The 230,686-nt window shown below is 59.9% G+C and carries 193 protein-coding genes and 11 pseudogenes; 113 read left to right on the plus strand and 91 right to left on the minus strand.

Annotation, left to right across the window (positions count from 1 at the left end):
• Positions 1 to 589 precede the first annotated feature (589 nt).
• The 5 genes from V1288_RS20215 to V1288_RS20235 all read left to right on the plus strand — a co-directional run bounded on the left by V1288_RS20215 (position 590) and on the right by V1288_RS20235 (position 3,305).
• Positions 590 to 1,219 carry a hypothetical protein gene (locus V1288_RS20215; protein WP_334358709.1) on the plus strand — a complete coding sequence of 210 codons (630 nt, stop codon included), beginning with the start codon at positions 590 to 592 and terminating at the stop codon, positions 1,217 to 1,219.
• Complete coding sequence (locus V1288_RS20220; RefSeq protein ID WP_334358710.1) at positions 1,182 to 1,472, plus strand: PilN domain-containing protein; 291 nt, start codon at positions 1,182 to 1,184, stop codon at positions 1,470 to 1,472. Before V1288_RS20215 ends, V1288_RS20220 begins: the two co-directional genes overlap by 38 nt.
• Complete coding sequence (gspM, locus tag V1288_RS20225; RefSeq protein WP_334358711.1) at positions 1,469 to 2,080, plus strand: type II secretion system protein GspM; 612 nt, start codon at positions 1,469 to 1,471, stop codon at positions 2,078 to 2,080. Before V1288_RS20220 ends, gspM begins: the two co-directional genes overlap by 4 nt.
• Positions 2,081 to 2,163: 83 nt before the next feature.
• Positions 2,164 to 2,688 (plus strand): hypothetical protein, encoded by a 525-nt coding sequence (locus V1288_RS20230; protein WP_334358712.1) that lies wholly within the window; start codon positions 2,164 to 2,166, stop codon positions 2,686 to 2,688.
• The gene (locus tag V1288_RS20235; protein ID WP_334358713.1) at positions 2,685 to 3,305 is read left to right on the plus strand and encodes an A24 family peptidase; all 621 of its coding nucleotides are present in this window, start codon (positions 2,685 to 2,687) and stop codon (positions 3,303 to 3,305) included. The genes V1288_RS20230 and V1288_RS20235 overlap by 4 nt, the downstream gene beginning before the upstream one ends.
• 58 nt (positions 3,306 to 3,363) lie before the next feature.
• Here the strand turns inward: V1288_RS20235 and V1288_RS34080 are convergent.
• Both V1288_RS34080 and V1288_RS20245 read right to left on the minus strand, forming a co-directional pair.
• Positions 3,364 to 3,468: pseudogene (locus V1288_RS34080) on the minus strand (PEPxxWA-CTERM sorting domain-containing protein); the annotation flags it as partial.
• A 738-nt stretch (positions 3,469 to 4,206) separates the two neighbouring features.
• Positions 4,207 to 4,608: a VanZ family protein gene (locus V1288_RS20245; RefSeq protein WP_334358715.1), complete on the minus strand. Its 402-nt coding sequence runs from the start codon at positions 4,606 to 4,608 to the stop codon at positions 4,207 to 4,209.
• 224 nt (positions 4,609 to 4,832) lie between these two features.
• Here V1288_RS20245 and V1288_RS20250 point away from each other — a divergent pair.
• Positions 4,833 to 5,075 (plus strand): annotated as a pseudogene (locus tag V1288_RS20250) (PilZ domain-containing protein); the annotation flags it as partial.
• 61 nt (positions 5,076 to 5,136) lie between these two features.
• Entirely contained in the window at positions 5,137 to 5,442 is a 306-nt protein-coding gene (locus V1288_RS20255) for a hypothetical protein (RefSeq protein WP_334358716.1), read from the plus strand.
• A 157-nt stretch (positions 5,443 to 5,599) separates the two neighbouring features.
• On the opposite strand, the gene V1288_RS20260 is transcribed toward V1288_RS20255, so the two are convergent.
• The 6 genes from V1288_RS20260 to V1288_RS20285 form a co-directional block, all read right to left on the minus strand.
• Positions 5,600 to 5,764, minus strand: a complete 165-nt coding sequence (locus V1288_RS20260) for a hypothetical protein (RefSeq protein WP_334358717.1) — start codon at positions 5,762 to 5,764, stop codon at positions 5,600 to 5,602.
• Positions 5,765 to 6,034: 270 nt separating this feature from the next.
• On the minus strand, positions 6,035 to 7,561 hold the full coding sequence (locus V1288_RS20265) for a hypothetical protein (protein WP_334358718.1): 1,527 nt from the start codon (positions 7,559 to 7,561) through the stop codon (positions 6,035 to 6,037).
• 46 nt (positions 7,562 to 7,607) lie between these two features.
• Positions 7,608 to 8,090 carry a hypothetical protein gene (locus V1288_RS20270; protein ID WP_334358719.1) on the minus strand — a complete coding sequence of 161 codons (483 nt, stop codon included), beginning with the start codon at positions 8,088 to 8,090 and terminating at the stop codon, positions 7,608 to 7,610.
• Positions 8,091 to 8,116: 26 nt separating this feature from the next.
• Positions 8,117 to 9,100 (minus strand): glycosyltransferase family 2 protein, encoded by a 984-nt coding sequence (locus V1288_RS20275; protein ID WP_334358720.1) that lies wholly within the window; start codon positions 9,098 to 9,100, stop codon positions 8,117 to 8,119.
• 112 nt (positions 9,101 to 9,212) lie between these two features.
• The gene (locus tag V1288_RS20280; protein ID WP_334358721.1) at positions 9,213 to 9,866 is read right to left on the minus strand and encodes a PEPxxWA-CTERM sorting domain-containing protein; all 654 of its coding nucleotides are present in this window, start codon (positions 9,864 to 9,866) and stop codon (positions 9,213 to 9,215) included.
• Positions 9,867 to 9,968: 102 nt separating this feature from the next.
• Positions 9,969 to 13,061, minus strand: a complete 3,093-nt coding sequence (locus V1288_RS20285) for an efflux RND transporter permease subunit (RefSeq protein WP_334358722.1) — start codon at positions 13,059 to 13,061, stop codon at positions 9,969 to 9,971.
• Between the two features lie 282 nt (positions 13,062 to 13,343).
• Between V1288_RS20285 and gspG the strand changes: the two genes are divergently transcribed.
• Both gspG and V1288_RS20295 read left to right on the plus strand, forming a co-directional pair.
• The gene (gspG, locus tag V1288_RS20290) at positions 13,344 to 13,862 is read left to right on the plus strand and encodes a type II secretion system major pseudopilin GspG (RefSeq protein ID WP_334358723.1); all 519 of its coding nucleotides are present in this window, start codon (positions 13,344 to 13,346) and stop codon (positions 13,860 to 13,862) included.
• Positions 13,863 to 14,002: 140 nt separating this feature from the next.
• On the plus strand, positions 14,003 to 16,039 hold the full coding sequence (locus tag V1288_RS20295; protein ID WP_334358724.1) for a hypothetical protein: 2,037 nt from the start codon (positions 14,003 to 14,005) through the stop codon (positions 16,037 to 16,039).
• An 88-nt stretch (positions 16,040 to 16,127) separates the two neighbouring features.
• Here V1288_RS20295 and V1288_RS20300 read toward each other — a convergent pair whose 3' ends face one another.
• The gene (locus tag V1288_RS20300; RefSeq protein WP_334358725.1) at positions 16,128 to 17,270 is read right to left on the minus strand and encodes an acyltransferase family protein; all 1,143 of its coding nucleotides are present in this window, start codon (positions 17,268 to 17,270) and stop codon (positions 16,128 to 16,130) included.
• Between the two features lie 108 nt (positions 17,271 to 17,378).
• Between V1288_RS20300 and V1288_RS20305 the strand changes: the two genes are divergently transcribed.
• The 4 genes from V1288_RS20305 (at position 17,379) to V1288_RS20320 (ending at position 22,626) form a co-directional block, all read left to right on the plus strand.
• The gene (locus tag V1288_RS20305) at positions 17,379 to 18,848 is read left to right on the plus strand and encodes a hypothetical protein (RefSeq protein ID WP_334358726.1); all 1,470 of its coding nucleotides are present in this window, start codon (positions 17,379 to 17,381) and stop codon (positions 18,846 to 18,848) included.
• Positions 18,849 to 18,901: 53 nt separating this feature from the next.
• Positions 18,902 to 20,269: an oligosaccharide flippase family protein gene (locus V1288_RS20310; protein WP_334358727.1), complete on the plus strand. Its 1,368-nt coding sequence runs from the start codon at positions 18,902 to 18,904 to the stop codon at positions 20,267 to 20,269.
• Positions 20,270 to 20,271: 2 nt separating this feature from the next.
• Positions 20,272 to 21,201, plus strand: a complete 930-nt coding sequence (locus V1288_RS20315; protein WP_334358728.1) for an FkbM family methyltransferase — start codon at positions 20,272 to 20,274, stop codon at positions 21,199 to 21,201.
• Between the two features lie 339 nt (positions 21,202 to 21,540).
• Entirely contained in the window at positions 21,541 to 22,626 is a 1,086-nt protein-coding gene (locus tag V1288_RS20320) for a glycosyltransferase family 4 protein (protein ID WP_334358729.1), read from the plus strand.
• Between the two features lie 169 nt (positions 22,627 to 22,795).
• Here V1288_RS20320 and V1288_RS20325 read toward each other — a convergent pair whose 3' ends face one another.
• The 4 genes from V1288_RS20325 to V1288_RS20340 form a co-directional block, all read right to left on the minus strand.
• The gene (locus V1288_RS20325; protein ID WP_334358730.1) at positions 22,796 to 23,788 is read right to left on the minus strand and encodes a hypothetical protein; all 993 of its coding nucleotides are present in this window, start codon (positions 23,786 to 23,788) and stop codon (positions 22,796 to 22,798) included.
• Positions 23,789 to 23,807: 19 nt separating this feature from the next.
• On the minus strand, positions 23,808 to 25,028 hold the full coding sequence (locus V1288_RS20330) for a glycosyltransferase family 4 protein (RefSeq protein ID WP_334358731.1): 1,221 nt from the start codon (positions 25,026 to 25,028) through the stop codon (positions 23,808 to 23,810).
• A 72-nt stretch (positions 25,029 to 25,100) separates the two neighbouring features.
• Positions 25,101 to 26,090: a glycosyltransferase gene (locus V1288_RS20335; protein ID WP_334358732.1), complete on the minus strand. Its 990-nt coding sequence runs from the start codon at positions 26,088 to 26,090 to the stop codon at positions 25,101 to 25,103.
• Entirely contained in the window at positions 26,077 to 26,613 is a 537-nt protein-coding gene (locus tag V1288_RS20340) for a serine O-acetyltransferase (RefSeq protein WP_334358733.1), read from the minus strand. Before V1288_RS20340 ends, V1288_RS20335 begins: the two co-directional genes overlap by 14 nt.
• Positions 26,614 to 27,007: 394 nt before the next feature.
• On the opposite strand from V1288_RS20340, the gene V1288_RS20345 reads away from it, so the two are divergent.
• Together V1288_RS20345 and V1288_RS20350 are read left to right on the plus strand one after the other, a co-directional pair.
• Entirely contained in the window at positions 27,008 to 28,171 is a 1,164-nt protein-coding gene (locus V1288_RS20345; RefSeq protein WP_334358734.1) for a WecB/TagA/CpsF family glycosyltransferase, read from the plus strand.
• A 184-nt stretch (positions 28,172 to 28,355) separates the two neighbouring features.
• Positions 28,356 to 30,626, plus strand: a complete 2,271-nt coding sequence (locus V1288_RS20350; RefSeq protein ID WP_334358735.1) for a tetratricopeptide repeat protein — start codon at positions 28,356 to 28,358, stop codon at positions 30,624 to 30,626.
• A 136-nt stretch (positions 30,627 to 30,762) separates the two neighbouring features.
• On the opposite strand, the gene V1288_RS20355 is transcribed toward V1288_RS20350, so the two are convergent.
• The 3 genes from V1288_RS20355 to V1288_RS20365 all read right to left on the minus strand — a co-directional run bounded on the left by V1288_RS20355 (position 30,763) and on the right by V1288_RS20365 (position 33,585).
• Positions 30,763 to 31,965, minus strand: coding sequence for a hypothetical protein (locus V1288_RS20355; protein WP_334358736.1), 1,203 nt, complete (start codon positions 31,963 to 31,965; stop codon positions 30,763 to 30,765).
• Between the two features lie 70 nt (positions 31,966 to 32,035).
• Positions 32,036 to 32,623 carry a polysaccharide biosynthesis/export family protein gene (locus tag V1288_RS20360; RefSeq protein ID WP_334358737.1) on the minus strand — a complete coding sequence of 196 codons (588 nt, stop codon included), beginning with the start codon at positions 32,621 to 32,623 and terminating at the stop codon, positions 32,036 to 32,038.
• Between the two features lie 125 nt (positions 32,624 to 32,748).
• The gene (locus tag V1288_RS20365) at positions 32,749 to 33,585 is read right to left on the minus strand and encodes an ExeA family protein (RefSeq protein ID WP_334358738.1); all 837 of its coding nucleotides are present in this window, start codon (positions 33,583 to 33,585) and stop codon (positions 32,749 to 32,751) included.
• Between the two features lie 278 nt (positions 33,586 to 33,863).
• Between V1288_RS20365 and V1288_RS20370 the strand changes: the two genes are divergently transcribed.
• Positions 33,864 to 35,216, plus strand: a complete 1,353-nt coding sequence (locus V1288_RS20370) for a GumC family protein (RefSeq protein WP_334358739.1) — start codon at positions 33,864 to 33,866, stop codon at positions 35,214 to 35,216.
• A 148-nt stretch (positions 35,217 to 35,364) separates the two neighbouring features.
• The gene (locus V1288_RS20375) at positions 35,365 to 36,048 is read left to right on the plus strand and encodes a CpsD/CapB family tyrosine-protein kinase (RefSeq protein WP_334358740.1); all 684 of its coding nucleotides are present in this window, start codon (positions 35,365 to 35,367) and stop codon (positions 36,046 to 36,048) included.
• Positions 36,049 to 36,054: 6 nt separating this feature from the next.
• Here V1288_RS20375 and V1288_RS20380 read toward each other — a convergent pair whose 3' ends face one another.
• The gene (locus V1288_RS20380) at positions 36,055 to 36,780 is read right to left on the minus strand and encodes a trypsin-like peptidase domain-containing protein (RefSeq protein ID WP_334358741.1); all 726 of its coding nucleotides are present in this window, start codon (positions 36,778 to 36,780) and stop codon (positions 36,055 to 36,057) included.
• Positions 36,781 to 36,799: 19 nt separating this feature from the next.
• A complete protein-coding gene (epsI, locus tag V1288_RS20385; protein WP_334358742.1) occupies positions 36,800 to 37,501 on the minus strand; it encodes an exosortase-associated protein EpsI, V-type in 702 nt (233 codons plus the stop codon).
• A 264-nt stretch (positions 37,502 to 37,765) separates the two neighbouring features.
• Between epsI and V1288_RS20390 the strand changes: the two genes are divergently transcribed.
• The 6 genes and pseudogenes from V1288_RS20390 to V1288_RS34085 form a co-directional block, all read left to right on the plus strand.
• Positions 37,766 to 38,626 carry a hypothetical protein gene (locus tag V1288_RS20390; protein WP_334358743.1) on the plus strand — a complete coding sequence of 287 codons (861 nt, stop codon included), beginning with the start codon at positions 37,766 to 37,768 and terminating at the stop codon, positions 38,624 to 38,626.
• A 54-nt stretch (positions 38,627 to 38,680) separates the two neighbouring features.
• Positions 38,681 to 38,902, plus strand: a complete 222-nt coding sequence (locus V1288_RS20395) for an XrtV sorting system accessory protein (RefSeq protein WP_334358744.1) — start codon at positions 38,681 to 38,683, stop codon at positions 38,900 to 38,902.
• A gap of 62 nt (positions 38,903 to 38,964) precedes the next feature.
• Complete coding sequence (gene xrtV / locus V1288_RS20400) at positions 38,965 to 39,876, plus strand: exosortase V (protein ID WP_334358745.1); 912 nt, start codon at positions 38,965 to 38,967, stop codon at positions 39,874 to 39,876.
• Positions 39,877 to 39,946: 70 nt separating this feature from the next.
• Positions 39,947 to 40,642 carry a metallophosphoesterase gene (locus V1288_RS20405; RefSeq protein WP_334358746.1) on the plus strand — a complete coding sequence of 232 codons (696 nt, stop codon included), beginning with the start codon at positions 39,947 to 39,949 and terminating at the stop codon, positions 40,640 to 40,642.
• Between the two features lie 238 nt (positions 40,643 to 40,880).
• On the plus strand, positions 40,881 to 41,609 hold the full coding sequence (locus tag V1288_RS20410) for a PEP-CTERM sorting domain-containing protein (RefSeq protein ID WP_334358747.1): 729 nt from the start codon (positions 40,881 to 40,883) through the stop codon (positions 41,607 to 41,609).
• Positions 41,610 to 42,241: 632 nt separating this feature from the next.
• Positions 42,242 to 42,352: pseudogene (locus V1288_RS34085) on the plus strand (PEPxxWA-CTERM sorting domain-containing protein); the annotation flags it as partial.
• Between the two features lie 84 nt (positions 42,353 to 42,436).
• Here the strand turns inward: V1288_RS34085 and V1288_RS20420 are convergent.
• Together V1288_RS20420 and V1288_RS20425 are read right to left on the minus strand one after the other, a co-directional pair.
• A complete protein-coding gene (locus V1288_RS20420) occupies positions 42,437 to 42,757 on the minus strand; it encodes a hypothetical protein (RefSeq protein ID WP_334358749.1) in 321 nt (106 codons plus the stop codon).
• A 70-nt stretch (positions 42,758 to 42,827) separates the two neighbouring features.
• Complete coding sequence (locus V1288_RS20425) at positions 42,828 to 44,027, minus strand: glycosyltransferase (protein ID WP_334358750.1); 1,200 nt, start codon at positions 44,025 to 44,027, stop codon at positions 42,828 to 42,830.
• 193 nt (positions 44,028 to 44,220) lie between these two features.
• On the opposite strand from V1288_RS20425, the gene V1288_RS20430 reads away from it, so the two are divergent.
• Positions 44,221 to 45,408, plus strand: coding sequence for a glycosyltransferase family 2 protein (locus V1288_RS20430; protein WP_334358751.1), 1,188 nt, complete (start codon positions 44,221 to 44,223; stop codon positions 45,406 to 45,408).
• Between the two features lie 863 nt (positions 45,409 to 46,271).
• Here the strand turns inward: V1288_RS20430 and V1288_RS34090 are convergent.
• A pseudogene (locus V1288_RS34090) lies at positions 46,272 to 46,385 on the minus strand (PEPxxWA-CTERM sorting domain-containing protein); the annotation flags it as partial.
• Between the two features lie 870 nt (positions 46,386 to 47,255).
• Between V1288_RS34090 and V1288_RS20440 the strand changes: the two are divergent.
• Together V1288_RS20440 and V1288_RS20445 are read left to right on the plus strand one after the other, a co-directional pair.
• Entirely contained in the window at positions 47,256 to 47,918 is a 663-nt protein-coding gene (locus V1288_RS20440; protein WP_334358753.1) for an Npun_F0296 family exosortase-dependent surface protein, read from the plus strand.
• A 114-nt stretch (positions 47,919 to 48,032) separates the two neighbouring features.
• Positions 48,033 to 48,223, plus strand: a pseudogene (locus tag V1288_RS20445) (IS5/IS1182 family transposase); the annotation flags it as partial.
• Between the two features lie 52 nt (positions 48,224 to 48,275).
• Here V1288_RS20445 and V1288_RS20450 read toward each other — a convergent pair.
• Positions 48,276 to 48,446: a hypothetical protein gene (locus V1288_RS20450; RefSeq protein WP_334358754.1), complete on the minus strand. Its 171-nt coding sequence runs from the start codon at positions 48,444 to 48,446 to the stop codon at positions 48,276 to 48,278.
• A 766-nt stretch (positions 48,447 to 49,212) separates the two neighbouring features.
• On the opposite strand from V1288_RS20450, the pseudogene V1288_RS34095 reads away from it, so the two are divergent.
• Both V1288_RS34095 and V1288_RS20465 read left to right on the plus strand, forming a co-directional pair.
• Positions 49,213 to 49,320, plus strand: a pseudogene (locus V1288_RS34095) (PEP-CTERM sorting domain-containing protein); the annotation flags it as partial.
• A gap of 1,454 nt (positions 49,321 to 50,774) precedes the next feature.
• The gene (locus tag V1288_RS20465; RefSeq protein WP_334358757.1) at positions 50,775 to 51,047 is read left to right on the plus strand and encodes a hypothetical protein; all 273 of its coding nucleotides are present in this window, start codon (positions 50,775 to 50,777) and stop codon (positions 51,045 to 51,047) included.
• 590 nt (positions 51,048 to 51,637) lie between these two features.
• Here V1288_RS20465 and V1288_RS20470 read toward each other — a convergent pair.
• Positions 51,638 to 52,015 (minus strand): hypothetical protein, encoded by a 378-nt coding sequence (locus V1288_RS20470; RefSeq protein ID WP_334358758.1) that lies wholly within the window; start codon positions 52,013 to 52,015, stop codon positions 51,638 to 51,640.
• Positions 52,016 to 52,175: 160 nt separating this feature from the next.
• On the opposite strand from V1288_RS20470, the gene V1288_RS20475 reads away from it, so the two are divergent.
• Both V1288_RS20475 and V1288_RS20480 read left to right on the plus strand, forming a co-directional pair.
• Entirely contained in the window at positions 52,176 to 52,334 is a 159-nt protein-coding gene (locus tag V1288_RS20475; protein WP_334358759.1) for a hypothetical protein, read from the plus strand.
• 258 nt (positions 52,335 to 52,592) lie between these two features.
• Positions 52,593 to 53,738, plus strand: a complete 1,146-nt coding sequence (locus V1288_RS20480; protein WP_334358760.1) for an epoxide hydrolase family protein — start codon at positions 52,593 to 52,595, stop codon at positions 53,736 to 53,738.
• Between the two features lie 55 nt (positions 53,739 to 53,793).
• Here the strand turns inward: V1288_RS20480 and V1288_RS20485 are convergent, their stop codons facing one another.
• The 7 genes from V1288_RS20485 to V1288_RS20515 all read right to left on the minus strand — a co-directional run bounded on the left by V1288_RS20485 (position 53,794) and on the right by V1288_RS20515 (position 61,930).
• Positions 53,794 to 54,735, minus strand: coding sequence for a GAF domain-containing protein (locus V1288_RS20485; RefSeq protein ID WP_334358761.1), 942 nt, complete (start codon positions 54,733 to 54,735; stop codon positions 53,794 to 53,796).
• Between the two features lie 121 nt (positions 54,736 to 54,856).
• On the minus strand, positions 54,857 to 55,651 hold the full coding sequence (locus V1288_RS20490; protein WP_334358762.1) for a class II aldolase/adducin family protein: 795 nt from the start codon (positions 55,649 to 55,651) through the stop codon (positions 54,857 to 54,859).
• A gap of 262 nt (positions 55,652 to 55,913) precedes the next feature.
• Positions 55,914 to 56,543, minus strand: coding sequence for a 2-hydroxychromene-2-carboxylate isomerase (locus tag V1288_RS20495; protein WP_334358763.1), 630 nt, complete (start codon positions 56,541 to 56,543; stop codon positions 55,914 to 55,916).
• Between the two features lie 549 nt (positions 56,544 to 57,092).
• Positions 57,093 to 59,003 carry a flavin-containing monooxygenase gene (locus V1288_RS20500; RefSeq protein WP_334358764.1) on the minus strand — a complete coding sequence of 637 codons (1,911 nt, stop codon included), beginning with the start codon at positions 59,001 to 59,003 and terminating at the stop codon, positions 57,093 to 57,095.
• Positions 59,004 to 59,017: 14 nt separating this feature from the next.
• Positions 59,018 to 59,791: an SDR family NAD(P)-dependent oxidoreductase gene (locus tag V1288_RS20505; protein ID WP_334358765.1), complete on the minus strand. Its 774-nt coding sequence runs from the start codon at positions 59,789 to 59,791 to the stop codon at positions 59,018 to 59,020.
• A complete protein-coding gene (locus V1288_RS20510; RefSeq protein ID WP_334358766.1) occupies positions 59,781 to 60,437 on the minus strand; it encodes a TetR/AcrR family transcriptional regulator in 657 nt (218 codons plus the stop codon). The genes V1288_RS20505 and V1288_RS20510 overlap by 11 nt, the downstream gene beginning before the upstream one ends.
• Positions 60,434 to 61,930 carry an AMP-binding protein gene (locus V1288_RS20515; RefSeq protein ID WP_334358767.1) on the minus strand — a complete coding sequence of 499 codons (1,497 nt, stop codon included), beginning with the start codon at positions 61,928 to 61,930 and terminating at the stop codon, positions 60,434 to 60,436. The genes V1288_RS20510 and V1288_RS20515 overlap by 4 nt, the downstream gene beginning before the upstream one ends.
• A 169-nt stretch (positions 61,931 to 62,099) precedes the next feature.
• Here V1288_RS20515 and V1288_RS20520 point away from each other — a divergent pair, with 169 nt between their 5' ends.
• From V1288_RS20520 to V1288_RS20560, 10 genes and pseudogenes are all read left to right on the plus strand, one after another.
• Positions 62,100 to 63,359, plus strand: a complete 1,260-nt coding sequence (locus V1288_RS20520) for an ABC transporter substrate-binding protein (protein WP_334358768.1) — start codon at positions 62,100 to 62,102, stop codon at positions 63,357 to 63,359.
• Between the two features lie 96 nt (positions 63,360 to 63,455).
• A complete protein-coding gene (locus V1288_RS20525) occupies positions 63,456 to 64,358 on the plus strand; it encodes a branched-chain amino acid ABC transporter permease (RefSeq protein ID WP_334358769.1) in 903 nt (300 codons plus the stop codon).
• The gene (locus V1288_RS20530) at positions 64,355 to 65,374 is read left to right on the plus strand and encodes a branched-chain amino acid ABC transporter permease (RefSeq protein ID WP_334358770.1); all 1,020 of its coding nucleotides are present in this window, start codon (positions 64,355 to 64,357) and stop codon (positions 65,372 to 65,374) included. Before V1288_RS20525 ends, V1288_RS20530 begins: the two co-directional genes overlap by 4 nt.
• 2 nt (positions 65,375 to 65,376) lie before the next feature.
• On the plus strand, positions 65,377 to 66,135 hold the full coding sequence (locus V1288_RS20535; protein WP_334358771.1) for an ABC transporter ATP-binding protein: 759 nt from the start codon (positions 65,377 to 65,379) through the stop codon (positions 66,133 to 66,135).
• Entirely contained in the window at positions 66,132 to 66,848 is a 717-nt protein-coding gene (locus tag V1288_RS20540; RefSeq protein WP_334358772.1) for an ABC transporter ATP-binding protein, read from the plus strand. Before V1288_RS20535 ends, V1288_RS20540 begins: the two co-directional genes overlap by 4 nt.
• Positions 66,849 to 67,005: 157 nt before the next feature.
• Positions 67,006 to 67,782 (plus strand): enoyl-CoA hydratase/isomerase family protein, encoded by a 777-nt coding sequence (locus V1288_RS20545; protein ID WP_334358773.1) that lies wholly within the window; start codon positions 67,006 to 67,008, stop codon positions 67,780 to 67,782.
• Positions 67,782 to 68,237: a MaoC family dehydratase gene (locus V1288_RS20550; protein WP_334358774.1), complete on the plus strand. Its 456-nt coding sequence runs from the start codon at positions 67,782 to 67,784 to the stop codon at positions 68,235 to 68,237. Before V1288_RS20545 ends, V1288_RS20550 begins: the two co-directional genes overlap by 1 nt.
• A gap of 4 nt (positions 68,238 to 68,241) precedes the next feature.
• On the plus strand, positions 68,242 to 69,099 hold the full coding sequence (locus tag V1288_RS20555) for an HpcH/HpaI aldolase/citrate lyase family protein (RefSeq protein WP_334358775.1): 858 nt from the start codon (positions 68,242 to 68,244) through the stop codon (positions 69,097 to 69,099).
• A 1,070-nt stretch (positions 69,100 to 70,169) separates the two neighbouring features.
• A pseudogene (locus V1288_RS34100) lies at positions 70,170 to 70,529 on the plus strand (FecR domain-containing protein); the annotation flags it as partial.
• Between the two features lie 546 nt (positions 70,530 to 71,075).
• Positions 71,076 to 83,108, plus strand: a complete 12,033-nt coding sequence (locus V1288_RS20560) for an Ig-like domain-containing protein (RefSeq protein WP_334358776.1) — start codon at positions 71,076 to 71,078, stop codon at positions 83,106 to 83,108.
• 588 nt (positions 83,109 to 83,696) lie between these two features.
• On the opposite strand, the gene V1288_RS20565 is transcribed toward V1288_RS20560, so the two are convergent.
• The 3 genes from V1288_RS20565 to V1288_RS20575 are packed head-to-tail and all read right to left on the minus strand — an operon-like array spanning position 83,697 to position 87,512.
• Positions 83,697 to 85,286: an ATP-binding protein gene (locus V1288_RS20565; protein WP_334361357.1), complete on the minus strand. Its 1,590-nt coding sequence runs from the start codon at positions 85,284 to 85,286 to the stop codon at positions 83,697 to 83,699.
• Positions 85,286 to 85,990 carry a response regulator transcription factor gene (locus tag V1288_RS20570; protein WP_334358777.1) on the minus strand — a complete coding sequence of 235 codons (705 nt, stop codon included), beginning with the start codon at positions 85,988 to 85,990 and terminating at the stop codon, positions 85,286 to 85,288. The genes V1288_RS20565 and V1288_RS20570 overlap by 1 nt, the downstream gene beginning before the upstream one ends.
• 31 nt (positions 85,991 to 86,021) lie before the next feature.
• The gene (locus V1288_RS20575) at positions 86,022 to 87,512 is read right to left on the minus strand and encodes a DUF4153 domain-containing protein (protein WP_334358778.1); all 1,491 of its coding nucleotides are present in this window, start codon (positions 87,510 to 87,512) and stop codon (positions 86,022 to 86,024) included.
• Positions 87,513 to 87,800: 288 nt separating this feature from the next.
• On the opposite strand from V1288_RS20575, the gene V1288_RS20580 reads away from it, so the two are divergent.
• Entirely contained in the window at positions 87,801 to 89,102 is a 1,302-nt protein-coding gene (locus tag V1288_RS20580) for a glycoside hydrolase family 3 N-terminal domain-containing protein (protein ID WP_334361358.1), read from the plus strand.
• Here V1288_RS20580 and V1288_RS20585 read toward each other — a convergent pair.
• The 3 genes from V1288_RS20585 to V1288_RS20595 all read right to left on the minus strand — a co-directional run bounded on the left by V1288_RS20585 (position 88,994) and on the right by V1288_RS20595 (position 91,532).
• A complete protein-coding gene (locus V1288_RS20585; protein WP_334358779.1) occupies positions 88,994 to 90,277 on the minus strand; it encodes an OpgC domain-containing protein in 1,284 nt (427 codons plus the stop codon). The two genes, V1288_RS20580 and V1288_RS20585, sit on opposite strands and share 109 nt — an antisense overlap.
• Positions 90,278 to 90,448: 171 nt before the next feature.
• Entirely contained in the window at positions 90,449 to 90,724 is a 276-nt protein-coding gene (locus V1288_RS20590; RefSeq protein ID WP_334358780.1) for a hypothetical protein, read from the minus strand.
• Positions 90,725 to 90,893: 169 nt separating this feature from the next.
• The gene (locus V1288_RS20595) at positions 90,894 to 91,532 is read right to left on the minus strand and encodes a S24 family peptidase (protein WP_334358781.1); all 639 of its coding nucleotides are present in this window, start codon (positions 91,530 to 91,532) and stop codon (positions 90,894 to 90,896) included.
• 130 nt (positions 91,533 to 91,662) lie between these two features.
• On the opposite strand from V1288_RS20595, the gene V1288_RS20600 reads away from it, so the two are divergent.
• Together V1288_RS20600 and V1288_RS20605 are read left to right on the plus strand one after the other, a co-directional pair.
• Complete coding sequence (locus V1288_RS20600; protein WP_334358782.1) at positions 91,663 to 92,355, plus strand: GcrA family cell cycle regulator; 693 nt, start codon at positions 91,663 to 91,665, stop codon at positions 92,353 to 92,355.
• 46 nt (positions 92,356 to 92,401) lie between these two features.
• Positions 92,402 to 92,977: a DUF6456 domain-containing protein gene (locus V1288_RS20605; protein WP_334358783.1), complete on the plus strand. Its 576-nt coding sequence runs from the start codon at positions 92,402 to 92,404 to the stop codon at positions 92,975 to 92,977.
• Here V1288_RS20605 and bamA read toward each other — a convergent pair.
• A complete protein-coding gene (gene bamA, locus V1288_RS20610) occupies positions 92,958 to 95,222 on the minus strand; it encodes an outer membrane protein assembly factor BamA (RefSeq protein WP_334358784.1) in 2,265 nt (754 codons plus the stop codon). The two genes, V1288_RS20605 and bamA, sit on opposite strands and share 20 nt — an antisense overlap.
• A 309-nt stretch (positions 95,223 to 95,531) precedes the next feature.
• On the opposite strand from bamA, the gene V1288_RS20615 reads away from it, so the two are divergent.
• Entirely contained in the window at positions 95,532 to 96,584 is a 1,053-nt protein-coding gene (locus V1288_RS20615) for a hypothetical protein (protein ID WP_334358785.1), read from the plus strand.
• A 21-nt stretch (positions 96,585 to 96,605) separates the two neighbouring features.
• Here V1288_RS20615 and V1288_RS20620 read toward each other — a convergent pair whose 3' ends face one another.
• The gene (locus tag V1288_RS20620; RefSeq protein WP_334358786.1) at positions 96,606 to 98,162 is read right to left on the minus strand and encodes a winged helix-turn-helix domain-containing tetratricopeptide repeat protein; all 1,557 of its coding nucleotides are present in this window, start codon (positions 98,160 to 98,162) and stop codon (positions 96,606 to 96,608) included.
• Between the two features lie 142 nt (positions 98,163 to 98,304).
• Here V1288_RS20620 and mddA point away from each other — a divergent pair.
• The 6 genes and pseudogenes from mddA to V1288_RS20650 all read left to right on the plus strand — a co-directional run bounded on the left by mddA (position 98,305) and on the right by V1288_RS20650 (position 103,652).
• Positions 98,305 to 99,079, plus strand: a pseudogene (mddA, locus tag V1288_RS20625) (methanethiol S-methyltransferase).
• A 28-nt stretch (positions 99,080 to 99,107) separates the two neighbouring features.
• On the plus strand, positions 99,108 to 99,530 hold the full coding sequence (locus tag V1288_RS20630; protein WP_334361359.1) for a GFA family protein: 423 nt from the start codon (positions 99,108 to 99,110) through the stop codon (positions 99,528 to 99,530).
• Between the two features lie 327 nt (positions 99,531 to 99,857).
• Positions 99,858 to 101,141: a CaiB/BaiF CoA transferase family protein gene (locus V1288_RS20635; RefSeq protein ID WP_334358787.1), complete on the plus strand. Its 1,284-nt coding sequence runs from the start codon at positions 99,858 to 99,860 to the stop codon at positions 101,139 to 101,141.
• Positions 101,142 to 101,316: 175 nt separating this feature from the next.
• Positions 101,317 to 102,450, plus strand: a complete 1,134-nt coding sequence (locus V1288_RS20640) for an alpha-hydroxy acid oxidase (RefSeq protein WP_334358788.1) — start codon at positions 101,317 to 101,319, stop codon at positions 102,448 to 102,450.
• A 164-nt stretch (positions 102,451 to 102,614) separates the two neighbouring features.
• Complete coding sequence (locus V1288_RS20645; protein ID WP_247780067.1) at positions 102,615 to 102,821, plus strand: hypothetical protein; 207 nt, start codon at positions 102,615 to 102,617, stop codon at positions 102,819 to 102,821.
• Between the two features lie 477 nt (positions 102,822 to 103,298).
• Positions 103,299 to 103,652: a phasin gene (locus tag V1288_RS20650; RefSeq protein WP_334358789.1), complete on the plus strand. Its 354-nt coding sequence runs from the start codon at positions 103,299 to 103,301 to the stop codon at positions 103,650 to 103,652.
• Between the two features lie 9 nt (positions 103,653 to 103,661).
• On the opposite strand, the gene V1288_RS20655 is transcribed toward V1288_RS20650, so the two are convergent.
• Positions 103,662 to 103,883 (minus strand): hypothetical protein, encoded by a 222-nt coding sequence (locus V1288_RS20655; RefSeq protein WP_442894036.1) that lies wholly within the window; start codon positions 103,881 to 103,883, stop codon positions 103,662 to 103,664.
• 240 nt (positions 103,884 to 104,123) lie between these two features.
• Between V1288_RS20655 and V1288_RS20660 the strand changes: the two genes are divergently transcribed.
• A complete protein-coding gene (locus V1288_RS20660; RefSeq protein WP_334358791.1) occupies positions 104,124 to 104,381 on the plus strand; it encodes a hypothetical protein in 258 nt (85 codons plus the stop codon).
• A 78-nt stretch (positions 104,382 to 104,459) separates the two neighbouring features.
• Here V1288_RS20660 and V1288_RS20665 read toward each other — a convergent pair whose 3' ends face one another.
• Positions 104,460 to 104,645: a hypothetical protein gene (locus V1288_RS20665; protein ID WP_334358792.1), complete on the minus strand. Its 186-nt coding sequence runs from the start codon at positions 104,643 to 104,645 to the stop codon at positions 104,460 to 104,462.
• Between the two features lie 715 nt (positions 104,646 to 105,360).
• Here V1288_RS20665 and V1288_RS20670 point away from each other — a divergent pair.
• From V1288_RS20670 to V1288_RS20680, 3 genes are all read left to right on the plus strand, one after another.
• Positions 105,361 to 105,663: a hypothetical protein gene (locus V1288_RS20670; RefSeq protein ID WP_442893970.1), complete on the plus strand. Its 303-nt coding sequence runs from the start codon at positions 105,361 to 105,363 to the stop codon at positions 105,661 to 105,663.
• Positions 105,664 to 106,110: 447 nt separating this feature from the next.
• Positions 106,111 to 107,337: an acyl-CoA dehydrogenase family protein gene (locus tag V1288_RS20675; protein WP_334358793.1), complete on the plus strand. Its 1,227-nt coding sequence runs from the start codon at positions 106,111 to 106,113 to the stop codon at positions 107,335 to 107,337.
• Positions 107,338 to 107,347: 10 nt separating this feature from the next.
• Positions 107,348 to 107,902, plus strand: a complete 555-nt coding sequence (locus tag V1288_RS20680; protein WP_334358794.1) for a flavin reductase family protein — start codon at positions 107,348 to 107,350, stop codon at positions 107,900 to 107,902.
• Positions 107,903 to 107,938: 36 nt separating this feature from the next.
• Here V1288_RS20680 and V1288_RS20685 read toward each other — a convergent pair whose 3' ends face one another.
• Together V1288_RS20685 and V1288_RS20690 are read right to left on the minus strand one after the other, a co-directional pair.
• A complete protein-coding gene (locus V1288_RS20685) occupies positions 107,939 to 108,814 on the minus strand; it encodes a polysaccharide deacetylase family protein (RefSeq protein WP_334358795.1) in 876 nt (291 codons plus the stop codon).
• A gap of 25 nt (positions 108,815 to 108,839) precedes the next feature.
• The gene (locus V1288_RS20690) at positions 108,840 to 109,946 is read right to left on the minus strand and encodes an LLM class flavin-dependent oxidoreductase (RefSeq protein WP_334358796.1); all 1,107 of its coding nucleotides are present in this window, start codon (positions 109,944 to 109,946) and stop codon (positions 108,840 to 108,842) included.
• 179 nt (positions 109,947 to 110,125) lie between these two features.
• Here V1288_RS20690 and V1288_RS20695 point away from each other — a divergent pair, with 179 nt between their 5' ends.
• Genes V1288_RS20695 through V1288_RS20705 form a run of 3 tightly spaced genes read left to right on the plus strand, consistent with a single transcriptional unit; the run spans position 110,126 to position 113,879 of the window.
• A complete protein-coding gene (locus V1288_RS20695) occupies positions 110,126 to 111,007 on the plus strand; it encodes an FAD binding domain-containing protein (RefSeq protein ID WP_334358797.1) in 882 nt (293 codons plus the stop codon).
• A complete protein-coding gene (locus V1288_RS20700) occupies positions 111,004 to 111,489 on the plus strand; it encodes a (2Fe-2S)-binding protein (protein ID WP_334358798.1) in 486 nt (161 codons plus the stop codon). The genes V1288_RS20695 and V1288_RS20700 overlap by 4 nt, the downstream gene beginning before the upstream one ends.
• Entirely contained in the window at positions 111,486 to 113,879 is a 2,394-nt protein-coding gene (locus tag V1288_RS20705; protein WP_334358799.1) for a xanthine dehydrogenase family protein molybdopterin-binding subunit, read from the plus strand. Before V1288_RS20700 ends, V1288_RS20705 begins: the two co-directional genes overlap by 4 nt.
• 37 nt (positions 113,880 to 113,916) lie before the next feature.
• Here V1288_RS20705 and V1288_RS20710 read toward each other — a convergent pair whose 3' ends face one another.
• Positions 113,917 to 115,071, minus strand: coding sequence for a zinc-dependent alcohol dehydrogenase (locus V1288_RS20710; protein WP_334358800.1), 1,155 nt, complete (start codon positions 115,069 to 115,071; stop codon positions 113,917 to 113,919).
• A 185-nt stretch (positions 115,072 to 115,256) separates the two neighbouring features.
• On the opposite strand from V1288_RS20710, the gene V1288_RS20715 reads away from it, so the two are divergent.
• The 7 genes from V1288_RS20715 to V1288_RS20745 all read left to right on the plus strand — a co-directional run bounded on the left by V1288_RS20715 (position 115,257) and on the right by V1288_RS20745 (position 121,971).
• Positions 115,257 to 116,264: an ABC transporter substrate-binding protein gene (locus V1288_RS20715; protein ID WP_334358801.1), complete on the plus strand. Its 1,008-nt coding sequence runs from the start codon at positions 115,257 to 115,259 to the stop codon at positions 116,262 to 116,264.
• Positions 116,265 to 116,301: 37 nt separating this feature from the next.
• Positions 116,302 to 117,117 carry an ABC transporter permease gene (locus tag V1288_RS20720; RefSeq protein ID WP_334358802.1) on the plus strand — a complete coding sequence of 272 codons (816 nt, stop codon included), beginning with the start codon at positions 116,302 to 116,304 and terminating at the stop codon, positions 117,115 to 117,117.
• A 4-nt stretch (positions 117,118 to 117,121) separates the two neighbouring features.
• Positions 117,122 to 117,907 carry an ABC transporter permease gene (locus tag V1288_RS20725; protein WP_334358803.1) on the plus strand — a complete coding sequence of 262 codons (786 nt, stop codon included), beginning with the start codon at positions 117,122 to 117,124 and terminating at the stop codon, positions 117,905 to 117,907.
• Positions 117,904 to 118,965, plus strand: coding sequence for an ABC transporter ATP-binding protein (locus V1288_RS20730; protein ID WP_334358804.1), 1,062 nt, complete (start codon positions 117,904 to 117,906; stop codon positions 118,963 to 118,965). Before V1288_RS20725 ends, V1288_RS20730 begins: the two co-directional genes overlap by 4 nt.
• 8 nt (positions 118,966 to 118,973) lie before the next feature.
• Positions 118,974 to 119,813: a phosphodiesterase gene (locus V1288_RS20735; protein WP_334358805.1), complete on the plus strand. Its 840-nt coding sequence runs from the start codon at positions 118,974 to 118,976 to the stop codon at positions 119,811 to 119,813.
• 159 nt (positions 119,814 to 119,972) lie between these two features.
• Entirely contained in the window at positions 119,973 to 120,941 is a 969-nt protein-coding gene (locus tag V1288_RS20740; protein WP_334358806.1) for a Bug family tripartite tricarboxylate transporter substrate binding protein, read from the plus strand.
• 295 nt (positions 120,942 to 121,236) lie between these two features.
• Complete coding sequence (locus tag V1288_RS20745) at positions 121,237 to 121,971, plus strand: Crp/Fnr family transcriptional regulator (protein ID WP_334361361.1); 735 nt, start codon at positions 121,237 to 121,239, stop codon at positions 121,969 to 121,971.
• A 102-nt stretch (positions 121,972 to 122,073) separates the two neighbouring features.
• On the opposite strand, the gene V1288_RS20750 is transcribed toward V1288_RS20745, so the two are convergent.
• From V1288_RS20750 to V1288_RS20790, 9 genes are all read right to left on the minus strand, one after another.
• Positions 122,074 to 122,760: a cyclase family protein gene (locus V1288_RS20750; protein WP_334358807.1), complete on the minus strand. Its 687-nt coding sequence runs from the start codon at positions 122,758 to 122,760 to the stop codon at positions 122,074 to 122,076.
• A gap of 35 nt (positions 122,761 to 122,795) precedes the next feature.
• Positions 122,796 to 124,085, minus strand: coding sequence for a TRAP transporter large permease (locus V1288_RS20755; protein ID WP_334358808.1), 1,290 nt, complete (start codon positions 124,083 to 124,085; stop codon positions 122,796 to 122,798).
• A 5-nt stretch (positions 124,086 to 124,090) separates the two neighbouring features.
• Positions 124,091 to 124,612 carry a TRAP transporter small permease gene (locus V1288_RS20760; RefSeq protein ID WP_334358809.1) on the minus strand — a complete coding sequence of 174 codons (522 nt, stop codon included), beginning with the start codon at positions 124,610 to 124,612 and terminating at the stop codon, positions 124,091 to 124,093.
• A 99-nt stretch (positions 124,613 to 124,711) separates the two neighbouring features.
• Positions 124,712 to 125,713, minus strand: coding sequence for a TRAP transporter substrate-binding protein (locus V1288_RS20765; RefSeq protein WP_334358810.1), 1,002 nt, complete (start codon positions 125,711 to 125,713; stop codon positions 124,712 to 124,714).
• Positions 125,714 to 125,758: 45 nt separating this feature from the next.
• The gene (locus V1288_RS20770) at positions 125,759 to 126,457 is read right to left on the minus strand and encodes a GntR family transcriptional regulator (protein ID WP_334358811.1); all 699 of its coding nucleotides are present in this window, start codon (positions 126,455 to 126,457) and stop codon (positions 125,759 to 125,761) included.
• A gap of 171 nt (positions 126,458 to 126,628) precedes the next feature.
• Positions 126,629 to 127,336: a molybdate ABC transporter substrate-binding protein gene (locus V1288_RS20775; protein ID WP_334358812.1), complete on the minus strand. Its 708-nt coding sequence runs from the start codon at positions 127,334 to 127,336 to the stop codon at positions 126,629 to 126,631.
• Complete coding sequence (locus V1288_RS20780) at positions 127,333 to 129,474, minus strand: xanthine dehydrogenase family protein molybdopterin-binding subunit (RefSeq protein ID WP_334358813.1); 2,142 nt, start codon at positions 129,472 to 129,474, stop codon at positions 127,333 to 127,335. Before V1288_RS20780 ends, V1288_RS20775 begins: the two co-directional genes overlap by 4 nt.
• Positions 129,471 to 129,941, minus strand: a complete 471-nt coding sequence (locus V1288_RS20785; RefSeq protein ID WP_334358814.1) for a (2Fe-2S)-binding protein — start codon at positions 129,939 to 129,941, stop codon at positions 129,471 to 129,473. The genes V1288_RS20780 and V1288_RS20785 overlap by 4 nt, the downstream gene beginning before the upstream one ends.
• Before the next feature lie 27 nt (positions 129,942 to 129,968).
• A complete protein-coding gene (locus V1288_RS20790; RefSeq protein WP_334358815.1) occupies positions 129,969 to 130,940 on the minus strand; it encodes a Bug family tripartite tricarboxylate transporter substrate binding protein in 972 nt (323 codons plus the stop codon).
• Positions 130,941 to 131,114: 174 nt separating this feature from the next.
• Between V1288_RS20790 and V1288_RS20795 the strand changes: the two genes are divergently transcribed.
• The 7 genes from V1288_RS20795 (at position 131,115) to V1288_RS20825 (ending at position 139,724) form a co-directional block, all read left to right on the plus strand.
• Positions 131,115 to 132,179 (plus strand): ABC transporter substrate-binding protein, encoded by a 1,065-nt coding sequence (locus V1288_RS20795; protein WP_334358816.1) that lies wholly within the window; start codon positions 131,115 to 131,117, stop codon positions 132,177 to 132,179.
• Between the two features lie 5 nt (positions 132,180 to 132,184).
• A complete protein-coding gene (locus V1288_RS20800; RefSeq protein WP_334358817.1) occupies positions 132,185 to 133,558 on the plus strand; it encodes an MmgE/PrpD family protein in 1,374 nt (457 codons plus the stop codon).
• Positions 133,559 to 133,564: 6 nt separating this feature from the next.
• A complete protein-coding gene (locus V1288_RS20805) occupies positions 133,565 to 134,317 on the plus strand; it encodes a 3-oxoacyl-ACP reductase family protein (protein ID WP_334358818.1) in 753 nt (250 codons plus the stop codon).
• A gap of 84 nt (positions 134,318 to 134,401) precedes the next feature.
• Positions 134,402 to 136,498 (plus strand): molybdopterin-dependent oxidoreductase, encoded by a 2,097-nt coding sequence (locus tag V1288_RS20810; RefSeq protein ID WP_334358819.1) that lies wholly within the window; start codon positions 134,402 to 134,404, stop codon positions 136,496 to 136,498.
• A gap of 71 nt (positions 136,499 to 136,569) precedes the next feature.
• The gene (locus V1288_RS20815; protein WP_334358820.1) at positions 136,570 to 137,352 is read left to right on the plus strand and encodes an enoyl-CoA hydratase/isomerase family protein; all 783 of its coding nucleotides are present in this window, start codon (positions 136,570 to 136,572) and stop codon (positions 137,350 to 137,352) included.
• Between the two features lie 766 nt (positions 137,353 to 138,118).
• Positions 138,119 to 138,454, plus strand: a complete 336-nt coding sequence (locus V1288_RS20820; RefSeq protein WP_334358821.1) for a helix-turn-helix transcriptional regulator — start codon at positions 138,119 to 138,121, stop codon at positions 138,452 to 138,454.
• Positions 138,444 to 139,724 carry a type II toxin-antitoxin system HipA family toxin gene (locus V1288_RS20825; protein WP_334358822.1) on the plus strand — a complete coding sequence of 427 codons (1,281 nt, stop codon included), beginning with the start codon at positions 138,444 to 138,446 and terminating at the stop codon, positions 139,722 to 139,724. The genes V1288_RS20820 and V1288_RS20825 overlap by 11 nt, the downstream gene beginning before the upstream one ends.
• Positions 139,725 to 140,029: 305 nt before the next feature.
• Here V1288_RS20825 and V1288_RS20830 read toward each other — a convergent pair whose 3' ends face one another.
• Together V1288_RS20830 and V1288_RS20835 are read right to left on the minus strand one after the other, a co-directional pair.
• Positions 140,030 to 140,752, minus strand: coding sequence for a metallophosphoesterase family protein (locus V1288_RS20830; protein WP_334358823.1), 723 nt, complete (start codon positions 140,750 to 140,752; stop codon positions 140,030 to 140,032).
• Positions 140,753 to 140,756: 4 nt separating this feature from the next.
• Positions 140,757 to 141,548, minus strand: coding sequence for a nucleotidyltransferase family protein (locus tag V1288_RS20835; RefSeq protein ID WP_334358824.1), 792 nt, complete (start codon positions 141,546 to 141,548; stop codon positions 140,757 to 140,759).
• A gap of 114 nt (positions 141,549 to 141,662) precedes the next feature.
• On the opposite strand from V1288_RS20835, the pseudogene V1288_RS20840 reads away from it, so the two are divergent.
• Positions 141,663 to 141,725, plus strand: a pseudogene (locus V1288_RS20840) (hypothetical protein); the annotation flags it as partial.
• A gap of 49 nt (positions 141,726 to 141,774) precedes the next feature.
• Here the strand turns inward: V1288_RS20840 and V1288_RS20845 are convergent.
• From V1288_RS20845 to V1288_RS20855, 3 genes and pseudogenes are all read right to left on the minus strand, one after another.
• Positions 141,775 to 141,915, minus strand: a pseudogene (locus V1288_RS20845) (IS630 family transposase); the annotation flags it as partial.
• Between the two features lie 401 nt (positions 141,916 to 142,316).
• Positions 142,317 to 143,339, minus strand: a complete 1,023-nt coding sequence (locus V1288_RS20850; protein WP_334358825.1) for a hypothetical protein — start codon at positions 143,337 to 143,339, stop codon at positions 142,317 to 142,319.
• On the minus strand, positions 143,336 to 146,179 hold the full coding sequence (locus tag V1288_RS20855) for a penicillin-binding protein 1A (protein WP_334358826.1): 2,844 nt from the start codon (positions 146,177 to 146,179) through the stop codon (positions 143,336 to 143,338). Before V1288_RS20855 ends, V1288_RS20850 begins: the two co-directional genes overlap by 4 nt.
• A gap of 728 nt (positions 146,180 to 146,907) precedes the next feature.
• Between V1288_RS20855 and V1288_RS20860 the strand changes: the two genes are divergently transcribed.
• Positions 146,908 to 147,474 carry a hypothetical protein gene (locus V1288_RS20860; protein ID WP_334358827.1) on the plus strand — a complete coding sequence of 189 codons (567 nt, stop codon included), beginning with the start codon at positions 146,908 to 146,910 and terminating at the stop codon, positions 147,472 to 147,474.
• A gap of 159 nt (positions 147,475 to 147,633) precedes the next feature.
• Here V1288_RS20860 and V1288_RS20865 read toward each other — a convergent pair whose 3' ends face one another.
• The 3 genes from V1288_RS20865 to V1288_RS20875 form a co-directional block, all read right to left on the minus strand.
• Complete coding sequence (locus V1288_RS20865; RefSeq protein ID WP_334358828.1) at positions 147,634 to 148,062, minus strand: GlcG/HbpS family heme-binding protein; 429 nt, start codon at positions 148,060 to 148,062, stop codon at positions 147,634 to 147,636.
• A gap of 28 nt (positions 148,063 to 148,090) precedes the next feature.
• Positions 148,091 to 151,033, minus strand: a complete 2,943-nt coding sequence (locus V1288_RS20870; RefSeq protein ID WP_334358829.1) for an FAD-binding and (Fe-S)-binding domain-containing protein — start codon at positions 151,031 to 151,033, stop codon at positions 148,091 to 148,093.
• Positions 151,034 to 151,131: 98 nt separating this feature from the next.
• Positions 151,132 to 151,863, minus strand: coding sequence for a GntR family transcriptional regulator (locus V1288_RS20875; RefSeq protein WP_334358830.1), 732 nt, complete (start codon positions 151,861 to 151,863; stop codon positions 151,132 to 151,134).
• A gap of 121 nt (positions 151,864 to 151,984) precedes the next feature.
• Between V1288_RS20875 and V1288_RS20880 the strand changes: the two genes are divergently transcribed.
• The 3 genes from V1288_RS20880 to V1288_RS20890 all read left to right on the plus strand — a co-directional run bounded on the left by V1288_RS20880 (position 151,985) and on the right by V1288_RS20890 (position 155,363).
• The gene (locus V1288_RS20880; protein WP_442893971.1) at positions 151,985 to 153,187 is read left to right on the plus strand and encodes a pyridoxal-phosphate-dependent aminotransferase family protein; all 1,203 of its coding nucleotides are present in this window, start codon (positions 151,985 to 151,987) and stop codon (positions 153,185 to 153,187) included.
• A gap of 142 nt (positions 153,188 to 153,329) precedes the next feature.
• Positions 153,330 to 154,529, plus strand: a complete 1,200-nt coding sequence (locus tag V1288_RS20885) for a pyridoxal-phosphate-dependent aminotransferase family protein (RefSeq protein WP_334358831.1) — start codon at positions 153,330 to 153,332, stop codon at positions 154,527 to 154,529.
• A 36-nt stretch (positions 154,530 to 154,565) separates the two neighbouring features.
• Positions 154,566 to 155,363, plus strand: a complete 798-nt coding sequence (locus tag V1288_RS20890) for an enoyl-CoA hydratase/isomerase family protein (RefSeq protein ID WP_334358832.1) — start codon at positions 154,566 to 154,568, stop codon at positions 155,361 to 155,363.
• A gap of 50 nt (positions 155,364 to 155,413) precedes the next feature.
• On the opposite strand, the gene V1288_RS20895 is transcribed toward V1288_RS20890, so the two are convergent.
• Positions 155,414 to 155,743 carry a hypothetical protein gene (locus tag V1288_RS20895; RefSeq protein WP_334358833.1) on the minus strand — a complete coding sequence of 110 codons (330 nt, stop codon included), beginning with the start codon at positions 155,741 to 155,743 and terminating at the stop codon, positions 155,414 to 155,416.
• A gap of 684 nt (positions 155,744 to 156,427) precedes the next feature.
• Here V1288_RS20895 and V1288_RS20900 point away from each other — a divergent pair.
• On the plus strand, positions 156,428 to 157,405 hold the full coding sequence (locus V1288_RS20900; RefSeq protein ID WP_442894037.1) for a Bug family tripartite tricarboxylate transporter substrate binding protein: 978 nt from the start codon (positions 156,428 to 156,430) through the stop codon (positions 157,403 to 157,405).
• 8 nt (positions 157,406 to 157,413) lie between these two features.
• On the opposite strand, the gene V1288_RS20905 is transcribed toward V1288_RS20900, so the two are convergent.
• Positions 157,414 to 158,064 (minus strand): class II aldolase/adducin family protein, encoded by a 651-nt coding sequence (locus V1288_RS20905; protein WP_334358835.1) that lies wholly within the window; start codon positions 158,062 to 158,064, stop codon positions 157,414 to 157,416.
• 91 nt (positions 158,065 to 158,155) lie between these two features.
• On the opposite strand from V1288_RS20905, the gene V1288_RS20910 reads away from it, so the two are divergent.
• From V1288_RS20910 to V1288_RS20925, 4 genes are read left to right on the plus strand one after another with little or no spacing between them, the layout of a single operon-like run.
• A complete protein-coding gene (locus V1288_RS20910; protein WP_334358836.1) occupies positions 158,156 to 159,031 on the plus strand; it encodes an S-methyl-5'-thioadenosine phosphorylase in 876 nt (291 codons plus the stop codon).
• On the plus strand, positions 159,028 to 160,131 hold the full coding sequence (gene mtnA, locus V1288_RS20915; protein WP_334358837.1) for an S-methyl-5-thioribose-1-phosphate isomerase: 1,104 nt from the start codon (positions 159,028 to 159,030) through the stop codon (positions 160,129 to 160,131). The genes V1288_RS20910 and mtnA overlap by 4 nt, the downstream gene beginning before the upstream one ends.
• A 60-nt stretch (positions 160,132 to 160,191) precedes the next feature.
• Entirely contained in the window at positions 160,192 to 160,734 is a 543-nt protein-coding gene (locus V1288_RS20920) for a tripartite tricarboxylate transporter TctB family protein (RefSeq protein WP_334358838.1), read from the plus strand.
• 21 nt (positions 160,735 to 160,755) lie between these two features.
• Entirely contained in the window at positions 160,756 to 162,267 is a 1,512-nt protein-coding gene (locus tag V1288_RS20925) for a tripartite tricarboxylate transporter permease (RefSeq protein ID WP_334358839.1), read from the plus strand.
• Positions 162,268 to 162,890: 623 nt separating this feature from the next.
• On the opposite strand, the gene V1288_RS20930 is transcribed toward V1288_RS20925, so the two are convergent.
• From V1288_RS20930 to V1288_RS20950, 5 genes are read right to left on the minus strand one after another with little or no spacing between them, the layout of a single operon-like run.
• Entirely contained in the window at positions 162,891 to 163,550 is a 660-nt protein-coding gene (locus V1288_RS20930; RefSeq protein ID WP_334358840.1) for a hypothetical protein, read from the minus strand.
• 15 nt (positions 163,551 to 163,565) lie between these two features.
• The gene (locus V1288_RS20935) at positions 163,566 to 164,042 is read right to left on the minus strand and encodes a type II 3-dehydroquinate dehydratase (RefSeq protein ID WP_334358841.1); all 477 of its coding nucleotides are present in this window, start codon (positions 164,040 to 164,042) and stop codon (positions 163,566 to 163,568) included.
• Positions 164,043 to 164,096: 54 nt separating this feature from the next.
• On the minus strand, positions 164,097 to 165,377 hold the full coding sequence (locus V1288_RS20940; RefSeq protein WP_334358842.1) for a TRAP transporter large permease subunit: 1,281 nt from the start codon (positions 165,375 to 165,377) through the stop codon (positions 164,097 to 164,099).
• A 27-nt stretch (positions 165,378 to 165,404) separates the two neighbouring features.
• The gene (locus V1288_RS20945; RefSeq protein WP_442894038.1) at positions 165,405 to 165,920 is read right to left on the minus strand and encodes a TRAP transporter small permease; all 516 of its coding nucleotides are present in this window, start codon (positions 165,918 to 165,920) and stop codon (positions 165,405 to 165,407) included.
• Between the two features lie 27 nt (positions 165,921 to 165,947).
• Positions 165,948 to 166,955, minus strand: coding sequence for a TRAP transporter substrate-binding protein (locus tag V1288_RS20950; RefSeq protein WP_334358844.1), 1,008 nt, complete (start codon positions 166,953 to 166,955; stop codon positions 165,948 to 165,950).
• A 192-nt stretch (positions 166,956 to 167,147) separates the two neighbouring features.
• Between V1288_RS20950 and V1288_RS20955 the strand changes: the two genes are divergently transcribed.
• Positions 167,148 to 167,822, plus strand: a complete 675-nt coding sequence (locus V1288_RS20955) for a GntR family transcriptional regulator (RefSeq protein WP_334358845.1) — start codon at positions 167,148 to 167,150, stop codon at positions 167,820 to 167,822.
• Between the two features lie 72 nt (positions 167,823 to 167,894).
• Here the strand turns inward: V1288_RS20955 and V1288_RS20960 are convergent, their stop codons facing one another.
• Complete coding sequence (locus tag V1288_RS20960; protein WP_334358846.1) at positions 167,895 to 169,088, minus strand: CaiB/BaiF CoA transferase family protein; 1,194 nt, start codon at positions 169,086 to 169,088, stop codon at positions 167,895 to 167,897.
• Positions 169,089 to 169,429: 341 nt separating this feature from the next.
• Between V1288_RS20960 and V1288_RS20965 the strand changes: the two genes are divergently transcribed.
• The 10 genes from V1288_RS20965 (at position 169,430) to V1288_RS21010 (ending at position 182,036) form a co-directional block, all read left to right on the plus strand.
• Positions 169,430 to 172,930 carry a M10 family metallopeptidase C-terminal domain-containing protein gene (locus V1288_RS20965; RefSeq protein WP_334358847.1) on the plus strand — a complete coding sequence of 1,167 codons (3,501 nt, stop codon included), beginning with the start codon at positions 169,430 to 169,432 and terminating at the stop codon, positions 172,928 to 172,930.
• A 222-nt stretch (positions 172,931 to 173,152) separates the two neighbouring features.
• Positions 173,153 to 174,706 (plus strand): lipopolysaccharide biosynthesis protein, encoded by a 1,554-nt coding sequence (locus V1288_RS20970; RefSeq protein WP_334358848.1) that lies wholly within the window; start codon positions 173,153 to 173,155, stop codon positions 174,704 to 174,706.
• Positions 174,707 to 174,709: 3 nt separating this feature from the next.
• A complete protein-coding gene (asnB, locus tag V1288_RS20975) occupies positions 174,710 to 176,173 on the plus strand; it encodes an asparagine synthase (glutamine-hydrolyzing) (protein ID WP_334358849.1) in 1,464 nt (487 codons plus the stop codon).
• 16 nt (positions 176,174 to 176,189) lie between these two features.
• Positions 176,190 to 176,549: an asparagine synthase-related protein gene (locus tag V1288_RS20980; protein ID WP_334358850.1), complete on the plus strand. Its 360-nt coding sequence runs from the start codon at positions 176,190 to 176,192 to the stop codon at positions 176,547 to 176,549.
• Positions 176,550 to 176,552: 3 nt separating this feature from the next.
• Entirely contained in the window at positions 176,553 to 177,641 is a 1,089-nt protein-coding gene (locus V1288_RS20985) for a glycosyltransferase (protein WP_334358851.1), read from the plus strand.
• A complete protein-coding gene (locus V1288_RS20990) occupies positions 177,605 to 178,528 on the plus strand; it encodes a hypothetical protein (protein WP_334358852.1) in 924 nt (307 codons plus the stop codon). The genes V1288_RS20985 and V1288_RS20990 overlap by 37 nt, the downstream gene beginning before the upstream one ends.
• The gene (locus tag V1288_RS20995; RefSeq protein ID WP_334358853.1) at positions 178,525 to 179,094 is read left to right on the plus strand and encodes an acyltransferase; all 570 of its coding nucleotides are present in this window, start codon (positions 178,525 to 178,527) and stop codon (positions 179,092 to 179,094) included. Before V1288_RS20990 ends, V1288_RS20995 begins: the two co-directional genes overlap by 4 nt.
• The gene (locus tag V1288_RS21000; protein ID WP_334358854.1) at positions 179,084 to 179,941 is read left to right on the plus strand and encodes a class I SAM-dependent methyltransferase; all 858 of its coding nucleotides are present in this window, start codon (positions 179,084 to 179,086) and stop codon (positions 179,939 to 179,941) included. Before V1288_RS20995 ends, V1288_RS21000 begins: the two co-directional genes overlap by 11 nt.
• Positions 179,938 to 180,867, plus strand: coding sequence for an NAD-dependent epimerase/dehydratase family protein (locus V1288_RS21005; RefSeq protein ID WP_334358855.1), 930 nt, complete (start codon positions 179,938 to 179,940; stop codon positions 180,865 to 180,867). Before V1288_RS21000 ends, V1288_RS21005 begins: the two co-directional genes overlap by 4 nt.
• A complete protein-coding gene (locus V1288_RS21010) occupies positions 180,864 to 182,036 on the plus strand; it encodes a glycosyltransferase family 4 protein (protein ID WP_334358856.1) in 1,173 nt (390 codons plus the stop codon). Before V1288_RS21005 ends, V1288_RS21010 begins: the two co-directional genes overlap by 4 nt.
• A gap of 28 nt (positions 182,037 to 182,064) precedes the next feature.
• Here the strand turns inward: V1288_RS21010 and V1288_RS21015 are convergent, their stop codons facing one another.
• Positions 182,065 to 182,931, minus strand: a complete 867-nt coding sequence (locus V1288_RS21015; RefSeq protein ID WP_334358857.1) for an NAD-dependent epimerase/dehydratase family protein — start codon at positions 182,929 to 182,931, stop codon at positions 182,065 to 182,067.
• Positions 182,932 to 183,284: 353 nt separating this feature from the next.
• Here V1288_RS21015 and V1288_RS21020 point away from each other — a divergent pair, with 353 nt between their 5' ends.
• From V1288_RS21020 to V1288_RS21035, 4 genes are all read left to right on the plus strand, one after another.
• Complete coding sequence (locus V1288_RS21020) at positions 183,285 to 184,346, plus strand: Gfo/Idh/MocA family protein (RefSeq protein WP_334358858.1); 1,062 nt, start codon at positions 183,285 to 183,287, stop codon at positions 184,344 to 184,346.
• Positions 184,343 to 184,810 (plus strand): acyltransferase, encoded by a 468-nt coding sequence (locus tag V1288_RS21025; protein ID WP_334358859.1) that lies wholly within the window; start codon positions 184,343 to 184,345, stop codon positions 184,808 to 184,810. Before V1288_RS21020 ends, V1288_RS21025 begins: the two co-directional genes overlap by 4 nt.
• Positions 184,811 to 184,848: 38 nt before the next feature.
• The gene (locus V1288_RS21030) at positions 184,849 to 185,949 is read left to right on the plus strand and encodes a DegT/DnrJ/EryC1/StrS family aminotransferase (protein WP_334358860.1); all 1,101 of its coding nucleotides are present in this window, start codon (positions 184,849 to 184,851) and stop codon (positions 185,947 to 185,949) included.
• Between the two features lie 112 nt (positions 185,950 to 186,061).
• On the plus strand, positions 186,062 to 187,453 hold the full coding sequence (locus V1288_RS21035; protein WP_334358861.1) for a hypothetical protein: 1,392 nt from the start codon (positions 186,062 to 186,064) through the stop codon (positions 187,451 to 187,453).
• Between the two features lie 137 nt (positions 187,454 to 187,590).
• On the opposite strand, the gene V1288_RS34105 is transcribed toward V1288_RS21035, so the two are convergent.
• From V1288_RS34105 to V1288_RS21060, 6 genes and pseudogenes are all read right to left on the minus strand, one after another.
• Complete coding sequence (locus V1288_RS34105) at positions 187,591 to 188,745, minus strand: glycosyltransferase family 4 protein (RefSeq protein ID WP_442894039.1); 1,155 nt, start codon at positions 188,743 to 188,745, stop codon at positions 187,591 to 187,593.
• 138 nt (positions 188,746 to 188,883) lie between these two features.
• A pseudogene (locus V1288_RS34110) lies at positions 188,884 to 190,011 on the minus strand (glycosyltransferase family 4 protein); the annotation flags it as partial.
• A 212-nt stretch (positions 190,012 to 190,223) separates the two neighbouring features.
• Positions 190,224 to 191,537 (minus strand): O-antigen ligase family protein, encoded by a 1,314-nt coding sequence (locus V1288_RS21045; RefSeq protein ID WP_334358863.1) that lies wholly within the window; start codon positions 191,535 to 191,537, stop codon positions 190,224 to 190,226.
• 207 nt (positions 191,538 to 191,744) lie between these two features.
• The gene (locus V1288_RS21050; protein WP_334358864.1) at positions 191,745 to 192,647 is read right to left on the minus strand and encodes a class I SAM-dependent methyltransferase; all 903 of its coding nucleotides are present in this window, start codon (positions 192,645 to 192,647) and stop codon (positions 191,745 to 191,747) included.
• Positions 192,648 to 192,827: 180 nt separating this feature from the next.
• Positions 192,828 to 193,613, minus strand: a complete 786-nt coding sequence (locus V1288_RS21055; RefSeq protein ID WP_334358865.1) for a methyltransferase, TIGR04325 family — start codon at positions 193,611 to 193,613, stop codon at positions 192,828 to 192,830.
• Between the two features lie 242 nt (positions 193,614 to 193,855).
• A complete protein-coding gene (locus tag V1288_RS21060) occupies positions 193,856 to 194,644 on the minus strand; it encodes a class I SAM-dependent methyltransferase (protein ID WP_334358866.1) in 789 nt (262 codons plus the stop codon).
• 693 nt (positions 194,645 to 195,337) lie between these two features.
• Between V1288_RS21060 and V1288_RS21065 the strand changes: the two genes are divergently transcribed.
• The 12 genes from V1288_RS21065 to asnB (V1288_RS21115) all read left to right on the plus strand — a co-directional run bounded on the left by V1288_RS21065 (position 195,338) and on the right by asnB (V1288_RS21115) (position 206,545).
• Positions 195,338 to 195,979, plus strand: a complete 642-nt coding sequence (locus V1288_RS21065; protein ID WP_334358867.1) for a winged helix-turn-helix transcriptional regulator — start codon at positions 195,338 to 195,340, stop codon at positions 195,977 to 195,979.
• Entirely contained in the window at positions 195,976 to 196,506 is a 531-nt protein-coding gene (gene nusG / locus V1288_RS21070) for a transcription termination/antitermination protein NusG (RefSeq protein ID WP_334358868.1), read from the plus strand. The genes V1288_RS21065 and nusG overlap by 4 nt, the downstream gene beginning before the upstream one ends.
• A gap of 142 nt (positions 196,507 to 196,648) precedes the next feature.
• On the plus strand, positions 196,649 to 197,380 hold the full coding sequence (locus tag V1288_RS21075) for a cephalosporin hydroxylase family protein (protein ID WP_334358869.1): 732 nt from the start codon (positions 196,649 to 196,651) through the stop codon (positions 197,378 to 197,380).
• A 26-nt stretch (positions 197,381 to 197,406) separates the two neighbouring features.
• Positions 197,407 to 198,126 (plus strand): NeuD/PglB/VioB family sugar acetyltransferase, encoded by a 720-nt coding sequence (locus V1288_RS21080; protein ID WP_334358870.1) that lies wholly within the window; start codon positions 197,407 to 197,409, stop codon positions 198,124 to 198,126.
• A 45-nt stretch (positions 198,127 to 198,171) separates the two neighbouring features.
• Positions 198,172 to 199,290, plus strand: a complete 1,119-nt coding sequence (locus tag V1288_RS21085; protein ID WP_334358871.1) for a DegT/DnrJ/EryC1/StrS family aminotransferase — start codon at positions 198,172 to 198,174, stop codon at positions 199,288 to 199,290.
• A gap of 10 nt (positions 199,291 to 199,300) precedes the next feature.
• Entirely contained in the window at positions 199,301 to 199,738 is a 438-nt protein-coding gene (locus V1288_RS34115) for a sugar 3,4-ketoisomerase (protein WP_334425587.1), read from the plus strand.
• Positions 199,735 to 200,691, plus strand: coding sequence for an NAD-dependent epimerase/dehydratase family protein (locus V1288_RS21090; RefSeq protein WP_334358872.1), 957 nt, complete (start codon positions 199,735 to 199,737; stop codon positions 200,689 to 200,691). The genes V1288_RS34115 and V1288_RS21090 overlap by 4 nt, the downstream gene beginning before the upstream one ends.
• Positions 200,688 to 201,776 (plus strand): dTDP-glucose 4,6-dehydratase, encoded by a 1,089-nt coding sequence (gene rfbB / locus V1288_RS21095; RefSeq protein ID WP_334358873.1) that lies wholly within the window; start codon positions 200,688 to 200,690, stop codon positions 201,774 to 201,776. The genes V1288_RS21090 and rfbB overlap by 4 nt, the downstream gene beginning before the upstream one ends.
• 34 nt (positions 201,777 to 201,810) lie before the next feature.
• Positions 201,811 to 202,695, plus strand: a complete 885-nt coding sequence (gene rfbA / locus V1288_RS21100; protein ID WP_334358874.1) for a glucose-1-phosphate thymidylyltransferase RfbA — start codon at positions 201,811 to 201,813, stop codon at positions 202,693 to 202,695.
• Complete coding sequence (gene rfbC, locus V1288_RS21105; protein WP_334358875.1) at positions 202,695 to 203,249, plus strand: dTDP-4-dehydrorhamnose 3,5-epimerase; 555 nt, start codon at positions 202,695 to 202,697, stop codon at positions 203,247 to 203,249. Before rfbA ends, rfbC begins: the two co-directional genes overlap by 1 nt.
• Before the next feature lie 42 nt (positions 203,250 to 203,291).
• Positions 203,292 to 204,509, plus strand: coding sequence for a class I SAM-dependent methyltransferase (locus tag V1288_RS21110; protein ID WP_334358876.1), 1,218 nt, complete (start codon positions 203,292 to 203,294; stop codon positions 204,507 to 204,509).
• Between the two features lie 104 nt (positions 204,510 to 204,613).
• Positions 204,614 to 206,545, plus strand: a complete 1,932-nt coding sequence (asnB, locus tag V1288_RS21115; protein ID WP_334358877.1) for an asparagine synthase (glutamine-hydrolyzing) — start codon at positions 204,614 to 204,616, stop codon at positions 206,543 to 206,545.
• Positions 206,546 to 206,641: 96 nt separating this feature from the next.
• Here asnB (V1288_RS21115) and V1288_RS21120 read toward each other — a convergent pair whose 3' ends face one another.
• The 7 genes from V1288_RS21120 to V1288_RS21150 all read right to left on the minus strand — a co-directional run bounded on the left by V1288_RS21120 (position 206,642) and on the right by V1288_RS21150 (position 214,951).
• A complete protein-coding gene (locus tag V1288_RS21120) occupies positions 206,642 to 207,829 on the minus strand; it encodes a glycosyltransferase (RefSeq protein WP_334358878.1) in 1,188 nt (395 codons plus the stop codon).
• A 152-nt stretch (positions 207,830 to 207,981) separates the two neighbouring features.
• Positions 207,982 to 209,808 (minus strand): ABC transporter ATP-binding protein, encoded by a 1,827-nt coding sequence (locus V1288_RS21125; RefSeq protein WP_334358879.1) that lies wholly within the window; start codon positions 209,806 to 209,808, stop codon positions 207,982 to 207,984.
• Between the two features lie 10 nt (positions 209,809 to 209,818).
• On the minus strand, positions 209,819 to 210,985 hold the full coding sequence (locus V1288_RS21130; protein ID WP_334358880.1) for a TIGR00180 family glycosyltransferase: 1,167 nt from the start codon (positions 210,983 to 210,985) through the stop codon (positions 209,819 to 209,821).
• A gap of 14 nt (positions 210,986 to 210,999) precedes the next feature.
• Positions 211,000 to 211,746 (minus strand): class I SAM-dependent methyltransferase, encoded by a 747-nt coding sequence (locus tag V1288_RS21135; protein ID WP_334358881.1) that lies wholly within the window; start codon positions 211,744 to 211,746, stop codon positions 211,000 to 211,002.
• Positions 211,743 to 212,900 (minus strand): glycosyltransferase, encoded by a 1,158-nt coding sequence (locus V1288_RS21140; protein WP_334358882.1) that lies wholly within the window; start codon positions 212,898 to 212,900, stop codon positions 211,743 to 211,745. Before V1288_RS21140 ends, V1288_RS21135 begins: the two co-directional genes overlap by 4 nt.
• 9 nt (positions 212,901 to 212,909) lie before the next feature.
• Positions 212,910 to 213,728 carry a class I SAM-dependent methyltransferase gene (locus tag V1288_RS21145; RefSeq protein WP_334358883.1) on the minus strand — a complete coding sequence of 273 codons (819 nt, stop codon included), beginning with the start codon at positions 213,726 to 213,728 and terminating at the stop codon, positions 212,910 to 212,912.
• A gap of 119 nt (positions 213,729 to 213,847) precedes the next feature.
• On the minus strand, positions 213,848 to 214,951 hold the full coding sequence (locus V1288_RS21150) for a DegT/DnrJ/EryC1/StrS family aminotransferase (RefSeq protein ID WP_334358884.1): 1,104 nt from the start codon (positions 214,949 to 214,951) through the stop codon (positions 213,848 to 213,850).
• Between the two features lie 480 nt (positions 214,952 to 215,431).
• Between V1288_RS21150 and V1288_RS21155 the strand changes: the two genes are divergently transcribed.
• Together V1288_RS21155 and V1288_RS21160 are read left to right on the plus strand one after the other, a co-directional pair.
• Positions 215,432 to 216,715, plus strand: a complete 1,284-nt coding sequence (locus V1288_RS21155) for a nucleotide sugar dehydrogenase (protein WP_334358885.1) — start codon at positions 215,432 to 215,434, stop codon at positions 216,713 to 216,715.
• Positions 216,716 to 216,735: 20 nt separating this feature from the next.
• Complete coding sequence (locus tag V1288_RS21160; RefSeq protein WP_334358886.1) at positions 216,736 to 217,752, plus strand: NAD-dependent epimerase; 1,017 nt, start codon at positions 216,736 to 216,738, stop codon at positions 217,750 to 217,752.
• A 224-nt stretch (positions 217,753 to 217,976) separates the two neighbouring features.
• Here V1288_RS21160 and V1288_RS21165 read toward each other — a convergent pair whose 3' ends face one another.
• Positions 217,977 to 218,639, minus strand: coding sequence for a D-glycero-alpha-D-manno-heptose-1,7-bisphosphate 7-phosphatase (locus V1288_RS21165; RefSeq protein ID WP_334361363.1), 663 nt, complete (start codon positions 218,637 to 218,639; stop codon positions 217,977 to 217,979).
• The gene (locus V1288_RS21170; RefSeq protein WP_334358887.1) at positions 218,624 to 219,847 is read right to left on the minus strand and encodes a phenylacetate--CoA ligase family protein; all 1,224 of its coding nucleotides are present in this window, start codon (positions 219,845 to 219,847) and stop codon (positions 218,624 to 218,626) included. The genes V1288_RS21165 and V1288_RS21170 overlap by 16 nt, the downstream gene beginning before the upstream one ends.
• A gap of 92 nt (positions 219,848 to 219,939) precedes the next feature.
• Between V1288_RS21170 and V1288_RS21175 the strand changes: the two genes are divergently transcribed.
• Positions 219,940 to 221,100 (plus strand): AGE family epimerase/isomerase, encoded by a 1,161-nt coding sequence (locus V1288_RS21175; protein WP_334358888.1) that lies wholly within the window; start codon positions 219,940 to 219,942, stop codon positions 221,098 to 221,100.
• A 14-nt stretch (positions 221,101 to 221,114) separates the two neighbouring features.
• Here V1288_RS21175 and V1288_RS21180 read toward each other — a convergent pair whose 3' ends face one another.
• The 7 genes from V1288_RS21180 to V1288_RS21210 all read right to left on the minus strand — a co-directional run bounded on the left by V1288_RS21180 (position 221,115) and on the right by V1288_RS21210 (position 228,354).
• On the minus strand, positions 221,115 to 221,954 hold the full coding sequence (locus V1288_RS21180; protein WP_334358889.1) for an ABC transporter ATP-binding protein: 840 nt from the start codon (positions 221,952 to 221,954) through the stop codon (positions 221,115 to 221,117).
• A 191-nt stretch (positions 221,955 to 222,145) separates the two neighbouring features.
• A complete protein-coding gene (locus tag V1288_RS21185; protein ID WP_334358890.1) occupies positions 222,146 to 223,426 on the minus strand; it encodes an ABC transporter substrate-binding protein in 1,281 nt (426 codons plus the stop codon).
• A gap of 56 nt (positions 223,427 to 223,482) precedes the next feature.
• Complete coding sequence (locus V1288_RS21190; protein ID WP_334358891.1) at positions 223,483 to 224,556, minus strand: branched-chain amino acid ABC transporter permease; 1,074 nt, start codon at positions 224,554 to 224,556, stop codon at positions 223,483 to 223,485.
• Positions 224,557 to 224,562: 6 nt separating this feature from the next.
• Entirely contained in the window at positions 224,563 to 225,456 is an 894-nt protein-coding gene (locus tag V1288_RS21195; protein WP_057847915.1) for a branched-chain amino acid ABC transporter permease, read from the minus strand.
• On the minus strand, positions 225,453 to 225,608 hold the full coding sequence (locus tag V1288_RS21200; protein ID WP_334358892.1) for a hypothetical protein: 156 nt from the start codon (positions 225,606 to 225,608) through the stop codon (positions 225,453 to 225,455). The genes V1288_RS21195 and V1288_RS21200 overlap by 4 nt, the downstream gene beginning before the upstream one ends.
• On the minus strand, positions 225,605 to 227,536 hold the full coding sequence (locus V1288_RS21205) for a long-chain fatty acid--CoA ligase (RefSeq protein WP_334358893.1): 1,932 nt from the start codon (positions 227,534 to 227,536) through the stop codon (positions 225,605 to 225,607). Before V1288_RS21205 ends, V1288_RS21200 begins: the two co-directional genes overlap by 4 nt.
• Positions 227,533 to 228,354, minus strand: coding sequence for an ABC transporter ATP-binding protein (locus tag V1288_RS21210; RefSeq protein ID WP_334358894.1), 822 nt, complete (start codon positions 228,352 to 228,354; stop codon positions 227,533 to 227,535). The genes V1288_RS21205 and V1288_RS21210 overlap by 4 nt, the downstream gene beginning before the upstream one ends.
• Positions 228,355 to 228,666: 312 nt before the next feature.
• On the opposite strand from V1288_RS21210, the gene V1288_RS21215 reads away from it, so the two are divergent.
• Both V1288_RS21215 and V1288_RS21220 read left to right on the plus strand, forming a co-directional pair.
• Positions 228,667 to 229,341 (plus strand): Crp/Fnr family transcriptional regulator, encoded by a 675-nt coding sequence (locus tag V1288_RS21215; RefSeq protein WP_334358895.1) that lies wholly within the window; start codon positions 228,667 to 228,669, stop codon positions 229,339 to 229,341.
• 177 nt (positions 229,342 to 229,518) lie between these two features.
• Positions 229,519 to 230,673: an aromatic ring-hydroxylating oxygenase subunit alpha gene (locus V1288_RS21220; RefSeq protein WP_334358896.1), complete on the plus strand. Its 1,155-nt coding sequence runs from the start codon at positions 229,519 to 229,521 to the stop codon at positions 230,671 to 230,673.
• Positions 230,674 to 230,686: the final 13 nt, after the last annotated feature.

Below are 230,686 nucleotides of genomic sequence, written 5' to 3' on the forward strand. Positions count from 1 at the left end.
ATCCAGAGTGGCGGCGGGACTTGGCTGAAGGGTGAGCAACTACATGAAGTTTGGGTGACCCGACCAATTGCCGCGAAGAGGCCGGCTTCCGCGGGCAGAAGTGTCGAGGCTGGCTCGGGCAATATCCAGTCACGAGCGTTAACCAAGGGTTCCTGGCCGTGAATCTTGATCACCTAGAAGCCGCCGTCCTCGCAATTAACTCCTTAGTGCTTGATGCCGGGAAACCATTGCATAGCCTCGATTTAGTCTTGCGCTGGATCCACCCGCCGGGGAAAAGGCCGCTCGTTACTCTTCGTAAAGAATTAGTAAATAAGCTTCGTTCATTCGAATCGAATGCCTCGATCCGCAAGTGACGATCATGCCTGTCGCCGATCTGCCCGTAGTCCGAGCCGGTGGCCTCCGCGTCTTGACGGCGTGGGGCACGGACTTTGCGTACTGGTGGCTGTCGGGCTTGCGCGAGGCAGTTCCGGCGCGCTGGCGCGAATGGGCCGAGGGCGAGGCGAGGCCGCAGGTCACGCTTTGCCGGGATGGCGACAGCGTCACCTGCCGCCTGATGTCTGCCACGGGTCCAGCGGAAATCCGGATTCCATTGCCGCTGTTCAACGCGGCCGCGCTTGAGCAGTGGCTTGCCGAGCAGGGCGTGTCGCGGGAAGCGACAACCGTGGCGCCGGTCATTTCGCGCGAGCTTTTTTTCCTGCGTGAGTTGAGCGTGCCCAAGGCGGCTTTTGGTGCCCTGCCCAAAATCCTTGACCAGGACATATTGCGGCGAACGCCATTCCAGCTTTCGGATATCTGGCATGCCGCAACCGCCGTCGGGCAGGAATCGGACGGCGTCGTGCCGATGTGTCACTGGATTATCAGGCGTGATCGCGCCGAGGCGGCTTTATCGGAGCTCGGTCTGGCATCGCGGGATGTCGACTGTCTGGCGGTGGCAGACGCGGGCGGCGAGGCCGTGCGCGTGATCGCGTTCCGCGCCGTCAGCGATGATGATCCGGCTTGGGCGCTCCGGGCAGTTCGGCTGCTGGCAGTCGCCGCGCTCGGCGCCGTCTTATTCGGACTGGCCGTGTTCGAATGGCGCCAGGCCAGCGTCGCCGCCGTGCTGGAGACGGCAGTTGCTGAGGCCCGGCAGTCCGCTCAAAATCGGTCGGGACGGCCTGGATCCCGCGGCGCGTTTGTTCGCGATGAAGGCCGAGACCGGCATCCTTGCCGTGTGGGATGAGCTGTCGCGAATTCTGCCCGATCATACTTTTCTGACCGAAACCCGCATCGCCGACGGCACGGTGACGGTATCAGGGTTTTCGGCGGATGCGGCGCGTCTGGTTCGCATCATCGACCAGTCACCGCTGTTTTCGGGCGCGACCCTTACTTCGGCGATTACGCCGGATGCGAACGAGCGCAAGGATCGCTTCAGCATCGTCTTCAAGCTGCGTGGCGCGCGCACGGCGACCGCAAGATCCCGGCCCGCGCCATGATCCAGAATCTGAAATTGGCGCGCGGGACGCCGTTCCTGGCCTTCAACGCTGCCGCCATACTCTTTGTCACCATCTTCTTCCTTGCACCGATCCTGGCGCACTTTGCCGCGAGGGGCGAAGACATTTCGGATCACGCAGCGCAGCTTGCGCATTTCCAGAATGTGATGCGCACCGCAAAGAAGTCGGCGGGCAGCGTCGGGCGGTCGGGCGACCCTTTCCTTCCCGGCAGCGAAGAGCGCGTCGCCAGCGCCGATCTGCAGGCCAGCCTGAAGTCGATGGCGGCGAATGCCGGCGTCAATCTGCTCGCGATCCGCGGGTTGCCGAGCGGGCGCTCCCAGCCGTTGCACATGATTGCGGTCAGCGTCGAGCTCGAAGGCCCGCTGAAGACTATCAGAGACATGATCTTCACGATCGAGAATCAGACGCCGCTGTTGTTTGTCTCCACGGCCTCGTTCCGCAGCCTGGCGGACGGGGAGGACGGTCCGATCAGGGCCGAGCTCAGGGTTCAGGGAGCTATCCGCAACGGGTCGCAGCCTTCAGGACGCGAGCAGGCCACGGGCGGCGGGCAAGCCGGCTCCGCATCGGCTACGGCGGAGCGGATGCCGTGACGTCATTGGCGCAAATGGTCCAGCTTCGGCTGTCAGGCATGACCGGCTCTCCGCGGCAATTCGTGGCCTCCAGGCTCGCCGCCATGCTCGGGCGGACCGATTTGCCCAGCCGGAGCGAATTGACGGCGCTGCGGCCTGCAACGCGCGTTCTCATCCTGGGTTTTGCGGCCTGGATCGGACTGGTTGGCGTGACGACGCTAAGCGCGGTGATTTCGCTTGAGCTGTCGACGGTCACGGCCCCGACCTGGTTTGGCAGCCGCAGCCCGGTCGCCAAGGTGTCGGACGCGCGCGCCGCCGCAGGCTTTGAGAATATCGTGCAGCGCCCGCTGTTCTCACGGAATCGGCAGGGTTTTGTCGCGGCCGAACCGGCCGCCGCACCACCGCCGCCGATGGCAACATTGGACTCCGGAATGACCCTGAAAGGGGTGTTCATGAGTGACGGTGTGGCGAAGGCTTTCCTGATCACGACGCAAAGTCCGCTGGGCGTATGGGTCCGGCTCAATGGGCAAATCGACGGCTGGCGCGTCGCCGCGGTGACGCCCGAGCACGTCGTGTTGGAAGGGCAGAGCGAGAAGCTGACGGTGCCCCTTCATACGAGCGGGAGATGATGCGCTCGCTCCGCAAGACCGGCGACCGTACCAGCCGTTTCTTCGGCGAAGCGCTGGCATGGCGCTCGGCAGGGCGGCCACACGTTGTCGTGGCGTGGGCCTTGATAGCCGGCACGGTCTGGTTCGCCATCGGCCTTGCCGGCGATCCCGCCTGGGCACTGCCCGCTATCGCGGGCTGCTACCTCGTCGTCCTGCTGGCCGCTGTTTGCGCTATTGACGGCCGCTACGGGATCATTCCGGACAGCATGGTTCTGGCGCTGGCCGCCGGCGGCGCGCTACAGGCCTATCTGTGGGGCCCGGCGGACTTCTGGTGGCGTGGATTTGAGGCTGTAATGGTTTTTGCTGCCGCGTCCTTGTTCCGCGCCGGCTATCGTTGGCTGCGGGGCCATGACGGTCTGGGCTTCGGCGACGTCAAGTTCGTCGCGGCGGGCACCCTTTGGATCGGCGCGGAAGGAATTCCCGGCCTGCTGCTGATCGCGGTGGCGTCCGCCCTGGTCAGTCTGCTGATCCTGAGAGCGCAAGGACATGACCTCCACGGCAAGCAGGCGATCTCGTTTGGGCCTCACCTTGCGATCGGGCTTTGGTGGATGTGGGTTCTAGGGCCGCAGCCGGTTTAAAGCCGCGCAACAGAAAAGCCGCCCGAAGGCGGCCTTTCGCTCATTGGTGAAGATGGAGTCAGGCAGCCAGCGCGGCTGGCCGAGGTTTGCGCCGATAGGCCATGAAGCCGATGCCGGCGAAGCCAAGGATCAACATCGCCCAGGTCGAGGGCTCCGGAACGGCATTGACCTGAATCGACACGTCGCCCAGTTGCTGGTTGTCCGCGCTGAAGAGCTTGAGGTCGAAGGTGTAGATGCCGGAGGCATTGGGATTGAAATTGATCGGGCCTCCCAGAAAACCGAAGCCCAGATTCTCGCTGTTCTGATAGAGCGGGCCACCGATCGGCGTATTGTCTCCAAATATTGTCTGCGGATTGATCGTCGATATCCCTCCGGGACCGGTAATAGTCAGCAATGAATGGGTGCCCAGCAGCGAACCCGGGTTGACCGAAAACTCGAAATTCCACAATGCCCTGCCAGGCGGGGTGCTGCCCACCGGAGCAATATAAAGATTTCCTGTCGGCGTGATCGGGCCAACAAATCGAATGGAGGCACGCAATCCGAGTTCGACCCCATTATCCTCCGCGTCGACCGTGAAATGGCCGTTGCTGGTACCGCTCCCCTGGGTCCAGCCCGACGCAAGATCCTGATTAAACGTGACGACGGCCGAGGCGCCGCTGACAAAAGAGGTCAGCGCAAGCGCGGTTCCGAGAGCGATCAAACCCAGCGACGAAAACCGCATAATTTCCCCCATTTATTATTGGTTGTATTTTTCTTAAACACGTTCATCTAATTAAAGTCAATCTCCGGTGGGGATAACTCTTCGTTGCACGTGAAATGAGTCGCTGGCAGTTCGCGCGCTGCGAAATCACGCATTTTCAACGTTGAGCCAGCAAGATTAAATCGGGACAGTCCGTTAATCTCACGATGGCTTGTCCTTGGCAGACCATAGCCGCCGGGCGATTCTCGCAAATATGATGCCGGCCGCGCCGCCCGCTATTTTCTCCAGCGCATCGATCAATGTGCCGTGCCGGTCCGGCGTCACGGTCTGCAAAGTCTCCAGCAGCGCCGCGGCGCCGAACACGATGCAGCAAACAAGAATCAGGCGCCGAGGATAGGCGAAGCCGAAGAGGGCGCCGAGGATAGCAAACGCGATAACGTGCTCGAAATGCGCGTAGGTTTGCATCGCAGGCCGCATCAAGAACGGCGAGAGCTTGAAATAGATGGCATAGACAAATCCGACATGCGTCAGCGTGGCATAGGCGATCGCGATGACCGCGATCCATGCCGCTGCCATGGCAAGCCGGGCAATACGTCTCTTCATGTTGGCGTTTTGCACCGGGCCACAACTTCTTTCGAGCTAATAGGATCCTTAACCTTACCTTGGACGGACGGGTCAGGAGGATTTTGCGAGCCTTTCCCGCCAGCGGCAGCAGTAAACTTTCCGATAAGGGAAACGATCGATTGCGAGGCGGCCGCTTAGGCGAAGTCCAACAGATTTTCGATAAGATTGCTGAAAGACAAAATCAACAAATTCGGGTGGGTCGGGTGTTTACGGATCGTCGAAAGAGCGAACGTCGCTCTTGTCAGGGGGCGGCAAAGATTCAATTCGGGGTCGGCTCATTGCCGCGCGATTGCACCATCACTGACATATCTGACGGCGGCGTGCGGATTGTCGCCCAAAATCTCGACGTGCCCGCGGAGTTCACGCTGATCCTTTCAACCGGCCGCCCGCGCCTGTGCCGGCTGGCTTGGCGAATCGGATGCGAATTTGGCGCCCAGTTTATCGACCATCTGGCCACGGCGCCGTCGCAACATTCGGCACCGCGGGGTAGTGCTAGGACACCGGAATATGCGTAAGGCACGTTCAGCGCTGTTTGCGCTTTCCCTGGCGGTTGTGATGCTCCCTGAGATCGCGGCCGCAGGCGGCGCGTTTGTCGTCGTCCCGGGATTTCGCGGGATTGGCTATCCGGGCGGGTACGGCTACGCGCGCCTCTACGGACATCCATTTGACGACGGCTACGACTATCCGTTCGGCTATGGCGAGTATGCCGAGTACGGTCCATGGACCTACCGCGGTGATGGTGCCTGCTATGCGTTGCGTCGGGTATGGACCGTCAGGGGCTGGCGGCAAAGAGCGGTGAGAGTCTGCGATTAGGCGCAAGGTTCGATCCGGCGCGATTCCGCCCGACGGCGCACGCGCCTAGAAGTCAAATGCCCAGGCGAGGCTATGCAGAAGCAGCCACGACCAGCCGATCATGGCTGCGGCGATGGCAGACAGGTAGGCGAACCGGGTAGCGCTTGAACGCATGACGCTACTTCGAGACAACCCTGTTGACATCGACCGGCGCCCGTAGCGCGGCTTCGGTCCGGAACACGGCCTGGCGCAACCTCACCACTTCTGCGTAGCTATCGCTCAGCGACTTCTCGGCCGGCAATTCCCGGATATTTTTTGGTTTGCTCAAACGCTGTCGCTTCACGAAACACTCCGCGAGTTCATACAATCAATTTGGCCGAATACGTCAACTCAAAAGCAACCATAGTTTCCTGCGCGTCGTTCACAACGCAACTCGCGCGTTAAGCTTGATACCCGCGCAAAACATTAAATCGGGAACCTCGCTACGGCGCTTGCGTGACGTTCCGTCGATCCCCGATACTCGAACCATCGCCGCCGTCGCGCAGAAGGCAGTACGATCGCTGAACGGATGCTGAACGATCAACCCTGACAAGTGACACGTACCGAAACCGACCTATCTGGACGCCGCCGGTGCCCCGCCCACTTTCGTGCGCCATGGCCAGGTCGAAAGGATGCGCTCGGCGTCGGCTTCGAGAAGCTTTCGTTTAGCGATGACTTCTTCCTTCACAAGCCGAAGGTCTTCGTCCTGATAGAAGAAATCGGCGCAGCGTGAATTGTAGTCATTTGCAAGCGCGTTATAGGCGCGAATGTCTTCGGGCCCCCGGACCTGTTGCTTGATCACACGCAGCCGTTCTTCCTGAAAATGACAGTAGCGAACATATTCTCGCGAAAGGCGTTGGCCTTTGCCGACCGGGGGAAGCAGCTCGGGCTCCGCCTTCGGTTGAGGCGGGTTCGGTGCCGAGGCGACGGATGCCGCTCCAGGGTCGAAAGTCCAGTACGCAGCCAGAATTCCAAGCACCGCCAGCAGCGCCGCAGCCGCGAGCATGGCTTTCTTGACGTGACGGAAGCCGCGGCCTTCTGCAGGCACCGCCGGATCCCGATCTGGTTCGATACCGTTCAAAGCGGCGCGCTGCATATCGCGCAATATTTCGCCGGCTTCGGCGAGCCGCGCGGCCGTATCCGGAATTGATCCGAAAGCGTCGAGCGCGTGATCCAGAACCTGCTGCGCCCGAAGGTAATGGTGGTGGTTGCAGAGATCGCCAAGCAGGCCGAATATCCGATCGGGGGTGCGGGTCATCTCGGGATCGCTGAACCCCTCATGCGCGTCGAGCAACAGCAGGGGCTCGCAGAGCAAGGCCCAGCAATCCAGCGCGTCGGCCAGCCCCTCCATCGTGGACGCATCGTCCGGTCGTTGTTGCAGCGATTGGCAGGCATCGTCGACCTGTCGATCGGCTTTGGATCGCATCTCCCCAATGGCGCGCCGGTAGGCCGCCAGCAGGAAGGAATGCGTCTGGATCAGCGGCTGGTCACGCGTAGCGAGGATTTGGCGGGTGGCGTGAAGCAACGGCTCCGCGGCGCTTTCAACCGGATCGTAGGCTTCGATCGCGGCCACGCATTGGGCGTCGAGCAAATCGTCCAGGCCGTCCCTTACGCTCTCCAGCGAGGGCGGAGGCCAGCCGGCGCGATGCCGGAGCGCCTGCAGGGCCTGATAAATTTCCATGACGTCGATGGAATTGTGCGCGCCCATCAAGGCAAGGAGCAGTTCGCTCGACGCGCCGCGGCGAGCCGTGTAGCGTGCAATGAAATTGGCCCTCGAGATCGGTGCAAACTGAGCCGACGCTTGCAGTAGATCCTGGTCGGAAGCGTCGGCAGGCAGCTCGGCGTAGAACAGATCGATGCGGTCGGGCGTGCTGTCGAAGGGATACGAGAGTTCGCTCGGCAGGCGCCGGACCGGGTCCAGGAGGGTCGCATAGGCCTCCGTCAGGCGTGTCTCCGGCGCGATATGCGCCTGTCGTGCCCGCGCCAGAGCGGCCTCGATCTCGGAGGCCGTTGCGTCAGGATCGAGTCCCAGGAAGCGGAATGGCTCGGCTGACGGATCAGATCCGGAAGGCGAGATGCTGCTGGCTGATTTGACTGCCATATCCGGAATACCGACCTGGTCGTCACTGTGTCGCGCAATAGAGCGGCTACGTCGAGCCACTGGATGTATTGGCCACGTCGAAGTCATTCCTGAGCTGCACGCCGATGTCGTGCACCCGGGAACGCCAGAGCTCCCGATCGATGCGGGGGTCGGCTTCCGGTCGTATTGTCAGCATGGCGTTCCACGGGTTTGACCCATAGACCGTAACGACAAATCCGCCATGGGGGCAACCGTCGATCGCGCGCAGCGACTTCATGATGAGGCCTGCAAGTTCATCGGCGTTACGCGCCTGCTTGCCGCCCGAGCGGATAGGCGAGGCGGGTTGAATGTCCCGATCGGGCTGCTTGTCGGCGGGAAGCGAGGGAGGCAGGCTCTGGCTGCCGATCTCGAGTGCGGCAGGTAAAACCGCGCGGGCAGCCTCTGCAGAGGGTTCGGCAGAACGGTCCTCGTCAGCAATTCTTTTGGGTATCGCCGCGATCTTCTGCGCAAATTCTACCAGGCTTCGATGCATCTCATCGTCGGTGGACATAAATAATCCTGGGGTCGGCTTTGTAATCAGGAGGTCAAGGCTGGATTCTTGACGTCGGTTACCTTGAAACCTTTGAAAAATACGCTGTGCCGGATTGAATCCGAAAGGTGCTGCGGAGGTGTGGTGTCTTCCGTTCCGGTAAGGAGAACCCGCAATCGCCAGAGCGACAGGCCCGCGATTCTGCAAATGTCGACCATCGCGGCGTAGAGCGCGCCGTAGTTCTTCAGGAAGTGGCGTCTGCGCGCTTCCAGCAGATAGGGCGGCAATCGCTTGGGCTTGCTGTTCACACCGGTCGACTGACCGACGAGGTGGACCACGCGGCTTGCCGGAACGTACCAGGTCGGCCATCCCCGCTTTTTGGCATTGAAGCAATAGTCGATGTCGTCGAAATAGGTGAAAAAGCCTTCGTCGAGCAACCCCGTCGCTTCCATCGTCTCGCGCCGGATGATCATGCTGGCGCCGGAAACCCAATCCGTCTCGAAGGCATGGTCGGCGACGGGCGGGGCCACCACCCAGCGGCCCAAGAGCTTGCTGACCAATCCAAGTTTCAGGCTGCTCTCGAATTCCCCCAGCGGCGACTGAAAGCGGAACGCGGATCGTTGCGGCGTGCCGTCGGGATCTTCGAGCCGGCTGCCGCCGATGCCGACTTCCGGATTATTGTCCATGAAGTCGACGAGCGTCTTGAATGCGTTCGGCCGAACGATCGTATCGGAATTGAGCAACAGAAAATATTCGGGCTTGTTTGCCGATTCCAGAACGGGACGCAGGATCGCATTGTTGCCGCCGGTAAACCCTAGGTTTACGTCGAGTGCCGTCAGCGTGCACCAGCGTGACCAGCCGTTGTCGTCGATTGCACGCTGGATCAGTTCGGCGGATCCATTTCCCGATCCGTTCTCGCAGATCGCGACATGCGTGCCGGGAACGCTGGCAATCTCCTCTGCGATTGAATGCAGGCAGTCAATCGCCAGCTGGGTGACGCGATAGTTGACGATGACGACGAGCAATTTCACGCGGCTGGACCAAGGTTCCTTTGGGGCAATTGGCAAGCTTTATTATTGCCAAGGAGAAAAGGAAAGGCCGCCCGAGGCGGCCTTTCAGTTACGGTTGACTTGGAGCGTTAGCCTAACGAAAGGCGAGCTTCGACCTGCGGCGATAGGCCAACAAACCGATTCCGGCAAAGCCGAGCAACATCATCGCCCAAGTCGTGGGTTCCGGAACCGCGCTGACGTTAAATCTCACGACGAGGTCGTCGTAATCAGCGTCTGCCGGGCGGCCCCCGTCGTCGAAAGCAATTATGCCGGAGCTGCCGCTCAGAGCGCCCAGATTACCGAACTTGTCGTAGAACGAAATGAAGAAGTTTGGCGCGTTGGCCGGTGCGGGTGGATTGAATCCATTGGTCACCGACGGAGTGTTCTGATTGGCGCCGAACGCAAAATTGAGGAGGCCTGCCAGCGAAAGGGTGTCGCTGACTGTATCCCCGTAGGAACTAACTGCGGTAGAGAACTGCAGATTGCCGAGAACAAGGAATGCGTTGGTATCACCAGCTTCCTTGCCGAGGTAAGTGTATTCGACCTTCAACGGACCATTGGCGAACAGTTGCGCGCCGAAATAGCCGAATACGCTTCCGATAACATCGTTCCCGGCGGCGCCTGTAGCCTCAGTGCCAGTGCTGCCGCCAATCGCCGTGACGGTGGACGCGTTGACTTGTCCGATGAGGCCGACCGTCACCATCACGGCGAGGCCAAGCCGTCGAAACAATCTGTATTGACTGACCATGAATGCCGTTCCTGTAGCCCAGCGGGCAATTATTGCTGTTTAACCAAAATATTAAAGCAAATTTAATGCAATGCGTATTCGCCCGTCAAGCACGTAATATGGTTAATTAACGGATCTCAGATTGATGGTTGATGGTGTTTTTTGCATTTGGCGCAGCCGGTCGATCAGGAGGTAAATCACCGGCGTCGTATAGAGCGTCAGGATCTGCGACACGAACAATCCACCGATGATGGTGATGCCAAGTGGTCTCCGCAGCTCGGTGCCGGGGCCGGTGGCAATGACCAGCGGGATGCCGGCAAACAGCGCCGCCATCGTCGTCATCAGGATCGGCCGGAACCGGGCGCGGCACGCCTCGAAGATCGCGTCCGCCGACGACAGGCCGCGGTGGCGCTCGGCGTCGAGCGCGAAATCGACCATCATGATGCCGTTCTTCTTGACGATGCCGATCAACAGGATGATGCCGACAAAGGCGATCACCGTCAGCGGCGTGTTGGTCACCTGCAGCGCCAGCAGCGCGCCGAGGCCGGCGGACGGCAAGGTCGAGATGATCGTGATCGGATGGGCCAGGCTCTCATAGAGCACGCCGAGCACGATATACATCGCCACCAGCGCGCCCAGGATCAATAGCGGCTGTCGGCCGCTGGTCTTGTTGAAATCACCGGCATTGCCGTCGAAACTGCCGCGGATGCCTTCCGGCATGTGCAGTTCCTCGACCGCGCGCTGGATGTTCGAGGTCGCGACCTCCAGCGGCACATTGGAAATGACGTTGAACGACACCGTTGCCGATGGCATCGACTGGGTGTGATTGATCGCCAGCGATGCCAAACCGCGGTCATAGCGAACGACGGCGGACAGCGGCACCTGCGCATCGTTGGCGCCGGCCACGAAGATGCGTTCCAGGTTGGAGGGATCGCTCTGGAATTTCGGGTCGATTTCCAGCACCACCATGTACTGGTTGCGCTGGGTATAGATGATCGAAATCTGCCGCTGCGCAAAGGCGTTGTTCAAAGCGTCGTCGATGTCCTTGACGCGGACGCCGAGCGCGGCGGCGGCGTTGCGGTCGATCGTCAACGTGAGCTGCAGCCCGGCGGCATCGCGGTCGGTGGAAATGTCGGTGATGCCTTCGACCGTTTCCATGCGCTTGGCAATCAGGGGGGCCCATTTCTTGAGCAGGTCGACGTCGACACTTGACACCGTATACTGGTAATTGGAGTTGCTTTGACGCCCGCCGGTACGAACATCCTGAGCGGCAAACATGTAGAGTCGCACGCCCGGCATCGTTTCCAGCTTCTTGCGCAGCCGGTCGATCACGAGTTGGGTGCTCAGGCCGGCTCTTTCCTGCGGCGGCTTGAGGCTGATGAAGAACAGCCCCCGGTTTGCGGTCATGCTGCCGAGGATCGATCCGATCCCGGCGACGGCTTCATCGGATTCGATTGTCTCCTCGAGCTGTTGCTGAAATCTGGTCATCGACTGGAACGAAGTGTCCGAAGAACTTTGCGAGGCACCGACGATGAGGCCGCTGTCATCGATCGGGAAATAGCCTTTCGGGATCTTGATGTAGAGCACCACCGTCAGCGCGATGGTCGCAAAAAACACGATCAGCGTGAGAAACGGGAATCCCAGCACCGCCCGCAGCGTCCAGGTGTAGAAGGCAACGATGCGCGACAGCGTGCCCTCGACCCCGCGGTCGAACCAGGTCGCGCGGTCCGGCGTCGCCTGCTTGATGTAGTGGGCGCAGATCATCGGCGTGACCGTGAGCGAGACCACGGTCGACACCACGATGGCGAAGGTCAGTGTCAGCGAAAATTCGCGCAACAGCCGGCCGGCGATCCCGTCCATGAAGATCAGCGGCGTGAAAGCGGCGACAAGCGACAGGCTGATCGACAGCACGGTAAAGCCGATCTGCCTGGCACCTTCCAGCGCGGCGGGGTAAGGCGCCATACCGTGTTCGAGGTTGCGGTGCATGTTCTCGATCATGACGATGGCGTCGTCGACCACGAAGCCGACCGAGATCGCGAGCGCCATCAGCGACAGATTGTCGATCGAGAAGCCGGCGAGCCACATGCCGGCGCAGGTGCCGGCCAGCGCCAGCGGCACCGAAACGCCCGCCGCAATGGTCGGCGTCAACCGGCGCAGGAAAGCGAACACCACCAGCATGACCAGGAACGCGGTCGCCAGCAGCGTATACTGCATGTCGGCCACGCTGGCGCGGATGGTTCCGGTGCGGTCGACCAGCGTCGAAATCTCGAGGCCGGCGGGTAGCCAGCGCTGGAGCTCCGGCAGCAAGGCCTTCACCCGATCGACGGTGTCGATCACGTTGGCGTCGCCCTGCTTGGTGATCTGGATCAGGACCGCCGGCTGCTTGTTGAACCAGGCGATCGAGCGGCTGTTGCGGACGGAATCCTCGACCTCGGCGACGTCGTCCAGGCGGACGAAACTGCGCCCCGCGCTCTTGATGATGATGTCGCGGAATTCCGCCGCGGTGCGCATCTGCTTGTTGGTCGAAATCGTCTCGCTCTGGCGGCCGCCGTCGAAGATGCCGACCGGCCCCAGCGGATTGGCGTTGATGATGGCGAGCCGCACGTCGTCGGTCGCAATCCCCGCATTCGACAGCGCCACCGGATTGAGCGCGATCCGCACCGCGGGCTGGTCGGCGCCGCTCACGGAAACCTCGCCGACGCCCGGCACCTGCGAGATCCGCTGCGCGATCACGGTGTCGGCGACGTCGTACATCGCGCTGGTGGTCAGCGTCTTCGACGTCAGTGCCAGCACGAACACGGGTGTTGCGGCGGGATTGGCTTTACGGAATCGCGGCAGCGACGGCAGGTCGCTCGGCAGGTCCGCCAGCGAGGCATTGATCGCCGCCTGCACGTCGCGCGCGGCGCGGTCGATGTTGCGGCCGATCGCAAACTGCAGCTGGATGCTGGTCGCGCCCAGCGAACTGGTCGAAGTGATCTGCTCGATGCCCGCGATCTGGCCGAGCCGCCGCTCCAGCGGTGCTGCGACCGTTGCCGCCATCACGGCGGGATCCGCGCCGGGGCGGCCCGCGAACACCCGGATCATCGGGAAGTCGACATTGGGCACGGCGGACACCGGCAGGAAGGCGTAGGCGACCATGCCGGCGAGAAACAGCCCGATCGCCAGCAGCGTGGTGCCGACCGGCCGGCGGATGAACGGCTCGGAAATCGAGGCCATGCGCAATCCCGTCCATGGCGCGGCGTTGGCGCGCGCCGAATACAGTGGTCGTATCCTTTAAAAACCCGTTCGAACCCGCCCCGCGGCCGCGCCGGTTTAAGCCGCCATTTACCAGGCGGCGGCCACCTGCGAATAAATCCTGCCCGAAATATACCTAAGCTTTTCGAAATCCGTTACTGGACGTTGACCGTCTTGCGAGCGCCTTCCAGTCGTAAACCCTTTGGACACCGCTGGACAACAGTATCGTTCCGGTAAATTCACCCGATGAATTCAGGGACCATCATGTCGGCCGCGAACCTGCACAACCCCCTCGACCGCGCGCGGCAGCGCGCCGGAACGCCGGACCCGGGCCGGGCCTTGCGGTCCCCGGGCCGCGCCTCGCGGTCCCGCCACCGCAAAAATGCGGGCTATACGCTGCTCGAGCTGCTGGTGGTGATGGGCATTCTGGCGGTTCTGACCGCGATCGCGACGCCGCAGCTGATGGGATATTTCGGCAAGGCCAAGACCCAGTCGGTGCAGCTGCAGATCGAGAATATCGGCACCGCGCTCGAGCTTTATTACATGGAGAACGGCGCCTATCCGAGCCCCGGCGCCGGGCTGAAGGCCCTGGTGGAAGCGCCCCCCGAGGCGCCGCGCTGGAACGGCCCTTACTTAAAGAAGGCGAAGAACCTGCTCGATCCCTGGGGCCGGCCGTATCAATACGCCATCTCCGAGGGCCAGTACGAGGTCTATTCGCTCGGCCCCACCGGCAAGGCCAAATCCGCCAGCGCCGGCGCAGCGCCGGCATTCCCCGGCGGTTAACGGCGGAATTAAATGGTTTCCCGGAAGTCACGGACTAGCGCGGATGACGCGGCCTGCGGTAAAATGACGGCGGTCGCGTAATCAATCATGTTCAAATTTAAATCCAACCGATGATTGGACCCTGACTGATGACGTCGAGAATGGACCGTAGAACATTCCTGCAAGGCGTGAGCGTCGCTTCCCTGACGTCGATGCTGCCGGCCGCCGCGATGGCCGGGCCGGTGCCGCTGGCGGCGCCGGTGAAGGCGCCTTTATGGTCAGCTCCCAAATTCAATGGCGGCCGCTCGCAAGTGAATTTGAACTTCCTTCAAGGTGGTGGGGACTATCCGTTCCTGAACTGCATGAAGACGGCGCAGGCATGGGGACATATCGACAATAGCGGGCCGCCGGAGCCGAGCATCCTAGATAGCGAAGGCTATCCTACATCCATCGTGCACGGTGGCGTTTACTCGGTGTTCTTTGTGCCGTCGCAAGCCCAGCGTCCGGGAAATTACGTGATTACCTGGAGCGGCAACGGAACCATCTTTTGTGGAATGAGCAATACTGCCGTAAGCGGCAGCAAGACCAGCACAAATGGCAGCGGACGATATGTGTTCTCGACGACCGATACGCGCTTCGTCATCGGCATAAAGGCCATCGGAACGCCTTACATTACCAATTTGCAGGTGTTCCACGTCAATGACGAAGCGGCGCTCAATGCCGGACAGGTCTTTAGCGACAAGTTCAAGCAGCGCCTGGCCGAAGCGAATTTCGGCGTCGTTCGCTTCCTCAATTGGCAGTGTGGCAACAACACCAATGTCACGACATGGGCAACGCGAAAACCCATGAGTTATGTCTTCTATTCGGGACAGGAGTTTCGCAGCAGTCTCTATGCCGGCCTCACGACCAATGTCGGTGCCGACTATTCTGCGTCGCTTCCAGGATTCCAACTGGCCGACAAAGCAACCGTTATTGTGAAGTTCAATGCGAGCAATAACAGCGCCTCAACGCTGAATGTGAACGGAACCGGTGCGTTCAATATTTTGAACGAGTATTCCGGGCCTCTCTCTTCGGGCACCAACTCCTATCCGGTGGGTGGCACCTGGCAAAGTCTGGCGACGCTGGTGTTCGACGCAACCTTGAAATCCTGGATCAAGTTCGGCGGCGATATCGCGATGGGAAGTGCGGGCCTTGTCAATGGCTGCCCTCCCGAGCTGATGCTTCGGCTGTGTTCGGAAATCGGCGCACATCCTCACTTCGTCACGCCGGCGCTGGCGATCGATCCGGCAACCGACTACATGCCCAATCTTGCGAAATATTGCCGCGCCAACGCGCCGTCCTGGATGATCCCGCGTTTTGAGGGGCCCAATGAGCTTTGGAATGCTGGACCGGGATTTTATCAAACGGGCTACGCCAATGCCAAGGCGGTAGCCTATGGATGGGGACCGGATTTTACTAATTGGTACGGCAAGGCAATGTCCGTCCTGGGACAGGCCATAAGCCTTTCCTACTCAGGCGATCGTACCAAGTATCAGGTGTTGTGCGGGGTGCAGACAGCGGTTGGCAGCAGCACCGCCGGCACCACCGGAAGCAACGCAAGGCTCGCGTCTACTAAATATCTCGCGCAGTCGGCTCCAGCTCAGGCGCCCTACACCAAGACCCCAGCCTCGAACTGGGTAACTCATGTTTGTTGCGCTCAATACTATGCTCCGTCTGATTATGGGACCGCCCAGGAGGCAGTCATAGCCGCAAATTACGCCGCTGCAGTCACGGCTGGAGATACGGCGCTGCAGCAGTCGATCGTGGCTGCCTATGCGAGCACGGCAAACAGCGGAGCCGGAAACTATACGATCGCCAAATGCGCCACCTTCTACGCGAACTGGAAGGCGTGGGCCTTGAGCCTCGGCATAACGAAAATGTGCGGGTATGAAGGCGGTTATTCGCCCGATCTCAATGGAACAGCTCAAGTGAAAGCTTTGCGTGCCGCCTCCAAACAGGCTTCCGTGCTGTATAATTTGACGACCATCAACTACAACAATTTCGTTGGTCTATCGGACGGCGGTTTTACGGCTGAGTTTCCATCGTGCTTCCAGCTTTCAGGACCCATGCCAATAAATAACGCATGGTCCGTTCTTGACGACATTTATCAGACGCCTAATCCGCCGCAGTGGAATGCGATCGCTGCATTCAATCGCTAGGCGAGTCTTGTCGCGCAGATTGCTTGAGAGCTGATTCGTGGCTGTGTCACCCAGGATCGCGAGCGTTTGGTCGCGGTCCTGACGAGAGCTATGCCGAGTCCGTCTTGGCTGCGAGGCTGCCTTGTCCGATCGGAGCGACGGCTTCCGATTCCTTTCCCAAATTTCTTAGCGAGAGGATAGGTTTCTCGAGAAGCCTGAAGCTCAGTTCTGAGATGATGAGAACGATTCCGGCATAGGCAATAAAGGTAACGAAGCTATAACTCGCTGCGAAACCGCCGAAAAACTGCTTCAGACCGAATAGCACTGGCACGTGATACACGTATATGCCGTAGGAAATCACGCCGATACGGCAAAGCGCCTTGTTTCGGAGAAGCCTGAGTAAAGGAATTTTTTGGAGGGCGCCGATCATCACTGCAGCCGAAAGCAGATCAAGCAACGAATAAGCCCAGATGAATCCGGCTCCGGCAAGCAGATACATCTGGTACCCGAGGCTACCCTTGAAGGCGGCTTTGTATGCAAAGTGCTGGTGCAAAATCACCGCTGCACCCAGCGCAGCTGTGAGCAGCCCCACCGTCGCGATCAACCTTCCCGCATTCTTGAGATCTTGCAGCTTCCATACTGCGATCGCAGCTCCAAACGCGAATGCATCAAATTGCGAAAACGGCAGGACGTAGATCGTGCGTCCCAGAAGTTCGTCATCATAGCCAAAACCTCGAAGCGTCAGATAGAGCAATGCCCGGACTGCGGGGCCTGATAGAATAACGCCGACAATAATCCGCTTCAGGTTCGTGAGGGAGCAGAAGTAGACCACGAGAGGCCAGAGTAGGTAAAACTGCTCTTCGACGGCGAGAGACCATAGGTGTGTAAAAGGTTCCCCGATGTCGGAGGGCCGCAGACGTCCGATGTTCGTCGTATATGTTAGCAGGTACGGCCAATCCGCCTCGAGCGCCCCCGGCCTTCCGGTAGACGCAGAAAGAACCGCCATGACGATCAGATAAAAGAAATAGAGCGGAAATATCCGCAACGTTCGGCGCCAATAGAAGCGGCCGAGATAAGATGGAAACGGCTTTTCTTTTTCGGATAGAAGGATGTCGGAGATCAGATATCCTGACAGGACGAAAAACAATTGAACGCCAACCCATCCCGCCGGAAACGGGCCGAAGTGAAACAATACGACAAATATTACAGCGGTCCCTCTCAGGCCATCGAGTTCTGCCAGTCGTGAATTCATAAAACTAATGGTTTCCGGGGCTTGAGATTGTCTGGCTTTAGTACAATAACAAAAGCATTATCAATTATGTGCAGCTTCATCCTGCAGGTTTGCTAGGAATATATCAAGATGGAGGAAGGAGCCTCGGCGACAGCAAACTGGCTTGCGAGTATCGCCCTGCTGGCATGGCCAGCGGTAGCCCTGTTTCTCTATCGAACCCGGTCATTTTCCGAGGCCACGGTATGGACCATTTTGGGGGCGCTCCTGCTGTTGCCTTCCCAAGTATCGATCAAATTACAAATGGTACCGGCGATCGACAAGAATTCAGTCGCGAATCTTTCCGCGTTGGCTGCATGTTTGTTGCTAGCTCCTCGTACGAAGCGAGTTGGCGTCAGCGTTGGGTTGGCCGGACTGCTGGCCGTGATCTACATCCTGGCTCCCGTAGCCACTTCCGCCCTCAATAATGACACTGTGATCATCGGTGGCCGGCTGCTGCCCGGCGTTGGATTGTATGACGGCATTTCCGCCTTGCTCAGTCAGTTGATATTGCTGCTTCCCTTTTTCATCGCTCGCCGCTTTCTTCGTGAAGCCAAGGATATTGAGGCAATCTTCTTCGCTCTCGCGCTGGCGGGACTGATCTATTCTCTCCCAATGCTGTTCGAGGTCCGGATGAGCCCGCAGTTGTCAACGTGGATCTACGGCTATTTTCCTTCGTCGTATGCAGGCGAGATGCGATACGGGGGATTTCGACCGGTCGTGTTCATGAGCAACGGTATCAGCGCCGCCTTCTTCTTATCGACATCCTTTTTGGCTGCGGTCGTCTTGTCGCGCGTCAAGAGCCCGATCAACGGTTTGCCCGCGACACCTGTGTCAGTTTACCTGGGCGCAGTTCTTGTTCTGTGTAAATCAGCCGGTGCATTGGTCTATGCGGTAGCGTTAGGCTTTCTGCTTCGTTGGATAAAGCCGATCGTACAGGTTCGCGTCGCAGTTTTGCTTGTGAGTATTGCTGTCCTATATCCAGTCCTTCGGATGGCTGACCTGTTTCCCGACAAGCAATTGGTCGAGCTGTCGGCCACGATTAATCAGGAACGTGCGGATTCTCTTAAGTTTCGATTCGACCAGGAGCGGACATTACTTGCACATGCTTCTGAGCGATTCATGTTTGGCTGGGGCCGCTATGGGCGCAACCGCGTTTACGAAGAATCCGGAACAGATGTCAGCATAACCGATGGATTGTGGATCCTGACGCTGGGCCAATTTGGGTTTGCCGGTTTCATCGCCCAGTTTGGTCTGCTGACGATCCCTGTATTTCGTGCTGCAAGGGTGCTGAAGCAGATTGGATCGGCCCGCGAAAAGATATTCATAGCGGCACTTGCGATCATTGTGGCTATTACCGCCGTTGAGCAATTGCCGAATGCGTCGATTACGGCATGGAGCTGGCTCTTGGTTGGAGCCTTGTTAGGACGCGTAGAGGAGATCAGTTTAACGCGGTCTCGAACCAGAAGCCCGGAACGATTCAAAATGAATTGGCACGTCCGACCCGAACGCCGGCTTGGCGAGAGCGCCCGTTCAAACCTGCTAGCCAACAATGGTCGCTGATTGTGAGTGATGCTTTGAACAGACGCTGCCCGGTACTCGCGGATGTGTCGTAAATGAGCGCGGCTGATCGAGTCACGCTAAGGCAACGGGTAGTTAAGGCGGGGCTGTGGAGCCTAGCCGGTTACGCATTGAGCATGATCATCCGTTTCGGAAGCAATTTGCTCATGACGCGGTTGCTGATGCCAGAAACATTCGGAGTGATGGCGATCGCTTCGACGGTCATGATTGGGCTTGCCATGTTTTCGGACCTCGGGCTCAAGCAGTTTGTCGTTCAAAGCAAACGAGGAAGCGACCCGTCCTATTTGAATACGGCCTGGACGATACAAATTGTCAGAGGTGTATTGTTGTGGGGCGCTGCTATTGCCTTGAGCGGCTTTCTAGCGATTCTCGGACATGCTGGGGTGACGTCCGAGGCAGGTGTCTACGGCTCATCCATACTGCCGTGGATCATTGTCGCGCTTTGTTTTTCGACGGTTATTTCAGGATTTACGTCGACTAGATTGCTGGAAGCAAGCCGCGGGCTTGCACTCGGGTCCCTCACGCGTATTGAAATCGTTGCCCAGATTGTCGGCCTGGTTTGCGTGGTCGGCTGGGCTGCGATTGACCGATCGATCTGGTCTCTCGTCGCGGGAAGCATCACTAGCGCTGCGGTAAGAACCTGGCTGAGCCATGTCTGGCTGCCGGGCCTCAGCAATCGATGGGAGTGGGACAAGTCGGCTGCTCGCGATATTCTTCACTTTGGCAAATGGATTTTTTTGGCTTCCATCCTGGGATTTCTTGTCAACAGCGGAGACCAGCTGTTGTTGGGTGGTTTAGTGAATCCGAACGTCTTGGGTCTGTACGTAATTGCCAACCTTTACGTCAGTACGGTCGACGGCATTCTAACGAGGATCATGAGTGACGTCTCGTTTCCTGCCTTCAGTGAGGTCGTCCGTGAGCGAAGGGCGGACCTGAAGCAAACTTACTATAGATTTCATAGCCTCATAGCCGCAGCGGCATACTCCTTGGCGGGACTCCTTATCACCTTTGGGCAGGCATTGGTCAGTTTGCTCTACGACGATCGCTATGAATATTCCGGATCAATTTTGAAAATCCTCGCATTCACTCTATTTACGGTGCCATTTAGACTCTCCACTCAATCCTTCCTGGCGCTCGGAGTGCCGAAGTTTCAATCGAATATTGTGCTGCTGCGATTAATCTTCCTGGTAATCTTAACCTTAGCCGGCTTCTATTTTTTTGGCCTAGTTGGTTCTGTGTGGGGCATCGTGCTAAGCCATTTTTCGTATCTCCCATTGATTATCTCGTATAATTTGAAGCATGACTTGTTTGATTTTCGAAGAGAGATCTACTTGCTGGCGTTTGTCCCGATCGGGCTGACCGCCGGAACTGCTCTCTCACTCTTGGCAGGGTATGTGAAATGACGTTGACTACGCCGACCCGCGTGCGTCCTAAGAACGAGATACTGGTTTACCGAGCAATCGATAATTTGCTGCGTTACTGCTTGCGCAAGCTGCCTCCCACCAAGCGGATTGAAGCGATCGCTCTTTGGTGGGGGTATCGGTTTCAGCCTGCGCCCCGCTTATCGCGACTTCGATCTGGATCACTCATCGAGACGACTCATGCTGATCATTTGCAGCTGCTGATCTACTACCTTGGAACTTTTGAGCCTTATTGCATGCCCTTTGTGAGAGGATGTGTTTCGCCGGGGGGAACGATCGTCGACGTTGGAGCGAACATCGGTGTTTACACGCTTGAGGGAGCTGCTGCGGTGGGGGCAACCGGTCGCGTCATATCGATTGAGGCCGCCCCGCTCCATGCAAAGGCCTTAAGCCACAATATAGAACTGAACGGATTGACAAATGTTTCCGTCATTGAGACGGCGGTCGGGAGATCGCGTGGAGAAGCTACGCTTGCGCGTTTGAGCAAAGATAATCTCGGAATGTTTAGTCTCGGTGCAAATGGAGACGTGGAAGCTACCGTCGTCACGGTTAGAACCATCGATGAGTTGTTGGAGGAGTATGGAGTTCGTTCGATTGACCTAATAAAGATGGACATTGAGGGGTCCGAGTATAACGCGCTGTTAGGGGCAGAAAGAATCATCCGAACAGCGCGACCTGCGATTTTGATTGAACTCAATGAGCCAGCGTTACGTAGCTGCGGATCGTCGTCGCGCGATGTTCGGCGACTGCTACACGGTATGGATTATCGGGGCTGGAAAATTGGCCGTAGTTGCGTGAAGCCGCTCACCAACGAGAACGATATGATCGAATGCGATGAATGCATTTTCATTCCTCGCGACAACCAAACTCTCATAGCGAAACTCGGATTGGAAGAGCCAATAGTTATCAACTAGACGGCCGCTCTCTTCTGAGGTCGACAGACTATGCGCATCACTTTTGTAATGCCGACTGTGACGATGACAGGTGGCAATGAGGTTATCGTTATCTATGCGCAAATGCTGACAAAACTCGGTCGAGGCACGCGATAACGGCACTCTTAACCGCGTTAATCGATCAAAATCCTAAGGAGAGGATGGTGCAGACAAGCTATAGCTGTATGGGCAGTAAACCAGTAGTTTGTGCGAATGGTTGATGACTAGGACTGTAGCGACGCAGCTGGCAGGGCAGCGATCTCGCCTCCAATTCCGAAGGGTACTTAAGTGCGTGTTACCTTTGTACTACCTGGACTGAATATGAGTGGGGGTACCCGGGTCGTAGCCATCTATGCGGACGAACTATCGCGAAGAGGTCACGAGGTTTTCGTCGTTGCTCCGCCAACTCGACCGGTTCCCGGCTTTCAACGGGTGCGAGACTATTTTGCCGGTAAAGGGTGGACGCGATATTGCAGTCGCGGACCGTCGCATTTCGACGGAAGGTCTACGAACGTCACGCTTCTCGATCGCTGGCGCCCGGTCGAGGAGCAAGACGTTCCTGATGCTGACATAGTAATTGCAACCTGGTGGGAAACCGCCGAATGGATTCGTTTCTTCAGTGCCAGAAAGGGAGCGAAGGTCTATTTCGTGCAGCATCATGAAGTCTTTCCGTATCTTCCGGTGGAGCGGTGCCGCGCGACCTACCAGTTCCCCCTCCATAAGATCGTTGTCGCAAGATGGCTCAAGGATCTGATGGAGCGTGAATATGGAGATGCAAACGTAGACCTAGTGCCGAACAGCGTTGATCGGAGTCAGTTCTTTGCCCAAAGGAGACCCAAGCAACGGCGGCCGACTGTTGGCCTGCTCTATGCAGCTTCCGAGTTCAAGGGGCTGGACATAGCTCTGGCCGCCCTCGAATTGGTTCGGACGAATATCCCAGAGCTCCGGATCATGTCTTTTGGCAGCCGGGATGCGTCGGCTCATCTCGCCCTTCCCGCCGGTACGGAGTATCTGCGTTCACCGCCACAGGATCAAATTCGCGAAATCTATGCCAGCTGTGATGTTTGGCTTACGGCTAGCAGATCCGAGGGATTCAACCTGCCAGCCATGGAAGCCATGGCCTGTCGAACTCCTGTCGTTTCAACCCGCGCCGGATGGCCGGAAGAGGCGATCAGGCCGGGGTGGAACGGGTGGCTCGCCGATGTAGATGACGTGGCCGAACTCGCCCGAGGTGTTGAATGGATCCTTCTGCGGACCGAGGATGAGTGGCGCCGTCTTTCGGATAATGCATTGGCAACGGTGGAAACGTCTTCCTGGGAGGCCAGCACTGATCTCTTTGAGGACGCTCTCGGCCGTGCATGGAGAGAGAGCAGGACAGGTTTTCCGAAGGCTCTTGCTGGTCCGTGACAAGAACGGACTGGCTGTTTCCAGAGCCGGGTGATCGGAGGGGCGCCGATTGGCGTCAGGCTCAAATTCGTTCAAGATTGGGCGCTGGTTATTAGTTAAGCGTCGAAGCGCTGACTTGTGTGGCGAATGATTATGTAGCGAAATACTGGGGCTACCAGACGTAGCATTTTCAGACCGTACTGCAGCTTCTGATATACTTTTGCTCCTTATGATCACAATACAACCTGTGCAGTTTGCGTCGAATGCGGCTTGCAACGGATGAATCATTTCGCATAGGTCCAAGGCTACTTAACCAGACCGCGACGGCAGGATGCGTCGCTTTGAGGAGGTCGACAAAAGTATCCCAAAACCATGGCCACATTGAATCGTGGTAATGGACGACTCGCGCATCTCGAAGCTCTTCTTCGGAATACCACGTTGGATAAGTCCTGCTGCCAATATTGTAGTTGTGCGAATACGGGAGCGCACGCCATCTTAGCCCCATTTCGTGCATAGCCAGGCCGATCGCGCTCATTTCGTTGATTCCAATCGAGAAGCCGCTCGCATTTGTTTTGTTACGTGCATCCATGAGTCGATTGCACATTTCCAAGTAACGTTTACTGAAGCCTGTTGCCCGTCGGTAGACAATCACACCACCATTCCAATAAAGTCGTATTCTGATTCTTTCTCGTTCGGTTGTAATCCAAGGCAAGTGATCGACATCGATGCCAACCGCTCGACAGTTGGTCTGCCAGAGAGCATCGAATTCATCTCCTTCGCCCGAGGTTCCCATTTCTTTTGTAGACGCGCAGGCAGCAAAATCTTCACCGTCCTTGAGGTGAAAAAGACTGGGCTCGTTAACAATCAAAATGTCACTGTCTAACCAGGCGATCGTGTCAGTATTTATGTGTTCTTCAGCGGCGACTAACGCGAGCGGCTTGTTGAGAAATTTGAACCAAAGATATCGTTGGGGCCGGCAGTCGCGAATGTAGGTTACGGCGAGTCTGTCAAAAGCCGCTAGCGTATCTGATGAAAGTTTTGGACCGGCCCGCGGAGTAATTGCAAAGATGGGGGCGCCAGAAAAGACTCCACCCCAACGTCTTAAGCTTTCGGCCAACCGAACTGTTTGAACTTCAAGCGGGCCCGATTCTACAGCGCATACAAAACTGATGGACGGAGTCATCGAAAAATACATCCTCTAATCAAAAGCATTTTGATGCAGTCGAGCCCGAAGGCTCAATTTGGCAATCTTTAATCAGGCGCTTTAGCGCAGCGGCGAATCCATGCTCTCTGTCATAGAATAGCGCTTGGAGATCTCGGCACGATGCGGCTAGCCGACGATAGCGATCTCGATCATCGATCAAAGTGAGGATCCCGTCCACGTAGCTCAGCACGTTGTTGGTTTCGGCCTCAACACATGCAGGTCGCAGAACATCAAGAGCCGGAGTTACCGCACTCGTTATCACCGGTCGTCCAACCAAAATTCCTTCGATCGCGCTTTTACTGATACCCTCAGCGAAGTCGGTCCGGGTGGGAACAATCGACAGATGACTTCTACCGAGAATTTCCCGCAGGTCTTGCGGTGAAGTGTGGCCGTGGATTGAAACGATGTCCTCCAGACCTAGCAATTTTTGTCTGCGTTTGAGCTCGTCTAACTCACCTCCCGATCCGCAGACATCCCATTGCACCTTGCCCGGCGTTTTGTTCTCGATGCTGCGCGCCATCTCAAGCAGATCAAACACCCCCTTATTGGCTTCAATTCGGCCCGCAAATACGATCTTGAACGGACTCACTTCAATTCGTGGTGGAGGAACTCCGTCGTAAACTTCCCGTCGAAACTGTGGATACATGAGATGAAGTCGGCGCGTACTGCCGGATATTTCCGATATTTGTCTCGCGCATTCTGGCGAGATGCTTACGGATGCAGTGCACAGCCATCGAAAGAAAATTGCATCAAGGCGGAGTATCACTCTCTGAACGAAACCTTTCGGAGGCGATCCGGCCGGCCAAAGGGTGTTGTGAAGCACGGGAACGACTTTGATGCCGAACAGGCGAAATAGCGACAGAACGAAGTAGTACGTTGAGCCCGAGGAAATCAGCGCTAAATCAGCCCGAAACAATTTAGCTGTTTTAAGTAGGCTTATTCCATACGCTATTTCTGAGAGATGGTAGGATATTCCAGACTTTCCTACACGTTTCGGTCGGTGTTCCAGAATCGTTCGTCCATCGTGGACGTGCTTTCTCTCTGAATTGTACGAAACGATATAGGCATCGGCGTTCAGTTCTCGGCACAGATCCTCAAACTGTCCAGAGTATGTGAGAGACATCTGACCCGGGTCGTCAGCGTTTGCCTTCCAATGCTCGTGAACCCCAATGACATTTCCGGGTCCGGCTGCATAAAATATTCTCAGAGCTTTGATCATTCTTGAGCTTTAAATTTCTAGACTTTTGTCAGGCCGTTTTTCTATCCTTAAGAGGAAAGCAGATAAAGAAATTTACTTGTATTCGACAATCTGACCACGCCGTTCCAACAGCCTATCCAACAAAAACCTGAGTTGTCCGACGCTCTCAGCAAACCGCCCCATCACCTCGAAGAAAGCGAACTTCACCTGGTCGCTTCCCGGGCCCGGCTGGCGCGGGATACGTCGCAGGAGCTGCATTGGATAGATTAGTAGTGCTGCAAGACCGGGCGGACCCAGCAGCACAGTGCCGGCGAGGATGACCAGGGGAATTCCAATACCCCAGATCAGTGCCCGCCGGCTCTCCCAAACCCACAGCCGTTCGGGTGATGCGCCATGCACGTGGCGGCCCATCGCAAAGGCGTAGCCGCTGCGGACGTTGCGGCGCCACCATTGGTCGAACCGTGTCATGGCGGCGTCATGCAGCGTCATCTCCTCATCGATCCGCCAGATCGACCATCCGTCCGCGCGCAGCCGCACGCAGAGTTCGGGCTCCTCGCCGGCGATGAAGTTCTCGCGGTAGCCGCCGACGCCTTGCAGCGCGGCGGTCCGCATCATCACGTCGCCGCCGCAGTAACGTACCTCTCCGGGCGGTACATTCCATTCCGCATCGCAGATCCGGTTGTAGATCGAGCGCTCGGGATGGCGCTCGCGGCGGCGGCCAAAGACCGCGCAGGCTCCGGGAGTCGTTGACAAGAATGCCAGGGCTTGCTCCGGCCAAGCCTCGCGGAGTTCGCAATCGCCGTCAATGAACTGCACGAACTCCAGATCAGTCCGCAGCTCCATCAGCCGGCGAAAGCCGGCATTGCGCGCCCGCGCGGCGGTGAAGCCTGTCTTCATGTCCAGTTCGATGACTTCGACGCCGCGGCTTTTCGCCCAGGCGACCGAGCCGTCGGTCGAGCCGGAGTCGACGTAAACGATGGCGTCGGCGCCTTGCGCGGACGTCAGGCATTGCTTGAGGCGCTCGCCTTCGTTGCGGCCGATCGCAACGACGCCGTAGCGGGATGACTTTTCAGCCGGCGTCACGGGCGGGGCCTGCTTCCGATTGCTGACGACGCGGCTTGACGATGGCGGGTACGCCGATAGCTATGCTGTTTTCCGGAACATCCTCGATCACGACAGCATTGGCTCCGATAATCGAATTGTCGCCAACCCTGATCGGACCCAGCACTTTGGCTCCGGCACCAATGTCGACATTGTTTCCGATGATGGGCGCAACCGGCTCCTCGACACGTCGCAGGCCGACAACCACGCCGTTGCGGATGCGGCAATTGTCCCCGAAACGCGCATAGCCACTGACAATAATGCCGCCAAAATGATCGATGACGAAGTTGCGGCCCACGGTGGCTTCGCAGGGCAATTCTATCCCGGTCACGATTTGAATGATCTTGTAGAGCACCTTGTAGATGAACGAACACAGCTTGCGCAGCAATGCCGGCCGCACGCCGTATCGCCATCGGCCGAATCGATAGATCACCATGACCCAAAAGCCCTGGGCCCCCGCGTCACGGCCATGGGCGTTAAAATCGGCTCGAATATTTTCAAACATTGCAAAAGTGTGCCGACGGTGGGCTTCCCGGTTCCAAGGATCATATATTCTCGCGACATGCTGTAGCACCGGGGCGGATTGAACAGGAAGCGTTCTGGTTGCGATGAGGCTCCGACGGCTGCCATTTTGGATAGAACTTAAGAGGGTAGTTAAGATTAGCCATGAACTCGGGAGATCGAGGCCGGCAACCGTCGCCAATTTGGCGGCGGTTTCGCACCCGCGGCGTACCCCGTTCTCCCTGGAGTTGGCGTTCCATTCAGGATGCGGTATTAATCACATATATTAAATCGATTTCACCGAGCAACAATTTCGTAGTAGATCGCTTACCATTCGTTAATCATATGGCGGGATCCCGCGGTGCGCCGGGCGGAACTTTGAAGTTCGTGGAGCTTTCATGTTGAAGACATTGCGCGTCCCGCCGGCCTCGTCCGACTTCGCCGAGCCGCGATCGGCATGCGCCTCCCCGGACGACCTTTCCCGCAACGTATACGGCCTCCTCGGCATTCCCGTGGACGCGCTCGATTTCCCCTCGCTGCTGCGGTCGATGGCGCTTGCAACGAATGCTGGCGCGCCATTCCTGATTTCGACCCCCAACGTCAATTTTCTCGTCAAGAGCCAGATCAACGGCGCGTTCCGGGAGTCCATGCTGCTGAGCGATCTGTGTCTTGCCGACGGCATGCCGCTGATCTGGATCGCCAAGCTGCTGCGTATTCCGATCCATGAGAGAATTGCCGGCAGCGACCTGTTCGGCCGGCTCAAATCGGCCGGCGCGACAGGCCGGCGTCTGCGGGTCTTCCTGCTGGGCGGCGCCGAGGGGCTGGCGGCCGCAGTTGGCGCCAGGCTGAACGCTGAACGGAGCGGGCTGGAATGCGTCGGCGTGCTCAACCCAGGTTTTGGTACCATCGAAGAGATGAGCTCGCCGAATATAATCGATGAAATAAATGCCAGCGGCGCGGATTTAATTGCAGTATTTTTCGGCGCCGAAAAGGCCCAGGCCTGGCTGCTGCATAACCACTGGCGGCTGTGCCCGCCGGTTCGCGCCCAGTTCGGGGCCACGATCAATTTCGAAGCCGGAACCGTTCGGCGGGCGCCGCCGATGCTGCGCAGCACCGGCTTTGAGTGGTTGTGGCGCATCAAGGAAGAGCCGTATCTTTGGCGACGATACTGGAACGACGGCAAGGCCTTGCTCGCGATGCTGGTCATCTCCGTGCTGCCGTTGATGCTGAGTGAGCGGCGTCTGCGAAACCTGAACGAACTCTCGATCGTAAGGCGCGAAGATCTCGGTTCCGTGACGATTGCCTTGTCCGGGGCGGCTGTGGCCGCACATGTCGACGGTGCGATCGAACAACTTCGTGAGGCACTCGACAGCGGCAAACGGTTGACCGTCGACGTCTCCAATACGCAGTATGTCGACGCAAGGTTCTTCGGACTGTTCCTGATCGTTCGAAAGCAATTGGCTAGTCGGGGACAGAAGCTGCTGTTTACGGGCGCGTCCGCCGGCCTGCGACGAATATTCCGCCTGAACAGATTCGAATTCCTCCTGTCACAGGAAGTGTGATAGCGGAGGCCACAGACGATTATCCGGCCTATTTCGGCCGCGCGACATTTATTCAGGGCCAAAGATGAAGCAGCCAGCCGGTCAGATTTTTCAAGTTCGCCGCGGACTTGCGCTCCTGCTCGTGATGTTCGTCGCGGGCTGCGGATCGCCCGAAGAACGCGCACAGAGCTATTATGAGAGCGGAATGGCTCTTATCGAAAAGAAGGACGACCTCGAGGCGCGCAAGGAACTTCTGAAGGCCGTCAAGTACAAGAGCGACAAGGTTGAAGTCTGGCGGGCGCTCGCAGGCATTGATGAACGCACAAAGGCGACTTCGCTCTTCCTGGACTTACGCCGTATCGTCGAATTGGATCCGAACGATCTGAATGCGCGATTGAGGCTTGCGCGAATTATGGTGGGCGGCGGGGCCGCCGAAGCCGCGCTGCGGGTCGTCGATGCAGCCAACGAGGGCGACAAGCCTAATGCGGAACTCCATGCGCTGCGGGCAATCATTCTTCTGCGCACCAACGATAATGCCGCTGCGATCCGCGAAGCGCAGCGCGCCTATGAGATCGATCCGGCCAATGTTGACGCGATCTCGTTGCTTGCGTCGAAAAAGGTCGCCGATCGCGATCTGGATGGCGCACTGAAGCTTCTGGATTCGGTTCCAGCCGCCTCCAAGGACGAAACGCGCATCACGCTGCAGAAGATCGATGCGTATGCACGCAAGAAAGATTTGGCGAAGGCGGAAGAGCTGTTGCGCAAGCTGATCGAGCAGAATCCTCAGGAGGGAGCATACCGCGCCCAGCTTCTGCAGCTTCTCCTCGCACAGCGGAAGTTCGTCGAGGCCGAGAAGGAATTTCGGGCGAGGGCCGAAGCCAACCCGACTGACAGCAAGATCGGGCTCGATCTTGTTCGCTTTTTGGCTGCCACCAAGGGCGCGGATGTTGCCAGAGCAGAGCTGGAAGCGCGGATCAAGGCAGGTGGCGACGATTTTGATTACCAGATCGCATTGGCCGAACTGAATCAGGGGCAGAACCGAACGGCCGATGCCGTGCAGGCTATGCAGAAGCTGGCCAACACGGCAGCTACCCCCGACAAGAAGCTCGCCGCCCAGGTCAAGCTTGCGGAGCTTCATATTGCCAAGAACGACAGGGCGGCTGCCGAGCCGTTGATCACAGATATCCTCTCGAAGGATCGCCGAAACAGCGGCGCGCTGCGGCTGCGCGCAGCCCTGAGCATCGACAAGGGCCAGTTCGACAGCGCCATTTCCGATTTGCGCGAGGCGCTCAACGATCAGCCGAAGTCGGTTGAATTGCTGTCGCTGATGGCGGTGGCGTATGAACGCAGCGGGAAGGGCGAATTGGCCGATCGTCAATATGCCGATGCGCTGAAATCATCCAACGCCAATCCCGATGTCCTTCTTCGATACGTCGCGTTCCTGCAGCGCAAGGGCGATGCGGCTCGGGCCGAAGAGATACTGACGGACGCTGCCAATCGCAATTCCGGCAATCTCCAGATCTGGTCGTCGCTCGCGCAGGTCAAATTGGGCCGGCAGAATTGGGCGGGAGCCTTGGCGATTGCGGACACCATCGGGCGCGTCGATCAGGGGCGTGTCGTTGCTGATCAGATCCGCGCGGCAGCGCTCGCGGGCCAGAACAAGATCGACGAAAGCGTCGCAGCGCTGGAGGCGGCGCACAAAGCGGGACCGGACGCACCACAGCCGGCGCTTGCACTTGCCTCGGCTTATGTGAAACAGGGCAAGCCAGACAAGGCTTCAACGCTGCTGCAGGCGATGAGCAACAAGTTCCCGGCCAATGCCCAGCTTCTCGTGTTTCTGGGGCAGGCCAAACTGGCGGAAAAGAAGAACGATGAGGCGCTGCAAAGCTTCACGAAGGCCGTCGAGCAGCAGCCGAAGGAGCCCGCGGGATACGCTGCGCTGAACGAGCTCTACATGCAAAGCAAGGACTACGATGCGGCTGACAAGGTACTCAAGGCTGGACTTGCGGAGTTGCCGGGCAATGTCGCTTTCCGTCTCTCCCTGGCTGGCTTGCAAATCATTCGGGGAAATAATGACGCCGCAATATCCCAGTACGAGGCGATTCTGCAGGACCAGCCGAACTCCCTGGTTGCGATCAACAATCTCGTCAGCCTGCTATTGGATAATCGGAGCGACAAGCCAAACCTGGAACGCGCTTTCCAGCTGGCGGAAAAGCTCAAGAGCTCGAACGTGCCGCAGTTTCAGGATACGTGGGGATGGGCTCAGTTCAAGCGCGGTGACGTCAAGGGCGCCATCGCCACGCTCGAACCGGCTGTTGCGGCAGTGTCTAATCTTGCAGCGCTCCACTACCATCTTGGCATGAGTTACGCGGCTGACGGGCAAACCGAAAAGGCGGCGGAGCGGTTCAAGACCGCATTGTCGCTGGAGCCGGACGGGACACCGCTCAAGGACAGCATCCGCGCCGCGATGAAATGAATGCCGGCTTATGAACGTCGGCTGCAGCACCAGGAAAAGTGGATAACGGCTTTCCTTCAGGCAAGTGCGACGCGTTTATCCGGAGGATTTGCTCAAAGACCGCGAGCGCGATGAAGGAAAGATCGTCGCGCTCTGGCTAATTGCCCGACGGCAGCACGGTCCAGTTATGCGTGACGACGAACATCAAGCTGTGGGAGTCCGCAGGTCCGGTGCCGGAAACGGTTGGCGTGCCGGTAATCGGATCGAAAATGGTGGCGCCGCCGGTGCTGGCGAAGCGATGCAGGTACCGGTAGGTGAGCGACGTCAGCCATTCGCGGGTCAGATTGTAGCTGTAGGTCGCCGACGCCGAAGCGAAATCCGTCGTCGTGGTCGAGATCTGCCGGTTGCCGCTCGCAGAAAACGACAGGGTGGATCGTGAATCGATGCTGTGGCTCAGCGATGCCGTGATCGAATCGCGCTTGAACAGCGAACCGACGACGCTCGGTCCAACCGACTGGCTGGCGATGACGGACAAGGTCGTGCTCTTGAGCATTCGATAGGTGAGGACAGCATCTCCGATCCAGTCGTGCACCGTGCCCGATACGGGTGTGGCCGACGTGGTACCTCCGAATGCAGAACTCGAAACCCCTCGATCCGTCACAAGATAGGCGACGCCGGCATTTGCGCGAAAGGAAAGCACCGCCGATAGAGTGGCGTCGAACCCAGCCTGCTCACGAAAAATCTGGACCTGGGTGTTGAATGCGTTGCCATATTCGAGAAGTTCATATTCGGAGGACAGATTGATCGCCGTGACCGAACTTAGCGAGCGACGCCAACTGCCACGCGCAAGTGTATCCGTAAATGGCGTGCCACCACTGGACGGCTCGTAACTCGTGTGAGAGGACGTGGCGAACAGAGACACTGTGTCAATTGCGGTGATCGAACGGTCGATTCCACCCGTTGCTGTGAGCCGATCGATGAAGCCTGAAGTCGGCGTGGAAACGCCGAGATCGTTCAGGATCGCAAGAGCGGTACTTTGCTGTCTCCAGCTTGTCTCGACGTACTCCCGGTCGAATCTGTTCTTTTCCTTGAGCTCGTAGCGCGCCTTGAATCCGTAGTTCAGGAATTCCGATGCAGTGCCGGCGGCGCCCGGACCCCAGTACTTCTTGTAAGTGCCGTCGCCGGTGAAATTGAACAGGGATGTCGGGGTACGCGCTTGTGCGTCAGCATTGAGCGTGGTGTAGGAACCCAAAGATCCCGCCGGTGAGGTGCGCAAGAACTGGTTGCTGTTCAGCTCGACGGTTTCACTCTCGCTGGCCTTTATCGACCAGTCGAACGCAAATGCCACGGACGGCGCCATGCCAAAGCACATCGAGACTGCTATGGCAGCTCTCTTCACGTTGCTTCTCGCCCCCGCCGATCGTCAGACCTCACTCAAACAAACGTCGTTCTGGAACCATGATGACGTCGCCGGCCCGCAAGGTGATGTTACCTTCCAGGTCGTTACCGGCTTCGTAAGCGCGGTAGTTGAACATGAAAATTGTTTCATCGCCGCCGGGGCCCTTGCGCCTCACCTGAATACGATTCTTTGCGGCGAAGGGGCCGACGCCGCCGGCAAGGGCGATAGCCTGCATCAAGGTCGTTTTCTGTCTGACAACATAGGAGCCCGGCTTTACGATCTCGCCGGTAATGAAAATCTTGGGCTTCAGGTCGTCCTCGGGGATCTCCTTGGGAGCATTAATAACAGCAACCGTAACGTCCAGATTCTCGTCCTTATAGTTATTCTTCAGCTTGTTCTTGAGAACGTTTTCGAGCGCCAATGGCGTCAGCCCGCGCGCCCGGACATGGCCGGCGAGGGGAAATGCTATTTCACCGGAGGGGTCGACGACCACGTTCCGGTCGAGCTTCGGGTCTTGCAGGACCGAAATGCTCAGGCTGTCGCCCGATTTCAGGGTTTGCGCTTTTGCCGCCCCCGGGGTCAGGAAGGCAACGCATAGCAGTGCCAGCAAGATTCGCATGTCAGTTCCCCTAAACATCAGCAAAAAGCCCGCAAACAAAAGACATTTGGGCCGACATGTGGGGATTTTTTCCCAAGCATGCAGCCATTATTTAACCATGGGGGAAGCTAATAGAACACAAAGACTTAGGGAACCCGGGAGAACTTTTTTACCGGAAAAATGCTATACTGTTGCTTATCCGCAATAACGTCCCGAACAATATTCTCCGAAATCACCCGTTGGTCGTTGGCAAAGCCATAAACCAGCGCCGTGTCACACAAGACATTAATCATGCGGGGTATCCCGCCGCTCGCGGAGGCGATCAGCGAGCACGCCTCCTGGGTGAACAGGGGGCGGCGGGCACCCACTGCCTGGAGCCGAAACGCGATATAATTGGCCACCTCCCGGTCATCGAGGGGCCGAAGGTGGAAGTCGGAGGAAATCCGCTGGGCGAACTGATGCAGCTTTGGCGCCAGCAGCAGGTCGCGCAGCTGGGGCTGGCCGACCAGGATTAACTGCAGGATCTGAAACTTGTCCGCATTGATGTTGGAAATCATGCGCAAATGCTCAAGCGCCTCCGGCTCGAGATTCTGCGCCTCGTCGATGATCAATATGGTCCGTCTTCCGTTGGCAAACTGGCCATAAAGAAAATCCTGCAATTTCTTGAAAAGATTTGGATAATCTCCATCGAACGACTGCCCGAGCGACATCAGGATCCACTGCAGCAATTCCTGCCGGCCCTGCGGGGAGTTCGAGATCAGGCCGATCGTGATCGCCGGGCTGACCTTCTTGAGCAAATGCCGGACCAGGGTTGTCTTGCCGGAACCTATTTCACCTGTAATGACGGTGAAGCCGGCGTTGTTCATGACGCCGAACTCCAGCATCGTGAACGCCATTGAATGCATTTTGCCCCAATAAATCAGGTCGGGGTCGGGGAGAATTGAAAAAGGCTTCTCCTGGAGCTGATAAAATGCCTCGTACATTGAACTTCCTTAGGCCGGCCATAGACGCTTATAGCGTACTTCGGTGGATTACCCTGCCTCCCTCAAACCCATTTCGCTGATCTACGTAAATTTGCCAAAGCGGCGGCCGATGGAACCACCATTAAGATTGAAATTTGAAACTCGTGGAACTGAGCAACTATTCATTAAATCTCTGCAAGATCGATGCTAGTATTGCGGCTCGGAGCGACGCACCCACCGACACCATTTCGCGGTACTATTTGCCCTAGCTGCCTCGCAAACAGACGCTCGGACGATATATGCTGCAAAAAGTTGAATTTGAGGACGATTTCCAGCCGCTGCAAGAGGACCGTAGCCATCTGTTGCGGCCCGCGTTCTATTGGGAACTGTTCAAGCGGCGCTGGGCCTATTTCGTACTGCCGTTCGTCACGATCGTGGCCGCGGGTGTCGCGGTAGCTTTGCTGTGGCCGCCGACCTATCTCTCCGAAGGACGGATCCTCGTTCAGTCGCAGCAGATTCCGTCCGAACTGGTCCGGCCCACGGTTACCAGCGCTGCCCAGGAGCGTATTCAGGTCATCCAGCAACGGACGATGACGCGAGATAATCTCATCGCGATCGCCGACAAATTCAAACTGTTCCCGGACAAACGCACGCTGATGTCGCCGACCGAGCTCGTCGCGGAGGTCAAGAAGCACACAAAGATCGCTCCGGTCGACCTTCAGTTGGATTTCAAGCAGCGGACGCGCGCTGCGATGGAAAACCCCACGATCGTTTTCTCGGTCGGGTTCGAATACAGCAATGCTGGGGTGGCTGCGCAGGTCGCCAACGAGTTGATGACGCGCATCCTGAACGAGGATTTGCGGGATCGAACCAGCCGCGCCACGGACACGACAAAATTCCTGGCGCGGGAGGTCCAGAGACTCCAGGCAGAGAACACGGCGCTCGATGCCAGGATCGCTCAGTTGCGGCTCACGCAAGGCAAGCCCGCGTCGTCCAGCAGCGGCTCCGATCAGCCGACGGCGACGCTTATACAGCTCAAGTCCGAACTGATCCAGAAGGGGGCGCTGTACTCGGAGCGGCACCCTGTGATCCAGTCCCTGAAGAAGCAGATCGACGCACTGGAAAAGGTGGCCGCCGCGCCGGCGCCCACCAATGACGCGGCAACGGCTGCCAGTCTCGAGGTGATGGTTGCCCAGCAGGAGAGCCTGCAAAAGAACCTCGATGCCGCCTCGGCAAAACTGTCGGCTGCACGGCTCGGCGAAAACCTCGAAAAGGACCAGCAGTCCGAGAAGCTCGAAATCATCGAGCAACCCACGGTTCCGCAAGAGCCGGTCAAGCCCAACCGGCTGAAAGTCCTGGCCATGGCTTTCGCGGCCGCGCTCTTTGGCGGCGCAGGGCTGACAGTCCTGATGGAAATCCTGGACAAGGGAATCCGCAGAAGCAATGACCTTCTGTCTGTTGTAGATGGCCAGTTGATCGTTTCAATACCCTACATCACCACGGCAGCCGAATTGCGTGCGAGGCGACGACGGACATTTGTTTTTCTGGGGGCGTTCGCGCTGGTTATGATCGGACTGCTGGTCGTTGCCTACCTTTTCCTTCCACCGCTTGACCTGATGATTGCCAAGGCCAGGGTCGGGCTGTTTCGATGATTCGCGGAGTCACGCAGTGGATTCAATAAAGCAGGCCGTCGAACTCGCGCGAGCTGCGGAGGCGGTACACCGTCCGGCGGCGTTGGGCGGATCTCCCCTCGCTGCCGACAGGCCGCAGAAGCGCTCTGGCGAGTCGCCGTTCAAAGAAGTGCGCCTCAGCGCCGATCATCTCGAAGCCCATCGAATAGTGGCTCATGGCACATCTAGTCCGAACGGCCGCTACTACGACATGCTGCGCACGCAGGTGCTGCAGGAGATGGACAAAAAAAGCTGGCAGTTTCTGGCCGTGACGTCGCCTACGGCGGGTTGCGGAAAAACGGTTACAGCCTGCAATCTTGCGCTGAGTATTTCCCGCCTGCCGGAGCGGTCGGTGCTGCTGGTCGATCTTGATTTGCGCCGGCCGGCGGTTGGAAATTATCTGGGTCTCGGCGGCAATGGCGGCGTTCTCAGCGTACTCGAAGGACGCGCGCCGCTTTCGTCGGCGGTCCTGCAGGCAAGCATCGGTCCGAATGGCATGCTGGTGCTGCCCGGATCGGTCTCGTCGAATTCTTCGGAATGGATGGCCTCGCAGACGATGGGGGCGCTGCTCCAGACCATCAAGCGAGACTTCCGGTCGCGCATTGTCATCTTCGATCTTCCGCCGATGCTGCTTGGCGACGATGTGATTTCAATCCTGCCTCGAATGGACGCGACTTTGCTCGTCGCGGGCGTCGGCAGCACATCCCTTTCCGACATCAAGGAATGCCAGAAGCATCTCCAGCGCAGTCCGGTTGTCCGCGTCGTCGTTAACAAGGCGATCGAGACTGTCGGATCCTACTACGGTAATTACTAGCGACTTCTACAGGCGCAGGTCTGCCGGCAGGAACGCAGCAATTTGCTCAGCCGGTACGAAGTACTTGGCGATGTCGCGGGTTTCCGATTTTCCGGTATCGGCGCGCGTTTGCGACTGCGATATTTTCCGGCTCATTATTCCGAGCAGGCATTTGCGCTTGACGTCGAACACCCCTGATCCGGAATTGCCGGTGCGAGCTACGTCGGCGATGACCGTGCTGAACCGGCTGCGGGTACCCACCGGTAGCCGATCGGGCGCGAGGATGTGGGAGCGCACGGCAGATCCCGGTACGATCGTCACGACCTCTTGTCCTGGTTTGGGGGGATCGGTGCAGATCGCGTTTCGCCGAAGTCGCAAGCGCCCCGGAAGAAGCTCCTCCTCGACCGATAGCAGCGTCAGATCCGTTCCCTCGAGGCTGCCTTCCTTGACGACGCGCGTCGGATATTCCGAGCCGGCAATTGCGATCTTGGGCCGCGTCAGCCAGGTCCGGCCTGCGACATGCGCTGCCGTGATGAACACGCCTTTTCCGAGATAGATGCCGGATCCCGGTCCCCAGCTCTGCATCGGCGTTTGATGGATGTTCACCGCATACGGCAGCAGCGTGTCGTCAGCGCCTTGCGCGCAGGCCGGCTGCCACATGACCGCCAGAACAAGTGCGCCTTGCAGAAACGGCGCGCGCAGCAACTTCGCGGTGAATCGAGCGAGCGCCAAAATGACCTGCCAGGTTTGCACGCTCGTTTGTTAGCAATTTTCAGCTTGCGCCGGTAAAGAATTTGAGTTCCTGCGGCGGAATGGCGGCAAGCAGATCGCGGATGAATTGGTCCTGCAGCTTGAATGATACGTCCTTCGGCAGACCGATCGTGGAGACCCTGATCAGGGCGCCGTCGGGAATGATCCCGCGCAGGCCATATTTCAATCGGCTGAGTTGATGATCGACCACGCCATTGGCGATGTCATTACCGATCCGGAGCCAGTAAGTGACCGGCTCGAAGCGCGACTCCCTTGCCGCAATCAATCTGGTCATCTTGATTGGTTGGGCGCCGTTGCGATAGCTGATCGCGGCGTTGGCTTTGTCCGAGATCCGGAAGCCGTTGGCTGTGTAGCAAATCTCCGGGCGGTGGGACTTCAGCCGATAGTTCTGCACCGGACCGTATGCGACCATCAGCATGACGATGTTGCCATGTCCGTCGCTATAGCCTCGACCGACTTCCTGGGTGTAGATCTTTCCCACCAGCGGGTCGGGCTGAACGTACGCGTCCGGATCCGCCGGACGGACCGGGCTGATTTCGGGAACCAGCGTCCAGGTTCCGAACTGGCGGGGGATGACGGTTTCAAGGCTGGGGGAGGCCGATGTGCGGGCCATCAGTTGGCGGGGCGCCAGCACGGTCGCAAGCACGGCGCACCCAACGATTGCGATACATGCCACTATGATCTGAATTCGAGGATATTTCATTGAGGTCACGTGCAATCTTCGAGAGTTAATTGGATCTGCCGTTTCGGAGCAGGATATACGTCAACCGGCCTGTTTGCAGTCAAAAGAAAGAGATAATCGGCGCCTTTAACGAAATTAACATAAACAACGGAAATTGCAGTGAAAAAGCGTTATAGGGTCGACCCGCCACGGCCGGCTGGCTAGTCAAATCAGGATCAGAGCACGGTCAGCCTGTTGTACATGTCTCTCGGCCCATTGGATGCACGGAGTTTCTGGATGAAGGGTATGTCCATCAAGATCGCCCGGCTTGCCGTTTTACTGGCCTGTAGCGCGGTCGCCTTGGCAGGTTGCGGCAAGAAAGATCAGCCGGCGGCTTCCAAAGGACAGGTCGTTGCGCGTGTCGGCGACGAAGTCGTGACGGTCCAGGATCTCGAGAACGAGTTCCGCTGGGCGAACGTGACGCCGGACAAGCAGAAGGAGCCCGAGATCGTCAAGCGCGTGCTGGGTGATCTGGTCGTACGCAAATATCTGCTCCGCCAAGCCATGGCGGCGAAGCTCGATCGTGAGCCGGGCGTGCTGCTGGATCTCCTGAGATCGCGCGAACAGATCCTCGAGAATGCGTATCTGCAGCGAACGGCGGCGGCGAAGGCGCCGGGCAAGGCAGATGTCGACAAGTACATGGCCAATAACCCGGCGAAGTTCGCCGGCAGAAAACTGCTCAGCGTTGAACAAATCGCATTTCCAATAGGGCCAACCACCCAGTCCTTCGTCGAAGCGAACAAGGATGCCAAATCACTCGACGAAATCGACGCGAAGCTTACCGCGGCCGGCATCCCTCACGGCCGACAAATGGGCGCGCTGAACAGCGGCGATCTCCCACCGGAGTTTTACGGTTTGATCGAGGCCAAGAAGTCGGACGACGTGTTCTTTGTTCGCGCCGGCCAGAACGGGATGTTCTTCAAAATCAAGGGCGAGGAGCCTCGCCCGCTCGAAGGAGAGCCCGCAGCCAATCTGGCGCGGCAACTGATGCGCGCGGATGCGGTCAAGGCCGAACTGGGGATTGCGGCCTACTCTGCGAATCTCGAAGCGAAATATGAAGGTGATTACGCAAAAATCATGCAGCCGGGAGATGGAAAGAAGAACTGAGCGCAAGATGTAATCGCGCCGTAAAAATGTTCCTCAAGGCGATATCGACGTGAAATGACAACGTTTTTTGATGTGTTGACCGTTACGTGTTTCGTGGCGCTGGTGATAGCGTTCTTCCAGTTCACCGCGCGGGACAACCGAACCTTGTTGCACTTCATGCTGGCCGGCATCGTATTCGCCGTCGCCAACCAGGTCGGAAATGCCGGTTCATTTTATCTTGCGCTGATTTTGATTCTCGCTGGCGCCGGTTACGCGGTTTTGATAGTCCGGAGATAAGCGGGCTTGTTCCATTTAATGCTATCAGTACACTAAATTTTGCAACCTGTTGGTATAATGGAATGACATATTCGCAAGTAATACCATCGGCAAAGGCAGGTTTTCTCGGCCCTCTTCTGTGGCCGGCGCTGCTTGGCGCCTCGGTGATCGCTGCCTATGCCCAGACCATTCTCGGTTTGATCGATGGGCCTTGGCAGACCGAACAGGAAGGACATGGTCCGCTCATCATTGCGGCCTCGCTCTGGCTGGTCTGGCAATCGCGCGAAAAATTGCGGGCCGTTGAAATTTCTCCGGCTCCCTTCATGGGCTGGATCGCTCTCCTCGGCGGCCTGGTCATCCTCTACCTGGCCAGAATCCAGCAAGGGCTGGTCACTTTCGAAACGTTTTCCGTGATCCCTGTCATCGTCGGGTGCGTCCTGATTTCGGCCGGATGGCCGGCGTTGCGCGTCCTCGCGTTTCCGATCGGCTTCCTGATCTTTGCGGTGCCGATGCCCGACTGGCTGGTCGATGCCGCCACGGTTCCGCTGAAGGTCTTTATTTCGAACGTCGTCACCAACGTGCTTTATGCGACGGGTTTCCCGGTTGCCCAGAACGGCGTGATGATCATGATCGGGACCTATCAGCTCCTGGTAAAAGACGCCTGTTCCGGAATGAATTCGATTTTTGCATTGTCCGCGATCGGCGTTTTCTACGCCTATGCGTTTCGCTGGCAGGAGAAAATTCGCAGCCTGTTCCTTCTCGCGGCGATCATACCCATCACCATCATTGCAAATTTCTTTCGCGTTTTCGCGTTGGTCCTGATCGCTTATTACCTCGGGCCTGACATGCTCGAGGGAATTCTGCACGATCTCACCGGCATCAGCCTTTTCGTCGTGGCGGTTTTTCTGATGTTCCTGTTCGATGCCTTTCTGGGCCTTTGTTTTGCGCTCGTGCGCCGCGTCCGCAACCGCGCCGCGCCGCCGACGCCCGCCTAGAGCATTGTCGGTTCTGATTAATCAGAACCGCAGCTCTAGATTCTTGTTTGACGCGTTTTCAACACCCGTCTTGACGAAGGTTGCCGTGAGCCGAACCTACGCCATCCCCGACCTTCATGGCCGGCTGGACCTGCTGGATCGCGCCATTGGCGCGGTTGTCCGGCATGCACAGGGAGCGGCCTCGACGATCGTAACCCTGGGCGACTATGTCGACCGCGGGCTGCAGAGCAGACAGGTCATCGAGCGCCTCATGAACTGGAGGCCTGATGGATCGAAGGTCGTCAATCTGAAGGGCAACCACGAAGCCATGATGGGCGCGGTCTGTGAGAACAGGGCCGAACTCGACTGGTGGATCAGGAATGGGGGAGGCGAGACGCTGGCATCGTATGACCAGAGTCCAGCGCTCCCCGATTTATGCGCAATCCCGGCCGACCATCTGGACTGGATCGTCAATCTCCCGCTGATGCATGTCGATCGGCACAGGGTATTTGTCCATGCGGCGGTCGATCCGAAAATTCCGCTTGAGCGGCAGAACGAGGAAACGTTGCTGTGGAAGCGTTATCCAGCCGGCGCCGACGTCGGTCATGGGCATCGCCATGTGGTTCACGGTCATCATGCCAATGCGCAGGCGCCGATTGCAGGCAAGCACAAGACCAATCTGGACGGGCTGGCCTGGAAGACGGGGCGGCTGATTATCGGGGTATTTGAGGATGGCCGGCCTGGCGGGGCCTCCGAGTACATGGAAGTGTTCGGTCACGAAATGTAGAACGGGTCCATCGCCGGGCGGGGGCGCTTCGGGCCGATCCGCCAAGCGGCAGGTCGTACATTTCCCGGCTCCGCCAGTCTTGCGGGCGATCGGATCAGGCGGGAAATTAATACCTGCGGCAGCGGCCGCTCTAATCCCAATTAAGGTTTAATTCCTTTTCGGGGATCGCGCGTTTCCGCTAACATCGGGAAGCGAATCAGTGCCGCGTTCGTTTTCACACAAAAATTCGGAAATGTTCATGAAGATGAACTCGGCTGCCTTGGCGGCGGCACTCCTGTTTGCGGGCACAGTGAACGCGGCCGCTACCGCGGTCGGCTATGCTGATTTCGGTTTGTGGAGCGCGGCAATACCCGGCTACACGGCCCTTCCGATTCCAGATCCGGCTCCGGCGGCTGACGACCTGCCCGCAAGTCAATATTTTGGAACGGGGACCGCCTCGGTCAGCTACAGCGGGGTGACATTTTCGACCTCCGGTCTGTTGGGCAATGGTCACTTCTTTAACATCGGGCCAGGCTTTGAAATCGTGCCGGGTAAACCAGCGTTTAACGGCAACTCACCCGTACTATCCTCGCAGCAACAGGATTTTGGTGTTGCAAATATCCTGATTACCTTGGCCGCCCCGGTAAAGGCGTTCGCGTTGAATTTCGATACGTTCTTCGGAGCCGACGTGACGTTCACGCTCTCCAATGGCGAGACGCTGACACTCGGTAGCGAGGGAAATGCGTACGATCTGCAGGGCTTCTTTGGCGTGGTCGACAACAACCCGTTCAACACGATTTTGCTGACATCGTCAGACCCTGTGTTGAATCTCAATGCGCTTAAACTCGGCGCGGCGGTCGCTCCCATCCCAGAGCCCGCGACCTGGGTCATGCTGCTGCTTGGCTTCGTCGGGATCGGTCTTTATGCCGCCCGGCGGCCTGCGCGCCGTGCACCAGCAGCGGTGCTGATCGACAGGGCGCAGTCTTAAAGCGAGCTGGGTCGCTACAAAATCGGGGATTGTGACCGCGGTGAGGTTGACGCCAGCCGGTATCAATCGATCTATTTAATGTGAGTTTCCCGTCTGGACGAACCAGTTCAGGCGCGAAACGGCGGAAGGGCATTTAAATGGTTTCGTTAAGAGCGAACACTTTCGCGGCTTGGGTGCTTGCGGCCGGATTGATGATCGGCCTCGGTTCGTTCAACCCGGCAAAGGCGGTTGTCGTTTCGGCGGCGGATTTTGAAGTTGTCGAGACCGCCGGTCCGGGCAACACGGGCTATTACACCGTCATAAACAATTCGGTTTCCGAATATATCTTCGGATTTTCGGTCACCAACCCGCTTGCCTCGAGCGTCAACAGCTGGACGACGGAGTTAGGCTGGATCGCAGGCAAGACGCCCGTGCTTGGTTATCCCAAGACCGGCTTCGGCTATGCGACCGCCCCGGGATATTGGACATTTTCGTGGAGAGGTCCGGTTTTCCACGTCAGTTCCCTGACCATCGGTCCGGACGAGAGTTCGAGCAATTTCTTTTTCGGAACGTCGGAGCTGGCGAGCCTCGTGACGCTGCTTCTGGTCGACGACAAGGGACATTTCTCGTCGATAAGCTTCGATGCCACGCAAGCCACCCCTGCCGTACCTGAGGCTTCGACCTGGGCGATGATGATTTTGGGCTTTGCCGGCATCGGCGTGCTGGCCTATCGTCGGCGGCGAAATAGCGCTGCGACGGCCTGAACGCGCCTGAAATTGCTGACGCCAGGACCGCCTACGGGCGGTCTTTTGCTATCTGCCAAAGGCGAGGAACGCCGGCACATTGCGCTAGAAGCACCGCCGTCCCTGGCTGTCATGGAGCACATAATCCGTTCCGGGCGACGGATAGTGAAGTTGCCCGCACGCGCCGGAATTGACCGGAGCACCAAGAATACCGAGCTTTCTGTCCAGCGCATTTGGCGAGGCGGTCTGGTCGCTGCTTCCGCGCCCGTAATACTGTCCGCTGTATTGTCCGCTAAATTGCCCGCCATACTGGCCGCCGTACTGTCCGCCATATCGGCCGCTGTACTGCATGTTGACCTGACCAACGGCCGGCTGCATCGCGCCGATGACAGTCACAACCGTCAACAGAGAAATTAAAGTCCTCATCGCACTTCCCGGAAGCATGAGGTGTTGCGCAACCGGCGCCAGCGACAATTTGCCGGTTCAACTGCCTAGTCTAGGCTTTAATCAGTTCAGCCAGCTTAGCCGCTTCCTTGTCCACATCATGGCGTTGCAGGACCCGTTGACGGGCACCTTCCCCCATTCGCGTGATCGCTTCCGGTGCGGTGTCGAGACATTCCTCCATTGCCGCGGCTAGACTCTCGAGGTCGGCGGCAGGAACCAGCCAGCCGTGCTCGCCATGTTTAATCAGTTCGGGGATGCCCGCGACGAATGTCGTAATGACCGGTCTGCGCAACGCCATGGCTTCCATGATGACGACCGGCAGGCCTTCGGCGAAGCTCGGCAACACCAGCGCCCGGGCTGCGAGAATTTCGGAGCGAACCTCGTCGCTGCTGATCCAGCCTGTTATTCGCACGGTATCCGTCAGCCGATATTTTGCGACGAGCGCCTCGATCTCGCCGCGCATCTCGCCATCGCCGGCGAGCACCAGTTCGAACTTCGTCCCGCGCTCCGCCAGCAGCCGCGCCGCCTCGATCAGGAGCAACTGTCCCTTCTGTTCACACAGGCGCCCCACGCAAACCAATCGCCGTTCGCCGCCCGCCGCGGTGGTGGCATCGGTTTGATAGAAGGCCGGTTCAAGTCCGCAATGAACCACTTTTATCTTGGGCCAATAGGAATGGGGGACGTTGCGAAAGAGCTGGCTCCGTCCGAATGAACTGACCGCGACGACAAAGCGAGCCCGCCGGATTTTCTCAGGAAGCGCGATGAACTTCGGCTTGTCGAATTCTTCGGGGCCGTGGGCGGTAAAGCTCCAGGGCGGCCCTCCCAGTTCGCGGACCAGCATCGCGACTTCGGCAGAATTGGTTCCGAAATGAACGTGCAGGTGCTGCGCCTTTTCGCTGCGCAGCCACAGGGCCACCTGACACGCTTCGAACAGATAAATCAGATGAACGGGAAGGGGACGCTCCGCCCGCAGTCCGACCTTCAATGTCAGCACGATCGCGCGAAGCAGGCCGACGGGGTTGGTTACCAGAATGCGCAAGAATGAAACCAGCAGCGGCACGGCGCCGCCGCGCAGCACGTAACGCGTGCGAGCCTGCTCCAGTTGATCCTCGGCGCCGCGTTGCACGTCGGCCCAGCCTCGGATCGATATTCGCAGGACTTTGTGGCCGAGGCGCTCGAGCGCGAGGATTTCGCGCCGAATAAAACTGTGGCTGATGGCCGGATAATGGTTAACCAGATAGGCGATCTTCATAGAGGGTGCTCTGCCTGACTTATCCGAGAGTAGGCTAGATAAAACATGCTCATTCGGCCGGCGTCCTATTTATTTATCTCTTTGGGAAATATAGTAGTAATCAAAGGGGAAACAGGATATTTATACCCGGCTTCCATACTCACTTTTTTGCAAAAAACGTTAAGTCAAACGTTTCGAGATCGGTACTTGTGAAATGTTGATCTTGGCCGCTATGGCTGGATTGCTCAGCGTTCCCGTCGCTGTCCTGCTGGTTGAAGTCATTGCAGCTCTCAAGGTGCCCAAGCTGGAGCCTTTCGAAGTCAACGAATTAAATATTGAAAAGCGCGTTGCTGTAATCGTTCCTGCACACAACGAGAGCTCGGGACTTGTTCCAACACTGCAGGATATCAATGCGCAGCTGGGCGTTGGAGATCGGCTTATCGTCGTCGCCGATAACTGCACCGATGACACCGCAGCAGTCGCGGCCGCAGCGGGTGCCGAGGTGATTGTTCGCAGTGACCCCGACAGAGTTGGCAAGGGATTCGCGATGGGGTGGGGCGTAACCCATCTTAGCTATGCTCCGCCCGATTTTGTTCTCTTTGTCGATGCCGATTGCCGGCTCCAGGCCGACCTGATCGAAGGTCTAAAGCGAACCTGTCAGCAGGTCCAGCGGCCGGTACAGGCGCTGTTCATGATGCGAAGCGCTGAAAGTTCGCCCATCAATCACGGCTTCGCGGAGTTCGGCTGGATTCTCAGAAACTGGATTCGCCCCCTTGGGCTAAGAAACCTTCATGGCCCTGTTCAACTGATGGGAACAGGAATGATGTTTCCGTGGCGTGTGATCAGCTCCGCGCCGCTGGCGAGCGACCATCTGGTGGAGGATTTGAAGCTGGGGCTCGATCTGGCGGAAGCAGGCAAGGCTCCATATTTCTTCCCGTTTGTGAAAGTTACCAGTGTATTTCCGACAAGTGCCAAGGGGACCGACAGTCAGCGTCAGCGTTGGGTGCAGGGTCATCTCGCCGCCATCGGGAAATTCGTCCCGCGACTTCTCGCTGTCGGTCTAATGCGCGGCGACTTAAATGTGCTCGCACTGGCGCTCGATCTTTTGGTGCCGCCGCTCTCTCTCCTTGCACTATTGATCGTCGCGGCGATGGTCCTGACTTCGTCCGTTACGCTGCTGGGAGGGCCGTGGCTGCCCACCGCGATCGCGGGCGGCAATCTCGTTGGATTTATTTTATGTGTTGTTTTGGCTTGGCTTAAATTTGGACGCCAGGTTTTTCCTGCGCATGAGGCATTATCGTTCGGCTCTTTTGCATTAAAAAAAATCCGGCTCTACGGCCGGATGTTGATAGGCGGCACTGCGTCCCAATGGATACGGACCGACCGATCGACTCCCAACTAGCAACACGCCGCGAGTTTTTCCGCGACGTCCCCCAAATGGGTCACGCAACCGTTATCGAACTCCAATAAGAACGCGCCAGACAAAGGTTAGTCTGGTGTTCCGGTCGCATCGCCCTGGTACATCGTTTGCTTGAGTTTTCAGGCAGTAGGAGGGGGCTACCTATGAAAGCGCACAGCCGCACGACAATCGATATGCTGCCGAAGTCAAAGAAGACGAAGAAGGCTTCGAAAAAGCCCACGGCTGTCAGCATTACGGAGCGGTACCTGGAATTGCGACGCCTTCGTGAGCGCTTGTCCGAGGCGGAAGCTTTGCGAACTTCACAGTGAAGAAGTTCCGTAAGGGATTGGCTCAGCGGCTCTATTTGACGGCGACCGGGGTGGCCATGGTTGGGTGGCTGTGGGCGCTATTTGCCGGCGTGGGATGGCTTTTGGGAGCTTAGCCAGCGCTCACGGATGTCCGCTATTGGCGGGGTTCAGCGCCAAGCCTGATCATATTCGGTCTCTTGCGCGGTAGCCTGAGCAAAGCCGGTTCCAGGACTAGCTGCAGCCGGTGCATCTTCTCGGGAGGACGGCTGCTCGGTCCAGGCTGCCTCTTGAGCCGTCAAGGCCCGGCAAGGACCGATCTAAATCTGCGGGCGAGCAATGTTTTCCGCGCTCGGATGGGGGAAACCGATCACTGACGTCGTAAAGCAGAGGTGACCGTCAGAACCGGATTTGTTGAGAGCTGCGGCCCCATGTGGATGTTGGGGAATTTCTGAGAACTGCATTCCCGAATCAAAAAGTCCCCGCCGAAGGCGAGGACTTTGTTGACCCTCTCCGAGATCGCCGTTGCCGGCGACCTCAGGAAGTGATGTCGGAGCGCTATTAGACCAGACGGAGAGCCGGGCTCTGCCTCTTGCGCCGGTAAGCCACGAAGCCAACGCCCGCAAACCCGAGCAGCATCATGGCCCAGGTTGCCGGCTCCGGAACGGGAGCGACCGAGGTGAGGGTGAGGTTGCCGGTAACAGTGTTGGAAGCGCCAACTGCAAACGAGCTCACGTCCTCAATCATCAGCGAAAAGGATCCGCCCGCCCACGTAAAGTTCTGCACTGTGTTATTGAAGTCGATCGAAAGTGCGCCGTTCTGTCCCTGCTTTACCTGCCCATTAACAGTGGCAGTAAAGATTGCGTTCGGTGACACGCCGCCGGGATTGGTGAACAAGATCTTCAGCGAGAACGGGTCTCCAGTGTAATTGTGAGTACCAGTCTGAAGGTTGAACGTTCCCAAGGTAAGTGAGAGCGTGTCATCCGTTGAGTTGCTAAAGTTGGTGCCGGTAAAATACAGGTTTGGTACGTCATTTACCACGGTGGAAAATGAACTGCAGCCGAGGCCGAAACAGCCTTGCGTGCTTCCGGCAAAAAGCACAGCAGCCGAAGCGGGCGCGGACGCAAAGGTCAAAGCCAGCGCTGCGGCTCCTATAGCGGAAACTATTCTCATCAAACTCTCCGATTCCAATGACGAAACATTTAAACGCCGAGTTCCTTTGACCAAGCTGTTAGGGATTCGTCAACCATTGTTCCTTGAAAAAGAGGGGATAAAATTAAATAATTTCGGGTGTGTGCTAAAAGTCATCCACGCTCCTGAGGCGGGTTTCATCGCATGCGGCATTGAACCGGGGGCTGCACTGCGGGCTGGAAGCAAAGCTCCGCCGCTAAAGCTTTGCTCTTCGAGAGAATTAAATGGAATGAGATTAATTCTGAGCAGCAGCTGTAGATTAATCTCGATGAGGTCGTTGACTCTTCGCCCTCGGTCAGTTAAAAAAGCGTTAATTCATTAACGGGCAGCATTGCAGATATTGGGGAGTCGGCTGTGAGCAAATCTAAGATAGCGGTTGCGGCAGTTATTGCGAGCTTCTCGGCTATGTCGGCTGCAAAGGCTGATGTGATCAACGTAACAGTGGCTGGCCCGAGCGTCGGGATTGCCACAGGGCAGAACTTTAACTCTCAGCCTTTGGGACCGATTGGTTCTTCGTTCTCAATCGGGGACTGGAACTTTAACGCTGGGCCGAACTCCCAAATCAATATTTTGTCCAGCGGCACCGGCGCTCAACCGTATCAAACGACCGGCAACTATTTAAGCGTTTTGGGTAGCGGCGTCGAGACGATTACGTTCTCGGCACGCAGCTCCTTCTCGTTCTTCTGGGGCTCGATTGACGATTACAACACCATCACATTGTCTGACGGAACAAGCTACACGGGTACGCAGATCGCTGCGATGTTTGGTGGACAGTCGAATGGTTGCCAGCTGCTAACGAACTGTAACCGTTATGTTACCTTCACCGACGCGACCGGTGCAAACCTCACTGGGTTCACCATCTCTTCGTCGTCAAACTCGTTCGAAATCACGAATATTTCTGCGGTGCCTGAAGCATCTACCTGGGCGATGATGATCCTTGGGTTCTTGGGTCTCGGTTTCCTCGGATATAGAAAGTCGTCGTCCAAGGTTTCCGCCTCTGCGTTCCGCATGGCTTGATCATACGAAGCCAGGCCGGAAAATCGAGCCAAGCTCGAGAAGGACCGCTGACAGGCGGTCTTAGACTGATGACAAAGTCCTCGCCTTTGGCGGGGACTTTTGATTCAGCGGTGCATGCTTCGCAAACCCTCGCCGCAACAGGCCGCGCTGGAGATGGTAAGTCTCGACGGTCTGTTTCCGAAGGATTCTGCTTCGCAAGGTCGGTGCAGTGATCGATTTTTCCTTTATCCATGACCGGGTTGCCGGGCTTTATTGATTACCCGGACAACGGTCGACCGCCGCTCGATCCGACACTGATGTTCAAGGTACCACCGCTCAGGCGATTTTTTTGTTATATTGATAAGGATCGCACGTCTGTCAGAAAGCCATGTGGAAAGCCTTTGCCTTGCCGATCGTCTTGGCGTTGAGCGCTGCGGCGCAGGCACAGGAGAGCGGCCGTATCAGACGGCCGCCGCCCTCGGCCGCCGAAGCCGACCGGATCGCGTCGGAAATGGCCATGAACGACAGCCTGCTCCAGAAAGGGGACATCGTCGTTACCGACCGGGGCTTTTTCGTTTTTCGTGGACCCGCGCCGGACGGGGTGACCAACGAGTTCACGAGGGTACCTAATCCAGGCACCGCCGGCAGACCTGGCCGATAGAGTTCGCGGCCAGGCCGCAGGGCGAAATTATTCTTGCAGCGGTGCAATTGCGGTTTGACTTCCGCAAACGACTCTGAAAACAGTTAATTAAATGAAATTAAATTTGCAGCGGGAAATTCGATGAAAAAAGCTTTGATTGCAGGCGGCGCAGTCACCCTTGGCTTGATTTGGGCGCAGGCCTCGCAAGCGGCGGTGATTTTCTCCGACAATTTCAACGCGACAACAGCTCAGCAGCTCAATCAGACGGTCTTTACGAATTGGACCGTTACGTCGGGCGCGGTTGACGTGATCGGCGATGGTGGATCTTACGCGTTCCTGCCGGTCGGCAATGGCAACTATGTCGATCTGAACGGTTCGACCGGTCAGCCGGGCCAGCTCACGACCAAGATGACGTTTGGCGCAGGCACCTATGTCGTGTCGTTTGACCTCGCCGGCAGCCAGGGTGGTGCCGGCTTCGTCGATCCGATCAGCAAGACGACCCAGGTCGCTTTTTCGATCGGCGGCGCGACGCAATCACTCACGTTGAATCCGCTCTCGCCCCTGATGACCTATTCGTTCACCTTCACCACCTCCGCTCCGGGAAAACTGAGCTTCACGGATCTCTCGGGCGGAAACAACAACGTCGGCAACCTGCTCGACAATGTGAGCGTTTCCGCTGTTCCGGAGCCGTCCACCTGGGCGATGATGATCCTGGGCTTTTTCGGCCTCGGGTTCATCGGCTACCGGCGGAAGCTGTCGGGGCGTGCGTTGCGCATCGTTTGAAGGCCGATCGGTTTCGCAACGGAGAAAAGCCGCCCCCCAAGGCGGCTTTTTGTTATTTGCGTCTTCCGCCAGATCTTATCATGCAAGATCGCCTGTCCGAATCGCCTTCCGAACGGGCAGGAATTTCCATCATTGAGCGAGTATCCGTGTGGCTCCGGCGATCGCGATGACCTTGACATGCGCGCCCGGCTGAGTGGATCGGCGCTCGATGGCATTGCAATGAGAGTTGCACGTAGGGCGGTTTGGACCGGCAGGGCAATTCAAATGCTCCGAAATAAGGGCTTTCCGCCTGCTCGACACCATGCTCGATCTGTCGGAGAACGCCGCGCCGTAATGAGATGTCATGCCAAACTGGACAGGATTTGGAAATTTACTGAGGCGACGAACCCGGCGGATAGTAAACGTCTCGTCGCATGGATGGCCCATTAGGGTTAAATGCGCTCAGCCATTGCAGGACGCGTCGGGAATCGGGATTTTGAGCCGTGAGCGGCGCACGGGCCGGCTCTCGATAGGTTTTCAACTCTGCATTTTTTAACCGTGCAAATCACGGCAGATTGCTGCAGTCCGAATGGATTAATTTGATATGGGTATTGAAACGAGCGTCACCCTGATGGTTGCCCAAACATTCAAGCTGGTCTGCGAACAATGCGGCAGCCTGACGGTTGCACTGCCGATTGAGGCCCGGCCGGATCCATGTTCCATTCTGAAATGTGGGCGGTGCGGCTCCCCGAGAGGAACGCTCCAGTCGCTGCGCGACACGTCTATTCAGGCAGGCATTCGACATCCGGTTTAGCGGAAATGGCCGGCGATGGTTCGACTTGCTCTCGGTTTTAAACAGAGGGATCGGACTGGTAGCTCTGCGCAGTGATTATGACTCTTTTTCGCACATGTTCCGCCGGCCGCCAGCCGAAACCGACATGCAGCGCCACTTCAGCGTCAGCCCACCTTCGGTCCACCAGATGGTCGTCACCCTCGAGCGAAATGGATTGATCCGACGTCGACCCGGTGTCGCCCGAAGCATCGAGCTCCTCGTGCCTCCCGAAGCGCTGCCCATCCTTGAATGGCTCGAAATCAACCCGTCAAAATCACCGTGACGAGGTACTATCCGGAAGCTTGATAGCTCGATGTTATTGCCGGCTATTGACGGCATAGCGGCTGAACTTGCGAACGCAAATTGTTGCGCGCCCCCCGAATAATCGCGGAAAAATACGCGTGGAAGGCCCTAGTCAGCATCCGGTTAAGCGGGGTAGGCTCGATTGGGCAGGCTCTGGTTTGGCCGTCTATGGGCTGGCTACGCTGTTCCCGAGCATTGCGTGGGGGACGCGGGTCCTAAACATGGAGCCGGCGGCAAGCTGGCGAGGTGGAGGTCATCACCGGCGGTCAGCCTTCGGTCTTGAATTTTCGAGTATCTGTATTTTCGAAAACAGCTGGTACATTCGCGCGAGGGAAGAAACATGCGAACGATCTTTGCGTCCGTGCTGGTGGGCGGCCTTTTGATTGCTGCCAATGCCGGTGCGGTGCCGCTTTTGAGCCATAGTCAGCCTACGCCGAATTCGTTGATCACGGCCGCGAAAGTCGTCTGCGACGAGGCGGGAAACTGCTATCGACCGAATGTGCGACGGCCCGTCGCCAGGTGGGTTTATGGCGACAAGAATTTTTATGGACCGTACGCGGGGCCTGGCAACTACGGCAATCCGCGATATCGTTACAGTTGGTGGCCCTGGTGACGGTTCTTGTCTGCCGGGCATCGTTTCTGCCGGAAGAAATTGCTGCTGCGTGGGCCCGTTAGCCTGCCGAAAGCCAATGCAAGAATGTGGCGCAGCCGCAAATGAGCTGCGATGCCAGCAGGAAAACGGCCCATGAAACGAACAGGATAGGAATGACCATCCTTGCGCACCCGACCGACTGCGGCTGGCTGATTGGTCGGACATAGCGCACCAGATTCGAAATCGTTCATCATATTGTAGAGGCGCGCGAATTGTAGAGGCGCGCGGAGCGCTGCCTCGGAACTTCGCGTTGCCCTTACTCCTCGAAGGGGAAGTGAGGTGCGCAATGCCAAGCGATCGCTCGAAACCAGTCTCGGTATTCATATTAATACAGTGGCTTAAATCATCGTCGCGTGCCGAATAGCCGGACCCATCGGATCAGAGAATGCGGAAGGCCGGCGGAAAGTTTTTACTATTGGTTGCAGCTATTATCTCCACAGACGGATTCATGTGGAACCCAAATTAAGTCTGCTTCGATCTATAAACCGTATCAAATCGCTGCTATAGCGTTTGCAGAATGCCGCTGCCCATGTTCACCAAGGCGCACGGTTTTAAAGGTAATCACCTTGTTCAATTATCGTGGCTAATAAAATTATCAAGGCTAATAAAATGAATTTCGATGGCGTCGATTGGTCGGCAGCTGCACCAAGCTGGCGTTCGATGTTTACAGGGATCTTTTTGCCGCTGTTTGCCCTCGCTTTGCTTGTTGTCTCCATCGATATTGCCTTGAGTTGGTCGTTTGAAAGATGGGCCGGCCCTTCGAGCATGTCGCCTTTGCTGCTTGCCACGGTCATGCTTCCGCCGGCGCTGATAAGCGTTCTTTGCTGCTGCAAGCTTTTCCTGCATTTGAATGACAGGCTGCGGTGAGGATCCCGCAAAGCGGTCTCGCACCCCTTCTTGACGCGGACAATTGCGGTGATGGCTAACATTTTCGTTCTCCTGACTCGCGGATGATCGGCGCGTCCGATCCCTTTCAGCCCGCGCACGCGTGAAGCGCTGCTCGAAGTCGTCAGGAGCGACGAACTGGTCTGGCTGTTGCTAAGATGCGGCAAGCATAGACGGGGCGCTTTCGTTGCGGTGATCCAAATAATGCCGAACAAGCCGCTGATATCCCTTGGTGGGCTCATCGTTTCGGGCAAAGTAAGACTCTACTTTGGGGAGAACGGCAGCGATTATCCGATCATTTTCCTCCATGAATTCGAAACCGATTTCCCGTTCTTTGGACGACTGCCCGCTTTACAAATTTGAGATGGGCGCTTATCCGCGCGACCCTTTGGAGCGTGGCCGGTCGGTTGGACACCACCTTGTCGTTCTGAACTATCACGTGTTTGGGGATCACGCTGAAGCGCCATGAAGATCATGAGGTACGCTTCCCCAAACTTTGCGGTAACACGTTGAAATCGTTCGATTCGCTGACCTCCCTTGATATCGGCCCCACGTGCGGCGATGATTTCCGCCAGTGAATCCGTCCCGGCAGCTCCAGCTGGGCTTTGAAAAGGCTCCTTCATGAGCGCTGATATCAAACCCTATCGCATTTCGATCGGCGACGATGTCCTCGACGATCTCAAATCGCGGCTGCGCAACACGCGCTGGCCGGAAGCCGAACTGGTCGAGGACTGGAGCCAGGGCGCGCCGCTGAGATGGATCAAGGACATCTGCCGCTACTGGGCGGAAGGGTACGATTGGCGCGGGCGCGAGGCGCAGCTCAATCGCTTTGCGCAGTTCACCACCGAAATCGACGGGCTCGACATTCATTTCCTGCACGTCCGTTCGCCGCACCCGGAAGCGATGCCGCTGGTCATCACGCATGGCTGGCCGGGTTCGGTGGTCGAGTTTCACAAGGTGATCGAGCCGTTGACCGATCCGACCGCGCATGGCGGCAACGCCGCCGACGCATTTCACGTCGTCTGTCCCTCGCTGCCAGGCTTCGGCTTCTCCGAGAAGCCGAAGACAACCGGCTGGGGCATCGATCGTATTGCATCGAGCTGGGCGGTGCTGATGGATCGCCTTGGATATGGGCGGTACGGCGCGCAAGGCGGCGATTGGGGATCGGCGATCACCACCGCGATCGGTGCACAGGATTCCGCGCATTGTGCCGGCATTCACATCACGCTGGCGATGTCGACGCGGCCCAACGTCCAGGGACAGCCGACGCCGGAGGAAGCGCGGGCGCTGAAGGGAATTGAACATTACGCCGACTGGGATTCCGGCTATTCCAAACAGCAGTCGACCCGGCCACAGACGCTCGGATACGGCCTGACGGATTCGCCGAGCGGGCAGGCGGCGTGGATTCTGGAAAAATTCTGGGCCTGGACCGATTGCGACGGGCATCCCGAAAACATCCTCGGCCGGGACGAACTTCTCGACAACGTAATGCTCTATTGGGTGACAGCGACCGCCGCCTCATCCGCGCGTCTTTATTGGGAGAGTTTCGGTCCGAAGCGCCGGACGGCTCACAAGGTTGCGGTGCCGACCGGTGTCGCCGTCTTCCCCAAGGAGATCGTCACGCCGGTACGAAGATGGATGGAAGCTAACTATACCAATATCCAGCATTGGCGCGAAATGCCGAAGGGTGGCCACTTCGCGGCATTTGAGCAACCTGATCTGTTCGTCCGGGAGGTACGGGATTTCTTCAGGACGTTACGGAAGTAATCTGTTTCCTGGCCCGTCAGGTTCCGGCGCGCGGCGTGATCGGTGCGCCTGCTGTTCAGAGATACCAGGCGAGCACGGCCTTCAGCAGGGCGTTTTCGATCACCGGCAGCACGACGATCTGGTTCATGCCGGCCGCGTGCGCGAGCCGTGCTGCGATCGATTGATCGACCTTCAGATGCTCGTTGATGGCCGGCATGCCCGTCGCCCAGGCGCCGCCGATGCTGCCTTCGCCCTTGCGGATCGTCTTTGTCGCATAAAGCGAGGCCAGATCGGCATTCTTGCTGCAGTCGCCGGATTGAAACACCAGTTCCGTTCGCAACGGGTTCGGCACCCAGATCTCAAAGCGTCTGGCGATCGGCGTTGCCTGCGCTGACAGAAAGGTCATGACCCAGGTGTGATCCGGCGGCGTCGCGTAGGGAATACCGACGCCGCAATTGATCCCGATTTCGCTCGCTTCCTCCCAGCGCAGGAAGCTCTTGGCGTTGTGCAGGTCCTTGATGATGAGCGGCATGCCGGCTTTCCAGGCACGGCCGGGCAGGCCAAAGCCGCGCGGGAATTTTGTGTGCCGGGAATTGAACTCGAACATGTCGGCGGTGCCGTAGTAGCCGTCGACCAATCCCATCTCGTGGGACTTCTCGGGATCGTTGTGCCAGAGTTCGATGGCGCCGACGTGCTTTTCGTCGTCGCCGCAGAACAGCACCATCACCGCCATCAGGAATTCGCCGGCAAAAACCGGCAGCGCCACGCCGCAGGTCAATCCCGCTTCGATCGCCTCATCCGTGCGCTTGAAGTAAGAGTCTGCGAACTCCGTCAGGATGACGGGGTGGCCCACGGCCCAGGCCTTGCCGGGCAGGCCTTCGTCATAGGCGAACAGCGCGTTTTCGCTGACGGCCTTGAACTCCGAATACTCTTGGCTGCAAAGGCAGCCGCCGAACTCCAACCGGGTACGGGTGCGGTCGGGCACCCATAATTCAACCACGCGTATGAATGTCTTCATCGGGACGCACCTGTCGCTACGCCGATATCAGCATCGGCGATTTAGCGGCGGTATGTGCGAACAAATTACAGGCAGGCTCCGCCCAAAGATCGTGCGGAGTTCCAGCGCCCTCGGCAGCGGCTCAGTTCCGATAAGACGGATCGGTGCGGTCGAGCTTGCGCAGCAGGGCGGGCCAAGCAAGGTTGCCGTTGCGGGTGCTGCGGCCGGGTTTCGGCTGCATCCGCTCATAGGTGTCTTCGAGTATAGCTTTCGGCGGATAGATCAGCTTGGTGTTGCAGGACAGCGCCATGATCTGGACCTGGCAGGCACGTTCGAGACGGAACAGCACATTGAAGGCTGCCGGCACGGTCCGGCCGACGACGAGCAGGCCGTGATTGCGCAGGATCATGGCTTCATGGTCGCCGAGGTCTCTCACCAGCCGCTCGCGCTCGTCGACATTATCGGCGATGCCTTCGAAATCGTGATAGGCGATGTGGAGAAACCGCATTGAAGTCTGCGCCAGCGGCAGCAATCCGCATTCCATGGCCGAGACGGCCATGCCGGCCGGCGTGTGCGTATGCGCCACGCAATCCATATCGTGCTTGGCCATGTGGATGGCGCTGTGAATCACGAAGCCGGCGACGTTGACGTCATAGTCGGAGGCGTTGAACAGCGTGTTGCCCTCGACATCGATCTTGATCAGGCTGGAAGCGTCGATCTCTTCGTAGAGCATCCCGTAAGGGTTAATCAGGAACTGGTCGGTCGTGCCCGGCACGCGGCAGGAGATGTGGTTGGCGATCATCTCGGTCATGCCGTACATCGCGGTGAGACGGTAGCAGGCCGCGAGATCGACCCGCGCCTGCCATTCCTCCGCGCTCACCTGTTCGCGGACGGATTTCACGACCTTGACGGCGGGCGAGCTGACGGGAGGATTCATGGCGTTTCACCGCGGTTGAATTATTTGGCCGGGCCGGCCGGATCATTGGCGATCAGGATAGCGATAAATTTCGGCAGGCTGCAAGGCAAGCACCGCAGGCGTTATTGCATGCCTCATACGCTCGCGCCGTTCAAATATCAGGTGAAGTGATTGCTGCAGCTTCACGACAAGTTTCCGCCCTCGATGCGAACAGCCGGTCTGCGCTGCGGCCGGCACTGGGACGCACCGGATGCTGGCCATGTTTGTCTCCTTCGTAAAATCCTTACTTCCGGTGGCGGCTGCCCAGCGCCGTTGCGATTGTTTCCGGATTCCTGATGCGCTCGATCAACATGTCGATGCGATCGCCGCCCCAGAACAATTCGCCGTTGAAGACCATGGTGGGCACGCCGAACACACCGAGTGCCTCCGCTTCATCGATGATGCGGTCATGCTCTGCCCGCGCCGGGCCGTGGGCGTACGTTTCGAATTCTGCTGCTGAACCGCCGATCGAGGTGATCACGCCTGAGATTGCCGACAGCTCGTCGATTTCGAGATCGTGACTCCAGAAGCGACGGAATACCATATCGTGATAGGGACGGAATAATCCTTGGCGCTGTGCGAACAGCATGCCCGCGCTCGCATAGAAAGCGTCGTAGATGCGCCGCGGACCTTTCATGGTGAGGCCTTGTGCATTGGCAAAGCGGCGCGCGTCCATATACGCGTAGCGCACCTTGCGCCAGAAATGCGGCGTGCGCTCCTCCACCGTTCCCATGAATTCAGGAATGCGCAGCGTGTAAGGCAGCCATTCCAATTCGACGCCATAGGTTTCTTCGAGCTCAAACAGCCGCTTGTTGGCGACCAAGGCGTAGGGGCTCTTGTAATCCGTGTAGATTCGTACGCGCGGTCTATCCATGGCTGCCCCCGTTTGTCGGGATCAGTATCTGCGATCCGAGCAGAGCATGGAACCATGTCACGCGGTTTGCCACTCCAGAAACGAACGAATAAGCCCGCTCCAAAAACGAATGGGCCCCGGTGCATGAGAGCATCGCGGGGCCCGACATCTTCGTTTTAGGCGAAGGATTTCTGGTAGACACCAGTGTAATCTCAGGATCCGGCAGCGCGTGGCCTTGGCACTCCAGTCCCGCGGATATGTTCGATTTGTTGAAGGCGCAACGAGGCTAGCAGCTGCTTATGACCTCGACCGCACCTGGACCTTGCGATGAGCAAGGTCACCAGACTGATCCGGTGGCGTCATGCTCCTCCTCAAGAGTTGGCCGACGGACTTTCGTCCGCTTCCGCTGCGTGTCGTCTCGATCATCTCACCGGGGCGCCAATGCCTGTGAAGTGGGGAGCCACCCGCTCCGTGACTCCAACAGGTGCAGCACCGAAATGCTGCGGCAGATGCCGGCCGGTGTCAAGCCGTCCTAAAGTCACGTTGCGAGTGCGGTTCCCGGGAACAAGATCAGAGCTTTGTCTGGCGGTAGTTCTGTAGGTCAGGGTCGTGGGTCATCGCCCAGTAATCCACAAACCGCCACGGCATCGCCGAAAACACCCGACCCTGGCTGTTGCGGTAATACGTAGTCATGCCTGGGTGGGTCCAGATCAACTGCTCATGCTCGGCATCAACCTGCCTGATGTATCGATCGTGCGCCTCAGGGCGAACGTCGATCGCAGCGATGCCTTGCTCGATCATCTCAACGAGGCAGGCGGAGATGTACCTACTCTGGCATTCCGACTGGAAAATCACGCTGCCGCCGTGCGCAGGGCCTGAATTCGGACCGAGCATCACAAAGAGATTCGGAAAGTCCGGCACGGTGAGTCCGAGATAGGCGGTGGGGTTGTCGTTGGCCCAGGCCACCTTAAGATTCTTGCCGCCGCGTCCGGTGATATTGAGGCGCGCCGCCATCTCCGTGACCCTGAATCCCGTCGAGATGACGATGACGTCCGCAGGCCGCAACTTGCCGTCGGAGGTGACGATGCCGTCGCGGGCGAAATGATCGATCTTGTCGGTGACCAGTTCGACATTCGGCTTCGTCAGCGTCTTGAACCAGTTGTTGTCGAGCAGGATGCGCTTGCCGTAAGGCGGATAGGTCGGCACGCATTTCTCGATCAGGTCGGGACGGTCTTTCAGTTCCGACAGGATGAAATCCGTCAATTCCTCGCGATGCCGGTCGTTGCCCTTGTTGACGGCGCGCTCCGGGTGCGGCCAATTCGGATCCTTGCGCAGGAAAGGCAACAGGCCGTCGCCGTATCGCCAGAACATGTTGAAGCGATACCACTGCACGTAAAACGGCAGGTATGCGAGCAGCCACTGTGCGCCTTCGCCGATGGGATCGGAATAGCCTGCCACAGGACGCGCCCATTGCGCGGTGCGTTGATAGACGGTGACCGACGCGACGCGGTCGGCGATCGAGGGCACCAGTTGCATCGCGGTTGCGCCGGTGCCGATGACGGCGACATGTTTGCCGTCCAGCTTGATGTCGTCGGTCCACAAGGCCGAGTGCAGCGTCTCACCCTTGAAATCCTCCTCGCCGTTGAAGTGCGCAGGGTACGGGTCGTTGAGCTGGCCGATCGCGCTGACCAGCGTGGTCGATTCAAAGACCTCCTCGCCATTGGCGGTCTTCAGCGTCGATATCCAGCGTCGCTTGCTCTCGTCCCAACGCGACGATTTCAGCTCCGTGTTGAGGCGGAGATGCTTTCGAATGTCATGTTCGAGCGCGACTTTCTTGAGATAGTCAAGCAACTCCTGGCGCTGGGCGAAATAGCGCGTCCACGGATTACGCTTGCCGAATGAGAACGAATACGAATGGTTCGGCGTATCGACGCCGCAGCCGGGATATCGATTGACGTACCAGGTGCCGCCGAGTTCGTCGTTTTTCTCGACGATGGTGTAGGGGATGCCAAGCCGGCCAAGGGCAACGCCCAGCGCGATCGCGCAGACGCCGGCGCCGACGATCAGCACGTGCTGCTGCGCAAGCGTTTCGCTGGACGGTGATTTGGTCCAGCGTGCCTCTCGCGGAATGAATCCCATTTCCTCGCGCATCAGCGGCGCATATTCCGGTGCGACGTTTTCGCCGAGCGTCGCGCGCATCATTTTCAGCATCAGCTCATTGCCGGGGTCGGTGATGATGGGCTTCGGTTCGCCGTTTGCGAACAGTTTCAGAACGGCGGCGCGGATTTCGGCCTGGATTTCCTCAGGCATGCCGGCGTGTGGATCCGGGATCAGGCGGACGTCGCGCTTCGGCTTGTAGGGCGGCTCCAGCCAACGCTCATCGCCGGTCATGTGCACCAGCACCATCAGCAGCACCCGGATGTCGCCCTCGGCAATGGCCGATGCGAGATCGAGTTTCTTGCGCGGCAACTCGATATTCATGCTGGTGTCCTCATCTACGCGTCTGGTGCTCCCGGCAGGCCGCCATAGGCGGCCCAGGTGGTACCTGCGATATATCCGGCGTCGACGGGCAGGTTGATTCCCGTGACGCCGCTGCTCAGCGGCGAAAGCAGCCAGGCGATGGCGTGCGCGACCTCGACCGGTTCGACCAGCCGGTTCATCGCGGTCGGACTTTCCAGCCATTTCTTGTTCAGCGCACCTGCGGCGATGCCGGCTTCCAGTGCGACGGTGCGGGTGAAGCCGGGCGAGACCGCATTGACGCGCACGCCACTGCGGCCCCATTCGGCGGCCAGCGTCTGCGTGATCTGAATGACGCCGGCCTTTGCGGCGGTGTAGGCATGGATCGGGCCTGACGTCATGCCGGCAACGGAGGCGACGTTGACGATCGCGCCATGCCGGCGCTCGGCCATCTTCACGCCGACGGCGCGGGCGACCAGAAACGTGCCGCGCAGATCAATGTTGACCTCGTGATCCCATTGGTCCATCCGCACGCGCTCGATCCGGTGCATCTTGCCGAAGACGCCGGCGGCGTTGACCAGTCCCGTAATGGGTCCATGCGCAGCCTCGATACCGGCGATGCCGCTGACGACGGCGCTTTCGCTCGCGACGTCGAACGGTGCCGACCAGAGGATCGTTTGCGTTCCTGCCAGCGGCTCCGGCGCGATATCGACAATGACGACCTTTTGGCCTTGTTCGGCCAGGAGCGTGGCGGTTGCCGCGCCAATGCCGCGGCTGCCGCCGGTGACGAGGACGATGCCTTCAGCGGTCATGGCTATTGCCTTTGTTCGAAGTAAACAGCCCGCGAGTGACCAGCTTCCGGTAGGCGGAGATGACATGCTCAGGCGCTGCGGTGACGTTGCCGCCGACATAGGAGTAGCGACGGCTCAGGTAACCGCGCGCGCCCATCAGCATGTGGACGATGGCTTCGAACTCCTCATCGCTGTAATCCTCGATCGCGCCGGTCTGACGCGCGCGCCGGAGGATACGGACATAGGCGGTGGCGATGTTGTCGAGGTGCTTCTGGTAGCCGATCGGGGCGAAGTATTCGGCCTCGTTGAGGATGCGCAGGAACTCCGGCACCTCGCGGATGAAATCGAAGAAGGCGCTGAAGCGCTCGATCTCCTGCCTGGCCGCCTGCGCAGTCCCGGTGCGTTCGCGAATGAAATGAACCATGTCGAGGCCGATCTTCGGCAGCAATTGGTCGAGCAATTCCTGGCGGTTCTCGAAGTGATTGTAGAACGTGCCCTGGGCGACGCCGGCTTCCTCGGTGATGCGGGCGACGGAAGCCTCGGCATAGCCGTGCTTGCCGACGACCTTGGTGGCGGCGTCGAATATCCTGCGCTTGGTCCAGGCGTTGCGCTCGACACGGTTGAGTTTTGTCGCTTTGCCGGATGCGGCTTGCGATGATTGCGTCATGCGTGGGATTCCAGTTCGGAGCGCAGCACGCGCTTGAGGATCTTGCCCGAGGGGTTGCGGGGCAGGCTGTCGCGGATGATGAGTTGCTTTGGTACCTTGAAGCCGGCGAGTCGCGCGCGGCAGTGATCGGCAAGATCGCGCAGTTCGAGCGTGGCGCGATCCCCGAGCACCACGATTGCGACCAGCTTTTCGCCCCAGCGCTCGTCGGGCAGGCCGATGACGGCGACTTCGCGCACGTGCGGCAGTTCGTAAATGACACGCTCGACTTCGGAGGAGGCGATGTTCTCGCCGCCGGAAACGATCATGTCCTTCTTGCGATCGGTCAGGTAGAGAAAACCGTCTTTGTCGAGATAGCCGACGTCCCCGGAACGAAACCAGTCGCCGAAGAACGCCGACGCGGTTTTCTCGGGATCCTTCCAGTAGCCTTGCGTCACCTTGGGCCCGCGCAGGCAGATTTCGCCGTTCTCGCCGGACGGCAATCTGTTGCCGGCATCGTCGCGGATCTCGATTTCGACATGGGCGACGCTGCGGCCGGTCGAACCGATCTTCTCGATCTCGCGGCCGGCTTCCATGAAAGTGTCGCCGCCGCAGGTCTCTGTCAGCCCATAGGCATCGATGTAGCGGGCGTTTCTGAAGTAGTCGGAGAAGGCGCGGATGCGCGCTTCCGGCGTTTTCTCGCCGCCGCCGATCGCCCATCGCAGACTCGATACGTCGTAACGGTCGCGGGTCGGGCAGGTGAGGAGCGCGGTCGTCATCACGGGTGCGAACCAGGCGGCGTTGAGTCTCTCCGCGTCGATGGCGGCGAGCGCCTGCTCGGGCTCGAAGTTGCGGTGGATGGAAAGCAGGCCACCGTGCCAGAGCACCGCGATCCCTGGCAGATCGAGCGCGCCGACATGGTAGAGCGGACCAACCACCAGCAATCGCGTGTCGGCGTTCAACCCGAGCACGAGCGTCTGGTCGGCCGATTTCCAGTACAGGTTCTCGTAAGTGAGCATCACGCCCTTGGGGCGGTCCGTCGTGCCTGACGTGTACATCAGCCGCATCAGGTCGCGCGGCTGGCGGACGTGCATCGGGGCGGAGGCAATGTCAGGCGCAAGGCGCGTCGCGTCGGACTGCGCAGCTTCATCCAGCAGCACCGCCGGCGCGCCGCCTGCAGCGGTGTCCGCGAGTTCTTCATCCGCGATCAGGATGCGCGCGCCGGAATTACCGACGATGTAGCCGACCTCATCGGCGGAGAGCCGATAGTTGATGGGCAGAAACACCGCGCCGATGTGGCTGATCGCAAATACCAGTTCGAGAAAGGCGGTGCTGTTCTTCATCAGCACCGCGACGACATCGCCCGGGCCGATCCCGCGCCCAGCCAGCCATCCGCCGACCCGGCGGATGCGGGCATCGAATTCGGCGTAGGAGACATTCTCGCCGCGGTATTTCAGCGCACAGCGACCCGGCGTCCGCCGGGCGTGAAACGCGATGAAGCTGGATAGATTGATCATTATCCCGCCAAAAGCCCGGTTTCCGGGTCCTTTTCTCGTTGGATGAATTATGAGTCGTAATTCATCTTTGGCTTGACGTCACCCCCCTTGCTCTGAAATCCTTGTGAGTACGGAGGCGATACGATCTCCGCCAGAGATTTGGGAACGCCAACCCCACAGGGAGGAAGCAATGACGAGAACCCGCAAACCGGGCGTAAGCCGGCGTGCAACGTTGGCGATGATGGGCGCCGGGGCCGTAACATTTGCGACGCCCTGGGTGGCGCGCGCGCAGGCCAAGACCATCAAGTTCGGCATGCCGACCATTCTCTCGGGGCGCGTGGCGCAGCTCGGCACGTCTTCGCGCAACGGGGTGATGCTGGAAGTCGAAAAGGTCAATGCTGCCGGCGGTCTGGCCGGCCGTCAGATCGAAATGGTGATCCGCGATTCCAAGGGACAGCCGCAGGAAGCCGCCCGCGTCGCCCGCGAACTCGTCAATACCGATGGATGCGAAATATTGATCGACGCGGAAGCATCATCGGGTGCATTCGCGGTGCATGAAGTAGCGCGTGATCTCGGCGTGCTCTGCCTTCACACCAACTCGGAAACCTCGGCGCTGACCGCCGATCCCAAGCAGCACATTCCCAATGCGTTCCGCACCGCGCGCCAGGGCGTGCACGACTCGATCGTCGGCGGCAGCTATGCGGCGGCGATTGCGAAAGCCAAGGGCCTGAAGAAATGGGCGACCTGTTCACCCGATTATGCCTATGGCCGCGACACCACCGGCGAATACGTGACGTATCTGAAGCGCTTCGCGCCCGACACCGAAATCATCAGCGAGTCCTGGCCAAAACTTTTCCAGCCCGACTACACCGAGGTGGTGACAAAGATACTGCAGGCCAAGCCGCAGGCGCTGTATTCCTGCCTGTGGGGCGGCGACCTCACGTCCTATATCGATCAGGCCAACATCTATGCGCTATTCAGCCAGATGGAGGTGTTTGCGGTCAACATGGCCGACTACACCGCGCTGACGGTCGTGAAGAACCTGCCGAAGGGCATTCATTCCGGCAACCGCTACATCAAGACTTATCCGGCAACACCGGAGAACGCCGCGTGGGGCGACGCCTACAAGGCGAAATACAACGAGTATCCCACCAACTGGTCGTGGGAGAATGCGACGGCGATCACGCTGCTGGCGGAAGCGTCGAAGAAGGCGAATTCAGCCGACGGCAAGAAGATTGCGGAAGCCTTGCGCGGCCTGAAGATCAAGTCGCCGTTCGGTGCCGACGGCACCGTCACGATGCGCGCCGAGGACCAGACGCTGGTCGGCTATGCCATCGGCTGGGGCACCACGATCCCGCAGGAACCCTACGTGCCGCAGGTTCAGGCGGGCGACTGGAAGACGATCTTCGAGCTCGAAGCCGAGTGGAAGAAAAGCAAGGGCTACACCTGATCGACTGTGAGGCGGAGGCAGCGTAGGCTGCTTCCGTTCGCCGCCGAATGTTTCTCGCGCGCCGCGCATGCTGGCGCGCTGCAATGGATGATTCCCTTGGATCTCGACGCGCTTACCGGCTGTCTCGCCAGTTCTGCCTGCCTGGTGACGCAAACCACCAGCGGCTTCATCATCGGCATGTTGCTGTTCCTCGTCGCTGTCGGGCTGACGCTGATTTTTGGCGTGCTCAAGGTCGTCAATTTCAGCCACGGCGCCTTCTATATGTTCGGCGCCTATTTCGCGATGTCGGCCTATCAGCTCACGGGCAGCTTTGCGCTGGCGATGCTGTGCGGCGCGGCCGGCACGGCTTTGCTTGGCCTGATCTTCGAGCGGGTGTTCATGAGCCGCGTCTACGGCGCCGACGTGCTGATGCAGTTGCTCGTCTGCTATGCCTTCGTGCTGATCTTCGATGACGTCGTACGAATGATCTGGGGACCGGAATTCAAGTCGATGGGCATGCCGGCGGCCTTCCAGGTGGCGCCGCTCTTTATCGCAGGCGGCGTGGTGCCGCCGTATTATCTGCTGCTGATCGGCGTCGCGCTGGCGGCGGCCGTAATCCTCGGACTTGGTCTGGCGCGGACGAGAATCGGCAAGGTGATCCGGGCGGCCGCGCATAATCCGGGCATGGTGTCCGCGCTCGGCATCAACACCGGCGTGATCTATGGCGGGGTGTTTGCGCTCGGCGGCATGCTGGCGGGGCTTGCTGGTGCGCTCGCCGCGCCCGTGCGCTCGTTGACGCCGGGCATGGGATTTTCCATCCTGATCGAATCCTTCATCGTTACCGTGATCGGCGGCATGGGTTCGATTCTGGGGGCGCTGATCGGTGCGATCCTGATCGGCATGATCCGCTCGTTCGGATCGCTCGGCTTTCCCTTGTTCACGGAAGGCCTGATGTATCTGTTCATGGTGATCGTGCTGGTGTCCCGGCCCACCGGCCTGTTCGGCAAGGAGGTCGCATGACCGAGCTGCAGGCCGAGCAGGGCACGCCGGCACTCGATGTCCCGCGCACCGAGGCAAAGCCGCGTCGTAATCGGGACGCTTTGATTGCGCTTGCGGTCTTTATCGTGCTTGCTCTGTTGCCGATGGTCTTCAGCAGTAAATTGCTGCTCGACTTCGTGATCCGCTGCGCGGCCTATGGGCTGTTCGCGACTTCGCTCAACCTTCTGGTCGGTTACACCGGCCTGATTTCGTTCGGCCATGGCATGTTCTTTGGCCTTGGTGCCTACGGCTTCGGGTTGATGATGCAGAAGACCGGTGTTCCCATCCCGGTGGCTTTCGTCGCAACGTTGGCGATCACGTTTGTCATTGCCCTCGTCATTGGCGCCATCTGCGTGCGACTGAAGGAAATCTATTTCGCGTTCGTGACGCTGGCGTTCCAGATGCTGATCCACTCGACCATCCTGTCCTGGGTATCGCTGACCGGCGGCGATCAGGGATTGCGCGGTGGCATTCCGCGGCCGCCATTTTGGGGTATCGATCTGTCGAACCATCTGCATCTCTACGTCGCTAGCTGCGCGCTGCTCGTGACCGGATTGTTCCTGATGCATCAGATCGCGCAGTCGCCGTTCGGCTACACGCTGCGCATGATCCGTGACAACGCGACCCGTGCGAGCTTCATCGGCATCGACGTCTGGCGCGCCAAGTTGACGATCTTTGTGCTCGCGGCGCTATTCGCCTCGACCGGCGGGATCATCATGGCGCTGTTCGTCTCCGGAGCCTATCCGGAATTCGCCTATTGGACCATTTCAGGCGAGGGCATCTTCATCAACATGCTCGGCGGCGTGACGACATTCCTGGGACCAATGGTCGGCACCGTGCTGCTCCTGATCCTCAACGATACCGTTACCCGTTGGACCGACTATCACGGCATCGTGCTCGGGATCGTGATCCTGTTCTTCGCCATCGGCCTGCGGAAGGGCCTGATGGACTTTGCGGTTGAGTGGTATGCGCGCCGCCGCGACGGCTCAGGGACGTAACCATGCTGGAGATCCGTTCCCTTTCGAAATCGTTCGGCGGCGTCAAGGCGACAGACAATGTCACGCTTGACTTCGCCGACGGTTCGCTCACCGCCGTGATCGGCCCCAACGGCGCCGGCAAGAGCACGTTCTTCAACCTGATCACCGGCGCGCTGCGGCCCGACTCCGGACAGATCCTGCTCAATGGCGTCGACATGGCCGGGCGGTCGCCGCCCGAGATCGTGCGCTATGGAATCGGTCGAGCGTTCCAGGTGGCGAGCATTTTTCCCTCGCTCACGGTGCAGGAGACCATGCTCGCCGCCGTCTGCGCCGATCAGCGCCGCGCCAGCGTGATTCACCGTCGTTTCCCGCTGGCTGAAACCCGCGATCGCGCCGAGCATGCGATGGAATTGCTGGGGCTGGCCGGCAAGCGCAATCGCACCGCGGCGACGCTGTCGCATGGCGATCAGAAGCTGCTCGATATCGCACTCGCGCTGGTGCTCGATCCCAGGGTGCTGCTGCTCGACGAGCCGACCGCCGGCATGGGCACCGAGGAGCGCTGGCGAATGATCGACAAGGTGAGGGAGCTCTGGGAGAAGCAGAAGATCACGGTGGTGTTCATCGAGCACGACATGGATATCGTGTTCAAGATCGCGCCCGAGATCGTCGTGCTCTGCTACGGCCGCATTCTCGCAACCGGGACGCCGGACGCGATCCGCCGCAACGAGGCCGTGATCGAGGCCTATCTCGGCACCGAACATCGCGCCGGGGCCGCGGTATGAGTGCTCAACCGGTCGTGCAGGTCGAGGATCTCGACGTCTATTACGGCACCAGCCAGATCCTGTTCGGCGTCGGTCTTTCGGTGCGGCAGGGCGAGACCATGGCATTGCTTGGCCGCAACGGCGCCGGCAAGTCCACCACCATGAAGGCGATCATGGGGCTCGCTCCCGCACGCCGCGGCAAAGTCACTTTGCGCGGCAAAGTGGTGTCCGGGCTCAAGCCACACCACATCGCGCGCGCCGGTCTCGGCTTCGTGCCGGAGGATCGCCAGATATTTCCGGAGCACACGGTCGAAGACAATCTGGTCATCGGGGCCAAGAAGGGACCTGATGGCGAGGACGAGTGGTCGATCCGGCGCGTTTACGACGTGTTTCCGCTGCTGGAGCCGCTGCGCCACCGGATCGCAGGACGGCTGTCGGGTGGCGAACAGCAGATGCTGGCGATTGCACGCACGCTGATGGGCAATCCCGCGCTGTTGCTGCTGGACGAGCCGAGCGAAGGACTGGCGCCGATCATCGTGCAACGGATCGGAGAATTGCTGCGGCAGCTCCGCGGCACCGGCGCCACGGTGCTGATCGCCGAGCAGAACATGCATTTTTGCCTTGGCCTTGCGAGCCACGCGACGGTTATCGACAAGGGCCAGATCGTCTACACATCCGGGATCGAAGAGCTGAAAGCCAACGATAGCATTCGTCAGCGCTACCTCGCGCTGTAGCTTTCGGCCGGCGACCTTCTCAGAGGATGACTTGCGCTCCGCGCCTGATATAGGCCAGGACAGTTACGATGCTTCGGCTGGAAGCGGGTTTCGAGCGTGGCGCCATCGACGATCTGGTCAAGGCCGGCGCGGTGCGTCAGGCCAAGGGAGGCACGGCATGAGTACCGATCTCATTCGTTATTCCGTCTCGGGCAATGTTGCCGAGATCATGCTGGACCGCCCGCCGGTCAATGCGCTCAGCATGGATCTGATCGATGCGCTGCTGGCGGCGCTTTCGAAGGCGAGGGATGACGAAGCGGTGCGCGCTGTCGTCATCGGCAGCGCACAAAAGGTGTTTTGCGCCGGGCTTGATCTGGATATCGTCCGCGGCAAACCCGGAATCGAGACCAAGAAATTCCTCGAACGGCTGTATTTTGCGCTCAACGATACCCAGTACCGCATGGGCAAGCCGACCATCGCCGCCATCGATGGCGCCGTGCGGGCCGGCGGCATGACGATCGCGATCTCCTGCGACATGGTCATAGCCGGCGACGCCTGCACCTTCGGCTATCCCGAGATCGACGTCGGCCTGATCCCGGCCATTCACTTCGTGCAATTGCCGCGGCTGGTTGGCAAGCACCAGGCTTTCGGGCCGCTGTTCCTCGGCGAACCCTTCGATGCCGCGGCGGCCTTTCGCATGGGCCTCCTGAGCGAGGTCGTGCCAAAGGGCACAGCGCTGGACCGGGCGCGGGAGATCGCGCGCAAGTTCGCCGCCAAATCTACCATCGTCATGAAAATCGGGCGCGATGCCTTCATGCGCGCGGTTGACGCCGATTTCCGCCGCTCGGTCGAGAACGCGGCCGAGAGCTTTGCCCTTGTTGCAACGACCGAGGACTGTCAGGAAGGCTTGAATGCGTTCGTCGAGAAGCGCACGCCAAACTACAGGGGGCGCTGATGGCGGGATTGTATTTCGAGGAATTCGAGGTCGGCCGGGAATTTCATCATGAATTCTCCAGGACGGTGACCGAGATGGACAACACGCTGTTCAGCCTGCTGACCATGAACCCGCAGCCGTTGCATATCGATGCGCATTTCGCCGAAAATACCGAATTCGGTCAGCGGCTGTTCAACAGCCTCTATACGCTCGGCATCATGGTCGGCATGAGCGTCTACGACACGACGCTTGGCACCACGGTCGGCAACCTCGGCATGACCGACGTCAAGTTTCCAAAACCCGTGTTTCACGGCGATACGCTCAGGGCCCACACCAAGATCATCTCCAAGCGCAAGAGCAAGTCGCGGCCGAACCAGGGCATTGTCGAGTTCGAGCACACCATGACCAATCAGCGCGGCGAAGTGGTGGCAAGTTGTCGCCGCACCGGCCTGATGCACTGTAAACCGAAAGCGTAAGCCGATGCGATCATTCCTGTTCGTTCCCGGCGATAGCCTGCGGAAATTCGAGAGCGCCAAGAAAACCGCGGCCGATGCGTTGATCCTCGATCTCGAGGATTCGATCGCGCCGGAGGAGAAGATCGGTGCGCGGCGCACGGTGCGTGAGATGCTCGATGCCCGGAATCCAAGCCAGAAGGCCTATATCCGCGTCAACGCGCTCGATACCGGCATGACACTCGGCGACCTCGCGGCCGTCATGCCGGGCCGGCCCGATGGTATTGTGCTGCCGAAGTGTGCCGGCACCGCTGACGTCAATCGTCTCTCGCTGTACCTCGACGCCTTCGAGGCCGCTGCCGGAATTGAGCATGGCACGACGAGAATCGTGACGGTAGCGACCGAGACGGCGAGGGCCGTCCTCAAGCTGCTCGATTTCGAGAACATGAGCCCGCGGCTATGGGGCATGATGTGGGGCGCCGAGGACCTCGCCGCATCGATCGGCGCGTCACGAAACCGAACCGCTGGTCGTTTCCATGGCCCGTTCCTGCTGGCGCGCGATCTCTGCCTGATCAGCGCGGCTGCGGCCGGCGTGGTCGCCATAGACACCATTGCCACCGACATCAACGACCTCGACGCGCTCAGGGAAGAGTCTATCGCTGCACGCCAGGATGGTTTTCTTGCCAAGGCGGTGATCCACCCCAAGCATGTCGACGTCGTCAATGCTGCCTTCATGCCGACAGATGAAGAAATCGCCTGGTCGGAGAAGGTGGTCAAGGCGTTCAACGACAATCCGATGTCCGGCGTCGTGAAGATCGACGGCAAGATGATCGACAAGCCGCATCTGCGCGCGGCGGAGAAAATTCTGGCGCTGCGTGGGCGGTAACGAATTCGCTGATCAGATTGTTTTTGCAGCTTGGTCAGCGGCAAATGCAGCAAAGCAACAAGTTCAAGGAAAACACCAGCATTGGCCTGAAATCGTCCAACCAATTAACGCCGGCGAGCGCACGGGGACCTAATCGGGTCGGCCGCCGCGAGAATTACCTGAAGATAGTCTCGATGAAATGTCGACCTTGATTTGTTGCCGTCGAGCCGGACACTGACGCTATTTGCATAAATACTGAGCCCGACGATTGTGCCGGTTTTGCCGGCAAGTCGCGGACAACGTGATGCGCCGAGCGCACTTATTTGAATACGATCGCCGATGAAAAGGTTCTGCTTCATTGAACCTCCAATCTGAAAATCAATCAGTAATGCGTCAAACTGCAGTTACGGAAATCGCAGGTAGGATCGCGGAAGTCAAATTCGACAACCGAAGCCGTCACAGGATCACGCTCGATTATATGCCGCGCAAGGTCGATGACGGCTTCCTGCTAGTTGCGCTGAGTACGCACCGAGCGGTGCGACATCTCAGAGCTGTAAGCGCGTAACGGCCGACGGCCGTTAAATACCTTTCATACCCCATTTGGGTGAGGCGACGTGCGAGCAGCGGACTGAAAATCCGCCACTGGCATTTTAACCTTAGCCACATTTGCGTACCTAGTTTGCCTCAGGTGTGATATGGGCAATGGACATTATTTAGCATTTTATTAACTTTTTGGGTGGCGAGTGAATTACGCCGGCACTTTTGGGGCTAGCCGGGCCGACCAAAGTTCGATCGATTATTTGAACACCGGTCCGTCCACACATGAGGGAAATGTCGGTACCTTCACGGTTTCCGATGCCCATCTCCTGTTTTCCGGCAATTACGAGAGGGCTGGCAGAGATCTGATTATTTCCGATCAGATGCACCATCTCGTCGTGCCGAATTACTTTCAGGGCGACAAACGCTTGTCGTTGGTCTCTCCTGATGGAGCGCCGCTAGACTCTACCATTGTCGATGCCCTGACCGGTCATACTCAGTACGCGCAGGCAGGAGGCAACCCCGCCGGCAAGGTAGTCGGGCATATCGCTAAGATGACCGGCAGCGCCAGTATCGTTCGCAATGGCGTGACTATCGACGTTCAAGTCGGCGATGCAGTCTATCAGAGCGACCTATTGCAAACAGGCAGTTCTTCCACGATCGGCTTGGTGCTTATTGACGGCACTGCATTCAACCTAAGCGCAAATGCACGGTTGATGCTGAACGACCTTACCTTCGATGCAACCAGCACGTCGAACTCATCGTTCATTACGCTTGTGGAGGGAGCCGCTAACTTCGTCGCCGGCCAAGTCGCCAAAACCGGCGACATGAAGGTAGCAACGCCGGCTGCAGTTATCGGAATCAGGGGCACGGCGGTTAAGCTGGATATATCGTCGACCGACGGAAAAGTAGACGTTTCGGTCATCGACCAGCAGGACGGGCAGGTCCACGCTGTCGAGGTGTTTAGGTGCGTGCCGACGGGAGTGCGAGACCCACAAACTGGAGCTACATGCAGCACCGGCGCTCTGATTGGAACGGTTACCAGCAATGGACCGTCCATGTCACTTACTCCGACGACGAATGACGTCATTGTTCAGCAGAACAACAAGACTCCCGCCCAGATTGCCCAGGAATCTGCCGCGTATCAGGCGGCGATAGATACCTACAACGTCCAGAAGCAGATCAATCCAAATCTTCCGCAACACACCGAAAACACGGGCGGCAACAACGCAAATCCGCAGCAGACGAAATATGCAGGTGTCGGGTCCACACCGTCGGCCCCGCTGAGCACGGAACCCTACGTTCAGCTTGCTGGTCTAACAACCCAGAGTGAGTCTGAAGATACGGTCCCTTCCACTGGCCTCGTTGCTACCTCGTCAAGTAGTCCTGCAGTCGGAACGACTTCAATTATTGCCACGAGTACCGCCACCGACAGCCCGCTGCCCTTGCTGCAGAACACGTTGGCTCCGACAGTGACGGCGAGCCTGACGGTCATAACCGGGACGTCTTCAAGCGACTACATCACCTCAAACAGTGAGCTGAACGGGACCGGCCTTCCCAATACCGAGGTGCATTTTACGATCGATGGTAGTCCAATCGCTTCTAGCGTGGTGGCTGACGCTCAGGGGACATGGTCATTCAAGCCGAGCGGCCTGGCCGATGGTGCGCATACCATTGTAGCAAGCCAGACCGATGCCTTCGGCAACACTGGCGCGGCCTCGCTGAGCTTCACGCTGGATACCACGGCACCGAGCGGCGGCACGCCGAGCCTTGTTGCGGGATCGGATACGGGCAGCTTCGACACCGACAACATCACGGCAGCGACGGCCCCGACCTTCACTGTGGTACTGAACCCTTCGGTGGTCGCCGGTGACACTGTCCAGCTACTACTGGGTGGCTCGCCGCTGGCGCATCCGGTGACGCACGTCATCACGGCATCCGATGTGATGGCAGGCAGCGTGAGCCTGACAGTTACCTCGGGCGACCTCGGGGCCGACGGTACCAAGCAAGTGACGGCGCAGTTCAGCGATGCGGCTGGCAACAGCTCAATGGGCTCGGCGCAGAACTTTACGCTGGACACGGCAGCGCCGGCTGCGCCGTCGATTGCATCGGTGACGGATGACGTATCTCCGGTGACGGGGACGCTGAGCAGCGGCGGTTCGACCAACGACACCGACCTGACGGTGAAGGTCAGCCTGAGCGGGACCAACGCGGTCGCCGGCGACAGCGTCCAGCTTTACAACGGGGCCGGCACGGGCGGCCAGCTCGGTGCGAGCTACACGCTGACGGCCAGCGACATCAGCAACGGCTTTGCCGACGTCCAGACCGGGGCGCTGAGCAGCGGGACGACCTACACGATCACGGCGCGGGTCACCGACCAGGCCGGCAACCAGAGCACCGCGTCCGGCTCGTTCGTCATCACGGAAACCGGTACTGCACCGAACGCGCCGTCGATTGCATCGGTGACGGATGACGTGGCGCCGGTGACGGGGACGCTGAGCAGCGGCGGTTCGACCAACGACACCGACCTGACGGTGAAGGTCAGCCTGAGCGGGACCAACGCGGTCGCCGGCGACAGCATCCAGCTTTACAACGGCACCGGCACGGGCGGCCAGCTCGGTGCGAGCTACACGCTGACGGCCAGCGACATCAGCAACGGCTTTGCCGACGTCCAGACCGGGGCGCTGAGCAGCGGGACGACCTACACGATCACGGCGCGGGTCACCGACCAGGCCGGCAACCAGAGCACCGCGTCCGGCTCGTTCGTCATCAGCGAAGACACGACGGCGCCGGCTGCGCCGTCGACGCCCGACCTTGCGGCGGCTTCCGATTCCGGCTCGTCGAATACCGATAACATCACCAATGTGACGACGCCGACATTCACCGGCACGGCGGAAGCGGGCGCGACGGTGACGCTGTTTGACGGCGCGAGCCAGATTGGCAGCGCGACGGCGGACGGGTCGGGCAGCTACTCGATCACGAGTTCGGCGCTGAGCCAGGGCCCCCATAGCATCACGGCGAAGGCGACGGATGCGGCGGGCAATACCAGCGTGGCCTCGGCTGCATTGTCGATGACGATCGACATCCCAGCGCCGGCTGCGCCGTCGATTGCATCGGTGACGGATGACGTATCTCCGGTGACGGGGACGCTGAGCAGCGGCGGTTCGACCAACGACACCGACCTGACGGTGAAGGTCAGCCTGAGCGGGACCAACGCGGTCGCCGGCGACAGCATCCAGCTCTACAACGGGGCCGGCACGGGCGGCCAGCTCGGTGCGAGCTACACGCTGACGGCCAGCGACATCAGCAACGGCTTTGCCGACGTCCAGACCGGGGCGCTGAGCAGCGGGACGACCTACACGATCACGGCGCGGGTCACCGACCAGGCCGGCAACCAGAGCACCGCGTCCGGCTCGTTCGTCATCAGCGAAGACACGACGGCGCCGGCTGCGCCGTCGACGCCCGACCTTGCGGCGGCTTCCGATTCCGGCTCGTCGAATACCGATAACATCACCAATGTGACGACGCCGACATTCACCGGCACGGCGGAAGCGGGCGCGACGGTGACGCTGTTTGACGGCGCGAGCCAGATTGGCAGCGCGACGGCGGACGGGTCGGGCAGCTACTCGATCACGAGTTCGGCGCTGAGCCAGGGCCCCCATAGCATCACGGCGAAGGCGACGGATGCGGCGGGCAATACCAGCGTGGCCTCGGCTGCATTGTCGATGACGATCGACATCCCAGCGCCGGCTGCGCCGTCGATTGCATCGGTGACGGATGACGTATCTCCGGTGACGGGGACGCTGAGCAGCGGCGGTTCGACCAACGACACCGACCTGACGGTGAAGGTCAGCCTGAGCGGGACCAACGCGGTCGCCGGCGACAGCGTCCAGCTCTACAACGGGGCCGGCACGGGCGGCCAGCTCGGTGCGAGCTATACGCTGACGGCCAGCGACATCAGCAACGGCTTTGCCGACGTCCAGACCGGGGCGCTGAGCAGCGGGGCGACCTACACGATCACGGCGCGGGTCACCGACCAGGCCGGCAACCAGAGCACCGCGTCCGGCTCGTTCGTCATCACGGAAACCGGTACTGCACCGAACGCGCCGTCGATTGCATCGGTGACGGATGACGTATCTCCGGTGACGGGGACGCTGAGCAGCGGCGGTTCGACCAACGACACCGACCTGACGGTGAAGGTCAGCCTGAGCGGGACCAACGCGGTCGCCGGCGACAGCGTCCAGCTTTACAACGGGGCCGGCACGGGCGGCCAGCTCGGTGCGAGCTATACGCTGACGGCCAGCGACATCAGCAACGGCTTTGCCGACGTCCAGACCGGGGCGCTGAGCAGCGGGGCGACCTACACGATCACGGCGCGGGTCACCGACCAGGCCGGCAACCAGAGCACCGCGTCCGGCTCGTTCGTCATCAGCGAAGACACGACGGCGCCGGCTGCGCCGTCGACGCCCGACCTTGCGGCGGCTTCCGATTCCGGCTCGTCGAATACCGATAACATCACCAATGTGACGACGCCGACATTCACCGGCACGGCGGAAGCGGGCGCGACGGTGACGCTGTTTGACGGCGCGAGCCAGATTGGCAGCGCGACGGCGGACGGGTCGGGCAGCTACTCGATCACGAGTTCGGCGCTGAGCCAGGGCCCCCATAGCATCACGGCGAAGGCGACGGATGCGGCGGGCAATACCAGCGTGGCCTCGGCTGCATTGTCGATGACGATCGACATCCCAGCGCCGGCTGCGCCGTCGATTGCATCGGTGACGGATGACGTATCTCCGGTGACGGGGACGCTGAGCAGCGGCGGTTCGACCAACGACACCGACCTGACGGTGAAGGTCAGCCTGAGCGGGACCAACGCGGTCGCCGGCGACAGCGTCCAGCTTTACAACGGCACCGGCACGGGCGGCCAGCTCGGTGCGAGCTACACGCTGACGGCCAGCGACATCAGCAACGGCTTTGCCGACGTCCAGACCGGGGCGCTGAGCAGCGGGACGACCTACACGATCACGGCGCGGGTCACCGACCAGGCCGGCAACCAGAGCACCGCGTCCGGCTCGTTCGTCATCACGGAAACCGGTACTGCACCGAACGCGCCGTCGATTGCATCGGTGACGGATGACGTATCTCCAGTGACGGGGACGCTGAGCAGCGGCGGTTCGACCAACGACACCGACCTGACGGTGAAGGTCAGCCTGAGCGGGACCAACGCGGTCGCCGGCGACAGCATCCAGCTTTACAACGGGGCCGGCACGGGCGGCCAGCTCGGTGCGAGCTACACGCTGACGGCCAGCGACATCAGCAACGGCTTTGCCGACGTCCAGACCGGGGCGCTGAGTAGCGGGACGACCTACACGATCACGGCGCGGGTCACCGACCAGGCCGGCAACCAGAGCACCGCGTCCGGCTCGTTCGTCATCGGCGAAGACACGGCAGCGCCCTCCGCGCCCGTGATCGGCACGGTGACGGACGACGTATCTCCGGTAACGGGGACGGTTGCGGACAACGGCGTCTCGAACGACACCACGCTGACGATTACGGGCGCGGCGGAGGCCGGCAGCACGGTGACGATCTACGACACCGACGGCACGACGGTGCTGGGGAGCGGGGTGGCGAGCGGCGGCAGCTACTCGATCACGACCTCGGCGCTGAGCCAGGGCAGCCACACGCTGACCGCCAGGGCGACGGACGCGGCCGGCAACCAGGGCGTGGCCTCGAGCGCGTTCCACGTCACCATCGACACGGCAGCGCCCTCCGCGCCCGTGATCGGCACGGTGACGGACGACGTGGCGCCGGTAACGGGGACGGTTGCGGACAACGGCGTCTCGAACGACACCACGCTGACGATTACGGGCGCGGCGGAGGCCGGCAGCACGGTGACGATCTACGACACCGACGGCACGACGGTGCTGGGGAGCGGGGTGGCGAGCGGCGGCAGCTACTCGATCACGACCTCGGCGCTGAGCCAGGGCAGCCACACGCTGACCGCCAGGGCGACGGACGCGGCCGGCAACCAGGGCGTGGCCTCGAGCGCGTTCCACGTCACGCTCGACACGGCAGCGCCCTCCGCGCCCGTGATCGGCACGGTGACGGACGACGTATCTCCGGTAACGGGGACGGTTGCGGACAACGGCGTCTCGAACGACACCACGCTGACGATTACGGGCGCGGCGGAGGCCGGCAGCACGGTGACGATCTACGACACCGACGGCACGACGGTGCTGGGGAGCGGGGTGGCGAGCGGCGGCAGCTACTCGATCACGACCTCGGCGCTGAGCCAGGGCAGCCACACGCTGACCGCCAGGGCGACGGACGCGGCCGGCAACCAGGGCGTGGCCTCGAGCGCGTTCCACGTCACCATCGACACGGCAGCGCCTAATGCAGCGGTTGCGATCACCACGGTCTCGGGCAGTTCATCGCCTACAAGCACCGCGATAACCATATTGGGCACCAACGGCATTCTTGCGACAGGTGAAAAAGTTCAAATCAGCGCCGATGGCGTCACTTGGGCGGATGTTATTCGGGTCGGCCTGACAGGGTGGAGTTTCATCGACACCACGACGCGCAGTGCCAACGTCACGTATTTCACGCGTGTCCTCGACTCGGCGGGCAATATCGGCGCCACGGCGACCCAGGCGATCCTTGTTGCCGGTAACGGCGCGACCGTCACGGCTAGCGGTTTTTCACCAACCATTGCTCAGTTCACCGGCACAGGGGGTACCCTGCAAATAGGGGCGGCAGGAAGTACCGCAACGATTAATGCGATATCGGTCGCCAGCGGTGGATCTGTCACGATAGGCGGTAGTGGCAACGTCACGACGACGGTTGGCGACGCCATTAATCTATATGCGACGGGTGCTGCGCAAGCGAGCCCGGCCAATCTAGTGGTCAATCCGGATGGCACGATCACAGGAGCCGGAACCGGCATTGCGGTGACGCAGAATGCGGCCGGTTCGATCACCGTCACGACCACGGGACCTGTGACCGGCCTTGCCGGTCGAGGTGTTTTCGCTCAGCAGACAGCGACCGGCACGGGCGCGATCCTGATCAACGGCTCGGGCAACGTGACTGGTACGGGTGCCGCCTTCAGCGGCATCGTCGCCCAAAACCTGAATTCATCGAATAATGCCAATGTTACGGTAAGCCAGGCAGGAAACATCACGGGCGGCTATGACGGTATCCGTGCCCAAACCAACGGCAACGGCAACATCATCGTAAACACCGGAAACGGTGCCCAAATTAGCGGCCTGACACTCTACGGTATTGAGGCGCAATCCAGGGGCACTGGAAACATCCAGATCTCGACAGCGGCAGGCACGGTTATCACCTCCGGCGGAGCCGGCATCATTGCTTACAACGAAGCAACTTCCCTGCCCAAGAACGCCGGCGTTATCACCAGCTCGATTTCGGTCAACGCCAACGGAATCATCAATTCAGGCACCGCGCTCACCGGTCTGGGCAGCCGGCCGGCTGGTATCCTTGCAGGCTACAAGGGTAGCCCCACCACTAACACCGTGAACCCAAACGTGTTCGGCAACGTCGTTATCGACAACTTTGCCACGATCAACGCGGCTGGAGGAGACGGCATTCGCGGCTATAATTTCGGCGGCGGCAACGTCACGATTACCAATAATGGTGCGACCATCGTTGCCCGGGACGTCTATGGCATCAATGGTTCAACCAACGGTGTTGGCAATGTCTCGATCACGACCACTGCCGGCTCCAGCATCACCTCAGGCTCGCACGGCATCCTGGCCATAAATAGCGCAACCAGCGTAGCGGCCGCGGCCGGATCGACTGTTTCGGTCACAACTAGCGGTACGATCAATTCGGGCGTGCATCTGTCGACCGGGGGCGCGCAGCCGGCGGGCATTTCGGCTGGATACTTCGGCAGCAATGGCGCTTCGAATCCGAACATCAATGGGGCGGTATCTGTTGACAACGCAGCCAATATCTCGACCGGAGCAGGATATGGCATCATCGCCTTCCATGTCGGCTACGGCAACATAACGATTGTCGACAGGACCGGCACCTCGGTTTCGGGCGCACTGTACGGCATCTTGGCTACGTCAGCGGTTGTGGGCACGGCAACGCCCTCTAACATGACTATCAATGTCGAGGACAATGCGACGGTTACGGCCAGTTCGCTTTATGGCGTCGCCGGAATAAGCGCCGGCAATCCTAGCGGCGGGAATATCTCGATCTCAACCGGTTCGGGCGTTGTTGTCCGTTCCGGGGGAACCGGCGTCAATGCCAATATCCCGGCTGGCAGCACAACAGCCGCCAGTCAGATCACGATCACGACCCAGCAGGGTACGATCAGTTCGGGCTACAATTTCTTCACGAGCGGCGGCACGCCGTCCGGCATTTCGGCCGGCTACAGCACGAACGGGGTGTTAAATACAGCCGTCCACGGCAACGTTGTTCTCGACAATTCGGCGACTATCACTGCGGTCTCCGGGCCCGGCATCAATCTCTACAACAACGGCCTCGGCAACATATCGGCTACGCTCCAAGCGACGTCTCTTGTTTCGTCTGCGCAGGCCGGCGTGAACGCGTTTTCCGCCGGGGGCGGCAACATTACAGTCGACAATCGCGGCACCATCATCGCGGGCGGTATCGGCATCAATGTAGGCAACGGCGCAAGCAATCCATCCAGTGCCAACGGCCAAATCTCTGTCATCAACTCCGGGACGGTCAGTGCGCCTGGTGCGCCGTTCATGCCCGTTGTGACGATCGGCAATGGCAACAGCAGCCAGACCGCAATGGTCTCCAACAGCTTCCCCCATTCCATCGCCTCGAGCCTGTTCCCCCGCACGACAAACAACGTCGCTATCTCATTCTTCGCCGGCAACGGCTCAGTTACCAACAGTGGCTCGATCACCGGTAACGTCTCATTTGCCGGCAACGGCAGCTTCACCAATGCGAGTGGGGCACTCTGGAGTCTCAACGGCTCGAACTTCTTTGGCAACGGTACGAGCGTCATCAACAATGCCGGATTTATCAATATGTCCGGGGTTGCCAGCTTGTCGGCCATCAGCGCGATCGCGCTAATGAACACTAGCAACATCTTCGTCCTGGAAAACAGTTCGGCGCAGATCTTTGGCAACGTCACCGGTGTGGGTACGGTCAATCTGCTCGATCGCTCTGCCCTCGAGTTCGGTCTTTCGGTTGCGGCCACGCAGACGGTCAATTTGACCGGTAAGGGGCTTTTGACGTTCGACAACCCTGCGTCGGCCGGCTCAAATCTGCCGATCAATTTCATGTCCAGTACCAACGGCAATGTCGGCTCGGTCATCACACTGCAGGGAGCCGGCATCACGGCCGCGAATGTCAGTGGAGCGACGCTGACCGTCACCGGCGCGCAAAGTTATTCCTTCCAGGTGACCGGATCGGGGCTATCCGGAAATACGTTCAACGTTCTTTCTCCGAACCGTATCGTTCTGGTGCCGACGACAGGGGCAGGCTCGACGATTATCTCGAACGTGAACACGCCGTCGGTCGCTCCGCCAGCCGCACCAGTCAACTCCTATAGTGTCTACATTCTCGACAACGACCACATTACGGGCAGTGGGACCGGCTTCCTCGTCTCAACCGGCGACACTGTCGCCACCAATACCTATGCGGTCGTGGTCAATGCGAGTTCGGACATCTCGGTGACGGGCGCGGGGGCCGGTGTGCGCGTCGCGACGTCCGGCGCCAGCGCAGCGGTCGTTAACGCCGCGACGGTGTCTGCCGGTAACGCCGGCATCAGCATCGACACCGGCCTTAGCGGCAACGGCTCTGCCGACGTCGTTGACTATGGCAATGTCAGCGGCGGCCAGACGGCCATTACAGCCAACACCTTCAACGGCAATGTCAACATTGTCGCCGGGCCCGGCGTTACGCTGACCGGTACAAATTCGTACGGAATTTTCGGTAGAGCCAATGGCAGCGGCGGCGTCAGCATCACGACGTCGGGCGGCACGATCAGCGGTGGCATCACCGGCATCCTTGCGCTCGCGTTGCAAGCCTCGCCCAGTGGCGCGGATGTTCTGGTCTACAACTCATCCAATATCACGAGCGGTACCAATGGCGCCGCCGCCAACGTTGCCAATTCCGGGACGGGTGGCATCCGCGCGGGCATCCTCAACAACAATACGTCGACGCCGAACGCCGTTATCACTGGCGACGTCACGATTGAAAGCCGCGGCAGCATCACCGCGCAGTACGGCGCTGGCCTTTATGCCTTCAATTATGGTTCCGGAAATACCTCGGTGACACTGGCACCAGGTTGGTCAATCACGGCGACCGCCGCAGGAACGACCCCCATCAGCCAGGGTCTCACACAGTATGGCATTTTTGCTTTCAACTATGGCGCGGGCAGCACGCTGGTGAATGCCGGTTGGGGCACCACGATCACCTCGGGCGGCACCGGCATCAACGCCGGCAACCAGGCCACCGCGATCGCCTCCGGCAGCGGCAGCACGGTCTCCGTCTACAGCCAAGGCTTCATCTCATCTGGCGGCAGTCTCAACAATTCGGGCAGTGCGCCTTCCGCAATCCAGGCCGGCTACAACCCAGGTAATGCTGGCTTGTTCAACGCCAACGTGTTCGGCGACGTGATCGTCAATTTGGCGAGCGATGGCAACCCCTTAGGTAATCCCAACCCGACCATCCTCGCGGCCAGGGGGGCGGGTATCAACGCGTACAATTATGGCGTCGGCAATGTCACGGTTAGTGTCGGTAGCGGTGTTTCGATTCAGACGCTCGCAGCAGCGACCGCGTCAGCGGGTAACGCACCCTATGGCATTGCCACAGCGAACCATGGTCCGGGCAGCATAACCGTCACCACGTCAGGGGGGAGTTCTATCAATTCCGCCAGCGTGGGCATCAACTCGGTCAATGACTCGAACGCGATACTTGCCGCGGCCAACGCCGTAATCGCGGTAACGACGGCCGGCACGATCCATTCGGGTTCGCTGAACACCAACGGCGGTAGCCTCCCGTCGGGCATCGCCGCCGGCTTCCTCGGGGGCTCCAGTGCGGCCGCAAACCTGAATGTCAATGGTGCCGTCTTCATCAACAACGCAGCCGACATCACGGCCGATGCCGGCTTCGGCATCCAGGCCTATCACTACGGCAACGGCAACATCACGGTGAACGATGCCATCGGTGCCGATGTGACGGCGGCCTCCCATGGAATCTATGCCCACGCCGAAGGCGCGGGAACGGGTGATATCGCCGTCAACGTCTACGCCAATGTGAACATCGTTGCGGGTACGGCTTCCAGCACGGCTTACGGCATCCTAGCCTTCAGCACCAATGCGGGCAGCATATCGATCATTACGACGGCGGGAGGTACGATCGATTCGCATCTGGGGGGCGCAGGCATCAACGCCGTCAACCAGGCTACGAGCATTGCGGCGTCCGTCAATAGCTCGGTGGTTGTGACGAATGCTGCCGCTATCCATTCTGGCTCTGGCCTGACCGGGTTCGGCAATCGCCCGGCCGGAATTCTCGCTGGCTATCTCGGCGGAACAACAAACCCGTCACCCGACAATCTCGCAAACTACAACGTCAACGGCGAAGTCGTTGTCAACAACTTCGCCAACATCATTGCGGATTCGGGCGATGGCATCCGCGCCTACAACTTCGGCGTTGGCAACGTTACGGTCAACAATTTCGGAGGAACCATCACAGCACTGGGAGGTGCCAGTCCGCCGAACGGTAGTGGCATCGGTATCCTCGCGCAGACCTTCGGACCCAGCAGCGTTCACGTGACGACCTCGGCCAGCACTAGCATTACGTCCGGCAGCTCGGGCATTGCTGCTGTGAACAAGGCGATTTCTGCCGATCCGTCAAATCCTGCTGTGGTCGTGCCTGCGACATCCGAAATCTCTGTGAGAGCCTCCGGCACGATTCATTCCGGCACCATCCCGACCGCTACGGTCGCCGGCGATCCGGCGGCTGGCATCCTGGCCGGCTACAACCCGAACAATCAGAGCGTGCCCAACAATGGCGTCCATGGTGACGTGTTCGTCGACAGCCACGCCACAATCCTGGCACCGGCCGGGACCGACGGCATTCGCGCCGTCAACTACGGCGATGGCGACATCACGATAGTCGTCGAGTCCGACTCGGCTGTGATGGGCGGACGCTATGGTGTCGCCGCGCTTGGTTACAATGGTGGCAACGTCAGTATAACGAATTACGGATTGATCACGGCTTCGACTTACGCGGTCAATGCGACGACGACGCTAAGCGGAACAGCCGTTATAGACAATTTCGGACATCTGATCGGCAACGCGACCGGCTACAACGTAACCTTCACCAACGAGCTTAGTGGTGGCTGGTCCTTGAATGGATTAAGCGTGTTCTCCGGGACCAGCACGCTGGTGAATTCCGGCCTGATCGACAGCAATGGTGTGTCCGCAATTTCCGGGCTCTCGAGTATCACGAATACAGGTACGATCGAGGTGCAGTCGGGCAGCCTCACCCTCGGGACGCCGATGACAGGCGCCGGTACGGTCGTGATCTATGGCGCAACGATGGAGTTTGGTGGCGCGTCCGATGCGAATGTTCAGTTCTCGTCGGCAGCGATTGGTACGCTCGTTCTCGACGACGTCTCGCACTTCACCGGAACAGTCACCGGCTTCAGCTTCGGCGATACGATCTACCTGGCGGACATTGCGCCGGCCAACGTCAGCATTACTAACTCCGGCTCTCTCTATGTCAGCTACGGGACAGGCTCCTTTAGCCTGATTGGCAACTACGAGCCTGCGAGCTTCTCGATCGTTTCGGACGGCGGCACTGGTACTAACATCACTTGGAACCAGCAGACGCCCGCTATCATCACCGATAACTTGACCATTGTTTTTAATCCCGACCTGACGACAACGGTGTTAGGTGTGCAGGTCACGGATTCCGATGCTGCCGCTTCCTTGGACCTTATTGCATCAACCGGAGCTGCAGCATCAGGAACCAGCATAACGCCGTCGTTGAGCTCCGGCTCGTTGGTGGACATCAACAACGTCCTTGCGTCGGGCGTGACGTATCATCCTGGAAGCACTCCGCCTGCGACCGACAAGGTGATGCTCACCGTAATGGACAGCTTTGGTGCAACCGACACCGTGAATTTTGTCTTCAACCAGGCCGGCTCGGGCCCGAACATCACACTGCAGGGCACCTCCGGCAAGGACATTATTTTTGCGACCAGCAGCCAGGATGTGCTGACCGGTGGTGCCGGAGAGGATCAGTTCCATTTCGCGCCGACTTCTTCTGGGCCGACGGTGCAGCACACGATAACCGACTTTGAAGCTGGATTTGACAATCTTGACGTGCGCCTATTCAGCGGCTTTTCAGCAGCGTCAGTTCCAGGGGCAATACAGCAGCAGGGTAGCGATACGCTGATCACCCTTGACGCTCATGATACGTTGCTCCTGAAGAACGTGTTAGCCGCCAGCGTGCATGCCAGCGATTTCGTCTTGCACGCTTAATGACACGATTAGGACCTAATCCGGATGTGACAGCGGAGGAAGCCTAAAGCTCGGACGGGAGGTAACGACTATTTCAAGCTGCACTACCCAGGTGCGCTGCTCCATCCGGGTGCTCCGGTCGCGTGCGTTATGGTCCACAGGTTGCATGTCGATTCGACTGGCTCAGCGGCGTTTCTCCACCATTCGCTTTCCTTGCCGGCGCGGTGAACGCGCCGTGATGTGGGCGGCAAAGCGGGACCGAAGGTTCGTCTCGATGCAGGAGCGGGTCTCGTCGTTCGCCGGCCGACTCGCCCAGTTTGGTTGCTTGAGATCCCGATCGTCGGCCAGTGGTTGACGAGCTAGGCGGCGAAAGGCCTCGCTGACGTTGACTCCATCTGTTTGGGGTCATGGAGCGTCCAGGCGTCCGGTGAGGTGGTTGATTCGGGATAGAAAATTGTTTGGCTGATGCCTAAATCAGCGCTGTAAGTTACCGATTACCGATTGCGCCGCGTGACGCGACGAACGAGTAAAAAGTCGACGCCGTAAGATGTTGTCTTATCGAGTCTTCGCAGCATTGGCTAACATGAGAGATGTACTGGCAGAAGGGGGCTAAGCAGCCGGAAACTGCAACTCGAACGTGACGCCTTCGTTCGACGGCAACAGCCGGATCGATCCGCCGTGGCTGGTCATCACAGCCCGGACGATCGAAAGTCCCATTCCGGTGCCGCCGGTGTCGCGGCGCGTCGTGAAGAACGCATCGAAAATCTTTTCCCGGTTTGCTTCGGATATCGGCTCGCCGTCATTGCTGACGGTCATCTTGACGAAAGCCTCTTCGGCGACGGCTTCGAGCCGGACGCTCTTTGCGTTGTGGCGGATGGCATTGTCGGTCAGGTGCGACAGCACGATCAGGGCCTTTTCGCTGGACATGCCGATCGAGCGGTCGAGGCATCCGGTTGCGTCGATCGTACGTGTCGGAAAGCGGCTCTTCAATCCGCCGATCACCTGCGACAGTTCGGTGTGTTCGTTCTGCGGCGCGGTTTCGGCGCGGGCCAGTTCGCGCAACCGCTGAGTCATGGCCTCCAGGCGCCCGGTGTCGCCCAGAATGTTCGATATGAAATTCTTCTGTTCCATCCGGGTAAGATTGTCGGATTGGCTTTGCAGTGAATCCAGCAGCAATTCAGCGGCGCCCTTGATCGATGTCAGCGGCGACTTCAATTCATGGGTGAGGTGCGCCGAAAAGGTCGCGATGTAGTCCGACCGTCGCGCCAGTTGCTCGGCCATGTCGAGGAAGCTGTGCGACAATTGGGCGAACTCGCGCGTGCCGTAGTGGGCGAGGGGTTGAAATGCGTCGCGATCGCCACGACTGATGCGCGCGGCGCGATCAACCAGCTCGCGCATCGGACGGGTGATGGTTCGGGAGAAGATCAGGCCGATCAGAACGGTCGCCAGAATGACCGTAAGTCCTGCCAGAATGAACTTGCGGCGCTCCTGGTAGAAATGATCGAAGATATTGCTCGGCGTTCTCGACGTATAGATGACACCCGCCACGTGGTTGTTGACGACCACAGGCATCGCCGAAAACACGTGCACGCCGACGCCGCGGCTGATCGAGTAGATCGGCGGCGGCGGCTTGTCGGGTTTGCGAATTCGCAAGGCCGCTCGATACTGTCCCTGCATCGCCGCAGCCACTTCTTCGATATGAGCGAGCGATTGGCCGACCTCGTCGCGGCCGGCGATCACGACGCCGCGAGGATCGAGGATCCGGAATCCGGCCAGTGTGACCTTCTGTGTTTCCAGAACGATCGGCATCAGCCGCGCGCCGATCTCTATATACGCCGTCGCCGCAGGCGTGCTCGCCGGAAGCGCATTGGGCCGTCGCCGCAGCAGGTCGGCGCCGGCAGCGAGGTCGAGCCCCGGGCGGATCGGCGTTAGCTGGTCTTCCCGGTCAGGGCGGGCTTCGGACGAAATTTCTGCGCCGAGCGCGATGCCACCGGCGAGGCGAGCTTCAACTTCGCGCGCATAGACCGCCGCCAGCACGCGGCTCTGAGCGATCAGCTCAGCCTGGGTTTGATGGATGAGCTGGTTGTCGTAGAGGCGGAAGAAAAACAGTCCGACCAGAGGCAGCGTCGCCACGGAGGCGAGCACGGCGAAAATGACCAATCCCAATGACGGCCGCCATTTATCGCGTGCGCGCGGGATCATGCCTGCGGCTCGCATCGCCCGAGCTTGAACCCGACCCCGTGAATGGTTTCGATGACGTTGTCGCAGTTCACGGCGGACAGCTTGGCGCGGATATTGCGGATGTGGCTGTCGATGGTGCGGTCCGACACCTGGATGTTGAGCTGATAGGCGGCGCTCATGATCTGCTCGCGGCTGAAGACGAGCGTCGGCCGTGTCAGAAATGCCCTGAGAATTCCGAATTCGATGGCCGTCAACCGAAGCGGGGTGCCGGCAAACTTCGCGAGATGCTGGTCGGGGTCGACGGACAGCCTGCCTTGCGACAGCGCGGCCGCGGACGCCTTCGTATCCTGCCCGCGCGATGCGATGCGGCGCAGGATGACGTTCACCCTTGCCACCAGTTCGCGCGGGCTGAAGGGCTTGGTGACATAATCGTCACCGCCGATCTCCAGACCCAGCACGCGATCGATCTCGTCGTCGCGGGCGGAGAGAAAAAGGATCGGAACGTCCGAGGACCTTCTGATTTCGCGGCAGACGTCGAGGCCGTCGAATTCCGGCATGCCGATATCCAGAATGATCAGATCCGGCCTGTCGCCGGCAAAGCGGGTCAACGCTTCCTTGCCGTCGCGCGCCTCGAAGACGGTCATTCCGGCCTTCTTCAGTGCAACACGGATGACCTCGCGTATGTGCAGGTCGTCGTCAACGATGAGAATGCGGTGCGTCAAACGTCTCTCCCGGCACAATCCTGCGGTCAAACTAGCCTGTGGTCGAACTCTTCGGTTGGGCGTCCAGGGTGCGCTGGAGCCGCCAACTCCGAAAGCCCCAGGAGCGCCAGGATGCCATCTCTTTCCGTTGCTGTTCTACAAGGCAACCACGGCGGGAAACAAGGGTGGGATCGAACCCGCGAAGGGCACGGGCCCGGTCGATGGCTGGCAATGCCTGCGGTCCGAGGGAAAACAGATAGTTCATGTCGATCCACACGCCCTTGCCAGCGGCTTCGCGGCTGTGGCCGACATTGTAGTCGGCGATGACAGCCGCGAAATTGACCAGCGAGCAGATGTAGAGCGTCGCCATCAGGGTGATGAGGTTGGCGCGGATCAGCCAGTCATTCGAGCGGTTCAGAACGATGCGGGCGACGATCAGCACGAGCCCCAGCGCGACCAGTACCATCCAGATGAAAGCCGCGACGCGCCACCAGGTCAGCAGATAGATTTGAACATAGAGATCGAGACGCAAGATCGATGACAGCACCAGCAGGACATTCTGCGCCACCCATAGATAGACCAGCGGCCGGATCACCCTCGATTGCTCCGCCGGCCCACCGGGCCGCATGGCGGCCAAAACGAAGCCCGCCGCCAATAGCGCCGTGACAATGAGGGGATAGGCGCCCCGGTGCGCATATGAAGCGTAGCTGATATCGGCGGGCAAGGTCGCATTGCCCCAGAGATAGGCGACGTCCAGAACGGTTTGAACGGCGAACAGCAAGTTGAACAGGATCAGCGAACGCAAGATCGTCGCAGCACCGAAGAAGTCGTTTCGGCCCGATGACATTCTCTGCGCCAGTGTAGCCGCTTCGGCCAAGCCTGCCGGCACCTCCCGCTTACCGCTCCACCAGACGTGGATAAAGGGCCATACGACCGACAGCGTCACAGTCCAAAACAGGACGCGCCCGAGACTGACGTAAGGGGCCGTGTTGCCCGGGTTCAGCAGGCTGATCCACTTCTCGAGCAATGGATTGGCCGATATCAGCAGAAATACGAAGATGCCGCCGAGAACGATCGGAATGAACCACACGGCAAACCCGGTCTTCAGTGCCGGCAGGTTGAACGCAGCGATGGCATCGCGGAACAATCTGAACGGGCCGAGCAGGTAGAGATCGCATGACGCCGCGGCTCGCTCGCCGAGACCGTGCCGATCGCGATTGGTCGTCAGCAGCAGGCCAACGCCCAGCGCCAGCGCCATGAAGGTCAGAGACGCGGCGTTGAATTCCTCCACGGCAGGGACAAGGGCTCCCAGCAGGAGAGCGCCTGCCAGCAAGACCTGCATTCGGTTCAGGGTTGCGAGATTGGCCAGCAGCGAGCCGCAGGCCAAGGCGACCGCAAAGATGGCGGCCGATATTCCAATGCCGTGCCCGTAGAACAGCCAGTCGGCCAGCACAGCCAGCGCGAGAACAATTGCGGCTTTGACTGGAAAGATGCCTTCCTGAACGGAATCGGCATTGGGTGCCGGCGCGGTGAAATCGGCCATTATTGCGCTACCTGTTTGAACGGAAAAATTGCAAACCAGCCTCGTGCTGGCAGGCTGGCATAGCCACCAACCGTCGTTAGCTAGTCGTGTGGGAACAGGCATTCGATCAGTCGCCCCTGGTTTGCAGCCCGAACTATCCGACGCGGTTGTGCAATTGCGTGGAGCACCCTCTGCAAGAGTTCAGGATTCTTATGCAGTTTCCGTGCAGACGCGCTTATGCGCTCGCGCATGTGGGACAAGTTTGATACGGGCAATCGTCTCGTCCGTATCCGCAAGCCCCACCTCTTCATGCAAATCCTCAAGCGTATCGGCATCATCCTCGTCTGGCTCGCCGGACCGGTCTTCATTTTCGCAGCCGTCAACAAGAACGATCCCTATCTGATTGCGCTGCGGGGGCCGGGAAACATTGTTCTGGCCGCGGCGAGCATCATCGCCATCGCTATCCTTATCCGCGGCGGCTATTGGAGGCGAGGCATCGCCGGACGGTTGCTCATTCTGCTGTGGTGCCTGCCGTCGCTGGCGATGCTCGGCGCGCATACTTCGTTTGAATGGCGCAAGCGGAACGTCCTGCAGACCGATGCTACGCAGGCGCGCAGCCTTGGGCGGCACTTTATCGTTGGGTACTCGTCATTCCCGGAGGTGGCAGCTCTTGCCGAGAAGGGCCTGATCTCCGGCGTCTACATCACCAGGCACAATGTCGCGGGATCGACGGCGGCGCGTCTGAAAAACGAGATCGCGGCGCTGCAGGAAAAGCGGCGCGCGGCCGGCTTGCCGCCTCTGATCGTAGCCGCCGATCAGGAAGGCGGCATCGTATCGCATCTGGCGCCGCCCTTGACCAGATTGCCGGCGTTATCGACGCTTGCGAGCCTTGCGCCGGATATTCGCGCCGAGAAGGCAGAGGCGTTTGGGCGCGTTCACGGGCAGGAGTTGGCGGCGCTTGGCGTCAACCTGAACCTTGCGCCGGTGCTGGATTTGCGCCCCGAGATGAAGCGCAACCGGCTCGATTTCAACACGCTGATCCGCTATCGCGCGATTTCCGATGATCCGGCTGTCGTTGCCGATATAGCGCGAGCCTATGTCAGCGGGCTGGAAGCGTCAGGCGTCGGCGCGGCGGTCAAGCATTTTCCGGGGCTCGGACGCGTGCGGACCGATACCCATCATTTCAGCGCCGAACTGGATACGTCGCTCGACGAACTCGAAGCATCGGACTGGATTCCCTTCAGAAAGGTGCTGGCTGGCTCGAAAGCGCAACTGATGATCGGGCATGTGACGCTAACTTCTGTCGATCCGGCCCGTGCGGCGTCGCATTCCAAACGGGTTGTCGACGGCATCATTCGCAGGAAATGGAACTATCAGGGCGTCGTCATGACCGACGACCTCGTGATGGGGGCGATCTATCAACGCAATGTCTGCACGGCGGTGGTCGAGGCGCTCAATGCCGGCGTCGATCTGCTGCTGGTCGCCTTCGACGGCGCGCAGTTCTATCGCATCTTTACGTGCGCCGTGGTGGCGTCGGCCGAGGGAAGGCTCGACGCAGCCATGCTGGGCGCGAGCGAGGCGCGGTTGAAAGGTGCATTCCCCGCAGATTGAGGGGCGGGTGCGGGTAACCTCGTTATTGTCTCGGTCCGGAATGCGGGCTTGTGATCTTGTCGCTTGGACCACGATACGTAGTAGGCCACGCCCGTCATGATCAAAATTCCGGCGAGGCTGACCAGGACCTGCATGGCGAGCGAATCCGGGCCCGTGATCAGGACCAGATGTCCGGCAAACGATAGAAACACCCCGGCGCAAAAGACCGCCAGCCACTCCTGGCCGCATGTGATGACCGGCTGCAACACTTGCCACCGGAAGCCAGACCAGTCTCGCGGCACCATGTAGCTAAACAGAAAAGCCAGCGCGAGAAAGTGAACCACCCTATGAGGGGCAAGGTTTTCCTTGTCGTTGGGAACAAAGACGCCGTGCAGGAGATCCGGGAGGATACCGGTCTGGGGAAATTTCATTGCCACCGTCACCGCCAGGGCAAGGAGCAGGTACAGCCACGCTGCGGCGCGCAGGACGGGGAGATTCTGAAGCGTATGCAGGGTGCGCATCTGATCAGCGCCGCTCAGGGCAAGCCAGGCGCCGAGCACAAACAGGAGTTGCCAGCAGAACGGGTTGAGATTCCAGCGTCCATCCGGAAACGAAGACAGATTCCAGTCGAATTGACAGGCTGCGAGGTATAGAACAATCGAACCCGCCATCGTGGCGTTCGGCCGGCGGACGATGCCATACAGAACGAGCGGGAAGACCGCCATCAACACGATGAAAAGCTGCAGCACATCGAGGTTCAGCGGCTTGGCCTGCAGCAGGAGGCCGTGAATCAGCGTCCGGATCGTATGGTCGACGATTCCCGTGACGTTGAACTCGCCGATAAGTGCCGGCGCGGCGGATTGGCGCGCGACATATCCGATCAGATCGATATAGATCACGAATAGGACGATATAGGCGGCGTAAAGCTGCCACAGCCGCCTGAAGATACGCGTTGCCGTCACGACGAAACCGCGCTCCAGTATCATCCTTCCATAGAGGATGGCGGCAGTATAGCCGCCGACGAACACGAACAGGTCGGTGGCGCCGCTGAATCCAAAGTTGCGCATGGTCAGTAGGCTGACCACATTGTGCGGGACGTGATCCAGAAAAAGAAACCAGGCCGCGACACCAAGCAGCAGACAGAGTCGGAGATCGCCTTCGCGCGCAGCGAGTTCAGCCTTCATTGACGGATGCATTGTGGGTTAAGAACTTTGCAAGTCGGAGGAATCGAATCGCGAATCTAGCGCGACTGTCCGCACCGTCGGAATAGACTTTGCGTGAAGAATAATTAATCAAGCTCTCGGGGATTCAAGCCTGCTGAACAATCACAATGTTTTGAGGGAATAGCGCGGCGCGGCCGAACGTGGTTACGCCCGCTCGTGTTTGCGCAAGTCGCGGATGTGATCGAACTGGTTGGCTTGCAGATCGGCGCCCCTCGTGCCGATGTCGGGCAGGGCCGCCTCGCTAAGAATCTCGTCTGTGATGTCCTCGACCGAGCAATCTGCAATTTCGTGAATGAAACTGATATTGCCGTATTCACCCGATGCGACCCGGGAGATGACCTCGCGCCTTGTGATTTCCGGGTCGACGATAGCTTCGCGACCGCGGCGGCCATAGTCGATCATCACGACGAAATACTGCATGCTGGCGATCTGACCTCTTCCCGTGCGTCGGGATCGATGATGGCAGTATTTCTGAAAATCGGAAAACAGTCAAGTAAAAATTCGGAAAAACGGAAGTTGTTGTGCCGTGATGACGATGCGACTGTTGCAGATGCCGAATCAGTTGATTCGGTAATCGCAACGGCGATTGCTATTTGTCTGGCGTGCGTCCGCCCGTCGCCCTTGTCGCCTTGCGTGCCCGGGCCGCCGCCTTGTTACGCAATCGCTCGATCTGGCCCCTGGGCAGGGTGACGCAGATCTCGCCGATCCATTCCAGCTTTACGCCGGCGATCGGCTTGGCGTTGAAGCTCGTGAGGTTGACCGAGGTCGGAGATTTTCCGCGCTCGATTGTCTTCAGATAGCGCTCGCCGGTCTTCAGGCGCACAGCGGCTTCCTCGCCGTAGAAGCTCGACAGCGGATGACGCTGTTCGCGATAGACTACAATAACGTCGCCATTCTCGTACTTCGGCAGCATGGAATCGCCGGCAACCTCGAAGGCGATGGTTTCTTCGGCGATCGGGAAGGGCAGTTCGACTTCGCCGAGGCCTTCCGGCGGCACCTGTTCGTGCTCCGGCTCGATCGAGGCGCCGGCGCCGACGCGGCCCATGATCGGCACCGAGTTCAACTCGAGATATTCGATGATCGGCGCGATTTCGGACGCCTTGATCAGGCGTATCCCGGACAGGATCTCGGAAACCGCGCCAGGGCGAACGCCCATCGCGGTGGCCAATCCACCCTTGGTCTTGCCCGGCTTCTCCAGTCCGCGTTCGATCAACCTGATGTCCAGCATGGTCAGACCTTTCCGAATTTCAGAAACGATAGCAGTTCCGATTATCCGAAATCAAGCTTGACTTTTATTTCGGAATATCAGAAATTGATTGCCGACGTCGGGCGGCGTTGACAACCGCAAGGACAACAAAATGGAACTGTCGAACTGGGCGCCCGAGCACTCGGACGCACTGCGGGAATTTGTTGCCAAAGGCCTGTCCTATTCGGAGGCCGCGCAAGCGATCAATTCACGATTCAATACGTCCTACTCCCGCAGTGCTGCGCTCGGGCGCGCCCGGCGCCTGGGGCTGACGGCGGACGATCGCCGGAAGCCGTCGATGCCCACGGAGCCTGCAGAGTTGCGCGAAATCGGCGAGGCTCGCGTCAGCGCTTTCAGCGCGTCTGCGCTCCCCTGGCCGACGGCGCCGGTGTTCAAGGAGATCAGGCCGGTCAAGCTGCGCTGCGCAGCGATCGAGCCGCGGCATCTCTCCCTGATCGAGCTGGAGCGCGGCGATTGCCGCTATCCCTACGGCGGCGACCAGGAGAGCGAGGCGATCACCTTCTGCGGTCATCCGCGCCGGCCGAGTTCGAGTTACTGCACGCCGCATTTTCATTTGAGCCGCAATCCGGTCGAGATGGCCGATTGTCCGGCGAGCACCGGTGGTGGAGACGGCATGAAGAACGTTGCTGTCGCGTGCGTCGCCGACATGCTGAAACGGCTGCCGCGCCGCCATCGGATCGCCCATCTGCGTGCGCTGATCGGTCTTCAGCCAGACGGCTGCGATTGTCGGGACGAATTATCCGAATTGCTGCGTGACGAGATGTCGGGCGCATCAATCGAATAGATTTGGCCGTCACAACCGAATTCCACCGCTTCAAGGAGTCCATCGGATGCCGAGAACCAAACGCCGAAAGCCGCACAATCCCGCCATGGCACATGACCGAAGATCCCGCGATCTGTTGCGCAATGCCGAAGTCGCAACCGTCGAGGTTGACAATCCCTTGGCATTGGAGCCCGGCGATAAGATCGTTGCCCTGCGTTCGATCCGCAACGATCCGCTCGCTCGCCTGCATTCCCACCGCCAGATCGACGAGGCGCAATATCAGGCCGGGCGCGCGTTCCAGAGTGATTGGGAGAAGGCCGAGCGCGGACCGCGCGCGGTCGATCCGACCCGGGAGTATGTCGATGGCGGGCAGAGCCGCGAACCGATCACCGAGGGCCAACGCAAGGCCGTGCTGCGGTTGAACCGGGCCGAACGCGAACTCGGCGCGGACGGCTCGGCGCTGGTGCATGACGTACTGGTCCAGGGGCTGACCATGGAGCAGGTCGGCCAGCGGAGAGGCCTGTGTACAAAACGCTGGAGCGACTATTTTTCAAGGCGATTCCGCGAATGCCTCGACCGGCTGGCGCTGTTGTATGGGTTCGCGACGGAGCACCCGGTCCCCGTCAAAACCCTCCCGCGCTGAATCGCAGCGGCTGCACTACGTCGTAGGCAGCCTTGCTCAGCGGCACCGCGTAGTCGACGGTCAAGGCGCCGAACGGCGAGGCCCAGGTCAGGCCTGCGCCGATCGACGAGCGCACGACATTCCTGTTGGCGACCTGAAGCGACGCCGTCGATCCGCTGTAGCGAAATACGCTGCCGGCATCGACGAAGGCCGTGGCCCTGAGACCGTATTCGTTGGGTACGCCCGGGATTGCGCTCTGCAGTTCGGCGGTCGTTGCCCAAAACGCGCTGCCGCCGACATTATCCATCGTGGTGCCCGGCGTCAGGTCGCGCGGGCCGAATCCGTTAGGGGCAAATCCACGCACCATGGTCGGCCCGCCGAAGAAATTGTTCATCAGCGGCACCTGCTGGCCGCCCCAACCGGTGACGTAGCCGCCCTGGGCGCGAACCATGCCAACGAGGTCGCTGTTGATCGATCTGTAGTAGCGCACGTCTTCCGTCGTCTTCAGAAATTTCACATCGCCGCCAAGTCCCGCGAGATCCTGGCTGAGCTGCGACCTGATCCCGCTGGTCGGGCTCTTTGTATTGTCCAGCGTGCTGTAGGTCGTCGTGCTGCCGGGGGCAGAGACCCAGGTCGGGCCGGCGGCCGCCGCCTGCCGGACGGCCAGCGAAGGTGTCAGGCCCGAGTTGTTCGGCGAAAGCGTGATGTTCTGATTGTAGATCGAGTAGCGCCACTGCACGCCGAGTTGCTCGTTGATCGGCGTGCCCAGCTGCAGCCTCGCACCGTAGGTGGTTGTGCCGTAGGATTGATAGCTGTTGGCGTCGCTTTGGCGGCCGAACAGTTCGATCCCCGCCGCGACCTTGGTACCGAGAAAATAGGGTTCGGACGCGGCCAGGTTGATCCCGCGCGCATATTGGCCGTAGGTGAAGGCCGCCTGGACGTTCTTGCCCGTGCCATAGAGATTACGGTCGCCAACCTTTACCTCGACGAGTGCGCCATCAGTGGTCGAGTAACCGCCGGCGACGTTGAAATCGCCGGTCGCCTGGTCAACTGCCTCGACATCGAGGATGACATGATCCGGGGCCGAGCCCGGCCTGTTCGATATCTTCACCGTTTTGAAGTAGTTCAAATTCTTCAGGCGCCGTTCGGCCCGGTCGATCAGCGTCTTGTTGTAGGCATCGCCTTCCGCGATGTCGAATTCGCGTCGGATCACGTAATCGCGAGTGCGTGTGTTGCCATGGATCTCGATCCGCTCCACATAGGTTCGGGGTCCCTGTTCGATCACGAAGGCGACGTCGATACGTTGCGCGGCGGCATCGCGCGTGAGGTGAGGGGTCGCCTGGGCAAAGGGATGGCCGAGCTTTGCCATTTCGATCGCCAGCAGCTCGGTAGTCTTGTCCAGGGCGTTACCGTCGAATACCGCGCCCGGATGCGCGGTAGGGAGGGCGCGAAGCTTGTCGCAATCCATGCCCGCGACATTGCAGGCGACGCTGACTTCCCGGAATTGATAGAGCGGGCCTTCGTCAATTGCGAAGCTCAGCGTAAAACCCTTCGCCGCCGGATCGTACTCGGCCTTGGCCGATGACACGTTGACATCGGCATAACCCTTGCTGCGGTAGTAAAGCCGAAGCTGTTCCTGGTCTTGTGCGATGCGGTCAGGATCGTAGACGTCACCGCCGGTCAGAAAACTCAGCATATGCGTGGCGGAGGTTTTGATCACGGCGCTGAGTTGCCGTTTGCCGAAGGCCTTGTTGCCGGTGAAATCGATCTGCCGCACCGGCGTTTTGGTTCCCTCTGTGACTGCGTAGACGAGATCGACGCGGCCATTGCCACGGTCGATGATTTGCGGATCGACGCGGACTTCGGAGCGGCCGACACGCCGGTATGTCTCGATGATGCGGCCGACGTCGGCTTGCACCGTGGTGCGTTGCAGCGACCCGCGCGGCTTTGCTTCGACGGCGGCTGCAAGATCGGTGTCCTTGACCTTCTTGTTGCCTTCGAATGCGACGCGGTCGAGCACAGGCGCTTCGGACAGATGCACCACCAGCCGGTCGCCGACGCGTTCGATGGAAACCTTGTCGAACAGACCCGTTGCAATCAGCGCCTTCAACGCCGCATCACGCGCGGCGTCGTCGAAATGTCCGTCGGGGCCTGCATGAAAGTAGGAGCGCACCGTCTCGGCGTCGACGCGGCGATTGCCCTCGACGGTGACCGATCCTTGCGACGGCGGTGCGGTTTCGGCGACGACAGGTGTCGCGAAAACCAATCCGAGGGCGCCGGCAAGCCGGCAAGCCGATCGCCGGTGTTGCGTGATGCGTCTAATCTCTTTGATCCCCACGTCCGGCGGGGCTCCTGTTGATCGCCTGAGATCGAATTGCGCGGGCGGGGCGAAAAAATGTCTGGGATAAGGTGAGTTGCGGGCGAGGTGCTCGCGACGGGCCACAATTTGGACGTCTTCTCTTAATGCGGATTTTCTCAGAATTGTCGCAATGCACGCTTCATGCTTCACCATCAAGAGAGCTCAAGACGCTCGCGCACCGAACAGCGCATGCGTCTAAGCTTGCAGGAGCATCACATGCGTTATGCAGCTTTCGTTGCCGCCGCGCTCATACTGATCCAGCCGGCGCAGGCAGAGAAGACGCCGGAAGTCGATACGCGCGCCTCGCTCGGCGTCGTCCAGCAATGGATTTATAACTACCGGGCCAAGCCGGACTATGCGCATGTCCCGGCGGCCGTACGCGTGCTGTTTCATGCGCAGACATTCAAGGAGCCGGAGAACGCCGGAATCTATCTCGGCTTTGTCGCGGGTGCGATTGGCTCGAACCCGGCCAAGGCCGAGCAGCTCATTGCCAGTTTCTTTCCGGTCCGACCGGAAGACGAATGGGTGATCGTCCGTGCCATCGCCTATTCGGGCCTGCCCGACTGGAGAAACGTTCTGCGCCGGGTGGCACCACGAATGCCGGGGCGGCGGGTCATGATCGACGCCTACCTCGCGGGCAAGCTGCCGACCTTGACCGACATCCCGCTGGAGGAAGTAAAGCCCGGCATGATGGACAAGCTGCGCGGGGCATTCACCAAGAATCCCTTCGCCAAGGACGAGCGCAAGCTGAACACGACGCTGACGTTTGCGAGCAACCAGGATTTGCTCGATACCCTGTGGGGCTACTATTTTGCCACCGGCTCGCATGTGCCGATCCAGCGCATCATCCAGATGCTGCCGTGGAGCAAGAGCCGCGACACGGTCGACAAGCTGACGGTCGGAAGCATGGCGCGCTACACATTGGCAAGCTATGCGATCCGCGATGCCAGCTTGCGCCAATATCTCCGCAGCGAACTTGCCAGACAGCCGGTGGCGGTCAAGGCACCGCTCGCCGAGGTGGTTGAGGCGGCAGACACGGTGCAGATTGCAGCGCTCCGCAAGGATGCGCTCGCCGCCGTGGATGAACTCAAGACCAGGGGCTCCGATAGCCGCCGCGATCTCAGCTTCTGGGGCCAGGTCGGGGTGGGCGCGGTGGCGCTCGGTTGTGTCTCTGCGGCTGCGTTAGGGCAGGTCGCGGTCGGCATTCCCTGCGTGATCGGCGGTTCGGCCTCGCAGGGATTGCTGTCGTTCTGGGAAAAGCAGCAGTAATAGACAAACCACCGCCGCGGCTCATTCCAGCCCGGCGCGGCGAAAGCCTTCGAGATAATGTTCGCGATCAGCGTCCAGCTTCCACGGTAACTGCGTCGCGATCCAGGCGAGCGAAATATCAGGCTGCGTCCGCCGCAACTCGTGGAGCGCGGTCCGGGCGAGTTCGATCTGGCCGGTCATGCCGGCCGCGACCGTCAGCACCCGGTAGGCGCCGGTGAGGTCGCCGCGCTGGCGAGTCGCTTCCTGCGCCAGTGCAATCGCTTCCTGATAGTTTCTTCCGACGAACTGGGCGTAGGCCGCAACGCCGTAATAGATCGCGGAAGAGGGATCGCGCGGGCTCTGGCGGATGGCGCGCTGCGTCGCCGCATAGGCGTCCGTCCACCGCCCGGTATAGGACAGCGCCAAGGCATAGTATCCCTGCGCCAGCGAGAAGTTCGGGTTGAGCTGGAGCGCCAGTTCGAACTCGGCCAGGGAACGGTCGAGCCGGCGTGTGGAGAAATACACGCTGCCAAGCGCCGTGTGGGCCCAGGCATCCTCGCTGTCGGCGGTAATCGCCGCCAATGCCGCCTGCTCGGCGACGGGTGCTGCAGTTGCAAGATCGGTCCAGCCCAGATGCACGCCGAACATATGGTTGGTCGCGAACAGGGCCAGCGCCTGGCCGTAATCCGGATCGATCGCAATCGCGCGCTCCAGCAGCGCCTGCGCGGCGAGGCTGTCAGGCTTTGTCACCCGCCAATGATGCGACAACGCGCGCATCACCAGATCCCACGCGTCCACGCTGTTGGGCGGCTTGCGCCGGCTGCGAAAGTTCTCCGCCGCGTAGATCTGCGGCTCGATCGCGGTGACGATGGCGTCGGTGATCTCGTCCTGCACGGCAAAGACGTCGGTCAGGTCGCGGTCGTAACGCTCCGCCCAGATATGACTGCCCGTTGCGGTGTCGTTGAGCTGGGCCGTGATGCGCACGCGATGGCCACTCCTTCTCACACTGCCTTCGACCACGTAGCGTACGCCGAGCTCGGCGGCAATCTGCTTCATCTGGACCGGCTTTCCCTTGTAGGTGAACGACGAGTTGCGCGCGATCACGAAGAACCAGCGCAATTTCGACAGCGCGGTGATGATGTCTTCGCTGATTCCGTCGGAGAAATACTCCTGCTCACGGTCGCCGCTCATATTGTCGAACGGCAATACGGCTATCGCCGGCCGGTCGGGCAGCGTTAGTCCCGGACGCGGTTGTTCTGTTTCCACCTGCAAAGCAGCCTGTGCATCGCATGGCCCGTTCACGGCGCCGACGAAGCGAATCCCCTTGCGTGGAATAGTGCGAATGAGCCGCTGTTCCTTGCCGTTGTCGCCGATCGCGTTTCGAGCGGCGTTGATCCGGCTGTCCAGCGTCGAGTCCGAGACGATCCGTCCTCCCCACACCAGCGCAATGAGATCATCCCGGCTGACGACGCGGTCGCGGTATTTCAACAGGTGAACCAGCAAGTCGAACACTTGCGGCTGCATCGCAATCATCTCGCCGCCACGGCGCAGCTCTCGAAGATCGGTGTCGAGGATGTAATTGTCGAAGTTGAATTTCACGTGCCCCATCGCATTTTTTCTCAAGAAACAATCAAGTCCGTCTCATGATGAGATCAAGCGTCAGGCAAAGTCCTGGTGCCATTCTCCGTGCATCCTGCCAAAATCGGGAGTTGCAACCTATTTCCCGTAGCGGAGTCATATCATGACGGAAACCCAAGCCATCGGCCGGGCGATGCCCGGCAATCCAATACTAAGATTCACTGCATTTCTGTTCGGCGGTGTGGCCTATCTCACATTTCTGTTGACGATTCTGTACGCTATCGGCTTCGTATCGGGGCTCATCGTGCTGAAGGCGATCGATACCGGCGCGAAATCGGGGATGTTCGAAGCAATTGCCGTCAATCTCGCGCTGATGTCGTTGTTTGCCATTCAACATAGCGTCATGGCGCGTATATTATTCAAACACTGGTGGAGGCAGTTTATTCCAAGGTCTGTCGAGCGCAGCACCTATGTGCTGTGCGCAAGCCTGACGCTTCTGTTGCTGTTCTGGCAATGGCGGCCGATGCCGGCCGTCTCTGGAACGTCCAGGAGCCGGAAATGGCCATGATGATCGCCACACTGTCGTTCATTGGTTGGGTGATCGTGTTCACGAGCACCTTCCTGATCAATCATTTCGAACTGTTCGGATTACATCAGGTCGCCAACAATCTCGTCGGCCGCGAGATGCCGGCGCCCGTCTTCCGGACGCCGCTCTTCTACCGTTTTGTCCGGCACCCGATCTATCTCGGCTTCATCATCGCCTTCTGGGCGGCTCCGACGATGAGCGCCGGGCATTGTTGTTCGCGGCGGTGACCACGGCCTACATCTTCGTCGGTATAGCGCTCGAAGAGCGCGATCTCGTCGGCATGTTCGGCGACGAATATCGCCGTTATCGGAAGCGCGTTTCCATGCTATTCCCCCGGCGCGGGCCGGCCTGATCACTTCTCAATTAAGGAGGCAGAAATGATGAAGCATACCGGAAGCTGTTTTTGCGGTGCGGTCGAGGTCCAGGTCACGGGTGCGCCGGAAGGAATGGGTTATTGCCATTGCCGTTCCTGCCGTTCGTGGTCCGGCGGGCCGGTGAACGCGTTCAGCCTTTGGAAGCCGGAAGCGGTGCGGATAACGGCCGGGGCGCAACATGTCGCGACGTTCGAGAAGACCCCGATGAGCCAGCGAAAGTACTGCGCGGAGTGCGGTGGTCATCTGATGACTAATCATCCGACGCTCGGACTGGTCGATGTCTTTGCCGCAACCCTTCCGACGCTCCCCTTCACGCCCGGCGTGCACGTCAATTACGCCGAGACGGTGCTGCCGATGCGGGATGGGCTGCCCAAGCTGAAGGATTTCCCCGCCGAGCTTGGCGGCTCCGGTGAGATGATCGCCGAGTAGGAAAGAGGGCTTCTACAGCCGCAACGCGCAGCGAACATCGTTGGTGGTGTCAGTTCAGCGATAAGGCGCCGCTCGCCTGCCGGACCAGACCGGGGGGCGGGCGGCGTCTTTTTGGGGGACCGTGCAGTCGTGTCCGGGCCTGCAGCGCGGAGGGTAATACCGCAGCCCCGCGTGCGGTGCTTAAGAGCTATGTCAGCGACAGGTCCCGCCCTGCAAAATCGGGGTTTGGCGTTGCCCGGCTGGTTCCGGTAAGAAAAGCCTTGAAGCTGCCTGTCGTGGCGAGAGCCTTCGTTTCGCCAGGCAGAATAACAAGAGGAAATGCCGGAGATGACTGCCAGACCGCAATTGCCGGAGCGAACGCCGCGCGGAGTGGGTGAACCGACTGCGCTGAATGGCCTGCTGGTCGTTGACTTCACCCGGGTCGTTGCCGGCCCGGCCTGCACGCAAACGCTGGCCGATTTCGGCGCCGAAGTGATCAAGATCGAAAACCCCGACGGGGGCGACGATACCCGCCATTATGAACATGCGGACATCGGCGGCGAGAGCGCGGCCTTCCTCAGCCTCAATCGCAACAAGCGCGGCATTGCGCTCGATTTCAACAATCCCGCGGCGCTCGAAGTCGCGCGCGCACTGATCGCGAAAGCGGATGTCGTCGTGGAGAATTTCTCCGGCGGCGTGATGAAGAAGTTCGGGCTCGACTATGCGTCCGTCGCGCCGACCAATCCGAAGCTGATCTATTGCTCAATCTCGGCCTATGGCCGCAACGGCGAGTTCGCCTTGCGTCCGGGTTTCGATCCGATCACGCAAGCCGAAAGCGGCTTCATGTCGCTGAACGGCTTTCCGGATGGCGAGCCGGTGCGGACCGGTCCGCCGATCGTCGACATGGCGACAGGCATGTCGGCGTGCAACGCGATCCTGTTGGCCCTGATCGCCCGCGACCGGCTGGGCCGCGGCCAGCAGGTCGAGGTCGCGCTAATCGACACCGCCGTGTCGATGACCGGGTTCTACGGCATGGCCTACCTGATCAGCGGCGCGAATCCGGGCCGCTTCGGAAATTCGCCGAACGGCTCGCCCACGGTCGGCGTCTATCAGGCATCCGATGGGCCGCTTTACATGGCCTGCGCCAACGACCGCCTGTACCGCCGACTCGTGGTGGACGTGCTCGATCGGCCGGACCTCGTCACCGATCCCGAGTTCGCCCACAGGAAAAACCGAACCGCCAACAAGGAAAAGCTGCGCGCCATCATCGCCGGTATCTTTGCCAGCGACAGCCTTGAGCACTGGATGGCAAAGATGAAGAAGGCCAACATACCGGTCGGCTATCTGCGCACCGTAGAGGAAGGTTTCAACGCGCCGGAAGTGCGCGACCGCCATCGTCTCAGCCGGATTCCGCATCCGACTGCGGGCACCGTCCCCAATATTGAAACGCCGCTGCACATGAGCTTGACGCCAACCGTCGATCCCGTGGCGGCGCCGCTGCTCGGCGAGCACACTAGGGAAGTGCTCCGAAAGACCCTCGGCTATGATGAGCGGCGTATCGCAGGGCTGGCCGAGGCGGGGGCTTTCGGGAACGGCGGGCAATACGGCCTGAGCGGCGCTGATCAGGTTTGATGATTTGCGCCGGCCGCGATGATAGGGTTTCTGGTAGCTTCGCAGGATTCTCCACCCAGATGCATCTTGCAAACGAATAACATCCCTGCGTTTGCATGAGGCCTAACCTGTTTCAAAGCGGTAGCTTTTCTCGTTTATCTACGGCTAATGTGCCGCCAAACGGGAGAGAAGCAGCATGAATGAGGGGACCCCCATACGGCCGTCGAGGAATGTCGAACTCGGCGCCAGCGGTGAAGAATTCCAGAATCTCCACGAATTCATCCGAAAAGCCCGCTCCCGACTCAACCAGAATGCATGGGACTATATCGTTGGCGCCTCGGAGACCGAGACCACCATGCGTCGCAACCGCATAGCGCTCGACGAGATTGCATTCCGGCCCCGTGTGCTGAGGAACGTCGCCCAGGTCGACGCCTCTACCGAGGTCTTCGGTCGCCGGCTGCGTTTGCCTGTCATGATTGCGCCGGTTGGCGCGCTCGAGATTTTCGATCCAAATTCAGGCGCCGCTGTCGCGCGCGGCGCGGGGCAGTTCGGCGCCGCTCACATGTTGAGTTCGGTGTCCGAGCCGGGGCTTGAGGGCACCGCCAAGGCCGCACCCGATGCGTTGCGCATCTACCAGCTCTATGTCCGTGGCGACGACGCCTTTGTCGAAGATATTGTCAGCCGCACCGTCGACAACGGTTATGCCGCTTTCTGCCTGACGGTCGATACCGCGCATTACAGCCGGCGCGAGCGTGATATCGCCAAGCGGTATGTCCGCGAAAGCCGTATCCGGGCCACCGGGGGCGACTTCCAGAAGGGGCTGGAATGGCGGACCGTGAAGCTGATCAAGGACAAGTATAAAATTCCGCTGGTGATCAAGGGGATTGCGACGGCGGAAGACGCAGCGATCGCGCTCGATCATGGCGTGGATTGGATCTATGTGTCGAACCATGGCGGCCGCCAACTCGACCATGGACGAGGGGCGATGCACGTCTTGCCGGAAATCGTCAACGCCGTTGCCGGCCGTGCCAGGATCATGGTCGACGGTTCGTTCTGTCGCGGCACCGACATCGTGAAGGCGATTGCCTCGGGCGCCGATCTGGTCGGCATCGGCCGCCTGCAATGCTGGGCACTCGCGGCCGCAGGCGAAGCCGGCATCACGCGGATGCTGGAACTGTTGGAAGATGAGGTTATCCGCTGTCTCGGGCTGCTCGGCGTCACCCGCCTTGCCGAACTCGACAAGTCTTACCTGCATGCGGCGACCGCGACGAATCCGCCGAGCGTGTTCAGCGCCTTTCCGTTGCTGGATATCGAGCCCTATCGCTATTGAGAAGGGGCGGCCGCGCCGGTCGTTCGCCTGAAGCCAGCCCTGTCATTTCCGGAGTTAATCGCTCGTCAGGGAACCTGAACGGGCATCTCCGCATTATCTGGTGCGCCAAGGATGGCGCCGCCCAAACACGAGTCTAATCTCCATGGTCAAGTAGTCGCAGGCGAATGGCAGAAAATCCCTTCGCTCAATTCAGCCTCGAGAAAGCAATCGATCTTCGCTGGACGTTGCGGGATATTCAGGCTCGCCGGCTGAAAATGTCGCCGGTGAGCGAGGAAGATCTGAGGACATTGACAGGCCTCGGCCTGGTCGAAGTGCGCGACGAAGGCCTCGTGCTGACGCCGGCCGGAACGGCCGTACTGAACGGGTCGTGATCAGCGCGTCTTCAGGAAGCTCTCACCGGAGTCGCAAGGTGTGCAGCGGTAGGTCAACACGTCGTAATGCTGGTCGCGCGGCTCGATCATCGCCAGCCGCATCTGCGCACCGCATTTCATGCAAGGCATTTCTATGCTGGTTTGAAACCGCGTGCAGGTTGGCGTCGGCCGAAACGTTTGCAGCATTTTATCCCCATGTCCCAAGAGAGACTTAAAACCAGAGACGCCACGCCACCGACAGTCGAACCTGACCGAATCACTATGCCACACTGTTGCCACCATTGGAATCGGGCACCGCACCCGTAGGGCTACGGGCCGCGGGGAAGGAAATCATTCCTTAGGCCATTCGTCGGGCTTTGGGCCGGCCGGCTGCCGATGGCCGACGAGGTCCATGCGCCGGCGGGCCTCGGTCCAATACGCCGCAGACGCAGCCGGGAATTGTGCTAACCTGCCAAAGTCGACATTGGAGAAGCGACCATGACTGAACCGAAACTCGAAGTCCCGGCCGAGCTGCGCGATCTGGCCGAGAAAACCATCGATCAGGCGGAAAAAGCGTTCGGCATGTTCTTCGATGCCGCCGGCAAATCCATGACGTCGATGCCCGGCGCGGGTACGGAAATTTCCAAGCAGGCGCTATCGTTTACCGAGCAAAATATGAAGGCTGCGTTCGAGCATGCTCGAAAGCTGGTTCACGCGACTGACCTTCAGGAAGCCATGCGGATCCAGTCTGAATTCCTGCGCAGCCAGTTCACCAACGCCGGCGAACATATGCGTCAGATCACCGGCGGCGTCATATCGGCCGCAAAAGATTCGACGAAAGGCAAATTCTGAGGACGCGCGCTAACGGCGGCGTGCGATCGCGACACCGAACAGAAAGGCGACGAACAAGCTGGCCAGCGGCGCTTCGCGGGTAATCGCGCTGATGGTCGCGAGCGGCATTCCCGGCCGCCGTGCCGCCGCAATCGCGTCGCTGAGACGACCGACCGCGATTTGCAGCGCGGCAGACACTTCCGTCAGCGTTCGCGAAACATCGGTTGCCGTGTCGATGGCGCGTTCCGCCATACCGGGCTGTGATGGCTCTGATGGTTCGAAGTTCACGTTCTGTTACTCGGTCGCTCGGCATTTGCCGGCAACGGCTGATGTCCTGACAATACGCAGGCAGGATATTTGTTCCAGGAGTCATCTGTTCCCGAGTCATCGCTGTTGGATCGATGAGGGAACTTTCGTCGTCGTCGGGGTTTATTTTCGTCAGAGAAAATCACTGCGGATTTTCAAATGGCGAGGCATTTGGCGGAAGATCGTTTGAATCGACGTGGTGGCGCGCCGTTGAAGGTTGCGATTGCGGTCGCGGTTCTCGGCGTACTCGGTATGCTGATCGTCGACCATGGGCCATGGAACAGGCCGAAGGTACAGCCGGCCTTTATGGCGAGTTATAGCTCCACGGGCGAGGCTGCCCGGGCAGCCGGTGCACAGGTGATGCCGACCGAACAGAAGCTGCAGGTGGAGCCGGAGCCACCCGTGCCAAAGCCCGTTCACCCGGTTAACCCTACGCCGCCGTAGAGCGCACGTTCGACTCGTCGGGCAAATCACCGGCATAACGGCATCATCACAGAAATTCGCGGGCTTCGAACGAGCGCGTCAGCGCACGCTGACGAATGCAGCCCAGCACGCAGCCAACCCTGCAGCCACCAGCACGAGCAGAGGATTGTCGCAAAACGGGCTGCCATATTGGCACATCGCTACACCCGGCGAGCCGATCTCGTGACGGCCCGCTGCATAGAACACGCCCGACAGAATCGCGAGCACGGCAGCAACGAAAAACATTCGACAGCCTCCTTGCGCTCTGTTGGGCCGTGGGTTGCGCCATCCATGGCCCAACGATTTCGTTTCGATGTCGCAGTGCTCAATCTGAATCTGGTTTGCTCCGGTACTTGACGCGTCGGGCAAATCAGGTGCACATTGACACCATCACCGATATTGTAGAGCCCGCGCCGGAAACGGTGGCGGGCTTTTCATTTCACAAAACAATCGGAGGTCGGTTTCAATTTGTCGAAACCACTTCGTCGAATTTTCTGCAATTCTTTGACCACTCGAAAACAATTTGACATGTCGGGCAAATCACCGGCATAACGCCATCATCGCGAAAATTGCAAAGCCCGCACGGAGAAATCCGTCGCGGGCTTTCTGTTTGGAATCTTTGAATTCGCTGAAGGCAAGCAGTGTATTACCCGTGACTGGTCCCGGTGCCGCGAGACCGCCTATGTCAGCCGCGAAGCCGGCTCTAGCGGCAGCCATCTCGCCGATCCCGATATGAGTGTCGCGAGTCCCAAGAAGGACGGCGCAAACTGGAAGGTGTGCGCAACTCATCTGAGCTGAGGCTGATCAGGCCTCCGGAGCGCAGCAGTTGTTGATCTAGGACAAGCACTTGGCCTCGGTAGGACCGATACAGCCGCGGCTTCGCGGCGATGATCTCTAATCTCGTGGTGTCGTTCTCTGCGCCAAACAAGGTTTTGAAAAACCTAGCGTGGAATATCAAGCGATGACCAGAATGCAGGCTGCGGATGTCAGAGCCATCGTCGTCGAGACTCTGGCCGAACAACAGAGGATTGGTCGAGACGATATCGATGCAATGGTTCTCAAAGCCGTCGCGACGACATTGACTTCTTTCGGAATGGACGAAGATGATCGCAAGGAGCTTCGTGCCGATTTTCAGCACTTGCGGCGTTGGCGCAGAGGCGTCGAGCAAGTACAGAGCTATATGTTCAGGGCAGTCATCACGGTGATGATAACAGGCTTTGTCGTGGCCGTGTGGCTCGGCATCAAGGCGTCGCTAGGAAAGTGATCGGCTGACGTGTCGGATCCGGTCGCCTTCACCGGTATCATTCCGTCAATTCACACTTTCAATGCGAGCTATTTTTGTTGTGTTGGGAAGGCATTGCGGACATCGGCTTCGGTTGCGCCTGATGCGAGCTACGGACGCGTGCGCGCCTGAATGGGTGGTGCCAACAACTTCATCCGCGCGAGCTATCGTCTGTTCAGCCCCAGGAAGCCCCGGGCCTGGCCGCATACGCCTTATGGCGCAAGGACATAAAATAACCGCGCGTCGGTCGCGTACCTCAAATTGCTCCATTCGCCGGTGGTCTCGGTGGCCACCGGCCTTTTTTGCCTTTTTGGGACCAGCGTCCTGTGGCGGAGTAGCCATGCTTCCCATGCGCCTTGATCATTGGCGGTCAGGCGGTAGACTGACAAAGCTCGGGCGGCGCAAGCAACGGAGCAGGCGAGGAAACATATGGCTGGAGGCGACGGAAAGCTGGATGCAGGTTCGTCCGCGGGGCCGGGTGCGGACAGCTATGTAGCCATGGTCGCGCGTGCCAAGGCGCTGATTCCGCAATTGCGCGATCGTGCTTCAAAGACCGAAGAGCTTCGGCGATTGCCGCCGGAGACTGAGCGTGATTTGCATGATGCCGGCTTGTTCCGGATCGTGCAACCCAAACGCGTTGGAGGCGCCGAGCTTGACTATGTCGCGTTGGTCGATTGCGCCGATGCGCTGGGGCAGGCGGATGCTTCCGTGGCGTGGAACTTCGCCAATCTTGCCAGCCATCACTGGATGCTGGGCATGTTTGACCGGCAGGCGCAGGACGCCGTCTGGAGCAGGAATGCCGATGCGTTGATCGCGTCGTCCTTCATCTTTCCAGCCGGCCGCGCGAGAAAGGTGGGTGGTGGATATCTCCTTCGTGGTCACTGGCCGTTCTCCTCGGGCGTCGAGTCCTGCGACTGGAACATGCTTGCCGGTGTGGTGTCATCGGACGACGAGGCTGACGGCATCGAATACCGGATATTCCTGCTCAACAAAAGCGAGTACAGGATCAACGACACCTGGAATGCGACGGGACTGTGCGGCACCGGATCGAACGACGTATGGGTCGAGGATACCCTTGTTGCGGAGAAAATGACTGTCGCGGTCAGCGAGCTGACCGGCGGACCGACGCCGGGAAGCATGATCAACCCAAACGCGCTGTACGCGCTGCCGGTATTCACTCTCTTTCCTTATGTGTTATCGGGGGTCGGGCTGGGTAATGCGCAAGCTTGTCTGAATGATTACGTCGAATTCGCGCGGCACCGCGCGTCGACCTACAATCGTGCCAAACTCAGCGACCTGCAGACGACCCAAATCAAGATCGCGGAGGCCTCCGCCAAGATCGACGCGGCCCGCCTCGTCATGCGCACGAACTGTATCGAGGCGATGGATGATGCAAAGCGTGGCCATATTCCGGATCTTGCGCGCAAGACGCGACTTCGGCGGGACGGCGCTTTTTCGGTGAACCTCTGCACCGAAGCCGTGTCACTGTTGTTCGCGGCAAGCGGTGCACGCAGCCTGTTCACCTCAGGCGCGCTGCAGCGGCAGTTCCGCGACGCCCACGCGGTGAATTCGCACCTCGCATTCAATTTTGATGCGGCGGGAACCAATTATGGACGCGTGGCGCTTGGCCTGCCGTCCGAAAACCTGACGCTCTGAGGCCTGGCGGATGTCTGACGCACCCAAACATCCGGCCGATCCGGCCAATGAACTTGCCAGCGACAATTCGGCGATCGATCCGCGAGATTTTCGCAAGGCACTTGGCACGTTCGCCACCGGCGTCACCATCGTAACGGCGATGGCGGCGGATGGAAGGCCGTATGGCGTGACCTGCAACTCCTTTGCCTCGGTGTCGCTCAATCCGCCGCTGGTCTTGTGGAGTCTCGGGATGTTTTCTCAGGGACTCACGATCTTCCAGAATGCCAGCCATTTCACGGTCAATGTTCTCGGAGCTTCCCAGCAAGCACTGGCGTCGCAGTTTGCAAGATCGTCGGACGACAAGTTCGCCGGCGTGAACTGGAAGCCGGGGCTTGGCAACGCGCCGGTGTTGACCGACAGCGTCGCCAATTTCCAATGCCGTGCGGCCAATCGGTACTACGGCGGCGACCATATCATCTTCCTGGGCGCCGTCGAAGCCTACGCTTACAATCGACAGGAACCGCTGCTGTTTGCGCACGGCGGCTTCGGCCGATTCACTGCCGGAGATGGCAACGCGTCCTCGTGAGCGGGTCCCTCGCGGTTCTGCGGCAGACCTGCAGTTTTATTTCCTTGCCATCTCCGCGCGATACCAGTCGCCAATCTCGCTGGCTGTCATCAGTGCAACGCCGTCGTGACCGAGCACATAGTCGAGCAGTGCCTCCAGGTACTTGATGCGATGCGGCACGCCCGTGATGTAGGGGTGAATCGAGATTGCCATGATCCGCGCGTTCGATGCGCCTTCGAGATATAGTCGGTCGAACTGATCGGTGCAGCGTTTCAGAAACTGCTCCGAAGGTAGATGCTGCAACGCATGGATGACAATGTCGTTGGTTTCGACCGAATAGGGGATCGTCGTGATGGTTCCGTGAGGCGTGGCGATGTCCTGCGGCAGATCGTCGATCACCCAGTCAGCGAGGAACTCGATGCCGTTGAGGCGGAGCAAATCAAGGGTTTCTTCGGTCTCCGTGAGGCCGGGACTTTCCCATGACCGTGGCGGCTTCCCTGCAAATTTCGCAATTGTCTCGACCGAGCGCTGGATGGCTTCCGCCTGGTTCTCGACCTTGTGCATCGGGCCCTGCACGAAGCCGTGGCCCATGAATTCGAATCCGGCTTCGAGCGCGGCGGATGCGACGCGCGGGTAGGCGTTGCAGACATTGGCATTGAGCGCCAACGTCACCGGCATTTTGCGATCGGTCAGCGCCTTGAACTGACGCCAGAAGCCGGCGCGCATCCCATATTCATGCCATGACCAGTTCGGCACGTCGGGCAGTAGCGGCTGCCCCATCGGCGGGCTCAGCACCGTGCGAGGCATGGCGTTTTCGATCCGCCATTCTTCGACATTGAGGATAACCCACACCGCAAGCTTCTTGCCGCCGGGAAGCGTCAGCTTCGGTCGGTCGACTTGTGCTTGATAGGGGATGCGATCGCTCAATGCCACGGCAAGCTCTTCTCGAGTAAACGGGTCATTCGGCAGCCTTGGAAGTACTGGATACGCCTGCATTGACCCGAGGCATGACCTTTTCCGCCATCAGGATCATCGACTGCCGCCCGAGTTCGCGATCCTTCCAATCCTTGCCGGCATAGAGCAGCGTGCCGAAAGGCCCGGTCTCGTCCTGAAAAGCTAGCAGTTGATCCGCCACGCTTTCCGGCGTGCCATGAATGATCAGCTTGTCGCAGATCGATTCCAGCGTCACCTCGTCGTCGGGCTGATCGCGGCGCGTTTTGAACAATTCGATGCGACCACCGCGCTTCAGCTTGGTGAACAGCGAGCGATAGTAATAGACATAGGGCCCGTTTGGATCAGTAGCGTAGGCCTTCGCAGTTGCCGCGTCCTTGGCGACGAACACGCTCTTGGCAACGCGCCAATTTGCTGTATCCGCAGGACGGCCGGCGCGTTCGCATCCCTCGACATATTTCGGCCAGTGGCTTTTCACCCAGGCCGGCATCAGGAAGTTTGCCGAGATCGGCTCCCAGCCGCGTGCGGCGGCTTCCGTCACGCCCTTTGAGAACGGCGCCACCGCAGTGACCACAATCGGCGGGTGCGGCCGTTGCAGTGGGCGCGGAATGAAGCCCTGGCCGACATCTTCGATCAGGGTCTTCTGAACCGATATGTTCCAGAATTGGCCTTGCAGATTATAGGGCGGCTCGCTGGCCCAAATCTGAAGCACCTGATTGATCGCTTCCAGGAACATGGCATTCCTGTCCGCCTCGAGATTGCCGAACACTTCCGCGTCCGACAGCAGGCCACCGGGGCTGATGCCGAAGATCAGGCGTCCGTCGAGCATATGATCGAGCATCGCGATCGAGGCTGCAATCGCCGCCGGATGAGCGTTAGGCATGTTGACGGTGCCGGTGCCAAGCTTGATCTGCCTGGTCGCCGCCGCGAGCCACGCGATGAAAGCGACGCAAGAAGTGATATTCTCGGCCCTGTCGGTGACGTGCTCGCCGACATAGGCTTCGCTGAAGCCGAGTTCATCGGCTAGCAGGAAAGCCTCGCGGTCCTCCTTGAGCGAAAGCCGCCAATCCTTGTCGACAGGATGGATTGGCATCGTAAAGAATCCAAGCTTCATGGTCTGCTCTTCCACGTAAAGGCAGGCTTTTTGTTTGGCACAAAACGTGCGTCGTTCGCCGCTCGAAAACAAGCTCAAAGTCGAAATAATCACTCCGACAACAACTTGACCTTTGGCGTTCCCGGCCGTCTAATCCCGCGAAAATACCGATAGTGTTGGCCGGGGAGGTCACGCCGAAAATGAAAGCCCCGGCTTTCGCTTACGCCCGCGCGACCAGCGTCGCGAATGCGCTGGAATTGCTGACCGCGCATGGCGAAAAGGCCAAGGTGTTGTCTGGTGGCCAGAGCCTGCTGCCGGCGATGAATCTGCGCTTGCTCGCTCCCGAACTCATTATCGATATCGGCGAGTTGGCCGAGTTACGTGGCGTTGTGGTGAAGGGTGGCCTCATCACCATCGGTGCGCTGACACGCCACGTCGATCTCTTGAGATCTCCGGAAATAGCAGCCCATGCTCCCTTGCTGACGGATGCGGTCGCCCACGTTGCTCATCCTGCGATCCGCAATCGCGGCACCATCGGGGGAAGCCTTGCGCACGCAGACCCGGCTTCTGAACTTCCGGCCTGCATGCTCACGCTTGGCGCTACCATCATTGCGCACGGGCCGAGTGGCGAGCGGCGGATTCCGGCAAGCGAATTCTTCGCCGGCATCTACGAAACGGCGCTTGAGCCGCAGGAACTGCTAGTCGCCGTTGAACTACCCGTGCCTCCCAAAAAATCGGTTTATTTCTTTCATGAGTTCGCCCGTCGCCATGGCGACTACGCAATCGTCGGCCTCGCAGCGCAAGCCCTCGTCAAGGATGGGCAGATTGCTGATCTTCGCCTCGGTTTCTTTGCCGTCGGTGATCGCCCGTTGTTAGCCAGATCTGCCGGCAAACTGGTCGATGTCGCCATTACGTCTACGGTACTGTCGGAGGCGTGTTCCGCATTGGATCAAGAACTCGACCCGCTGGAGGACCAACAGGCGACAGCCGATATGCGTCGGCATCTGGCCAAGGTCCTGATGGCGCGTTGCGTATCCTCGCTACTTGATCGCCCTGGTCTCCGCGCGGGAGCATTAGCGTGACGACAGCCGTTGCGATTTCGCTTGTTGTCAATGGTGAGCATTTCGAAGCGAATGTACTGCCGCGCCTGAATTTGGCGGATTTTCTTCGTGAGCATCTTAAGCTGACCGGCACGCATGTCGGTTGCGAACACGGGGTCTGCGGAGCATGCACAGTCCGCGTCAATGGCGATATCGTCCGTTCCTGCCTGCTGCTTGCAGTGCAGGCGCACAATGCGACGGTTGAGACGATCGAGGGGGTCTCCGACAGCGGCGAGATTGCCGATTTGCAGTCCGCATTCCGAGAACGTAACGCACTGCAATGCGGCTTCTGCACGCCGGGAATGCTGATGGCGGCGCAGGATCTGCTGAAGCAATTGCCGTGTCCGGACCGAGAACAGATTCGCACACATCTTTCCGGCAACTATTGCCGCTGTACAGGCTATCAGGCAATCGTCGACGCGATCGAGGCCACAACGCGTGTGCGCGCCGGACGCTTGCCATGACCTCGAAACAGGCAAATCCTGAAACGCTTTCTGCGCTGGACCGTCCGAACTCTTATATCGGCAAGACTGTGCCGCGGCCGAACCTCGAGCGGCTGATGCAGGGACGCGGGCTCTATGTCAGCGATATCGAGCTGCCGCGCATGGCGCATGTCGCGTTCGTCCGCTCGCCGCATGCGCATGCGAAGATCAATGGCGTCGACGCCTCGGTGGCCAGGCGGATGCCGGGAGTGATCGCCGTCGTTTCAGGCAAGGAACTCTCCGCCGTCATCACGCCGTGGGTCGGCGTCCTCTCGCATTTGAAGGGCCTCAAATCCGCCCCGCAGAGCGCCATCGCGGTTGATCGCGTGTGCTGGCAGGGTGAAGCGGTCGCAGCCGTGGTGGCCAGCAATCGCGCCCAGGCCGAGGACGCAGCGGAGCTTGTCTCGGTCGATTATGAGGAACTCGAGGCCGTAACGGACATGTGCACCGCGCTTGATCCGGCCACAGCTGTGATCCACGACTCGCTCGGCGACAACCTGGCCTTTGAGCGCAATTACGATGCGGGCGCCGTCGATCAGGCCTTCGCCGAATCCGACGAGGTGGTGGAGGCGGAGTTCGTTTTCGGACGGCACACCGGCGTGACACTCGAACCGCGCGCGGTAGTAGCCGACTGGAATGTCGCAGAAGAGAGGCTGACCATCTATCAAGGCACGCAGGCGCCGCATATGGTGCAAAATATTGCAGCGCTGCATCTCGGTTTGAAGGAATCGCAGGTCCGCGTGGTCTGTAAGGATGTCGGCGGCTCCTTTGGCGTCAAGGTTCACATTTATGCTGACGAGATGGCGACTTACGCACTGTCCAAACTCCTGCGGCGTCCGGTCAAATTCGTCGCCGACCGGGTCGAGAGCTTCAATACCGATATTCATGCTCGCGACCATCGCTGCAAGGCAAAGATCGGCGTCAGGCGCGATGGCTCTATCACTGCATTCGAGATCGACGATTTGACGGGTATCGGGCCCTATTCGATGTATCCGCGCACCAGTGCGATCGAGGCTAATCAGGTCGTCAATCTCGTCGGCGGCCCCTATGCGACCCGGCATTATCGCGCCCGGGCCCGCGTCGTGTTCCAGAACAAGAACGTGATGTGTCAGTACCGCGCCGTTGGCCATCCGATCGCCTGCTCGGTGACGGAGGGCCTGGTTGACCTGGCGGCCATGAAGATCGGTATGGACCCGGTCGAAATTCGCCGTCGCAATCTGATCGCCGATGATGCTTATCCCTGTGCTTCGCCGTCAGGTTTGCGCTTCGAGCAATTGTCGCACCATGCTGCGCTCGCCAAGCTCGTCAAAATGATGGACTACGACGCGCTGCGCGCCGAGCAGGCCGCCTTGCGAGCGAAGAACATCCATCGCGGCGTTGGCATCGCTAGTTTCATCGAGGTCACCAATCCCAGCGCGGCATTTTATGGCGTCGGCGGTGCGAAGATATCCTCGCAGGATGGCGTCGCGGTGCGGCTCGACGCGCAGGGGTCTGTGATCTGTCAAACAAGTATCACCGAGCAGGGACAGGGATCGGAATCGCTTACCGCACAGATCGTCGGAAGCGTGCTTGGCGTTTCGATGGATCGGGTCCGCGTGATCCTGGGCGACACCGACAATACGCCGTATGGCGGAGGCACCTGGGCCTCGCGCGGCGCTGGTATCGGTGGGGAGGCCGCGCTTCAAGCTACCAAGATACTGCGCAAGAACATTCTCGACGTCGCGGCCGCCGTTCTGCAATCGGCGTCGGGGGAACTCGACATTGTAAACAATGGCGTCGTGAACGCCGTCGATGGTGCCCCGCGGATTGAGTTGAGCGAGCTCGCGCGCATTGTCTATTTCCGTCCCGACACGCTGCCGCCGGGCATTCAGCCCGAGTTCATGGCTACCAGGCACTTTGTCCCGCGCGAATACCCCTTCGCTTTCACCAATGGCGTTCAGGCCTCCTGGCTGGAGGTCGATACCGATGCCGGCTTTGTGAAGCTGTTGAAGCATTGGGTGGTCGAGGATTGCGGCACTATCATCAATCCACAACTGGTCGATGAGCAGATCAGGGGAGGCGTGGTACAGGGTCTTGGCGCCGCGCTATTCGAGAAATGCGTGTATGACGAACGCGGCCAGCTCACCAACGCTAACATGGCCGATTATCTGGTTCCGATGTCCGGTGAAATGCCTGACATCGATGTCGGGCATGTGGTGTCGCCTACCTTGGAATCGGAACTGGGTGCGAAAGGTGCGGGCGAGGCCGGCACGGCGGGTGCGGCAGCGGCGGTAACCAACGCGGTCAATGACGCACTCAGGCCGTTTGGAGCAATCATCACGGAAATTCCTCTGACGCCTCAGGTTGTCCTGACCGCCTTGGGACGTATCTAGTACGAAGTTCGAAGGACGGTGGCTGCCGCCGTTCGCGCTATTCGGCCGCCGCGTTCGCAATCGCGCCCGCCTGCCGGTTGGTAACGACAACCTTGATCGCATCTTCGACGCGCTCGCGGGCGTATCGCAGCGCAGTCGGCAGGTCGGCCAGAGAAAACGTGTGGGTGTGAATCTTTGTCGCATCAAATCGCTTTTCCGCCATCAGCGCCATGGCGCGGTGGGTGGCGCTACGGCCTTCGCCGCGAATTCCGAAAGCATAGATATTGTTCTTCACGAGATGCGCGAGATCCATCGTGACTGGATCGTGCGGAAACGCAGCGAGGCAGATTTTCCCGCCGCGGTTGGTCATGTGAATGGCCTGGTTGATCGTTGCCTCGCTGCCGGCACACTCAACCACATAGTCGGCGCCGATGCCGCCGGTGAGTTGCCTAACCACTTCAACCGCGTCTTCGTCGTTAATATTGACGACACGGTCGGCACCGAGCTCCCGGCCGATCGAAAGCCGCTTGTTGCGCGTTCCCGTCAAGATCACCGGGCTGGCGCCGAGCGCCTTGGCAACGGCCACCGCGAGTAGCCCGATCGGACCCGGGCCGATTACCACGACGCTCTCGCCGGCTACCAACCCTCCCAACTCCGTCAGCCCATACATCGAGGTCCCCGCGGTAACGACGAGCGTCGCCTCGGCGTCGCTCATGGTGTCGGGCACCCGCGCTAGTGTGTTGATGTGATTGACCGCGTATTCGGCAAAGCCGCCGTCCGTGGTGAAGCCGTTCGCGCGATGGCCCTTCTCCGGCTTCCCGTAATTCAGACATGACGTATACATGCCTTGACGACAGCGCTTGCACTGGCCGCAGCCGGCGTGGATCTCCACGCTGATCCGCTCGCCGATCTCGAATTCGTCGACGTCGGGCCCGAGCGCGGCGACCGTGCCCATATACTCGTGGCCCGGTGTGAAATTCCTGTTGAAGGGCAGGCCGCCTTCAATGCTGGCCGGCGATCCCGAATGAATGATTTCGAGATCGGTGGCGCAGATCGCGACTGCATCGATCCGGATCAGGACTTCGGCGCGTGAAGGTACGGGTACCGGCTTCTCCCGCAGCAGGAGCTGATCTGGATCGCCGAGCACCCAGGCTCTCATCCGGTCAGGAATCGGAAGATCGGGCGACGTCTTCACGCCTGAAGGTTGGTACATGGGCGTCTCCTCTCGTGCCGGATGCTACCGGAAATCGCCGGCCGGCGAAATTGCGGATGTCGTCGGCGTCGCTCAAGTTTGCTGCATAGCAAAAACGCTCTGTCGCAAAACCTTCATACGCGGCCTATACTTGCACACGGGTTGGTGATGAGATCGTCAATTGCCGCCCTTGACCGGAGTGAACCATGAAGACCGTCCGTTTTGTTCTTGCCTTGCTCGCGCTGTCACCGATAGCGCCCTGGCAATCCGCCAAAGCGGCCGATGTCATCTGCTACAATTGCCCGCCGGAATGGGCGGACTGGGCCTCGATGCTCAAGGCGATCAAGACCGACCTCAACTACGATATCCCGCACGATAACAAAAATTCCGGCCAGGCGCTGGCTCAGATTCTCGCCGAGAAAAACAATCCTGTCGGCGACATCGGTTATTTCGGCGTGACCTTCGGCATGAAGGCCAAGGCGCAGGATGCGCTCGAGCCTTACAAGCCGGCGAAATGGGACCAGGTCCCTGTCGGCCTGAAGGATGCCGACGGATACTGGACCACGATCCACTCCGGCACGCTTGGCCTGTTCGTGAACAAGGACGCGCTCGCCGGCAAGCCGGTGCCGGCCTGCTGGAAGGATCTGCTGAAGCCCGGCTATAAGGGCATGGTCGGCTATCTCGATCCGTCATCGGCCGCGGTCGGGTATGTCGGCGCGGTCGCGATCAATCTGGCGCTTGGCGGCTCCGAGACGAATTTCGATCCCGCGATCAATTTCTTCAAGGATCTACGCAAGAACGATCCGATCGTTCCCAAGCAGACTTCGTACGCCCGCGTGGTCTCCGGCGAAATGCCGATCCTGTTCGACTATGATTTTAACGCCTATCGCGCGAAATATTCAGAAAAGGGCAATTTCGAATTCGTGATCCCCTGCGAGGGATCGGTGGTGTTTCCCTACGTCGTCGGCCTCGTCAAGAACGCGCCCGACAAGGAAAAAGCCAAGAAGGTGCTGGACTATCTCTTGTCCGATAAAGGGCAGGCGATCTGGACCAATGCCTATCTGCGCCCGGCACGGCCGATCGAACTTCCCGAAGCCGTAAAGAACAAGTTCCTGCCTGACGGCGATTACGCCCGCGCCAAGAACGTTGACTGGGGACGGATGGAAAACATGCAAAAAGGCTTTGTCGACCGCTATCTCGCCGAGGTCCGCTGAGGCAATATGGCGCCTCTCGCCGGGGCGCTATCTTCTGATGTCACATAGGTCTTTTGTCTGGTTGTGCCTGCTGCCGCTTATGGCGGTGACCGCGGCATTTTTCCTGTTGCCGATGGCGCGGCTCGTTATAACCGGGGCAGGCGGACCGCAGGGGCTCGCGGGATATCTCGCAATCCTGACCGAGCCGCGTTACCGTGCGACGCTTGTCAACACCGTCCTGCTTGCCGCCGCGACCACCATTGTGACCCTGGTCGTGGCGACGATCGCCGGGATGTTCCTGCAGCGGCATCGTTTCCCCGGCCGCGCCGTTTTGATTGCGATGCTGACCTTTCCACTGGCGTTTCCCGGCGTCGTGGTCGGCTTCTTGATCATTCTCCTCGCCGGACGACAGGGCCTGATCGGCGATTTCTCCAACCGCCTGTTTGGCGAGAAGCTGGTCTTTGCCTATTCGATCTACGGGCTGTTTCTCGGATACCTCTATTTCTCCATCCCACGCGTCATTCTCACCATCATGGCTGCGGTGCAGAAGCTCGATGTCGGCTTGGAAGAAGCCGCGCGCTCGCTCGGCGCGGGCCCCTGGGCGGTGCAGCGCGACGTCGTCCTGCCGGCGCTGGCGCCGGCCTTCGTTGCCTCCGGCGCGATTGCCTTTGCAACTGCCATGGGTGCGTTCGGGACCGCGTTTACGTTGGCGACGAACATCGATGTGCTGCCGATGTTGATCTATACCGAGTTCACGCTGGCCGCGAATTTCGCGACGTCGGCCGCGCTGTCGGTCGGGCTTGGCATCATCACATGGTTCATTCTCGCGCTTGCCCGCTCCTTCAGCGGAAGTGCCGTCGCGGCGGCTGGATGAGACCATGCGCGATCGCCTGATCTTCACCGGCCAGTTCATCTTCACCCTGCTGGTGGCCGGATTCCTGGTGGTGCCCGCGATCCTGTCGATCTCCGCCGGCGTCACGGTGAGCTACTTTCGCGGCATCCAGTCCGGCGTGACCCTGCAATGGGTCGTGCAGGTGTGGGAGCTCTATGCCGGCACCATCCTGCTGTCCTTCGTGGTCGCATTTGCGACACTTGCGGTAACGCTCGCCGCTGGCGTTCCAGCCGCCTATGCCCTGCATGTGCGGGGAGGGCGCCTGTCGCGGATCGTCGAGGAGATCATCACCCTGCCGTTGGCGATCCCTGGCCTGGCTATCGCGCTGGCACTGCTGTTGACCTACGGAGGCTTCGGCGATTTTCGCCGCTCCTGGCTATTCATTCTGACAGGCCACGTCATCTTCACCATGCCCTTCATGGTGCGATCGGTCATGGCCGTGTTCGCGACCGTCGACATCAAAACGCTGGACGAGGGGGCTGCGTCGCTCGGCGCACCGCCGTGGCGGCGCTTCCGCGACGTGATCGTGCCCAACGCCGTGCCGGGAATATTGGCGGGCAGCCTGATGGTGGTTACGCTGTCGCTCGGTGAATTCAACCTGACCTGGATGCTGCACACGCCGTTGACCAAGACGCTGCCGATCGGACTAGCGGACAGCTATGCCTCGATGCGGCTGGAAGTGGCCTCGGCCTATACGCTGATCTTCTTCGTGATGATCATTCCGCTGCTGGTGGCTATGCAATTGTTTGCCGAGAAGGAAGCGAAGAGATGAGTGCGCGGGCCGGACACGGCGCTTCGGCGCGTATCGAGGCCTGCGGCAAGACCTTTGCCGACGGTACGCGCGCGCTCGAACCTGCAACGCTTGATATCGCCCGAGGTGAAACGCTGGTGCTGCTCGGCCCCTCCGGCTGCGGCAAAACCACCATGCTGCGCATCATCGCGGGTCTCGAAGTACCCGATTCCGGCGGCAGGGTAATGTTCGATGGCAAGGACATGACGGCGGTGCCGATCGAACGGCGCAATGTCGGCATGGTGTTCCAGTCCTACGCACTTTTTCCCAACATGACCGTATCGGACAATATCGGCTATGGCCTGAAGATCCGCGGGATACCGGCCAAGGAGCGGGCGGCACGCGTCGCCGAACTGGTGGCGCTGACCAATATCTCCGGGCTTGAGAACCGCCGCATCGACCAGCTTTCCGGCGGGCAGCGTCAGCGCGTCGCGCTGGCGCGCGCGGTAGCGATCCGGCCGGGCATCCTGTTGCTCGACGAGCCGCTGACGGCGCTGGATGCTGCGTTGCGCGACCGGTTGCGCGGCGAATTGAACCGCCTGCTGCGTGCGCTGGGCATCACCACGATTTATGTGACCCACGATCAATCCGAGGCCATGGAGCTCGGCGATCGTGTCGTCGTCATGCAGAAGGGGGCGATTGCCCAGATCGGCACGCCGCGCGAAATCTACTTCACGCCGCGAAGTCGCTTCGTCGCGGAATTCATTGGCGCTGCGAATATTGTCGAAGCGGCCATCGAGGGCGGTCATCTCGTGTTACCGGGCGGACGGCAGCCGATTCACTGCGACGTGGACATGCCGGCGGCGGTTGCGATGATCCGCCCCGAAACTATTCGCGTGACTTCAGCCGAAAGTGCGTCGCTTTCGGGCATTATCGACAGCGTCAGCTTCATTGGCGACCGGCAACGGTTGGTCATCAGCGGCGCATCCAATAGATTGCTTACCGTCGACGCGCCGAATACCGTTCACGCCAAGGCCGGCGAACGGATCGGGCTATCGATTTCGCGGGACGCTGTCCGTTTGTTGCCGCCTGAAAACTGAGAAGGTGAATGTCGTCAAAGCCGGTTCATATCGCCCAGATTTCCGACCTGCATATCAAGCCGCCGGGATCGCTGGCCTATGGCCGGGTCGATACCGCCAAGGCGCTCGAACGTTGCGTCGCGGCGCTGAACGAATTCGATCCGGCGCCCGATTTTGTGGTCATCTCAGGCGATCTCGCCGACACGCCGGCGGCTGAGGAATATCAATATCTCAAGCGGCTGCTGGCGCCGCTTAAACTTCCATTCGCCGGTGTTCCCGGCAATCACGATTCGCGCGAGTTGATGCGGGCTGCGTTTCCTTCCGCTTCGTATGCCTTCGTATCCGGACCGCTCAATCAGAAGATCGAGATCGCCGGGCTCGATCTGCTGTTGCTGGATTCAAGCGTGCCTCGAAAGCCGCATGGCGAACTCGGAGAGACTACGCTGCAATGGCTTGACGCTACCCTGGCTTCGCCGCCCGACCGGCCGGCACTTCTGTTCCTGCACCATCCCCCGTTCAAGGCGGGTATATGGCATATGGACAGCCAGAATCTCCTCAACGCAGACGAACTCGCGCCCATCGTGCGCCATCATCCGCGCGTGCAATTGATCGCAACCGGGCACGTCCATCGTGCGACACTGACCATGTTTGCGGGCGTGCCGACCACGATCTGCCCGGCCCCGAATCATGCGGTCGATCTCGACCTTGCTGAGCTGCGCGAACCCTCCTTCAAGGTCGAGCCGCCGGCTTTCCATCTCCATACGTGGTTTCCAGGCGAGGGGTTCGGCACCGTCGTTACCCATCAAGTCCCCATTGGCACCTTCGACGGTCCGCATCCGTTCTTTGGCCCGGACGGAAAGCTGCTGTAGCCGCCTGCCCGCCTCCTGCTGATCGATACTGGATTCGCGGCCGGGCCGTTTCACGGTCCGGGACCGATTGCAAAGTGGAGAGTTCGAGCGCAAGCTTTCCCCAAGAAATAGCGGCTCCGATCAAGCAAACTGGTCGCTGATATGTTTTGGGGAGCACGAATGCGCCTGATCCATTTGCTGATTCCAGTGTTCGCGCTGCTCGCAAGCTACCAGGCGATCGCCCAGGCGAACTATCCGGACCGGCCCATCAAGATGATCGTGCCGCTGGCCGCGGCAAGTGCGGTCGATGTCGCCGCGCGGATCGTCACCCAGAAGATGGCTGACAATATGGGTCAGCAGATCGTGATTCTCAACCAGCCGGGCGCGTCGGGGCTGATGGGGGCCGAGGCCGTCGCCCGCGCCGAACCGGACGGCTACACGATTGGCGGGTTCAACGACAGCATCATGACCATGGTGCCGAACCTGCAGTCCAAGATGCGCTGGGACATCCTCAGGGATTTCGAGCCGGTGTCGCTGGTCGCGACGGTAGAGTGGGGGCTGGTTGCCAACAATCAAGCCAGCTTCAAGAGCGCAGCGGACCTGATCGCGGCCGCGAAGGCGGCGCCCGGCAAGGTCGATTATGGCTCGGGCGGGCCGGGAAGCCCGCAGCATCTGGCGATGGCGATGTTCGCGTCGGCTGCCGGCATATCGCTGACGCATGTGCCCTACAAGGGCGCCACCCAAGCCGCAACTGACATTGCTGCAGGCCAGATTCCCGTCGGCTTCCAGGGCCTGGGCACGGTCGCAACGCTCGTGCGTGGTGGTCAACTCAGACTGATCGCGGTGACTACCGAGAAGAGATTGTCGCAATTCCCTGATGTGCCGACTGTCTCGGAATCCGGTCTGCCCGGCTTCTTCTTCAACTCATGGTTCACAATTCTCGCCCCAGCCAATACCCCGAAGGATATTATTGCCCGCCTGAACGCCGAGGTGCTGAAGGCTGTCGGCGATCCCGATGTGCGCCGCAAGCTCGAAGAGCTGGGCTTCGCTGTGCGCGGCAACTCGGCGGAGGAGCTGCGCGCCATGACGCGCGATCAGCTTGCGAAGTATGAGCGCGTGATCAAGGAAATGGGAATCGCCAAGGAGTAGCCGCCGGCAAGCATATTGGACTTCATATGCTTTGCCCGAATTCTTCGCTGAAATAACCTGCTGGCGGCGCAGATTGGAACGGCCGGCAAGATCGCAGATCCTGCTGGCTTTTTGCTGCAAGCCTGCCCCGCGGGCTGCGCCGACAGTGCGATCCGGCCATGTTTCTGCCGCTATGAGGGGCATTGGTCCTATTTTCCGCCGCCAAATCGACGCGCTGGGGCGCTTTCCGGTTGAAAAGCCGGCCCGCGTTGATTACGGAAGGGCTGCCATCCCGTGTTCCCAGGAGTTGACTGGCGTGCCTCAACAAAGGACGGGTGAAGCTCACGGATTCTCGAGCAGCAAACTGTCGGTCTTGCGCAAGCACCCGATTTTTGCCGATCTCGAGCCAGAGGCGTTCGAGCAGCTCTGCCGTTACGCCAAACACTCCACGCTGAAGCGGGGCGCCACGCTGTTTTCCAAAGGGGATCCCGGCCACAGCCTTTACGCGGTCATTTCGGGTACGGTGAAGATGAGCATTTCCTCGCCGGATGGCCGCAACGCGATCCTGAACATCGTCGGACCCGGGGAAATTTTTGGCGAGATCGCGCTGCTCGACGGAAGAGCCCGCTCCGCCGACGCCATTGCAAACAGCACTTGCGAACTCTTCGTCATCGACCGGCGCGAATTCATCCCCTTTGTGAAAGCGCAACCGGCGCTGGCGATGAAATTCATCGAATTGCTCTGCGAGCGGCTGCGATGGACCAGCGATCAGGTCGAGCAGATCATCCTGCAGAACCTGCCCGGACGGCTCGCCAGCGCGCTGCTTCGCCTGTCCGAAAAGCACACGTCGGCGTCGCAGGGCCGAACCATCGCGATCACCCAGCAGGAGATCAGCGAGATGGTCGGCATGACCCGGGAGAGTATCAACAAGCAGTTGCGTGCCTGGGCAGGTCGCGATTGGGTGCGCCTCGAGCACGGTGCCATCGTCGTGCTGAACGCCGAGATGCTTCGTGAGATGGCGGAGGCGGGGTCCGGCCACGAGGGCGAATAGGGATCTGCGGCGGCCGCAGTCCGTAACTTCACGTGGCACCCCAGCATCTATGAAGCGCGCTAAGCCGAGAACGACGGGATGGCGGCAGGCTGGCCGCAACGTTCACATATCAAACACTGCGACCGCGCGGATCGGCGAAGCCGTCCCGCCGCGCCACTTCATCGGCAGGCCGATGAAGATGAACTGGCCGCGCCCGAGCAGCGCTTCGAGATTGCACAGGCTCTCGATATGGGTGATGTCGAGGTCGAGGCAGGCCTTGTGGACGAGAGCATTCACCTTGCCCTCAGGTCCCGGCCGCATCGAATCGATACCGAAATGCACGACGCCCTGCTGCGCCAGCCACTCGGTGGCGGCGACGTTCACGCCGGAATTGTCGCTCGAATATTCCTTGTGGGGGAATGTTCTCGCGTGGTGACCGGTGCAGAGCAGCACGGTGCCGCCCTTCGGCACCGGCAGGCCGGCCTTCGCCACCGCCGTCTCGAGGTCGGCAGGCGTGATCTCGGCGCGCGGTGCAATGTGGCGCAGGTCGATGCAGATGCCCGGCACGATGCATTTCTCCAGCGGATACTCATCGATGGGTATGCCGCTTTTGCCGAAATGTCTGGGCGCGTCGATATGGGTGCCGGCGTGGTCCACCATGGAGATGAACATCGACGCTAGCCCGTGCACATTTCCGGACTCGGCAAAGGATTCTTCGTGGGTCTTCCAGACGCCGTGCATGACCGGAGGGTGGCCGGGATAGCTCGGCGTGCGATGATAGAGCTCCCGGCTGAGGTCGACGATCTTCACGCAAAGTCTCCCCGCCGCGAACTGCGGCGCCTGTTCTAGAACCCGAACGCCCTCGGCAGCGCCAGCGACAGCCAGGGAACGTAGGTCACGATCATCAGCACCGTAAACATCACGTAATAGAATGGCCAGATGCCGCGCATCACCTCATCGACCGAAACCTTGCCGATGGCGCAGCCGACGAACAGCGTCGTCCCCACCGGCGGCGTCAGCAGGCCGATGCCGAGATTGAGCAGCATGACGATGCCGAAATGCACGGGATCGATGCCGAAGCTCTTCACGACGGGCAAGAGGATCGGTGTACAGATTAGCAACAGGGGGGCGAGGTCTAGCGCCGTTCCCAGAACCAGCAGCATGATGTTCAACCACATCAGCAGCACGTATTTGTTGCTCGATATGGCAACGAAGAACTCGGTCATCTTGGCCGGCATCTGCATCAGCGCGGCGACGTAGCCGAAGCATGATGCGGTGGCCACTAGCGTCAGTACCATCGCCACGGTCTGCAGCGTCTTGTAGACCAGTAGCGGCAGTTCGGACCATTTGTAGTCGCGGTAGATGAACATCGTGACGAAGAACGCCCAGACGCAGGCGACCGCACCCGCCTCGATCGGCGTGAAGACGCCGGTGAGGATGCCGCCCAGAACGATGACCAGCGTCACGATCCCCCATACGGCGTCACCTAGCATCCTGATCGCCTGCCGGATCGGCACAGGCTCCCCCTTGGGATGTTTGTCGCGATAGGCGTAGAACAGGCAGAGCACCATCAGCGAAAAGCCGAGCAGCAGGCCGGGGAGCACGCCGGCCAGAAACAGGCTGGTAATCGAGACCACGCCGCCGGTCGCCAGCGAATAGATCACCGAGTTATGGCTCGGCGGAATGATGATGGCCTGCAGCGAGGCGCTGATGGTCACATTGGTTGCGAACACCCGCGGATAGCCCTTGGCGGCCATCTGGGGAATCATCACTGAACCGATCGCAGATGTATCGGCAACCGACGATCCGGAGATGCCGCTCATGATCGTGGTCGCGAGAATATTGACCTGCGAGAGGCCGCCCCGCATGCGCGTGAAGCCGACGACCACGGCTGCAAAGTCGACCAGCCGCCTGGCCATGCCGCCCTCGGCCATGATGGCGCCCGCCAGCACGAAGAACGGAATGGTCAGCATCGAGACCTTACCGACGCCGCTGGCGAATTGCTGCATGACCGCGCCGACCGGCAAGTCGATCCAGAGCGCGCCAACCAGCGAGGACAGCGCCAGCGCATAGGCGATCGGCATGCCGATCGCGAAGAAGAAGCACATGCTGAGAAGGAGAACAGCGATATCCATGGGAGTTACTCGATCGGTACGTGGGCGTCGCTGCCGTCACGCGGCGGCGGGCCGATGGTCAGGCGTTCGACGACAAACAGGAGCATCATGGCGCCGCTGACCGCGATCGGAAGATAGGTGATGCCGACCGACAGCCACGGAAATTCGTCCACCGAATTCTCCCAGGTGGTGTGAACGAGCCGGAGCCCCCACACCACCATGAAGATCGCAATCACGCCCATTAGGACTTCGCTGAGGAACAGCGAGGCGCGGCGCAACAGCGGCGGCAGCAAATCGGTGCCCACCGTCATGTTCATGTGGATACGCTGGCGATAGCAGTTGGCCGAGCCGATGAAGGTGATGCCGACGGTCAGCAGCACGGCCATCGGTTCGGGCCAAGACGAGGCACTGTTGAGGATGTAGCGGGTATAGACGGCCCACGGAATGACCGCCGAGACCAGCACGAGCGCCACGCACGCGATCACGGCGCCGGTCCAGTAAACCGCATCGTTCACACGCCGGAAAATTCCGGCCGCAGAATTGAACATTTCCACCTCAGAGAATGCGCTTCAAATCGCTTCAGCAGCTTGGCGAGGCGGTGGCCGGAACAGACGTGGTCCGGCCACTCGCCAATCGCGAGCCTGGCGCTAGTTCACCGCCTCGATGCGCTTGACCATCGCTGCGTATTTCGCGCCGTACTTGTCCCAGACTGGTTTGACGGCGTCCTGGAACGGTTTCTTGTCGATGTCGGTGATGATCTCGGTGCCGGCCGCCTTCATCTTTTCGATGGCGATGTTCTCCGCTTCATACCAGAGCACGCGCTGTTCGGCCTGCGCTTCCTTCGAAAGCTTCTTGATCAACGCCTGATCTTCCGGCGACAGCTTTTGCCAGGAGATGCGTGAAAAGACCAAAAGCTCCGGAATGATCAGGTGTTCGGTCATCGTGAAATACTTGGCCACCTGATAATGGTTCTGCGCGATGAACGATGGCGGATTGTTCTCCGCGCCGTCGACCACGCCCGTCTGCATCGAGCTGAAGACCTGATCGAAGCCGAGGGCTACACCGTTGCCGCCCAGCGCATTCATGGTGTCGACAAAGAGCGGATTGCCCATCATCCGGACCTTGAGGCCCTTGAGGTCGGCAATGGTCCGGATCGGCCGCTTGTTGTTGTAGACGTTGCGCGAGCCGGCGTTCATCCAGCACAGCGCGATCAGGCCGGTCTTTTCCGCCGCTGAAATCTTCGCCAGCAATTCGTCGCCGATCTCGCCGTCAATCACCTTCTCCATGTGCTTGGAGTTGCGGAAGACGAACGGCATGTTGAAGACGTTGACGTCGTCCACGACGGGGCCGACGGCGCCGACCGAAATACGGGCGATCTGCAGTGCGCCGAGCTGGGCCTGCTCGATCATTTCCTTTTCGCCGCCCAACTGCATCGACGGGAACATCTGGATCGTCAGCCGGCCGTTGGTGGCGGCTTCCAGCTTCTTGCCCATCCGGACGACGGCTTCGACGGTCGGATAGCCGAGCGGATGAACGTCCGATGCCTTCAGCACCATTTTCGTCTGCGCAAATGCGGACGATAGCGGCGTCGTGGCTGCCATCGTGGCCCCGAGCCCTGCGCTCAACTTGATGAAGTCGCGGCGTTTCATGTTGTTCCTCCTGATGTTGTTTATCGTTTTATGGACGTCTGAACTCTAGGGTCGCTCGTCGAAGTACTCCGGATTGATGTGTTGGGTAGCCGAGATGTTCTCGAGAAGGCTTTCGAGGTGGATCTCCATCGCCCGCCTTGCGCCCTCTGCGTCATGCGCCTCGATCGCGGTGAGGACAGCCTGGTGTTCGACGATCACTTTGGCGATTCGCCCGTGCTGGGGCAGGGTTAACCGGCGATAGCGATCGACGTGAACCTTGACCTGCTGGATATACTTCCAGATTCCTGGATAGCCGGCGACATCAGCGACTGTAGCATGAAACATTTCGTCAGCCTGATGGAACGTATCGCTGTCCCCGGCGGCGCTGGCCTCGCGCTGCCGCTCCAGGATCGACTGCAGCGCCAGTATTTGGCTCGATGTCGCACGTTCTGCGGCGAGCCGCGCGGTGGTTTCCTCCAGCGCCTTGCGGATGATGATGGCCTCGGGAAGTGCGGCCACCGGGATGCGCGAGACGAAGATGCCGGACTGGGGATAGATCTCGAGCAGGCCTTCATCCGATAATTTGAGGATCGCCTCGCGAACAGGCGTGCGGCTCACGCCGTAGGAGAGCGCGATTTGCGCTTCCGAGATGATCTCGCCGGGCCGGCGCTGCAGCGACACCAGTTCGACCCGAAGATCGGAATAGATCTTCGACGCCGCTGTTGCCGCGCGCGGCCTGCCGCTGCGGCGGGTGCCGGCGGCCATTCGTCGAACAGTAGGATCCGTCTTTTTCGATGCGCGGGCGGGCATGGCTGCTTTCTCGATTGATATATTAGTATATGAATTGGCTTTGACAATCGGAAATCGAGCCGCGCGTTGGTTTTGTGCCGTGCGCCCGGAGAGGCTCATCCAACAAGTGGAGCTCTACGCTGGCGCCTAGCCTCGGCCGCCGATGAAGCCGGCGCGTGTCCGCTGTTCAAGTTGTCCGGCGCCCGTCAGCAAGTCGATCAGGTTCTGCGCTTGTTGCGGGTGGACGGCGGCGATCGTGATGCCCGCCGTGTACATTGTTGCAAGTTCGCAGCCCGGCGGCAGTGAACCGGACAAGATGACGCCCTTGGTGCTGATGATCTCGGTCGATTGCGTACAACCGAGCGGACGTCGCGCCTCGGACGCCGCCAGTTCGCGCATCGCGGTTGCGCCATTCGGGAAAATCCTGAGGCGGGCGGCGACCTCGTCGGCGATACCGAGCTGCTGGAGGACATTTGCAACGTGAATTCCGGCCGTCGAGGTTTTGGTATCCGGCACGAAGATCGCGTCCGACCCCAGCAAGGCCTCGCGCAAATCAGCGGCATCCCTGACGGCGGCCGCGGGATCGCCGGTGCGAACGGCGAGGGCGGTCTCGACCAGGCCGATATCGGCCATCGAAGTGCCAACCACCAGCTTCTCCTCCGCCAGTCTGGCCACGAGCGCAGCTGTCAGAATGACGATGTCTGCCGGCGTGCCCTCGCGCAATCTGTCGGCCATGACGCCGACCGCGCCAAACTCGCCTGCGATATCGAAGCCGGTCTGGGACCTGAAAGCTGGCGTCAGGCTCGCGAGCAGGCCCTGTGCCGCACCGCCGCTCAGAATGTTCAGCGTGCTCATGCGGTCAATTCCATCGCGGCGATGATTCTATCGCGCGTGATCGGTAGATCGCGCACCCGCACACCGAGCGCATCGAACACCGCGTTGGCGATGGCTGCTGTAACCGGGCCATGGGCAGCCTCGCCGGCGCCGACCGGCTCGACATCGGGCCGCTGGATGACCTCAACCTCGACATCGGGCACTTCGCTGAAGCGCAGGATCGAATATTCCGTCCAGCCCGTGCTAGTGATGCGTTGCCGGTCGAAGCGGACGCGTTCCTTCAGCACCCAACTCGTGGCTTGAATGGCGCCGCCCTCGATCTGGTTGATGACGCCGTCCGGATTGATCGCTTCGCCGACATCGACCGCCAGTGTCAATTTCCTGACGCTGATCTCCTCGGCACCCTCGATCTCGGCGATCGCAGCGCAATAGGCGCCGGTGTTCTTGTAGCGGGCAAAGGCCACGCCGTGACCGATGCCCGGCTGCTTGTCGGGCTTCCACTTGGCGCGGGTGGCAACGGCGCGGATGACATCCTTGGCCCGCTCATCGCGCAAGTGGCGCAGCCGGAACGCGACCGGGTCCTCGCCGCGCTCGGCAGCGATTTCATCGAGGATGGATTCGATCGCAAACACATTGCCCTGCGCGCCCAGCGTTCGCAGCGCTGAGGTACGGATCGGCATGGTCGTCAGGCGATGGCTTTCGATGCGCCAGGATGGAAAATCATAAAGCGGGACCGAGTTGCGATCGCTGCCGCCGCCGTTGGCCTGCGGTGGATTGGTCGAGACCATGCGCGGAAACGGGTCGGCCAGCTCGAACCCCGCCAACAGCGCGGGGAGTGCCGCACGCCCCGGACGTGCTACGTGACCATTGCCCCAGATCGCGTGCCGCCAGTCGATGATTTCACCCTGCGTGTCAAGATCGGCCTCGATCTCGATCGCCATCGCCGCCCCAAAGGGTGCATCGGACATTTCGCTCTGGCGCGACCACTGTACGCGCACCGGCAGGCCGCCGGCGGCTTTGGCGAGCAGTACGGCATCGAGCGCGACATCGTCGGCGGCATTGTGGCCGTAACAGCCCGCGCCTTCCATGTGCTCGACCGTGATGTTTTCGACCGGCAGTTTGAGAACCAGCGCCAGATCGGCGCGCAGGAGATAGATGCCCTGGCTGTGGGTCCAGACATGGACGCGGTCGCCGTCCCACTGCGCCATGGCGCAGGACGGCGCGATCGATGCGTGCGCAATGTAGGGGCGGGTATATTGCCGCCGGATGGTCCGCGCCACCGTGCCGGACGATGCGGTCGTTTTCTTGTCGATCGTCGTCGCTTCCGATGGCTGGGCTTTCAGGAATGAAGCCAGATCGTTTTCATCGGGCAGGGGCTCGCCGTCGGACCAGGACGCGCCTTTGCGCAGGGTATTGAGCGCCGCGTCCGCGCCATGCTCGGTCTCGCTGACGACACCGGCAAAACTGCCGTCGCGCACGATCGCGACGAAACCAGCGACGGCGCGGACGCCATCCTCCTTCAATTCGATAAGTTTGGCGCGCGCGTTCTCCGGCCGCAGCACGCGGCCATGCAGCATTCCCGTCAACGTCTGATCATGAATGAATCGCGGCCGGCCCAAAACCTTGTCCGGAATGTCGATCCGCTGAGTTGAATTCCCGGCCAGCGCCCGGCGCGATGCGATCTTTGGCGTTATCCCGGGCGTGGCGTCCCGATCGAGCGAGACTTCCTTGGCAAGCTCCCAATAGCTGGTCCTGACATTGCCCGGTCCTGAAATGGTGCCGTCCTCGATGTCGAGCGCATCGATATCGACCCCTAGCCGTTCCGCCGCCTGCTGAAGAAATATCCGGCGAACCTCTGCGCAGGCATGGCGCAGCGCGCGGCCGGATTGCTGGATGGAAAGGCTGCCCGATGTGACGCCCTCGTTGGGGCTGGCCACAGTCGATGCCCGGACCATCTGCACGCGCGACAGATCGACATCGAGTTCGTCCGCGGCGATCTGCGCCAGTGCCGTCACGATGCCTTGCCCGATCTCCACCTTGCCAGGCGAGATCGCTACCTGTCCGGTGCTTGAGAACTTCAGCCACGACGACAGCTTCGGGTTCGCGGCGAGGCTAACCGGCAGTGCAGGCGGGGAGGGAGCAGGCGCCTTCTGACTCATCCTGCCGCCATTTCTTCCGCCGCGCGCAGCACCGCCCGGACCATGCGATTATGCGAACCGCAGCGGCAGAGGTTGCGGTCGAGCGCTTCCTTCACCTCGCGGCTTGACGGCGACGGGTTTCGCTTCAATAGCGCCGCTGCGCTCATCAGGATGCCGGAGACGCAATAGCCGCATTGCATCGCCTGTTCGGCGATGAAGGCACGCTGCAGCGGATGCGGGCGCTCGCTCGTTCCCAGTCCTTCGATCGTCATGACATCCTTGTCCGCCACCGACCAGAGCGGCGTGTCGCAGGCGGACACTGCGCGGTCGCCGATAATCACGTTGCAGGCGCCACATTCGCCGGCGCCGCAGCCGAAATGCGGCCCGGTCATGCCGAGTTGCCCGCGCAGAACATCCAGCAATGACCGGTCGGGATCGGCGTCAATTTCCGTCTCGGCGCCGTTGAGGCGAAATCGAACGCTCGGCATCGAGGGCGAACCTTCTCTTGTGGCTTCTTATTGCGGCGGCTTGTCGAACTTCTTGACCACTTCGGCCCACTTCACAATATCGCCGCGCAGAAATTTGTCGAACTCATCCGGCGTCATCGACATAGGAACAGCGCCCTGCTGGGTCCAGAGCTTGACGATATCGGGTCGTTTCACAACTGCGTTCACGGCCGCATTGAGTTTGTCGACGATCGGCTTTGGCGTGCCCGCCGGCGCCATCAGGCCGAGCCAGATCGTGGCCTCATAGCCGGGAATGCCGGCTTCGATCACTGTCGGCGCATTGGGCAGGACGGTCGATCGCGTCTTGCCCGTGGTGGCCAGCGCGCGCACCTGATTTTCGGCGACGTTGGGTGCCATCGCCGGAACCGCGTCGATCATCATCTGCACCTGGCCGCCGATCACGCCGCTGCGCGCCTCGCCGCTGTTGCGGTAGGGCACGTGCAAGACGTCGATGCCGGCCATGGCTTTGAACAGTTCGCCCGCCATGTGGTACGGCGTACCCTGGCCTGATGACGCGTAGTTCAATTTCCCGGGCTGCGATTTGGCGAGCGCGATGAACTCCTGCAGCGTCTTCGCCTGCACGGAGGGATGAACCACGATGACGAGGTCGGAGTAGTTGACCGGCGCGATCGGCGCGAGATCGCGCATCAGTTCGTATTTGCGCTGCGGGACCAGCGATTCATTCGCGGTCTGGGTATTGGACATCATCAGCAGCGTGTAACCGTCCGGCGGCGACTTGGTGACTTCCTGCGTGCCGATGACACCGCCGGCTCCCGTGCGGTTTTCGATCACGAAGGGCTGGCCGAAACTCTCCTGCAGAATGTTGCCGATCTGGCGGGCGGTGACGTCGGCTGGCCCGCCGGCGCCGAATGGAACAATCACCTTCACCGGCCGGGAGGGGTAATCCTGCGCCTGCGCACCGGTGAGCGATATTGCGAGCAGAGTTGCAGCCAGAGCCAATACAATTCGTGGGCCCGTCATTTCTCCATCCCCTGACTCTTTTTGTTCCTTTCGGCAAGTTTAGCTGCAATGCGAACGGGCTGTCGACGAAAGACTGGCTGCGCGCGTTTGAAATAAAAGATAGGCTCGGGTGTAGCGGTCCGAGCAGGGACGAGCCCGAACAGAAGGCTCAACAAACGGCAATTGGGAGCGCCAATGAAAAACTCGATCTCGCGACGCAATGTGCTCCAGGGCGCCGCCGCCGTTTTCGCAGGCGCAGCATTTTCCACGCGCGTCATGGCCGCTGCGCCGTCGCCGGAGGCCGTGACGCCGGCGCTGATCGACGCGGCGAAGAAGGAAGGCAAGGTCATCTATTACACCTCGACCGATTTGCCGGTCGCGGAGAAGCTGGCCAAGGCGTTCGAGGCGAAATATCCGGGCATCGCGGTGCGCGTCGAGCGCACCGGTGCCGAGCGCGTATTCCAGCGCATCGGCCAGGAATATTCCAGCAATATCCACGCCGTCGACGTGGTGAACTCGTCCGACGCCGCGCATTTCATCGTCTGGAAGCGCGACGGCATTCTGGCGCCTTACGTACCGGAAGAGGTGGCAAAATTCTATCCGGCCGAGCACAAGGACCCGGACGGCCAGTTTGCGAGTTTTCGCGTCTGGCTCAGCATCATCGCCTACAACACCAATCTGGTGAAGGCGGAGGACGCGCCGAAGAGTTTTGCCGATTTGCTCGATCCCAAATGGAAGGGCAAGATCGTCAAAGCGCATCCGGGTTACAGCGGCACCATCATGACCGCGACCTACCAGATGCAGCGCGATCTCGGCTGGAGCTTCTTCGAGCAGCTTGCCAAGCAGAACATCATGCAGGTGCAGTCATCGGCTGATCCGCCGAAGAAGCTCGATCTCGGCGAGCGCGCGGTGATGGCCGACGGCAACGAATACAACATCTTCCAGATGAAGGAGGCGGGGCGTCCGGTCGAACCGGTTTATGCCGCAGAAGGGTCGCCGCTGATCATCGGGCCGAACGGCGTCTTCAAGGATGCACCGAATCCGAACGCCGCAAGGTTGTTCCAGTCGTTCAGTCTCAGTCGCGAGGCCCAGCAACTCATCATCGATGTCGGCGGCCTCCGCTCGGTGCATTCGCAAACCGTCGAAAAGGCGGGACGCAAGTCGCTGAAGGACATCAAGACCATGAAGGACGACGCCGCGGCGGTAGAGAAGGAGAGCGAATCGATCAAGGCGCGCTACACAAAAATCTTCCGCATTTGACCGATATGGCCTCCGGACTGCCCAGGATTTCGGTCGCCGAAACGCTTGCCGAAAAGATCGTCGCACTGCGATCCGGCGCATTGCCGGCTGCCACCGCGCGCAAATGCGAGGACCTGCTGATCGACGTGATCGGACTATGCGTCACCGCGCGCAACGAGGCCTACGTCAGAAGCGCGCTCGGGGGTTGCGACGATGACGGCCTGTGTACCGCGATTGGGCATAAGCGTGCGCTGAACGCGGCAGGAGCCGCCTTCGTCAACGGCACCGCCGCGCATGGCGAGGATTTCGACGACACGTTTGAGGGCGGCCCGGTTCATGCAGGCGCCGTGATCGTGCCGGCTGTGCTCGCTGCCTGCGAGCGGCATAACCCTGACGGCCGAATGGCGCTGGTCGGGATCGCCGTCGGCACCGAAGTGCTCTGCCGGCTGAGTCTCGTGGTGCCAAAGGCCGTCCACAAAGCCGGCTTCCATCCGACAGCGATCTTCGGCGCTATGGCCGCGGCCGCCGGTGTCGGTACAGCGCTTGGTCTCAATGCCAGGCAGATCGTTGATGCGCTCGGCATCGCCGGCAGCATGGCCGGCGGCATTATCGAATATCTCGCCGAAGGCGCCTGGACCAAACGGCTGCATGCCGGATGGGCGGCGCAGTCCGGTATCCGCGCCGCGCTGCTGGCGCGGGCAGGGTTCGTCGGCCCGCGCACGGTTTTCGAAGGCGTGCACGGATTGTTCCATGGCTTTGCACACACCACGGAGGGGGATTACGGCGCGTTGACCAGCGATTTCGGCACCCGCTGGGTAACGGACACGCTGGCGTTCAAGCCTTATCCATGCGGGACGATGGCGCAGCCCTATATCGACTGCGCGCGCCGGCTGGCCGCGCGTGGCATCAAACCCGAGGATGTCACCGAGATCGTCTGCGAGGTGGCGGAGGGAACGGTGCACCGGCTGTGGGAGCCGCTCGCCGACAAGCAGCGTCCGCGCAACGGCTATGCCGCGAAATTCGCCGTGCCTTATCTGCTGGCCACCGGATTCGTGCATGGCGGGGTCGGGCTCGGCGCGTTCACGGAAGGCGCGATCAGCGATCCGCGTGTGCTGGCGCTTGCAGCCAAGGTGAAGTTCGTGATTGACCCGGATAATCCCTATCCGAACAATTATACTGGCCATATCCGCGCCGTGCTCAGGGACGGCAGCGTAGTTGAGGAGCGTCAACCGTACTTGCGCGGCGGCGCACAGGAGCCACTGACGCGGCAGGATGTGATCGACAAGTTTTTGCTCAGCGCGGAGCATGGCGGTTGGAGCGCCGTGCAAAGCGACGCGGCGCTGAAATTGATGGCGGGGCTGTACAATGGCTGCATCGATCTTTCCTCGTTACGCGGGTAGCGGCTCATGACCAAGGAACTCGCCGGCAAGGTCGCTGTCGTCACCGGCGCAGGCCGCAATATCGGCCGCGCGATCGCGCTGACCCTGGCGGAGGGCGGCGCGTCCATCGTGGTCAATGCGCGCAGCAACCGCGCCGACGCGGAAGCTGTTGCACGCGAGATCGAAGCCGCAGGTGGCAAGGCGCTGGTTCAGATCGGCGACGTCGCCGACGCCATGGCGGTGCAGGCCATGGCGGATGCTGCCGTGAAGCAATTCGGCCGTATCGATATCCTGGTCAACAACGCGGCGCTGCGCCGCGAAAAGCCTTTTGCCGAGATGGACTACGCGGCGTGGCGCGAAATCCTCGATGTGACCCTCGATGGAACGTTTCATTGCGTGAAGGCCTGTCTGCCGGCGCTACGCAAGTCAGGTGCGGGAACCATCGTCAATATCGGCGGCCTCAGTGCGCATACGGGCGCGAAGAATCGCGCGCATGTGGTGACGGCGAAGGCGGGCATCATTGGCCTGACGCGGGCGCTGGCCCACGATCTTGCCGATGACGGCATCACCGTGAACTGCGTGGTGCCCGGGCTGATCGGCACGCCACGTCCCAAGGACAGACCGGAGCCGGCGCACCATTTGATCCATCAGACCATCACCGGCAATCGGGGCATGCCGGAAGACGTCGCCGCAACCGTGCGTTTCCTGTCCGGGCCCGCCGCGCGCTACATCAACGGCCAAGCCATCCACGCCAATGGCGGCGCCTATTTAGGCGCCTGATGCATGGCTAAAGGCCGTTTTTGCAGGTGCACCGCCGGACAAACCCTCTCGGCGACCGCGGCGTTTGATGTTACCTAGAAACGCATGAACCAGCATGCCAAGGTCGATATCCGCCACTCCACCTGTCCGCACGATTGTCCGTCGGCCTGCGCGCTCGACATCGAGGTAATCGACGGTCGTTCGATCGGCCGGGTCCGCGGCTCCAAGCTGCAGACCTACACGGCGGGCGTCGTCTGCGCCAAGGTCGCGCGCTACGCCGAGCGCATTCATCACCCGGATCGGCTGCTCCATCCGATGCGCCGCACCGGGCCAAAGGGTTCGGGCCAGTTCGCGCGGATTTCCTGGAATGAGGCGCTCGATGAAATCGCCGCGCGCTTCGATCAGGCCGAGCGCGAATTCGGCGCCGAATCCGTCTGGCCGTATTACTATGCCGGCACGATGGGGCTCGTCATGCGCGACGGCATTAATCGCCTTTCGCATGTGAAGAAATATTCGCGCTTCTATTCGACCATCTGCGCCAACATCGCGCGCGTCGGATTTGCCATCGGCACCGGCAAGATCGCCGGCGTCGATCCGCGCGAGATGGGGGCATCCGATCTCGTCGTGATCTGGGGCACCAATCCGGTGAACACCCAGGTCAACGTGATGACGCATGCCTCGCGCGCCCGCAAGGAGCGCGGCGCGAAGATCGCGGCGATCGACGTCTACAATAACGACACCATGAAGCAGGCAGATATCAAGATCCTGCTCCGTCCCGGCACCGACGGCGCCTTCGCTTGCGGCGTCATGCATGTGCTGTTTCGCGAGGGTTACGCGGACCGCGCCTATATGGATCGCTACACCGATTGTCCCGGCGAGTTGGAAGCGCATCTGGCAACACGTACGCCGGAATGGGCCTCGAAAATCTCGGGCGTGCCGGTCGACGAGATCGAGGCATTTGCGCGCCTCGTCGGCCAAACCAAACGTTCCTTCTTCCGGCTCGGCTACGGCTTTACCCGCAGCCGCAACGGTGCGGCGCAGATGCACGCGGCGCTTTGTATCCCGGCCGTGACGGGCGCCTGGCAATATGAAGGCGGCGGCGCATTCTTCAACAATGCCGGCATCTGGAAGTTCAACGAATCCATCATCGAGGGCCACGATGCGATCGACCGAACCACACGCTGGCTCGACCAGTCCAAAATCGGCCGCATCCTGACCGGCGATACCGAGGCCCTGAAGGGCGGCGGTCCCGTCAAGGCGATGCTGATCCAGAACACCAATCCGGTGACGGTCGCGCCCGAGCAGGCGCTGGTGCGTCAGGGCTTCGCGCGCGAGGATCTGTTCGTCGCGGTACATGAGCAGTTCATGACCGAGACGGCGGCCATGGCCGACATCGTACTTCCGGCCACGATGTTCATGGAGCATGACGATCTCTATTACGGCGGCGGGCACCAGCATATTTCGGTGGGCGCGAAGCTGATCGATCCGCCCGGCGAGTGCCGTTCCAATCACGAGGTGCTGCAAGGCCTCGGCCGCCGCCTCAACGCCGTGCATCCCGGATTTGAGATGACGCCGCGCGAGTTGATCGATGCGACCCTGAAGCAGAGCGGCCACGGCGATATCGAGACGCTGGAAGCCGATCTGTGGCGCGATATCCAGCCGGATTTTCGCACCTCCCATTATCTCGACGGCTTCGCGCACGCCGACAAGAAATTTCACTTCAAGGCCGACTGGGCGAATCCGCCGTGGGGCAATCCGGGCCTTGGTCCGTGGGCCGAGATGCCCTCGCTGCCCGATCACTGGACGATCATCGAGGAGGCGGATGAGAAGCATCCGTACCGCCTGGCGACGTCGCCATCGCGCAGCTATCTCAACACCAGTTTCAACGAGACGCCGGGATCGCAGGCCCGCGAGGGCATGCCTTCGGTAATGATGCATCCGGAGGACGCCGCAGGCCTTTCGATCGCCGATGGCGACGCCGTGACGCTCGGCAACACGCGCGGTGAAACTACGCTGACCGTGAAATTGTTCGACGGCGTGCGGCGCGGCGTTCTGATCGCCGAATCCATCCATCCGAACAAGGCCCATATCGGCGGCCGCGGCATCAACATGCTGACCGGGGCCGAAACGGTCGCTCCCGTCGGCGGCGCGGCGTTCCATGACAACAAGGTGTGGGTGAAGAAGGCTGCGCCCGCCGGCTAATTCCCACTTGCAGTCTACCGCCATCCTGCCGCAAATGTTTTCAAAGCAACAGCAGACAAGCGAGCGGGACAATGACCGACACGAGCAGCGTGATACGCGAGAAGCGTGGACAGGCGTTCTGGATTACCATCAACCGGCCGGACAAGCGCAACGCCATCAATGCCGACGTGGTCGCCGGCATCGCCCGTGGCTATCGCGAAGCGCATGACGACAAGGATGTCCGCGTCATCGTGCTGACGGGGGCGGGCGACAAGGCGTTTTGCGCCGGCGCCGACCTGCAGAACAGCGGCGCAGCGTTTGCGACGGATTTTTCCAGACCCAATGTCGACTACGCCGATCTGCTGCGGCTGTCGCAGAACGCCACCAAGCCCGCAATCGCGCGGGTGGGCGGCGTCTGCATGGCCGGCGGCATGGGGTTGTTGTGCATGACCGACATGGCGGTCGCCGCCGATCACGTGATTTTCGGTTTGCCCGAGGTGAAGGTCGGCGTGTTCCCGATGCAGGTGCTGAGCCTGCTGCAGTCGATCGCGCCAAGGCGGCTGGTCAGTGAATGGTCGCTGACCGGCGAGCCGTTCGACGCGCACATCGCTAAGGAAGCCGGCCTCCTGAACTACGTCGTGCCGTCGGCCGAGCTCGACGCCAAGGTCGAGTGGCTGGTCAGCCGCATCGTCGACAAGTCGCCGACCGCGATCCGGCGCGGCAAATACGCCATGCGGGCGATCGCCTCGATGTCGTTCGATGAAAGCATCGCCTACACCGAAAGCCAGATTGCGTTGCTGGCGATGACGGAAGACGCCAAGGAAGGCCTCAAGGCCTTCAGTGAAAAGCGCAAGCCCGCGTGGACGGGCAAATAGCTTGGTGGCCGTTTCTACGCGAGCTCTAGAGAGAGCTCGCAAAGGTAAATCAATGGCTTACGACGCTTTTTAGATGTCATTTTGAGGAGGGGCTGGGGCAGCTTTTGTTCGCTCCTCACGATGCTTCTTGGAGCCCGAGATCAGCTGTTTTCGCGTGCGCTTGGCATATGTTGGCAGCTGGCGTGTCGATCGATGACGGGCCGCGGCACGTAACTCAGCATCTGTAAGATCGCTGTCGGCACCTTCCGTGAAGCCACCGTGGCGGAACGAGGCAAATGAGAGTTCAGGTCGAAGTCCGCCGGCTTCGATCCCTCGCGCGATTATGAGTCGCTCGCCGGAGGCACTCGCCTTCGGGGCCCGCCGTCATTTCATTCCGGCGTCGCTATCACTGCCCCTATGCGGGTGCCTTAACCGGTCTCGCGACTGCAGTCGGTCCCGCGTCCCGCCGCGGTTCCCGCGTCGGCGCTATGCTGACGCTCCTGCCGCTGCCTCTTTCTCCTGCCTGCGCTTCGCTCCGGCGCGATCTCACTTGTCACGGGTTGGGGGAGCAAAATTGGAGGCTCGATGCGAGCTACAGCAATCATCATGGAGCCGCCCCCGTTTGGGTGGCTCAGGTGCGTTTCGCAAAGTCAGTCGAATATGGTTCATAAATAGATCGTATATATCCAAATGGGTTGTTTATACCACATGCCCATCGACACTTTCGTCGGATTGTTATATAAATAGGCCGTATAAGGTAATATGATCTGTTTATGGACATCACGTAATGCCGAAAACCCAACGCCCTCTCTCGCCCTATGCCGCTGATGCGGTGGCCCTTCTTGGCCAGCTCATTCGCAAGGCACGCATTGAACGCAAGCTCAAGGCCGTCGAGGTGACCGACCGGGCGGGGATCTCGCGTGGCCTCCTGCGGCGCATCGAGACGGGCGACGCCGGATGCACGATCCGCGCGGTCTTCGAGGTCGCGACTATTGTCGGCGTGCGACTATTCGATACCGATCAAGCCGCACTATCCAAGGCGGTCGAAACCAGTCGCGAAATAATGACGCTGCTGCCGAAATCGGTTCGCAGTCCGCGCATCGAGGCCGACGATGACTTCTGATGCCAACTACAGCCAGGCCTTTGTCTGGGTCTGGCTTCCGGATCAAACGGAACCTGTCGTCGCCGGCCTTCTGTCGGCGAGTGGCAAGCAACTCGTATTCAACTACGGGCGAAGCTACCTTGCGCGCAAGGATGCCGTTCCCCTCTACGCACCGGAATTGCCGCTGCGAACCGGAATCTTGCCACTCACGACGGGATTGAGCATGCCGAATTGCATTCGCGATGCGGCTCCCGACGCATGGGGCCGCCGCATCATCATCAATCGAAAATTCGGCGCGCAGGGCAAGAATGTCGATCCCGGCAACGTCGATGAGCTTACCTGTCTGCTGGAATCCGGTTCCGATCGCATCGGTGCATTGGATTTTCAGGCATCCTCCGCGGATTACGTGGCGCGAGAAGGAGGCGAGGTCTCTCTCCTCGACCTCCTGACCGCCGCTGCGCTGGTTGAAAAGGGCGTTCCGCTCCCGGCCGAACTCGACCAGGCCCTTCTCCATGGAAGCTCGATCGGGGGCGCGCGCCCCAAGGCGATGATCACGTCGGGCAACAAGAAATTTATTGCGAAATTCTCATCGCAGAACGACCTCTACGGCGTCGTCAAAGCCGAGTACATTGCCATGCGCCTGGCCGCCGAAGTCGGCCTGACCGTTGCCCCGGTGAGCCTTGAGCGCGCAGCGGGAAAGGACGTCCTCCTTATCGAGCGCTTTGATCGCGTGAAAGTGGAAGGCGGCTGGAGCCGGAAAGCCATGGTCTCCGCCCTCACGTTGCTCGAACTCGACGAGCTCATGGCCCGCTATGCCAGCTATGAGCAACTTGCGACCATCATTCGTCACCGATTTCAGGCGCCAAGGGAGACTCTGAGAGAACTCTTCGCGCGAATGCTGTTCAACATCCTCTGTGGAAACACCGATGATCACGCGCGCAATCACGCCGCCTTCTGGAACGGCAAGGAACTGTCCCTGACCCCAGCGTATGACCTTTGCCCGCAAAATCGAACCGGTGGAGAAGCCACCCAAGCCATGCTGATCATGGGCCAAGAACGTGCCAGCCAAATCGCACTGTGGCTGAAAGCGGCGCCTCTGTTTCTGATGAGCAATGCTGACGCAATTCTGCTTGCGACCAAACAGGTCAAGACGATCGTTCAGCGCTGGTCCGCTATATGCGATGAGGCAAAGCTCAACAAGGTAGATCGGAATTTTCTCTGGCGCCGCCAGTTCTTGAACCCGTATGCCTTCCTGGAAGCACCGGCAGCCGTAACGACGCTGATGGATTAGAAATGCACCTCGACCGCAGGACGCCACTTGATGTTGCAAGCGGCCTCCGGCGGCAGATACAAACTCAGCGTTCGCTTTCGAACATTAAGCGTGCGAGACCGCCTTCTTCAACTCTGCGATTCCAAGAAATTGTTAGCATATCACGTGACCCTGGAGGACGCGCTATATCCGCGAGCATTGGGATGAGATCTACGCGCTTGCCGGCTGAACAGTTTGCCATTCAACGCGACCGGCGAAGACAGAACGATGTCTGGAGGGTTTATGAGTTGAGTAGCTCGAACTTCCTACGAGCGTATTGAAGACGCTCAGACCTCAATCAAGGCATAGGGTCGACCGGTGGGCTTCTCGATTGATCGGGCCACGTTGTAGACCCGCGCGCCTCCGGGCGTGTGGCCTTCATAGCGGCCCTGATGGGCATGACCGTGCACCACCGCACTCACCTTAAATCGATCGATCGTTTCGCCAAGACGTGACGAACCGAGGAACGGAAGAATCTCCAGTGGCTCGCCCTCGACCGTATCGAGAATCGGCGCATAGTGTAGAACGACGACAGCCTGCTTGCTCGCCACCGCGCGCATGGCATTTTCGAGGCGCGTCGCTTCATTGACGGCTTCGGCGACCACACTCTTGACGACGGCCTCGCCGAACGAAGCAAGCATGCGGCGGCCGAACCCACCGATGAAGCCTTTTACCCCCACGAAGGTGACGCCGTCGATTTCGTACGACTGCCCGTTGAGCAGGTGCATCCCGGCACCCTTCAAAATGCGCTTTACGTCTTCAGTCTGCCCGGACTCGTAGTCGTGATTTCCGAGCACGCCGACAACGGGAATAGAGCAGGCGCGCAAATCCTCCGCCAGAAGTTCCGCTTCGGACGGCTTGCCGAGGTCAGTGAGGTCGCCGCAAAGGACGAGCACCTTGGCCTTGGTCGAGAGCTCGGCAAAGAGCTCTCGGAAGGACGACGTGCGGTCCTCCTTCACGTGGAGATCGCCAATGGCAGCGAAGGTGAGCTTGTCGGGCTTTTCGGACATCGCGCTACTCACTGTCCGCGTCTGTGTCGACAAAACCCCATTCCTCAACGGCCGGCTCATAATCGACCTGCGAAAACAGGCGCCCCCGACATATCTTCACGCGCGGAGGAGGAAGCTCGAACTGTGTCTTCAGGCGCGCGACCAGTTCGTCCATCAGCCAGCGCGGCACGCAATCGCGCTCGCTCGGATAGGCCCAGCGGAAGTTGAGTAGATGTGCCAGAAGCACCTCCCAATCCAACTCCATGTGGGCAAGCAGACGCCGCCAGTCGATCTGATCGTGCTGCTTGAGAATGAGATGCGCGATATCCGCGCCGTCGTAACGGTGCCGCAGTTGGACGAAGGCCTTGGACCAGATCAACTCGGTCGGGGCGATGATGCGCATCTGCGTGCCGAACACCTCGATATGCGGCGCGGATTCGAACCATTGGTCGGTCACGGGAGCCATGCCATGCCAGCACGCGAAGATCACATCGAAGAAGTGCTCGTCCTGGAAGACTTTGCCGAGCCAGCGTTCGTCCTCGATTTCGACGGTGTATCCGAGGTTCCGGAAGTGGTTGAGAACACGGGGATAATCAGTCGGCTTGCACACGATATCGAGATCTTTGGTGGCGCGCGCCACGCCGGTATAGGCGCTGAGCGCATACGTGCCTGCCAACAGAAACGGAAGGTCGAGCTTCGCGAGCTCGCGCAAGGCCTGGGCGTAAAACACCTCGGCGCGGGCCGATGGCACGGTCGGTGTGGCGGCTGCAGCGACCGTCTCTATAGATCCAGTGACCGGTCTGATCTCCTTCGCCATGAAGGCTCACTCGAAGCTCATCGGCTTCGGCCATGAGGGTGCCTATTTGACAATCGAACAGAGCATGCAAAGTTCCGCGCGCCCTTGGTCCCACCGGCAACAATCCGGTTTGCAATGGTCGATGGCCTTCGCTTTCAGCTCGTGCCTTGGCGACTGGCGTCGGAACAGCACCTCGGAAGGCAGATCTCAGGTCTCATGATGCCTAGGGGCAAGGTCGACTGGGATTCGGGACGAGAACTTGCGTCACGTAAGCCTCGAACGCCAAGCCCTCCATGGCGCCGTCGAGGACCATCGGCGCAGTCATGCCGGTCGCCCTGAGCGCGCCGACGAAGGTCGTTGCCTTCCAATGGCCGTGCGGGAGCGCTGCGGCCAGCGGTGGCCATGAGACCATCGCCTTCTAACGGCAAAGACGCCACCCACAATGAACCCAAGCTTGTCCTCGTTCGAGTTTGGCCGGCCATTCTGAAACGCCTTGGAAAACAATGAGGCACTTCTTACCCAAACAATTTCGTAAAGCATTGAATTCATTGCTTTGTCTCAATTTCCTAGGGAGCGCCAAAATGCACGATATTCCGTGATATTTTGCGATCGGAGTTCCGATCGGGAGTGCCAGCCCGTCGATCGACTGATCTTGCAAGCGGTGGTGCGCAGGAGTCTTGCCCCTGCCTCGGAGACTGTTTGCCAGTTCGCAGGGTTTCTTAGGCGCCTGTCGACTGCAACGCGATTTGCCCATCTACCGGCGTCCGTTCGTCGCCGCACACGATCTGCTCATTCCCGCTCCATGATGTCGGCGATCGCCTTGATGCGGCTTCTGGCGTATTTCGGCAGGCCGGCGCTCAGTGAATCGCCGCTGTTGAAGGAGCTGTTGCCCATGAGCAATTGCGCGGGCACGAGGTTTCGCAGAATGGGCGTTTTGCTGTGTTCCCTTTGCTTGCTCAGCACGTCGTTCCTGACCGCAATCAGGATGTAGACCGTCGCGATGGCGGCTTCCCGCTCGGTCGGATGCTGTTGCAGAACCGCAAGCAGCTTGCCGAACTGGATGACCTGGTTCACCCAAAAGATGCTCTGCTCGAGCCCGCTGGTGACCGTGGAGTCGAGCCCTGTCAGGCTCGGCAGCTCGGCAAGGTGCGGCTGCGTGACCAACATGATCTCACTCTGGAACTCGATGAAATCCGGAATGGGCTTTTTGCTCTCCTCGCGCAGCTTGTTGGCAAGCTGAATGCCCGCCGGAATTTTCCCTTCGAACATGTAGCGGGACTGCACGCAGATCGCCTTCGCGTCCTCGCACCAGCGGCGATTCGGCGGACGGTTGTGCGCGGCGCCCGCGTCCGTGTTTGGAACAGCATCGCCCGCCGTAATCGGCCGGTGCTTGACTGCCGGATCGATCTGCTCGAGGAACGCGACATTCGCATACCGCGACAGATCCAATGCCGCTGCCGGTCTTGGAAGTCGAAACCGCGCCTCCGCCTGGTAGACCGAGAGCTTCAGCTGCATTTGTTGCTTGAGCGTGGGCTCAACGAAGCTCGGGAAGAGCGAGAGGAAGCGCCGCTGAACCGGACGTGAGCGGGCCCAATCGTCGAAAGGAATGAGCCCGGTCGAGGAATCGGCGAGCTTGTCGTTGCGTTGGTCGGCGAAGATGATCGTGCGCGGTTTGATCTGTGCGATCGGAACGCTGGCGGCTGCGGGCACGTCCTCCAGCTGGAATTCCTGCGCGGCCGCGCCCGTGCAAGTGGCCACGCAGGCGGCGATGAGGACAGCGGCACGGTGGAGTCTCATGGCGTCAATGCTCAATTCAGCCGCCGCCAGAAATAATCGGGATCGACTAGGAGCGGCGGTCGCGGGAGGCGATCTTCGTCATCGGGATATCCGCGCGAGGAGGGATAGTCGCGCGGACCAAGACGCCAGCTCGGGAATGGAAAGGGCGGCCGGTTATCGCCGTAAAGGCGGTTATCGTAGGACCGGAATGGCCCGTCGTCTTCGTCATTACCGCCACGATGGACGTAGCTTTCTGCACGCGAGACAATCCGAAATTGCGTATCATCGATTCTGCCCGACGGATCCCTCTTGAGGTACTCGGTGAAAGCGCGCCCGGAGCCGGCCGGTGCAGGATCGCCGGTATAGGGATCGATCGACAGAACAACGAGCTGACGCATGGCTTCGCGCGAAGGGCCGTTCAACGCCGTCTTGGGAGCGTGCAGCTCCCAGGCTGCCTGCACGATCGGCTCGAACATCGGCAGCGCCACTTTCCCTCCGGTCTGGCCGTGCCCAAGGGTGCGGCGCCCACCGTCGCCATTGTCGTAGCCGACCCAGATGGCGATTGTGACGTCATTTGTGAAGCCGACGAACCAGGCATCGGCCGAATTATCAGTGGTACCAGTCTTGCCGCCGACATAGGGCGAGAGATGCTTCACCACGCGCGCGGTTCCGCGCGCGAGCACGCCCTGCAGCATTGATTTCAGCTGGTAAAACGACGCGCGGTCCGCGAAGCCGATCCAGGACACCGCATGCGGATCGTGCTGGTAGATTGGGCGGCCGTCCTGTTCGATCGTTTCGATCGCATGGGGCTGGGGCCGTGCGCCTTCGTTGGCAATCGCTGCATAGAACGCCGCAAGGTCGATGAGCCGCACAGCTTGGGCGCCGAGCACGAACGGGTAGTACCGCATGCATTCTTTGTAGAGCTGCGCTTCCATCGCGAGCTCGCAGACCCGGTCGAGGCCTCGCTCGGCGCTGTCGTCGAGACCGGTCGCGAGCAGTTGCGCGGTGGCGAGATTCCGGGAGTTTTCCAGCGCACGCCGCAGTGTAATAGCGCCCGAAGCGCCGCCCTCGTAGTTCCTCGGAGACCAGAAGCCCCGCTGGCGCGCGTGGACCGTCGCCCCGATCGGTGCCAGCGTAATGGGTTCGTCCATCACCAGCGTGTTGGGCTGCAATCCCCTCCGAAGGGCAGCTAGGTAGGTCAGCGGCTTCAAGGTGGAGCCGGGTTGCCTCAGGCTCTGGACGACGCGGTTGAGCTGGCTTGCCGGATACGAAAAGCCGCCCGCCATCGCGAGAATGCGGCCGGTTTCGTTCTCGAGTACGAGCGCTGCTCCCTGCACGGTCGGTCGAATGCGCAGATCGGCACGCGCCGCTTGCTTACCATTGGCTTTGCGCGCCTGCACGTAGACCACGTCGTACGGCTTAAGACTGCGCCGGATCGCTGCGCTCCAGGTATTCAGCGGCAGGATGCTTCCGTCGGTCAGACCGACGTTGATCCCACGCGTATTCTCCAGGACGACCGCCGATTCCCAGTGAACGTCATAGAGAGGTAGCCGCGTCGTCTTCAACGCCACGAGCCAGGCCGGTTCCGTGGCCCTCCGGTCTGCCGCAATCAGACGGACAGCATCGGAAATATTCGCCTCGGATCCCTCAAATTTGTAACGACCGGTGGCGAGCTCGTACCGCGCGAGGCCCTCCTGCAATGTCGCTTCAACTATGCGCTGCAAGGCCGAGTTGACGGTCGAGCGCACCGTGTAGGAGGAACTGGTAAGAGTATCGAGGCCCGCGACCACCTTTGCCTCGCGGGCGATGTGATCGACGAAGTGAAAGCCGAAGTCCCGGCGCGTCGGCCGGTACTCGACGAACTGCGGCAATACCGCTTGCACCGCGGCGGAGTCGATCATGGCGTCGTCCTGCATGCGGCCCAGCACGTAGGCAAGGCGCTCGCGCGCACGCTCAGGGTGGTGGTCGGGATTGAAGTAGTTTGGTCCCTTGGCGAGCCCGGCGAGCAGTGCGCCCTCAACTGCGGAGAGCGCCTTGGCTGGTTTGCCGAAATAGCTGCGCGCCGCCATCTCGATGCCCCAGGCTCCGCGACCGAGATAAATCGAGTTGAGATAGAGCTCGAGGATTTCCGCCTTGGTCAGGGCGCGCTCCATCCGAGAGGCAACGATCATTTCGCGCAGTTTTCTTTCGTAAGTGATGTCGTTGCCCACCAGCAGGTTCTTGGCGACCTGCTGCGTAATGGTCGAGCCGCCCTGCGGACGGCTCGGCTGCGTGAAGTTGCCGATGAAGGCGCGGACCAGTCCGCGCTCGTCAATGCCAGTGTGTTGGAAGAAACGCTTGTCCTCGGCAGAGATGAATGCGTTGCGCGCCGCTTCTGGGACATCCGCAAGCTTGACCCAGATGCGGCGATTGTTCGGCGCGTAAATTTCGGCAAGGCGCTCGCTCTTGTTGTCGAGGACTACGCTGGTGCCAGGAAGCCTGAGGTGCTTAAGCTGCTCGGCGTCGGGCAGATCCTTGACCGCGCTGTTGTAGAAAGCGATGACCTGACCAAGATCGACCTGAGATCCTTCCACTTTTTCGACCTTGCAGAACTGCTTGTAGGCCACGTGGAGGTCGGCCAGATTCAGTCCTTTGAGCGCATTGATCTCGGTGCTCAACGCCTCCCTGTCATCCATGGCAGTGGCAATCAGATCGTCCAGGTTGATGTCCTCGATGTCGAAAGCCTTGCGCATGTGGGCGCAGCCGGCACTCAAAAGCTGCGCCACCTCGAAGCGATCGCGCACCGCATCGAACTCCGTCTTGACCCCATCCGGTCGGGTAGTGACCTGGCTGAAGGCAAGCGCCGTGGCGAAGATCTTGATGAGAATCGAGTCCATGACCTGCCGACGGTCGAAAGCCGCCTCCGTAAGGTCCTTTTGTAGAACAATAGTAAACAAGGCTGTTTTGAGGAAAAAGTTCCCGCTAGCTCGCTTTGGCCGCGGTGAGATGGGGAAGACAGTGGGGACCTCCGGCTCCGCCGATGCACGGCGATGGGCATGTCGGGATTAGACCTTCGAGCTACCAAAAACGCAGTTGTCCCAGGCGCTGGGTCCCTGGATTCAGGTGGGCTGCACACACCGCTCGTTCCCTCGATTCAGGAAATTCGACCGGTTGCGGCGCCGACGTAACTCGGTCAACGAGCTAAGGTGACAGTGTGATTGGCGGCAAGCCGGCGCAGATGATGAGGCTGGCCGATGCAGCGCCGGTGCGGTTTACAAGTGGATAGCCCAGCTGGGCCCCAGGTGTCAGCGATGTTGGTATTCTTGTTGGTATTTCGATTTCCAGAGGCCTGCGAAAAGCACTGGGAATAGGCGCCCTTATGCTCTTGCGACGCCGCTGGTCACCAATTGCCCCGTGAGCGTTCGGGGCGGAGGACCCTCGACAATATCCGGGCGGCCCAAGCCTTTGCGGCCGATTACGTCGCTAACGAAGAGATCATCTACGGCTGAGCGCAACCGTGCGATGGCGCGCCCCGCCGCTTCTCCGGCTCTTCAGCACCGCTCCGGGCCGCGGAACCAACGCTGCGGCCAGTGCGTTTTAGAAGCACAGCATTGGCAGCGCACTCATGAATGCCCTTTTTCCGGTCGTGCTTGCCGCGGCGCTCCTCAGTGCCGCCATCGCCACGATGCCTGCGGATGCTGCTCCTCGAAAAAAGAAGGCCGCGGTCTCCCCTGCAGCTAGCGTCGCTCAGCCACCCACGGACAGATTTTTGGCCTGCGACGTCCGGGTGCGAGACTATCTTCGCGAAGGCGGAGCCGCGATACGGGTCACCAAGATCGAAGTGGATGATGCCCGACTGCAGTTGAACATTCATCATGAGTACGGAGAGGCGGGAAAGTCGTCTCGAAAATACCTGCGCGGGGATAGTGAAGAAGAAATGCGCAAAAATCTGCGCGGAATATTGGATGAGTTTGCGGCGGCTGCGAAGGCCGCAGCGGCTGGTCGCGCTTGGTATGTGATCGCTGCTCGCAAGGTCATGCCGGACCTCCGCGACGGTTCGGGCGAGAATACGAGTCCGTGGACAGCCATTGTCCTCGCGGATTTCGAGGGAAAATGCAGACCCATCACGTTCTATCAGTCTGTCGATCGGAACAAGCTCAATCCTGAACTGAGCAAGAAATTGGATGAGTGAAGTTTTGCGCTTGAAGTGATTTAACGCGTGAAGACAGATCGCCACTGAGGTCGAGATCAGACACAGCCCCGCAGTGGAGATGCGGCTCGATCATCTAACCCTTGCCGCCAACCGGCGAGCCGGCCAGCCAGGATCAATCATCGACCTAGCTGACGACCGCTACCCTGCATTAGCCTTCAGTCCGGCGGCTTCGATGCCTGCGACGGCGCAGGCCTCGTCATTGTCCGATGTGTCGCCGCTGACACCGACGGCGCCGAGCAGGCCGCCGCCACCCTGGATCAGTACGCCGCCGGGCACCGGCACCAGACGTCCCTGCGCCAGCGCATTGACCGCGCTGACAAAATAGGCCTGTTCCTGGGCGCGCTGGAACAGCGCCCGCGATCCCATGCCCATCGCAAGCGCGCCATAGGCCTTGCCGTGCGCGATTTCGGCCCGCATCAGGCTGGTGCCATCCTGCGCCGCCGTGACCTTCACACAGCCGCGGGCATCCAGAATGGTGATGACCAGCGGCTTCAGTTTCTTCTCGACGCCCTTGGCAAGGGCGGCATCGAGGATCTTGCGGGCGACGTCGAGGGTGAGTTCGGCCATAAATGGGTTCCTTTGCGATTGAGTGGGATTAGTGGTTGGACCGCGCGCTGTCGAGACTCATCGCGAGCACCCGAGCGACGTGCAGTGCTGCACGGTTCGTGCCATCCTTGATCTGGTGCCGGCAGGAGGTGCCGTCGGCAACGATCAGCGTGGTAGCGTCGGCGCGGCGTACCGCCGGCAGCAGCGACAGCTCGGCCATTTCCATCGAGGCTTGATAGGTGTCGGCGCCATAGCCGAACGCACCGGCCATGCCACAGCAACTGGATTCGACGGTTTCGACACCGAGATCGGGAATGAGGCGCAGTATTTTTTCGACCGGCTTGAACGCGCCGAATGATTTTTGATGGCAGTGGCCGTGAACCAGCGCTTTTGCCTGGATAGTGCCGAGCGGCAGCTTGAGGCAGCCGGCCTCCGCTTCGCGAACCAGAAATTCCTCGAACAACAATGCATGCGCGCTGACGCTCTTGGCATCATTGTCCGAGCGGAGCGAGAGCAGTTCGTCGCGGAGCGTCAGCAGGCAACTCGGCTCCAATCCGACGATCGGCACGCCGCGCGCCGCGAACGGCGCGTAGGTCGCGACCAGTCTCTCCAGTTCGCTGCGCGCCTGTTCGACCAGACCGGCCGAGAGGAATGTCCGCCCGCAACACAGCGGACGGGCGCGGTCGACGGGTCGCGGAATGTGAACGCGATACCCACCCTCGACCAGCACCCGCAAGGCGGCATCGAGATTCTCGCGCTCATAGGCGCGGTTGAAGGTGTCGGCGAACAGCACGACCTCACGGCCATTGGCGGGGCCAAATACCTCGGCGTCGGCCTTGAACACATCGCGCCGGAACGCGGGCAGGGCGCGCTTCGCGCTGATGCCGGCAAGTTTCTCGAACAGCGCACGCAATAGCGGACTGTTGTTGCGCCAGTTGGCGAGCGGAGCGAAGCGGGAGGCCAGATCCGCATAGCGCGGCAGATAGGCGACCAGCCGGTCGCGCAGCGAAAGGCCGTGCTTCTCCGCGCGCGCTGCCAGCACCTCGATCTTCATCTTGGCCATGTCGACGCCGGTCGGGCATTCATGGCGGCAGGCCTTGCAGGATACGCAGAGTTTTAGCGTATCCATCATTTCATCTGAGGCCAGCGCGTCGGGGCCCAACTGGCCAGAAATGGCCAGCCGCAGCGTGTTGGCACGGCCTCGCGTCACATCCTTCTCATTGCGGGTCGCGCGATAGGACGGACACATCACGCCGCCCTCGAGTTTTCGGCAGGCGCCGTTGTTGTTGCACATCTCGACCGCGCCCTGAAAGCCGCCGCCGGCGCCGGGATAGGCCGACCAATCGAGCGCGGTCTTCAACTCGCCTATGCGATAGTCCGGCCGATAGCGGAACAACGAACGATCGTCCATTTTGGGCGGATCGACGATCTTGCCGGGATTGAGCAGATTGTCCGGATCGAAGCGCTGCTTGACCTCGCGGAAATCGGCAACAATGCGGGAGCCGAACATCGCTTCGTGAAACTCGGAACGAACCAGCCCGTCGCCATGCTCGCCGGAGTGTGAGCCCTTGTACTCGCGCACCATCTCGAAGGTCTCTTCAGCGATGGCCCGCATCGCCTTGACGTCCTTTTCGAGCTTCAAATTGAGGACGGGGCGCACATGCAGGCAGCCTTCGGAGGCGTGCGCATACATGGTGCCGCGCGTTCCGTGCCTGGCGAAGATGGCGTTGAGCCGTTCGGTATAGTCGGCGAGATGCGGCAGTGGCACCGCGCAATCCTCGACAAAGGAGACTGGCTTACCCTCCTGCTTCATCGACATCATCACGTTGAGGCCGGCGGCGCGGAAGTCGGCGATCCCGGTCTGCAATGCGGGCTCGGTGATCTCAACCACGCCGCCCCATTTGCGTTGCGGCTTGTCCCAGCCAAAGCCGAGATCGGCCATCAGCTCGCCGAGCTGCTTCAGCCGATGCAGGTTTTCGGCCTGATCTTCCTCGGCGAATTCCACGACCAGCACCGCGTCGGGATCGCCGCGCACGGCGGTCGCGATGATCGGCTGAAACATCGCGATGTCACGGCCGAGCGCGATCATGGTGCGGTCGACCAATTCCACTGCGATCGGCCGCAGCTTCACCAGATGCTGCGCCGCATCCATCGCTTCGTAAAAACTGCCGAAATGGCAGACGCCCAGCGCCTTGTTGCGGATCACAGGCCACAGCTTGAGTTCGACCTGCGTGGTGAAGGCCAGCGTGCCTTCGGAGCCGACCAGAAGATGGGCCATGTTGTTCGGCGCGTTGCGCGGCACCAGCGCATCGAGATTGTAGCCGCCGACGCGGCGCTGCACTTTTGGAAACCGCTCCGATATCTCGCCGGCCTCGCGTTCGCCGAGATCGAGCATGTCGCGGAATAGCGCAAGCCCGCTCTGCGGCGAATTCACCTGCGCCAGATCCCGCGGCACCTCGCCGAAATGCAGACGCGTGCCGTCGGCAAGTGCCGCATCCATCGACAGCGTATTGTCGCGCATGGTGCCGTAACGCAGCGAACGGCCGCCGCAGGAATTATTGCCGGCCATGCCGCCGATGGTGGCGCGCGAGGCGGTGGAGACGTCGACTGGAAACCACAGCCCGTGTTTTTTGAGCTGGCGGTTGAGGTCGTCAAGCACGATGCCGGGCTCGACCACGCAAGTGCGGTTCTCGACGTCGAGCGAAAGCATCCGATTCAGGTGCTTGGAGAAGTCGACAATGATTCCCTCGTTGACGGTCTGGCCGCATTGCGAGGTGCCGCCGCCGCGCGGAGTGACGATTAGGCCGTCGTCACGGCAAATGGCAAGCGCCTTAAGGGCCTCGTCCATGCTGCGGGGCGCCACGACGCCCGCCGGCATGATCTGGTAGAACGAGGCATCGGTGGCATAGCGGCCGCGGTTGAAGGCATCGAAGAACACGTCGCCAGTCATGTTTGACCGCAGGCGTCGCTCGAGCGTTGAGGCGTTTTTCATCCCAAATCCAAAGTGATCCAAGAGGGCTGTTGCAACCCCTCAACGGGATTATGCACTTTTTACAGGACGAATTACATTATGAATTCATAATCGGCAAGCTAGCTGCCCGCAGCCGTAGCCGTGCTGGCACTCCGCGCCACAGCCAGATGTTCAATGGCGGCGGTTCGCTTGTTGCGCAAGTGCTGGAACAGGATGTCGCTCAGTTCGCTTGCCGCGCGGCGGCGCAGCGCATCCAGGATCGCTTCGTGCTCGCGCATGGCCTCACCCCATCGCTGTCGCTTGCGCGCGAAATTGGCGGAATAGCGGACGCGGCGGATCCGGCCGGCAAAGCTGGCATAGGCCGCGCGCAGGGTCTCGTTGCGTGCGGCAGCAACGATGCTCTCGTGGATGCGCTGGTTGACCTGAAAATAGCCGTGCATGTCGCTGTTGAGGTAATGGCCGTACATTTCATAGTGCAGCCGCTCGATCGCGGCGATTTCCTCGTCCGTGATGGCCTCGCAGGCAAGGCGTCCGGCGAGGCTTTCCAGGCCGGCCATCACGTCGAAAAGCTCCTCCAGATCCCGCGCGCCAAGCTGGCGCACGCGGGCGCCGCGGTTGGGCAGGAGTTCGATCAAGCCCTCCGCAGCCAGGACCTTGAGCGCCTCGCGCAGCGGCGTCCTGGAGATTCCAAGCATCTCGCAGAGCTGCCGTTCCGGAACGCGTGCACCCTCTGGGATGTTGCCTTCGACGACGTAATCGCGAAGCCGCAGCAGGATTTCGCCGTGCAGCGAGGCCTCCTGGCGGTCGGACTGGGCGATCGGCACCCCGGCTTCGGGAATCGTGGATTTCATTTGCATAACAGTAGTTTGCGGAATCTGCGGCGTCGACGACCTAAATCGAATACCAAAATTAGATTGAAAAGACAAAAAATGAATGCAAAATGGCTCTCGGGGCACTTTTGGGAGGTTGTTCATGCGGCAAGGACGGCATTTTCTGCAGATTCCAGGGCCAAGCCCGGTCCCCGACCGGGTTCTTCGCGCCATGGACATGCCCGTGATCGATCACCGCAGCGCCCGGTTCGCCGAGCTCGGGCGGGCGGTGCTGGAGGGCAGCCAAAGGATTTTCCAAACCACCGGACCGGTGATGATCTTCCCGTCGTCCGGGACGGGCGCCTGGGAGGCGGCGATCGTCAATACGCTTTCGCCCGGCGACAACGTCCTGATGGCGGAGACCGGCCACTTTGCGACCCTGTGGCGCCAGATGGCGGGCCGCTTCGGGATCGAGGTCGATTTCATCGCCGGCGATTGGCGTCGCGGCGCCGACCCCGCCCAGATCGAGGCCAGGCTGGCGGAGGATGCCGCGCACGCGATCAAGGCGGTGATGATCGTCCATAACGAGACGTCGACCGGCGCCACAAGCCGTATCGCCGACATCCGCGCCGCGATCGACCGGACCGGACATCCCGCTTTGTTGATGGTCGACACCATCTCCTCGCTCGGGTCGGTCGACTACCGACATGACGAATGGAAGGTCGATGTCAGCGTCAGTTGCTCGCAAAAGGGCTTCATGCTGCCGCCCGGCCTGGGCTTCAACGCGATCTCGGAGAAGGCCCGCGCCGCCGCCAGAACCAACCGGATGCCGCGCTCGTACTTCGACTGGGAGGAAATGCTGAAGCCGAACGCGAAGGGCTTCTTCCCGTATACGCCGGCGACAAACCTGCTGTACGGGCTGCGCGAGGCGATCGCGATGCTGCTGGAAGAGGGACTAGACAATGTGTTCGCGCGTCACCAGCGGCTCGCCGCAGCGACGCGTGCCGCGGTCAATCATTGGGGGCTCGAGGTGCTGTGCCAGGAACCCCAGGAGTATTCGCCCGTGCTGACCGCCGTGCTGATGCCGCCGGGCCACGACGCCGATCAATTCCGTCAGGTCGTGCTCGACAACTACAACATGTCGCTCGGGGCGGGCCTGTCGAAGGTCGCGGGCAAGGTGTTTCGCATCGGCCATCTCGGCGAATGCAACGAGCTCACGCTGCTCGGAGCTCTGACCGGCGTGGAGATGGGCTTGTCGGTCGCGGGCGTTCCGCACCGTTCCGGAGGCGTCGATGCCGCGATGAAGTATCTGGAGCAGCGTCCGCAAGGCAATTCCCCGGCGCATCTCAAGGTCGTCGGCAGCTAGCCGGCAACTCGCGCCTGCCCGGGGGGCGCCGCTCCGGCCCTGCTCCTTATGCATTGACGTGCTGCGTCCGGCGGGCGACAAGCCCGCCAAATGGTGATATCGAGCGGCTCGAAACGCCAAGGCAATACCGGGAAGGACGCCCATGACCGTGCATACTGGAAGGCATTTTCTGCAGATTCCGGGACCGACCAACGTGCCGGACCGGGTGCTGCGTGCGATGGATATGCCGACCATGGACCACCGGGGTCCCGAGTTCGCCGAGGTCGGTCATGCCGTGCTGGCTGCCATGCAGCGGGTATTTCGTACCAAGCAGCCGGTGATCATCTACCCGTCGTCCGGGACCGGCGCATGGGAAGCGGCCCTCGTCAACACGCTGCAGCCCGGCGACAAGGTACTGATGGCGGAGACAGGGCAGTTCGCCGTGCTGTGGCGCGGCATCGCAGAAAAATTCAAGCTCGAGGTTGATTTCCTGCCCGGTGACTGGCGTCACGGCGCCGACCTCGAGCAGATCGAGGCGCGGCTGTCGGCCGACAAGGCGCACAAGATCAAGGCCGTGTGCGTGGTTCACAACGAGACCTCGACCGGCTGCGTCACCCATCCGCTGGACGTCCGCAAGATTCTTGACCGCGTAAACCATCCTGCGCTCTTGATGGTCGACACCATCTCTGGCCTCGGATCGCTGGAATATGAGCACGATGCCTGGGGCATCGATGTGTCGGTCGCAGGTTCTCAGAAGGGCCTGATGCTGCCGCCGGGCCTCGGCTTCAACGCCATCTCGGAAAAGGCGCTTGCGGTAGCGAAGGCGAACCCCGCGATGCGCTCCTATTGGGACTGGCAGGAAGTCATTGCCATCAACAAGGCGGGCACCTGGCCCTATACGCCGGCGACCAATCTGCTGTTCGGCTTGCGCGAAGCGGTCAAGATGCTCGAGGAAGAGGGGCTGGAGAATGTCTTCGCCCGGCACAAGCGTCACAGCGCCGCGACGCGCGCCGCCGCCAAGGTGTGGGGCCTGGAAACGCAATGCCAGGAGCAGGGCGCGCACTCACCCGCGCTGACCGGCGTGGTGATGCCGGAAGGCCATGACGCCGACAATTTCCGTAAAGTCGTGCTGGAAAATTTCGACATGTCGCTCGGCACCGGCCTGAACAAGATCAAGGGCAAGGTGTTCCGGATCGGTCACATCGGACACTTCAATGACCTGATGCTGATGGGCACGTTGTCGGGCGTCGAGATGGGCCTCGATCTCGCCAAGGTGCCGCACCGCGGCGGCGGCGTGCTGGCGGCCATGGAAGTGCTCAAGGGGCGCGACGTCGTATCGATGCCGAAGGCCGCCGTCGCCTGAGATCGCTTGACCGAAACAACAACAGAGAGAGCCGCGATGAACGCTCCGGTGGCTTCGACCGAAGACCTGATTTATTCCGTCGAGGACGGCATCGCCCGGCTGACGTTCAATCGTCCGCAGGCGCGCAATGCGCTGACCTTTGCCATGTACGAGCAAATGGCGGCGATCTGCGAAACCGTCAACAATGATCGCTCGATCAAGGCGATGATCCTGACCGGCGCCGGCGACAAGGCGTTTGCGTCGGGCACCGACATCTCGCAGTTCCGCGCCTTCAAGACTGCGCAGGATGCGCTGGACTATGAAGCGCGTATCGATCGCGTGCTCGGCGCACTGGAAGCATGTCGGGTGCCGACGATCGCGGCGATTGCCGGCGCCTGCACTGGTGGCGGCGCGGGGATCGCGGCGTGCTGCGATATCCGCATCGGCACCGAGGCGACGCGGATGGGTTTTCCGATCGCGCGCACGCTCGGCAATTGCCTGTCGATGTCGAACATCTCCAGGCTGGTTTCGCTGGTCGGCCCCGCACGGACCAAGGACCTGATCTTCAAGGCGCGGCTGGTCGAGGCGCCGGAAGCGCTGGCGCTCGGGCTGCTCAATGAAGTGGTCCCCGATGTCGCGACGCTGCAGCGTCGCGCCGACGAAACCGCGAAGCTCGTCGCCAGCCATGCGCCGATCACGCTCGAAGTCACCAAGGAGGCGGTGCGCCGCATCCGGCGGACGTTGACCCGCGACGAAGGCGAAGACCTGATCCTGCGCGCCTATATGAGCGAGGACTTCCGCGAGGGAATGGACGCTTTCCTCAACAAGCGCTCGCCGAACTGGAAGGGCAAGTAGCCGAACGGGGCAAGCGATCACGCTTGAAGCGACCACACCTGGCCCTTGCGCTATGGTTTGGCAGCCTTTTTTGCCAGTTCCATGCCCAGGTCGAGCGCCGCGATACCTATTCTGTCTGAAGGGGTTATGAGGCAACGTTGATCCATCCACGCAATGATCGCGTCAAAGTCGCCGCCACCCACCATGTCGCGCTCGCCGCTGATGTTCAGGCCGCTGATGAATCCAACCAGCCAGGATTCAAAGCTTCCTTTGACGACCGCATTCTTTTTGCGGTTGGTCCACGCCGTGCAGGTTTGAGAGCCCGCACCGATGATTGAGGAGCCGGCGTCCGCGGCGGTCGAAAGACAAGCCAGGACCAAACCAATCGCGAACGCCTTCATGTTTCCTCGTCAGCGCGTCATCGCCGGACCGCAGCACAATAGGATGGCTACGGCTTTTTGAGGCAAAGACCAATGGCAGGAGCGGTGGCGCACTTGGCGCCATCCGGTGCGCCGCCAGACGGACAGAACACCGACACCAGATTTTCGCTTGCATCGCAGTTGACCTCGCCGCTGGCCTGAACCGACCTGATGGAAGCACCAGCCGGTCCGGGATCGCCCTTTGCGCCGGGCGCACCCTGCGGTCCCTGCGGCCCTTGGGGACCCTGTTGCCCTTGAGCGCCGGCTACGCCTTGCACGCCCTGCGCCCCCTGCGGCCCGGCTGGTCCTTGAGGGCCGGCATCGCCCTTCGGTCCTGGATCCCGTCCACACCCCACAAGCGTCAGGGCCGTGCCCACGAGGACAGCCATCAAAATCCTTCTCATTCAGCTCCTCCTCCTGATTTTCCTTGTAGCGTGCATTAAATGAGCCCACTCACAGCCATGCAACGGAAAAGCGGCGAGATTGAATCGGCTGCGGGTAGCGATGGGCTTCCTGCGGGAAGGATTGGCGCCTCATGCAAAAGTCATAGGCGGCACATTTGCGGTGCAGCTTGAACTCCGGTCGGTTCGCTCGCAAGATGTGACGCCAGCCAAGTCTGATTTTACAAAGTCTTGCAAATACATAGGGATGAAACACGTGGGACAGATGCTGAAAGCCGCGGCCGCCTTGACGGCCATGATCGCAAGCAGCCCGGCGCTTGCCGCCTGGGAGCCGACCAAGCCGGTCGAAATCGTGGTTGCGGCCGGTGCGGGCGGGGCGTCCGACCAGATGGCGCGGATGATGCAGGCGGCGATTCAGAAGAACAACCTGATGAAGCAGCCGATGGTTGTATCGCTCAAGGGCGGGGCGTCGGGTGCCGAGGCGCTGATGTACATGAAGTCCAGCGATGGCGATCCCAACAAGGTGCTGATCGCCTATTCGCTGATCTACATGCTGCCGCTGTCGGCCAAGATCCCCTTCAACTGGCGTGACCTCACGCCGGTTTCGGTGGTCGCCCTCGACCAGTTCGTGCTGTGGGACAATGCCGAGGGACCGAAAACGGTGAAGGACTTCATCGCGGCGGCGAAGGTGGCCAATTCGCCGTTCAAGATGGGTGGCACCGGCTCCAAGCGCGAGGACCACGTGCTGACCGTGTTCATGGAGCAGAAGACCGGCGCGAAATTCTCCTATCTGCCGTACAAGTCCGGCGGCGAGGCGGCGACGCAACTGGTCGGCAAGCACACCGAGGCCAACGTCAATAACCCTTCCGAGAATCTGGAAGTCTGGCGCGCCGGTCAGGTCCGCGCGCTGTGCGTGTTCGACAAGGAGCGCATCTCCTACAAGACCAAGGTCACCGAGACCCAATCCTGGAACGACGTCCCGACCTGCAAGGAGGAGGGACTCGACGTGCAGTATCTGATGCTGCGCGCGATGTTCCTGCCCGGCAAGGTGACGCCGGAACAGCAGGCGTTCTACGTCGATCTGTTCCAGAAGGTGACGCAGACGGCGGAGTACAAGGATTATATGGAAAAGCAGGCGCTCAAGCCGATCTTCCTCACCGGCAAGGACATGCTGAAATTCCTCGAGGAGGACGACAAGCTCAACACCTCGCTGATGAACGAAGCGGGCTTCGTCGCGAAATAGGTCGATCGTTATTTGTCGGCAGGACCGTATCCTGCGATCCTGCCGAGAACGTTTTCGACCTCGGCCTTCGGCAGCAGCCGCGGCGTCCCGATCTGCAGGCAGCCGTGATATTGCCGGGCCAGCGTTTCGACTTCGACGGCAAGCCACATCGCTTTCGAGAGCGATGCGCCCACCGCAATCATGCCGTGGTGCTCCAGCAGGCAGGCCTGCCGGCCTTCCAGCGCGCGCACGGCGTGCTCCGAAAGCTCCTGCGTGCCGAAGGTCGCATAGGGCGCGACACGGATGGTGTCGCCGCCGGCACATGCGATCATGTAGTGGATCGGCGGGATTTCCAGGCCCATGATGGCGAGGATCGTCGAATAGGTCGGGTGGGCATGGACCACCGCATTGACTTCGGGCCGGGCTCTCAGGATATCGAGGTGAAATCGCCATTCGCTCGACGGCCGCTGGGCGGGATCGTGCGAGCCGTCCAGGCCCATGAATACGATCTGTTCGGGCTGCATCGCCTCGTAGGGCGTGCTGGTCGGCGTGATCAGCAGGCCCTTGCCGTGGCGCAGGCTGATATTTCCTGACGTCCCCTGATTGATGCCGAGCGCATTCATGCTGCGGCAGGCATCGATGATCGACTGGCGCTTTTCCCGGTCCTTCGTGGTCGGCATTTTGAGACCCCTTGCAACCGCGCGACAATGCTTGATTATTGCGCCGCAGTATAGTCGAACGTCTTTGGTGAAATCCTGACTGGGAGACGTCATGACGCGTGCCGTGCTTGGCATCATCGGCGGATCCGGCATCTACGACCTGCCGGGGCTGGAGGACGTCCGCGAGGAGACGATCGAGAGCCCATGGGGCGAGCCATCCGCAGCCCTGACGCGCGGCGTCCTCGCCGGGCTGCCGGTCGTGTTCCTGCCGCGGCACGGCAAGGGACATGTGCTCTCGCCCTCGGACATCAACTACCGCGCCAATATCGACGTGCTGAAGCGGGCGGGGGTTACCGATCTGGTTTCGCTCTCGGCCTGCGGGTCGTTCCGGGAGGAACTGCCGCCCGGCACCTTCGTGCTGGTCGATCAGTTCGTCGATCGCACGTACAAGCGCGAGAGTTCGTTTTTCGGCAGGGGCTGCGTTGCCCATGTCTCGATGGCCCATCCGGTGTCGCCGCGGCTGCACGTGCATCTCGTGGCGGCCGCCAAGGCCGAGGGCATCATGGCAGTGCAGGGCGGCACCTATCTGTGCATGGAAGGTCCGCAATTCTCGACGCTCGCGGAGAGCCTGACATATAAGGCGCAGGGCTATTCGGTGATCGGCATGACCAACATGCCCGAGGCCAAACTCGCCCGCGAGGCCGAGATCTGCTATGCCAGCGTGGCGATGGTCACCGATTTCGATTGCTGGCATCCTCAGCATGACGCGGTCACCGTGCAGGACATCATTCGCGTGCTGAACTCGAATGCCGGCAGGGCCAAGGCGCTCGTTGCGCGCCTCGCCAGGGATTTCCCGCGCGAGCATGAGCCGTGTCCTATCGGTTCGGACAAGGCGCTCGACACCGCCTTGATCACGGCGCCGGAAGCGCGCGATGTCAGGTTGCTCGCCAAGCTCGATGCGGTGGCGGGCAGGGTGTTGAACGCATGAAGGTCGACGGCCGACATTTTCGCAGCATCTGGCTCGAGGACGATGGCTGGACGGTCGGCGCGATCGACCAGCGCCGGCTGCCGCATGAATTCGTGGTGGCGCGCATCGCAACCGCCGAGGACGCGACCGAGGCCATCCGTTCCATGCTGGTGCGCGGCGCGCCACTGATCGGCGCCACCGCGGCTTACGGCATGGCACTCGCGATGCGGGCGGATGCTTCCGATGCGGCGCTCGGACGCGGCTATGCCATGCTGCTGGCAGCGCGGCCGACCGCGGTCAATTTGAAATGGGCGCTCGACGAGATGGCGCGTTTGCTTCGGCCGCTGCCGGCGTCCGAACGCGTCACGGCGGCCTACCGGCGCGCCGGCGAAATCGCCGAAGAGGACGTCGCGATCAACCAGGGGATCGGCCGGCATGGTCTGGCGCTGATCGAACAGATCGCGGCCGCGAAGCAGCCAGGCGAGCCGGTCAACATCCTGACCCATTGCAACGCCGGCTGGCTCGCGACGGTGGACTGGGGCACGGCGACGGCCCCGATCTACCTCGCGCATGATAGCGGCCTGAAGGTCCATGTCTGGGTCGACGAAACCCGGCCGCGCAATCAGGGCGCTTCGCTGACTGCATGGGAACTCGGCCATCACGGCGTGCCGCATACGGTGATCGCCGACAACACCGGCGGCCACCTGATGCAGCACCGCATGGTCGATCTCGCGATCGTCGGTACCGACCGGGTGACTGCCAGTGGCGACGTCTGCAACAAGATCGGCACATACCTGAAGGCGCTCGCCGCCCATGACAATGGCGTGCCGTTCTATGTTGCACTGCCGTCGCCCACCATCGATTTTAGTATCGACGACGGCATCCGGCAGATTCCGATCGAACAGCGCAGCACCGAGGAGGTGGCGACCATGACCGGCCGCACTGTAGATGGGCGCGTCGAGACCGTGCGTGTGGTTCCCGAGGGCACGCCTGTGGCCAATTACGCCTTCGACGTCACGCCGGCGCGGCTGGTGACGGGACTGATCACCGAACGCGGCCTGCTGCGTCCCGAACGTGCTGCACTTGCGAGCGCATTCCCGGAGCGCAGCGCGGGACATTGACGCCGGCGGCACCGGCACGTATCCCCGTTCAGGTCTGTCGTATCGGGGGTCACCGTCGCCATGTCCAACACCGACATCGAAATCGTCGTCGAGGATCCGACCGCGCCCGAGGCCAATTCGCCTGCGGTGACGAGCGTTCGCGCAACCGACGTCGTCGTCTGCCTCCTGTTGTTCGCGCTCGCGCTCACACTTGGTTACGACAACTGGCGCACGGGAGCCGGCTGGGAATCGACCGGCCCGCAGTCCGGATACTTTCCGTTCTATCTCTCGGTCATCCTCGGTGGCGCGAGCCTCTATGGCCTCGTCGCCGCATTCCTTTCGCGCAAGGAAGCTTCCGAGGCCTTCGTGACCCGGGCACAGCTTCGCCGCGTGATGGCAGTGTTCGTGCCGACGGTGCTGTTCTGCCTCGCCATGCAGTTCCTCGGGCTCTATGTCGCGAGCTTCTTTCTGATCGCCGGTTTCATGCGCATGGTCGGCAAGATCGCGCTGTGGAAGTCCTTGCTCACTGCCTTCGTCTTCACCGCCGTGATGTTCGTGACCTTCGACATCGCTTTCGACGTCATCATGCCGAAGGGCCCGCTCGAAGCGGCGCTCGGCCGCTAACGGGTCGGTGGGATTGATCTGATGGAAGCCTTGGGCCTCTTGATGCACGGTTTTGCCGTGCTGCTGACCTGGAAGACGCTTTTGCTGATGATGCTCGGGCTGGTCCTCGGCATTTTCGTCGGCGTGCTGCCGGGGCTCGGCGGCCCCAACGGCGTGGCGATCCTGCTGCCGCTGACCTTCACGATGGATCCGACCTCGGCGATCGTGATGCTGTCCTGCATCTATTGGGGCGCGCTGTTCGGCGGCGCCATTACCTCGATCCTGTTCAACATCCCCGGCGAGGCCTGGTCGGTCGCAACCACCTTCGACGGCTATCCGATGGCGCAGCAGGGCAGGGCGGCGGAGGCGCTGACCGCGGCCTTCACCTCGTCCTTCATCGGCTCGCTGGTCGCGGTGATGCTGATCACCTTCCTGGCGCCGATGATCTCCTCCTTCGCGCTGAAATTCGGGCCGCCGGAATTCTTCGCGGTGTATCTTTTGACCTTCTGCTCGTTTGTCGGGCTCGGCCGCGAGGCCAAGCACAAGACGGTGATTTCGATGTCGCTCGGCCTGTTGCTCGCCGGCATCGGCATGGACACCGTGTCCGGCCAGTTGCGCATGACCTTCGGTTCGGCGGAGCTGCTGCGCGGCGTCAATTTTCTGGTCGCGGTGATCGGCCTGTTCGGCATCAGCGAAATCCTGCTCACCATGGAGGAGCGGCTTGCGCTGCGCGGCCACGCCGCCGGAATCTCCCTGCGCGTCGTGCTCTCGGTCTGGAAGGACCTGCCGAAATACTGGGTGACGCTGTTTCGCTCCTCGTTCATCGGCTGCTGGCTCGGTATCACGCCGGGCGGTGCGATCGCGGCCTCCTTCATGGGCTACAACCTCGCCAAGCGCTTCTCCAAGGACCAGGACAGTTTTGGCAAGGGTCGCATCGAGGGCGTGTTTGCACCGGAAACCGCGGCGCATGCCTCCGGCACCGCAGCGCTGCTGCCGATGCTCGCGCTCGGCATTCCCGGCTCCGGCACTGCCGCGATCCTGCTCGGCGGGCTGATGGTGTGGGGCCTCAATCCGGGTCCGTTGCTGTTCGTTGAGCACAAGGATTTTGTCTGGGGCCTGATTGCGTCGATGTATCTCGGCAATGTCGTCGGTCTCGTGCTGGTGCTGACGACGGTGCCGATCTTTGCTTCGATCCTGCGGGTGCCGTTCGCGGCCGTCGCGCCGATGATCGTGGTGTCCTGCGCGATCGGCGCCTACGCGATCCAGAACGCGATGTTCGACATCTGGCTGATGCTGGGGTTTGGCGTGGTCGGCTACGTCTTCAAAAAAATCGGCATCCCGCTGGCGCCGTTCACGCTGGCGCTCGTGCTCGGCAACCGCGCCGAGGACGCGTTCCGTCTGTCGATGATCGGTGCCGGCGGCGACCTGAAGGTGTTCTGGTCCAACGGTCTCGTTGGTTCGATCACGACGCTTGCGATCGTGCTGTTGTTCTGGCCCGTCATCGACAAGGCGTTCGGCAGCGTCACCCGCATGTTGCGGCCGGCGAAGGCGTAGTTGCAGTTCGTCATTGCGAGCGCAGCGAAGCAATCCATCGCGCCGCAAGTGGAGAAGTGGATTGCTTCGCTGCGCTCGCAATGACGGCTGGACATACATTATCGCTCTCGCGGCACGATCTGCCCGAGGTTTGCATCTTCGTTTGGCCCTCTTCGAAATAGAGGGCGCAGGGAAGACCGGGTGCTTGCTGCACCCGCGGTCTCGCGTGCGATTTGCGCAAACAAAACTGCACACGAGCATACAGGGCAGCGGGAGCATTCCGGCCTTCCCTGCGCAATGGCTTTACGGCTTACTTCGTGCTCTCCCTGGTGAACGGCTCTTTTGCCACCATCGTTACGCAGAACTTCCGCGCAACTTAACGCCAGCACCGCGGCGTCCGAACCACACGACTTCGCCGTACGCCTCCGGCGCGTACGTCTAGCGCGCCATCAGCGTCCATCGCATCTCACCGCACGTTCGTGACGATCGCGAGCGCCCCTCAATCGGGTGAGACAGGCGGAGTTATGCTGCTGATTTGGGTGAGAACGAAAGCGAAATATTTTTCATTCCTGGGCTTGACGCGATTTCTGAAAATCAGAAGTGATTTGCCCGTCGTGCAGTCACGTGCGAGGTCACATATGTCGTCAACTCGGCAATAGCCGCTTTGGCAGGCTGAAAGCGAGCCGATAAAGCGGCAGGCTGTCGATGCCGGCGTGGTCCTCGGCAGGCAGCGTCTTGCGCAAATGGTGGAGTGCGGCGCGGACCGCGGCTTCGTCCAATCCCTCGATCAGCAGCAGGGCGGCGAACGAGCCGTCGTTGGCGCGCATGCCCATCTCGCGGGTCTTGATCGAGGTCTGCGCAATGTCGGTGAGCAGGACCCGCGCGGCGATGATGCGGTCGAGGCGAGCCAACTCCGCGACGAGCGTGGCGGCGCCCCAGGACGGCGCCGCATCGAGGCGCAGGGGAGCGACGATGCCGCCCTGGCCTGTGCCGGCTGAAGCTGCGATACGGCCGCCGCCGCGCGCGAAATTGCCGAGCTTGGGCATGATGCGCTGCGACCACGGCGTCGGCGCGTTCAGCCGCGCCAGATAGTCCGCCCCGCCGACGACGCGTTCATCCTCGAGTTCGTAGAGGATGAAGTAGCGGTTCACCGACGCGCCCAGCGCGCGGAAGATGCGGCACGCCAGGAAGCCATTGACGCCGACCCGCTCGGCGGCATGTTCGCGCGTGATCCAGTGCGCCCAGTCGGTCTCGTCCTGCGGCGCCAGATCGCTCCAGATAGCGAGGTAACCGGCTCCTTGCATGTCAGGCTCCATCCGTCATTTGGGACCGACGCGCACGGCCACCGGCAGCGACGCCGGCAACTGGCCGGCGCCCTGCAGTGCGGCCTGCATGGCGACGATGTAACCGTAGGGCCCGAGGCCAGCGATCACGCCTTTCACCGCGGCCGAAAGCTTGGAGTGCCGGTGCAGCTCATCGCGGGCGTGGATGTTGGAGATGTGCACCTCGTAGATCGGGCCTTCAAAAATCTTCATGGCGTCGAACATCGCAATCGACGTGAAGGAGTAGGCGGCCGGGTTGATGATCAGCGCGTCGGCCGCGGTGCGTGCAGACTGGATGAGATCGACCAGCGCGCCCTCGTGGTTCGACTGGTGGAACGTCAGCTCCGCGCCGGCGAAAGCGGCGAACTCCTCGCAGGAAGCCTTGATGGCGTCGAGCGTGGTCGAGCCATAGATGTGTGGCTCGCGGATGCCGAGCATGTTCAGGTTCGGGCCATTGAGGATCATGATGCGCATGGAATGCCTTTCACGGGATACTGACGGGGCAGTGTAGCCGATCGCAGCCACATGTCAGCCGCCGAACCATTTTGCCGGCACGGTGACAACAGACGGAAACAGCACCATGAGGAACAGAACAACCAGTTGAGCGATCAGGAAGGGCCAGACGCCCTTGATGATCTCCTCCATGCTGATGCGCGACACGCCGCAGACCACGTTGAGGACGACGCCGACCGGCGGGGTGATCAGGCCGATCGCATTGTTGATGATGAAGAGCACGCCGAAATAGACCGGGTCGATACCAGCCTGCTTGACGATCGGCATCAGGATCGGCGTGAGGATCAGGATGGTCGGCGCCATGTCGAGCGCGGTGCCGACGATGACGACCAGCACCATGATCGCGAGCATCAGCAGGGTCTGGTTGCCCATGAAGGGACGAGCGAGGTCGACGATCTGGGTGGCGATTTCGGACACCGTGATGAGCCAGGACGATACCAGCGCGGCCGCCACCAGGAACATGACGATGCTGGTGCTGAGCGCGGCCGAGACGAAAACTTCGTAGAGATCGCCGATCTTGAGCTCGCGGTAGATGCAGGTCGCGACAAACAGCGCGTAGACGGCGACGACAACGGCGGCCTCGGTCGGCGTAAACACGCCGAACCGCAGCCCCACGATGATGATCGCGGGCAGCATCAAGGCCCAAAAGCCGTCGACGAAGGCCCAGGCGATCTCGCGGAGCGATTTGCGCTGCGGGCTTTCGACATTCTCCTGACGCGCGACCCACCACCAGGCGAGACACAGCCCGGCGCCGAGCATCAGGCCGGGGAAGATGCCGGCCAGGAACAGTTTTGAGATCGAGACGCCGCCGGCGACGCCAAACAGCACGAAGCCGATGCTCGGCGGGATCACGGGCGCGATGATGCCGCCGGCGGCGACGAGGCCCGCCGCATACATCTTGCGGTGGCCGGCCGCGACCATCATGGGGACAAGCAGCGCCGCCAGCGCCGCGGCGTCCGCTGCCGCGGAACCCGACAGCGAGGCGAGCACGCAGGAGGCGAGGATGGTGACGTAGCCGAGGCCGCCCTTGATGTGGCCGACCAGGGCGAGCGCCACGTTGACGATTCGCCTGGCCAGCCCGCCGCGGTTCATGACCTCGCCGGCCAGCATGAAGAACGGCACGGCCATCAGGGGAAAACTGTCTGCGCCGTTGATGATGTTCTGGGCGACGATCTGCGAGTCGAAAATATCGAGCGAATACATCAGCGCGACGCCGCAGACGATCAGCGCAAACGCAATCGGCATGCCCAGCGCCATCGCGCCGAGCAGGGAGAAGGTAAAGACCGCGAGCGTCACGCCCGGCTCCGTGTCTTCAGGTGATGATCACGTGTGCTCATCGGTTTCCTTCACCAGGATCAGGTCTTCCTCGGAGGCCGATCCGTCCAGCACCCGCACCAGATCGACGAGCAGGATCACGGCCGCCGAGACGCCGAACACGAGCCCGGAGAAATAGAAGAACAGCCCGACCGAAATGCCCGACGCGGGGGCGGTGTCGCCGAAGGTCAGCACCGCCTGTTTCCAGCTTCCGAGCGTCAGCAGCGCGTCGACGTAGAGCATCAGGAGATAGCTCAGCAGGAAGCAGGCGAGTTTTCCGCGCGGCGGGAGCGCGCGGACCACCATGTCGACGCCGAGATGAGCATGCTGGCGCAGCGCCACGATGGCGCCGAGGAAGGTCAGCCAGACCAATAGCCAGCGCGACAGTTCCTCTGATGTCGCGATCCCTGAATTGAAGACATAGCGCAGCACGACGTTGGTGAAGACCAGTACGACCATCGCGGCGAGGCAGACCGCGATCGCGACCTTGAGCAGCCGGCAGTAGAGGTCGATCAGCCGTTCGATGGCGCCCATGGCGGTTTTCTCGGCGGCCTACCTGGCGCCGCGGATGCGTGCCAGCTCGCTGGAGAAGAGCTTTACCCGCGCGGGATCATATTCGGCCGAGAATTTTTCGACGACAGGTTTGGTGGCGTCCTGCATGCGGGCGTATTCGGCCGGCGCGATCTCGTTGAACTGCATGCCCTTGGCTTTCAGGTCATCCAGCGCCTTGTCGCCGGCGAGCCTGGTCTGGTCGCGCTGGTACTCGCGCGTCTCGGCAAAACTGTCGCGCAGCATCTTCTGCTCTTCGGCCGACAGGCCGTCCCAGAACTTCTTGCTGATGATGATGATGTTCTGCGTAAAAGTGTGGTTGGTGGCCGAGACGTATTTCTGCACTTCGTAGAACTTGTTGGACAGGATGACGCTGTAGGGATTCTCCTGGCCGTCGACGGTCTTGTTTTCCAGCGCGGTGTACAGTTCGCCGAACGCCATCGGCACCGGATTCGCCTTCAGCGCCTTGAAGGTCTCGAGATAGACCGGGTTCGGGATCACGCGCAGCTTCAGCCCGGAGAAATCCTCGACCTTCGCGATGGGGCGGCTGCTGTTGGTGGCGTTGCGAAAGCCGAGGCCCCAGTAGCCGAGACCGATCAGCTCTTTCTCTGGCAGCAACTCGAGCATGGCCTTGCCGAACGCGCCCTGGGCCAGCGCCTCCGCCTGCTCGAACGTGCTGACGGTGAAGGGGAAATCAAACAGGCCGAGATCCTTGACCACGCTGGCGAGCGATGTGGTCGACGCCGAGAGGATTTCCTGCGTGCCGCCGCGCACCGCCGATTGCTGCTGCATCTCGTTGCCGAGCTGGGACGCTGGAAACTCGCGGATCCTCAGCTTGCCGCCGCTCTTGGCCGCCAGCACCTCGGCGAACTTCTTCACGCCAAAGCTGATCGGGTGGTCGGTGTTGTTGAGGTGGCCCCAGCGGATGGTGCGTTCCTGCACCTGGGCGGAAGCCGATGTTCCCAAGAGCGCGCAAACGCTGACGGCAGCGCACAGCAATCCGATCCGCATGGCGGTTTCTCCCCCGTTGGTTCGCGATCTTCTTGACGTCGCGGTGAGGGGAGTATTCATATGATAAAAGTAAAGTCAAAATATAATTTAGTTGTCATCATAGGAAATGGACTATATAGGATAAACGAAGCCGCTTGAGCGGAATCGGCTGACATGGCAGTTGCCGGTTGGCTCCCGCGCATGGATTGGCAAATGACACTGATCGAACGATCGGAAGGGCAGGAAGCAGTCGGCGATGACGGCTATCGCCGCATCCGCACCGACATCGTGTTCGGCCGGCTCCGCCCGGGACAGAAGCTTAGGCTCGAAGGCCTCAAGGAGGACTACGGCGTCAGCGTCTCGACGTTGCGCGAAATCCTCAACCGGCTGGCAGCGGAGGGTTTTGCGCTGGCCGAGGGCAGGCGGGGTTTTGAGGTAGCGCCGATCTCCGCCGAAAACTTGCGGGAGCTTGCGGAACTTCGGCTGCTGCTGGAGCAGCATGCGATGGGCGTGTCGTTTGCCAATGCAGATGTCGAGTGGGAAGGGCGCGTGGTCTCCGCCCATCACAAGCTGGCGTCAACCGAGCGGCTGATGGAAACCGGCCTCGGCGAGCTCGAGCAATGGAAGCGCTATGACGGCGAATTCCATCAGGCGCTGATCTCCAATTGCGGTTCGCGCATGCTGATGGAGACGCATGCCTTGGTGTTCGACAAATATTTCCGTTACCAGATGGTCGCGTTCAGCTACCGCGGCAGCGAACCGGCCGCCCAGCACAGGGCGCTGCTCGAGGCGGCACTGAAGCGTGACGCCGCGACGGCGGCCGAAACGCTGCGCGCCCATGTGAGCAATTGCGTGGAGCACGCGCTGGCAACGGCGGTGCTGAAGTAGGGGCGCAAGCTTCACAGCGGCATCGCGCGGGGCCAACGGGCGCGCGTTGGCGAGCCGTTGGTCCGGCGTGGTTCACACCACCTTGCGCTGCCTGAGCTCCGCGATCTCGTCCTTTGCAAAGCCGAACTCGGCCAGCACCTCCTCGGTCTGCTCGCCGAACTCCGGCGGGCGTGCAGCCATGCTGCTCGGCGTGCGCGACAGTGTCACCGGCTGGCCGACGAGCTGGATGTGGCGGTTCTCGTCGTTCGGCACGTGCTGGGCGATGCCGAGATGCTTGACCTGGGCGTCGTCGAACATCTGGTCGATCGAATAGATCGGGCCGCAGGGCACGCCGGCCTCGTTCAATTCCCTGACCCAGGTTTCCGTCGATTTCTTCTCGGTGAGCTTGCCGATCGCTTCGTTCAGCGCGTCGCGGTTCTTCGAGCGCGCGGGCGCGGTGGCGTAATCGGGATTGGTGACGAGTTCGGGCGCGCCGATCGCCTGCGCGCAGCGTTCCCAGATCCGCCCGCCGGTCGTGGCGATGTTGATATAGCCGTCGGAGGTCTTGAACACGCCGGTCGGGATCGAGGTCGGATGATTGTTGCCGGCCTGCTTGGCCACATCCTTTTCCATCAGCCAGCGCGAGGCCTGGAAATCCAGCATGAAGATCTGCGCCTGCAGCAGCGAGGTCTGCACCCACTGGCCCTCGCCGGAAACGTCGCGCTCCAAAAGCGCGGTGAGGATGCCAAGCGCGCAGAACAGCCCGGCGGTGAGGTCGGCGACGGGGATGCCGACCCGCATCGGACCCTGGCCGGGCGCACCGGTGATCGACATCAGCCCGCCCATGCCCTGCGCGATCTGATCGAAGCCCGGGCGCTTGTGATAGGGGCCGTCCTGCCCGAAGCCGGAGATGCTGCCATAGACGATGCGCGGATTGATCTTGCGCAGGCTCTCATAGTCGATGCCGAGTTTTGCTTTCACGTCGGGACGAAAATTTTCGACCACGACGTCGGCCTGCCCGGCGAGGCGGTTGAACACTTCGAGACCCTTCGGGTCCTTCAGGTTCAGCGTCATGGCCCGCTTGTTGCGGTGCAAATTCTGGAAGTCCGAGCCCTGCCGCGGGCCGCCCGGCGCCTCGCCGCCGGCGTCTTCCAGCAGCGCGTCGATCTTGATGACGTTGGCGCCCCAGTCTGCCAGTTGCCGCACACAGGTGGGCCCGGAGCGAACGCGGGTCAGATCGAGCACGGTGAAGCGGGAAAGGGCCTGCGAAGCGCGTGGGAAAGGCATTGAGAAACCTTGTTTTTCTGGATTTTCGCGTGGGAAGAGGCCGATCCGTCTGCGCTTAAACAATCTGGCGCGGATTTCCAACTCCTTGTTCGCCGTCCGGCGGAGGGGCGGCAAAGGGGCGAGGCGGCATTTATGGATCGGAACTCCAGCCTGTGAGGATTGGCCAAATCCGCCCCCGCAAGACTACGGACTGGCACCGGGGATTCTGGTTTTCGCCGTAATGCATCGCAAAGCAAGCGCGCGATAACCCCAGTTGGTAAACAAGCGTTAACGAGGCGATTCTAGCCTCCCGATTGCGTTGCGATTCCTCGAAACCGAACGACTGCTGACAGGCCTGATCGATGAAGAAGAATGATCTGCTTTCCGATGAGATCTGGGCTTTCCGGCCATTCGAGCCCGCGGCGGACGAGGGCGCGCTTCAGCCCGACCGGACGCACGACATCGAGTTTGGCGACGACGGCGATCCATACCAACTGGCGGCTGACGCCGCCAGCGTGTCCAGCGGTGAGGTATATGCCGCGAAGCCGGTCGCGTCGATCGCCACGCTCGCCAACTACCTCGTCAGCGGCTTTTGGCAATACAACAACACCGTCGCCCATCACTGGGCTTCCAACACCATCACCTTCAACATCACCGGGTTGAATTCGTCGGAGCAGTTCCTGGCGCTAACGGCGCTGCGGGCGTGGTCCGAAGTTGCCAACATCAGCTTCCTCCAGACCGCCGGCTCCGCGAACATCACGTTCACCCACAACGGCACGATGCAGGCCTATAGCGGCGGCGACTGGCCGGGGGGAGCGTTCTCAAATGCGTACATCAACATCAGCTCCGACTGGATCACCACCGACGGCGGGGCCAACGACGGCAAGACCGGCATCGACAGCTACGGCTACCAGACCTACATCCACGAAATCGGGCATGCGCTCGGTCTCGGCCACCAGGGACCGTACAACGGCAGCGCGTCGTATTCGACCAACGCGATCTATGCCAACGACACCTGGCAATACTCGGTCATGTCGTATTTCGGCGAACAAAATTATTCCGGCAGCTCCTACCGCTATGTGGTCACTCCGCAGATGGCGGACATCTACGCCATGGCTTCGATGTACGGCGTGGCGACCTCGACGCGAACCGGCGATACCGTCTATGGCTTCAACAGCAATGCCGGCGCGGTCTTCAATTTCGGCAACTACACTTCAGCGCCGGCGCTGACGATCTACGACAGCGGCGGCACCGATACGCTCGATTGCTCCGGCTATTCAGCGGCGCAGACCATCGACCTGCACGCCGGCGCCTTTTCCTCCGTCGGCAGCCTCGTTCACAATATCGGGATCGCGCTCAACGCGGTCATCGAGAAAGCCATCGGCGGCAGCGGAAATGACACGCTGATCGCAAGCGACACGGGATGTACGCTGTCGGGCGGCGGCGGCGCCGATACGCTGATCGGCGGTGCGGGAAACGATACGTTGATGGGCGGCATCGGCGTCGACTCTCTCACTGGTGGAGGAGGCGCCGATAATTTTGTGTTTGCCGTCGGCAGCAGCCTGGCTGCAAGCGGCCAGCATGACCGGATTTTCGACTTCGTGTCGGGCGTTGATCGAATTGATCTTAGCGGCATCGACGCCATAAGCTCGACGGGCGCACATGATGTGTTCCGATTTATAGGTACCTCCGCGTTCGACGGCATCGCAGGGGCTCTCAATTATTTTTACAACAGTTCTCTGGGAGTTACCGTCCTTCAAGGCGACACTAACGGCGATCAAATAGCCGACTTTGCCATCGATCTTTCAGGCAGTATTGCGCTGGGAAACAGCGATCTGATCGGGATTATGCTGACCCCTGTCGTGATCGAGGCGTTTGGATCGACCAGCCTGACCGCTGTTGGCAGCAACTTCTATCTTTACAGCGGCGGGACCGGGCCGCTGCTGAAGTCTGGCGGCACCGCCGTTGTGGCTGGCCAGTTTGGCGGCTGGGTGCCAATCGCCGCAGAGCAAACGGCGGGAGGATACGACGTGGCCTGGCGCAATTCCGCCACCGGTCAGTACACGGCCTGGGACACCGACAGCAGCGGCAACTACATCTCCAATATCATCGGCGCCGTATCGGGAAGTGACAGCACGCTGCGATCGCTGGAGACGACCTTCCAGCAGGACCTGAACGGCGACGGGACAATCGGCGTTCCCGCCACCGTGATCGAGGCGTTTGGGTCGACCAGCCTGACCGCCGTTGGCAGCAACTTCTATCTTTACAGCGGCGGGACCGGGCCGCTGCTGAAGTCTGGCGGCACCGCCGTCGTGGCTGGCCAGTTTGGCGGCTGGGCGCCGATCGCCGCAGAGCAAACCGCGGGAGGATACGACGTGGCCTGGCGGAATTCCGCCACCGGTCAGTATACGGCCTGGGACACCGACAGCAACGGCAACTACATCTCCAATATCATCGGCGCCGTATCGGGAAGCGACAGCACACTGCGATCGCTGGAGACGACCTTCCAGCAGGACCTGAACGGCGACGGGACAATCGGCATTCCCGCCACCGTGATCGAGGCGTTTGGCTCGACCAGCCTGACCGCTATTGGCAGCAACTTCTATCTTTACAGCGGCGGGAGCGGGCCGCTGCTGAAGTCTGGCGGCACCGCCGTCGTGGCTGGCCAGTTTGGCGGCTGGACCCCGATCGCCGCGGAGCAAACGGCGGGCGGATACGACGTGGCCTGGCGGAATTCCGCCACCGGTCAGTATACGGCCTGGGACACCGACAGCAGCGGCAACTACATCTCCAATATCGTCGGTGCCGTATCGGGAAGCGACAGCACGCTGCGATCGCTGGAGACGACCTTCCAGCAGGACCTGAACGGCGACGGGACAATCGGCATTCCCACCACCGTGATCGAGGCGTTTGGGTCGACCAGCCTGGCCGCTATTGGCAGCAACTTCTATCTTTACAGCGGCGGGAGCGGGCCGCTGCTGAAGTCTGGCGGCACCGCCGTTGTAGCTGGCCAGTTTGGCGGCTGGGCGCCGATCGCCGCGGAGCAAACGGCGGGCGGATACGACGTGGCCTGGCGGAATTCCGCCACCGGTCAGTACACGGCCTGGGACACCGACAGCAGCGGCAACTACATCTCCAATATCATCGGCGCCGTATCGGGAAGCAACAGCACGCTGCAATCGCTGGAGACGACCTTCCAGCAGGACCTGAACGGCGACGGGACAATCGGCATTCCCGCCACCGTGATCGAGGCGTTTGGGTCGACCAGCCTGACCGCTATTGGCAGCAACTTCTATCTTTACAGCGGCGGGACCGGGCCGCTGCTGAAGTCTGGCGGCACCGCCGTCGTGGCTGGTCAGTTTGGCGGCTGGACCCCGATCGCCGCAGAGCAAACGGCGGGAGGATACGACGTGGTCTGGCGGAATTCCGCCACCGGTCAATATACGGCCTGGGACACCGACAGCAACGGCAACTACATCTCCAATATCATCGGCGCCGTGTCGGGAAGCAACAGCACGCTGCAATCACTGGAGACCACCTTCCAGCAGGACCTGAACGGCAACGGGACAGTCGGGGCGACTACATTGCAGCCAGAGCTTGCAAAAATCGGTGGCCATGACGCATTTGTATTCGATACCAGTGGCGATGCGAATGTTGCTGTAAATCAACAAATCGTCGACGCAACCGAGTTGGGTCTGTCCTCTACGATCAGCAACGATTTGGCAGCGCTCTTGCACGGTGCGCAGTCACTGTTCCCGTTGACGAACGCTGACGCCGGCATCCCAGACCATCCCCTCGATCACGCCCGCCTTGCCGAGGTCCACATAGCAGACCTGCAGGCAAGCAAATTTCTAACTTTGTAGCTGCGCTCGGCCACTGCGATCGCCAGCCATATTCGCGAAGCTACGATCGGCATAAGCGCTCCGACAAGCCTTGCTGGGCTGCCGGTGACTATCGACATCCGCTCCCGATGCTGCTAGCCCGCTATATCGACGCCTGACCGTACCGATCCGTGCTGCTTTGCAGGGGGCCCGGCGGTCATCTTGCGGGCAAGTCAAAGCAGTCCGTGATAGCCAGAAGCTGATATGGCGCTGAGAAGAACTCCAACCGATTTACTGGGCAATTCTGCCTGGAACGCGATCGCCTTTGTCGTGGCCGTGGCGCTCAATCTCGTTGTCCTGCCCTTCGTGGTCTTTCGCCTCGGCGTCGCCGCGTTCGGCGTCGCAGGTCTGGTTACGGCGTGTGTTGCACCCGCACTGGCGTTCAGCAACGCGCTGGCATTGTCGACGACGCGAGAACTCGCCCAGCGATTGGGGCCCTCCGAGCGTGACGATGCGCGACGCTTGTTCGCCACGGCCGCGATGCTGGCATTGGCAGCGGGCGGCGTGATCGCGATCCTTCTCGGTTTGGCCGGGCCGCCGCTTGCGCGTCTCGGATTTCACTTGAGCGGGCCGTCCGGGGATGATCTCGGATTAGCGTTTGTGTTGGCCGGCGCCGGATGGCTGTGCCAATGCCTGGCCGCGGTCTTCCTGGCCTTGTTCACGGCACGTCAGGATTACCGGCGGGTTGCCACGATCAGCATCTTCAGCACCGTGGTTGCGACGGCGTCCATGCTGTTGTTCATTCCGCGCTGGCCCCAGGCCTCGACGTTTATTGGCTGTCAGGCGCTGGGATTTGCAACGAGCCTGCTTCTGGCTTTCGGGTGGTCCCGATACGTCATCGGCGATTGGCTGGCCAGGCCTGCAATTCATCGTGGGGCCGTCGGTAAACTGGTCAAGCTGGGCGGTTGGCAATTCGCCGCACAGGGCGGTGCGCTGGTTGCCGGACAGGCGGACCGTTACCTGCTCGGAGCCCTGCTGCAGCCGCAGTTCGTCGGATTTTATACGATCGCGCAGCGGCTGGAAGAGGCGATGTATATCGGTGTTGTAAAGGTCGGCGAAATCCTGTTCCCGTTCTTCAGCGCCCTGCAAAAGGAGGCCGACGATCGCAAGGCCGATCTTTTGTTCCGCTCTTCCTGGATCCTCAACGTGCTTGCCGCGAGCGCGCTTGGCGGTTTGATCCCGGTCGCCGGCCCGTTGCTTTATCTATGGACCGGCGCCGAGGTGGCCGCCGAAGCCCAGAATGTGCTGGTGATACTCTCGATAGCCGGCATAGTCGGATCGAGTTCGAACGTCTTTGCATTTTATCTTCTGGCGCAAGGGCGCTCCAGTTCTAACGCCCTGATCTCCCTGCTTACAGGGGTATTCACGCTGGCGACCAGCGCGATCGCGTTGCCGTATTTCGGATGGCAGGCTGCGGGATGGAGCGCGTGCTTCGGCATGGTTGCGCAAATGATCACCACCATGATCCTGCTGCGGCGGCGCTTCAGCCTCACCGACATGTGGTCACGTATGATCCACTTCGTGCTGCTGCCGCTCGGGGTCGGTATCGCTACCGCGCTGGCGTTGCGATCCGGCTTCCGCGGCGCGCAACTCGACCATGCACTTGGCTGGTGGTACGTGGTGGTCGTCTATTTGCTGGCCGCCGGTGTCATCTTCGTCGCAGCGGTCGCGGCTTCGCAGGCCGGTCCCCACGGCGCTGCCTGCTGGCGGGATCTCCGCGTCATCGCTGGTCGCTTCCTGCCGTTGAAGGCGATCTGACAGATGTGCGGAATTGCAGGTATCGTGAACCTCCGCGGCAACGTGGTCGGGCCGGCGGAGATCTCGCGGCTGACGAACCTGGTCGCGCATCGCGGGCCCTTTGGCGAGGGCTTCTGGTTCAGCGCCAACCGCAATCTGGCCTTCGGCCATCGCCGCCTGGCGATCATCGATCCCGGTGACGGAGGCCATCAGCCGATGGTCTCCGCCGATGGCCGCCATGTGATCGTCTTCAACGGTGAAATCTACAACTTCCTCGAGCTGCGGCGCGAACTCGAGGCGCAGGGCGCGGTGTTCCGCAGCCAGTCCGACACCGAGGTTATCCTGGCCGCATGGTGTGCGTGGCAGGAAGGCATGCTGACGCGCTTCAACGGAATGTGGGCGCTGGCGATCTTCGATACCCAAACCGAAGAATTGTTCCTGGCGCGCGACCGCTTCGGCATCAAGCCGCTATTGTATGCGTTGACGTCCGAGCGCTTTGTCTTTGCATCCGAGCAGCGTGCGTTGGTGCGAAGCGGTCTGATCGACGCATCGCTGGATGTCGATGCGGCGCGACGGCTCATGCTTGATGCCTTCGGGATCGAGGCAAGCGAGCGGACGCTTTGCCGGCAGGTGCGCCGTCTGCAGGGTGGACACTGCATGTGGCTGCGCCGCGGAAAATTGGAGATCCGGCGCTGGTGGCGAACGGTGGATCATCTGCCGGCGATACCGGCCACCCAAGTCGAACGCGTGGAGCGCTTTCGCGAGCTTTTCCAGGACGCGGTTGCGCTTCGGATGCGCAGCGATGTTCCGATCGGGACCTGTCTGTCGGGCGGGTTCGATTCGTCAGCCGTGATCTGCACGATGGCCGCGCATGAAAAGTCCGGCATGGGTCCTCGCGACGCCGCCTTGTGGCGTCACGCCTTTGTCGCGACGTTTCCCGGCGCCTCCAATGATGAGCGGCCGATGGCGGAGCAGGCCGCGGCCTGGGCTGATGTCGTACCGGCATTCCTTGAGATCGGCCGGGCCGATGCGTTGACCGAGCTCGACCGAATTCTCGACGATAATGATGACGTCTATATCGGGCTTCCAAGTGCGGCCTGGTTGATCTATCGAGAGCTCAGGCGTCACAACGTGACGGTATCGCTGGACGGCCATGGCGCGGACGAGCTGATGGGAGCCTATCTCCAGGAGGGACAATCGGGAGCGTTCCGGCTGCGAAACGCGGCTGCCGCGATTGGCTCGAACTCCGCGCTGGCGAGGCGAGGCGTTGACCTGCTGCGGGCACTGATGATCAGGCGCCAGGGGCATTATTTCCTGCGCGGTGGTCTGCGCGATGTTCCGCCTCCGCTGCCGTTGGTCGGCGACGACGACGTATTGCCACGTGCATGGGGCGCATTGAACCAGCGCCTCTATCGCATGTTCCATAGTACCGTGCTGCCGACGATCTTGCGAAACTATCGATCGCCTGTCGATGGCTCACGGTATTGAGGTCCGGATGCCGTTCATGGACTGGCGCCTGGTGACGTACACCATGGCATTGCCGGAGGCATGCAAGTTCTCCGATGGCTATTCCAAGCTCATTGCGAGGCAGGCGATGGCCAACCTGATGCCGGAATCCATTCGCATGGGACGCCGGAAGGTGGGCTTCAACTCGCCGATGCCGGAGTGGTTGAACGGGCCGCTCGCCGGCTGGACCGCCAGTGTGCTCGACCAAAAGGTGCCGGCCTTTGCCGAACTGGTGGACGAGGAACGCCTGCGCCGGACCGTCAGCCACCTGACTTCGTCGAAGCAATGGGACTGGGTAGCGGTCGGGCGGATATGGCCGTACCTGAACATGAAATGGATGCTGGCAAGGTTTGCGTGAGCGATGCGCCTGTTTCAAAACAGCGGGCTCTACCCGTCCTACCTCATGCGGCTGAATCAGCTCGCGGCGGAAGCGTCGAATTTCGAAGCGCGGCGTCGCACCTTTTTGGATGACCGCTTCGGCGCGCTGCATTTTCTGAAGCCGGTGCTTGATGGAGCTCCCGAGGCGTTCTTCACCAATGGGGATGACGAAATCCTGCAGCGCCATTGGGCGCGCGAGCAGGGGATTGCGGGCAAGCCGACGCTCGAGGCCATCTTGCTCGCCCAGATCGAGCATCACCGGACCGAGGTTTTTTACAACCTGGATCCCGTGCGCTATCCCAGTGCGTTCGTTGACAAACTGCCCGGCTGCGTGAGGAAGACGTTTTGCTGGCGCGCTGCGCCGTCAGGAAATGCCGACCTGACCGCCTATGGTGCGGTGCTCGGAAACTTTCCGTCAATCCTCGAGTCCTGGCGCCGCATGGGTTGTCGTGCCGAATTGTTCTTTCCCGCGCTTGACCCCGTCATGGACGAGTATGGTCACGGCGATCGGCCGATCGACGTGCTTTTTGTCGGCGGCTATTCGCGACACCATACGGCGCGCGCGAAGGTGCTCGAACACGTGGCTAGCCTGGCCGGTAGCCACCGCATTGTGTATTGCCTCGACGCTTCGCGGCTGACATTGCTTGCGGAAAGCGCGATCGGCGGCTGGTTGCCATTACGAAAGCACCGCCGTCCCGATGCGATCGTAGAGATCGCCAAACCCCCGGTGTTCGGGCGACAGCTTTACGAACTCATCGGTTCCTCAAAAATCGTGCTCAACGGCGCCATCGACATGGCGGGCACGGATCGGGGAAACATGCGCTGCTTTGAAGCCATGGGGTGCGGCGCGTTGCTCGCGTCCGACGCTGGCGGCTATCCGGACGGAATGCAGCCGGGCGTGACCATCGAAACCTACGAGTCGCCGGAGCAGGCCACCGAAATCATTTCAAGTTGCCTGCAACAATGGCCGGAATCAGCCGGAATGGCCGGGCGGGGAAGAAACCTGGTCTCGCAGGCCTATAGCAAGGCTTCTCAATGGAAGCACTTTGCCGATCTCGTCGCGCGGATTTAGCCGTGCTAGAGCGTTCACATGGTAAAGCGGGTGATCGGGCGTCGATGATGCGTACGGATAATTTGGTTCATGGGGTGAAATGGCTGCTCGACGGGGCCGCCGTGCCGGTATTCAAGATGCGGCCGCGGCCCTTCAGTCCGGGTTACCAGACGGTGAAGCGCGGAATCATCATGTCAGCAATCGACAGCGGCCTGCTTCGTGATGGGAAAGAACTGCCGCGTTCCTATGGCGTCGCAATGGACGAAAGGGTGGTGGAGTATCCTTGGCTGTTTTCGCAGCTGACCAATGTCGGCAAAATGCTCGATGCCGGTTCGACCTTCAATCACGACTTTCTCCTGCAACGGCCTCCGCTGCGGGGCTCCGATCTCACGATCATGACGCTGGCGCCGGAAAAGCGCTGCTATTGGCATGACGGCTATTCGTATGTGTTCGGCGATCTCAGGAGCACGATGTTTGCGGATCATGTATTCGATACGATTGCCAGCATTTCGACAATCGAACACATCGGCTTGGACAACACGATGCTGTACACCGGAAATCCGGAAGATGCGGAGTCCGATGAAAGCGGCTTCGTTCCGGCCGTGAACGAGTTCAGGCGAATTCTCAAGCCTGGCGGCAATTGCTTCATCTCGGTGCCATTCGGCAAGCGAGACAATCTTGGCTGGTACCAGGTTTTCGACCTGGCTATGGTCGAGAAGATCGTGGAGACCTTTGGCCCGACGTCGCACCAGATCGACTATTTCGGATATTCGCGCGACGGCTGGTCCCGGCAGTCCGCTGATACGCTGGCCAACGCAACCGTCTATGATGTCCATACTGGCAAGGGATGGAGCGACGACCTGGCGGCATCCTCGCGCGCCGTGGCGTGCCTCCGGCTGACGGCATGAATGTCGATTACCTGATTCAGCGGCTTTTGAGGCGCGCGACCTGCCGGTTGCAGCTCGATGCCGTGCTCGGCTCCAGTGCAAGAATCAGAAACATCCGAGGCGATGCGGACAAAATCGTTGTCGGCAAACGCAGCCGCATCCTGGGCGAGCTGTTGACGTTCGCTCACGGCGGGGAGATTCAAATCGGGGAGTGGTGCTACGTGGGAGAAGGGACCCGGATCTGGTCGGCCGTCTCCATCGTCATTGGAAATCGCGTCCTGATCTCGCACAATGCGAATATTTTCGACAACTTGACCCATCCGCTGGGAGCGGCCGCACGGCACCGGCAAATCAGTGAAATCTTCACCCGCGGCCATCCGCGCGAAATCTCGCTCGATGAAAGTCCGGTGAAGATTTGCGACGATGCCTGGATTGGTGCCGGCGCAATGGTCTTGCGTGGGGTGACAGTGGGCGAGGGCGGCGTCGTGGCCGCCGGCGCGGTCGTCACCAAGGATGTCCCGGCCTTCTCCATCGTTGCGGGAAATCCGGCCGTGCTCATCAGGGAGATCCCGCCCGATGAAAGGTGAGCAAAAATTCACGACGTGGGAAGATGCCGTGATCTGGCTTCGAGACCAGCCGGACCGGCGGCAGCTGGTGCTCGACGCTTTCTATGATGATCCTCTGATCGCTGCCGCCGAGCGCTATTTTGCCGGTGCCGAATGGCAGGCGGTTTCGAGGCTTCTTCAAAACCGCACCGGCAAGGCGCTTGACGTCGGTGCCGGGCGCGGAATTGCCAGCTACGCGCTGGCGCGGAGCGGATTTGCGGTCACTGCGCTCGAGCCAGATCCCAGCGCCGTGGTCGGAACGGCGGCAATCCGGGGGCTCGCCGCAGAGGCCCGCTTGCCGATCGAGGTGGTTGAGGAATTTTCCGAGCGCTTGCCCTTCGCTGACGATACATTCGATGTCGTGTTCGCACGGGCGGTGCTGCACCATATGCGCGATCTTGACAGCGCCTGCCGGGAAATGTTCCGCGTGCTTCGCCCCGGCGGAATGCTCATCGCCGCGCGCGAACACGTGATCAGCAAGGAGGTCGACCTCGAGGCATTCCTGGATCAGCATCCCCTGCATCACCTCTATGGCGGCGAGCATGCATTTCTTCTCGATCGATATATCGGCGCGCTGAAGGCTGCGGGATTTTCCGCGATCGAGGTGCTTGCGCCGCTGAAGAGTCCGATCAATCTGTTTCCCTATACGATCGAGACGCTGCGAACGGCCGTCGTGGAAAGATTGAGCAGCAAAATTCCGGTGAAGCCTCTGTGGCGCGCTGCGCTTGCTTCCAAGGGCGTTTTCATGTCGCTGCTTTCGGTGGCAGAGCGCTTTGACCACCGGCCCGGCCGGCTCTATTCGTTTGTCTGTCACAAGGCACAGTCATGAACATGTGGGTCACCGGCGCCAATGGCTTCATCGGCCGGCATCTGGTTCGGGTGTTGGCTGATCGGGGCAATCGCGTTCACGGCATCGGCCACGGCGCGATTGGCGACGCCGAAAGGGGTCGCATCGGGCTGGGGCATTGGCTGAACGGCGAGATCGACGCGGCCAATCTCAATGCGCTTGCGGAGCGCTCCGGATTGCCGTCGACGATCTTCCATCTGGCCGGCGGGTCTTCGGTTGGGCTGTCGATCGCGCTGCCGTTTGAGGACTTTTCGCGCACCGTTGCGAGTACGGCCAGATTGCTGGAGTGGCTGCGCGGTTCCGCCAGGGATTGCCGCTTGATCGTGGCGTCGAGCGCAGCGGTCTACGGTGCGGGTCACGATGGGGCGATTGCGGTGGATGCCGCCACGTTGCCGATGTCGCCTTATGGGCAGCACAAGCTGATGATGGAGCAATTGTGCCGAAGCTATGCCATTACTTTTGGCGTGCGCAGCACGGTGGCGCGGCTGTTCTCGGTCTACGGGCCGAACCTGCGCAAGCAATTGCCGTGGGACATCTGCTCCCGCTTGCAAGCAGGAGAGCGAAACCTGGTGCTGGGAGGTACAGGTGCGGAGGTGCGTGACTGGATCGATGTCCGTGACGTCGCTCGGCTTATGGCTGAGATCGGCGGATGGCCGCAGCCGGAGACCTTTCAAGTGATCAACGCCGGATCCGGTCTCGGAACGAACGTGGCGCGGGTTGCCGCAATCCTTGCAGAATGCTGGGGCGGAAGCCCATCGGTGCAGTTTTCGGGCATCGTCCGAGCCGGCGATCCGCCAAGTTTGCTGGCGGACGGCTCGATGCTGCGCGCTCTGCCCTTTGACTGGAAGATCCCGGTTGAACAGGGCTTTGCGGACTATGTTTCGTGGTTCAAGGATCAGATCCGGTGAACCTGCGAGCGCCGCTGCGCCTCGGGTTTACGCATATTCCCCGTCGGCTTTGGGCCGGCGGCTACAACTATCAAAGCAATCTCTTTGCGGCGCTAAGCAGGTTCCGCCCGGGCGAATTTACTCCCGTCCTGTTCGCCGGGACAGGTAGCGACGATGCCGATCTTGCGCCGCTTGCGGCGATACCGGGCGTGGAGGTTGTGCGGTCGCCGGCCTTCGAGCGCCGCGCCGGTTTGGTTGCAGCGCTTGCGCTGGGACTGGACCGGGCGGCGGCGGCAGAATTCCGGACGCAGGGCATCAATGCCGTCTTTGAATCCGCACGTTTTTTCGGCTGGCGTCTGCCCTATCCGGCGGTGGCCTGGTTTCCCGATTTTCAGCATCGACGGTTGCCTCAGCTTTTTCCGGCGGCGGCGCGGTGGCGTCGCGAGGCCGGTTTCCGCATTCAGATCGCATCCGGGCGGACCGTCATGCTGAGCAGCGAAAGCGCGCATCGTGACTTCAGGAAATTCTACCCCGGAGCGAAGAATGAGGTCTGTGTGGTTCGTTTCGCGACTCAGCCATCGCCGGCGCTCCTGACCGCAAATCCGGCTGAGGTAATTGCACAACACCGGTTGCCCGAAAAATACTTCTACCTGCCAAATCAATTTTACAGGCACAAGAACCACCAGGTGGTCATCGATGCACTGACCATCCTGGTGCAACGTGAGTTCGATATCGTTGTGTGCGCGTCAGGCAGCACCGAAGATCCACGAGAGCGCGGATACTTCGATAGTGTAATGACTGAGGTCCGAAGTCGCGGCCTTGAGAAGTCTTTTCGTCATCTGGGAATGATTCCGCCGTCTCAGGTATACGCGCTGTTGCGGAACTCCGTTGCCCTGATAAATCCATCTCGATTCGAGGGATGGAGTACAACCGTCGAAGAGGCGAAATCGTTCGGCGTTCCATTGATCTTGTCTGATCTCGACGTGCACCGCGAGCAGACCGACGGCGCGGCGCGCTATTTCGGGATCGACGATCCCGTCACCCTGGCCGATCACCTCATAGGCGCGTCGCAGGAGTCCCAAGCCTCAGTCGTTCGTAACGTCGTCCCGCATCAGGAGTACCGGGTCGCAGCATTTGCGGCGGATTTTGCCAACACAATTCATCGAGCCATGCAGGTTTCGCCATCCTGAAAACCTCGCTGCAGGATTGGGGGCAGTCCTAGTCAAAAACCGGATTGAACATTCTTGGATTCCAGCCGAAGTCTTCTCGCGCGGGGGTGGAATCGAACGCCATATCTTTCGTCATTCGGGTGCCCATTGCCGCGTTTGCGCCGGGAAAAAGTGGTTTTGCAATGATAAAGGCCGCCTTCCACCAGAAAGGCGATATTGAAATAGTACGCCGCGGCAGCCGCAGCCCGTCAAAAATTCGATCGATCATTTCGCGGTAAGTAAGAGTTTCACCGCCAGGCAAGGAATAGACCTTTCTGGCTGCGGCCGGACTGGATGCAGCGGAAATGGCTCCGATCGCCAGATCCTCCGCGTGCACCGGTTGCCGCAAGCCTCGCCCTCCGCCGACAATAGGCATAAAGCCAAATCTACGGATAAGCTTCGACAACGGCGTAATATTGCGATCTCGACCTTCGGCATAAATCAGCGTCGGACGCAATATCGTCCAACCAACATTGCTTTGATCACAAAGTGCGGCGATTTCTCGCTCTGCCTCAGCGAGTTTCTTCAGGGTCTCTCGCTCCGAGACGATTTCACTATCAATTTTTGTTATGACGCTGGTCGAACTGAAGACAACGACTCGCTTCAATAAGGGATTGAAAAGGTACGGAAGCGCCGTCGGCAACAGGATCGCGCTTGCTGTGCAGTATAGTGTCGCAAATGGGGGAAGCCGGAATGCCTCAGGATTCTTTAGGTCCCCCTGGAACCAGTCAACGCCAGCTCCGGCTTGCCGGGACCTGGAGATAGCAAGCGGTCGCTGTCCGCCGCGGACGAGGTGCTCAACGATATAACCACCCGTAATCCCGGTGGCGCCTATCACCAGGCTCTTCGCCTGTTTCGAATCTGTTTTCGCGTCCACCTAGCCTACTCGCTCTCGAACCCCAAAAATAACTGGGCGCAGGATGAGTTCTCGCATTCATAAAGCATCAGCGCCAGTATTCAAAGCGATGCAAATCAGTCGAGTCGTTCTCCAAAGGCACAGGAACGACTTATCGATGGCCGGCATCCGAAGGCTCGACGCCGCGTGGCGAAAGTTTCGGTGAGGGAATGCCTTGATAGGCTCCTGATCCATCGTGGACATACAAGATATTGAAAATGATAGCAGCTTCGGCTATCTGGTGTGCCGGCCGTGATTGTACAATTGTTGGGACAACGTACGATAACGGGATGGGTCGTCGGGCGCTCTTTGGCGCGAACCGCAAAGGGTGATGCGTGATCAAGTTTGGCTTGCTAGGCTGCGGACGCATTGCGAAACGCCACTCCGATCTCCTGGGGGGCGGCCACATCCCTGGAGCCGAGCTCGTTGCGGTCTGCGACGAGGTGCGTGAGCGCGCCGACGCCATTGCCGCGAAGTTTAACGTGCCGGCATTCTACGATATCGATGATTTTCTTGGCCGAAAGGATATCCAGGCGGTTTCGGTGCTGACACCCAGCGGCATGCATCCCGCTCATGTCATTGCCGCGGCCAAAGCGGGCAAGCACGTTATCGTCGAAAAGCCGATGGCTCTTCGTCTTGAAGACGCTGATGCTATGATACGTGCCTGCGACGCCGCGGCAGTTAAGCTGTTCGTCGTCAAGCAGAATCGATTCAATGTTCCCGTGGTCAAGGCGCGCGAGGCGCTTGACGCCGGTCGGTTCGGTCGCCTTGTGCTCGGTACTGTCAGAGTGCGCTGGTGTCGCGATCAAGCCTACTATGATCAAGATAAATGGCGTGGAACCTGGGCGTATGATGGTGGCGTTCTGGCCAATCAGGCCAGTCACCACATCGATATGCTGGAATGGTTTTTCGGTGACGTGGTCAGCGTACATGCCCGAGCGGCAACAGCGTTGGTGAATATCGAGACCGAAGATACTGCAGTGGCGACGCTTAAATTCAAGAATGGCGCACTCGGAATTATTGAAGCGACAACCGCGATCAGGCCCAAGGATCTCGAAGGCTCGTTGTCGATACTGGGAGAGAAGGGAGCTGTCGAAATTGCAGGCTTTGCCGTCAATAAAATCCGGCATTGGCATTTTACAGAAGAACTTGCGGCAGACAAAGACGTGATTGAGAAGTTTTCCGTCAATCCGCCAAACGTCTACGGCTTTGGTCATCAGGCGTATTACGAGCACGTCATCAAATGCCTCAACAACCAGAGCTCCGCACTCGTTGACGGTCTACAGGGTCGCAAAAGTCTCGAGCTGATATCCGCGTTGTATGAGTCAATTGAAACGGGCAAGGAAGTTTCGGTGAATTTCGTTCCGCAGTTGTGTCGCCTTGGGGAGCTGCCGTGAGTGACCCCGAGATTCGACACGTATGTGTGCGTGATGTGCAATTCGGCGCTCGCGTAAGCATCGTCGAGCCCTGCAATCTCTACGGCTGCGAAATTGGAGATGACTGTTTCATCGGTCCCTTCACCGAGGTCCAGAAAGGCGTACGCATCGGCGCACGCACGCGAGTTCAGTCTCATGCCTTCGTATGCGAGCTTGTTAATATCGGCGATGACTGTTTTATCGGTCACGGAGTGATGTTCATCAACGACACCTTTTCCACTGGGCGGCCGGCTGGTGGTCGCAAAGAGCTGTGGCGTTCTACAACTATCGGCAATCGCGTTTCCATTGGATCCGGCGCGACTATTCTCCCGGTCAGAATTTGCGACGATGTGGTAGTCGGTGCGGGTGCCGTCGTTACAAAGGACATCACAGCATCAGGATCTTACGTTGGAAATCCGGCGCGGCGTATGCAGGCGCTTCGGTAGCGCGTCATTATTGGATGTCTGAAAGAAAGTTCCTGCCGATGGCAGTACCCTACGCCGATCTTCATCTACAGTACGAAAGCATCAGGCCGGACATCGACGCCGCGATCGCAGCCGTCATTCGTGACAGTTCGTTCATTCGCGGGCCCCATGTGGACGCGTTCGAGAGCGCATTTGCGAACGCTGTTGATGCTCCTTACTGTGTGTCTTGCGCCAACGGCACTGATGCACTCTATATTGCCATGGCCGCGCTGAAGGTAAAATCGGGTGACGAGGTCATCACGACCGCACATTCGTGGATCAGCACTTCGGCCATGATTACTCATTCCGGTGCCACCGTGGTGTTTTGTGACACAGAGGCTCAGACTTTTACCATCGATCCCGCAGCAATTGAAAATGCCATCACTCCGCGTACGGTCGGAATCATTCCGGTCCATCTCTACGGCCAACCCGCCGACATGGGTGCCATCATGGCAATCGCTCGTAAGCATGGCTTGTGGGTGATCGAGGATTGTGCGCAAGCGCATTTGGCGCGGTACGAAGGCCAGCAGGTCGGCACTTTTGGTGATGCCGGGACATACTCGTTTTATCCAGGCAAGAACCTTGGGGCGATGGGTGATGCCGGTGCCATCGTCACCAGCCGCCCCGATCTCGCCGAAAGGATGGCGATGCTGGCGCGGCACGGCGGTCTTGTGAAGCATCAGCATCGGATAGAGGGAATTAACAGCCGTTTGGACGGTCTGCAGGCCGCAATTCTATCCGCGAAGCTGCCGCATCTGCCGCGCTGGACACGAGCTCGGCAGGCGGCTGCTGCGGTCTATGACAGCGGTCTCGGTCAGATTGAGGATGTCGTCGTGCCGCAGATCGCTCCTGGTCGTACACACGTCTATCACCTCTACACCATTCAGCATCGGCAACGTGATGAGCTTGCCGCTCATTTGAAGGCGAACGGCGTGCAGACCGCCGTCAACTATCCCATTGCGCTTCCGTTTCTGGAAGCCTATCGGCGTTTGGGGCTTCATCCCGAGCAGTTTCCGAATGCCTATCGGCATCAGAGCCGCATTCTGTCGTTGCCGATGTTTGCTGAAATCACGGCACAGCAGCAGAAGGCGGTAGTCGATCTCATCCGCGCCTTTGGTTAGTCATGCCCGTCTAGTTGATTTTTGGTGAGCGTTTTTCACTGACTGAGCAATCTTATCATGCTTCTTCATCAGGTAGCAGGCTAGTATGACATACTTCTAGCGGAAGGTAGCGATGCTTATAGCCAGCTATGTCGTCACAGCGTTGGCCATATGTGGAGCGGCGGTCTATCTCTGCTTAAGGCTTCGGTTGTTTCTGACCGCAACAGTCATGCTGCTGGCGTCATTGTTGCTGATCTATGGACCGGCTTATCTCAGCTTCGTATTATCATCAGGCGAAAAGGCGATGATAATCTACCGGCTGTCCGGCTCAATGGGAGGCAAGTCCGTTATTTTCAGCATCATCCAGGCCGCCTCGCCGGATTTCGATGCTACTCTTGTTGCGATGAATCTCTCGATGGCATTGATGTTCGCGGGTGTTATCGCGGGAATCGAGATTGTCGACCGCCTCGCACCAAATCGGATCGCGGCCATGCAATCTGCCCTGGCCGACTGGAGCGCGCAGCCATTGAAAGATAACGTCGGCGGCAGCCGAACATTGTTGATTGTTGTCGGCGGTCTCACGCTATTCCTGACATGGATATCCATCAAAGAGAACCATGTCGGGACCATCAAAGCGTTTCTGTCGATTGCCGGAGATGAAGCGGAAAGGGTCGCTTATCGACTAAATCACGGCGGCAGTCCGAATTATCTCTACCGCCTGATCTTGGGGGCGGTGGCACCGATGTTGGTTGTTTGGGGGTTTCTTTCGGGTTGGGTCAACCGTTCCTGGATGCTGCTTGTGGCAGCGAGTTTGCTTTTCTTCGCTGTCTTGATCGGAAAGTGTGAAACTCTGAGCAAGGCGCCCCCGGCGCTGTTTCTTGTTCAATTGATGTTGGCAGGTTTGCTTGTCTTTCGCAATAAACTGACCTGGCGCAGTGGAGTCGGTGTTTTGTTTGCGATCGTTTTGATATTTTACGTGATCGTCAGACTAACGATATCGGCCTATGACAATTTCGGTGTGCTGGGGTTTCTCTATTACCGGATGTTTGAGGTGCCGAGTGAATCGGTTCTGGAAACGTTCGGCACATTCCCCTCCCGATATCCTCACACATGGGGCGCCAATATTCGGCCACTGGCGATGATAATGGGAGTCGATTACACACCCGCATATACAATCGTGTCGCAGCTCTGGCACAACACCAAGGATGCAACCAGCAACGCGCTGTTTATTGCTGACGCCTGGATAGATTTTTCGTACGCCGGTGTCATCATCTTTAGCATGCTCGCGGGCGCCATTTGCCGTTCGATCGATGCAATTTATCTGGTGCATGGAAAAACGGTGCTCGGCATCGCAATAATGGCGGCGGCGTTCGTCGGTATCTTTGCGCTGCTGGTGAGCGCACTGAGTACTGCTATCTTTTCGAGCGGATTACTGCTCGCCCCACTCCTGGCCGGCGCCTTGGTCAAAGTGATCAGACTTCTCAATCGGATTGCGCGGTCGTCAAGGCCGGTCGGCAGTAGTTGATTTAAGCGACTTCGCCGGTACCATCAGCGACCGTCCGCGCAGCAGATCCAGCGCAACGTTCGTTAAGAGAATGCGAGGTATCCGATTTCACAGGGACGTCTTTGCTGGACAGACGAATGCGGGTCGGCACTACGATATCAACTTGTTCGGACGCCAGCCTGCTTGCCGAGAAGGCGACCCATGAGCTCATTGTAAGATCTCAGCGCAATCTGCTTTGTATACCGCGGAGCCACTGCGGCGGCTCGTCTACCTTTCTCGGGGGTCTCGCCGGCTGTCGAGGCGGCAAGCGTCACGGCCTGTGCAATCGAAGCGGGCATTTCGGGTTCCACCACCCAACCAAGATCATGTTCCTGAACGAGGATAGCGGCCTCCGCTTCCGGTTCTGAGCAAATGATGACCGGCCTCCCCACCGCAAGCAAATTGTAGAGCCGGCTAGGCACAGACACACCGGTATTCCTTTTTCGGTATGGGATCACCCAGACGTCAGCCGCCGACAGGAACATTTCAAGTTCTGTTTCGGGGACACGCTCGATTAGCGTCACATTGGATAGCGGCGAAGCGGCGTGCTTTTCCTTCAATTTGGTCCAGCCTACGCCCTCGCCAGAAAGCAAAAAATGAATGCCGACCTTGTCTCTCAATATTCGAGCGGCCTCGAAGACGGATTCCGGATCGTGGGTAAATCCCGCGTTGCCCGACATAGCCACCAAGAATTTGCCTCCGCAACGGCGGCGATAGGGATTGTCAGCGTCGATCTCCCGATAGCGCACGGGAAGCGTCGCCCAATTCGGGATGAATCTAATCTTTTCTTCAGTCATGCGGGGGTAGGTCATCAGTATCGAATTCATATCACGGCCGATTGTAACGATGGCGTTGAGCCCTTGAAACATCACCTTGTTTGCCCATCGCATCATTCTGGTCACCATGGAGGTGGGTCGTAAAAAGCCCGCCATGACCAGCGAATCCGGATAGAAATCGTAAATAATGAGCGCTACAGAAGCCCGGCGTAGTCGCGCCGCCAAAGTTACGGCATACGGCAATGTGAATGGAGTTGTGACACAAAGAACAGCATCTTCACGACGGCTGTGCTTGATGATGGAAAGAAAAACTTGCACGGCGAACGCGAGGGCGGCTAGCGCTCGTGAGACCAGGGCAGACTTCCCTGGCCACCAGCTTTTTATTTCGATGACAGTGGGTTCGTCAGGTTTCGGTGGCAGTTTTGAGCCGGAGTTCGGTGATCCCGACAGAACGACTACGTCGCTTTCCAGCGCAAGTGCTTTGGCAATGTCGGTCATGTAGCCCGACGTGGTGCTGGGAAAGGGTGCGTAGTGCTGAGTGACGAGAAGAATTCTTCCGGCCCGTGGCGACGCTTGGGCCGGAAATTTCGAGTTATACGGCGATCGATAAGTGCGATTTGAATGGTCTAGTACTCGCTGATCGTAGAGGGCCACGATGGCCTTGCCGATAATTTTTGCCGACAGCTTGTTGACGACGAATTCTCTCGCAGCCTGTCCGTAACGCGCTCGCAGCGGGGACGAGGTCGCAAGGCGCAAAATGGCGGCGGCCAATGCCGGCGGATCCTCGATCGGCACCAGGAGTCCTGTCTGTTCATTGATTACGATTTCGCGACAGCCCGGTGCATCTGTTGCGATCATAGCCCGGCCGCAGGCGGCCGCTTCTAAAAGGCTCATAGGCAAGCCCTCTCGGTGCGAGGGCAGCACAGCAAAATGACAGCGTCGCCAAAGTGAAACGATATTGTCGATGTGCCCGAGCCAGGTGAGTCCGGGCCGACGGCTCCATTCCTGAGCTTCCTCCAGTCGAACGGAGGCCGGGTTTGCCGGGTCGGGATTACCGGCAATGATCAAATTTATATCATGTCCCTGGTTTCGCAGAATGCCGTGAGCAGCTACCAGCGCTCTAATACCCTTATCGGTCAACAAGCGCCCGGCAAAACCTATCGTGATTGGACCATCGGGCTCCGGCAGCGGCTGTAAGACATCAGTATCAACACCCGAGCCGGGAATTAGAGTTATGCGCTTCCGATCTATTCCAAGAGACTCGAGGGCTGACTGATCATCCGGATTTTGAACGAGCACCAGGCTATGTTCGCTATTTAGAAGCCTTGGCAACAGCATTGCCATGCTCTGCTTAAGTAGCCACGTTCTCCAGGTCATCGATGTAAAGATATAGCCGAGCCCCGTTATCGCATTTACGAGGGAGGTTCCTGTCCCGTACGACGCGATCGAGCCATAGACGCAACATTGGAGACCGGAGTGGTGAACAATCAGCGGCTTGATTTTGTTTTCGACGCGTCGAAGCGCTGCGATGGTGGGAATTGCGGCAAGTGGTGATAGCCCACCGCGCCGGAAAGGGATTTTATGCAGAGTGAAGCCTTCCGCCTCGATAGCGTCGGCGCCCTTAGCGACACGCGTCGCGACATGCACCTCAAAGCCTGCTTCGCGTGCTGCCCGGGCCATCGGCAGCCGATTGAGCAAGAAGGCGAAGTCCTCGTTAACGACGTACAATATTCGTCGGCGCGGCACAGCGGTTTCCAAAGTCATTCAATTCACATCGATTGATTTGCCCTCGGAGCAATCCCGGGACTGTCTCAGCCGGTCGCCGTTTTTAGGCGGCATCGACCCTTGAACATGGGCTACAGAGCTCGAAATCTTCTATGAGTAATTCCTATTGCGCGCAAGCCGTTCGGCTGAAGCCACTCGCATCCGGCATTCGGATGGTCAATTTTTGCCGTGGATCGGGCGCTCGGTGACTCTCAGGGTACTGATTGGGACGATCCGACGATTGGTCGATCCGCGGTGGCTTCTGCAGTCCGTTTCAGAGCAACAATTCCAACCGTCAAGGCGAGGAAAAACTGCAGTATGTATGTATAGGCGAACGCGCCAGAAATTTCAGAGCTCACCAGGCTAAAAACATATATTGCGACCACGGATCTCTCCGCGGGAGAAAACGCAGACCAGCGGCGCAGCGACGTAATGATTGGCCAAAGCGTTAGCGTGCTGAACAGCAGCAACCCAACAATTCCCGATTCGTAAAGTAGTTCCAGGCCCATGTTGTGGGGATAATGCTTGGACCCTTCGGTAGGATGAAGGAGCCAATCCGGGGAACCGAATCCCGCATCGACTGGATACATTCCGATGCCCCGCCCGAATGGCAATCGATTCGGTTCGCTCACGATGCGGTACCAAGTCTGTTTCCAGATCGGCAAACGGAATCCGGGATTAGGGTCTTTGAGCTCTCGGATGGTCCGAGAGATCGCGTCAGGGGCCTTTGTGTCGACGTCGATTTGGTTCAGCTCTCGCTGAGAGAGAATCACGAATGCGAGCGTCGCAATCATGATCACGGCCCCGGCAGCCAGCAAGGTTATCTTCCTCGAATGCTGCCAGAGTGCCGCGAAACCCAGGAAGACGAGACCGCTCGCGAGCGCGACCAAGGCGGTTCGGGCGGCAATGTGAAACAGAAACAGCAGCGCAACCGGCAGTATGCTCGCCGCCAGTATCCTTGTGACGCGATGCGATGCCAATCCAAGTGCTGCGATGGCGGCGACGCCGAGCATGAAGCCGATATTCTGATGGAAGGTAATGTAGATTGCAGGTACGCCAATTCCAAAGATGTCGTCGATATTGCCGCCAGCCGTGATGCCTCCAAACCGCAGCGCATGCAGGGCAAGCATCGCCGTATAGACTGACGCCATACCCACGAGCGTCAGCAGAACCATCTTCAGCGCTGGAGCTGCAGCTAAGCCGAAAACCAGCATTATCCCATGGATGATTACGATGCCCAAAAGATGCGTCGCCGGTACTGCGTCGCGCGAATACGCCAGGAAGGCGACGACGACAACCGCGTAGAACAGCGCGGCCACCAGCAGGACGTCACGGACACGGCTGGCACTGTCGATAATCGAGCGCCAACTCACGGCAACCAGAACCAGTCCGACTGCAACGGAAGCTGCAAAAATCGCTGTGGAGCCGATCAGATAGAATGGCACAAAAGTCTTCGCGAGGACCGCCAAGGTTGCCGCGATTGATGTCCAAGTGGCGAGGGCTTGCGTTTTATGTTCGACTTGCATGCTTTTCTATCGGTCCGCCGCACGAGGCGAAGACCGCTTCGTCCAATGATTCCTGATTGTAGGGCTTATGCCGAATTGGGATGCGGACGAACAGGCCAAAGTTCCTGGAGTATCTGGGTAGGAAGTTCTCTGCTGAGCCCACGGAGCGAGCCAATAGTGGTACAACGACCAGAGATCATCTGAGGTCATTTTGCTTGTCTGCCATCTTCAACGTTTTTTTCCAATAGCACACCAGTAGGGCGCCTCGTTCGAAAAGCGAATCTCGTCAAACCCTGCGGCAGTCAGCATCCGTTCGATTTGGTGTCGCGTGAACCGCTGCTCGAGTTTGGTACAAAATCGGTCGTAGGCATCGGTGCGCATTACATAAAAACTGCGATCTCGATAAAATGCGAGCGGGATGGCGGCAGAGGATAAACCGGCGCGTTCGACCGCTGCTGCGAAGCGCGCTAACGGCCAATAGGCAACAACCGCGATGACCTGGCTGATCACGAGTCGCAACCTCGGTGGCAACCGCGAAATGATCACACGGAAGATGTTGCTGAACCGCCAGATCGCACGATACCACCATGGACGGTTGTCGAGAGCATAATAAAGATAGACTAAGAACGGCGCGCCAACTTTCAGCTTGGTTGCAATAGCGTGTATCGCGGCCATTGTGTCCGGCACATGATGCAGAACACCCAATGAGAAAGCGAAGTCGAGGGAGTTATCATCTACTGGAATATCGTCGACGGTTGCGAGATGAAAACTGACGTTGGCAATCTCGGCGAGATTCTCTCGAGCAACGGCGAGAGCGTCCGCGCTTGCATCGAGGAGATAAAGATGGCCGACTCTCGGCGCTACCATCAGTGCCCAACGGCCGCTGCCGCAGCCGACGTCGATTCCAACCGGATCGGGCGGCAACTTATCCCATGGAAAAATATGGAAGTAAGACTGGAACACCGCTTCACGGTCCACCGGCGAAAATTCGTCCTCGCTCTGTCGGAATGTCGACCATTCGTGACCGAATCCGGCCGTAACATCAGGATCAATATTCTGGTCACGATGGTTCATCGAATACCATATTGAGGCCGCTTCAACGGTTATGCCGATCCGAATCGCTTTGCGCAAATGAATTCATATCGAAACTCACGCTCTCCGGCTCGGACGAAGGCTATTCTCGCATCTGGGCAACGAGTTCAGAAGCAGCGAGTCGCGAAACGATATAGCTGCCACCGCTGCTGCTTAAAACTATGGGTGGGCCCGACGTTATCGCTCCTGGTCCCTGCAACGAGGCGCAGCTTTTGCGAGCTATTTAGGTACGAACATCAGATTTGCCGTTCGTCCGGCCTTGGCATCGTCCGCGTAATTATCGACGTTGTATTCTGCTGGCGTATACTCTCTGAAACTGAGTTGGTACCCTAGATCGCTCATCGTCTCGATCAGATCGTCGAAACCGAACACCCATTGAGCGACTTCTAATCCGGCGCCCATGTTGCTTTGACACCTCACGAACGATTCGCCAAAATAGACTGGGTGGTGACAGAGCAAGATAGCTTCCGGTTGGTAGGCGGCGAATTTCTTAAGACCGTGGCGGAAATCATCAAGGTATTGAATGGCGCTGTAAGCATAAACAATATCAAACCGCTCGGTCTCTGCGGGCAGCTCGGATGTGAATGCGATATTCTCGCTTTCCCAGATTGACCTTCCGGCCGCGCATGTTCCGGCCGTGTCGACGACCATGTAAGACACGTCTTTGGGAATGCCGCCAAGGGAAGCGGACAGATTTCCGAAGTCCAGCCCGGCCGCCCCTCCGAAGTCGAGAATGCGAACTGGTCCCTTAAGGCTCGCAACCAGGATCGGCAGCAAATTCTTCGAATGCGGCATCACCGATGGAATTTTCGTTCCGATCTGATCTCGGGCTCGTTTCGCAGCGAACTTCGAAGATTCGGACCAGCCCTGATCACTATATCCGGGCGTTTGCTTGATCATCCCGAAATCTGGATAAACGCCTTGGAAAGGCGGTTTCCGGCTCGCATAGGAAGTTCGCGCATAGGCTACAGTCCTGCGGAGGTGCCAGGGGAGCAGGCGTTTCAATAGGCTCTTCATGTGCGGTAATTTATCATCCCGACCTGTTCGCGATAATACTTCACGGGTTGGGCCAAATCTACACCGAAGGTTTCCAGTGCTCGTTCATCTCCTCGCCCCAGGAAGCCGGGGATGCGCCATCTGGCTCAATACCAGCAGCGGTTACAGCCCGGAAGTCTATCCCGTCAGACCTGCTCGGGCCTTCGGAGCGTCACGACGTTTAGCCGGATTCCGGGAGGCGTGAGAGCGTGTTAAATCGACCGCCGCGCGACGTATTCACTGCAATACGATGCGAACAGACCAAATGTTTGCCGATCCTTGCCGATTTGCTGAGTTTGCCAACCGGCATTTCTCAGAAATGAAATGACGTCATCAGGCGTCGCTGATTCATAAGGATAGCCGCCAAGCCAATCGTGGACGTCGTGGCTCCATGACATGCCCCGCGTATTGTACTGCGCGACATAGGCGGCTGGATTTTGGCCGGTGACGATCTTCCCGACAAAGAAAGCGGCCTTATAACCGCTGCTGATAATACTCTGGACCGCTTTTGGAGACGACGAATAAATCCTCTTCTCTAGCTTCCACGCAGGGCAGCATGTGGTTGATCGATAGAGAGCCAACGCGAAGATACCCCTTGGCGCGACCATCGAAGATGCCTTGCTGATTGCGCCCCACATGTCGCCCGTATGATGGAGAACGCCCCACGAGTGAACGATAGGGTAGGTACCATCGGTCTCCGGGGCGAGGTCGAAGACGCTCTTGCGTTCGACTGAATACCGCGAGCCTTGAGCGAAATGGTCAAGTACCTTCCGTGCAGTGTTAACCGAATCCGGGTCGATGTCGATGCCCCTGACTTCACTCGCGCCAAGTCGAAGGGCTGCGAGCATTGACAGGCCGGACCCGCAACCTATGTCCATAAACGGCTTCCCGGCTATCTCGTCGTTTGGAAACAGGCGGCGCAATCCGGCCTGGGCAAGTGAAATTCTCTCTTCCGCAATCAGGGAAGAAAAAGAATTCCAGTTCTTACCAAATTCAAACATCTAGTGTCCTTGTTCGATGCTCTGTTCGTCGTCGAACGTTGCCGTCGCCAGATGCAATGACGGCTTTCGATTGGCTTATGAAGTTCTCGCGAACTCAAATACGTTTCGGCAGAGGTGCCACAGAGGCAGCGGTTCAATGGCCCTTTTTTAAGCCGGTAGTGACCAATGAGCGGATGCGGGCAGCAGCGCCAAACCTCAGATGGAGCAGTGCCTCGTCCAAACTGAACTGATCTTCAAGCAAAAGGCTGACCGACAAGGCCGGTGAAGCGGTTGGAGGAGGTACCGCAGTCTAACTACGACTCACTGGATAGTGAAGTGGCCGAAATGCAGATTGGCCAAATGGTCCCGCACTGGTGCGTCCGGCACCGTGCCTACAAGACTCGAACAAAGCCCGCGCCGCCTGACGTGAAAGCTTGGACTTGATTATGGACAGCAATCTCGGAGATTTCGGAGTTCCCGATTCTGCCGAAGCCTGTTCGTGGGCATGAGACGGCCCTTACGACCTTGACCGCAAGCATCCATCGCAAGCCGTTCTGCGGTACGCGACGCAAGTCCTCTCATGCTATCAAAACCTGCCTCTCGCTAAAAGATCATCAAATCAATAGCTTAATGACGTTCATCATGTGAACGACAGGCTTGACGTTCATGCCGTGAACGCGCTAAAGCTTTTTTTCTCAAAGCGGGCGGGTGGCGATGGATCGTTTGGCGGATACGGCGCATGAGAACGAGCGGATTGTTCTTGGTCTGTTGAATTCAGTCGCGCATGACGGAGGCAAGTCCCAACGTCATATCGCTGCCGAACTCGGAATCGCGCTGGGCCTCGTTAACGCTTACCTCAAGCGCAGCATCAAGAAAGGTTTGGTGAAAGTCAGCCAGGCTCCTGCGCGCCGCTACGCCTACTATCTGACCCCGAAAGGATTCTCGGAAAAGTCGCGGCTGACGGTGGAATACCTTTCATTATCCTTTTCGTTCTTCAGGCAGGCAAAATTCGACTGCATGCGCCTGTTCGATGTTGCGAAAGCACAAGGGTTGAGACGGATCGTGCTGTCTGGAAAGTCGGATCTTTCCGATATCGCTATCCTTTGTGCGGTGGAAAGCGGCATTACGATCGTCGCTTTGGTTGACGCATTCACTGATCAGAGCAAGTTGATTGGTGTGCCGGTTGTGCCGTCCTTTGAAACAATCGAGGGACCGTTCGATGCGGTCATTGTGACCGACGTCGCGCACTCGCGCGAAGCGTTTGACGATGCCGTCCGGCGCGTTGGCCGGGCTCGTGTGCTGGTGCCGACGCTGCTCGGTCTCCCGGTGGACGGTTCGGACGGAGCTGTGGCATGACGTCGACTCCCGGAACATCCGTGGCGTCCACACGCTGGTTTGTTGTGCAGACGCAAGCGCGCTCCGAAATCACGGCATCGCAGCATCTCGAGCGACAAGGCTTCGAAACCTATCTGCCGCGTTATCTTAAGCGCCGCCGTCATGCACGCAGGATCGATACAGTGGCGATGCCGTTGTTTCCGCGATATCTGTTTGTGTCCGTTGACATGCGATCGCAGCGCTGGCGTTCGGTTCAATCGACCGTTGGAGTCTCGCGCCTTATCACGAACGGCGGGGAGCCTCTGGCGATGGTCGAGAGTGTGATCGATGCCTTGCGCCGCCGCGAGGACGCCAGCGGCTTCATTCAGTTCGATCCGGCGCCGTCGTTTTCGGTCGGTGACAGGATACGCGTAACATCGGGCGCCTTTGCTGATACGCTAGGCCTGTTCGAAGGGTGTGACGATCGTGCCCGGGTGGCGGTTTTGCTCAATCTGCTCGGGCGAAAGGTCCGCGTCATGCTCGACTTGGAAATGGTAGTTGCCGCCTGACCAATGGTCGGTAACGAGGTTTTCACGGCATAGGCGGAGTAAATTGTGTTTCTATGTTCGGTGACTATCGAGTCACCCGAACTGCGGTAGCTTGGTGTTTCGCAGCTATAACCGGCACGGCAATAGCCTTAAGGAAGAATAGATGTTTGATCGCGTGGAATTCGATAGACAAAACCTGACGCGTGCGGCGGAGATGTCTCGTGATGACGGCTTGCGAAAGCGTGCGCTTGACCTGGTTATCGAGTCTGACAAATACGGATACGGCTATCAATGGACGTGGCTCGGACTGCCGATCATTCAGCTTCCGCAGGACATCGTCGCGACACAGGAAATCATCTGGAAATCGAAACCCGATGTTATCATTGAAACGGGTATCGCCTGGGGCGGTTCAGTTGCATTGTATGCGTCGCTTCTTCAATTGATCGGCAAAGGCAAGGTTGTAGCCGTCGACCTCAATCTGATGGATCATGTCTCCGATCAAATCATGAGTTACCCGTTTTCGGATCGCATTCACCTGTACAAGGGCTCGTCGACCGATCCTCAAATTGTAAGCAAGGTTCAGACGCATATCGAGCCCGGACAGTCCGTCATGGTGTTGCTCGACTCAAATCACACCCATCAGCACGTTTTGGAAGAATTGCGCATCTACGCTCCTCTTGTCACCAAAGGTCAGTACGTCGTTGTCTCTGATACGGTGGTAGAAGATATTCCCGCGCAGACGCACCGTACCCGCCCCTGGGGTCCGGGCGATAATCCGAAGACCGCCCTCCATGCCTACCTCAAGGAGAGCAAGAGGTTTGAAATCGACCAGGAGATCAATCGAAAGCTCTTGCTGACCTATACGCCTGACGGCTATGCCCGGTGCGTCGAGTAACGCAGTATCTCAAGCTTGAGCTTCAGATGATTTCAGATACAAGTTCTTCTCGTTGGCGACCGCTCGTTCCAGAGCGTCGTCAAATCATCATGTGGGGTGCGTCGGACCAAGGGCGCGTAAACTATCATATTCTGAAGTCGCTCGATTGCCATGTCGTAGCCTTGGTCGATGACACGCCGGATCTCGTTTCGCCGATAGAAGACATACCGTTATTGCGCGGATGGGAGGGTCTCGAAGGCTGGATTTCCGACAAAGAAATTTCTCTGTTCGGGTTCGTTGTTGCAATCGGAAATCCATGGGGCCATGTGCGATGCAGTCTTCATCACAAACTTGAAAAAATCGGTATGTCGCCGGTTTCGTTTGCAGATGGGACGGCACTTGTATGCGGCACGGCAAAATTGGAAGGTGCGTTGCAAGTCATGCCCCGCGCCATTATTCACAATGATGTCTCCCTGGCTCGGGAATGTATTGTTAATACGGCAGCAATCGTCGAACACGATTGTGTTCTGGAGGAAGGCGTGGAGATTGGTCCCGGCGCGCTCCTTTGTGGGCGTGTGCATGTAGGAGCAAACACCTGGATCGGCGCCGGTGCCATAGTAAGACCGCGGGTGCGGATTGGAAGAAACGCGATTGTCGGAGCAGGTGCCGTTGTGGTGTCGGACGTGTCCGATGGCAAAGTGGTGGTTGGCGTACCAGCCCGGGCGGTTAATGAAAAATCGACACCGGCCGGGCGAGCAAATGCGTGATTCTGATCCAGGTAGCTTTGTGCAGATAAAAAGAGATAGCAATTGATGTCTGACATTCAGATGGCAGGGCCATGGATCACCGAGCATGAAGAGAAAATCGTGCTCGATGCGTTACGCAACGGCTGGTATGGCAAGCAGGCTTATTGCTATGTCGAGAAGCTGGAAGCGGAGTTCGCGAGCTATCACGACCGCAAGCGAGCGTTGATGACGCCGAATTGCACGACGGCGCTGCATCTGCTGCTCGCTGGCCTTGGAGTCGGCGAGGGCGACGAGGTTATTGCGCCGGATTGCACATGGATCGGCTCAGTTGCCGCGATCACGTATCAGCGCGCGACGACCATATTTGCGGATATCGATCCGATACACTGGTGTCTGACAGCCGAAAGTATTGAGAGGGCGATCACGCCGCGTACCAAGGCCGTCATTGTCGTCGATCTGTATGGAAATATGCCCGACTGGAATCCCATCATTGAGCTTTGCAAGCGCCGTGGGATCACGGTGATTGAGGACGCCGCGGAGGCTCTGGGTTCATCCTACCGGGGTGTGAGGGCCGGGAAATTCGGGGTCGCATCTACCTTCAGCTTTCATCGAACCAAGACCATAACCACCGGCGAAGGTGGGATGTTGCTGATCGACGACGACACGTTGTTCGAGCGGTGTAAATTTCTCCGGGACCACGGTCGAGCTCCGGGCACCTATTTCAATACCGAGGTGACTTTTAAATATATGCCTTCGAACCTTCAGGCCTCGCTGGGATATGCACAGTTTCAGCGGCTGGATGAACTGGTTGAGAGGAAACGGTCAATCTGGAAGGGTTATGGAGAGCGATTCTCGGACATTCCGGGCATTCAGCTCAATCCGGAGCCGGTCGAAGTTCGGAACGGCGTTTGGAACACCGCGCTGATCTTTGGCAAATCGCTTGGTATGACTCGCGACATGGCATTGACGGAAATGCCGAAGCTGGGGCTTCCGGTAAGGCCGTTCTTTTATCCGCTGAGTAGTTTGCCGGCATTTCCCGAACGGGAGGCAGAAGGCCGGCGAAAGAATCCCGTCGCCTATGACGTTTCAGAGCGCGGCATCAATCTTCCCAGCGCTCTCAATCTAACTGAATCCGATCTCGATGCCGTGAGCGGCGGTATCCGCCAGCTGCTCGGTTTTAAATAGTCTCGCTGTCGTGGCTTACGCTGACATCACAGCCGTTCGTTCCGTCGTTCTTCCTCTGCATGCGCGCGAGGATGGCGAACTGTCCGTACTGGAAGGGGCGGATCTCCCATTCTCGATCGCACGATTGTTTTTTGTTCGCGCAAGCGCCGGAGCGCGTCGCGGGATGCATGCCCACAAGCGTTGCGGCCAGTTTATGATCTGTGTGAGCGGAGCAATCGAGGTCATTTGCGACGACGGCGAAACGAGGCAGTCATGGCTGCTTGACCGAGCTAACCTCGGCTTGCTGGTTCCGCCTTCGATCTGGGCGACGGAAATTTATCGAGTCCCAGGATCGATGCTGGCAGTTGCCTGCGACAGACCCTACGAGGAAGATGATTACATCCGAGACTACGACACATTTCGGCGCTATCGTGCCGCCCTCCACGCAGACCAAGAGCTGAAATCGTGAAATTTGTCATCACGGGTGCGTTGGGCCATATCGGCTCGTCCTTGATCCGGTACTTGCCAGACGCTTATCCTGGCTGCCGGATTGTCATGATAGATGATATGTCGGTACAGCGCTATTGCTCGCTGTTCGATTTGCCGGCAAACGCATCCTATCGGCTTGTTGAGGGGGACGTCCGAAGGCTTCCGCTCTTGAAATTGGTGGCTGGCGCTGATGTGCTTATTCATCTCGCGGCCATCACCGATGCTGCGAATAGTTTCGGCAATGCTGAGCAGGTGGAGCAGAATAATTTCGACGGCACCCGCATGGTGGCCCAGGCTTGCGTCGAGGCCGGCGTTGCGTTGATCTTCCCGTCCTCGACCAGTGTCTATGGCGTGCAGGAGGGCGAGGTCGACGAGGATTGTCCGATCGATCAGCTCAAGCCGCAAAGTCCTTATGCGGAGACCAAGTTGCGTGAGGAGGGCGCCATCCTGACGCTCGCGCGCGAGAAAGGATTGCGCGCGGCAGTCTGTCGATTTGGTACCATTTATGGCGTATCGCCCGGCATGCGCTTCCACACTGCCGTCAATAAATTCTGCTGGCAGGCTGTCAACGGGGTACCGCTTACGGTCTGGCGAACGGCGTACGACCAGTATCGTCCATATCTTGCGCTCGATGACGCGGTCGGCGCGGTACGGCTGATCATCGATCGCGGACTCTATTCGCAGAATGTCGTTAACGTCGTTAGCAACAATCACACGGTGCGCGAGGTGGTTGAGAGCATTCGCCTACACGTGCCGGACTGCGAGGTCAGTTTCGTCGAGAACAAGATCATGAATCAGCTGTCCTATAAGGTAAGCAATGCGAAGCTGGCGGCGGCGGGTTTTATCGCACGCGGCCGTCTCGCCGACGGCGTCGCGGCGACGGTTCGGCTGATCGACCGGCTTGGCTCGTTGCGTGAAGGCGTGCCTGCGTGACGCTTCCTCGCAATGCCATCGTAACCGGCGGGGCGGGCTTTATCGGATCCGCTCTGGTCGACGCGCTGTTGCGCGCGCCGCAATCGCGTGTCACGATTTACGACAATCTCACCTATGCGGGCCGGATGGAGAACCTCGCGACCGCCGCACATCATCCTGGCTATCGTTTCGTGAAGGGTGACATTCTCGACGCCCACCATTTTCGCAGCGTCCTGGAAGTCGCTCGGCCGTCGGTTGTCTTTCATCTGGCTGCCGAGTCTCACGTCGACCGATCAATCGAGGATGGCGGCGCCTTTGCACGCACCAATGTCGAGGGCACCGAACGTGTCCTGGCTGCGACGCTGGACTATTATCGCGCTCTGGATGAGACGGATCGGGCAGCATTCCGGTTTGTCCATGTGTCTACAGATGAGGTCTTCGGAGCGCTTGGAACGGAAGGGTCCTTTACCGAATCGTCACCGTTCGCGCCCAATTCGCCCTATGCGGCCAGCAAGGCCGCGTCTGACATGTTCGCCCGGGCCTATTTCCGCACCTACGGGCTGCCAGTCGTTGTGACACACTGCTCGAATAATTTTGGCCCGCGCCAGTTTCCCGAGAAGCTCATTCCATTATGTCTTGTCCGCGCGCTGGCAGATCAACCGCTACCAATCTACGGCAAGGGTGAACAGATTCGCGACTGGCTCTTTGTTGAGGACCACGTAGAAGCGCTGATGGCGGTCGCTGCGCGCGCCGCGCCCGGCGATAGTTTCTGCATCGGCGGCGGCACTGAAATTCCAAATCTTGAAATCGTCAATGCGCTGTGCGCGCTGTTGGACTGCCTTCACCCGCGAGCCGCGTCGACCAGCTATGCCAATCTGATTGCCTTCGTACAGGATCGTCCCGGGCACGATTTTCGCTACTCCATCGATAGTGCGAAGATTACCCGACAGCTTGGCTGGCGTCCGCGCCACAGTTTCGCGGAAGCGCTCAGGACAACGGTGGTCTGGTATCTTGAAAACCGTGAATGGCTTGCATCGTTGGGCTCGGATGCCGAAGCTGAAGTGACGCAGCGTCGTGGCCTCGTCGGAGCGCTGGTTTCACGGTGAAAAGTATCAAAAGCATGTTTTCCCGAGCTGTTCCATGAGACGTTGTCGCAAAGCCATCATTCTTGCCGGCGGCACCGGGAGCCGTTTGTTTCCCATGACGCTGGTGACCAACAAGCATCTGCTTCCCGTTTTCGACAAGCCGATGATCTACTATCCGCTGACGACGTTGATGTTAGCCAACATCGATCAAATCTTGATTATTTCGGGGCCGGATCAATTGCCGATGTTTGAATCGTTGCTTGGCGACGGTCGGCACTGGGGAATCAAGATCAGCTACGCGGTACAGGATGAACCGCGCGGCCTTGCTGATGCTTTCATTGTCGGCGAGGCTTTCGTTGGCGGCGAACCTGTTGCTCTTGCACTCGGCGACAATATTTTTCACGGCCGCGGGTTATCCGAGCTGCTGGAGCAAGCCGCCAACGACTCCTCCCACGCGCATTTGTTCGCAGTTCGGGTGAAAGATCCTGAGCGGTTCGGTGTCGTCGAGATCGACAAGGCTGGCAAGCCGATTTCCATCGAAGAAAAGCCTGTAAAGCCTCGCTCCCCCTTCGCCGTGACAGGCCTCTATTTCTATGACGAGCGTGTGGTCGACATCGCCAAGTCGGTGAAGAAGTCGCCGCGTGGTGAACTCGAGATCACGGATGTAAATCGTCGATATATCGAGGATGGCAAAGCGAAGGTTCATTTGCTGGAGCGCGGGTTCACGTGGTTCGATACCGGGACACCGAGTGCGCTGATCAATGCCTCCACCTATGTCGAGATCATTCAAAATCGGCAGGCTCTCGGAATCGCGTGCCCTGAAGAAGTGGCTTGGCGCTCCGGATTTATCGATCGGGATCAGCTTCTGGCGATCATTCGCAAACTGCCGAAAAGCGAGTATCGCAGCTATCTCGAAAGCATTGCAGGCTTCGTTTCTTGATGTCGGCTGCGATTGTTCCGCTGTCCATTCCGGGCGCACTGCTTATCGAGCCGGCACGTTTCAGGGATGAACGTGGATGGTTCTTCGAAAGCTGGCGGGAGAACGATTACGCGGCTGCAGGTATGACGGAGCCATTTGTGCAGGACAATTTCTCGTCCTCCCGAGCAGGCGTAGTGCGCGGATTGCATTATCAGGCCGATGACGCGCAGGGCCAGATCGTCACCATCATCGCGGGGCGGGTATTTGATGTGCTCGTCGATCTGCGCCGTAGTTCTCCAACTTTCGGCAAGCACGAGGCCATCATGCTGGATGAGACGGCGCCACGGCAGCTCTATATGCCGGCAGGGGTGGCGCATGGTTTCTGTGTGTGCAGTCCGGTCGCAATCCTGCACTACAAATGTACGAAGTATTACAATTCAGCTACGGAACGTGGCGTGCGCTGGAATGATCCGGATCTTGCGATAGAGTGGCCGTCGACGACTCCGATCTTGTCCTCTCGCGATGCCGGCTATCCGCTGTTGCGGGACATTCCAAATTGCGATTTGCCCCGATAGATCGATGGTCTTACCGCGCTTTCACTGAATCAGGAGTATGCAATGTTGAAATGTCGTGCCTGCGGAACGCCGGTTGAAGGGTTCATGTCATTCGGACAGCAACCGATCGCGAACCATTTCATCGCAGAGCGGGAGATCGGATCTGAATACTTTTTCAAGATGGACGTCGGCGTATGTCCGGAATGCACTTTGTTCCAGCTGATCGAGCAGCCTGACCCGAGTTTAATGTTCCACGAGAACTACACGTTTTTCTCGCAAACCTCGAAGGGCATGCAGGGGCACTTCGAAGCCTACGCGAAATTCGTCAGAGAAAATTACCTCGACGGGGCTGATCCCTTTGTCGTCGAGATTGGCTCGAATGACGGAATCTTGCTTCGTCACTTCATGCGGGCCGGCATTCGTCACCTCGGAATCGAGCCGTCCGGCAATGTCGCGGAAAAAGCCCGCGAGGCAGGCGTTGATACGCTTAGCGTGTTCTTCAGTGTCGAATCGGCGGCGAAAATTGCCAGCGAACGAGGGCTGGCCGATGCGATTCTGGCAGCCAACGTAATGTGTCATATCCCTGACCTTAACGGCGTGGCGCAGGCGGCCGCAATGCTGCTGAAGCCTTCGGGCGTTTTGATCTTCGAGGAGCCGTATCTCGGCGACGTGCTGGAGAAGACTGCTTACGATCAAATCTATGACGAGCATGTCTTTCTGTTTTCCGTGCTGTCGGTCGGCAACACATTTCGAGCCCACGGATTTGAAGTTATCGATTGCATCCCTCAATCGACACACGGTGGCTCAATGCGATACGTACTAGCGCGTCGCGGTGAGAGGCCGGTATCCCCTTCGGTCATGCAGCGTATCAGGTGGGAACAAGAACGCGGTTTGGCGAAACCGGAAACGTATTCCGCCTTCGCTATGGCTTGCGAGAAATCGCGCGACGAACTGGTTTCGTTACTGAAGGACCTGAAATCGAAAGGCGAGACCGTTGCCGGATACGCGGCGACTTCAAAGAGCACCACGATTCTGAACTATTGCGGGATCGGGCCTGATCTCATCAGTTATATCAGCGATACGACTCCGTTGAAGCAGGGAAAATTGTCGCCGGGTATGCACATCCCGGTGGTGGCTTATGAAGAGTTCGTCGCGAAGCCACCACAATATGCGGTGCTGTTCGCTTGGAATCACCGCAACGAAATCATGGCAAAGGAGCAATCCTATATGACCCGGGGCGGGAAGTGGATCCGCTTTGTGCCGGACGTCGCAGTTGAGTAGCACCCGTTGAAGTCAGAAGCGATCAGACTTGATCCATGACCGGCTTTCACAATTGTGCGGTCTCAAAACTAGCCTTGTCCAGATAGGACGCTAAGGACTTTTCCATGTGCGGAATATCTGGCTTTCTCAATTCAACATCATCGCATTCCTCGGACGAGCTCGAAAGGCTGGCTGGAGCGATGGCGATTGCGCTCAAGCATCGCGGACCAGACGATCAAGGTGTGTGGAGCGATGCCGAGGCCGGAATTGCATTCGCGCACAGACGTTTGTCGATCGTCGACTTGTCGCAGGCCGGGCATCAGCCGATGATTTCGGCCAACGGCCGCTTCGTCATGGTCTACAACGGGGAAGTCTATAGTTTTGCCGAAATACGAGCGGACCTCGAAGCGCGCGGACATCTCTTTCGGGGTCACTCCGATTCAGAAGTTATCCTGGAGTCGGTAGCGGCATTCGGAATTGAGGCAACGGTAAAACGGCTCATCGGCATGTTTGCCATTGCTCTTTGGGATCGACAGGAACGAACGCTGACGTTGATCCGCGACCGAGTCGGTATCAAGCCACTTTACTGGGGAAAGATCGGAAGCCTGTTTCTGTTCGGATCGGAGCTGAAGGCGCTACGTGCACATCCGGGATTCACAGCTCGTGTCGATCGGCGTGCTGTAGCGGGATTTATGCGACATGGCTATGTGTCGGCCCCGCATTCGATTTATGAGGGTGTTCACAAGCTCGATCCGGGTTCAATTTTGACGTTGCCTTGGTGCGGAGAGCCGCAGATCGCTCGCTTCTGGGACGCTAGAGAGATTGCGTTGGCCGGCATGGCAAATCCATTGAAGGCGACCGATGCGGAATTGACGGACCGACTGGAAAGACTTCTGGTAGATTCGGTCGGTCGGCGAATGATCGCCGATGTTCCACTGGGGGCCTTCTTGTCGGGCGGCATCGACTCGTCGATCGTGGTTGCATTGATGCAAGCCGTCAGCCCCCGAAAGGTTAAGACCTTCACGATTGGCTTCGACACTCCCGGCTTCGATGAGGCGCCACATGCTGCAGCGGTGGCGAATCACCTTGGTACCGACCACACCGAACTGAGAGTTACGGCACAGCAAGCGCTTGCCGTCGTTCCACGACTGTCGGAATGGTATGACGAGCCTTTCGCCGACTCGTCGCAGATCCCGACATTCCTTGTTTCCGAAATGACTCGGCGTTACGTGACTGTGTCGCTTTCGGGCGACGGTGGAGACGAGTTGTTTGCCGGCTATTATCGCTATAAACTGGCAAGAACGCTGTGGCGCGGGCCTTCGGTTCTGCCGCAATCAGTCCGCGATGCGGGCGCAGCGGCAATCAGAAGCATCTCGGTTGAGCAATGGTCTCGATGGCTGGCATTTCTTCCCGACAAAGTCCGGCCCCCCCAAGTCGGAGACAAGATGCACAAGTTTGCCGAGGTCTTGAACGCGGGTGACAGCAGTGCGCTCTATCGCAGACTCGTGAGTTTCTGGGAGCCGGCCGAATTGATGCCTGGGGTGAACGAGCCGCGCGGCGTCCTCTGGGACGGCGCGGTAGCGGATGACTTTCCGGAGCTGCTTGATCGGATGCAGTTCCTCGATCTGGTGACCTACTTGCCGGATGATATTTTAACCAAGGTCGATCGCGCGAGCATGGGCGTGGGCTTAGAAGCTCGCGTCCCGCTTCTCGATCATCGTGTGATCGAATTCGCCTGGCAACTGCCGAGGGCCGCGAAAATGCGAGGCGGCGTCAGCAAATGGCTGCTGAAGCAGGTTCTGTACCGCCATGTGCCGGCCAAACTCGTTAAGCGACCGAAAATGGGTTTCGGAATCCCGCTAGGAGAATGGTTGCGCGGCCCGTTGCGCGACTGGGCGGAGGCGCTGCTTGACGAACAGAGCTTGCGGGATGGCGGACTTCTGGACGCCAAGCGAGTACGTCAATATTGGTCGGAGCATTTGCAGGGTAAGCGTGATTGGCAGCATCGTTTGTGGCTGGTGCTGATGTTGCAGGCGTGGCGGGAACGTTGGGCCTGAACCTTGCGATGCCATCCCGCGATCGGCAGATCGAACCGGGATGGCGATCTCGCGCCTGGAACCAAAGATGCAGGGGCAGGTCTTCGGGAGTTTCGTTCAAGCATCGACCCGAACGAGTGGTGCTTCGAGAAGCGTTTTTCCGGCCAACAACGTCCGGTATAGTTCGTCATAGCTGTTGACGCAATGATCCAGGGAAAAATGCTCTTCAATGCGACGCCGACCAGCGGCTCCTAAATCGGCTCGTAGGGACGCATCGTTCGCAAGGTGAGCGATAGCTTCGGCAAGCCGCGTTGAATCGTGCGCGGGGACGACGAAACCCGTCAGTCCGTCGAGCACCGCCTCGGCGTTGCCGCCCACGTCTGTCACGATCATTGGCAAGCCCGCGGCCATTCCTTCCAGGATGGCATTGGAGAATCCTTCCTCATGCGAGCAGAGTAGGCCGATATCGCTAGCTTTCAGCAGTTCGGGAACGTCTTGTCGTGATCCCAGAAATGAAATGTTCCCCGCGATTCCGGCCTCTGCCGCTTTAACCTTCAGCCCCGTCGCGATGCCGTCGTCGCGACCGACAATCAGGAGATGCCAGGGCTGCGGCAATTGCATCTGACATTGCCGAAGCGCGTCGATCAGGTCGCCATGACCCTTGTAGGGAATAAGATTGGCTACGATGATGAGAGTGAGCGTCGCCTGTGTCAGTCCGAGGGCGGCGCGGGTCTGCTGGCGAGAGCCGCCGCTGCAAAAGCGTTCGATGTCAATGCCGTTGTAGATGAGGCCGAGTTTCCGCGAAGGAACGCCTTCCTCATCCTTCAACTGGCGCACTACGCTTAGCGAATTACCCAGGACGGCTGTCGTGGACTTATGTAGCAGCCGCTCGACCGACGATAGCCACCACAGGTTAGCTTGATAGAAATTCAAGCTGCGCCGGCTCATGATTCTTATCGGCACGCGGGCGAGCAGCGCGATCGGCGCCGCGGATAAATAGGCCATGGGAAGGAAAAAATGCGCGATCGCTGGGCGACGTCTGATGAGCGTCGAGAAGAGCATATATCCGGATCGTGCAAGGTGGAGCATGCGACTGACAAATGAGGTCGATGCCAGGCTTGATCTGCGAGGCGATAGTACCGTTGCCCCGCTTTCTTCAAACTTTTGCTGGAGCGGGCCGCCGCCTGCGAACACGTAAACTGAAACTTTCCAGCCGCGCCGAATCAGCGATCGAGCGATGGAAAGAAGGTGACTTTCCGTGCCGCCAACTTCAAACGTTCCGATCACAAAGAATATTTCGGGCAAGGCCGTCTCCCTAACGGTCGAGATATTGGGGGCACCCGGATTTACAGGCAATCAAGTTCTCCGATGCTCACGAAATGCCAGCCGTCGGGCGCGGCTGAATCGAACGATGATAATCGTTGCGTCCTGCAATCGCACATTTCGTGCCGGGCATCTCAGTGCAAGGCTGAAGAGAGATCGGGAGCACGAGAAATAAGTTCGGCCAAGCGAACCGTTTCCCGGAAATCTTTGCGGCGACTGACCAATTCTTCGAACGTTCCGATATCTTCGATCTTTCCTTTGCGCAACAGAACCAGCCTGTCACACCTTTTCACGGTGCTTAGGCGATGGGCTATGATAAGGACCGTCTTGGTCCCGCGCATCGCATCGATCGCGTCGGTGATGTCCCTCTCGCTCTCGCTGTCTAGCGCAGATGTGGCCTCATCGAGAACCAATATCTGGGGGTCGTGGTAGAGCGCGCGCGCGATGCCGACACGCTGCCGCTGGCCGCCGGACAAACGCTGACCCCGTTCTCCCAGCATTGTACCAAGACCGTCTGGCAGAGAGCGGCAAAAATCATCCAGACGGGCGAGCTTCAGCGCATGCCAGACCCGGGCTTCCTCGATGCGATCAGCTTCAATGCCGAATGCGACGTTGTTGCGCAGGCTGTCGTCGATTAACGAGATTGACTGAGGCACGTAACCGACGAGGTGACGCCAGCGCTTTGGGTCAATGGTTATATCGAACCCGTCGATTGCGACCTGGCCGTGCTGTGGCGCGAGAAGGCCCAGGACGATATCGACGAGTGTCGATTTTCCAGCGCCTGATGGTCCCACGAAGCCAATTGATTCGCCGGGCACAATGCGCAGCGATATATCTTCAAGGACGAGATTCGAGCTTCCCTCATATCTGAATGATACGTTGCGCAACTCAAGTTCCCGGGTGAAGCCGATTGGCTTCTGCTCGGTGGGGGCAGTGGGAGTCGAAAGCTCCTGATCGGCGAGGTCTGCCCAAACCTCGTCCACCGCAGCTTGGCTGTTCTTGATGGTGTTGTACGCGTTCACCATCCGGTTCAGAGCTGGCATTATCCGGAAAGCCGCCATCGCAAACAGGCCTAGCACGGCCACCATGTCGGCGGTTGCACGGCCATCCAGCAAGATCATGACGATGACAAGGAGAAGTCCACCGACCACGACAGATTCAAGGATCTGTCGTGGCATTTGAGCGACTGTAGAGGCGCGCGCCTGGTTAGCGGCGTGCTTTTGCCGCAAGTCGCGAAACGTTTCGAGAAAGAATTGCTCTCGCCCGAGGACCTTGACCTCCTTGATGCTCGTTAGCGCCTGTTGCAGGCATTGCAGTCGAGCAACTCGCAGTTGAATTCCGGTTTTGCCTAATTCGACTAGCTCCCGTCTCAAGTACACGCTGAGAATTGTCGCGGACCCGCCCAACACAATTCCAAGTGCGAGCGTCAGTTTGGGTTCCGTAAAGAGCATGAAAAGGATTAGCGCGAGGATGACGGACGCCTCCGTCACGAAGACGATGACATACAGCAGAACCTGCGAGAATACGGAGTCGACAGAATAATCAACCGTCGTAATCCGTTCCGCTGAATTGCGGTTGAGATGTGCCTGAAAGGGCGCGGCCAGATATCCCGAGAAGAGTCTTTCCGAGACCCGCGCGGCCTCGAAAGCGCCGAACCCGGCCTGCAGCCGTGTCAACCAATAGAGATAGATATTCTTGCAAACGACCAGAACGAGCAGCAGCACGCCGATTAGTGTCAAAAATGTCGTCGTCGAATGCAAGCCAAGCATATTGTAGATCGCCCGGATTCTCCCGTGTGTTTCGACGAGGGTTGGATCGCTCAGCAGAGCGATGAACGGCAGGATCATGCCAACCGTCGCAACCTCAAGAATAGTGTTGAAGAGGATGAGAACGCCGAGCTGACCAAGCCGCCGGCGACCGGCGGCATTCAACATTGCGATGCTAAGGCGGATCTGTTCCATCAGTCGATACCTAGGCAGTCGAGAGCGCCGGCGCGTACCGGCTCACAAAGCTCGAAAATTCCGTGCCGGTTAGCGTATCTTCGATGGCGGCAAGCTCGCTGCGAAATGCCGCAAGGTAGTTATCGTCTGCTCCGTCGGCGCGCAGGTTGGAGAAGAGGTTCTCGCGTTCTTGGCGTACGGCCCGCCGGCGCTGCGAATACTGCTTCCGCAGCCATTGCGGTGCGACGCCGCGTGCATGCTGCTTGAACCGCTCCAGACGCGGAGGCGGTGAATAGCGCCGGGCGAGATTGATGCGCAGGCCACGCGCGAACAGCTCGCGAATTTCCCCAGCTATTGGGGCAGGATCAATGCCGTCAGCTTCTGCGACCTCCGACGAGATACGATTGACCATGTGATCGATGTCGCTGGTGAAGCGGCTATGTAGCAGATGATGGACCCAATCCTTCTTAAAAGCCGAGCCCATTGATGTGCCGTATTGACGAAAGTACGATATGCAGGAAGCGGAGGAACGCACCTTCCCAAGCGTCAACGTGCGCATCGCGAAGTAAGATTCGTGAACTTCCAGGTCAGAGAAATCCATCTCCGCGCACTCGCGGCAGATCGTCGTCATCGCGGCGGACCGGAACACGTTGTAGTACGTAGTCATGTAGTTGGCGTAGCCATCCAGAACACGCTCGGCAAGGGTCGGTGCAGCGAGATCGCGGGAATGATAATTCTGCGAGTAGCGGTAGGTAATGCGATTGAATGGACCGGTCAGGTTCGCCAAAGTGGAATTGTTGTCCTTGTCCAGGGCAAAGCCCGCAACTCCGCCGCCGCAACTGACATATTCATTGTGAGTGGTCATGAATTCGATGCAGCGTTCAACGCCAGAGGGCATGACGAAATCGTCATTGTCGACCATCATAACGAAGGGCGTACGAACCCGAGCCGCTGCATCGGCCATCTTTTGATAGAACCGGCTAAAACTCGTGTCATCAGGGTATCGAATGAACTCGATGGTGAGATTAGGAAAGGTTGCGGGGTCTTCCAGCAATCCGGCGAGAAGCGGATGAACTTCGCCATCGGCGATTATTATACGATAGGGAAGCGCAGATTTATTCGCTTGCCAGAGGAAGCGCAAGGTAAACAGATGTCGTCCCTTCAGTGGCATTAGCAGGGTTAGAAGCGGCGATACCATCTCAGCTTTCAACATCAAATCGCGGGATTGCGAACGGCGACGATGCCGTAACCAGTTGTGAAGCTAGAGAAAGCCGGGTGCATCTGCACTGTGGTCCTTCTCTCGACCCTCACCGCCCAGAGGCGAGCCCATGCTAGCGGCCAGCGCAGGATCGCACGGAGGAACTTGCGTAGAACCGTGCTGGACGTTGTGGCGGCAGCGCGATCGATCGGCAGGCGCAGGAAGTCGAGCATGACAGACCAATACAGACCTTGCTTTTCCAAGCGCTCTACCGTGAATCCGTGTGTTTCGAGCACGCTCCTCCAGAAGAAGTCGGTGTAGCGTCCGAAGTCGTGCGGGCTGGCGTGAATTTGATAAAGGAACGGAACCGCGATGAGAAGCCGTCCTCCCGGCCTAAGTACCCGCGATACTTCGGCCAACACAACACGCGGGTCGCGGGTGTGCTCCAGTACCTCAGAGCAGATCACGGCGTCGAAGATCCCGCCGTGGAACGGCAATGCCTCTGCGACGGCAATGACATCTGGATTTGCTGACGGCAGGATATTCAGGCACACGACGTCCAGCGCAAAGTGGGCGATGTCAAATTGTCCAGGCATGCTTTGCTTTCGCACGCCCCCAAGATCAAGGACTCGGGCTTTGGCTTCCAATCGCTTCACTTCATCGAAGTAAAACATATCGACATAGCATCGGCGAAGCGAGAAGCCGGTGTTGGATGCATAATCGCTTAGCCGGCGTTGACGAACGTTCGAATTATCGGTCACTTCGCCGCACCCTCTGCCGAAAGACCCGCGACCGCGGCCAGATGTCCGGCGAATTCCGCGCAGAGATGGTCGGCATTGTACGCCTGTCGGGCCCGGTCAGAAATTGTCCGGCGAGCAATTGGTGACACCGAAAGCGGCAGGACCGCCAGTGCGGCCTCAGCTAATGATTGAGGATCGGGGCTTGCCTGGCAGCCGTTTACTTCATCAACAACGTGGTCATGGAGGTTAAGTTGGCTATTGGCTACCACTGGAACGCCACAACACAACGCTTCCAACATGACATTGGGCAACCCTTCACGCGTTGATGTTAGCCAGAGCTGATCGGCCGCGTGATAGATTTTGGAGGCGTCGGCGACGGTTTCCGCATGGATGATAACACGATGCTGCAGGCCCAACCTCTCGATATCGCGGCGCACTGAAGATAGATACTCCTGGTCTTCGGCGAACGCAGGTCCCGCCAACAGCAGATGGTGTGGTTGTGGCAAGTTCGCGAGGGCCTGGACGGCGAGGCGCTGATTCTTGCGTGGTTGGAATCGGCCGAAGACCACGCTCAGGCATGCGCCGTCCGATATTGCAAACGCTGAACGGGCCGCGAGTCTCTCGGCGGCGGTTGGCGGACGAAAAAGGTCAAGATCAACCGGATTGGGGCGCAGCCAGATCCGTTCCGGTGCCACGCCAATATTGAGGAACCACGCGCGGATCGTGTTATTGAGTGCAATCAGCAATCTAGCTCTCGTTATAGCCAACAACGCTATTCGGTCGCGCAGCCGGTGGCCTGGCGGATCGGGATCCACAGTCATTTCCGCGATCACCGGGATTCCGGCGACAAGACCGGCAATGCCGATGAGCTGGGCAGCTTTGGAGAAGCCTGCAATGTGCATAGTGGCGAAACGGCGCGCTCCTCCTCCGCTCAGAAAGGCCGGAAAGGCTTTGAGCAGCGAGATTGCGGAACTGTCGGGCGGCAAGGCAAAGACCGGCATCTCTTCGTAAATTGACCATCCAGGCTTGTAGTGCCGGCCAGCCTCTGTGATGACGACAATGTCGAGCGGCAGCATGCGCAGCATGCGCTGGTACGTGCGAAAAATCCTCAATCCGCCTCCTCCATGGGAAGGAGGAAAACTCAAAGCCACCAAAAGGAGAGACTTGCGTTTCATCGATCGCATTCACCCGGCATGACGTGATGAACCGTCGTTCCCGCCTTGAGGTGAACTGTCGTTCGTGCGCTTTAGAGACGAATCTTCCGGTGGGTTGATTCCGTCGTATCGCATCGTCAGAATGAAATAGCTGCTGATGAAGTAAAAGGCGACGGCGTTGCCGAGCAACCGGCGGCCTAGGGATCCAAGCGTATTGTGAATGCCCCAGCGGACCGTCGGCGTGGAAAAGCCGCATTCTTCGAAAAGCCTGATCCAGATCTTCGGCTGTTGGTGCTTCTGCCAATCGATGCTCGGCACGAGCGGATTGCGCAGGCCCAGATCACCGAAGAAATTGCGTCGCGCGCAATCTGAAATCACGATGGTCGAACCGGGACGCAAGAGCGATCCCAGCTTGATTATGATCGCGCGATATTGTTCCCTCGCGGACTTGCTCTCCTGGAGGGATACCACTGCGTCTTCATCCAGATGATTGATCGATGCCTCAAGAATCGCCACGTCGAAATTACCGCCGTGGCAGTCGAATTCTTGCAGCGTACAGGGCTCGATTGCGAGTCGATCCGTCAGCCCTAATTCTTCGCGTATGCTTCTCGCGCGAATGAGCTGGCGATTTTGGCTACCTGCGGCTTCCGGCTCCAGAAGCGTGGCGCGCTCGGCGCCATGCGCAAGCGCGTAGGTCGCGGCCAGGCCAATGCCTCCTCCAATGTCGAGAACTTTCTTACCCTTGAAGTCGATGCCTTCCAGCAGGCGCGCATAGAAGAGCCGCCAATTCATCGGAGCGCGATGCTTGGCGGCCAGCTGCGACCAGTGTTCAAGATCAATATCGGACATCATCGTTGAAAAAGACGCTTGGCACGGCTCGTTGTTGCAGGGCGTGCGATCATTGGAAGCATTGGAAGCTTGATCTCATTTGCGGCGCAGCGCTGGTGCGGGCGACATGGCTCTGATCATCAGCTCCCAAAGTGCGACCTGATTGCATGGATAATGATTTCCACGTCCGAGTCCTTTATCTCCGGATAGAGAGGAAGTGTGAGAATTCGGTCAACCAGACGTTCAGTGACGGGAAGGCCATCGCGTGGAAACACCGCTGCCTCCATGTAGCCGGCTTGACGGTGAACCGGCAACGGATAGTGAACACTAGAGTCGATGCCAGACTTTACAAGGCTTGACCTTAGCGCCTCACGATCCGCGCAGGCGATGACGTAGAGATGATATACGTGTTCACAGCCAGGGCGCTGAGCTGGAGTCGTCAGCGGCAAGCCAGCAAGGCCCGCACCATACCGTGCAGCAATGGCACGCCGACGAGCGTTGTCTGAGTCAAGAAAGGGGAGTTTTACTCCGAGAATGGCTGCCTGAATTTCATCCAGCCGAGAGTTTACGCCGGGCTTTCGCGTCTGCCGTCGGTCGTCCCACCCGTATTGACGCAATTGCCGGACACGATCGGCTATCGCGGGATCGGCAGCGACGACCATGCCGCCATCGCCGATGCCACCCAGATTCTTGGTTGGATAGAAACTGAAACAGCCGATATCCCCATAAGTCCCTACGCGCCGCCCTCGATAGAACCCACCCGCCGCTTGGGCGCAGTCCTCTACGACCCAAATTCGATTTCGTTTTGCGAAAAGATGAATTGCATCAAGATCGGCGGTTTGTCCGTAAAGATGAACTGCTATTGCCGCCTTTGTTCTTTCGCTCACCGCCGCATCGAGGGCTGAGGGGTCGAGCGTGTAGAATGTTGGATCGACGTCCACCAATACGGGAGTAGCGCCGACTGCCAGCACCGCGGCAACTGTGGCAACCGCGGTGTGAGACACGGTGATGACCTCGTCGCCGCGGCCAACGTCAAGCGCCTTCAGCGCCAGGATGAGTGCATCGGTACCGCTACCGACGCCAACTGCGTGGCCCACGCCGCAAAAGTCCGCAAACGCGCGCTCGAACGCGGCGACCTCCTGACCTAGAATGTAGGTGCCACCATCCAGCACCTTCGCTATTGCAGTCTGAATTGCGTCCTTGTGCGTCCTATATTGGGCAAATGGAAAAAGGACAGGAATCACGAAACTATCTCAACATTTGGCGTGCAGACGCCCTTTTCTTTGCCTGCGACGCCGACAGTTGCCATCTGGATTCTCTGTTCGATATCCCGCGCAAGCTACCGCAGACCGGGTGACTCGTCGGTACGAAAGGGCGACAATTTGTAAACTTGTTCCGCCCGCGAACCATACGGTGGTCCGCCACCAGGAACGTTAGTCATCAAACGCCGATTGCGACGTTTTGTATTGCGTTCACGGCGTGAACGTCAAGTTCAATCTTGGGGATGGCGGCGCCATATTGGAAACTAGCCAATCCGCCGGGGTGGGCGTCACTTTGTCGTCCGGACGTGTCGGCAGCCTAAAATGCGCTACGGAGATAACGAATGAATTCGCCTGCGCGACGATCGCGCCGGTGTCGCTACCGTTATTAGGCTATTGCTGAAGGGTGGCACTGCGGTTTAAACAGACCGTTAGAAAGACAGGTTCAGCTGGATAGTTTTGTTAGTGGCACACGGGCGCAGTATCGCGGTTATCGGCTTGGGATATGTGGGATTGCCTGTGGCAGTATCATTTGCCCGAACGCGCGTTCCAGTCGTTGGTTTCGACGTGGATGCGACGCGAATTTCCGAGTTGAACGCGGGCCATGACCGCACCCGGGAGGTCGAAAAGGGCGATCTGCGGCACGTGTCATTGACCTTTTCAGCCGACGTAAGGGCGATCCGGGAGTGCGATTTCTATATCGTCACCGTCCCGACCCCAATCGACGCGGCGCATCGACCGGATCTCGGTGCGATGATTGCCGCATCACGCTCGGTGGGGAGCGTGCTCAAGAAGAATGATATCGTCGTCTATGAATCGACGGTGTATCCGGGCGCGATCGAAGAGGAATGCATCCCGGTACTCGAACAAGCATCCGCGTTGAAGGCCGGCCTGGATTTCCATGTCGGATATTCGCCGGAGCGAATCAATCCAGGCGACAAGCAACACCGGTTCGAAACAATAATGAAGGTCGTGTCGGCACAGGACGCGAAGACCCTCGACATTGTTGCTGACGTGTACGGATCCGTGGTAACCGCTGGCATTCATCGCGCACCTTCCATTAAAGTTGCCGAAGCGGCTAAAGTCATCGAAAATACGCAACGCGATCTCAATATCGCGTTCATGAATGAATTGTCGCTGATCTTCCAAGCGCTCGATATCGATACCGGCGATGTTCTTGCGGCAGCCCGAACGAAATGGAATTTCATGCCCTTTCAACCGGGACTGGTTGGCGGCCACTGCATTGGCGTTGACCCGTATTACCTGACCTATCGTGCCGAAAAAGCGGGGTACCATCCGGAAGTCATCTTGGCCGGTCGGCGCATCAACGACGGCATGGGCCAGCGAATCGCGAGGGAATGTGTTCGCGGGCTATTGCAGCGGAAAGGCCGCGCGGGGATCGTCACCATCCTGGGCCTGACTTTCAAGGAGGACGTTCCCGATACGCGCAATTCTCGTGTTGTCGATATCATACGTGAGCTGGAGTCGTTTGGCCTCTCGATCCAGGTGCATGATCCCTTGGCGAATGCTGCGGAGGTCAGGCAAGAATTCGGTGTGGCGCTGACTGAACTGGATGCGCTGCGACCTGCCGACGCCGTCATTCTGGCAGTGGCGCACGCTCGCTATATCGATGGCGGCTGGCCGCTTATTCAACAGTTACTGCAAGACAGCAAAGGTCTTGTTTTCGACGTCAAGTTGAAGCTTGATCGCAGCTCGCGGCCTGAAGGCGTCGAGTTATGGCGGCTCTAGGGCGCCAAGCCGGAGAGAAGATGTCCGATCGCGCGATACTAGTCACCGGGGCAGCCGGTTTTATCGGATTTCACGTGGCTCAACGTCTGTTGTCAGCCGGCCGCAAGGTCGTCGGTCTCGATATCATCAATAATTATTATGATCCTGGTCTGAAGGAAGCTCGCCTCGAGATTTTGAAGCGCCATTCGAATTTTAGCTTTGTAAAGCTCGATCTGACCGATCGTGAAGCGATGAAGTCGCTCTTTGCGCAGCATCGTTTTCCCATCGTCATTCATCTCGCAGCTCAGGCAGGCGTCCGCTACTCGCTCGAAAACCCTCACGCATATATCGATTCGAATATCGAAGGGTTCATAAACGTACTTGAGGGCTGCCGGCACAACGCCTGCAAACACCTGCTCTTTGCATCTTCCTCTTCCGTGTATGGCGCGAACACTAAACTGCCATTTTCGGTGCAGGATAATGTCGATCACCCTATCAGTCTCTACGCCGCGTCAAAGAAGGCCAACGAGCTGATGTCGCACGCATACAGCCATTTGTATGGTCTTCCTGCCACCGGTCTACGGTTCTTCACGGTCTACGGTCCTTGGGGCCGCCCGGACATGGCAATGTTTATTTTCGCGAAAGCTATCTTGAGCGGCGCTCCGATCAAGTTGTTCAACCATGGCAACATGCGTCGCGACTTTACCTTTGTAGCGGATGTCAGCGAGGCGATCGTTCGCCTCGTCGAATGCCCACCACGGGGCAATCCAAACTGGTCCGGCGACGTCCCCGATCCCGCAAGCAGCGGAGCGCCTTGGAAAGTCTACAATATAGGCAACAACAATCCTGAAGATATCACGCACGTAGTTTCGCTTCTGGAGAAGGAGTTCGGGCGAGCGGCCATCAAAGAGATGTTGCCGATGCAGCCCGGCGACGTGCCGGCAACGTATGCCGATATTGAGGATCTGGCCCGCGACATTGGATTCAAACCTGCGACCACTATTGAAGATGGCATCGAACGATTTGCAAAATGGTATCGCGAGTACCACAAGGTTTAGCAGAAGCGACGGAATCGCCGAGAAGCCGTAAGTTCGATGTGATTGCGCAAGCCCCCAATTCGCGGCACGTCCTTCGCAAAACGTCGAGATCTGCCTTCGTCGTTTCTCACGGTAATGCTAACCTGGACTGAGCGAGCACCAATCCTACGCGGGCGAGTCTGCTCTAGCAGTTGGGGACCGGGAGTGCGCGTTGTAACCAGTCCGATCGTTCAGCCAGTATCGCTTTAATTGAGAGGCAAGAGCGGCTTTAAGAATTGGGCAAGATGGCCGCCTGAGTACAAATAGCCTTGAACGCCAGCGGCCCGCGCCGCTTCCAGGTCGGTGGGCTTGTCGCCTATGAGAATGCTGCGACTGATGTCCACTGGAAAGCGCTCCAGCAGATCGTTGATCATCCCGGGTGCGGGCTTACGCCGATGGCTTACCTGACGATACTGTTCTATCAGCGCATTGGGATGGTAAGGGCAGTATTCGAACGCGTCTATGTGAGCTCCGATCTTCGCCAGATCGTCCGCCATCCATCTATGTAATGCTTCAACTTGAGTTTCCTCGTAAAGGCCCTTGGCCACGCCTGACTGGTTCGTAACTACGAACGCAAAACATCCTGCATCGTTGGCGGCCTTCACTGCTTCGCGCGCGCCGTCAATCCACCTCAGCTTACTGATCTCGAAAACATAACCCTTGTCCTCATTGAGCACTCCGTCCCTGTCGAAGAAAACTGCCGGTCTCTTCATTTCATCGCCTTGAATCAGGTTACGCTTTCCAGTGAATACTGCTTCATTCACAACTCTGAAGACTATAGCAGTCGTGGCGGGGCCAGTGAAATCCTGGGCCGCATATGCTGCTGGTAGTGTTGTCGAATGGTGAAGTCTATTTATCGCTCGTCGGATATCACCTTGCCGTCGTTCGGCAGTGAGCCCGCCGCGACCAGTTCGATATTGCCGCCGAGCTTCGTCACTGAGCGCAACGTCGCGGCGATGTCATCTCCCCGGAGGCTGCCGGGCGCGGCCGTTTCCGCCTTTAGCGTCATCACGTCGCTCTCGCCGGATCGCGTGACCACGAGGCGCAGCCGTCCGAGTTCGGGATGGCGCTTGCCGATCTCGGCGACCTGCTCGGGGCGCACGAACATGCCCTTGACCTTGGTGGTCTGGTCGGCGCGGCCCATCCACCCCTTGATGCGCATGTTGGTGCGCCCGCACGGGCTTACGCCCGGCAGAGCGGCAGTGAGATCGCCGAGCGCGAGGCGGATCCACGGGTGCTGAGGGTCGAGCGAGGTGACGACGATTTCGCCGACATCGCCGGGCGCCACGGGATCGCCGGTGCCGGGGCGCACGATTTCCATGATCAGGTCCTCGTTGACGACCATGCCGTCGCGCGCCGGCGTTTCGAACGCGACCAGACCGAGGTCGGCGGTGCCGAATCCCTGATAGGCATCGATGCCGCGCGACTTCACTTCGTCCTGCAGCGATTTCGGAAACGCCGCGCCTGATACCAGTGCGCGCTTGATCGAGGAAACGTCGCGGCCCGCGCTTGCGGCGGCGTCGAGCAGGATCTTGAGGAAATCCGGCGTGCCGCTATAGCCGACCGGCCGATAGGCTTCGATCAGTTCGAACTGCTGTTCGGTATTGCCCGGGCCGGCCGGAATCACCGCACAGCCCAGCGCCCGCGCCGACGCATCGAAAATGAAGCCGCCGGGCGTCAGATGGTAGCTGAACGTATTGAGCACCACGTCGCCGGGCCGGAGGCCTGCCGCAAACAGCGCCCGCGCGCCGCGCCAAGGGTCGGCGTGAACCGGCTCGGGCTCGAAGATCGGCCCCGGCGAGGTGAACAGCCGCCCGAACGATCCCAAAGGCCCGGCCACGAACCCGCCGAACGGCGGCGCGGCCTTGTGGAGGGCAGGGAGTTCCGACTTGCGCAGCACCGGCAGGCGCGCCAGCGCGGCGCGGCTGGTCACTGAGGCCGGATCGATGCCCTCCAGCCGCTCGGCATAGGCCGGCGCGGCCAGCGCCTTGCGCAGGATGTCCGGCAGACGAGAAAACAGCTCAGCCTCGCGTTTGGCCGGCTCGCGCGTCTCGAGTGCGTCGTAATGGTCCGTCATGACGAGTTCCCCAAGTTAGGGTCGATTGCGTGCCGCCTCTGACGTGGTATCAGACGGCGGCCACCGGTTTTGCTGATGTTCAAGGGGACGCAATGGCTGAAGGACACACCGCTGCGGCGGCAGATGCTGGCGCTTCGGCCGACATCGTCGGGAAGCTCAAGCTTCGCATGATCGACCACTGCCTGCCGCTGTGGTCGACGGAAGGCTGGGACGACAAGGGCGGCGGCTTCGTCGACCGGCTCGATTCCGACGGCCGTGCCGATGCTTCGGCGCCGCGCCGGGTTTTCGTGCAGGCGCGTCAGATCTATTGCTACGCCAAGGCGGCGCAAATGGGCTGGTATCCGGACGGCCGTGCGATCGCACTGAAAGGGTTGGAGCATCTCCTGGCGACGGCGAAAGCCCCCGATGGCCGACCGGGTTTCGTGCACACACTGACGTCGGATGGCGCTGTACGGGACCCGCTGCGCGATTCCTACGATCACGCCTTTATCCTTCTCGCCCTTGCAACCGTCTATGGGCTCGACCGCGATGCGCAGGTCCGCGCCGAGATCGATGCGCTGTGTCACTTCATCGACACGGAGCTGCGCTCGCCGCATGGCGGCGTTCACGAAGGATTGCCGGTCTCGATGCCGCGGCGGCAGAACCCGCAGATGCATCTGTTCGAAGCGATGATCGCGGCGTTTGACGCGACCCACGACACGGTGTTCCAGAACCGGGCCGGGAATTTCTTCAGCCTGTTTCTGGCCAACATCTACGACAAGCAGCTGCAGGTGCTTGGGGAGTATTTCGAGGAAGATTGGTCGAAGATCGAGCCCGTCAGCGTCGAGCCCGGGCATCAGGCGGAATGGGCCTGGCTGCTGAAGGGCTTTGAACGCATCACCGGCTGCCCGACCGGCCGCTACCGCGGGGAATTGCTGGCATCCGCGCTGCGCTATCGCGACGCGGCGACCGGCTGCCTGACCGACGAGGGCGACGCTAACGGCAATATCAGGCGGCATACGCGCCGGCTGTGGCCGCAGACCGAAATCGCCAAGGCGTGGATCGCGCAGGCGGAAGCGGGCGAGGCGGGGGCTGCGGATGAAGCGCGCGCGGCGTTGTTGCGGCTCGAACGGCATCATCTCAGCCATCCCGTAGCGGGCGGCTGGTATGACCAGTTCGATCGCGACGGCAACTCGCTGGTTGCCACGATCCCTGCATCTTCGTTCTACCATGTGCTTTGCGCGGTCGCGGAAGCGGAGCAGGTGCTCGGCTGAGCGCCTGAATTCACTCACAACCACCGCTTTCGCCGCTTGAAGCTCTTGAGGTTCTTGAAGCTCTTGCGCTGGTCGCCGGCGCCGCCGAGGTAGAATTCCTTGACGTCCTCGTTGTCGCGCAATTCGTCGGCGGTGCCGTCGAGCACGACCTTGCCCTGTTCCATGATGTAGCCGTGGCTCGCGACCGACAGCGCCGCGCGCGCATTTTGCTCCACCAGCAGTATGGTGACGCCGAGGTCGCGGTTGATCTCCTTGATGATCGCGAACACCTCCTTGACCAGGAGCGGGGACAGGCCCATCGACGGCTCGTCCATCAGGATCATCTTGGGCCGCGCCATCAGCGCGCGGCCGATCGCCAGCATCTGCTGTTCGCCGCCGGAGAGATAGCCGGCGAGCCCGGTGCGCTCCTTCAGCCGCGGGAAATATCTGAACACCATGTCGATGTCGGCGGCGACCTCGTTGTCGGCCCGGGTGAAGGCGCCGAGCTTCAAATTTTCGATTGATGTCATGTCCGATATGATGCGGCGGCCTTCCATCACCTGAAAGATGCCCCGGCGGACGATCTTGTCGGGATCGATGCCGTTGATGCGTTCGCCGTCGAAGACGATTTCGCCGCGGATGACTTCGCCGTCCTCGGTCTTGAGCAGGCCCGAGATCGCCTTCAGCGTCGTTGACTTGCCGGCGCCGTTGGCGCCGAGCAGGGCTACGATCGCGCCCTTCGGCACTTCGAGGCTGAGGCCGCGCAGCACCAGGATGACCTTGTCGTAGACCACCTCGATGTTGCTGACGCTGAGGAGCGGCGAGGCCGGTGCCGCCGCCGTCGCGGGACGATTGATCACGGTTGCTTCAGTCATGTCCTGATCCTGACATCGTCAGTAGAGCCCTCTGCTGTCATCACCCGCCTTGCGCGCAATTGCGCACTGGAGCGGGTGATCCAGTATTCCAGAGATCCTTGCGATTTACCGAGAAGCCGCGGCGTACTCGGTCCCCCGCCTTCGCGGGGACGACGGCTGAATGCGTTGGGTCGCCTCTCGGCAACCGCTACCTACCAGCCGAGCCACTCGGGCTTGCGCGGCAGGTCGACCGTCTTCACCTTCTCCATCTTGATGCCGCCGTTCTTGACGAGATCGTTGAGCGGAGCGTCGGTCGCACCTGTGACCTTCATGCGATAGAGATCAACCTTGAGCGTGCCGCGGTGGTCCGTCTCGGTGAAGGTCGAGGGGTTGCAGATGCCTTCGCCGCCGGCGGGTACCCAATCCTTCTTCTGATAAAAACCCTTCTTGACGTTCTCACCGGTGGCGCCGCCGTTCTTGGCAGCCCATTCCACGGCTTCCTTCATGTAGAGCGCGGTGCAGACGCCGGCGACGTAATGCACGGGACGGTAGGTGGTGCCGGCCGCGTCCGACATCTTGGAGATTTCCATGAAGGTCTTCATGCCGGGCGCGTTGCCGCCCCAAGCCACTGCGGTGCGCAGCGGGAACACCACACCATCGGCAGCAGCGCCTGCGGCTTTCGCAGCGTTCTCGTCCATGCCCCAGACGTTGCCGAGGAACTGCACGTCGACGCCGGCTGCCTTGCAGGCGTTGAGCACGGAGATGTTGGAGCCGGCGGTGTTGCCGAGATAGGCGTAGTTCGCGCCCGAGCTCTTCAGGGTCAGGCACTGCGCGCTGTAATCACCGGGCGTCAGCGCGAACACGATCGGCGGCAGCAACTCGAAGCCGAGTTCGGCGGCAATCGCCTCGCCGGCGGCCTTCGGCGCGTTCGGATAGGGGTGGTTGGCACCCATGTGAACGAACTTCGGCTTGCCGGGCTTGCCCTTGGACTTCCAGTCTTCGGCGGCCCAGGTCAGCATGCCGCGAACCGCATCCGAGTAGCTCGGGCCGTAGAAGAAGTTGTAGGGGGCAGGCTTGGCCTTGCCGCCGGCGCCGGTCGGATCGGATAGCGCCGCGGCATAGGATGCCGAAATGTCCGGGATCTTGTCCTGGGCCAGGAATCCCGTCAGCGCTTCGGTGTCGGCGGTGCCCCAACCGAGAATGGCGGCGACCTTGTCGGAACCGGACCACTTCTTGTACTGGGCGATAGCGCGCGGCACCTGATAGCCGTAGTCGACGGTGTCGACATTGACCTTGGCGCCGTTGACGCCGCCGTTCTTGTTGATCCAAGCATAGGTGTCCGCGACACCCTGTCCGAACGGCGTCCCGACGTCGGAAGTCGGACCCGAGTAGTCGGCGAGATGCCCCAGCGAGATCGGCGCCTGGGCCGATGCCGCGGTGCTACCCAACAGCAAAGCGAGCGAGGCGGTGCTCAGTAGAGTCTTCATCGTCATGGACTAATCCTCCGGTTATTTCTCGAGGTCTTCTTGTTGTCCGTCCCGTTCCGACCTCAATGCGAGAACGGGTAGAGTTTCCAGTATGCCTTGATCTGCCGCCATCGATGCGCGAGTCCGTCCGGTTCGAACACCAGAAAGACGATGATGATGATTCCGATCGCCATCTCGCGCAAGAAAGCGATATTGTTCTTAAGTCCCAGAAATTGGTCGATCGGACTGCCGCGCAGCGCGACGCTGAGCCATTCCATCGATTCCGGCAGCAGCACCATGAAGGCGGTTCCCATCAGCGTGCCCATGATCGAGCCGAGCCCGCCGATGATGATCATGGCCAGGAAGATGATCGAGCGGTCGATGCCAAAGCCTTCGTTGGAGACCACCTGATTGTAGTGCGCATAGAGCGCGCCACCGACGCCGGCAAAGAAAGCCGCGAGACCGAACGACAGCGTCCGGTATTTTGTCAGGTTGATGCCCATGATCTCGGCGGACAGATAGTGGTCGCGCACCGCCACCAGCGCGCGCCCGTCGCGCGACCGGATCAGGTTGGTGACCAGGAGATAGCAGACGACGACATAGGCGAGCACGACATAGAAATACTGTTTGTCGCCGCGCAGTGTGTAGCCGAAAATCGAGAACGGTTCGGCGCTGGCGGGAACGCTGCCGCCGGTGAACCATTCGGCGCGGGCAAAGAAGTCGAGCAGGATGTACTGCGCCGCCAGCGTCGCGATCGCGAGATAGAGCCCTTTCAGCCGCGCGGCGGGCAGGCCAAAGATCAGGCCGACCGCCGCCGTCACGACGCCCGCGAGCGGGATGCAGAAGAAGACGGGAATGCCGAACCGGTTCGAGAGATAGGCCGACGTGAAGGCACCGAAGCCGAAGAAGGCGGCATGGCCGATCGATATCTGGCCGGTGAAGCCGACGACGATGTTCAGCCCGAGGGCTGCGATGCCGAAGATGCCGATCTGGATCAGCAGGCTAAGGATGTATTCGTTGACGACGTGAGGCGCAAAGCAGACCAGCACGATGCCGGCGATCATGGCGTTGCGGCTGGTCGTGGTCGGAAACACCGTGGTATCGGCCGCATAGCTGGTGCGGAAATCGCCGGCGGGAATGAGGGTCTGGCCTGCCATGATTGTTTACACCCGCTCGATGTCTTTGGTGCCGAACAGGCCGTATGGCTTGATCATCAGGATGATGATGAGGGCATAGAACGGCGCGATCTCGTAGAGATTGCCCCAGTGCAGATATTCGCTGTCGAGGAAGTGCGCGACGTTCTCCAATAGCCCGATGATGATGCCGCCCAGCACCGCGCCGCCGACGCTGTCGAGGCCGCCGAGGATCGCCGCCGGAAACACCTTGACGCCATAGGCAGACAGGCCAGCGGAGACGCCGTTGACGACGGCCACCACCACGCCGGCGACGGCGGAGACGGTAGCCGAAATCGCCCAGGCCATCGCAAACACGCTTTTGACGGAGATGCCGAGCGATTGCGCCACCTGCTGGTTGAACGCGGTGGCGCGCATCGCCAGACCATATTTGGAGAGGCGGAAGAACCACGCCATTCCCACCATCATCGCCACCGACACCGCGAGGCTCATCAGATAGACGGTCTGCACCTGCAGTCCGAGGATATTGACGTTCTGGGTCTGGAAGATGCGCGGGAACGGCTGCAAATTGACGCCGAACATCCACTTCATCAGCGCCGAAAATACCGTCGACAGCGCGATCGTCACCATGATCACGGAGATGATCGGCTCGCCGATCATCGGGCGCAGGATCACGATCTGGATGGCGATGCCGAACAGGAACATGAAGACCAGCGTGATCGGCATGCCCAGATAGAACGGCACCTGATATTTGGTGAGCAGCCACCAGCACACCCAGGCGCCGACCAGCAGCAGTTCGCCCTGCGCGAAGTTCACGACCTGCGTCGCCTTGTAGATCAGCACGAACGACATCGCGACCACGCCGTAGAGCGTGCCGACCACGAGGCCGTTGACCAGGAGTTGGATCAGAAGCTGGGTGTTCATGCGGTCTCACCGAACTTGCAATTCGTCATCGCCGGGCTGGACCCGGCGATCCATCGCTTAAAAAAGAACTTCTTCGAAAGAGGATGGATGCGCGGGTCAAGCCCGCGCATGACGGCTGGATTTGTGGCGACGCCGGCGAACAAATCCATCATTCCGCAGCCTCCGCCATCGGCGCGTGCCCGCCGAGATCAACCACGCGGAGCGTGGTGCGGATGCGCTGGGTGGTGCCGTCCTGGAAGCGGATCACGGTGTCGACGGGAATGTCGCTCTTGCCGCCATAGATCGCGTCGATGATGTCGGCGTATTTCTCGTTGATGACGCTGCGGCGGACCTTTCGGGTGCGCGTCAATTCGCCATCGTCGGCGTCGAGTTCCTTGTAGAGCAGCAGGAAGCGCGAGATGCGCTGTGCCGGCGGCAGCGTGGCGTTGACGCTCTCGACCTCCTTACGCAGCAGCGCATAGACCTCGGGGCGCGAGGAGAGGTCGGTATAGGTGGTGAACGAGATGCGGTTCTTCTCTGCCCATTTCGAGATGATGGAGTAGCGGATGCAGATCATCGCCGCCAGCGTGTCGCGGCCGGCGCCGAGCACCACGGCCTCCGCGACGTAGGGCGAGAACTTCAGCTTGTTTTCCAGATATTGCGGTGAGAAGCGCTCGCCGCGCGAAGTCTCGGCGAGATCCTTGATGCGATCGATGACCACGAGCTGCTTGTCGATATTGAAGTAGCCGGCGTCGCCGGAATGCATCCAGCCGTCTTTCATGTCGGCGGCCGAGGCCTCCGGATTTTTGTAGTAGCCGAGGAACATGTTGGGATGGCGCACCACGATTTCGCCGACGCCGTTGACATCAGGGTTGTCGACGCGGATCTCGATATCGCCGGCCATCGGCACGCCGGTCGTGTCCGGATCGACCTTGTCGGCGGGGTGAAGCGTGTAGGCCCCGAGCATCTCGGTTTGGCCGTAGAGCGTACGGAGCGGCACGCCTATGGCCTGGAAGAACTTGAACGTGTCCGGTCCGAGCGCGGCGCCGCCGGTCGCGGCCGAGCGCAGCCGCGTGAAGCCTAAGCGGTCGCGTAGCGCGCGGAACAGCAACTGGTCGGCAAACCTCGAGCGCTTGCCATGGGCAAGCGCCGAAAGCCCCGTCTTCATGCCGACGTCAAAGAGTTTTTGTTTCAGCGGCGAGGAGTCCATCACGCCGGCGCGCACGTCGGCCGCGATCGATTCCCAGAGCCGCGGCGCGAACAGCACGAAGGTCGGCGCGATCTCGCGGAAATCGTGCATCATGGTTTCGGGCTCTTCGACGAAGCTGACCTTCATCCGGCAGAGCAGCCCTTTGCCGAGCGCGTAGATCTGTTCCATGATCCAGGGCAGCGGCAGCACCGAGACATATTCGTCGTCCGGTCCCTTCGGATCGAAGGCGAGATAGGCCGCGCAATGTTTGAGGACGCGCCCCGCTGCCAGCATCGCCAGCTTGGGATTGGCCGTGGTCCCAGAGGTGGTGCAGAGGATCGCGACATCCTCGCCGCTGGTCGCATCGACCAGCCGGTCGTAAAGGCCGGGCTCGCGTGCGGCACGGTTGCGGCCCATCGCGGCCAGCTTTTCCGCCTCCATCAGGCGCGGGTCGTCATATTTCCGCATGCCGCGCGGATCGGAATAGACGATATGCTTGAGGTTGGGCGCGCGGTCGGCCAACGCCAGCAGCTTGTCGACCTGCTCCTCGTCTTCGGCGAACACCAGTTTGGCGTCACCGTAGCTGAGCAGATACGCCGCTTCCTCGTCCAGCACGTCGCGATAAAGGCCGAGGCTCATGGCGCCGATGGCATGCGTTGCGATTTCGGCGGCGACCCAGTCCGGGCGGTTGTCGCCGATGATGCTGATGACGTCGCCGCGCCCAAGACCCAGCTCGACCATGCCGAGCGCGAAATCATGCACGCGCGTCTGGTAGTCGTTCCAGGTGAAGACGCGCCACAGCCCGAGATCCTTTTCGCGCAAGGCGATTTCGCCGCCGTGCTCCCTGGCATTGAGGCGCAGGAGTTTTGGGAAGGTCTCCGCCTGGGCGGCGCGTCCGGCGTAATCCATCATGCCGCACTCTCCGCATGAGCCGGCGTATCGTCGGGGTCGACCAGCACGTCGTCCTCTTCGCCGAGATAAGCGCGCTTCACATGGGGATCGGCGAGCACGGAAGCCGGATCGCCTTCAGCGATCTTGCGGCCGAAATCCAGCACCACGACGCGGTGGGAGATATCCATCACCACGCCCATGTCGTGCTCGATCATCATGACGGTCATGCCGAACTCTTCGTTGAGATCGACGATGTAGCGCGCCATGTCCTCCTTTTCCTCGAAGTTCATGCCGGCCATCGGCTCATCGAGCAGGATCAGCTTCGGCTCCAGCGCCATCGCGCGGGCGAGCTCGACGCGCTTGCGCAGGCCGTAGGGCAGGGTGCCGGCGGTGGCCTTGCGCACCGACTGCAGGTCGAGGAAGTCGATGATCTCCTCCACCTTGCGGCGATGCTCGAGTTCCTCGCGCCGCGCGCCGGTCAGCCAGTACAGCGAGCCCGTGAGGAAGTTGTTCTTCAGGAGGTGGTGCCGCCCGACCATGATGTTGTCGAGCACGCTCATATGATGGAACAGCGCCAGGTTCTGGAAGGTGCGGCCGATGCCGAGCGCGGGTCGCGCGTTCGGATTGAGGCCGGTGATGTCCTTGCCGCGATAGAACAGTTGGCCTTCGGTCGGCTTGTAGCGGCCCGAAATGCAATTGACGATGGAGGTCTTGCCGGCGCCGTTCGGGCCGATGATCGAGAACAATTCGCCCTCGTTCACGCCGAATGAGACCTCGGTCAGCGCGCGAACGCCACCGAAGCGCAGCGATACCCCGCGCACTTCCAACGTGTCAGCCACTCATTCCCTCCGGATACGGCGCTTGAGCAGCGCTCTTTATCGGTTGTTTGCAATCACATGCGCGATCCTACATCGGCGGTGACGGGCAGGCCATCCGACTATCGATGCCGGACGATGTCCTGTGTCACGCGTGGTAGCGTCGCACCCTGGCTACCCGCGCCATAGGCTGCGCGTACCGAGGTGGCCCTCCTTAGGGCAATGCGATAGTTTGAAATGTCTTTTGCCTGACAATTGGTCAGGAAATTTCGCTGGGCGGCACTCCTGTTGCAGTGCAGCACGAGAATCAATGGGGACGCGACGGTCGATGCGATCATGATTGCTGCGGAATACCTCAAGCGCATCGCGGCCTGGTCGCGCGAACTGAACGAACGGGAAATCGAGGTCGCCCGCGCCGGCATCGTGGAGAAATCCTATCGTGCCAACGAATTCGTTTTCATGCGCGGCGATACCTTCGACTACTGGACCGGCATCGTCACGGGCCTTGCCCGAATGGGTACCGTGTCGAGCAGCGGCAAGGCCGTGACTTTGGCCGGCATGACCGCGGGGGCCTGGTTCGGGGAGGGCTCCGTGCTCAAGAGCGAGCCGCGCCGTTACGATGTGGTGGCGTTGCGCGATACAAGGCTGGCGCTGATGGACCGTAGCGCCTTCTTCTGGTTGTTCGAGAACAGCGTCGCCTTCAACCGCTTTCTGGTCCGGCAGCTCAACGAGCGGGTCGGCCAGTTCATCGGGGCGCTGGAACATGGCCGCACGCTCGATGCCACCAGCCGCGTTGCGCGCTCCATCGCCTCGCTGTTCAATCCAATCCTGTATCCGGACCTGACGCGTCATCTGGAGATCACCCAGGAGGAGATTGGCGCCTTGTCAGGCCTGTCACGGCAGAATGCCAACCAGTGCCTGAAGCGGCTGGAGAAGGAGGGCCTGCTTCGACTGGAATATGGCGGGGTGACGATCGTCGATCTCGAAAAGCTGCGCTGTCACGGCGAGTAAGACTGGTCCCGACGTCCTCGAAATTGAGCAAAGGCAGCATGTTGCCGATCGCTCTCGTTGTTGTGTTCGCGGGCGATACGGTACCGTATTGAAAATCGAAACTGCAAGTGGTATTGATACGGTACCGTATCAAGCGAGTGATCGGTTTTGAGACCACAGCCAGCCGGAGGATGTCCGATGAGCAGGCAGGATCAGATCAACCTTTTGAAGCGGCTGTTGCACTACGTGGAGACCCGGACCACGGCGATGGCGGAGAGTCCCTGGCGCAACGAGGTGTCGGCCTACACGGACGCAGAGCGCCTCGCCGAGGAACAGCGGGTTCTGTTTCGCAGGCATCCGCTGGTCATGGGGTTCGCTTCGGACTGGCCCGCGCCGGGGAGCTTTAGCACCGACGACCATGCCGGTTTGCCCGTTCTGATCGTGCGGGGACGCGACAGCAGATTACGCGCGTTCCTGAACGTGTGTCGCCACCGCGGCGCCAAGGTAGCCGAGGGCTGCGGCAAGGCGCGGCTGTTCTCGTGCCCCTATCATGCCTGGACCTACGATCTCGCCGGCGAGCTGATGGGCATTCCCGACGAGCGCTGTTTTCCCGACGTGCGCAGCGAACGCGCGTCGCTCGTCGAACTACCGCTGTGTGAAAAGCACGGCCTTGTGTGGGTGATCCCGACCGCGGACGGTTCGACGAATTTCGACATCGATCCATGGCTTGGGGGACTCGCGGAGGAGCTCGCTTCGTTTGGATTTGCGTCCTGGTCGTTCTACGACCGGCGCGTGATTCCGGAGACCATGAACTGGAAGATTGTCGTGGATACGTTCAACGAGGGCTACCACGTCGGCTTCCTGCACCGCGATTCCCTGCGCGACATCCTGCATGGCAACGTGACCGATTTCGAGGCGTTCGGTCTCAACCACCGTCTGACGTTTCCGCGCAGGAAACTCGAGCGGCTCAAGGCCGAGCCTGAGGACAAATGGGACTTGATGTGGAATACGACGCTCGTCTATTCGCTGTTTCCCAACACCGTTCTCCTCGTGCAGGGCGACCATGTCGAACTCGCGCGGGCGTTTCCCCGCGAGGGACGCGCGGATCGCTCTGTCATGGACCTTGGGCTTTACGTGCCGAAGGCGCCGAGTACCGAGGAAGAGCGCATCCATTGGGACAGGAACATGCAGCTCGTCCTCGATGTTGTGACCGGCGAGGATTTCCCGGCCGGGCGGAGCATTCAGGTCGGCCTGACTTCCGGCGCGCAGACGCACACCGTCTACGGCCGCAACGAGCCGGCCATGATCCACTACCATCAGTCGATGCGGACGGCGCTCGGCCTAAGGGTCTGAAATTGAGCCACTT

Source organism: Bradyrhizobium sp. AZCC 2176, from assembly GCF_036924645.1.
Classification (GTDB): domain Bacteria; phylum Pseudomonadota; class Alphaproteobacteria; order Rhizobiales; family Xanthobacteraceae; genus Bradyrhizobium.

Bases quoted from the DNA above. Each gene is read 5' to 3' on its own strand.
- V1288_RS20220 (WP_334358710.1), top strand. From the start codon at position 1,182: ATGAAGGCCGAGACCGGCATCCTTGCCGTGTGGGATGAGCTGTCGCGA.
- gspM (WP_334358711.1), top strand. From the start codon at position 1,469: ATGATCCAGAATCTGAAATTGGCGCGCGGGACGCCGTTCCTGGCCTTC.
- V1288_RS20230 (WP_334358712.1), top strand. From the start codon at position 2,164: ATGCTCGGGCGGACCGATTTGCCCAGCCGGAGCGAATTGACGGCGCTG.
- V1288_RS20235 (WP_334358713.1), top strand. From the start codon at position 2,685: ATGATGCGCTCGCTCCGCAAGACCGGCGACCGTACCAGCCGTTTCTTC.
- V1288_RS20245 (WP_334358715.1), bottom strand. From the start codon at position 4,608: ATGAAGAGACGTATTGCCCGGCTTGCCATGGCAGCGGCATGGATCGCG.
- V1288_RS20255 (WP_334358716.1), top strand. From the start codon at position 5,137: ATGCGTAAGGCACGTTCAGCGCTGTTTGCGCTTTCCCTGGCGGTTGTG.
- V1288_RS20265 (WP_334358718.1), bottom strand. From the start codon at position 7,561: ATGGCAGTCAAATCAGCCAGCAGCATCTCGCCTTCCGGATCTGATCCG.
- V1288_RS20270 (WP_334358719.1), bottom strand. From the start codon at position 8,090: ATGTCCACCGACGATGAGATGCATCGAAGCCTGGTAGAATTTGCGCAG.
- V1288_RS20280 (WP_334358721.1), bottom strand. From the start codon at position 9,866: ATGGTCAGTCAATACAGATTGTTTCGACGGCTTGGCCTCGCCGTGATG.
- V1288_RS20285 (WP_334358722.1), bottom strand. From the start codon at position 13,061: ATGGCCTCGATTTCCGAGCCGTTCATCCGCCGGCCGGTCGGCACCACG.
- gspG (WP_334358723.1), top strand. From the start codon at position 13,344: ATGTCGGCCGCGAACCTGCACAACCCCCTCGACCGCGCGCGGCAGCGC.
- V1288_RS20295 (WP_334358724.1), top strand. From the start codon at position 14,003: ATGGACCGTAGAACATTCCTGCAAGGCGTGAGCGTCGCTTCCCTGACG.
- V1288_RS20300 (WP_334358725.1), bottom strand. From the start codon at position 17,270: ATGAATTCACGACTGGCAGAACTCGATGGCCTGAGAGGGACCGCTGTA.
- V1288_RS20305 (WP_334358726.1), top strand. From the start codon at position 17,379: ATGGAGGAAGGAGCCTCGGCGACAGCAAACTGGCTTGCGAGTATCGCC.
- V1288_RS20310 (WP_334358727.1), top strand. From the start codon at position 18,902: ATGAGCGCGGCTGATCGAGTCACGCTAAGGCAACGGGTAGTTAAGGCG.
- V1288_RS20320 (WP_334358729.1), top strand. From the start codon at position 21,541: ATGAGTGGGGGTACCCGGGTCGTAGCCATCTATGCGGACGAACTATCG.
- V1288_RS20325 (WP_334358730.1), bottom strand. From the start codon at position 23,788: ATGACTCCGTCCATCAGTTTTGTATGCGCTGTAGAATCGGGCCCGCTT.
- V1288_RS20330 (WP_334358731.1), bottom strand. From the start codon at position 25,028: ATGATCAAAGCTCTGAGAATATTTTATGCAGCCGGACCCGGAAATGTC.
- V1288_RS20340 (WP_334358733.1), bottom strand. From the start codon at position 26,613: ATGTTTGAAAATATTCGAGCCGATTTTAACGCCCATGGCCGTGACGCG.
- V1288_RS20345 (WP_334358734.1), top strand. From the start codon at position 27,008: ATGTTGAAGACATTGCGCGTCCCGCCGGCCTCGTCCGACTTCGCCGAG.
- V1288_RS20350 (WP_334358735.1), top strand. From the start codon at position 28,356: ATGGCTCTTATCGAAAAGAAGGACGACCTCGAGGCGCGCAAGGAACTT.
- V1288_RS20355 (WP_334358736.1), bottom strand. From the start codon at position 31,965: ATGGCGCCGTCCGTGGCATTTGCGTTCGACTGGTCGATAAAGGCCAGC.
- V1288_RS20360 (WP_334358737.1), bottom strand. From the start codon at position 32,623: ATGCGAATCTTGCTGGCACTGCTATGCGTTGCCTTCCTGACCCCGGGG.
- V1288_RS20365 (WP_334358738.1), bottom strand. From the start codon at position 33,585: ATGTACGAGGCATTTTATCAGCTCCAGGAGAAGCCTTTTTCAATTCTC.
- V1288_RS20370 (WP_334358739.1), top strand. From the start codon at position 33,864: ATGCTGCAAAAAGTTGAATTTGAGGACGATTTCCAGCCGCTGCAAGAG.
- epsI (WP_334358742.1), bottom strand. From the start codon at position 37,501: ATGAAATATCCTCGAATTCAGATCATAGTGGCATGTATCGCAATCGTT.
- V1288_RS20390 (WP_334358743.1), top strand. From the start codon at position 37,766: ATGTCCATCAAGATCGCCCGGCTTGCCGTTTTACTGGCCTGTAGCGCG.
- V1288_RS20395 (WP_334358744.1), top strand. From the start codon at position 38,681: ATGACAACGTTTTTTGATGTGTTGACCGTTACGTGTTTCGTGGCGCTG.
- xrtV (WP_334358745.1), top strand. From the start codon at position 38,965: ATGACATATTCGCAAGTAATACCATCGGCAAAGGCAGGTTTTCTCGGC.
- V1288_RS20410 (WP_334358747.1), top strand. From the start codon at position 40,881: ATGAAGATGAACTCGGCTGCCTTGGCGGCGGCACTCCTGTTTGCGGGC.
- V1288_RS20420 (WP_334358749.1), bottom strand. From the start codon at position 42,757: ATGAGGACTTTAATTTCTCTGTTGACGGTTGTGACTGTCATCGGCGCG.
- V1288_RS20425 (WP_334358750.1), bottom strand. From the start codon at position 44,027: ATGAAGATCGCCTATCTGGTTAACCATTATCCGGCCATCAGCCACAGT.
- V1288_RS20430 (WP_334358751.1), top strand. From the start codon at position 44,221: ATGTTGATCTTGGCCGCTATGGCTGGATTGCTCAGCGTTCCCGTCGCT.
- V1288_RS20450 (WP_334358754.1), bottom strand. From the start codon at position 48,446: ATGTCCCCTTTCTGGAGCAGGCTGTCGTTCATGGCCATTTCCGACGCG.
- V1288_RS20465 (WP_334358757.1), top strand. From the start codon at position 50,775: ATGCGAACGATCTTTGCGTCCGTGCTGGTGGGCGGCCTTTTGATTGCT.
- V1288_RS20470 (WP_334358758.1), bottom strand. From the start codon at position 52,015: ATGTTAGCCATCACCGCAATTGTCCGCGTCAAGAAGGGGTGCGAGACC.
- V1288_RS20475 (WP_334358759.1), top strand. From the start codon at position 52,176: ATGCCGAACAAGCCGCTGATATCCCTTGGTGGGCTCATCGTTTCGGGC.
- V1288_RS20480 (WP_334358760.1), top strand. From the start codon at position 52,593: ATGAGCGCTGATATCAAACCCTATCGCATTTCGATCGGCGACGATGTC.
- V1288_RS20485 (WP_334358761.1), bottom strand. From the start codon at position 54,735: ATGAAGACATTCATACGCGTGGTTGAATTATGGGTGCCCGACCGCACC.
- V1288_RS20490 (WP_334358762.1), bottom strand. From the start codon at position 55,651: ATGAATCCTCCCGTCAGCTCGCCCGCCGTCAAGGTCGTGAAATCCGTC.
- V1288_RS20495 (WP_334358763.1), bottom strand. From the start codon at position 56,543: ATGGATAGACCGCGCGTACGAATCTACACGGATTACAAGAGCCCCTAC.
- V1288_RS20500 (WP_334358764.1), bottom strand. From the start codon at position 59,003: ATGAATATCGAGTTGCCGCGCAAGAAACTCGATCTCGCATCGGCCATT.
- V1288_RS20505 (WP_334358765.1), bottom strand. From the start codon at position 59,791: ATGACCGCTGAAGGCATCGTCCTCGTCACCGGCGGCAGCCGCGGCATT.
- V1288_RS20510 (WP_334358766.1), bottom strand. From the start codon at position 60,437: ATGACGCAATCATCGCAAGCCGCATCCGGCAAAGCGACAAAACTCAAC.
- V1288_RS20515 (WP_334358767.1), bottom strand. From the start codon at position 61,930: ATGATCAATCTATCCAGCTTCATCGCGTTTCACGCCCGGCGGACGCCG.
- V1288_RS20520 (WP_334358768.1), top strand. From the start codon at position 62,100: ATGACGAGAACCCGCAAACCGGGCGTAAGCCGGCGTGCAACGTTGGCG.
- V1288_RS20530 (WP_334358770.1), top strand. From the start codon at position 64,355: ATGACCGAGCTGCAGGCCGAGCAGGGCACGCCGGCACTCGATGTCCCG.
- V1288_RS20535 (WP_334358771.1), top strand. From the start codon at position 65,377: ATGCTGGAGATCCGTTCCCTTTCGAAATCGTTCGGCGGCGTCAAGGCG.
- V1288_RS20540 (WP_334358772.1), top strand. From the start codon at position 66,132: ATGAGTGCTCAACCGGTCGTGCAGGTCGAGGATCTCGACGTCTATTAC.
- V1288_RS20545 (WP_334358773.1), top strand. From the start codon at position 67,006: ATGAGTACCGATCTCATTCGTTATTCCGTCTCGGGCAATGTTGCCGAG.
- V1288_RS20550 (WP_334358774.1), top strand. From the start codon at position 67,782: ATGGCGGGATTGTATTTCGAGGAATTCGAGGTCGGCCGGGAATTTCAT.
- V1288_RS20555 (WP_334358775.1), top strand. From the start codon at position 68,242: ATGCGATCATTCCTGTTCGTTCCCGGCGATAGCCTGCGGAAATTCGAG.
- V1288_RS20575 (WP_334358778.1), bottom strand. From the start codon at position 87,512: ATGGCCGATTTCACCGCGCCGGCACCCAATGCCGATTCCGTTCAGGAA.
- V1288_RS20580 (WP_334361358.1), top strand. From the start codon at position 87,801: ATGCAAATCCTCAAGCGTATCGGCATCATCCTCGTCTGGCTCGCCGGA.
- V1288_RS20585 (WP_334358779.1), bottom strand. From the start codon at position 90,277: ATGCATCCGTCAATGAAGGCTGAACTCGCTGCGCGCGAAGGCGATCTC.
- V1288_RS20590 (WP_334358780.1), bottom strand. From the start codon at position 90,724: ATGCAGTATTTCGTCGTGATGATCGACTATGGCCGCCGCGGTCGCGAA.
- V1288_RS20595 (WP_334358781.1), bottom strand. From the start codon at position 91,532: ATGCTGGACATCAGGTTGATCGAACGCGGACTGGAGAAGCCGGGCAAG.
- V1288_RS20600 (WP_334358782.1), top strand. From the start codon at position 91,663: ATGGAACTGTCGAACTGGGCGCCCGAGCACTCGGACGCACTGCGGGAA.
- V1288_RS20605 (WP_334358783.1), top strand. From the start codon at position 92,402: ATGCCGAGAACCAAACGCCGAAAGCCGCACAATCCCGCCATGGCACAT.
- V1288_RS20615 (WP_334358785.1), top strand. From the start codon at position 95,532: ATGCGTTATGCAGCTTTCGTTGCCGCCGCGCTCATACTGATCCAGCCG.
- V1288_RS20630 (WP_334361359.1), top strand. From the start codon at position 99,108: ATGAAGCATACCGGAAGCTGTTTTTGCGGTGCGGTCGAGGTCCAGGTC.
- V1288_RS20635 (WP_334358787.1), top strand. From the start codon at position 99,858: ATGACTGCCAGACCGCAATTGCCGGAGCGAACGCCGCGCGGAGTGGGT.
- V1288_RS20640 (WP_334358788.1), top strand. From the start codon at position 101,317: ATGAATGAGGGGACCCCCATACGGCCGTCGAGGAATGTCGAACTCGGC.
- V1288_RS20645 (WP_247780067.1), top strand. From the start codon at position 102,615: ATGGCAGAAAATCCCTTCGCTCAATTCAGCCTCGAGAAAGCAATCGAT.
- V1288_RS20650 (WP_334358789.1), top strand. From the start codon at position 103,299: ATGACTGAACCGAAACTCGAAGTCCCGGCCGAGCTGCGCGATCTGGCC.
- V1288_RS20655 (WP_442894036.1), bottom strand. From the start codon at position 103,883: ATGGCGGAACGCGCCATCGACACGGCAACCGATGTTTCGCGAACGCTG.
- V1288_RS20665 (WP_334358792.1), bottom strand. From the start codon at position 104,645: ATGTTTTTCGTTGCTGCCGTGCTCGCGATTCTGTCGGGCGTGTTCTAT.
- V1288_RS20670 (WP_442893970.1), top strand. From the start codon at position 105,361: ATGACCAGAATGCAGGCTGCGGATGTCAGAGCCATCGTCGTCGAGACT.
- V1288_RS20675 (WP_334358793.1), top strand. From the start codon at position 106,111: ATGGCTGGAGGCGACGGAAAGCTGGATGCAGGTTCGTCCGCGGGGCCG.
- V1288_RS20680 (WP_334358794.1), top strand. From the start codon at position 107,348: ATGTCTGACGCACCCAAACATCCGGCCGATCCGGCCAATGAACTTGCC.
- V1288_RS20690 (WP_334358796.1), bottom strand. From the start codon at position 109,946: ATGAAGCTTGGATTCTTTACGATGCCAATCCATCCTGTCGACAAGGAT.
- V1288_RS20695 (WP_334358797.1), top strand. From the start codon at position 110,126: ATGAAAGCCCCGGCTTTCGCTTACGCCCGCGCGACCAGCGTCGCGAAT.
- V1288_RS20705 (WP_334358799.1), top strand. From the start codon at position 111,486: ATGACCTCGAAACAGGCAAATCCTGAAACGCTTTCTGCGCTGGACCGT.
- V1288_RS20710 (WP_334358800.1), bottom strand. From the start codon at position 115,071: ATGTACCAACCTTCAGGCGTGAAGACGTCGCCCGATCTTCCGATTCCT.
- V1288_RS20715 (WP_334358801.1), top strand. From the start codon at position 115,257: ATGAAGACCGTCCGTTTTGTTCTTGCCTTGCTCGCGCTGTCACCGATA.
- V1288_RS20720 (WP_334358802.1), top strand. From the start codon at position 116,302: ATGTCACATAGGTCTTTTGTCTGGTTGTGCCTGCTGCCGCTTATGGCG.
- V1288_RS20725 (WP_334358803.1), top strand. From the start codon at position 117,122: ATGCGCGATCGCCTGATCTTCACCGGCCAGTTCATCTTCACCCTGCTG.
- V1288_RS20730 (WP_334358804.1), top strand. From the start codon at position 117,904: ATGAGTGCGCGGGCCGGACACGGCGCTTCGGCGCGTATCGAGGCCTGC.
- V1288_RS20735 (WP_334358805.1), top strand. From the start codon at position 118,974: ATGTCGTCAAAGCCGGTTCATATCGCCCAGATTTCCGACCTGCATATC.
- V1288_RS20740 (WP_334358806.1), top strand. From the start codon at position 119,973: ATGCGCCTGATCCATTTGCTGATTCCAGTGTTCGCGCTGCTCGCAAGC.
- V1288_RS20755 (WP_334358808.1), bottom strand. From the start codon at position 124,085: ATGGATATCGCTGTTCTCCTTCTCAGCATGTGCTTCTTCTTCGCGATC.
- V1288_RS20760 (WP_334358809.1), bottom strand. From the start codon at position 124,612: ATGTTCAATTCTGCGGCCGGAATTTTCCGGCGTGTGAACGATGCGGTT.
- V1288_RS20765 (WP_334358810.1), bottom strand. From the start codon at position 125,713: ATGAAACGCCGCGACTTCATCAAGTTGAGCGCAGGGCTCGGGGCCACG.
- V1288_RS20770 (WP_334358811.1), bottom strand. From the start codon at position 126,457: ATGGCCGCCGGCACCCGCCGCAGCGGCAGGCCGCGCGCGGCAACAGCG.
- V1288_RS20775 (WP_334358812.1), bottom strand. From the start codon at position 127,336: ATGAGCACGCTGAACATTCTGAGCGGCGGTGCGGCACAGGGCCTGCTC.
- V1288_RS20780 (WP_334358813.1), bottom strand. From the start codon at position 129,474: ATGAGTCAGAAGGCGCCTGCTCCCTCCCCGCCTGCACTGCCGGTTAGC.
- V1288_RS20785 (WP_334358814.1), bottom strand. From the start codon at position 129,941: ATGCCGAGCGTTCGATTTCGCCTCAACGGCGCCGAGACGGAAATTGAC.
- V1288_RS20790 (WP_334358815.1), bottom strand. From the start codon at position 130,940: ATGACGGGCCCACGAATTGTATTGGCTCTGGCTGCAACTCTGCTCGCA.
- V1288_RS20795 (WP_334358816.1), top strand. From the start codon at position 131,115: ATGAAAAACTCGATCTCGCGACGCAATGTGCTCCAGGGCGCCGCCGCC.
- V1288_RS20800 (WP_334358817.1), top strand. From the start codon at position 132,185: ATGGCCTCCGGACTGCCCAGGATTTCGGTCGCCGAAACGCTTGCCGAA.
- V1288_RS20805 (WP_334358818.1), top strand. From the start codon at position 133,565: ATGACCAAGGAACTCGCCGGCAAGGTCGCTGTCGTCACCGGCGCAGGC.
- V1288_RS20810 (WP_334358819.1), top strand. From the start codon at position 134,402: ATGAACCAGCATGCCAAGGTCGATATCCGCCACTCCACCTGTCCGCAC.
- V1288_RS20815 (WP_334358820.1), top strand. From the start codon at position 136,570: ATGACCGACACGAGCAGCGTGATACGCGAGAAGCGTGGACAGGCGTTC.
- V1288_RS20820 (WP_334358821.1), top strand. From the start codon at position 138,119: ATGCCGAAAACCCAACGCCCTCTCTCGCCCTATGCCGCTGATGCGGTG.
- V1288_RS20825 (WP_334358822.1), top strand. From the start codon at position 138,444: ATGACTTCTGATGCCAACTACAGCCAGGCCTTTGTCTGGGTCTGGCTT.
- V1288_RS20830 (WP_334358823.1), bottom strand. From the start codon at position 140,752: ATGTCCGAAAAGCCCGACAAGCTCACCTTCGCTGCCATTGGCGATCTC.
- V1288_RS20835 (WP_334358824.1), bottom strand. From the start codon at position 141,548: ATGGCGAAGGAGATCAGACCGGTCACTGGATCTATAGAGACGGTCGCT.
- V1288_RS20855 (WP_334358826.1), bottom strand. From the start codon at position 146,179: ATGGACTCGATTCTCATCAAGATCTTCGCCACGGCGCTTGCCTTCAGC.
- V1288_RS20860 (WP_334358827.1), top strand. From the start codon at position 146,908: ATGAATGCCCTTTTTCCGGTCGTGCTTGCCGCGGCGCTCCTCAGTGCC.
- V1288_RS20865 (WP_334358828.1), bottom strand. From the start codon at position 148,062: ATGGCCGAACTCACCCTCGACGTCGCCCGCAAGATCCTCGATGCCGCC.
- V1288_RS20870 (WP_334358829.1), bottom strand. From the start codon at position 151,033: ATGAAAAACGCCTCAACGCTCGAGCGACGCCTGCGGTCAAACATGACT.
- V1288_RS20875 (WP_334358830.1), bottom strand. From the start codon at position 151,863: ATGAAATCCACGATTCCCGAAGCCGGGGTGCCGATCGCCCAGTCCGAC.
- V1288_RS20880 (WP_442893971.1), top strand. From the start codon at position 151,985: ATGCGGCAAGGACGGCATTTTCTGCAGATTCCAGGGCCAAGCCCGGTC.
- V1288_RS20885 (WP_334358831.1), top strand. From the start codon at position 153,330: ATGACCGTGCATACTGGAAGGCATTTTCTGCAGATTCCGGGACCGACC.
- V1288_RS20890 (WP_334358832.1), top strand. From the start codon at position 154,566: ATGAACGCTCCGGTGGCTTCGACCGAAGACCTGATTTATTCCGTCGAG.
- V1288_RS20895 (WP_334358833.1), bottom strand. From the start codon at position 155,743: ATGAAGGCGTTCGCGATTGGTTTGGTCCTGGCTTGTCTTTCGACCGCC.
- V1288_RS20900 (WP_442894037.1), top strand. From the start codon at position 156,428: ATGCTGAAAGCCGCGGCCGCCTTGACGGCCATGATCGCAAGCAGCCCG.
- V1288_RS20905 (WP_334358835.1), bottom strand. From the start codon at position 158,064: ATGCCGACCACGAAGGACCGGGAAAAGCGCCAGTCGATCATCGATGCC.
- V1288_RS20910 (WP_334358836.1), top strand. From the start codon at position 158,156: ATGACGCGTGCCGTGCTTGGCATCATCGGCGGATCCGGCATCTACGAC.
- mtnA (WP_334358837.1), top strand. From the start codon at position 159,028: ATGAAGGTCGACGGCCGACATTTTCGCAGCATCTGGCTCGAGGACGAT.
- V1288_RS20920 (WP_334358838.1), top strand. From the start codon at position 160,192: ATGTCCAACACCGACATCGAAATCGTCGTCGAGGATCCGACCGCGCCC.
- V1288_RS20925 (WP_334358839.1), top strand. From the start codon at position 160,756: ATGGAAGCCTTGGGCCTCTTGATGCACGGTTTTGCCGTGCTGCTGACC.
- V1288_RS20930 (WP_334358840.1), bottom strand. From the start codon at position 163,550: ATGCAAGGAGCCGGTTACCTCGCTATCTGGAGCGATCTGGCGCCGCAG.
- V1288_RS20935 (WP_334358841.1), bottom strand. From the start codon at position 164,042: ATGCGCATCATGATCCTCAATGGCCCGAACCTGAACATGCTCGGCATC.
- V1288_RS20950 (WP_334358844.1), bottom strand. From the start codon at position 166,955: ATGCGGATCGGATTGCTGTGCGCTGCCGTCAGCGTTTGCGCGCTCTTG.
- V1288_RS20955 (WP_334358845.1), top strand. From the start codon at position 167,148: ATGACACTGATCGAACGATCGGAAGGGCAGGAAGCAGTCGGCGATGAC.
- V1288_RS20960 (WP_334358846.1), bottom strand. From the start codon at position 169,088: ATGCCTTTCCCACGCGCTTCGCAGGCCCTTTCCCGCTTCACCGTGCTC.
- V1288_RS20965 (WP_334358847.1), top strand. From the start codon at position 169,430: ATGAAGAAGAATGATCTGCTTTCCGATGAGATCTGGGCTTTCCGGCCA.
- V1288_RS20970 (WP_334358848.1), top strand. From the start codon at position 173,153: ATGGCGCTGAGAAGAACTCCAACCGATTTACTGGGCAATTCTGCCTGG.
- asnB (WP_334358849.1), top strand. From the start codon at position 174,710: ATGTGCGGAATTGCAGGTATCGTGAACCTCCGCGGCAACGTGGTCGGG.
- V1288_RS20980 (WP_334358850.1), top strand. From the start codon at position 176,190: ATGGACTGGCGCCTGGTGACGTACACCATGGCATTGCCGGAGGCATGC.
- V1288_RS20985 (WP_334358851.1), top strand. From the start codon at position 176,553: ATGCGCCTGTTTCAAAACAGCGGGCTCTACCCGTCCTACCTCATGCGG.
- V1288_RS20990 (WP_334358852.1), top strand. From the start codon at position 177,605: ATGGAAGCACTTTGCCGATCTCGTCGCGCGGATTTAGCCGTGCTAGAG.
- V1288_RS20995 (WP_334358853.1), top strand. From the start codon at position 178,525: ATGAATGTCGATTACCTGATTCAGCGGCTTTTGAGGCGCGCGACCTGC.
- V1288_RS21000 (WP_334358854.1), top strand. From the start codon at position 179,084: ATGAAAGGTGAGCAAAAATTCACGACGTGGGAAGATGCCGTGATCTGG.
- V1288_RS21005 (WP_334358855.1), top strand. From the start codon at position 179,938: ATGAACATGTGGGTCACCGGCGCCAATGGCTTCATCGGCCGGCATCTG.
- V1288_RS21030 (WP_334358860.1), top strand. From the start codon at position 184,849: ATGGCAGTACCCTACGCCGATCTTCATCTACAGTACGAAAGCATCAGG.
- V1288_RS21035 (WP_334358861.1), top strand. From the start codon at position 186,062: ATGCTTATAGCCAGCTATGTCGTCACAGCGTTGGCCATATGTGGAGCG.
- V1288_RS34105 (WP_442894039.1), bottom strand. From the start codon at position 188,745: ATGACCGACATTGCCAAAGCACTTGCGCTGGAAAGCGACGTAGTCGTT.
- V1288_RS21045 (WP_334358863.1), bottom strand. From the start codon at position 191,537: ATGCAAGTCGAACATAAAACGCAAGCCCTCGCCACTTGGACATCAATC.
- V1288_RS21060 (WP_334358866.1), bottom strand. From the start codon at position 194,644: ATGTTTGAATTTGGTAAGAACTGGAATTCTTTTTCTTCCCTGATTGCG.
- V1288_RS21065 (WP_334358867.1), top strand. From the start codon at position 195,338: ATGGATCGTTTGGCGGATACGGCGCATGAGAACGAGCGGATTGTTCTT.
- nusG (WP_334358868.1), top strand. From the start codon at position 195,976: ATGACGTCGACTCCCGGAACATCCGTGGCGTCCACACGCTGGTTTGTT.
- V1288_RS21075 (WP_334358869.1), top strand. From the start codon at position 196,649: ATGTTTGATCGCGTGGAATTCGATAGACAAAACCTGACGCGTGCGGCG.
- V1288_RS21080 (WP_334358870.1), top strand. From the start codon at position 197,407: ATGATTTCAGATACAAGTTCTTCTCGTTGGCGACCGCTCGTTCCAGAG.
- V1288_RS21085 (WP_334358871.1), top strand. From the start codon at position 198,172: ATGTCTGACATTCAGATGGCAGGGCCATGGATCACCGAGCATGAAGAG.
- rfbA (WP_334358874.1), top strand. From the start codon at position 201,811: ATGAGACGTTGTCGCAAAGCCATCATTCTTGCCGGCGGCACCGGGAGC.
- rfbC (WP_334358875.1), top strand. From the start codon at position 202,695: ATGTCGGCTGCGATTGTTCCGCTGTCCATTCCGGGCGCACTGCTTATC.
- V1288_RS21110 (WP_334358876.1), top strand. From the start codon at position 203,292: ATGTTGAAATGTCGTGCCTGCGGAACGCCGGTTGAAGGGTTCATGTCA.
- asnB (WP_334358877.1), top strand. From the start codon at position 204,614: ATGTGCGGAATATCTGGCTTTCTCAATTCAACATCATCGCATTCCTCG.
- V1288_RS21125 (WP_334358879.1), bottom strand. From the start codon at position 209,808: ATGGAACAGATCCGCCTTAGCATCGCAATGTTGAATGCCGCCGGTCGC.
- V1288_RS21130 (WP_334358880.1), bottom strand. From the start codon at position 210,985: ATGGTATCGCCGCTTCTAACCCTGCTAATGCCACTGAAGGGACGACAT.
- V1288_RS21140 (WP_334358882.1), bottom strand. From the start codon at position 212,900: ATGAAACGCAAGTCTCTCCTTTTGGTGGCTTTGAGTTTTCCTCCTTCC.
- V1288_RS21145 (WP_334358883.1), bottom strand. From the start codon at position 213,728: ATGTCCGATATTGATCTTGAACACTGGTCGCAGCTGGCCGCCAAGCAT.
- V1288_RS21160 (WP_334358886.1), top strand. From the start codon at position 216,736: ATGTCCGATCGCGCGATACTAGTCACCGGGGCAGCCGGTTTTATCGGA.
- V1288_RS21170 (WP_334358887.1), bottom strand. From the start codon at position 219,847: ATGACGGACCATTACGACGCACTCGAGACGCGCGAGCCGGCCAAACGC.
- V1288_RS21175 (WP_334358888.1), top strand. From the start codon at position 219,940: ATGGCTGAAGGACACACCGCTGCGGCGGCAGATGCTGGCGCTTCGGCC.
- V1288_RS21180 (WP_334358889.1), bottom strand. From the start codon at position 221,954: ATGACTGAAGCAACCGTGATCAATCGTCCCGCGACGGCGGCGGCACCG.
- V1288_RS21185 (WP_334358890.1), bottom strand. From the start codon at position 223,426: ATGACGATGAAGACTCTACTGAGCACCGCCTCGCTCGCTTTGCTGTTG.
- V1288_RS21190 (WP_334358891.1), bottom strand. From the start codon at position 224,556: ATGGCAGGCCAGACCCTCATTCCCGCCGGCGATTTCCGCACCAGCTAT.
- V1288_RS21195 (WP_057847915.1), bottom strand. From the start codon at position 225,456: ATGAACACCCAGCTTCTGATCCAACTCCTGGTCAACGGCCTCGTGGTC.
- V1288_RS21200 (WP_334358892.1), bottom strand. From the start codon at position 225,608: ATGATGGATTTGTTCGCCGGCGTCGCCACAAATCCAGCCGTCATGCGC.
- V1288_RS21205 (WP_334358893.1), bottom strand. From the start codon at position 227,536: ATGATGGATTACGCCGGACGCGCCGCCCAGGCGGAGACCTTCCCAAAA.
- V1288_RS21215 (WP_334358895.1), top strand. From the start codon at position 228,667: ATGATTGCTGCGGAATACCTCAAGCGCATCGCGGCCTGGTCGCGCGAA.
- V1288_RS21220 (WP_334358896.1), top strand. From the start codon at position 229,519: ATGAGCAGGCAGGATCAGATCAACCTTTTGAAGCGGCTGTTGCACTAC.